The following is a 203,563-nucleotide window of genomic DNA, read 5'->3' on the forward strand; positions in this document are numbered from 1 at the left end:
GTCCGGGGCGTCACCAAGACCTTCGGCGGCGGCCGCCGCCGGCTGACCGCCCTGGACGGAGTGGACGTACGGCTCGGCAAGGGCGAGACCCTGGGACTGGTGGGCGAGTCGGGCTGCGGCAAGTCCACCCTCGCCCGGGTGCTGCTCGGCCTGGAACGCCCGGACGCGGGCACGGTACGGTTCGACGGCACCGACCCCTTCGCCCTGCGCGGCAAGGACCTGCTGGCCTGGCGCCGCCGCGTCCAGATGGTCTTCCAGGACCCCTTCGCCTCGCTCAACGCGCGCATGTCGGCCGCCGACCTGATCAGCGAGCCCTGGCGCACCCACCGGGACGTCGTACCCGGCGCGAAGGCGCGGGAGAAGCGCGTCCGCGAACTGCTGGCCCTGGTCGGTCTGCGCGACGGCGACGCCCACCGGTATCCCAACGAGTTCTCCGGCGGACAGCGCCAGCGCATCGGCATCGCCCGGGCACTGGCCCTGGACCCCGACCTCATCGTCTGCGACGAGCCGGTCTCGGCCCTGGACCTGTCGGTACAGGCCCAGGTGCTGAACGTCCTGTCGGACCTGCGCGAGCGCCTCGGCGTGGCCTACGTGTTCATCTCCCACGACCTGTCCGTGGTGCGGTACATCGCGGACCGGGTGACCGTGATGTACCTCGGCAAGGTCATCGAACACGGCGAGACCGAGGACGTGTTCGACCGGCCCCAGCACCCCTACACCGCGGCCCTGATGTCGGCCGCCCCGGTGCTGGACGCCTCCCACGCCACCGGTGACCGGGAGATCCAGCTGAAGGGAGAGATTCCCTCGCCCTTCGACATCCCCTCGGGCTGCCGCTTCCGCACCCGGTGCTGGCGCGCCGAGGACCTGTGCGCGACCGAGGCGCCGCCGCTCGTCGTGCGCAGGACACAGGAAACCGCCGACACCCACACGGCGTTGTGCCACTTCCCGCTGGAGGTGGAGTCCGCGGGAGCGTGAGCGGATGAGGATCAGGTAGGTCTCCCACCGGCTCCTTCGCCGTCCCTTCGGGCGAGTTCCCGTACGGTGGCGAGGAAGTCCCGTACCAGCGGGCCCGGTTCCCCGGCCGGCCAGGCCACCGCGATCCGCAGCGGCTCGATGTCCCTGACCCGGCGCCACACGAGGTCCGGGTGCGAGTAGTAACTCGCCATGGACTCGGTGCCGAAGCAGATCGCCGAGCCGGTGGCGACGTGTTCGAGCATCTCCTCGACGTTGTCGTTCTCGGGTCCCCACCGGGGCGCCGACCCGTCCGGCCGGGGGTTGACGGCCCACCAGTCGACCCACTCCGCGGGCGCCCTACGGGTCCACATCAGCGGCTCGTCGGCCACGTCCAGTACGCCGACGTCCGCCCGCTCCGCCAGCGGGTGCGTGCGAGCCATGGCCACCCACCGCGGCTCCTCCGCGACGACCTGCGTGCGCAGCCCGGACAGGTCGGTCGGCAGCCAGACGAAGGCCACATCGGCCAGCCCCTGCCGCAGCGCCTCGGCCTCCCCGCCCCAGTCGAACCGCTTCGGCTCCAGCGTGACGTCCGGGTGGCGGGCGGCATGGACGTCACGGACCCGCCTGCCGAACGCGCCCGCGCCGGTCGCCACGAACGCGATCCGCAGCAGGCGGTCGCCGGCCGCGGCCGTGGTGCGCACCTGCCGGGTCGCACGCGTCCAGTCCGTCACGATCTGCCGGGCCGAGGGCAGCAGTGCCTCCCCGGCCGGGGTGAGCCGCACCTCCCGACTGCTCCGTTCGAACAGCCGGGTGCCCAGGTCCTCCTCCAGCCGCTGGATCTGACGGCTCAGCGACGGCTGGGACACGTACAGCCGCTCGGCGGCCCGGGTGAAACTCAGGTACTCGGCCACGGCCAGGTAGTAGCGCAGCACCCTGGTGTCGACGTCCATCACCGGCTTCCCGTCCGGGGTGTCGCATCCATGCCCGAAGCGTATGGGAACGGGTATTGGACCGCACCGGATCCCGGCTGCTTCCGTTGAACCGCGCGCCACCGGGGCCGAGTTGGAGACCACGCGTCCGGCCTGCGCGCGCACTCGGACCAACAGACGGGAGCGATTCCATGGGCGAATCCCTGGACAGGGCCGCCGTGCTGCGCGGCGCGGGACTCGGCGCGGCCGGGCTGGTCGCCGCGTCGCTGGCAGGCGGGCAGAGCGCGCACGCGGCACCGGGCGCGGCCGAGCACCCCAACGTACGGCTGATCCGGCGGTACTACGAAGCGTACGGTTCGGGCGACCTGGAGGCACTCCGGCCGTTCTTCGCGCCGGACATCCGGTGGACCATCCCTGGCCACCACCCGCTGGCGGGCACCAAGGAGGGCGTCGAGGAGGTGCTGGCCTTCTTCCGCGAACTGGGCCGCGCCGGATTCCGCGCGGAGACCCTGTTCCTCGCCGCCGACGGTGACCGGGTCGTGGACCTGCACCGCGGCTGGAGCACGACACCGGCCGGCCTGGACATCACCTGGGCGCTGGCCTTCCGGATCCGCGGTCGCCGCATCGCCCAGGTGGTCAACTACGCGGGGGACCAGCACGCGGCGGACGCGTTCTTCTGGCGCACCTACCCGCTCGCCCCGCTGCCCGGCCGTCTCGCCGAACGGAGCTGACCACGATGCGCCCACCTGACGGACCGACGCCTGACAGCCCTCTCGCTGACAGACCCACCCCGCACGGACCCGCTTCCCTACCCGGCGGATCCGCGCGGGCGTCGCGTCGCCGGCTCCTCGCGGCGACAGCGGCGGGGGTGGCGGCCGGGGCGGTACCGCGCCCCGCCGCCGCCCACGGCACGCAGCAGGACAGTGCGGCGACCCGGCCGGCGGGACGCCTCGCGGACAAGGTGGTGCTCATCACCGGCGCCACCTCCGGCATCGGCGAGGCGGCGGCCCGGCTCATGGCGGCCGAGGGCGCCCGCGTCTTCTTCTGCGGCCGCCGGGCCCACCTCGGCCACCGCGTCGAGGCCCGCATCCGCGCGTCCGGCGGGGAGGCCACGTACCGGCGCGCCGACGTCCGCGAGGAGGCCGACGTCGAGAACCTGGTGGCCGCCTGCGTCGAACGGTACGGACGCGTGGACGTCGCGTACAACAACGCGGGCGTGGAGAGCCCTCGCGCGGTGCGCCTGCACGAGCAGTCGCTGCACGACCTGACGGACGTGTGGCGGACCAACACCGCGGGCGTCTTCCTCGGGATGAAGTACGAGATTCCGCGGATGCTCGCGCAGGGCGGCGGCATCATCGTCAACACCGCGTCGATCTCCGCGGAGGTCGGGTTCGCCACGATCGCCCCGTACAACGCCAGCAAGCACGCGGTGGCCTCACTGACGAAGGTGACCGCGCTGGAGTACGCCGCCGACGGCATTCGCGTGACCGCGTTCGCCCCGGGGGCCGTGGACACCCCCATGCTGCGGCGGGCCGCGGAGGCGTTCGGCCTGACGTACGAGCAGATCGCCCAGGACTACCCGATCAAACGCATCATCCCCGCCGAGGAGATGGCACGGGTGATGGTGTGGCTGGGCTCCGCCGACGCGGCCCCCCTGGTCGGAACGGACGTCGACGTCTCCGGCGGCTACCTGACCGGATGACACCGCGTGCCGTCGCGTCCGCACCCCCGGCCGGCCGCCACACGGAGACCCACCGTCACGTCGGTCAGCGGCTTCCCGGTGGGCCGGCTGCCTGTCAGCGGCTCAGCCGGAAGGGCGGCGGTGGTTCTGGTCGCGCCAGGCTCGCGGTGACATGCCGTATGCCTGCTTGAAGACCTTACTGAAGTGCGTTGCGTCCATGAAGCCCCAACTGCGGCCCGTGGCTGCGATCGTGCGCAGCCGGGCGCCCGGGCCGGCCAGCTCGCGCCTGCATTCCGCCAGGCGGTGCGAGCGAATCCAGTCACCGAGACTGATACCGGACCGGGCCAGCACCGTGTAGAGGTGGCGGACCGAGATGCCGTGCGCCGCGGCGATCTGTGCGGCCGACAGGTCAGGATCCGCCAGGCGGGCCCGCATGTACTGGGTGATGCGCATGCCGAGGGTCGCTTCCAACGGGCCCCTGGCCTGGTCCGGCCTGCCCAGCTGGTACGCCACGACGGCACGGACGAGTTCGATGCTGGGGTCCAGGACCGGGCCGGCGTGCGCGTCTTGGCGCAGTTCCTTGCTGGTGGCCAGCTGGGAGAAGTAGGCGGAGGCGAGGCGCGCGATGGGGTTGTCCGAGCGGAGAGGGACTGCGGCGATCTCCCGAAGCGATCTCTCGGGGAGTGTCAGCGCGGCGCGCGGGAACCGGATGAAGTGGTGGGCGACGCCCTCCGCGAAGCGCAGCGTGTACGGGGCCGTCGTCTCGTAGAGGGCGAAGTCGCCCGGCCCGAGCAGGGACTGGCGGTCGTTCTGCGCCACCAGGCTGGTGCCTGTCAGCTGCAGCCCGAGGAAGACGGCCGGCTCCTCGTCCTGCCGGGCCAGCCGCTCCGTGCGTTCCACCGTCAGCGCGGTCGCCTGTGCCGAGCAGATCCTGAGGGGACCGACGGTGCCGAGCCCGATGTGGACCGAGAGGTCCTGGGCCGGTAGATGGTGATCGATCTCGACCGGCACGACGGACTGCCACACCGCGTGCCGGACCGTCTCCTCCCGGTCCCTCGGCAGTACGGACGCGGTGTCCAGGACCGGACTCACGAGAGGAGTGCTCGTCTGCGTCGACTGTGCGGCCGGTGCGATGCCGCGTCGGTCCGTTGCCTCACAAGTCGCCTCTCCACATGGCCAGTTCGGACCTCAGCATCGCAGGGTCCCGCGGCGCCGCGCAACGCATTGGAACGGCGTGGCGGGGGATCGCTGCACGGCCACCACCTGGCACGACGTCAGTACGAGCGGGCCGCGTGCCCTACGCCGCGTGCCGTCTGTCCGCGCCCGTCAGCGCCCGCAGCGCCGACGCCGACCACGTCGCACAACTGACAAACATTCCCGCACGGACGACAAAGTCCGGTCACCGCGCCCGATCTATGGTCTGCGAGCGGACGCCGTCGCTGTGCGGCAGAAGTGACCTCGTCAGTCGTCCGGCTCCGGTACCTGCCGCCTCGCAGGCACGTCGTGGGCCGGTGCGGCGGCGCAAGGGGCCACCGCCGCCGTACGCGGGCATCGGTGGCCGCCCGCACTCCGGACCGGGAAAGGTGACACTCGCGTGAGGAAGAAGACCTTCGCCGCCGCAGCCGTGACCGCGGTGGTGTGCACCGTGGCCGGCTGCGGCAGCCAGGCGCAGCAGGGGAGCGTTCCGGACGCCGGGGTACGGGATCTCACCGTCCAGGAGGAGATCGCGATCGAACGCGCCGAACAGCGGCTCGTCAAGGAGTGCATGGCGGAACGGGGCCACCCCTACTGGGAGTTCCCGGTCCCCGGCGTGGACGAGCGCCGGGCCGGCCGCTACGTCACCGACGACGTGGAGTGGGCGCGGAAGTACGGCTACGGCCGTGTCTTCGAGGAGCGGGGCGAGGACATCCGCAGGGACCACCCCACCACCGTCCACCAGAACAAGCTCCGGCCGCAGCAGCGGGCCGCCTACACCAGAGCCCTGGACGGCGACTCCCGCGACCGGATGAGCACCGAACTGCCCGGCGCGATGGGCACCGTCGACACTCCCCGCGGCGGATGCGCCAACGCGGCCCGCACCGAGCTCTATGAGGACGCCGAGGACTGGTTCGTCACCCGCAAGACCATCGAAGGCATCCTGCCGCTGTACGGCCAGGACCTCATGGAGGACGTCCGCCTCACGAAGTCCGTCGCGAAGTGGGCGCAGTGCATGAAGGAAGCCGGCCGGCCCTTCGCGGATCCCGGCGAGCTCCGCCAGAACCGCACGGTGGTCACCGAGGGGATGTCTTCCGCTCAGGCGCACAGGTTCGACAAGGGACTGGCAGTGCTCGACGCGACCTGTGCCAGGAACACCTCTCTGGGCACCACCATGCGCACCCTCGAGACCTCGTACCGGGAGAAGGTCCTGAAGCGGTACGAGAAGGAGCGGGACGACTACCGACGGATGCGCCTGCACGCACTGCGCCAGGCGGAAGACGTCCTCTCCTGACACCTGCTCCGCATCTCACCGCACCTCACTCGCGGCGAACCCGAGCAGACGGCATGTCCGCACGTCACCGAAACACACCCACCGAAGGAGCGCATCATGCGCAAACTGTCCGCCGTCGCCCTCGGAGCCGCGCTTGTCGGCATCGGCCTCGTCGGCCCCGCACCCAGTGCCTCCGCCGCAGCCGCCGCCACCTGCGCGGACAACTACGAGAGAGCCGCCGCCGGCTACATGTACGCCTACAACGGCACCTACTGCGAAAGGCAACTCGGCCTCGCCTTCGGCGACGACCAGAACTGGGGCGACTCCGCGAGCAGCTTCCAGGGCGCCGACAACGACGCGGCCTCCTCGGTCCTCAACAAGGGAAACTACGCGCACGTCAAGTTCTACGCGAACCCGATCGGCAGCTCCGGCTTCAATCCCCACATCTGTCTGCTCCGCGCGGAGGGCTACGCCTCGAACCTGAGCGACGACTACTTCGAGGGGGACCCGGTCTTCGGCACCGTCAACAACAACATCAGCGCTCACCGGTGGGTCGACCGCACCGCGTGCGGTGCCCTCGCGGTGTGACCGTGCTCTGACCGGCGGCTCCACCCGCCGTCCCGGCATCACCTCGGCCCGCCGGAACCCGTTCCGGCGGGCCGACGCCCGTTCCGGTCGCGGGGTGGGCGCGGCTCGTCGCTCCCGACGCGGTCATGGGGGAGAGGGCGTGCGTCGCCGACGTGAGGGTAGCCGCACGCCATGGCGCTGGCAGCTACGTTCGTCACCTTCACCGATGTCCTGTGGCAGGACATCCTGCTGAATCTGGCCTTCATCGCAGCCGTCCCCGGCCTCGGGACCTGGATCGTCTGGGGCGTCCGGGAGCGCAGGCGCGGTGTCCGCGGCGCGCTCGAACACGAGTGGAAACGGGGTCAGCCGAGCACGCTACGAGGCTGGAAGCCGAGGAACCGGTGGATCGGAGCCTGGATATCGCTGGGGGCGACGGCCATCCTGCTTGTCTTCGGCGCCGTCCTGCGCGTGATCGATCCCGGTGACGACGAGGCTCTGGGAGTGCTCGCCATCGGCGGAATCTATGCCGTGGTGTGGGCGGTGGCGCTGCCACTGTGCCGGCCCCTGCCCGGTCCGCGTCCCGAGCACGCCACGCAGGGCCCACCGGACGAGAGCCGCTGACACCGGCCCACGGCTCGTTCGTGGCTGGCTCAACCACCGTACTGGCTCTGTGAGTTGCGGAACTTTCGCCGCAGTGAGGACAGAGTATGGACGACTTCGATGAAAGTCCCTACTGTGTCCGTCGCGACGCACAGGACTTCGTGCGTCCCGTTCGCCACTCTCCGTATCCGGTGCGACGGCGCGTACCGGCAGCGGTGGATCTCTCCACTCGTCCATCTGCGTTCCCCCGCGCGCGGGGAGCGAACAGGAGGCTACGTGTATCCACGGCTGTTGTCCCGGCGGCTCGGCAGACGCCTGGCCGCGACACTCATCACCTCGCTTCTGGCACTCGGACTGTCCGCCCCCACGGGCACCGCTGCCCCGGTTGACCGGTCCGCCGCCGCTCTTCCCCCGCAGGAGCCGGGCGTCACCCTGCGTGTCTTCGACATGCAGGTGCCGCTGGAGAAACTGTGCGATCTCAAGCCAGGGCAGACACCGAACGTCGACAAGCTGATGCCGGTGATCGACTGGTCCTCCGACGCGGACTTCGGCTTCAGCGCCAACTTCGTCTCCCAGACCATCGCCAACCTCAACGTCTCCACCGCCGGGACCTACACCTTCCGGCTCACCAGTGACGACGGTTCCCGGCTGTACATCGACGACACACTCGTCATCAGTCACGACGGCCTGCACGGAGCCGACCCGAAGGACGGCAACGTTGTCCTGACCGCCGGATACCACTCGATCCGCATCGACCACTTCGAGAAGGACGGCGGACAACAGGTCACCCTCGCGTGGAAGCCCCCGTCCGCGTCCGCCTTCGCCGTGGTACCCAACTCGGTGCTCAGCACGGACGCCGATGTCGTCCGCGTCACGGCTCCCGGGCGCAAAGAGTGTGAACTGGCCGGCGATTCACCGGGCGACGGACTGCCGCTGACCGGCGTGCACCCGAACTACGCCCTGACCAACCTGCGGCCCGCCGGGTTCGAACCACAGGTCTCCGCCATGGACTGGCTCCCCGACGGCAGGCTCGCCGTGACCACCTGGGGCGGCTCGGAGAAGACGACCGGCGAGGTCTACCTTCTGAGCAACGTCACCGGAAGCACCGGACCGGACAGGGTGACGTTCAAGAAGGTGGCTTCCGGTCTCAAGGAGCCCATGGGCATCAAGTACGTGGACGGCAAGCTGTACGTGTCGCAGAAGCACGAACTGACCGAGCTGAACGACACCAACGGTGACGAGGTCACCGACACCTACCGACGGGTCGCCACCTGGCCCTACGGCGGCAACTTCCACGAGTTCGCCTTCGGTCTGCTGTACAAGGACGGGTACTTCTACCTGAACCTGTCCGTGTCCATCAACTACGGCGGCGCGACGACGAACCCGCAGCCCGCACCGAACCGCGGCACCACGATCAAGGTCAACAAGGCGACCGGGGCGGTCAGTTACGTCGCCGGAGGTCTGCGCACCCCCAACGGCATCGGGTGGGGTCCGGAGGGCGACATCTTCGTCACGGACAACCAGGGCGGCTGGCTGCCCTCGTCGAAGCTGGTTCAGGTCAAGCAGGACCGCTTCTTCAACCACTACACCAACCCCGCCGGCCCCTTCGACTCCCAGCGGGTGACCAGGCCGGTCCTGTGGCTCCCGCAGAACGAGATCGCCAACTCACCCAGCACACCGCTGCAGTTGCAGGACGGGCCCTTCGCCGGCCAGATGCTGTTCGGTGACGTGACCTACGGTGGCATCCAGCGCGGGTACCTGGAGAAGGTCAACGGCGAGTACCAGGGTGCCGTCTTCCGCCTCACCCAGGGCCTGGAGGTCGGTGTCAACAGGAGCAGCGTCGGCCCCGACGGCGCCCTCTACGTGGGCGGACTCGGCGCGGACGGCAACTGGGGCCAGGAGGGCAAGCTCAAGTTCGGCCTGCAGAAGCTGACACCGAACGGCACCAGCGCCTTCGACATCCGTGAGATGCGGGCCACCGCCGGCGGGTTCGCCCTCGAGTACACCCAGCCCGTGTCGAACGAGACCGCCGCCGGCCTGGCCGCGCGCTACAAGGTCAAGCAGTGGCGCTACGTACCCCGCGCCGACTACGGCGGTCCCAAGGTCGACGAAGAGACCCTCACCGTCCAGTCGGCCACTCTCTCCAGCGACCGCAAGACGGTCACCCTGGCCATCCCCGGCCTCAAGCCCAACCGGGTGGTCCACGTCCGCTCGGCGCGTCCCTTCAGCTCGACCGACGGAAAGTCGCTCTGGAGCACCGAGGCTTGGTACACCATGAACCAGATACCGGGCACGCCGTCCCGCGCGGGGGAGGTGAAGGGCATCAACGGCAAGTGCCTGGACGTGGACAACGCCAACACGGCCGACGGAACGAAGGTCCAGGTGTGGACCTGCAACAGCACCCCCGCCCAGGAGTGGACTCTGCTGGGTACCGGTGCCGTGCGTGCCCTGGGCAAGTGCCTGGACATCGACAACTCGGGCTCGGCCGACGGCACGAAGGTACAGCTCTACACGTGCAACGGAACCGCTGCCCAGGTCTGGCAGCCGCAATCGGACGGCACGCTGCGTAACCCGCAGTCCGCCAAGTGCCTCGACGTCTCCGGCGGCGCGGGGAACGACGGCACCCCCGTCCACCTGTGGACCTGCCTCAACCAGCAGAGCCAGAAGTGGGTTCTTCCGTAGCACTCCCACCAGAAGATGACCGAACCACGGCGCCGAAGGCCGGAAGAAACCCCGGCCTTCGGCGTATCAGGACACCGGGACACCCACGGCGACACCGGGACGTCACGGCGTCGCCCTCCTCGTCGTGTGCGGTCGGGGTCGTGTGCGGTCAGGACGGGGGGCGGTTGCGGCACAGGCAGAACGGATGCCCGGCCGGGTCGGTGTAGACCTGCCAGCCGTAGCCGGACTCGCCGACGAAGCTCTTCTGGAAGGTGGCGCCCAGCTCGATCACCCGGCGCTGCTCGGGCTCGAACTCGTCCACCTCGAAGTCGAGGTGGAACTGCTGCGGATGCTCCTGTCCCGGCCAGCTGGGCCGCTGGTAGTTCTCCACCCGCTGGAACGACAGCTCGACGCCGTCGTTGCGCAGATTGACCCAGTCCTTCTGGCTGATGTCGGTGTTGATCTCCCAGCCCAGCAACTCGCCGTAGAACTCTGCCAGCTTCCAGGGGTCGGGGCAGTCGAGAATGACATCGGTGAACGTCAGCATCCGATCATCGTAGATCGCGGCGCCGGACGTCCGCGACGCATTACTGCGAACGTCCCGTGACCGGGATCGCCGCGGAACGCGTCCCTCTCCGCCGACGGCGACCGTCGGTCACCTGGCCTGGGCGAGGTGGAGCGCGTCGGGACCGGCGGGGAATCGCAGTTGGCCGGTCGTGTCGTGTACGGTTCGCCAGACGGTCTCGGCGACGTCGCTCTCCTTGGTGAACAAGTCCTGGGCCGTGAAGTCGTTCATGGCCCTCTTCGCCCACGGTGCGTAGGGTGCCGGGACCAGTTCGTCCAGCGGCCCTCCGTCCGCCGCGTTGGCTGCGAAGTTCGTCGTCAGGCAGGCACCCGGCTCGACCGTCTTGGCCCGCACACCGAAGGGCGCGAGCTCCAGTGCGAGGGACGCGGTGAACCCCTCGATGGCCATCTTGCTCGCCTTGTATACGGCCGTGAGCGGCATGTGGCCCAGCACGACGCTGGAAGTGACGTTGACGATCACCCCGGATCCGCGCTCACGGAACTGGGGCAGCACCGCTTGCGTCACCGCCATCACGCCGAACGTGTTGGTCTCGAAGACCTCGCGCACCCGGGCCATGGGGGTGCCCTCGAACACGCCGATCGAGGGGATGCCCGCGTTGTTGACGATGACGTCGACGGCCCCTGCGGCTTCGAACGCGGCAGTGATGGTGTCGGGCTCGGTCACGTCGAGCTCGACGACATGGAGCCGGTCGGACTCAGGCAGGACGCCCGCACGCGGCGTACGCATCGATGCGACGACGTTCCACCCCTGCGAGTGGAAGTGGAGGGCGGTCTCGCGGCCGTATCCGGAGGAGGCGCCGGTGATCAGAACTGTCTTCATGCTGTGGCCCTTGCGATAGGGGTGGGATCCGCGGACGGACAGACACTTCCTGCTCCGCGGGAGAGCTCGTGATCCCATTCAATCGCTCTGACCTGCACGTATAGTAGAACTATCCTCGCTCGCTCTTGCACGATCCTCCCCGATGCTCCTGGCCCCGCCCTGCTCGGGCCAGGTCAGACCGGTACGTCTGCGGGGGCGCTCCCGGTGTCCCGCAGGCGGGCTGCGTCCCGGCTCGGGGGCACGCCGAACTGGCGCCGGTACTCGCGGCTGAACTGTGACGGGTTGTCATAGCCGACGCGTTGGCCGACCCCGGTGACATCGCCCGGGTGGGTGGCGAGCAGGAGCCGGGCCTCCTGGAGCCGGATCTGCTTCTGGAACTGGATCGGGCTCATCGCGGTGACCGCCTGGAAGTTGCGGTAGAAGGCGGAGACGCTCATGCCGGACAACCGGGCCACGTCCTCGACCCGGAAGGGCTCGGCATAGTGTTCGCGGATCCAGCGCACGGCCCGTGAGACATGGCTGAGGCCGCTGTCGGCGAGGCCGAACTGGCGCACGGTCGCGCCCTGCTCACTGGTGATCAGGCGCCACAGGATCTCGCGTTTGACGAGCGGAGCCAGCACGGTCCGGTCACGGGGTTCGTCGAGCAGCCGCAGCAGCCGGACCACGGCGTCGAGCAGTGCGGGCGGGGCGTCGCTGACGGCGATGCCCGACGGTGCGCCGCCCTCGGTGCGGGGGATGTCGCCGGGACCGGCCTGCAGCAGCAGTTCGGCGACAGCGGATGGTTCCAGCGTGAGGCCGAACCCCAGTGCGGGCTGCTCGGGGCCGGCCTGGGTGAACTGCCCGGTGACGGGCAGGTCGACGGACGCGACCAGGTACTGTCCGGCGCCGTACTCGTAGACGCGGTCGCCCAGGGCGAGGCGTTTGGCCCCCTGGGCGATGACTGCGAGCACCGTGCCGGACATGGAGGGCGCCGGTGGATCGGGCCGGTCGACCTTCGAGATCAGGACGCCGTCGACCGCCGTGGTCCAGTCGGGGCGCGCATGCCGGGCCAGCAGGGCGCGGAGCTCTTGGAGAGGCATGCGTCCATTGCAGCACTCTGCGACCCCGTGCTCCCGTGTCCGCGAGGATCGTGCAAGTACGAGAGAGCATCACTCTAAAGTTTCCGCAGGTCAGACAGATTTAATGGATCTCGGCAACTCCACCACAGGGGAAGAAGGCATCCAATGACTGTCAACTACGGTTTCACCGCCACGCTGACCGCCGAGCCCGGCTCGGGCGATCGGGTGGTCCACCTGCTGCTGACCGGTCTGAACGAGGGCGGCCCCGGCGCGAGCGAGTACTGCGTCGTCTACCTCGTTTCCCGGTCCGCGTCCGACCCCGACGTCGTCCATGTCACCGAGGGCTGGACCAGCGAGGAGGATCACCACCGGATCTTCGCCGGCGAAGCCGCACAGGCCGTCGTCGCGCAGCTGAACGGGCTGCTGGCCAAGGAGCCCGCGTACACCGACTACGTCCCGGTCCGCGGCAAGGCCGCTTTCTGATTCCCGGGTCCACGCCGCCCGGGTGTCGGCCCCGACACTTGCCGATGCCGATGCCGATGCCGATGCCGATGCCGATGCCGATGCCGCGGCCCGCCTGGGCGCCGACCCTTCCAGCACCGACCGCTCCAGCGCCGGCCGTCCCGGCACCCACTGTCCGGCACCACCCTCGAAAGGCCCGATCATGACCATGGCACGACCTGACCTGGACCCTGAACTGTGCGAGCTGCTGGCCGCCATGCCGCTGATGTCGCAGCTCAGCCCGGAGATACTCGCGCAACTGCGTCAACTGCCTTCGACCCCCGTGGAGTCACTCCCCACACGCCGGCGCGTCGACCGTCGCGAGGTCACCGTGCCGGCCAAGGACGGTACCCCGATCCCCTTGTCCGTCTTCAGCCCTGCGTACACCGACCGCGTGACCGCCGACGCGCCGTGCGTCTACTGGATGCACGGCGGCGGAATGGTCATGGGCGACCGCTTCTCACAGATCGACATCCCGCTGGAGTGGCTCGACATCTTCGGCGCGGTCGTGGTTTCCGTGGACTACCGGCTGGCACCCGAGGCCACCGGTACCGCACTGGTCGACGACTGCTACCAGGGACTGCTGTGGATCGCCGGACACTCGGCCGAACTGGGCATCGACCCCTCCCGGATCGTCGTCGCCGGGGCCAGCGCGGGCGGCGGCCTCGCCGCCGGCGTCACCCTGCTGGCCCGTGACCTCGGAACCCCGGCGATTGCCGGGCAGATGCTGATCTGCCCCATGCTCGACCATCGCAACACCAGCACCTCCAGCCGCCAGTACTCGGGCGGGCCCGGCGTCTGGACCCGCGAGATGAACGAGTTCGGATGGCGCGCTGTCATCGGCGACCTCGCGGACGACGAAGTGTCCCCGTACATCTCTCCCGCGCTGGCCGACGACCTCACCGGTCTGCCGACCACCTACATCGACACCGGTTCCGCCGAAGTCTTCCGTGATGAGGACACCGACTACGCCACCCGCATCTGGGCGGCCGGCGGCCAGAGCGAACTCCACGTCTGGGCGGGCGCCTTCCATGGCTTCGACGCCCTGTTCCCGCAGGCGCGCATCTCCGGGACAGCCCGCCGGACCCGCACCGAATGGCTCGCCCGGCTCCTGTCCTCGAACGGCGTCGCCTAACGGCGCCGCACGACGCCGTCTGCAGAGGCCCGCGCCCGCGCGAGCCGGCGCTCGCTCAGACACACCGGTGCAACCCCGCTTCGGGCGGCGGCGAAGTGGGCCGCGTCGAGCTCGCCGCATCGCGGTCCCTGTTCGCGGAAGCGTCCGAGGCTGTGCGGCGGCCGCTACGGCGGCCCGCCGCGATGTCCGCGGTACCGCCCCGCCACCTCACCGCGGGCAGCCGGACCGGGCCTCCGCAGACCCGGCCGCGCATCCGTCCACGGAAATACTTGGCTGGCCACTTAAATGGTGCTACTTTTTATGTGGCCAGCCACATTAAAGAGGTCGGCGGATCAGCTCATCGAAGGAGCCAGCAATGATGAAGGCCATCGTTTTCGACGCGTTCGGCGGCACCGAGGTCCTGCACGAGGCGGAGACCGAGATTCCTGAGCCCGGTCCCGGCCAGGTCCGCGTCCGCGTCCGTGCGGTAGGCGTCAACCCGGTGGACGGAAAAATCCGCTCCGGGATCATGGAGGCCATCTTCCCCACCACACTGCCCGCCATCCCGGGCGGGGAGATCGCAGGAGTCGTCGACGCCCTCGGCGAGGGCGTCGACGCGTTCACGGTGGGCGACGAGGTGCTGGGTTGGTCCGACACCGGCTCCTACGCCCAGTACGCGCTGGCCACCGCCGCCGTCCTCGCCCCCAAGCCGGCCGGCCTGGACTGGACGCACGCGGCCGCCCTGCCGGTGGCGAGTGACGGCGCCGACCGGGTCCTGGACCTGCTCGACGTCAAGGCCGGCGAGACCCTGCTGATCCACGGTGCGTCCGGCGCACTCGGCACCGTCGCCGTCCAGCTCGCCGTGGCCCGCGGTGCCCAGGTCATCGGCACGGCCGGCCCGGCCAACCAGGAATACGTGACCTCGCTCGGCGCCACCGCGCTGGTCTACGGACAGGACCTGGTCGAGCGGGTCCGCGCTCTCGCCCCGAACGGTGTGGACGCCGTGTTCGACGCCGCGGGCAAGGGTGCGCTGGAGGACTCCATCACCCTGCGCGGCGGTACCGACCGGATCGTCACCACCGCCGACTTCCGGGCCCGCGAACTCGGCATCGTCTTCGCCGAGGGCCCGCAGCGGCGCTCGGCCGCCCGGCTGGCCGAACTCGCCCAGCAGGTTGCCGACGGCGCGCTCGTGATCACGGTGGGCGCGACCTACCCGCTCGCCGACGCGGCCAAGGCGCAGCAGACGAGCGACGCCGGTCACGGCCGCGGAAAGCTCGTTCTCACCGTCGACTGACCGACCCCTCGCAGAGGCCGGCTCCCGCTCCCGCCCCACATCCCTCCCTCATGAAGGAAGCCCTCATGTCCACGACCGACCTGAACCCCCTGTGGCAGCCCACCCGCGCCGGGGACATCCGGCTGCCGCACCGGCTGGCCATGGCCCCGATGACGCGCGGCCGCAGCACCGCGGAAGGCGTGCCGACCGAGCTGAACGCCGAGTACTACGCCCAACGCGCCTCGAACGCGCTCCTCATCACCGAGGGCACCCAGCCGTCGGCCGACGGGCAGGGCTACCTGCTGACGCCGGGCGTCCACACCGAGGAGCAGGTGGCCGGGTGGCGCAAGGTCACCGCCGCGGTGCACGCCGCCGGCGGGCGTGTCGTCGTACAGCTGATGCACGTCGGGCGGATCGCGCACCCCGACAACACCCCACACGGACGGCAGCCGGTGGCGCCCTCGCCGGTGCGCCCGGCGGGCGTGATGTACACCGCTTCAGGACCGCAGGAGATGCCCCGGCCCCGGGCGCTGTCCACCGGGGAGATCGCCGCGACGGTCGAGGACTTCCGTCGTGCCGCCGCGAGCGCGGTCGAAGCCGGCGCGGACGGAGTGGAGATCCACGGCGCCAACGGCTACCTCGTCCACCAGTTCCTCTCCTCCAACGCCAACGAGCGCACCGACCGCTACGGCGGCCCGCTCGACAACCGCATCCGCTTCGCCGTCGAGGTCGCCACCGCCGTCGCCGACGAGATCGGCGCCGGCCGCACCGGCATCCGTCTGTCCCCGGGCAACCCGTACAACGACATCCGCGAGGACGACACACAGGAGCTGTACCCGGCGCTGGTGCGCGCGCTCGCACCACTGGACCTGGCCTACCTGCACCTGATCCACACCGGTGACGAACAGCTGCTCGACACCCTGCGGCCGCTGTGGCCGGGCGCGCTGGTCCTGAACCGTGCGGGCGCCGACCTCCCCACCCGCGCCAAGGACATCGCCGACGGCCGCGCCGACGTCATCACCGTCGGCGCGCTGGCACTGGCCAACCCCGACCTGGTCGAGCGGGTACGCTCTGGTGCGCCGCTGAACACGCCCGACCCGGCCACCTTCTACAGCGGCGGCGAAACCGGGTACACCGATTACCCCGCCCGCCACGACGCCTGAGGAGAAGCGATGACCGACCCCACCTCCAGGCCCCCCGGCACGGCGCACGACGGCCGTCTCAGCTATGCCATCTTCCAACTCGCCCGCGCCCACCGGGGCCACGCCGCCACCATGCTCCGCAGCATGAACCTGCATCCGGGACAGGAACTGCTGCTCATGCAGCTCTTCGACCGGGACGGTCAGACCCAGTCCGAACTCCTGGAGACCGTCGGCCTCGACCACTCCACCGTCTCCAAGTCACTGCGCCGCATGCAGGACGCCGGACTGGTCACCCGGGAACCTGCCGCACACGACCGGCGCGTCATGGTCGTCCATCTCACCGACGCCGGACGCGCCCTGCGCGAGCCCATCGCGGACATGTGGCGGACCCTGGAGAAGATCTCCGTACAGGGCCTGACGGCGGAGCAGATCGAGACGTTCACCAGGACCGCGTACGCGATCGAGCAGTCGGTCAAGGACCGCGGCGCCCCAGCCCCGCCGGGCGAGTAGGAGGCCACCGGACCGGCGGCGCTCCGACACTTCGGCCGGCACGCCCTGCCGCCCGATCGCGGGCGAACCAGCTGCGCGGGTCAGCGTAGGCGACGGTCGGGCGTGTGTCAGCTCACCGCAACTCCAGGGCCGCACCGACACGTTCGGCCCGCCCGGTGCTGTGGGGTCACCCGTCGGACGAGTGCAGGTCGAGGAGGACCGCTGCCGTTCCGAGCGCCGGCACGAGGACCGGGACGGTGCCGTCCGGCTCCACGTCGACCTCGCGCGGATCCGAGCCGAGGTAGGTGGTACGGAACGCCCGGCCGGCCGCGAGCGGGGTGCCGACACGGCAGGTGACCGGGACGTCCGCCAAAGACTGCAGACGGACCAGGAGTCGTCCCTCGCTCGGGACGGTCAGGCCCACCAGCCGTACTCGGGGATCGTCCAGGGTCAGAAACCGTGTCTGCGCCGGGAGGTCGGCCTGGGCCGCGGCGCGGGCGCGGACCGGTACCAGCGGGTGGCCGGTGACGGCAGCGGTGCGCGCGGCCAGTCGGTCGCCGAGCCCGGCCGCGTCGTCGTCGCCGGCCTCGCCGAAGGCGACGCTGTAGCGGAACGTGTGGTGGAACGCCTGCTGGGCGGGGAAGTTCGTGTCCCAGATGTTGTTGTGCACCCAGGAGAAGACGGTGGCTGGCTCCTCCCGCGGGAGCGACTGCGGGTAGGGGGCGTAGGGGATCGCGATCCCGCCGAGCTGGACGAGCGGGGCGTCGGCCGTCGTCAGCACGGCGTGACGGGTGGCGTCACTCAGGCTGACCCAGCGCCGGATCGCGCGCATGTGGGTGGCGGACCCCGGCACAATCTCCCGGTCGGTGCCCAGGACGCCGCCGGTGGCCTCCGTCCGCACGGTGGGGTTGTCGAGGGCGAAGGGGAAGGCGAAGAACGCGCTCTCCTTGGTGAGGGTCGCGGTCTTGTCGATACGGTTCTCCACGTCGATGCGGGCCGCGTCGTGCGGGAGGCGCACGGTGACCCGGAGCCGGCGGGTTCCGGCCGGGGCGCATTCGTAGACGAGGGTGTGCCCGGTGGCGTCCGTGGTGCGGTCGACGAGTGCCGCGGGTGGTGCGGTGCTGCGCGAGGCGAGCAGGTGCATCGAGTCGTCGGCGACGGTCTTGCTGGACTGGTGGTTGAACGCGCCGGCGGTGGCGTACTCGTCGTACACATAGCCGTTGAAGCCGACGGCGGCGTCCTGCCGGACGAGTTCGCGTCCGGTGCGCTTGTCGACGACGGAAGCGATGCACGCCTCGCGCAGGTCGACGGTGACCCGCAGGTGGTCGTTCTCCAGGACGGCCGGGTCCGCGGACGTGAGCGCCCGGTCGCCGTCCCGCGGGGGAGCGGCGGTCGGATCCGGGGTGGTGCCGGGGCCGGCGACGATGTCCAGGCGCAGCGAGCCGCAGGCCGGTACGTCGGTGACGGGCACGTGCAGGAACCGCCCGGCCGACCGGTGGCGGTCGTTGCTCTGGGCCTCCTCCCTGAAGAGCAGGGGTGTGCCGGTGCGGGCATCGAGGACCTGGACCGCGTCGCGCAGTGCGACGGTGCTCTCCGGCAGGAAGAGCCGTGCCGTCTCCGTGCGCGGCCAGCTGCAGGTGTTGACGACGTGGAAGGACGCCAGCACGCCCGCGGGTGCGGCGAACGCCTCGCCGAGCAGCGATGAGGCGGCGTCCAGGAGCGTCTCCGCGTCGTCGTGGGCGCGTATGGCCTGGGAGTACTTCCAGTGCCACTGCTGCTCGCCGGATCCGTGGCCGTGATCGCCGTGGGTCCAGGGGTCGCCCGCACCCCAGGTGTGTTCGTTGAACAGCGAGGCCGCCCGGTAGACGGCCGGAGCGTTCGCCGTGACCACCGCGCTGCCGGGTACGCCCATCAGGTGCGCGTACCCGGCCACGGTCTGGGCCTCCGCGACGGCGGCCTGGCCGCGACGCGTGGCGGCCAGGGGGACGGCCCCGGCGCCCACCCCGTCGACCCACCAGTCGCTCCAGTCGCCCCGGTAGGTCTCCAGGTGGTCCCCGGCGCGCCGCTCGGCGTCCTCGAAGAAGTCCTGGTTGCGGGAGGCGCGCAGCCGCGGGTAGGCCCACTGCTCGTTCCAGCGGCGCACCGTGTCGGAGATGATCCGTCGTGGCGGGCCGTTGTCCGCGAACTTGCCCAGCACACGCAGGTGCAGGACGTCCCAGGGGTAGGGGTCGACGCTGGCGGTGGCGGCCGTGGTGGCGTGGTCGAGGATGGGGAAGCCGGGGATTCCGCGCCCCTCGTGGGGGTAGGGGAACGTCGCCAGCGCGGACAGGTAGGCGGGCAGCAGGTCGTCGACGCTGTCGTAGGACTCGTCGAAACCGAGGATCGAGCCCTCCATGTACGCCAGCCCGTGCGGTGTGTCCGTACGCCACACCAGGACGCTGTTGCCGCTCGGCGACTGCCAGCGGAACAGCCGCGGCAGGTGTGCCCCGCCGACGAGGTGCGGCACGGCCCGCCCGGCCCAGTTGTGCGCCACGGACAGGTAGCGGATGCCGTTGTCCGCGAGGACGTCGGGCAGGCCCACCACCTGACCGGGCACGTCGGTCTGCATGGCCGTGGTGATGTCGATGCCATGGCGGTCACGCAACTCCGTTGCGGGGCGGACCAGTTCGTGCAGCTCGTCGGTGGAGCACGTCTCCGTGTGCAGGTTGAACGGCATCGCCGTCAGCTCGATACGTCCCTCACGCACCCGGTCGAGGAAGTTCTCCACCTGGCGTGCCGGCCGGTTGGCCCGCCAGTCCTGGAAGGAGTGGAACCCTTCGACGGCCCAGCGGAACCGGGCGGGTTCCGGCCAGTCGTCGGTGTCCCGGCACAGTTCCAGCAGTGAGTCGAGGTAGGAGCGGGACTCCGCCATGACCCGCCCCTGCGGATCGGTGTAGCCGATGTCGAGATGGGAATGCTGCACCAGGTGCAGTGTCCAGTGACGCTGCGGGCGGGCCTCGAAGTCGAGCCAGGTGCCCTCCGCCAGGTCGGGGAGCTCGATCCGCAGGGGCGTCGGCGCGTCCACCTCCGGCACCAGGACGCGCAGGTCCGTCCCGGGGCCGGAGAGGACTTCGCTGTGGACGGGTGTGCCGCCGCCGGTGGTGACCCGGACCCGCGTGACGCGCGGCGCCCCGCTGCCGTCGGCCGCGCCGTCACGGCCCAGTCGCAGCCGGATGGACTGGAGCAGTCCCCCGGAGCCGTCGTGACGCAGCAGCGGTTCGCCGGACAGATGCACCCGCAGGTCACCCAGGCCGACGGTGGTGGTGACCACGCGGTCGCGCAGGATGTCGCGCGCGATGTCGGAGTCCCACCAGGACGGCCGGGTCAGCGGTGGCTTGGGCATGGTGCGTGATCGTCCTTCGTGTCGGGATCCAAAGTGGGTGGTACGAGGTCCTGACGAGCCGTCAGCAGCGCGGTCAGCTCTGCTGCTTCGGCCCGCCGCCGTGCCCGCGCCGGTCGCCGTGGGCCAGGGTGGCGAAGATCTGCACCATGGCCGACTGGTTGAGGGTCGCGGCCGGTGCCTGCGGGTCGTAGTCGCCGCCGTTCGACGGCTGGAAGCGGAACAGCCCGGTGGTGGCGTCCCTGTTGGTCTGGTACGTGCTGTCCGCGTAGCCGCTCATGGTCTGCCGGTACGCCGGGTTGGCGCGGACGGCGTCCAGGTCGAGCAGGTCCTTGAAGTAGAAGGAGTTGAAGATGGCCGGCTGGTCGTGCAGACGGGTGCCCTGCGCCCAGTACGCCAGGGAGGCGTCGGCGTCGGCCACGGCCTTGGCCAGATAGCCGGCACGGCCGGTTCCGCGGTACAGGGCGGTGGCTGTGCCGATCATGGCGCCCGAGTTGTACGTCCACAGGGTCTCGTTGGTGCTGCCGTCGTCGCCGCGGTCGTTCACGTACAGGCCCGGAGCCTTGCGCATGCACGAGTACACCCAGCCGTACCACTGTTCGGCCTTCTCGAGATAGCCGCGCTTGTGGGTGTGCTCGTAGAGACGGGCGGCGAGCTGGGCCGAGAGGGAGGTGACGTTGGTGGCGCGGACGGTGTTGTTGGGGGAGTCGACCCAGTCCATGCCGCCCGGACAGGGCTTGGTGGTGTCGGCGTCCCAGGCGCGGGTGACGACGGGTATGACGTTCTCGGCCCGTGCCAGGAGCCTGCGGTCGCCGGTGGCCTCGTACTGGTCGAGCTGGCTGAGGGCGACCACGGCGTTGTCGTCGTAGTAGACGTCGCCGCCCGAACCCAGTGGGGCGGGCAGGTACGACTGGTAGCCCGGCCGGTCGCCGGAGCCGCGGTACAGCTCGACGGTGTCGAAGCGCTGGGCCGCGTCCCGCCGGAAGCCCGGCCCGATCCGCGGAAGTTCCTGCATGTCGACGGCTGCCGCGGCGGCCTCGCGGAACGGCCAGAGGTAGGAGTGCGCCGGATCGGCCGCCTGCCGTGGCGTGTGCTCCAGGTACAGGCCGTGGTCGTCGGTGCCTTCGTACAGGTGGGTCTGCAGGGCTTCGTAGGCGTCGGTGGCGCGCTCGGCCCACCGGTCGGCCGGGACGGGACGGGGCCGTACGGGGCCGGTGGACCCCGCGTGCGCGGGGACGGCGGTCCAGAGGAGGCCCGCGCAGACGGCGGTCACGGTGGCACGGCGGAGCAGGGATCGCGGCATGGTGCACCCTTCGTGAGGAGGAGGAAGAGAAGGACGTGCGAGGTCAGCGGTGGATCTTGAGGCTGCTGATGAAGAAACGCTGTGCGGAGAAGAACAGCACCAGGGTCGGCAGGGAGACGAGGAGCGCCCCGGCCAGCACGACCGGGGGGCCGACGTTGGAGTAGTTGCCCTGCAGGTCGGCGAGCGCGGCCATCACCGGCCGGATGTTGCGGCTCGTGGTCAGCGTGATGCCGAACATCAGGTCGTTCCACACGGCCACGAACTGGAACACGAACACCGCGACCATGGCCGACCTGGTCAGGGGCACGTGGATCTGCCAGAACAGCCGCCACCACGACGCGCCGTCCATGCGCGCGGCTTCCACGACCTCCTTCGGCAGGGTGAGCGCGTAGTTGCGCATGACGAAGAAGGCGAAGGGGATGGCGATCGCCGTGTAGATCAGGACGAGGCCGATCTGGGTGTCGTACAGCGACGACTCCGCGTACGACAGGAACAGCGGGCGGATGAAGACCTGCAGGGGCAGCAGTGTGCCGGAGTAGATCACCCAGAACCACAGTGCCCGGTGCCTCACGGGCATGATGACCGTGGCGAAGGCGGCGCCCGCGGCCAGCACGGCGGCGGCCAGCGCGCTGACGACGGAGTACAGCAGGCTGTTGCCGAACGCCGGTCCCAGGTTCGCCTTGTCCCAGGCTTGGGACATGTTGTCGAACAGTCCGAAGCCGGTCGGCAGCCAGTGCGGGCTGCCCGAGTAGCTTTCGGCCGGCACCAGGGCGTTGACCACCAGGAGCCAGGTCGGAACCAACCACAGCAGGGCGAGCACCGCGACGGTGCCGGTGCGCAGAACTCGGCCGAGGGACATGGTCATTCGCCTTTCACGTCGAGCTGACGGCGCAGATAGAGCCAGGAGGCCGCCAGGACGATGACGGTGAGGACGACGGCGATCGCCGCTCCCGCACCGGGCCGCAGCTCCAGGAAGGTCTCGTTGTACATGGACACCGCGAGGGTCTCCGTGGCCCGTCCCGGTCCTCCCTGGGTGAGCACCCAGATGAGGTCGAACGACTTGAGGCCGTTCACGAGGCTCATGCCGATCACGATGATCGACACCGGCCGGAGCTGGGGCAGGACGATGTGGCGGAACTGCTGCCAGCTCCCCGCCCCGTCCAGGGAGCCGGCCTCCAGGGTCTCCGGTGGGATGGACTGCAGCCCCACCAGGAAGAGGATGACGGCGACGCCGGTCGCCTGCCACGCGTTGGCGATGATCATCACGACGGTGTTGCCCGGCCAGGTCAGCAGCCATCCCTGGGCGAACGAGTCCAGGTTCACGCTGGTCAGTACCTGATTGACGGCACCGTCGGTGGTGAGCATGAAGTTCCAGACCACGGCCACCGCGGAACCCGACAGCGCGTAGGGGAGCACCACGCACAGCCGCGCGAGGCGCGAGAAGCGGGTGGCGTCGGTCATACAGGCGATGGCGAGCCCGAGCACGAAGGGGAGCACGACCGTGCCCGCCACCCACATCAGCGTGTTCTGGATCGAGCGGGTCAGCGCCGGGTCCGAGGCGAACCGGGTGTAGTTGTCGAACCAGCTGAAGGGGGAGGTCCGGGTGTCGGCGAAGAAACCGCGGTGGACGGTCCATACGAACGGGGCGAGCAGGAACAGCGAGACCAGGAGCACGGCGGGCGCCATGAACCCCCCGGCCGTCAGGCGCTCGCGCCCGCCGGGCCACCTGTGCCGCGCCGGGGAACGCCGTTCCTCGCCGGCGGTCGGTGTCCGTCCGCCGCCGGTGGCGGGTCGGTCGGTCGTGGATGTACTCATGCCTCGTCGCGCCTCCAGGCTGCCCATTCGTCTTCCGCACGGTCCTGCATCCGGCGCAGTGTGGTCGTCGGAGAGGTTTGTCCGGCCATGAACCCGCCGAGGTCGTTGGTGTTGCCCTGGATGAGGCTCGGCGGGCTGGCCTCCCAGTAGCGGATCAGCGGTGTCCGGCGTTCCCTTGCGACGTCGCGCTGCAGCTCGGCCACGACGGGGTTGTCCGAGCGCACGGTCGGGTTGGCGGAGCTGTCCTGCAGGAAGTCGCTCCACACGCGCTGGACGGGCGGGGCGAGCCACGCGCCGACGTTCGCCATGGCGGCGTCGTGCGAGGAGGCCCGGGCGGGCACCGTGAAGACGCCGGACTCGGCGATGACGCTCTTCGGCGTGGCGGATCGCACCGTGGGCAGGATGAACGCCCCGTAGTCGACGCCCGGCTTCATGCCCGCCGCGGTCATCCCCTGTGCCTGCCAGGTGCCGTGCAGGAACATGCCGACCGTCCCGGCCTTCAGCGCGCCGGGCCCGCGTGCCTGGTCGAAGTCGGGCGAGGTCATCCAGCCCTTGCGCATGAAGTCGTGCCAGATGTCCATCGCCCGGCGGGCCGGGTCGTCGGTGTAGGAAGCCTCGCCCGCCACCAGTTTCTGGTAGAAGCCCGGGTCGACCTTGGTGACCAGCTCCTGGAACCACTCGATCGCCGGCCAGCCACCGGTCTGGCTGGCCAGGAACGGCGTGATCTTGTTGCGCTTGAGGACCTCCGCGCAGTGCAGCAGCTCGTCCCAGCTCCGGGGCGCGGACAGCCCGAGCTTCTTGAAGACCGGCTTGCTGTAGAAGAGCACGTAGTACGACTCGTACAGCGGGATGCCGTAGACCTTCCCGCGGTACGACACCGCGTCCCGTGAGGCGCCCCGCACCCACCCCTTGGCCTGGTACGTCCGCCAGACGCCGGACAGGTCCGTGAGGCCACCGGCGCGCGCCAGGCGCTTGAGCTGGTAACCCGAGGCCCACTTGACGAGGTCGGTGGCCTTCGACGTCTGCAGGGTCATCTGCACGACCTGCTGGTACGAGGTCACCGAGGGGTTCGACAACGGCCGCAGCGAGTAGCCGGTGATGTCCTTGAGCGCCCGTCCGGCGGCGCGGTAGCCGTCGTCCCAGGTGGCGTTGTCGTTGGAGATGCTCGTGGTCCCCGGCTGCGCCGACGTGCTGTCTCCGCGAGCGCAGCCTCCAGCCGCCAGGGCGGCCGCGCCCGCGGCCGTCCCGGCGAGGAAGCGGCGCCGGGCGAGCGGCGCGGCCGCACTCCGGGTCCTGCCCGATGCTGACATTGATCACCTTCACAGAAGCGAGCCATGTGCATGGCCGGATGTGAACCACAGGGCACACGCGAGTCCCGGAGACGCCCGGAGTCACCAAGCGGGTGTTGCGTGGAAGTTAACGACAACATGCCTGCAGTGGCAAGGGTCTGTCACGCAGAAGACGGTGCTGCGGGCTCACGGAGTATAGAAAGAGCAGGTAGAGGCCAGATGGAGAAGTTGTATCCCTGCGCGATTGATCCGGGATCGAGGATGGACGCGATCGGACAAGCGTTGTTATCGTTAACTATCCGCCGACGGAGCCTACTGAGGAGCAGATGTGCAGTCCGCGTCTCGTTCGTACGACCCCCACCCCAGTTACGAACCGGTCGGCGGGCAGGTGACCGCCGGCTGGCCGGCCGCCGTCGCCGCGCTGCCGTCGGGTGCGCTCGTCCTGGCCGTGGACGGTCCCGCCGCGCTGGACTGGGGCGCACTGTCCGACGGCCTCACGGCGGCCGTGCGCGCGGCAGGGCGCGAGGCGAAGCGGCTGGACGTACGCGGTCACTACGCGCCCGCCGCGGCCGAACGGATCACCGCCCGGCCCCACCCCGTCGAGGACCGGTTCTTCACCCCGCTGTCGCAGGCGCGGGTCGCGGACCTCTTCGACGCCGTACCCCGGCCGCAGAAGCCCGCGGACGACGGCGTGCTGCTGGTGTTCGGGCCGGGCGCGGCGCTGTGCGAACCCGACGTGCTCTGGTACGCGGACCTCCCGAAGCGGTACGCGGAAGCGGCCGTCGCCAAGGGCGAGTCGCCGGTCGGCGCCAACCTGGGGCGCCCCGGGGAGCGGAGCGACCTGGTGCGCCTGTTCTACACCGACTGGCCCGTGCTGGACCGCCACCGTGACGCGGTCGCCGGCCGGGTCGACCGGTGGATCGACTGTCAGGACACGGCGTCCCCCGCCTCCCTGGACGGAGCGGCGCTGCGCGGCACCCTGCGGCACCTGGCCCGCGGCCCCGTACGCACCCGCCCGTACTTCAACTCCACCCCCTGGGGCGGCCAGTGGGCCGCTAGCGAACTGGGCTTCACCCCCCAGGCGGGCAACACCGCCCTCGGCTACGAACTGATCGCTCCCGAGGCGGGAGTCCTCGTCGGCGAGAAGGCCGGTGCCCGGGTCGAGATCCCGTTCCAACTGCTGTGCGTCGAGCACCCCGAGGACATGCTCGGCGAGGAGGTGCACCGCCGGTTCGGCACCTCCTTCCCGATCCGCTTCGACTACCTCGACACGATGGGCGGCGGCAACCTCTCCCTGCACCTCCACCCGCGCGAGCAGTACATGCGGGAGGTGTTCGGCTGGCCGTACACCCAGCACGAGACGTACTACGTCACGGCGAGCGAGGAGGGCGCCCAGGTGCTCCTCGGACTCACCGAGGACGCGGATCCCGACGTCATGCGCCGCCAGGTGGAGGAAGCCATCGCCGACGGCACCCCGATGCCCGTCCAGGACCACATCCAGACGCACCCGTCGGCGCCGGGCCAACTGTTCATGATCCCCGCGGGCACACCGCACGCCTCCGGCGCGGGCAACCTGGTCCTGGAGGTCAGCGCCACCCCGTACCTGTACTCCCTGCGCCTCTACGACTGGCTGCGCAGGGACGCCGCCGGCGCCTCCCGGCCCTTGCCCTACGAGCACGGCTTCGCCAACCTGGACACGGCTCGGCGGGGGGAGGACGTGGTGAAGGACCTGATCCAGCAGCCGCGTACGCTGCGCGCCGGCGAGGGCTGGCGCGAGGAGGTCATCGGCGCGCTGCCCGAGATGTTCTACGCGGTGCACCGACTGGTCGTCGACCCGCGGGCCGGCATCCCCGACGACACCGCGGGGCGCTTCCACATCCTCAACGTCGCCGCGGGCCAGGGCGCCGTCATCGAGACCCACGACGGACGCACCCACTTCCTGGCCTTCGCGGAGACCATCACGATCCCCGCCGCGGTAGGGCCCTACCGGGTCCACTCCGTGGGCGGCGACGAGGTGCGGATCGTCAAGGCGCTGGTGGTCGAACCGTGACCGTGGTCTCCACGGGACAGTGCGCCGCCTCCGGTCCCGTCCCCGTCCTCGACGTCGGCGGTACGCACGTCACCGCCGCGCTCGTCGACCCCACGACCAGCGATCCCGTCCCGTCCTCGGTGATCCGCAACCCACTCGGCGCACAGGCGGACGCCGACGGCATCCTGGACGCCATCGCCCTGGCAGCCCGGCAACTGCCGGCCGGTCACCGCGCGTCCTGGGGTGTCGCGATGCCGGGCCCCTTCGACTACGACACCGGTGTGGGCCGTTTCGCGGGCATCGGGAAGTTCGAGTCCCTGTCCGGCGTCGACGTGGGCGCCGGGCTGCGCCGGCGGCTGGCCGGCCGGGCCGAGCGGCTGTGCTTCCTCAACGACGCCGACGCGTTCGCCCTCGGCGAGTACCGCGCCGGGGCCGCCCGAGGACACGACCGGGTGGTGTGCCTGACGCTCGGCACGGGTATCGGCTCCTCCTTCCTGCGGGCCGGGCTGCCCGTGCACGACGGCCCCGAGGTGCCGCCCGACGGTCACGTGCACCGGTTGAGCATCGACGGCCGGCCGCTGGAGGAAACGGTCTCGCGCCGTGCCATCCGCGTCCACCACGCCCGGCTCACGGCGCGGCCGGACCAGCCCGCCCCCGCGGACGAGTCCGCCCTCCCGGACGTCCACGAGCTCGCCGTGCTGGCCGAGCAGGGCGACCCCGCCGCCTCGGCGGTGTTCCGCTACGCTTTCGACGCCCTTGGCCGGGCCCTGGCTCCCTGGATCGACCGCTTCGAGGCCACCGCGGTGGTCGTCGGCGGTTCCATGGCCCAGTCGTGGGCCTTGATCCATCCCGCGCTCGCCGAGGGCCTGGCCCGAGCCGACAGGGCGTCCGTACGGGTGTTGCCGGCCCGGCAGCCCGCGGAGGCACCGCTGATCGGGGCCGCCCACTGGGTACAGGGCGCGGCGGGCGCTTCATGAGAACCGGTCCGGGGCAGGCGCGAGGTCGCCGCCAGGGGCCGCCGGAGAAGGGGGAACGGGCATGACCGCTCGTCGCGGTGGCGGGCCGACCATGCACGATGTCGGGAAACTCGCGCAGGTCAGTGCGATGACCGTCTCCCGCGTGCTGAAGAACGACCCCGGGGTGTCCGAGGCGACCCGCGAGCGGGTGTTCGCCGCCGTGGACCGGCTCGGTTACCGACGCAACGAGACCGCGCGCAGCCTGCGCCTGGGCGGCAGCGGAATGATCGGTCTCGTCGTCACCAACCTCGCCAACCCGTTCTACTCGCGACTCGCGCTCGGCGTCCAGGAGGTCGCCACCGAGTACGGCTTCCGCATGCTGCTCAGCAACTCCGCCGAGCAGGTCGAACGGGAGCCCGGCCTCATCGACGGCCTCATCGACCACCAGGTCGAGGGGCTGATCGTCGTCCCGGCCGGCAGCCGCCAGCAGCACCTGGCCGCCGCCATGCGGCACGTACCGGTCGTGCTCGCCGCACGGCCGCCCGCCGGACTCGACACCGACTGTGTGCTGGTCGAGGACTTCCACGGGGCCCGCGAGGCCACCGCCTGCCTCCTGGCCGAGGGACACGAACGCATCGCCTTCCTGGGCAATCCGCCCTCGCTCTACACCGGTGCCGAACGGCTGCGCGGGTTCTGGGCGGCGCACGACGAGGCCGGCGTCGAGCCGGACAACGCGCTCATCCGCCAGGGCCTCGTCGACGCCGCGACCGCCGAGGCGGCGACCCTCGAACTGCTCGCCCGGCCCGACGCCCCCACAGCGCTGTTCTGCACCAACAACCGCATCAGCCAGGGCACCATCCGAGCCCTCCACAAGTCGGGGGTCACCCTGCCCGTGGCGGGGTTCGACGACTTCGACCTGTCCGACGTCCTCGGCCTGCCGCTGACTCTCGTCTCCTACGACGCCGACGAGATCGGCCGGGAAGCCGCCCGCCTGCTCATCGACCGGCTAGGCCACCAGGACGCGGACCCGCCCGCGTCCCGCCGTGTCACGATCCCGACGCGCGTCATCCGCCACGGCGTCCACACCGATGTACGTCCTTGCGGCACCCCACGGGCCGACACGTGACGAAGAAGGGCTGACGATGCAGTTCCCCACCAGTGTCAAGGGCCATCCGCTGGTCGAGCGCGCGGTGCGCCACCTCGACACCCTCGGCGACCCGCGCTACGGGCAGATGCTGGTGCGCTGCCTGGACGACACCCTGGCGCGGACCATCCGTGCGATGCCCGACGGCACCGCCTTCGTGGTGACCGGCGACATCCCCGCCATGTGGCTGCGTGACTCGACGACCCAGATGATGCCGTATCTGGCGCTCCTGCAGGACACTCCCGCCCTGCAGGATCTGCTGATGGCCGTACTGGAGCGCCAGTTCGACCAGATCCGGCGCGACCCCTATGCGAATGCCTTCAACCCCGAGGCTTCGGGACGCGCCCACGACGCCGACGACCTGTGCGAGGACCCCTGGGTGTGGGAGGAGAAGTACGAAGTCGACTCCCTCGCCTTTCCGCTCCTGCTCGCCCACCGCTTCTGGCGGGCGAGCGGCCGCACCGACCACCTGGACCAGGCGGCCCGCACCGCCCGCACCGTCCTCGCCCTGTGGCGTACCGAGCAGGACCACGAGAGCCGCTCCTCCTACCGCTTCTCCCGGTCGTCAGGACCGGCGAGCGACACGCTGCCCGGAGCGGGCCGAGGAGCGCCTGTCGCCCGGACCGGCATGACGTGGAGTGGGTTCAGGCCGAGCGACGACGCCTGCACGTACGGGTACAACGTGCCCGCGAACCTGTGCGCGGCCGCCGCCCTCGACGGGGCGGCCGAGATGGCACACCACATCGGCGACTCGGCGCTCGCGGAGGACGCGACCGAACTGGCCGCCGAACTACGCGAGGGAGTCGCCCGTCACGGAACCGTCCGCCATCCCGACTTCGGCGCGATCTACGCCTACGAGGTGGACGGACTCGGCAACGCCCTCCTGATGGACGACGCCAACATGCCGAGCCTCCTCTCGCTCCCGCTGATCGCGGACGTGTCCGCCGCCGACCCGATGTACCGCGCCACGCGGGAGTTCGTCCTCTCCCCGGCCAACCCGACCTGGTACCGCGGAACCGCGGCCGAGGGGGTGGGCAGCCCGCACACTCCCCAGGGGCACATCTGGCCGATCGCCATCGCGGTGGAGGGTCTCACGAGTGACGACCCGGCGGGCCGGCTCGCCGCGCTGCGCACGCTGACGGACACCGACGCGGGCACCGGAGCCATGCACGAGTCCTTCCACAAGGACGACCCCCACCGCTTCACCCGCCACTGGTTCTCCTGGGCCAACGCGATGTATGCGGAACTGGCCCTGGACGTGGCCGGCCTCGGAACGCGTCCTCTGTGGTCCTCCCGGCCGGCAGAGGGACTCGGGACGGCCCAGAAACGTGTTCCGGGACGGTGAGCTCCCGTTCGGTGCCGCCGCCCGAAGAGGGCACCCGGTCACTCTGGCGTCCGTCCGGTCGTCGAAGACGTCGTACGGCGCCATGCTCAACGTGTGGAAAGCGTCCTTCTGGCGTTCCGAGAGTCCGGCGTACGACTGCAAGAGGGACTCTTCCAGGTCGCGGATACCGGCCTGGAAGAAGCGGATTCCGTCGCCCGGCTCCGCGAGACGGCGGTACATCTCACTGAGTCCCCACGAAGGGCGATGCACCAGTCTGTCGGCCGCGATCCTGATCGCCAGCGGAAGCCGGCCACACGCTTCCACCACCTGGGAGACCACGTCCGCCTCCCCTCCGAGGCGGCGGTCACCGAGCGGATGTCATCCGCCTCCGCCACGACCTCCATGGCAGGTCCCGGCGGACGCGATCAGCCGCCCGCGCGCGGACTTTCACCACGCTGGTGAGGCGCCGAGCACGAGGAACCGGCCGAAGAACCAGGGCTGGAGGGTCGCGCCTGCGCAGCTGCGCCGACCGCGGTGGTCATGATGTGGCGGATCCGTTCACGCAGCAGTTGATGCGTGCGGTCGTGGTGGTTGCGTGGGTGCCAGGCCATGCTGATGGTCAGGGGCGGCAGCACCAGGGGGATCGGGAACGGGCACAGCCCGAGCGTGTCCAGCATCGGCCGTCCGAGTCGGGCGGGCGCGACGCTGACGACGTCGGTCTCGCGGGCCAGTACCAGCGCGGTCGCGACGCCGGGCACCACGGCCACCACGCGCCGGCTCAGGCCGAGTTCGGCGAGCCGCTCGTCGATCGGGCCATGGACTCGGCCCCGTCGCGACAGGACGACGTGGTCGGTGGCGGCGAACCGCCGCGGTGTGACGGTCTTCGTCCTCGCGAGGGGGTGACCCGGCCGTACCACGCCTACCAGCGTCTCCGTGAGCAGTGTCTCCGAGCGGATCTCCGGGTCACCAGGGCGCAACACCCCGATCTCCAGATCCACCAGCCCCTCGCGCAGGGCCGGGACCTCCTCAAGACTCTCCGGCCGCAACCGCAGGGAGATGCCGGGCGCCTGGGTCCGCAGGTCGTCGATGAGGGACGGGATGAAGGTCGTGGACAGCATGTCGTCGACCTGCAGATCGAACATGCGCACGGCGGTCCGGGGATCGGCGGTGGTCGACGGTGCGAACAGGGCGCGGGCCCGGGTGGCGACCGCGTGCACCTCGGCGCGCAGTTCCAGGGCCCGCGGGGTGGGCACCAGGTCGCGTCCGGCCCGTACCAGGAGCGGGTCGTCGAAGGCGCGGCGCAGTCGGGCCAGGGCGCGGCTCATCGCGGGTGCCGAGGTGTGCAGGCGTGCCGCGGCCTTCGTCACGCTGTTCTCGGCGAGCAGCGCGTCCAACGCCTCGATGAGGTTCAGATCGACGTGGTCCATCTCCCGATTATCACGTGCGCAATGACTGTGTACCAAGCCTGCACTGGTGTTAATCGGCGGCACTTCCTAACGTCGTACGCACACGACGGCACGCAGGAGGAAGCAGTGGCGATCCACATCTGCCCGCCCCGCCATCGCGGGCACGTCGGCACCGGTGGCCGCGACGCGGGCGCGACCGGGAGCGGGTCGTGACGCGCGCGGTGGTGGTCGGTGCCGGAATCGTGGGCCTGACGACCGGACTCGCGCTGCGCCGTGCCGGGATCGAGGTGGTGATCTGTGAACGCGCGCCGGAGATCCGTGCCGCCGGGGCCTCGCTGGGACTCTGGGCGAACGCGCTGGCGGTCCTCGACGGCCTCGGCGTCGGCGAGCGGGTGCGCCGCATCGGCGCACGGACCGACATGCGCTTCCATGATCCGGCGGGGCGGCTGCTCGACACCCCGGAGTTCGGCCCCGAGGACCGTCGGTATCTGCTGGTCCAGCGGGCCGGACTGAACGACCTGCTCGCCGACGCGGTGGGTCGGGACACCATCCGCCTGGCCACCGGGTTCACCGCGTACGCGGAGCACATGGACCATGTCACGGTCCGTCTGTCCGACGGCAGCAGCGAGGACGCCGACGTGCTGGTCGGGGCGGACGGCGCGTACTCGGCGGTGCGCGCGCAATTGGTACCGGGCACCGAGGCGCGGGAACACCCCGGCCATCACGCCTGGCGCGCGGTCGTCCGGGCCCCGGGCGTCACGGTGCCCGAGGACCGCGTGATCCTGGGCACCCACGGCTGCCGGGGCGGCTACGTACGCACCCACGACGGGGGTGTCTACTGGCTGGTGAACCAGTTCAACTCGCCCCCGCTGCACGGCAGTCCGAAGCAACAGGCCATGGAGCGGGCCGTCCACCTGGACGAGGGGGGACGCGAGGGGACCCTGGCCGGGCTGATCGCGGTGACGCCCGACGAGCTGATCCTGCACAACCAGGTCATGCTCGTGCCGCCGCTGCCCCGCTGGGTCTCGGCACGGGTCGTGCTGGCCGGGGACGCGGCCCACGCGATGTCCCCGCACATCACCGCCGGCGCGACGCTGGGCATCGAGGACGCCGCCCTGCTCGGCCGCCTGCTGGCCCCCGCCGGCGACGCGTCCGCCACCGACCAACTCGCCACCGACGTGCCCGCCACCGACGTGCCCGCAGCGCTGGCCGCCTACCAGGCCGACCGGATCCCGCGGTACGCCCACGTCGCGCGCCTGTCGGCGGCCGTGGAACACGCGCCCACGCCGGCGGAGTTCGCGCGGAACTACGTCGCGTTCAGCCACTGGATGATCACGACCGGCCACAGGGCCCAGGAAAGGAGCGGGTGAACGCATGACGTTCGTCGTCGAAGTGGACGTACGGGTGCCGATGCGGGACGGCATCGCGCTCGCCACCAACGTGTGGCGGCCCGAGGGGGCGGGCCCGTTCCCCGCGCTGCTGATCCGCACCCCCTACGGCAAGGACGAAGCGGGGACGTACGGCAACCCGAAACTTCCTGACGTGTTCGCCTTCGTGGCCGCCGGTTACGCCGTGGTGGCCCAGGACGTCCGGGGGACCTCCCGTTCACCCGGAACGTTCGTGCCGCACGCCGACGAGGGCCGTGACGGTGCCGACACCCTCGACTGGCTGGCCGGACAGCCGTGGTGCGACGGCGCGGTCGGCATGTGGGGCGGCTCCTACATGGGGTTCGCGCAGTGGCAGGCCGCCGTGCTCGGCGTACCGGCACTGCGCGCCATCGCGCCCGTGATGACCTCGGCCGACCCGTACGCGGCACCGTGGTACTCCCCGGGCGGAGCGCTGTCGCAGGACGCCGTCCTGACCTGGGGCACACTCTCGGCCCTGCGCAACCTGCGCCGCATCCCCGACGGCGAACACGCCGACGAGCACACCAACGTAGGCGTGGACGTTCGCGGTGACGAACGCGGTGACATGCGCGCCGACCCGGACGACGCCCACGCCCTCCTGTCCGGCCTGGCCGAACCGAGGGCGCTGCACCACCCGCTGCCGGTCGCCGACAGGGGGGCCATCACCCGCCACCTGCCCTGGGTCGGCCAGGTGCTCGCCCACCCGGAGCGGGACACGTTCTGGCAGGAGGCGGCCTCGATCGACCACTGCGGCGACATCACCGTCCCCGCCCTCCACGTGGGAGGCTGGTACGACGTCTTCATCGGCGAGACCGTGCGGTCCTACACGACGATGCGCCGGCACGGCGGCAGCGCGACGGCCCGCGACGGTCAGCGGCTGCTCATAGGCCCCTGGAGCCACGCCGACGGCACCGACCTCGGCACCTTCCCCGACCGGTCGTTCGGAATCCACAGCAGCATCAAGGCCGCCGACGTCACGGGCGAGCACCTGCGGTTCTTCGACCGCTGGGTCCGCGGACGCACGGACCTCGCCGACGACAACCACCGGGTCCGGATCTTCGTCATGGGCGTCGACCGATGGCGCGACGAACTGGACTGGCCGCTGCCCGACACCCGTTACGCCGACTTCTTCCTCTCCGGGGTCGGCCGCGCCCACACCGCCGCCGGCGACGGCGTCCTGACGCGCGACGCCTTGCCCGTCGAAGCGGTGGAGGCGGCGGACACGTATCTCTACGACCCGCGCCGCCCCGTTCCGAGCCTGGGCGGAACCGTGCTCGCCGCGGCCTCTGGCGCCTACCCCGGACCGGCCGACCAGGCGTCCGTCGAAACGCGCGAGGACGTGCTGTGCTTCACCACTCCCGTCCTCACCCGCCCCGTCGAGGTCACCGGCCACGTCACCCTGGTCGTGCACGTCTCCTCCTCGGCACCGGACACCGACTTCACCGGCAAACTCGTCGACGTGCACCCCGACGGCAGGGCGATCCTGCTGTGCGAGGGCATCCAGCGCGCCCGCTACCGCACCTCACTCACCGACCCGGAGCCTCTGGAGCCGGGAAAGGTGTACGAAGTGACGGTCGATCTGGGCGTCACCGCGAACGTGTTCCTGCCCGGACACCGCATCCGGCTGGAGGTCTCCAGCAGCAACTTCCCCCGCTACGACCGGAACACCAACACGGGCGGGACCATCGCGGCCGACGCCGAGGAGGACGTGGCGGTCGCGGTCAACCGGGTGCACCACGGGCCGGCCCACCCCAGCCGCCTGGTGCTGCCGCTGGTCGAACGGCCGGAGCCCGGCCGTCCCGCCGCGGCGTCGACGGAGGCACGGACATGACGGCACCGCAGGACCTGGTGGACCGGGCCGCCGTGGCCGATGTCGTCGCCGGTCTCGCCCACGCCCAGGACGACCGGGACTGGACCGCTCTGCGGCGGCTGTTCGCCGACGAGGTGCGGCTGGACCTCTCCACCCACTACCACGGCAGGCCGCCTACGACGGTGCCGGCCGCCGAACTGGTCGAGCTGGCCCGCCGGACCCTGGAAGGCTTCGACTGCACCCACCACGCGGCCACCGACCTCCTCGTACAGCTGTCGGGCGACGAGGCCGAGTGCCGCGCGCACATGGTCGCCTACCACCACGTCCCCGGCGCCCCCGGTGTCACCGACCACTGCACGATGCGCGGCCTGTGGCGGCTCGGGCTCAGCAGATCCGGCGGACGCTGGCTGATACGCAGCTGGGCCGTGGTGCGCACCGCCCCGTGGGAGGGCTCACCCGGCGTCTACGAACTGGCCGCCGCCCGCATCGGACGCCCGTCCTGACAGCGACCACGCGCGGACGCCCACCCGCCCAGGAACAGGTACCCGTGCAGGGACCAGCAGGACACAGATGAGAGGAACCCGTGTTCTACGAGATACGCACGGAACGCGCCCGCCCCGGCCACGGCACGGAACTCGCCCGCTACATGGACGAGACCGTCATCCCGCTGCACCAGGAAATGGGGATGCGCGTGGTGGGAGCGTTCACGGCCGCCGACGACGAGGACGCCTTCGTCTGGATCCGCCGCTTCGAGGACGCCGCCGACCGGGAACGGGTCCTGGCCGCCGTCCACGGGCATCCGGGCTGCCCGTCCCTCGTCGACGACCTCTCCGCGCTGTCGGACGGGCCTGCGTCCACGGTCCGCCTGGAGCCCACCCCGCGGTCCGGTCTCCGCTGAACCCGCCCCCGCCCCTGCCCACACCATCACCTGTCCACGCCACTTCTGCCCGAGTGAGGGAGACTTCGCATGACCCGATACGACCTGCCGGCGACCCGGGACACCGTGGTGGACGTCCTGGACCGGGACACCCCGCCCGTGCTGACCCTGGACGCCGGTGACTCGGTGACGGTCGGCTCGCTGGAGGCCGCGGGATACCTGGAACCGATGCGTACCCCCGGCGAGCCGGTGCCGCGCATGTTCGAGGGCGGGACGGGGCACTGCCTCACCGGACCGATCGCGGTGCGGGGCGCGGAACCGGGCATGGTCCTGGAGGTGCGTCTCGAGTCCGTCAGGGCCGGCCCCTGGGGGTGGACGCTCGCCGGGGTGAAGGACAACCCGCTGACGCGCCGGCTGGGCGTCGCCGACGGACCCCCGGCATGGCTGCTGTGGGACATCGGCGAAGGGACGGCCACCGACGACCGCGGCCGGACCGTGGACATCGCGCCCTTCCTTGGTGTGGTCGGTGTCCCTCCGGTGGAGCCGGGCCCGCACTCCACCGTCCCTCCGCGGGCGGGCAGCGGCGGGAACCTCGACTGTCGTGACCTGGTGGCGGGTTCGACGCTGTACCTGCCGGTGACCGTGCCCGGCGCGCTGCTCCACCTCGGTGACGGTCACGCGGCGCAGGGGAACGGCGAGGTCGCCGGCACGGCGATCGAGTGCCCCATGACGACCGAGGTGACGCTGAACCTCCGGGAGCGGGCCCCGGTCCCCGGCATCCACGCCGAGACGCCCGAGGGGCGCGTCACCTTCGGCTTCGACGCGGACCTGAACGCGGCGACGGGAGACGCCCTCGACGCCATGCTCGGCTGGCTCTGCACCCTGTTCGACCTGGACAGGACGACCGCGTTGGCCCTCGCCGGCGCGGTGGTGGACCTGCGGATCACGCAGGTGGCCAACGACACCTGGGGCGTGCACGCCGTGCTGCCGTACGACGCCGTCCGCAGCGTCCGCGGCGTCCGGAGCGAGTGCGAGAAACCGGACGTAGACCCCCGAAAGCCCGAACGGAAGCTCAGAGAGACCGAATGGAAGCCCGGAACCCACTGATGACGATGACTGACGCCATCCCCCGAACCCGTCCGCGCCGTATCTCCTTCGCGGAGGTGCGCGCCCGGATCGGCGAACCCGAGGACATGATCAAACGCAAGGTCCGCGACCGGCTGGACCGGCATGCGCGCCGTTTCGTCGCGCATGCCCCCTTCCTGGCGATGGCCACCTCGGACGCCACGGGACTCCCCGACAGTTCGCCGCGCGGCGACTATCCGGGATTCGTGAAGGTGCTCGACGACCGCACGCTCGCCATCCCCGACCGGCCGGGCAACCAACTGGCCGACTCCTTCCGCAATCTCGCCGAGAACGACGGGATCGGGCTGATGTTCGTCATCCCAGGAATGCGAGAAGTGCTGCGGGTCAACGGCCGTGCCTATCCCACCGACGAACCGGACGTCCTCGCGCGGATGCGCATCGAAGGAAAGGACGCCGAACTCGCGATCGCCGTGGAGGTGACAGAGGTCTTCTTCCACTGCGGCCGCGCGCTCATCCGCTCCAGGCTGTGGGACCCGGCGAGCCAGGCCCTGGCCGGGGAGATGCCGTCCATAGGGGAGATCGCCGCCGACCAGTTCGGGCTCGACGCCGACCCGAAGGCGCTGACGGACATGCTCGAAGACGACTACCGGCACCTGTACTGAGGCGGTCATGACCATGCAACGAACCATCCTGGAGAAGGTGCGGCCGGTCGCCCAGGACACCGTCTCGCTCCTTCTGCGCGGCGCCGACGGCCCGCTGGCCCCCTGGGAACCGGGCGCCCACATCGATCTGGCCCTGCCCAACTGGCTGACCCGGCAGTACTCGCTGTGCGGGAACCCGGCCGACCGGGACACCTACCGTGTCGCCGTCCGTCACGACCGGCTCAGCCGGGGCGGCTCGGAGTACGTCCACCTGTTCCTCGACGAGGGCCGCATGCTCGACGTCTCGGTACCGCGCAACAACTTTCCCCTGCTGCCCGCACCGGAGTACCTGTTCGTCGCCGGCGGGATCGGCATCACCCCCGTCCTGCCGATGCTGACGGCGGCGGTCGAGGCGGGCGCCTCGGCAACACTGGTGTATGTGGGCAGATCCACGGCCACCATGCCCTTCGCCGACGAACTGCGTGCCGCGTACGGCAGCCGGGTGCGTCTCCACACCACCGAGCGGCACGGCCGACCCGACTTCACGGCGGAGGCGGCAGCACTGGGCCCGCAGGCACTCGTGTACTGCTGCGGTCCCGCGTCGATGCTCGACGCGGCCGAGGCGGCGTTCCCCGCGCAGCGGCTGCACACCGAGCACTTCCGGCCGGTGGCCAAGGAGTTCGCGCCCGACAAGCCCTTCGACGTGCACTGCGTCCGATCGGGACGGACCGTCCAGGTCGGCGCGGAGGACTCCATGCTGGACGCGCTGAACCACGCCGGATTCCGCATACCGTCCGGCTGTCGCGAAGGGGTCTGCGGCAGTTGCGAGATCGCGCTCGTCGACGGAGAGCCGGAGCACCGCGACGACATCGGCGCCCCGCCCGGCCGGATGTACTGCTGCGTCTCGCGGGCGCTGTCGTCCGACCTCACCGTCGACCTGTGACCGGGGCCGTGCGTCCGCACCACCCCCCGTGTGCCGTACGCGGCGGTCACCGACCCGACCATCCCGGGAGGGATGCCCCCATGACCCACCGTCCGCACCTGACGACGAAGGCCGACACCTTATGATCGACTGGCTCGACCTGGCCGAATCGGTCATCACCTCGCCGTGGCTGTACGCGGTGCTCGTCGCGGTGTCCTTCCTCGACTCCTTCCTCCCGCTGATCCCCAGCGAACCCGTCGTGATCGTCGCGGGCGTCTACGCCGCCACCGGAGAGACCGACATCGTGCTCGTCGTCGCCGCCACGACACTCGGCGCCCTTCTCGGCGATCTCGTTCCCTACGTGGTCGGACGACTGCTGGGTGAACGCATCCTCAAGCGCCTGCCACCCGGCTCCAGACGCCGCACGGCACATGACTGGTTCGCCCGTGAACTCGACGCCCGCGGCGGCTTCATTCTGGTGACCACGCGGTTCATCCCGGTGGGACGCTACCTGGCCACTCTCTCCACCGGCCTCGTCGGCTACCCGGTGCGCAAGTATCTGATGTTCGTCGCGTTCGCCACCGCCACCTGGAGCGCCTACACCGCGCTCACCGGCTATCTCGGCGGCGTCGTGTTCCAGGAGAACACGCTGCTGGCCATCGCCGTCGGCGTGGGGCTGGCACTCGTGGTGACCGGCGTCATCGAAGGCGTACGCCACCTCCGCCGGCGCAGGACCGCGGTCACGGTGGAGACAGCCGTCGACACACCCGGTCTCGACCGGACGTCAGGCTGACGTGACGGCGGGGCACCGCCCGTCCCCCCGGTCGAGCGCTGCCCCGTCCGCCGCCGCGACACCGGAGTGCGCGGCGGTCATACGGGGGCGGCCCCAGCGGTGAGGCGCAGCATGACCTTGCTGCTCCCGCTGTTGGGGTCGGCGGCGACGGTGAGTGCTTCCTCCGCCTGCTCCAACGGGAAGCGGTGGGTGATCAGTGGGGTCACGTCCAGTCCGTCGCGCAGTGCGCGCAGTGCGTCGTCGATCTCCTCGACGAAGCGGTACGAGCCGATCCATGTGATCTCCCGCGTCACCAGGTCGCCGAGGGCCGCGGGCACGGCCGTACCGGGCAGGTTGCCGACCTGGACGAGGGTGCCGCCCCGGGCCGTGGCCCGCAGCACCGGTCCGAGCGCGGCCGGGGCGCCGGACGCCTCGAAGACCAGGTCCATGTCCGGCGGCAGTTCCTCGCCGGCGGAGAGGTCACGTGTCTCGTCGGCGCCCATGGCGCGGGCGACGGCGAGCGAGGACGACGCCAGGTCGGCGGCGACGACCCGTTCCGCACCGCGGTACCGGGCGGCGGCGACGACCAGGGAGCCGATCGGTCCACAGCCGTTGACCAGGACCGTGCGGCCACGCAGGTCCGGGACCCGGCCGACGGCGTGCAGTGCGACGGCCAACGGCTCGGCGAGGGCGCCCTGTTCGGTGGTGACGCCGTCCGGCAGAGGCCGGATCTGGGCGGCGTGCACCGTCCGGTACTCGCTGAACCCGCCGTCGGTGTGCGGATCGAAGGCCGCCGAACCGAAGTAGCGGACGCGCGGGTAGAGGTTCGTCCGTCCGGCGAGCCGCTCGGGAAGGACACCGTCGCCCACCGGCCGGGCCGGATGCACGGTGACCGCCTGCCCGACGTCGAGACCGGTGACCCGGTCGCCGAGTTCGGCGATCCGGCCCGCGAACTCGTGCCCGAGCACCAGCGGGTGCGCGAGTGAGGCGGTGCCGGACGCCCCCTTCCTCCAGTACGCGATGTCGGACCCGCAGATCCCGCCCCACTCCACGGCCAGCAGCACCTCACCCGCGCCGGGTACGGGCCGGGCCCGTACGTCGATGCGTACGTCGTCGGCGCCGTGCACCACGACGGCCCTCATCCGGCCGGCCCCGGCGGCCACGGGCTCGGGACCTCCCGCGGTGTACGTCCGTGCGGCGCCCGCATCGGCAACTGTCCGCGCGGCGCCTGCTGCGTCGATCGTCCTCATACGGCGTCCTCCAGCCGGACCAGGTCGCGTCCGCGTGTCTCGGGCGCGAGGTACGCGCTGACGAAGGTGATGAGCGAGTAGACGATGAGCATGGCGGCGATGGGCCACCAGCTGTCGGTGACGGCCGTGAGCGTGGCCGCGAGGACCGGGCCGATCGCGGTGGCGAGGATGCCGCCGATCTCCTTGGAGAGCGCGAGCTGGGTGAACCGGGTCCGCGAGCCGAAGAGTTCGGCCATCGTGACGCTTTCGAGCGAGAACAACCCGAGGACGCCGACGTTCAGGCCGAGGACCATGCCGAGCAGCACGCCCGGGGTCGACCCGGAGGTGATGAGGAGCATCACCGGGAAGGCGAGGACGACGGTCAGGGCCGAGAGCACGAGATAGACCACACGGCGTCCGAAACGGTCGCCCAGCAGACCGACCAGCGGCACGGTGGCGAAGCCCACCAGTGAGCCGTACACGATCGCGTCCGTCGGTACGGACCGGTCGACCGCCAGGTTGGTGGCGAGGTAGCCGACGAGGAACGTCTGCATCAGTCCGGAGTTGCCGGCCTGGCCGAAGCGCAGTCCGAGCGCGAGGAAGAACGCCTTGCCCTTGCGCTGGCGGATCCCCGCCGCCAGGACGCTGCCCTCGTGCTGGTCGGCCGTGGCGATGACGGACTCCACCTCGTCGCGGGCCAGCGCCACGCCGTCCACGACGTCGGGGCGCTCCTCGAAGACCGGGCTCTCCTTGAGGCTGCGCCGCATCCAGACCGCGAAGATCATCAACAGGAAGCTCAGCAGGAAGGGCAACCGCCAGCCCCACGAGAGCAGTTGTTCCTCGCTGAGCACGGCGAGCAGAACGGCCCACAGGCCCGATGCGGCGAGCGTCCCGGAGTTCGTACCGAGCGACACCAGCGAGGAGATCAGCCCGCGCCGCCCGGCGGGCGCGTACTCGGCCAGCATGACGGTGGCCCCGGCGATCTCGGCGCCGGCGCCGAAGCCCTGTACCAGCCGCAGTGCGACGAGCAGGATCGGCGCGAGGATGCCGATGGTGGCGTACGTGGGCAGTGCGCCGATCAGGGTGGTGGAGGCACCCATCAGTAGGATGGTGATGTACAGGACCTTCTTGCGGCCGAGCCGGTCGCCCATCCGCCCGAAGTAGACGGCTCCGGCGAGCCGGGCGACGTACCCGACGCCGTACGTGGCCATCGCGGCGATCAGCCCGATCGCCGGGCTGACGTCCGGGAAGAAGATCTTGTTGAAGACGATAGCGGCGGCCAGCGAGTAGAGCTGGAAGTCCATGAACTCCATGGCCGTACCGAGCCAGCCCGAGACGGCGGCGCGGGTCAGATCGCGCGTGCTGCGCTGTGCGGAAGGCGTCTGCTGGGCGGCTATGACGCTGTCCTTCATCGTGAACTCCGTTGTTCGGAACCGAGGAAGCTGTTGGGGACGGGGGACGGGGGACAGGGGAGATGGGATACGGGGACGAGGGCGGATACCGAGGTCGGACACGCCGTCGGGTGTCAGATGTCGACGCGTCCGGCGTCCAGGGCGGGGAACCGGTCCGCGACGGCGGTGGTGAGTGCGTCGTCGTCCGCCAGATCCCCCGCGCCCAGGACGCGCAGCAGCGCGCGTACCGTCTCGACGGGCCGGTCCGCCGATCGCCAGCAGGCGGCGAGCGCCTCGGCGGCGGGATCGGAGGGGGGTGCGGCGGCCCGGCGGGTGCCGTGCGCCCAGGCGGCCAGGGCGAGTTCGAGCACCGGGGTGCTCGCGCCGCGGGCGCGCAGTTCGCGCAGGGCGGGCAGCCAGCGCTCAGTGATCTTCAGCGATGCGTCGGAGCCGATCTGCCGCAGCAGGTGGTGCATGGCGGGATTGCGGAAGCGTACGACGAGGTCGTCGGCGTAGGCGACCGGGTCCGGGCCGTCCGCGGGGAGGGTGGGTGAGACCTCCGCGCACAGCGCCCGTACGAGACGCTCGCCCCAGTCCGCCGCCATGGTCCCGGCGATCGTGGTGAGTCCCGCGACCTCGCCGAGGTGGGCCAGTGCGGAGTGGGAGCCGTTCAACAGCCGCAGTTTGGTGAGCTGGTAGGGCGCGACGTCCGGGACGAACAGGGCGCCGTCGAGCTCCCAGGGCGGCCGGGGCGCGGCGAAGGAGTCCTCCAGTACCCACTGGCGGTACGGCTCACCCGTCACGGCGAGAGCATCCTGTACTCCCAGCGCGGCGACGGCGGCCGCCCGGTCGGCCTCGCCGGTCGCGGGCACGATCCGGTCCACGACGGCCGCGGGGAAGGTGACGGCCCCGGCCATCCGGTCCAGGATCTCCGCGCGGTCCGGCCAGGCCGACGCACGGACGAAGTCGTGGACGACCCGGGCCAGCGCCGCGCCGTTGTCCGCCATGTTGTCGCAGGACACGACGTCGACCGGGGGTGCGCCGGCCCGCATCCGGGCGGCCAGTCCGGTGGCGAGGCGTCCGACGACCGTGGTGAGCGGCCCGTCGGGGGCGGCCGCGAGGTCGGCGGCGACGGGTCCGGCCGTGGTGTCGAGACCGCCGGTCGCGGGAGAACGGTGATAGCCCTTCTCCGTCACGGTCAGCGTCACCACCGTCACCTCGGGGTCGGCGAGCAGGGCGTCGACGGCCCCGGCGTCGGGGCCCATGGCCAGCGCACCGACGACCGAGCCCACGACGCGTGTGCGGTGTCCGTCCGGACGGCGTTCGGTGAGCGAGTACAGGCAGTCCTGGCTGCGCAGGGCGCGCACGGTCCCGGCCGACCGGGGCGCGACCGCGGTGATGCCCCAGGGCTCACCGGAGCGGGCGGCGGCGTGCTCGGTGTACACGGCCTGGTGTGCCCGGTGGAAGGCGCCGAGGCCGAAGTGGACGATCCGGGTGCGCAGTTCGGCCGGGTCGACGGCGGGCCGCAGTTCGGGCGCGAGCCGCGGGAGGGTGGCGCGGCTCAGCTGGTCGTCGGCGCTCACCAGTCGTGCACCGAACCGTCGAGACGGCGGGCGACCGGAAGGTAGCGCCGACGGTAGGGGAAGCGCTCGGCCGCCTTCTCGTCGTACTCGACGCCGAGGCCCGGTTCCTCGGAGGGATGCAGCATGCCGTCGGCGAAGGTCACCCCGGTGCGGAACACCTCGGCGGTCTCCTCGGCGTGGCCCATGTACTCCTGGATGCCGAAGTTCGGCACGGCGATGTCGAGGTGCACGGCGGCGGCCATGCTCACGGGGGAGAGGTCGGTCGCCCCATGGGATCCGGTCCGCACCTGGTACAGCGCGGCGAGATCGAAGATCCGGCGCAGATGCGTGATGCCGCCCGCGTGGACGACGGTGGTGCGCACGTAGTCGATGAGCTGTTCGGTGATGAGGTGCTGGACGTCCCAGATCGAGTTCATCACCTCGCCGACCGCGATCGGTGTCGTGGTGTGCTGCCGGATGAGCCGGAAGGACTCCTGGTTCTCGGCCGGGGTCGGGTCCTCCATCCAGAACAGCCGGCTGGCCTCGACACTCTTGCCGAACCGGGCCGCCTCGTTCGGGGAGAGCCGGTGGTGCACGTCGTGCAGGAGATGGAAGCCGAAGCCGAAGCGTTCCCGTACCGCCTCCAGGTACCTGGGCGCGAAGTCGAGATACGCCTCGGTGTCCCAGGGCTGTTCGTCGGGCAGCTCGGTGGCGGCCGGCTCGTAGACCTTGCCCTTGCGCACCCCGTACGTGCCCCCGACCTCGGGCACGGCGGCCTGTGCCCGTACGGCCTTGTAGCCCAGCTCCAGGTACCGCTCGACGTCGTCGAGGAGCGAGGGTACGTCGGTGCCGCTGGCGTGGGAGTAGACCAGTACGCCGTCGCGCGACCGGCCGCCGAGGAGCTGGTACACGGGCAGGCCGGCGGTCTTGCCCAGGATGTCCCACAGGGCGGTGTCGACGGCGGCGATCGCGGTCATCGTGACGGGTCCGCGCCGCCAGTAGGCGCCCTTGTAGAGGTACTGCCAGGTGTCCTCGATTCGGGCGGGGTCCCGGCCGATCAGCAGCGGAACCACGTGGTCGCGCAGATAGCCGGCGACGGCCAGTTCCCGTCCGTTGAGCGTGGCGTCGCCGAGGCCGCTCACTCCGTCCGTGGTGGTGATCCGCAGCGTGACAAAGGTCCGGCCGGGTGAGGCGACGAAGACCTCGACGCTTTCGATCCTGCTCACAAGCACTCCTTGGTCGCGAAGTACTTGTATACAAGCACTTGTATCGCAGTACGGCAATACTTGCCGTGCCGCTCTACGTACGATGGGCCCATGGCTCAAACGACCGGGCGGACGAACCGGCGCGACATCTACCTGAAACTGCGCCAGATGGTCCTGACCCTCGAACTCGCCCCGGGCGCCGCGCTCTCGGAGAACGAACTCGCCGCGTCGATGGGCGTCAGCCGCACGCCGGTACGGGAGAGCCTGATCCTGCTGGCCCAGGAGGGCCTGGTGCAGGTCTTCCCCAAGGTCGGGTCGTTCGTGTCCCGGGTCGACCCGGCTCAGGTCGCCGACGCGCAGTTCCTGAGGGAGGCGGTGGAACTCGGCTCACTGGACGATCTGCCCGCGGAACTGGACCCCGCGGTCCTGGGGGACCTGCGGGGCAACCTGGAGCGACAGCGCCGCGCGGACCTCGGCCTGGAGGAGTTCTTCGACCTGGACGAGGCGTTCCACCAGGGTCTGATGCGGTTGAGCGGGCACGGGAACGTCTGGACCACGGTCGCCGCCGCCAAGGGGCACCTGGACCGGGCTCGCCGCCTCGGTCTCCACGAGAACGTGTCCCCGGCCGTGTTCGTCGCCCAGCACCGTGAGATCTTCGACGCGATCACCGACGGGAACGTCCCGCTCGCCCGCACGGCCATGCGTACCCATCTGCGCGCCGTCTTCGACGACATCGAACGCATCCGCGCGCACTCACCCGAGCTGTTCGCCGCCGACGCCTCGTCCGTGCCCGTGCGCCGCAACATCGTCGTCTGGAAGTGAACCCGCCGCTCTGCTTCGCCACCACGCGTGCCGCGTCCGAGGAATGCGCCTGCGAGCGCCGCACCATGATCAGTGCGGGTGACGCCGACGGACACGCCGGCACGGGCAGCCACGTATCCGGTCAGGCAGACTGCGCATCCGTCAGCGCAGGCCCCGGATGAGGAGGTCGATCAGCCGCTCGTAGATGTCGTGCGAGCCGGACACCTGCCCGATGCCCCCCAGCTCCAGGTGGACCGCGCCGTGGATGGCGGTCCACACCATCTGCGCGGCCTCGCCCGAGTTGGCGTACCGCTCGAGTGACGTGCGGTCGAGCAGCCCCTCGACGAGCTCGATCAGGACCTCGAACGCGGCGTGGCCGTGCACCGACGCCTCGGAACCCGTCTGGGCGACCGGTCCACCGCCTCCGAAGATCAGCGCGTAACGCTGGGGGTGTGCCAGCGCGAACTCCCGGTAGGCGACACATCCCTGACGGAAACGCTCCTCCGCGTCCAGCGTGACGTCGACGGCGACCGCCTGCCACAGGTCTTCGAGGGCCCGGACGGCCAGCGCGAGCAGGAGACCCTCCTTGCTGCCGAACCGGTTGTAGACGCCCATGGGTGCGACCCCCGCTTCGCGGGCAACCGCGCGAACGGTGACGTTGGGGAGGCCCTCGCGGTCGAGCACGCTCTGGGCCGCGTCCAGCAGGACCGCATGAACCTGGTCACTCGCCGTGCGGCGCCTGGGCTCCGCCCCTGCTCCGGCCCCCATGTGTCCCGCGCCTCCCGTCGACCGACCGCTACGCACGCCACGCTACATCCCCGCGGGACACGCCTTTGCGAGGGGTGATCGACTGCTCGGGCGTGGCGCATCGCCCACTCTGTGACACATTGTTCTATAGAACAACGTGCCATAGGATTCGTGGCATGGCAACCGCCGATGTGGCCGGTTCGGGGGACGCCGCGGATCGTTGTGCCGCGCGCATCCACGAACCGTGCCGCCGAGTGGCCGACCGACCTGTCGACGCCTGCCGCGTCGTAAGGGCATGGACATGGAGTGAGCACTGGTGAGAGCGGACCGATGGGTGTTCGGAGGCGTGCTGGCGACAGTGGCCGCGTTGGCCGTGGGGGGAGTGGCCGCCGCCGTCGGTGATCAGGCCGGTACCGCGATGCTGTGGGCCATCCTCGGTACCGGCGCGGCGGGCGTCGTCCTGGCCGCGCGCGCATCGAGCCTCGCCGTCGTCATCGCCTGCCTCCTGGCCGCCCTGGAAGTGCGCGATACGGCGCCGTACGGCACCTGGGCCGTCGCCGGAGGACTGCTGTTCCTGTTCGCGCTGCGCCGCCCCCTGTTCGACGCGGTCGCCGCCGGCGTGCTCATCGCGGCGAGCGCACTGTCCTCCACCTACGTTCCGTGGTGGGCCAGCGGCGGTGAGGGGGCCTTCGGGTTCGTCGCCCTGGTGGTCGCGGCGGTCGGCGTCGGGCAGTGGGTGCAGGCGCAGCGGCGCTACGTGGTCGCGGAGGTGGGACGGCGCCGCCAGGAGGCCGAGAGCAGACGGCAGGAAGTGGCCCGGCACGTCGCGGAGGAGCGGCTGCGGATCGCCCGCGAACTCCACGACAGCGTCGCCCATCACCTCGCGGTGGTCAGTGTCCACACCAATGTCGCCAGGGCGAACCTCACGCGTTCGCCGCAGGTCGCCGAGCGCGCGCTGGGCGATGTCCAAGCGGCGACGCAGTCGGTGATGGAGGAGTTGGGAGTCGTCCTCGGTGTCCTGCGCGCCTCGGAATCGGACCCCGTCCCCCCGACTCCTGTCGACGCCGCCATGATCGACGACCTGCTGCGGAGCTTCGAGGGCATCGGCCTGCGGGTGAGGGCCGACGGACTGGACCACCTGCTCGCGCTCGCGCCGCTCGCCCTCACCGCCGCCCAGCGCCTCCTCCAGGAGGCGCTGACCAACGCGCAACGGTACGGCGACGGCGCCGCCGCGGTCGTCGTCGACGCTCCCGTGAACGGGTACGTCACCCTGTCGGTCCGTAACGCGTGGGTGCCGGGCGAGACCACGTCCGCCGGCAGCGGGCTCGGGCTGGTGGGCATGGAGGAACGGGTCCATCTCCTGGGGGGCACCTTCCACGCCGGTCCGGACACGGACGGCTTCCTGGTGTCCGCCCAGCTCCCGGCGACCGCACCCCGCACCCTGAAGGAGACGCGCGCATGAGCGTCGTACGTGTACTCGTCGTCGACGACCAGATCATGATCCGCTCAGGCATACGCGCCCTGCTGGAGAGCGCCGACGACGTCGACGTCGTCGGCGAGGCCGGCGACGGGCGTACGGCCGTCGACATGGCGCGGGCCCTCCTGCCCGACGTCATCCTGATGGACCTTCGCATGCCGGTGCTCGACGGAGTGGGAGCCATCGGCCGCCTGCGGGACGACGCCACCACCGCGGGCATCGGCATCCTGGTGCTGACCACCTTCGACACCGACGAGAACGTGCTCGCCGCCCTTCAGGCCGGGGCCAACGGTTTCCTCGGGAAGTCCTCGGACCACGAGGAACTGATGCAGGCGGTCAGACGGGTCGCCGCCGGGGGAGCGTCCCTGTCCGCCGTCGCGACCGCCACCGTCGTCGGACACCTCGCCACCACGGCGAGCAGGCCACGGACCCACGAACCGGCTTCCCCCGCAGACCTGCGCAAGGCCGCGTCCCTGACCTCCCGCGAACGCGAGGTGACGGTCCTGGTCGCCCAGGGGCTGAGCAACGACGCCATCGCGGAACGCCTGTTCATCTCCCCGATGACGGTGAAGACCCATGTCAACCGCGCCATGAGCAAGATGCACGTCCGGGCCAGGGCACAACTGGTGGTCGCCGCACTCCGTGCGGGCCTCCTCGACGACTGACCGCACCGCGACCCGGCGGCACACCGGTCGAGAAAATACACCGGACGCGGTACGCCCCCTACCGCGTCTGAGGGACGACCAAGAGGCACCCCGCGCCGGAAGGTAAGGCATCAGGTCCGCAGCAGCGGCCGTTTTACTGCCTTCACGCAGGAGTTCCCGATGTCTCGATTCTTGTCCAGGGTCGGTGCGTTCAGCGCCGGCCACCGACTCGTCGTCGCCGGCGCCTGGCTCGTACTGACCGGGCTCTTCGCGGTCATGACGATCACCGGAGCCAAGTTCTCCGACGCGGAGTTCAGCATCGCGGGTGCCGAGTCGACCACGGCGCTCGCCACGATGGACAAGGCGTTCCCCGCGGCGCCGGGACCCGAGTCCGGCGAGCTGATGCTGGTCGTGGAGGCACCCGACGGCACCTCCCTCACCGATCCGGCCGGCCAGAAGCTGGTCCAGGACGTGGTGGCACGCGCCGCCGACATCCCCGACGTACTGTCCGCCGAAGATCCGTACGACGAGAACCGCCCCTACGTGTCCGAGGACGGGTCGGTGGCCGTCTCGACGCTGACGGTCGACATCGAGGCCGATCAGGCCGTCGTCGAGGACAACGTCCGCAAGGCTTCGGCGGAACTGACCGACGAGGGATACACGATCGAGCTCGGCGGCGCCCTCGACGACGGTCCGCCCGAGATCGCCAGCATCACCGAAGCCATCGGTGTCGTCGTCGCCTTCGTCGTACTGCTGCTGACCTTCGGCTCGCTGGCCGCCGCCGGCGCGAACATGCTGACCGCCCTGGGCGGTGTCATCGTGGGCATCGTGGGCGTCCTCGCCTGGTCGTCGACCGGTGAGGGCATTCAGTCCACCACGCTGATCCTCGCGCTGATGCTGGGTCTGGCCGTCGGCATCGACTACGCCCTTCTGATCCTCTCGCGGTTCCGGGACGAGCTCCGACGCGGTGCCGACATAGACTCCGCCGTGGCCCGGGCCTCCGGCACGGCCGGCACCTCCGTGGTGGTGGCCGGCACCACCGTGGTCATCGCCCTCGTGGGGCTGGCGATCCTGCGGATCGCGTTCATCACCGAGATGGGACAGGGCGCGGCCTTCGCCGTGATCGTGGCCGTGGCCGCCTCGCTCACCGTCGTGCCGGCGGTCCTGAAGACCCTCGGCTACAAGGCCCTGCCGCGCAAGGAACGCCCGACCGCCGCCTCCGCCTCCGCCACGGCAGACGTAGACGCCTTCGGCGAGACGGCGCCCAACGTCTTCGGGGAGACTGCGGCAGTCGCGGACCCCGCACACCGTCGTGACCGTGAGGAACGTGAGCAGGAGTCCCGACCGGGCCTGCTGGGCCGTTGGGCCCTGCTGGTGGTCAACCGGCCCGTCCTGACCATTCTGGGCGCTGTGGTGGCCGTGGCTCTGCTCGCCCTGCCGGCCCTCTCGCTCAAGACCGAACTCGACCCGCCGGGCGGTGCGGACCCGGCCAGCTCCCAGCGCGCGGCCTACGACACCATCAGCGAAGCTTTCGGCGCGGGCGAACAGAACCCTCTGATCGTGCTCTTCGAGGGTACGAATGCGGCGGACACGGCAGCGGGTGCGACGAAGGACATCGCCGCGCTGACCGGCGTGGCCGACGTCAGCCCCGTCCAGCCCGCCGAGAAGGCGGATGTCGCCTTCCTCGCGGTGACTCCCGAACACGGTCCCTCCGACTCACGTACCAGCGACCTGGTGAACCTGCTGCGTTCCTCGACGGACGACGTGAAGGACGCGAAGGTCTCGGTGACCGGCCAGACCGCGGTCGACGTGGACGTCAACTCGCAGCTCTCGTCCGGCCTCATCACCTATCTGATCTGCGTGGTCGGGCTCTCCCTGCTCCTGCTCATGCTGGTGTTCCGCTCCATCGCGCTGCCGTTGCTCGCCACCGTCGGGTTCCTGATGTCCCTGGCCGCGGGCCTCGGCGTGACGGTCGCGGTCTTCCAGTGGGGATGGGCGGGCGGCCTGGTCGGTCTCGACGAAGCCCGCCCCCTCGGCAGCCTCATGCCGCTCCTCGTGGTGGGTGTGCTGTTCGGCCTGGCCATGGACTACCAGGTGTTCCTCGTCTCCCGCATGCACGAGGCGCACAAGAACGGACTGGACACACGGGCTGCCGTGCTGAGGGGCTTCGGGCAGGCATCGCCCGTTGTCATCGCCGCGGCCACCATCATGGCCTCCGTGTTCGCGGGCTTCGCCTTCAGCGGCGGCGACCCCATGGTCGCGTCGATCGGCCTGGCCCTGACTGTCGGAGTCCTCGTCGACGCACTGGTGGTCCGCATGGTCCTGGTGCCGGCGGCGCTGCAACTGCTCGGCGAGGCCAGCTGGGCGATACCGCGTTGGCTGGACCGGGTGCTCCCGAACGTCGACACCGAAGGCGCGGCTCTGGAACGCGAGGAGTTCGACCAACCGCACGACAAGCAGGAGCAGTTCGCCGGCTCTCCCCGGGCGTAGTCGCTTCTGATCCACGGTGCTTCTCACCCGCGGTGCTTCTGTTCCACGGTGCTTCTGATCCGCCTGCTCATGCTCGCGGTTGATGAGATCGGATGGTCTCGCCCAAGCCCTCAGAACGCGCGGCCGAGTGCGGCTGAGTGAGGCTGCGAAACGTTGCGCTATAGAACGACGTACCATAGTGTGAGTGGTGTTGGCATCCGATGATGTAGCGGGCCGGGGAACCGGCAGAGGGTGATCGTCCTGCGGAACTCACGTCCGCCGGGGCCCGCGCTTCGCACGCCGCACGAGAAGCAGGATCGACTCGCCGTATCCCCCGCGGCGCAGTTGTTCCTGGTCGGGCTGCTCCCGGGCTCCGGGAGCAGCCCGATCCCGGCAAGATTCGCGTGCGCCGGGGCGGAGGGGGTCGTCAGTTCGCCCAGCCGCTTCGTGTGGCGGCCGGGGATCGTCAGTTCACCCAGCCGCGTCGAACATCCTTCACTCCGCCGCCCGACGCCCGCACAACTCCAGCCCGGCAGTCGGGCGGCCTTTTATCCGGCACCAGTCCCACTCATGAAAGGTGCATCATGTCCATTGCTCTTGACGCTCATACCCAAGACGTACTGTTCCGCGAGGCCCACACGGCCAGGACGTTCACAGCCGAACCAGTGACCGACGAACAGATCCAGGCCATCTATGACCTGGTCAAGTACGGGCCGACGGCCTTCAACCAGTCGCCGCTGCGCATCACTCTCGTTCGTTCCCCCGAGGCCCGCGAACGCCTGCTGGGACACATGGGTGAGAACAACCGCGCCCAGACCGCCGCTGCCCCTCTCGTCGCGATCCTCTCCACCGACAACGAGTTCCATGAGGAGTTGCCGAGACTCATGCCGCACTTTCCGCAGCTCAAGGACATGTACGATGCCGACCGCCCGGCCCGCGAGCGGTCCGCCCTGGTCAACAGCACCCTGCAGGCCGCCTACTTCATCGTGGGCATCCGGGCCGCCGGCCTGGCCGCGGGCCCGATGTCCGGGTTCGACGCCGCCGGTCTGCAAAAGGAGTTCCTCGACGACGACCACACGCCACTCATGGTCGTGAACATCGGAAAGCCGGGCGAGAACGCCTGGTACCCGCGGTCCCCCCGCCTGGACTTCGACGAGGTGGTCACCATCGTCTGATCCTGTGCCGAAGCAGAAGCCCGCACATTGACGAAAGACCTGTCCTGTCTGTTGCTCTCTTCACGCTACGGCGATACGCCCGGAGGACACCATGCGCAAGACCCGCCCCAGCGAGACCGACGGCAAGACGGCTCACCAAGACCTCCACAGCGAGAAGGGCGCTCTGCGCGGGGAGAACCCCGGACGCTCTCGTAATCCGCTGATCAAGGTGACGGACCTGGCCTGGCTGGAATTCGAGAAGCCCGACCTGAACCGGGCGGAAGTCTTCGCTCGTGACTTCGGATTCCAGGTCACCGCCCGCACCGGACAGGACTTGTGGTTGCGAGGCACCTTCGCCGGATCACCCTGCATGGTGATCCGGCGAGGTCCTTCGTCCCGCTTCGTCGGCCCCGCCTTCCACGCGGCCGACCGGTCCGACCTGGACCGCCTGGCGCGCGCTGCCGGTACCGACGTACGCAGGGCGGACGTGCCTGGCGGCGGAACCGTGGTCGACCTGGTCGATCCCTCCGGCTTCCCGGTACGAGTGGTGTACTGCGCCGAACAACTTCCCGAACTGCCGGGGCAGCAGCCGCTGCTCCTCAACTCCGGCACCGAGGAGCGTCGGGTCAACACGCCCCAGCGTCCACGGCGGCAGCCGTCCCGGATCCAGCGCCTCGGCCACGTGATGGTGTCGACGAGGGTGTTCGCCCGGGCTCTGGACTGGTACCTCGACACTCTGGGCATGATCGTGTCGGACTTCCTGTTCCTGGACGGCCAGCGTGAGCGCGGGCCGACGATGGCGTTCCTCCGCTGCGACCAGGGCAGCCTGGCGGTCGACCACCACACCCTGGCCATGCACCTCGGCCCCGCCACCGGTTACGTCCACTCCGCCTACCAGGTCACCGACCTGGACGCGATCGCCGCAGGCGGGGAGTACCTGGGCGAGCGCGGCTACCGGCGCAGCTGGGGCATCGGCCGGCACATCCAGGGCAGCCAGCTGTTCGACTACTGGCGCGACCCCGACCACTTCATGATGGAACACTTCGCCGACGGCGACCTGTTCTCCTGCGACCTGGAGCCGGGCTGGGCCCCGATGTCGACCAGCGGCCTGGCCCAGTGGGGACCGCCCGCCACCCGCGACTTCCTCGGCGTGAGCCCCACCCCGCGACGCATCCGCGACGTCATCCAGGCCCTGCGGAGCGACAACGAGATGGACACCGCACGTCTGCTGGGCCTGATGAAGGCCCTCCACTCCTGACACACCGGCCGACAAACCACGGGGCCCCACCCATGACCGGGTGAGACCGGTGGTCGCCATCGCGCCATCTGTTCTCGTCCGCCCGCCGCTTCGGTTTTACGACGCCTGCGGAAGTTCACGTTGGTGTGCGCAGTGGCGAAACCGCTACGGGGCGGAGCGGTATTCGCTAAGGTCGGCGATTCGGCGCTTCGTGTTGATATGCCGATTGTGACGTGCGGGAACTGGCGGGGGAGAAGTCGCATTGAGCGGTGTGCGGAGAAGTCTTGCGGAGCACCCAGTCGTCGTGGTCATCACTGTTCTCGCTGCCGTGATCGGGCTGGTGGTCGGCATAAGGGATCTGTTTCCTTCTGATCCTGCCCCTCCGTCGGCTTCGGGCCCCGGCCCGGAGGCCACGGCGCGTACCGACTGGCCCAGCAGCGACGTGACACCGACATCCGCCCCGCGCGACAGGGTCACGCAGTCTCCCTTCGAGGAGGCACCGCCACCGGAATCGACGCCTGATCCCGTCGAGCCGACGACGGAGGATCCCGCTGTGGAGGAGGGTGGGGCCGAAAGCCCGCAGCACGGGGGTGCTTTGACGGTCCGGATCAAGATGGGGGCCGGCGGGAAAGTCGGTGCGGACACGTTTCGGGCGGGATCCACACCCGGCGCCAACACAGAGGTCTACGACGACACCGGCCAACTGGATCGGGGATGCTATGTGAAGTGGACACTGAAGCGGGGCTCCGAGGTGGTGCGTCGCCACACCAGTGAGCGGTGCCGACCGCCCAGCATCACGCTGTTCAACTTCGGTGACAGCCTGGACGAGCCCGGCTCCTACACCCTGACGGCAGCCGTCACCACCGACTGGCGTCAAGCGGGCAATGAGACGGTCGCTTTCGAGGTCGTCCCCGACTGAGCCGCTCCCTACTCTCCCCAGAGAAGGCGCATCGATCAGTCCCTCGCCGCGTCACGACCACACGCCCGCCGGGAGCCCGCCGGTCACAGCCGGTGGACGGGAACGTCGGCACTGCCTTCGGGAATGACGGTTCTACGCTTTGGGCGCGTCGGCCCGGGCTTCGGGCGCGTCGGCCCCGTCGTCAGGGCGCCGGCGCGGTGTCGGTGCCGGCATCGGACCCGTGCTGCCCCGTGGGACGAGTTCCACCGGCAGGACCACGTGGCGCTCCCGGTACGTCTCGGGGTCGTGGATCACGCCGTGTGCCAGCTCCGCTGCCACCTCGCCGAGGCGGCGGGCCGGCTGGGCCATCGTGGACAGGTCCCAGGGCGCGGCCATCGCGTGGCCGTCGAAACCGAGGATCGACATCCGCTGCGGTACCGGGACGTTGACGCCGCGCAAGATCGTCAGCAGCCTGAAGGCGATGTCGTCCGTCTCGGCGAAGATCGCGGTGGGCGGCTCCGCGAGGCTCAGCAGCCGGCCCACCGCCGCTTCCAGACTCGGCCCCTCCCAATGGGCGACCTGACGGACGAGGTCGTCGTCCCGGTCGACGCCCGCCTCCGCCAGAGCCGTGCGGTACCCCTCCAGGCGGTCCCTGCTGCTCCAGGTGAAGCCCGAGGCGTCCGCGGGTTCCAGGTAGGCGATGCGCCGGTGGCCGAGGTTGAGGAGGTAGCGGGTGCCGCGCTGGGCCGCCTCCACGTCGTCCACGTAGACGCCGGCCCTGCCCCGCTCGTGCTGGCTGACGAAGACCAGCGGCATGCCCAGGCCGTCCAGGCGTGCGCGTTCCTCGGGAGAGAGCGCGAAGCTGACGACGAGCAGGGCATCGGCGTTACGGCGGGCCGGCAGCCGGTCGAAGAACTGTGCGCGCTGCTCTGCGGTGGTGACGCTGTAGACCAGCATCTCCAGTCCGACGGCGGTCAGCGCGGGTGCCATACCGGCGAGCGCCGCACCCAGGAACCAGGAGTCGAGGTTGGGTACCAGGACCGCGACCCGGCCCGTGCGCCCCGTGACCAGACTGGACGCACTGCGCGAGATCGCGAACGACAGCTCACGCGCCGCCTGCTCCACCCGCGCACGGGTCGCGGGGGACACCGTCGACAGACCGCGCAGGGTGCGGGAGACGGTCGAGGGTGAGACCCCGGCCCGCTGGGCGACGTCCGCCAACGTGGCGCCTCTGTCGGCGACTTCATCAGCCATGCGCGGGACGTTAACACAACGATGACCACGCCGCGACGACTGCGATGACAGCGCTGTCATGTGAATCCTTCCCTACGGTGAAACGGTTGTGACCATTGACACTCCAGCGCGCGAATCCCTACGGTGCTAGCGCTGTCACAGCCCAGCCCGAGAAGGGAGGAGCACGCCATGTCCCTGCATCGCAGAACACTGCTGGCGGGCGCCATGAGCGCCGCCGCGGCGGGTTTGCTGTCCGGATGCGGAGGAGCGGACCTCGACGACCTGCTCGAGCAGGCCGCCGCCGCTCCCACGAAACCGGCCCGGCTGACGTGGTGGGTCTCCGAGATCCCCTCACGCCGGGGCGCCGTCGTCGCGGACGAGATCATCCGCGCCTTCGAGCGGAGCCATCCCCGTATCCAGGTGTCGAAGATCAACGCGCTGTCCACCTCGGACGGCAACCGCAGCGCCATCGCCACCCAGCTCGCCGGCGGTTCCCCCCAGCCCGACGTGTACCTGGGCGACACGACATGGCCCGCACAGTTCGGCCACTCCTCGCTCGCGCTGCCGGTGGAGACGCTGCTCCCGGACGGCTTCTGGGACGCCTACCCGGCAGCCCTGCGCAACGGCTCCACGTACCGGGGCAGGACCTACGCGGTGCCGTTCTTCACCGACAGCACCTACCTGTTCTACCGCAAGGACCTCCTCGCCAAGCACGGCCTGCGCGTTCCCCGCAGCTGGGAGGAGCTGCTGCGCACCTCCCGCACGGTGCAGCGGGCCGGTGACACGGAGGCCGGGTTCCTGTGGCAGGCGGCGGTGACCGAGTCGCTGACCGCCAACGTCACGGAGTTCCTCGCGGACGCGGGCGCCGCCGTCCTGGACGGACGGGGCAAGGCCGTACTGGGCGGCGCGGCGGCGGAGCGGGCGTTCTCGCTGATGGCCGAGTTCACCTCCAGCGGGGTCACGCCCCGTACCGTCGCCACGTACCAGGAGTCGGACGCGCAGGACGCCTTCGTCAGCGGGCGCGGACTGTTCCTGCGCAACTGGTCGTACGCCTGGGTCAACGCGAGCACTCCGGAGGTCTCGCGGGTCGCCGGGAAGGTCGGGGCGACGCTGCGTCCGGGGTTCGAGGGCACCGGCCGCTCGGGTGTCTCCTGCGCGGGCGGCTGGAGCAATTTCGTCAACCCCAGTTCCCGGGCACTGAGCGCCGCCATGGAGTTCGCCCGCTTCTGCGCCGGGGACGAGGTGCAGCGCCTGCTCGCCCGGGAGGCCGGTGTCGTGCCCGCGATGACGTCCGTGCTGGACGGCCGGGAGGCACGCGCAGCCGGTGACCCGACGGTCCTGCGCGCCGCCGACCTGCGCCTCGTCGCCCGGCCCGTGCAGACCCCGTACTACCCGCAGGTCAGCAAGGCGCTGTACACCCCGGCGAACGCGGTCGTGCGCGGCACCCTCTCTCCCGCGGCCGGTGTCCGCGCCGCACGCGACGGGCTGCGTACGGCCCTGGAAGGGAAGGCGCTGTGAGTTCCGTACTGCACACGAAGACGGCGGGAACGCCGCCAGAGGGTGACGGCGAGGGCGGCGGCGCTCGCGCCCGGGCCTCGCGGAGGTCCCCGGGGAGCACGCCCCCGCACTCCATCGCCCGCCGAAGTGCCCGCACCGGGTGGCTGTTCGCCTCTCCCGCCCTCCTGGTCGTCGCCGCGGTGACGGTGTTTCCCGTCGCCTTCTCCCTGGTGCTGTCGTTCTGGGAGGTCCGGCTGGAGTACGGCGGCCTGCGGCTCGGCTCACCCACCCTCGCCCACTACGAGGCGCTCCTGTCACACGCCGAGTGGTACCGGGCCCTCGCGTTCACGCTGGGCTTCACGATCGTCTCGGTCTCCATCGAGCTAATTCTCGGCACGCTCACGGCGCTCGTCCTGGAACGGCTGGGCGCCGCCCGCGGCTGGATCCTCGCCCTGCTGCTGCTCCCCTGGGCGCTGATCAACGTGATCGCCGCACAGCTGTGGGCGTACCTGTTCAACGGGACCTACGGAGCGGTGAGCTGGCTGTGCGAGCAGCTGTTCGGCACCCAGCCCGACATCCTCGGGCAGCCGGTGCCCGCGATGGCGGCGATGGTCGCCGTCGACGTGTGGAAGACGACGCCGTTCGTCGCCATCGTCGTCCTCGCCGGTCTGATGCTCATCCCGGGTGATGTCTACGAGGCCGCCGAGATCGACGGCGCGAGCGCGTGGACCACGTTCTGGAGGGTCACCCTGCCGCAGCTGCGGCCCATCGTCGCCATCGCGGTCCTCTTCCGTATCCTCCAGGCGTTCGGGATCTTCGACCTGCCGTTCGTGCTGACCCAGGGCGGCCCGGGCACGTCCACCCAGTCCGTGGCGATCCTCGGCTACCGGATCCTCTTCCAGAACCTCGACTTCGGAGGCGGCGCCGCCGTCGCGGTCACCACCGCCGCCATGGTCCTGGGCTGCTGCCTGCTGTTCCTGCGCGTCTTCCGCGCCCACGTCGACGAGGAGGGCCGGGCATGAGCCGCAACGTTCCCCGCACGGGCGTGCGCCGTTACGTCAACGTCGTCAACCTCGGCGGACTGCTGATCGCCGCCTGCGCGACACTGCCGCTGATCTGGATGGCGTCCTCCTCCCTCAAGGGACCCGGCGAGATCAGCGCGACGCCACCCTCGCTGCTGCCGAAGAACCCCACCCTCGACAACTACGACACCGCGTTCTTCCGCAACGGCATCGGCCACTACTTCCTCAACAGCGTCGTCGTGGCCTGTGTGTCCACCGTGCTGATCCTGTCCCTGGCGTTCTTCGCGGGATACGCCCTCGCGCGGCTGCCGTTGCGCGGGCGCGGAGCCGTCATGACAGCGCTGCTGATGCTGTCGGTCTTCCCGCCGATCGCCCTGCTCGTACCGCTGTTCCTGATGGAGCGTCAGGCAGGGCTGCTCAACAGCTATCCGGGCCTGGTCATCCCTTACGTGGCGCTGAATCTGCCGTTCGCGATCTGGATCATGCGCAACTACCTCATCGGCATCCCGGGCGAGCTGGAGGAGGCCGCCGTCGTCGACGGTGCCGGCCCGCTGCGCATCGCCCTGACGGTGATCCTGCCACTGGCCCGGCCGGGACTGTTCACGGCCGGCGTGTTCTCCTTCACCGCGACCTGGTCGGAGTTCCTGCTCGCGCTCACGTTCAACGGCTCCGACGACCGCCGCACCGTCTCCGTCGGCCTCGCGCTGTTCACCAGCCAGTACCAGGTCCCGTACGGGGTCATCTTCGCCGGCGCCATGGTGGCCACCGTGCCGATCGCGCTCCTGGTCCTGATCTTCCGCAGGTCGGTCGTCTCCGGCATGACCACCGGCGCGGTGAAGGGCTGACCGGCCCCGCACGGAGCCCCGGCCCCGCGGGGTGCCTCAGCCTCGCACGGAGCTCCGGCCCCGTTCGGAGGCCCGGCCTCCGGCCTCGCACGCAGCCCCGGCCTCACCTGACGGTGACCGCCGGGCGATACCCGCCGCCGACCCCGCACCCCGGTCGCCGACTCACACCCGCACCCGAACCCGCCGCCGTACTCACACCCGCACCCCACCCTGGGCACACGCCCGAGAGGTCCACCATGCCCCACCCCGACTCGCCCGCCCTCTCCTCGCACGACGCCCACTGGTGGCGGCAGGCCGTCATCTACCAGATCTATCCGCGCAGTTTCGCCGACTCCGACGGCGACGGCATCGGTGACATCCCCGGTGTCACCTCCCGCCTGCCCTACCTGGCCGACCTCGGCGTGGACGCCGTCTGGCTGAGCCCGTTCTACCCCTCGCAGCTCGCCGACGGCGGCTACGACGTCGCCGACTACCGCGACGTCGACCCCCGGCTCGGCACCCTCGACGACTTCGACGCGATGGTCGCCGTGGCCGGGCGGCTCGGTCTGAAGACCATGGTCGACATCGTCCCCAACCACTCCTCCGACCAGCACGTCTGGTTCCAGGAGGCACTCGCGGCCGCGCCCGGGTCGGCCGCCCGCGAGCGCTACGTCTTCCGCGACGGCCGGGGGCGGGACGGTGAACTGCCGCCCACCGACTGGCCGTCCAGCTTCGGCGGCCCCGCCTGGACACGGGTGGCGGACGGCCAGTGGTACCTGCACCTCTACGCCCCCGAGCAGCCGGACTTCAACTGGGACAACCCCGAGGTGCGCGAGGACTTCCACCACACCCTGCGGTTCTGGTCCGACCGCGGCGTCGCCGGGTTCCGCGTCGACGTCGCCCACGGTCTCGCCAAGGACCTGGGCGCGCCGCTGCGCGACCTCGGCGAGCAGCAGAGCTACCATCCCGATGCCCTCCCCGCCGACGGCAGTCATCCGCTGTGGGACCGCGACGCGGTGCACGACATCTACCGGGGCTGGCGGCAGATCTTCGACTCCTACGATCCACCGCGGTTCGCCGTCGCCGAGGCATGGGTGCGTGCCTCGCGACGTACCGCCTATGCCTCCGCGGGCGGACTGGGCCAGGCGTTCGAGTTCGACTTCCTCGGGGCCCCGCTCGGCGCCGTCGAGATGCACACCGTCATCGACTCGGCGCTCGCCGACGCCCGCCGCGCCGGAGCGACCAGCACCTGGGTGCTCTCCAACCACGACGTGGTACGTCACGTCTCGCGCTACGCCCTGCCCGGCGACCCCACCAAGCGCGACCTGGAGGAATGGCTGCTCACCGACGGCCGGGACCCGGCCCCGGACCTGCCGACGGGTGTGCGCAGGGCGCGCGCCGCCGCGCTGCTGATGCTGGCGCTGCCCGGTTCCGCGTACGTCTACCAGGGCGAGGAGCTGGGGCTGCCCGAGGTCGCCGACCTGGACCGCGCCGATCTGCGGGACCCGATGTGGGTACGCAGCGGCGGGCGCGTCAAGGGCCGCGACGGCTGCCGGGTGCCGCTGCCGTGGACCCGCGAGGGCACGAGCTTCGGCTTCGGCCCCGCGGGCTCGTGGCTGCCGCAGCCCGCCGACTGGGGCACCTACGCGGCGGACGTGCAGAGCGGTGACAAGGCGTCGTTCCTGGAGCTCTACCGCCGGGCCCTGCGGCTGCGCCGCACCCTGGTCGCGGACGAGACGCTGGAGTGGGCCTGCTCGCCGGAGCAGACGCGTCAGGGACTGCTGCACTTCACCCGCGCAGGCGGCTGGCACACCGTCAGCAACCTCTCCGACGGTCACGTCCCACTGCCGCCGGGTGAGGTACTCCTCGCCTCCGGCCCGCTGACCGGCGACGAACTCCCGCCGTGGACGAGCGTCTGGCTGCGCACCGGTGCCGCGTCCGAACACTGAGGAACGGGCCATCCGTGCCTTCGTTGAGGCTCCGGACGGGGATGGTGTCCGGCCGGGCGACACGGGACGTGCGGCGCGCTCAGGCCGGCGGGCGGCTCACGGACCGGCCCCGCGGCGCCAGCGCTCGGGGTCGATCCGGCCCGCGTACAGGGGGAGTTCGAGCGGCGGCTGACCCTCCACGAACGGGTCCCACACCCGGGTCAGGCCCGCGGTTCCCCGCGTGCGCACCCGGCGGGCCTCTCCGAGGTCGAGCACATCGGTCAGGACCTCTTCGGGACCGGGCCCCGCCTCGGCACGTACATGCCCCTCGGGGTCCACGACGACGCTGCGCCCGACGCCGTCCGGCGCCGCCGCGTTGACGCTGGCCATGAACACCTGGTTCACGATCGCGTTGGCCTGTGCCAGCACGACCTCCTGGGCGCGGTCGACGGTGGGCGTGCGCACCAGGTTCAGTACGAGGTCGGCGCCCTGCCAGGCCAGGTGGCGGGTGGTCTCGGGGAACCAGGCGTCGTAGCAGATCGTCAGGCCCACACGTCCGTGACCGGCCATGTCGAAGACCACGAAGCTGTCGCCGGACGCGGTGGTCTCGTAGGGCCGCCACGGGAAGATCTTGCGGTACTCCGCGACCCGTTCGCCCGTGGGCGAGTAGACGGGAGCCGTGTTGTAGATCCGGCCGTCCGCGCCCTGCTCGTAGACACTGCCGGGCACGAGCCAGATGCCCCGTTCACGTGCGAGGGCGGCCAGCCGGGCGCCACGCGGCCCGTCCAGCGGCTCGGCCGCCGCGGTCATGACCGTCGCCGGATCCTCGCCGGGCCCGTGGCCGCACAGCTGCAGTTCCGGGTAGGCCAGCAGCCGCACACCGGGGTGCGCCTCGGTGACGCGGCGTACGTCCGCGGCGAACGCGTCCAGGTCGTCGGCGGCGTGATGCCGCGCGGCCGCCTGGACGAGGCCGATCGACAGGGGGGTGGTCATCGCGGGTGCAGCCTTCCGCGCTCGGGGCGTCCGGGGGTGCGGCCGAGCCAACCATCGTGCCGCCCACGGGACAAGTCCCGTTTCCCCAGCGGCACCCACAGGAAGACCCAGTGGATCCGCGGCCTAGCCGGCCGGACATCCACGCGGATCACCGATACGACACGACAGGACAGGGACAACGGATGACCCTCAACCAGCTGAGGGCCTTCGTCGAGGCGGAGCGACTGGGGTCGTTCACCGCGGCGGCGCGGGCCATGGACATCGCCCAGGCGTCCGCCTCCGAGCTGGTGCGCCGGCTCGAGACGGAGCTGGACACCGAGCTGTTCGCGCGTGGCAGCCGCACCCTGACCCTGACCTCGGCCGGTCAGGAGCTTCTCCCGTACGCCCGGCGGGCCCTCGCGGCAGCGGAGAGCGGGACCCGGGCGGTACGCTCCCTCGGTTCGCTCGGCGGCGGAACCGCGACGTTCGGAGTACTGCGCAACGCGGACTACTACCTGCTGTCCGACCTCGTGCGGCTGTTCCACGCCCGGTATCCGTCCGTCCGGGTCCGGCTCGTGGGGCAGAACTCGGCCGAGACCGCGGCGGCGGTGGCCGCGGGACGGATCGAGGCGGGTCTGGTGGTGCTGCCGATCGACGACGACGGACTGGTGGTGACCCCGCTGCTGCGCGACGAGGTCTTCTTCGTCAGCGCGAGCGAGGAACGGACCCGTACGCCCGTGACCATGGAAGCCTTCGCCCAGGCCCCCTTGGTTCTCTACGACGCCCACTACGGGTGGCGGGACCCCACACGGAGACAGCTGGCGGAGCGGGCCCAGCTCGCCGGGGTCCGCATCGATCCGCTGATCGAGCTCGAACACGTCGAGGCCGCGCTGGGCCTGGTGGCCGCCGGGGTGGGCGACACGATCGCGAGCCGGGCCGTGGTGACCGGCCCGGCGTTTCCCGCGGGGCTGCGCACCGTCCCGTTCGCCGACCCCCTCTACGACACGATCGCCCTGGTCAAACGACGGGGCCATCCGCTGTCGCGGGCCACGAGGGAGCTTGCCCGGATCGCCGAGGACACCCTGCGCGAACTCCGTGGCGACCTTGGTCTCTGACCGGACGCGCACATGGACGCGCGCATGGACGGGTGCACGGACGGGGCAGGGCTGCGGAAAGGGCTCGGCCGGGGGACAGGCAAACCCTGTGGTTCGGACAGGAAGTGCCCCTCTGGTCCTGTGGCGGCCCCGCGTCTAGCGTCCCTGCCATGCAGATCACGCACGCCGAAGCACAGACCCTCCCCCCGTTCCAGTGGCTCAAGAAGCCGGCTGTCGACGGCCCTCCCGCCCAGCGCGACCCCCAGGTGGTCGAGCGGGTCTCCCGGATGCTGGCGGAGATCGAGCGCGAGGGCATGGACGCGGTGCGCGCCTACGCCCAGGAGCTGGACGGCTGGTCCGGTGACCTGGAGATCGGGGCCGCCGACCTGGAGAAGTCGGGGGACGCCCTGCCCCCGGACGTCCGCACCGCGCTGGAGATGGGTCATGAGCGCACCCGCCGGTTCGCCGTCGCGCAGCGCGAGCACCTGACGGACTTCGAGACGGAGGTCGCCCCCGGTGTCGTCGGCGGGCAGCGCCACGTCCCCGTCCGGCGCGTCGGCGCGTACCTGCCGGCCGGCCGTTTCCCGCTGCTCGCGAGCGCCTTCATGACGGTGAACGTGGCGAAGGCCGCCGGGGTCCCCACCGTGCTGGCGTGTACACCTCCCTCGGGTGAGCACGGCGCGCACCCTGCCGTGCTGTACGGCGCCCATCTCTCCGGCGCCGACCGGGTGTTCGCGCTCGGCGGTGTCCAGGCGCTCGGTGCGATGGCCTTCGGTCTGCTGGGCGAGGCCCCGGTCGACATGCTGGTCGGCGCGGGCAACGCGTACGTCACCGAGGCGAAGCGGCAGTTGTTCGGCCGGGTCGGCATCGACCTGCTGGCCGGGCCCTCCGAGGTCGCCGTCATCGCCGACGACAGCGCCGACCCGGTGTGGGTCGCCGCGGACCTGCTGGGCCAGGCCGAGCACGGCCCCAACTCACCCGCCGCCCTGATCACCACGTCCGAGGCCCAAGGCCGCGCCGTACTGGCGGAGATGGACCGGCAGTTGGCGTCCCTGGCCACCCGGGACATCGCGGGCCCGGCGTGGCGCGACTTCGGTTCCGTCATCGTGGTGGGTGACCGGGCCGCCGCCGTCGCCGTCGCCGACGTGATCGCTCCCGAGCACCTGGAGATCCAGACCGAGGACGACGACTACTACCTGGAGAACCTCTCCAACTACGGCTCGCTGTTCATCGGGTCGTGGTCCACGGTCGCCTACTCGGACAAGGGCATCGGCGGCACCAACCACGTGCTGCCCACGGGCAAGACCGCCCGCTACAACGCGGGGCTCTCCGTCTCCCGCTTCCTGAAGCCGCTGACGTACCAGCGCGCGTCGAAGGAGGGGACGGCTTCCCTGGCTCCGGCGGTCGAACGCATCTCGGCCTTCGAGGGGCTGGCGGCGCACGGCGCCACCGCGACGCTCCGCATCGACCGGATCGGGCGGACGTCCGGCGCGTTCGCCGACATCCCGGCCGCTCTGCGCGACCGGCTGTGACGCCCTCGCGTGCCGCCGCGTGCTGCGACACGCGGAGCGGGCGCACGTTGCCGATGGGCCGCGACATGCCGTGCGCCGGCACGCTGCCGACGGCCTGCGACACGCGATGCCGACGCACGTTGCCGATGGGCCGCGACATGCCGCGTGGCGGCACGCTACCGGCGGCCTGCGACGTGGCGGCGGCCGGCGCACCGCGCGCGGCGGTCGGGCCGCCACGCGCAGTGCGGACGCACGCTGTCGATGGCCGCGACACACCGTGTGTGGCAAGCTCCCGCGACACGCGGTGCCGCAGCACGCTGCCGACGGCGCTCGGACAGCACACCCCCGCCGCCATGTACGGGCAGGCGGGTGTGCGGCCGGGCCTGCGGTTCAGGCCCCCCACCGCTTGGGGCGACGCGACGCGGCGACGGCGAACTGGTCACGACCGGACCTGATCATGGCCGGACCCGGTCACCGCCGGACGCCGTCGCCGCCCAACCCGGTCGCCGCCGGACCCGGTGCCGACGGCATCCGGAAGGTGCGGACGGCATCCAGAACGCGCCCCGACGGCATCCGGAACATGCCGACGAAATCCGTGACCCGCCGGCTCAGCCGACGCGGGCGTGGGTGGCGCGAGGCACGAACTCGGTCGGCAGCACCAGTCGTTCACCGGCGGGGTCGACGTCCCCGGCGATCCGCCGGACCAGCAGGCGCGCCGCCTGACGCGACAGCTCCCGCAGATCGTGCCGGACGGTGGTGAGCCGGAACACCTCCCAGGCCGCCATCGGAAGGTCGTCGAAGCCGATGACGGTGAGGTCGTCGGGGACCCTGACACCGGCAGCGAGGGCCGCGTTCAGGACCCCGATGGCCACGACGTCGTTGCCGCAGAACACCGCCGTGGGCGCCTCTTCGGCGCCGAGCAGCGCGGGCAGCGCGCGGTAACCGGTGTCGTACTCGAAGGCCCCGCGCACCACCCGGTCCTCCGGCAGCCCGACGCCCGCCTCGGCGAGGGCCAGCCGGAAGCCCATCTCCCGCTCGCGCCCCGTCGTGGTGTTGGGCGCGCCGAAGAGGCCGGCGACACGCCGGTGCCCCAGGGCGACGAGTTCCTGGGCGACGAGCCGTCCGCCGCCCTCGTTGTCGACGACGGAGGCGAAGTCGCCGGCCCGGCCCGTGTCGCGGTTGAGGAAGACGTAGGGCATACCGCGCCGCTCCAGCTGGTCGGGCAGGCGGGAGTCGGTGGTGGCGGTGGCGAGGACGACGCCGTCCATCGACTGGTCGAGCAGCTTCTCCCCGGCGACCGCCTCGTCGGACCGCTCGGTGATCAGCATCATCCGGTAGCCGAGACTGCTCAGTTCGTCGTGGAGCGGGGCGACGACGTGTGGGTAGAACGGGTTCGTCAGATCGGTGACGATGACGCCGACCCGCCGTGTGGCACGCGTCGAAAGGGTGCGTCCGGCTTCGCTCGGCACGTAGTTCAACGCCTGGGCGGCCCGCATGACCTTCTCCCGCGTGGCCTGGGAGACCCGGGGGTCGTCGCGCAGCGCACGGGAGACCGTGGGCTGCGAGACACCGGCCAGCCTGGCCACGTCGTGACTGGTGATCCCCATCGGCCCTCTCCTCGTCGCCCACGCCGTCCAAGGCGTTCTCCGGTCACGTCACTATACGTATGCCAGCGAGGAGTGGCCCCGGATGACGTTGACTCCGTGCAGCCTGTTCCAGTTCTCGCACTCGCCAACGGGCCATGCGTCGGCCAACGGAAGGAACACCCCTTGACATCCCCGCCCCGAGACCCGTTCATGGGATACATACGTATTCATCGACCATCGAGGAGCGGTCATGCCCGATGTCACCGTCACCCGCGACGAGCTGGCCCGCCGTACGGTGCGCCGCAGCGACTTCGTCTCCTGCAACCAGGCGTTCATCGACTGCCGTACGCCCGGTTCGGACCGCAAGGAGAACTACGCGATGATCGGGCCGGGCGTCTCGCAGGCCGCCGGCCAGCACGTCAACCTCCGGCTGCCGCACGGCTACAACATCGGCGCCGCCGCGATGCCGCACGGCATCACCAACAACCTGCACCTGCACTACACGGCCGAGGTGTTCATCTGCACCGAGGGCGAGTACCTGCTGCGCTGGGGCGCCGACGGCACCGAGGGCGAACTCACGCTGAGGGCGGGGGACATCGCCTCCGTCCCGACCTGGATCTTCCGCGGCTTCACCAACACGGGACCGGACGGCGGCTGGCTCTTCACCGTGCTGGGCATGGACGACACCGGCGGCATCATCTGGGGCCCGTCGGTCCTGCGGGAGGCACAGCAGCACGGCCTGTACCTCACCGCCGACAACGAACTCGTCGACACCGTCGCCGGCGACACCCTCCCGCCGGAGTCCGAACTCATCAGCCCGCTGGCCCGGGAACACCTCGACCGGCTGCGCCACTACACCCCCGACGAGATGCGTCGCCGGATCGCCTCCGCGGACGAGCTGGTCTTCTCCGAGCACCCCTTCCTCGACAGCGGCCTGCCCGGCGGCGGCGCCCGGCTGAGCTGCGTCATCGGCTACGGCATGACCGAGGACCCGCACCAGGAGCCCCGCGTCTTCAATCCACACGGACACAACGTCGCCTGGCTCCGCGCCGACCCCGGACAGGGCGTTTCGACACACCGCCAGCACGAGACCCAGACCCTGATCGTGAAGGACGGCCTGTGGGAGGTCACCCTCAACCGCACCGACCCCGTCCCGGTGCGTCTCGGCCCCCGCGACCTCCTCTCCGTCCCGCAGGACGCCTGGCGCACCGTACGCAACGTCGGCGACGAGCGGGGAGACCTCCTCGTGGTCAACTCCGGTGACGGACGGGTCCGTCTGGAGTGGGACGAGGAGGTTCTCAAGAGCGCGGCGGACGCGGGCCTGGGCATCGACCACAACGGGTACGTCGCCCCGTACGCGCTGCTGCCCCGCTCCGCGCGCTCCTGGTGACCGGTGTGACCTACGAGGACACGGCCGGTCCGCTGCCGCTCGTCGTCGTCCCCGGGATGCTCTGCGACGCGCGCCTGTGGAACGGCATCCGCTTCCCCGAGGGCCACGACGTCCGTCACGTCGCCCTGCGACGGCCCGACATCGGGGCGCTGGCCGACGACGTACTCGCTTCCGCCCCCGGCCCGTTCGTGCTGGTCGGCCTCAGCCTCGGAGCCATCGTCGGCTTCGAAGTCCTGCGCCGCGCACCCCGGCGCGTCGCCGGCCTGTGCGTGATGGCGACGAACGCGGGCGCACCGCGCCGCGAGCAGTACGCGGCCTGGCGTGCGATGGACGGCCTGATCGCGGCCGGCCGGTTCGAGGACGTCGTCGAAGGGACGCTGCCGGACATGTTCCCCGACCGGAGCCCGACGCCGGAGGGCGCGTGGCGCTACCGCGCCATGGCACGCGCCGTGGGTGCCACCGCCGCCCGCGCCCAGCTCGCCGCGCAGGCGACCCGCAGGGACGCGGCCGATGTCCTGAGCACCGTCCGCTGCCCCACCGTGGTCCTGGCCGGGGCACGGGACACGCTGTGCCCGCCCGCCTTCCACCACGCGATCGCGGACACCGTCCCGGGAGCCGACCTGAGACTGCTGCCCGACGCGGGACACCTGCTGCCGTTGCAGCGACCCGAGGCGGTGACAGCCGCGCTGCGCGAACTGGTCGAGACCGTCACCCGGACGGGGCCCACGGGCGTCGGCCGTACGGGATCCGCGGCCGTCGACCATACGGGATTCGCGGCCGTCGCTCGTACGGCACCGGCGACCGTCGCGCGTACGGGACCCACGGCCGCGCCCCGAGCGTTTCCCTGATCCGACCCTCGACCCTCGACCCTCGCCCCGCCCCCTCACCCCCCTTCGTCTCCAGCGGAAGAGAGCCGTCATGCCCCGACACCTCAAAACTCCCGTCCCCGCCGCGCAGGTGACCGCGGCCCGGGCCGATGTCGCCGAGCGCGTCCGCGTCATCCTCGACGACATCCGCGAGCGCGGCGACGACGCGGTCCGCGGGTATTCCCAGAAATTCGACAACTGGAGCCCCGAGTCATTCCGCCTGGCCCCTGACGAGATCCGGCGGATCGTCTCCCGGGTCCCCGGCACGGTCCTGGACGACATCCGCTTCGTACAGAGGCAGGTCCGTACGTTCGCCCGGGCCCAGCGTGACGCACTCGCCGACATCGAGATCGAGACACTGCCCGGCGTCCGCCTGGGCCACCGTCACATCCCCGTCTCCGGGGCCGGCGCGTACGTGCCCGGTGGCCGCTACCCCCTGACGGCGTCGGCCCACATGACGATCGTGACCGCCAAGGTGGCGGGCGTCCCCCGCGTCGCCGCCTGCACCCCGCCCATCCACGGCGAGATCCCCGCCGCGACGGTCGCCGCGATGCACCTCGCCGGGGCCGACGAGATATACCTGCTGGGCGGCGTCCAGGCCGTCGCGGCACTCGCCGTGGGCACCGAGACCGTCCCACGTGTCCCGATGATCGCGGGCCCGGGCAACGCGTACGTGGCGGAGGCCAAGCGGCAGTTGTTCGGTGAGGTGGGCATCGACCTGTTCGCCGGGCCGACCGAGATCCTGGTGATCGCCGACGAGCACGCGGACCCGTTCGTGGTGGCCGTCGACCTGCTCTCGCAGGCCGAGCACGGACCTGACTCCCCGGCCGTGCTGGTGACCACCTCCGAGGAACTGGGCCGCGAGGTCGAACGGCACGTCGAACGCCTGCTGCCCGGTATGCCCACCCGGGACTTCGCCGAGCCGGCCTGGCGCGACCACGGGGAGATCGTGGTGGCCGACACCCTCGACGAGGCGTTCGGGATCGCCGACGCCTACGCCAGCGAACACGTGGAGGTGCTGACCGAGAACCCGCGCCAGGCACTGGAGAAGATGCGGGACTACGGCGCGCTCTTCCTCGGCGAGGGCACCTGCGTCTCCTACGGCGACAAGGTCATCGGCACCAACCACGTCCTGCCCACCCGGGGCGCCGCCCGCTACACCGGTGGCCTGTGGGTCGGAAAGTACCTCAAGACGGTGACGTACCAGGAGGTGACCGACCCCGCGTCCGCCGCGCTGCTCGGCGAGGTGTGCGGCCGGGCCGCCAGGGTCGAGCTCTTCGAGGGCCATGCCCGCTCCGGTGACGTCCGCGCCGCGAAGTACGGCAACGGCACCCTGCCGTGGAACGAGGAGGGCGCCGCATGAGTGATCCACTGGACGGTCGCACCGCGCTCGTCACCGGGGGAGGCAGCGGACTCGGCCGGGCGGTCGCACGCTCCCTGCTCGCCGACGGCGCCCGAGTGGTGATCACGGGTCGTGACGAGGCAGCGCTCAAGGGGACCGCGGCGCGCCTCGGCCCGCGGGTCTCTTACCGCGTCTGCGACGTCTCCCGCCCCGCCGACGTCGAGGAGCTGGCCCGGAGCCTGGCCCTGGCCGGTGAGGAGGTATCGATCCTCGTCAACAACGCCGGCATCGCCGGCCCGGTGGCCCCGCTGACCGAGATCAGCCCGCGGGACTGGGACGAGGTCTTCGACGTGAACGTGCGCGGGGTCTACCTGATGTGCCGCGCCCTGCTGCCTGCCATGATCGCGCGCGGCGCGGGCGACATCGTCAACATCGCCTCGGTGTCGGGCAAACGCCCCCTGCTGCGGCGCACCCCGTACTGCGCGTCGAAGATGGCGGTCATCGGTCTCACGGCCACCCTGGCCGGCGAGGTCGGGCCGTTGGGCGTGACGGTCAACTCCCTTTCGCCCGGGCCCGTCTCAGGGCCGCGCATGGAGCGTAATTTCCGGCTGGAGGCGGAGCGCACGGGCAGCACCTACGAGCAGGCCGAGCAGGCGTTCGTGGCGCGCTCGGCCCTGGGGCGGATGGTGACAGAGGACGAGGTGGGCGGGGCCGTCAGCGCCATGCTGCGCATGCGCGGACTGTGCGGGGCCGACATCGACCTCTCCGCGGGGATGGTGGCCCGGTGACAGGTCCCGGCACACCGCGCCGCAGCCTCAAGCAGCGCCTGGCGGACGGCGAGCGGCTGCGGGGCGCCCTGTTCAGGCTCCCCTCGGAGACGCTGGTGGAGATGGCGGGGGTCGCGGGGCTCGACTACGTCGTCATCGACTGCGAGCACGGGTCGGCCGACACGGCACTGCTCCAGCACCACCTCACGGCCGCCGCGGCGCACGGGATTGACGCTCTCGTCCGGGTGGGCTCGGCAGAGCCCGCGCTCGCGCTGCGCTGCCTCGACCTGGGCGCCGCCGGGCTCATCCATCCGCACGTGGACAGCCGCGAGGACGCCCTGCGGGCGGTCGCCGCCAGCCACTATCCACCGTGGGGGCGCCGGGGGTTCGCCACCTACAGCAGAGCGGGCCGTTTCGGCACGGTCAAGGCCGCCGACCACGTGGTCGCGTCCCGCGAGACTCTGGTCGTGGCGATGGTCGAGACGCGGCGTGCCTGCGACGACGCCGACGCGATCGCCGGCACCGAGGGGGTGGACGCGGTCCTGGTGGGCCCCGCCGATCTGGCCGCGGACTGCGGCTTCCCGGAGCCCGGCGTCGTCGACGGCCTCATCACCCGGGCGCACGACGCGGCGCGGGCCAACAAGCGCGCGGTGATGACGATCGTGCCGGGCATCGACGCCGCCCGGGCCGCCGAACGCCGAGGCGACCAGCTGATCCTCTACAACATGGCTCACGTCCTCATGGACACCTTCCGCTCCCTGACCGCGCCCGGTACGACGGAGGAAGCCGAAGGCCAGCCCTCTGAGTCCATACGTATGTATCCCGCTTCCCCGGCGTGACCGCCATCCCTTTACATACGCATCCAGATACATACATCCACCCATTCACCCACAGGAGCGGAAGCATCATGTCCCTGGACCCCGTCGCATACCTTCCCTACAAGGATCCGGACGATTTCATCCGCGAGGTGACCGACCGCATCTGGGTCGACCGCGACATCGACCACATCGTCGAGAACTACGAGCCCGACTCGATCGTGCACACCAGCCTCGGCACCGTGGCCGGGCGGGACGGTGTCATCGAGGGCAGCACGATCCGTATGAGCGAAGCGCCGGGCCACATCGGCCAGGCCGAGGACGTGGTGTGGGAGGCGCGCGGCAACGACGCCTTCCTCAGCTCGCACCTGGTCTTCTCCGCCGACGAGCACCTCGTGGAGGGCCGTCACCTCCGCATCCGCAAGCGCACGGTGGCCAACTGCCTGTACCGCCGCGGCCGGATGGTCGAGGAATGGGTGGTACGCGATGACCTGGCCGACTGCCTGCAGAGCGGCCAGGACCCGGACGAGGCGGCCCGCGGGCTGACGTTCCAGGGATATACCGGTTCCATGCTGGAGGAGCCGCCGAACGACGTGCTGCTGCGGGGGGTCAGCGGTGCCCGTCCGGACGTCTTCCGTCCCGAGTGCGAGATGGTGCTCGAGTTCATCGACGAGGTGTGGACGCGGCGCCGGCTGCACCGCGTCAACGACTTCATGGTGCGCGACCTGTTCCTCCACACGACCGGCGACCGGACCGTCATCCGCCCCGAGCGCTACCAGAGCGATCTCCTCGCCATGGTCGGGCCCTTCCCCGACGCGCGGTTCGCGGTCCGCGACATCCAGACCAACCACTCACCGCGGTACGCGGGCCTGCGCGTGGCCGTCCTGTGGACCATGCACGGCACCTACCGCGGCGTCCCGGCCTTCGGCGCCCTCACCGGCCAACCGGTCACGGTGCTGGGTGTCTCGCAGTTCCTGATCCAGGAGGGCCGCATCGTGAAGGAGGTCCGCGTCTACGACGAGGTCTCGCTGCGTGCGCAGATCAACGCGGCACGCGGGGACGGGCCCCAGGTCGAGGCCAACATCTACTGAGCCTCCCGACACGGGTGGGCATCCGCGGATGCGAAGGACGCGAAGGATCAGGCTTCCGCGTCCCGCCGGCGGAACGTCGAGCGGGGCGCGGGGGCAGTCCGGGAGCGGTCCGGGGGCAGTCCGGGAGCGGTCCGGGGGCAGGCCGGGTGGCCGACCGGGGGAGTGGTCGAGACCGACATGTCGAGTTCCGGCGGGCTCTCAAAGAGGTTGCCAGATGCGGGCCAGCGCCGAGGTGGTGAGGACCTGGTCGGGATGTCCCTGCCCGGCGAGGTGGCCGTCCTGGAGCAGGAGGCAGGCGTCGGCCGTGCGTGCGACCTCCAGGTCGTGGGTGGCCTGGACGACGGTGACGCCGTCGGCGACCAGGGCCGTCAGCAGCGCCCCGATCCGTTCCCTGGCCTCCGGGTCCAGTCCGGTGGTCGGTTCGTCGAGCAGCAGCAGGTCCGACTCCTGGGCCACTCCCTGGGCGATCAGGGCGCGTTGACGTTGTCCGCCCGACAGTTCTCCCAGTTGGCGTGAGGCGAGGTCGCCGATGTCGAGCCGTTCGAGCGCGGCCTCCACGGTCGCGTGGTCCCGGCGGGTCAGTCGGCGCCACGGTCCGCGCTCGCCCCAGCGTCCCATCTCCACGGTCTGCCGGACCGTGAGCGGCAGAGTGTCGCCGACGGCTCCGCGCTGCGGGACGAACGCGGGCGGTACATCTCCGTCGCGGTGCAGTTCGCCGGATGTCGGATGGATCACACCGGCGAGCACGCCGAGCAGCGTCGACTTGCCGCTGCCGTTCGGTCCGACCAGTGCTGTCGTGGCCAACGCCGGTATCTCGGCGCTGAGTTGACGGAGGACGGGGCGCCCCGGATAGCCGGCGCACAGGTCGGTGAAGTGGACGCGAGAGACGCGCTCCGGGGGTGAGGCGGGCGAACGGCCCGGTGTGATGAACATGGTTTTCATTGTAGTGTCCCCGGCATGGAATGGTTGACGGCTCCGTTCGAGGTGTCCTTCGTGCAGCGAGCCCTGTGGGGCGGCATCCTCGTGTCCGCGATCTGCGCGCTGGCGGGCACCTGGGTGGTTCTGAGGGGAATGGCCTTTCTCGGCGACGCCATGTCCCACGGCCTGCTGCCGGGGGTCGCGCTGGCCGCGCTGTTCGGCGGCAACCTGATGGTGGGCGCGGTGGCCAGTGCCGCTGTCATGACGGCGGGCGTCACCGTCCTCGGACGTACACCGCGGCTGTCCCAGGACACCGGCATCGGACTGCTCTTCGTCGGCATGCTCTCGCTCGGCGTGATCATCGTGTCGCGCTCGCAGTCCTTCGCGGTGGACCTGACCGGCTTCCTGTTCGGTGACGTCCTCGCCGTCCGGCAGCAGGACCTCCTCCTGCTCGCGGGGGCGCTGTGCGCGGCGCTGGTGGTGTCGGTCCTTGGCCACCGTGCCTTCCTGGCCCTGGCGTTCGACTCACGTAAGGCACAGACCCTGGGGCTGCGCCCACGCCTGGCCCACGCCGTGCTGCTGGGCCTGCTCGGTCTGGCGATCGTCGCCTCGTTCCACATCGTGGGAACGCTGCTGGTCCTCGGCCTGCTCATCGCCCCGCCCGCGGCGGCCCTGCCGTGGGCCCGCAGCGTCCACGGGGTCATGGCCCTCGCCGCACTCCTCGGAGCGGCCGCCACGTTCGGCGGCCTGCTGCTGTCCTGGCACCTGAGCACCGCCGCCGGCGCGACCGTCTCGGCCCTCGCGGTGAGCCTGTTCTTCCTCTCCCACGTGCTGTCCGGCCTGCGGCACCGCCGTGCGCGCTTCGCCTCCGCCGCCGTAGTCAGCCCCTAGTCAGTCCGAAGTCAGCCACCTCCGAAGCCACTTGAAAGAAATATGAGCTGATCGTCATGACCGTCCGCAGAAACGCCACTCCGTGGGCTTCGGCCACACTGGTCCTCACCGCGCTGCTCGCCACGGGCTGTGCGGGACAGCAGGACAAGAACAACGACGCCCGGGCTGAGGCCAGTTCCGCGTCCGCCACTCCGCACGGCTATGTGGAGGGAGCGCGGGAGGCCGCCGAACAGCAGTCCCGCCTGCTCCTCAACGAGCCCGCCAGCGGAGAGACCCGGGTCCTCGACCTCATCACCGGCAAGACACACACGACGACCCGGGTGAAGGACGCCGTCGGACTGGGTACGGACGGAAGGTTCGGCTACCTCCACGCCCCCGGCGGCACGCACGTGGTCGACAGCGGCGCCTGGATGGTGGACCACGGGGATCACGTCCACTACTACAGCGCGGCGGTACGGGACGTCGGCGAACTCCCCGTGGGCGCGCCGGCACAAGTACGCAGCGATCGCGTCGTCACCGCGGCGACCGACCAGGACGGGCGGACCGTCCTGTACGCCCGCAGCAAGCTGGAGAAGGGCGAGATCGCGTCCTCCCGGACGCTCGCCGGCACCTACACCGGCGCCGTCATACCGTACGAGGAACACCTGCTGGCTTTCGTGGCCGAAAGCGGAACGACGAAGCTCGTCGTGCTCGACCGCGAGGGCAAGCGCGTCGCCGTCCTGGACACCGAGTGCGACGAGCCGCGCGGTGACGCCGTCACCCGGCGCGGGGTGGTGCTGGGCTGCGCCGACGGCGCCCTGCTCGTCAGCCACAAGGACGGCGCCTTCACCGCCGAGACCCTTCCCTACGACCAGGACGTCCCGGCGAAGGAACGAGCCACCGACTTCAGGCAGCGACCGGGCAGCGACACCCTCACCGCACCTGCCGGGGACGACGCCGTATGGGTCCTGGACGTCACCGACCGGACCTGGACCCGAGTGGACACCGGCCCCGTCATCGCGGCGAACACCGCCGGGGAGGGCGCCGCGCTGCTCGTCCTGGAGCACGACGGCTCACTGCACGGCTACGACATCGCCACCGGCAGGCACCTCACGCGGACCAAGCCGCTCCTCACCGGGAAGGAGCCGGCCGGCACCGACGGCAGCACCCCCGTGATCGAGGTCGATCGCAGCCGCGCCTACCTCAACGACCCGGAGGGCAAGAGGGTGTTCGAGATCGACTACAACGACGACCTGCGCATCGCGCGCACCTTTAGCGTGGACATCGAGCCGGTCCTCATGGCGGAGACCGGCCGATGAGCCGGACCGCGGCGAGACGGCGGGTGCGGGTGGGCGCGGCACGGCTGCGCGCTCTGATCGTGGGCCTGCTCGCCCTCGTCACGGCTGCGGCGACCGCCGCCTGCACCACCGGTGAGGATCGGCCCAGCATCGTCGTCACGACCAACATCCTCGGCGACATCACCCGGGAGATCGTCGGCGACGAAGCCGACGTCACCGTCCTGATGAAGCCCAACGCCGACCCGCACTCCTTCGGCCTTTCGGCGGTGCAGGCCGCCGAGCTGGAGAGCGCGGACCTGGTCGTCTTCAACGGCCTGGGACTGGAGGAGAACGTCCTGCGGCACGTGGACGCCGCCCGCGAGTCCGGCGTCGCCACCTTCGCGGCCGGCGAGGCAGCGGATCCGCTCACCTTCCGTACGGCGGGCGACGGCGGCCCCGAGGAGGGGGAGGGGCAGCCCGACCCGCACTTCTGGACCGATCCCGACCGGGTGCGCAAGATCACCGGCCTGATAGCGGACCAGGTGATCGAGCACGTCGACAGTGTGGACGACAACGCGATACGCGCCAACACCGACCGCTACGACGAGCAACTCGGCGAACTGACCTCCTGGATGCAGAAGTCCTTCGACCGGATTCCCGAGGACAAGCGCGCACTGGTGACCAACCACCACGTCTTCGGCTACCTCGCCGACCGCTTCGGTTTCAGGGTGGTGGGCGCGGTGATCCCCAGCGGCACCACGCTTGCCTCGCCCAGCTCCTCCGACCTGCTCTCCCTCACCAAGGCGATGGACAGGGCCGGTGTACGCACCGTGTTCGCCGACTCCTCCCAGCCCACGAAACTCGCCGAGGTCCTGCGCACGGAACTGGACGACCGGGTCCGGGTCGTCGAGCTCCACTCGGAGTCGCTGACCGCGAAGGGCCGAGGCGCCGACACCTACCTGCGGATGATGCGCGCCAACACCAGCGCCATGACCGAGGGCCTGACCGGCGGAACGACCGGCCGCTGATCGCCGTACCCCCGCCTCCCCGCACCACCGCATGCCTCCCCGCACCACGACGGGCACGGCCGACCGGGCCGAAGCAGTCACACAGCCGCCACCGCGCGGCGAGGAAAGGAACACACCGATGAACGAGTCCATACGCAACAGAGCTCTCACGGGTACGGCCCTCGCGCTGGCGGTGTCCACGGTTCTGACCGCCTGCGGAGGAGACGACTCCTCCTCCTCTTCCTCCTCCGACACCAAGGCTGAGGGCACCACCAGCGCGACGCCCACCGCCGCGGTCAAGGACCCGCTGGTCGCCACCTTCGACGGCGGTCTGTACATCCTGGACGGCACAGACCTCAAGCTGACCAAGACCCTCCAGCTCCCCGGCTTCAACCGGGTCAACCCCGCCGGCGACGAGGACCACGTCGTCGTCTCCACCGACACCGGCTTCCGCGTACTCGATGCCACCGGGCAGGCCCTCACCGGCATCGAGTACAAGGGCGCCAAGCCCGGACACGTCGTACGTCACGCGGGCAAGACCGTGCTCTTCACCGACGGCACCGGGGAGGTCAACGTCTTCGACCCCGCCGACCTGAGCAGCGGCAAGAAGCCGGAAGGCCGCACCTACGCCTCCGCCGAAGCGCACCACGGCGTCGCCATCGAACTGTCCAACGGTGAACTCCTCAGCACGCTCGGCACCGAGGAGAAGCGGACCGGCGCGCTGGTGCTGGACAAGAACAACAAGGAGATCGCACGCTACGAGAAGTGCCCCGGTGTGCACGGCGAGGCGGCCGCCAAGAACGAGGCCGTCGCCGTCGGCTGCGAGGACGGCATCCTGATCTACAAGGACGGTGAATTCACCAAGATCGACGCCCCCGACGACTACGGCCGCATCGGCAACCAGGCCGGCAGCGACCTGTCCCCGGTCCTGCTGGGCGACTACAAGACCGACGCCGAGGCCGAGTTGGAGCGGCCCACCCGTGTCTCCCTCGTCGACACGGAGAAGAAGAAGCTGCGTCTGGTCGATCTGGGCACCAGCTACTCCTTCCGGTCGCTGGGCCGCGGCCCGGCGGGTGAAGCACTCGTCCTCGGTACCGACGGAACGATCCGCGTGATCGACCCGGCGAGCGGCAGGATCGAGAAGAAGATCCCGGCCGTGGGCGAGTGGCAGGAACCGCTGGACTGGCAGCAGCCCCGGCCCACCCTGTTCGTCCGCGGCAACACCGCGTACGTCTCCGACCCCAGCGAGAAGGCCCTGCACGCCATCGACCTGCGGACCGGCAAGAAGAGCGCCTCCGTCACCCTGCCGGAAGGCACCAACGAGCTGTCCGGCGTCGTCGCCGGTCACTGACAGCCCTCGGTGACCTACCGCACCACTGTCCTTGCGGCTTGCGGGTCTGCGGCCTGCGGGTCGCGAGGACAGTGGGGCAGCCGGGCCGGTCAGACGACGTCCGGGTAACTGCCGTCTCCCAGATCAGGGTCCGGAAGGACGCCCGAGGGGTCGCGCACGGCGACCCTGCGCCCGTCCAGTCGCAGCCGGCGCAGCCCTTCGAGCGACATGCGACGGCCGAGGTCGGAGAAGGAATGCACCCGGGTGACGTCCAGAACCACGTCGGCCGAGTCGTTCGAGTCGGCCATCAGGTCCAGGAGCTCCGAAGCCGCGGTGAGCTGGATGTTGCCCTGCAGGGTGAACGTGACCGTGCCCCGTGACTCGCTCACGTCGACGGCGTCGAGCCGGCCCCGGTCGGCGGAGAACAGATGCATTCCCATGTCCTGGGAGAGCCGCTCGAAGACGAGACGCCCTCTCTGGCTGTTGCCGTGGGAGTCCAGGCGCGGGGAGAAGGTCCCGATGCCCACCCGGTCGGGCAGGACACCGACGATGCCCCCGGCGACGCCGCTCTTGGCGGGAATGCCGACACGGGTGAGCCAGTCGCCTGCCGCGTCGTACATTCCGGCCGCGGCCATGACGGCCATGACGTGCTGGGCGATGGCGGGGTCCATCACCCGTTCGCCGGTGACGGGCTGGACACCTCCGGTGGCGAGCGTCGCGGCCATCACGGAGAGGTCCCGGACGCTGACCAGGATCGAGCACTGGCGCGTGTATCCCTCGACGACGGAGGGCACGTCCCCGTCGAGAATGCCGTAGGTGCGCAGCATGTAGGCGAGGGCAAGGTTGCGGTGCGCGGAGGCGAGCTCTGAGGTGCACACCCGCTCGTCGACCTGCAGATCCCGGCCTGCGAGACGGGAGAAGAACGTCACCGCGCGGTCGACGCGATCGTCCTGGCCGGCCTCAGCGCCGACCAGGAGCGCATGCGTGGTGATGGCGCCGGCGTTGATCATGGGGTTCTTGGGCCGGTGGGTGTCCCCTTCGAGGGAGAGCTCGTTGAAGGCTTCGCCGGACGGCTCGACCCCGACGGCATCCAGGACGCGGTCGAGGCCGCGATCGATGATGGCGGCCGCATAGGCGAACGGCTTGGAGATCGACTGGATGGAGAACTCCGTGTCGGCGTCACCGGCGGCGTACGTGCGACCGAGCGTCGTGGTCAGCGCCATGCCGAAACGATCCGGGTCGGCTTCGGCGAGCTCGGGGATGTAGTCGGCGTTGGCGCCCCTGGTGTCGTCGCGCAGGCTGTCGAGCACTTCGTCGAGGTAGTCGGGCACGGGAGTCTTCATGAGGCAGGTCCCTCTGTCGCAAGCGGGGGAGGCGGCACGGGCGGTGGCTCGGGTGCGTGCCTGTGCGGTTCAGCGCAGAGCTTGGACATGCTCCGGGCTCACAGGGTCGACAGCGTCGTCGAAGTCGCGGTGCGTGGAGAGCCAAGCCTTGATGTAGGGGCAGACGGCGACGATGCGATGTCTCGCCCGGACGCTGGCGTCCAGAGCGATACGAGCAAGGATGCTGTCGAGACCGCGACCCTCGAACTCGTCGAAGACCACGGTGTAGTAGAAGATACGCTGTCGCGCCGAGTCCGCTCCGAGGTCCTCGTACATGGAGAACCCGGCGTGGACGTCGTCGAGGAGCACGTCGAAGCGGCTCTTGTCCGGGTGGTGGCGAACGGTGACCCCTTGCTCGTTCCGATCGTTCATCGCTGTGGTCCTCATGGTCGTCGATGGGGCCGGATCCCGCCGTCGGGGAGAGCGGAGCGACGTCGGCCGGGCCCCACCCAAGCGCGGACCCCCACGGACCGAACGTCCGGACGTGCACGGTCCCCGACGTGCACGGTTCCCAACGCGCACGGTCAGCGAGTACGGCCGCGGGCCTTGAGCGGGGTCGTGGGGAGGGCGGGTGCGGGCAACGGCGAGCCGTCGTAGCCGTCGACCGTGCCGAAACGGTCACCCGACATCCAGGCCGCACGCCCCTCGGCGATCTCCTCCTGAGTCCGTCCGATGAGGTTCCACCACATGATGATCTTCTCTTCGAACGGTTCTCCCCCGAGCAGCAGCAGCCCGGCGTCGCTCAGGGCGCGCAGCGGCAGCTCGGCACGTCCGGAGCCCAGATAGAGCATGGAGCCGGGGTCGAGACGTACCCCGTCGACCTCGGTGGCCCCGGACATCGTCAGCACGGCGTACTCGAAGTGCGGCTCCACCGGCAGCCGTACGTCCGCGCCTTCGGTGAGCGCGAGGTCCGCGCCGACCAGGGGTGTATACGTGCTGCCCGGCGAGACGGCGCCGTCCAGTGCGCCCAGGATGACGGTGGCCGTCAGTCCCGGGGCCGTGGCGACCGGCAGGTCGGCGTGGTGCTCGAAGGCGGGCGCGGTGTGGCGGTGCGCGTCGGGCAGCGCGACCCACAGCTGAGCGCCATGCAGCAGCCGGGGATGTGGCACGGCGCTCTGCTCGGCGTGCGCGATACCCCGTCCCGACGTCATCAGACCGAGCTGGCGAGGGCGCAGGAGCTGCGTGCTGCCGACACTGTCGCGGTGCAGAACCTCGCCCTCGTGCAGCCAGCTCACCGTCTGCAGGCCCATGTGCGGGTGGGGCGGCACCTGCATGCCGGGCTCGTCGGCGATGTCGTCGGGGCCGTAGTGGTCGACGAAGCACCAGGCGCCGACCATCCGTCGCCCCAGATTCGGCAGCAGCCTGCGTACGACCGTACTGCCCAGGTTCGCCTCGCGCGGGCGCAGCAGCTCCCTGACGGGCTCCGCGGACACATCCGCCCGGCCTCCGTACTCACGGAGCCCGGGCTGAACGGCATCAGTCGGCTCGGTCTGCCCCGTCTGTGGCACGGCCCGCCTCACAGGCCGAACCGCGCCCGTTGCCCCTGCGGCACCAGGTCGGCGTACTCGGGGTGCTTGACGATCCAGCCACGGATGAAGGGGCAGAAGGGAAGCACGGCGAGTCCTTGCTCCCTGGCCGCGCCGAGGGCCGCGCGGGCGAGTGCACCGCCGAGGCCCCTGCCCTCGAACCGCGGATCGATCTCCGTATGGAGGAAGGCGATCTCGTCCTGGTACCGGTGGTACTCGACAAAGCCGGCGAGCTCGTCGCCGTCGAAGACCTCGAAACGCGACTGGCCGGGATTGTCCGCAACGCGGGATTCCATCGCTCCTCCTCGGGATGGTCACTGCGCCGTCTTTCCTCCGCAGGGGGAGGAGACTTTCGCGGCAAGACAACCACCGGGATGGTTGACGTGTCAACCGTTGTCCCTGGGGGTGTGTGGGGAAGTGCCGCATCGCCCACCGAGCGGCGGAGATGCGGTTGGATGATGTATCAACTACCATGATGAGGCTGACGTCGGGCGCAGATCCGGATCCCTCAGTCGGGCTGCTTCTTCATGTGTTCCAAAACGCGGTCCGAGATCCGGGCGAGCGTGTCGAGTTCCTCCTGGGTGAGGGCCTCGATGAACAGCCGGCGCACGTGATCGACGTGTACGGGTGCGGCGTCTTCGATCGCCTTGTAGCCGGCGGGAGTTGCGACGATGAACGCTCCGCGTCCGTCGTCGGGGCATTCTTCCCTGGCGACCAGTCCGCGCTTTGTCATCCGCCTGACCTGGTGGGACATGCGGCTCTTCTCCCACTCCACCATCTTGGCCAGGTCCAGGAAGCGCATGCGTCCGCCGCCCCTTTCGGTGAGGCTCACCAGCACGATGTAGTCGGCGGGGGACATGCCGGAGTCGGACTGGACCAGGCGGGAGAGTCGCCCGATGAGCGTCTCCTGCATGCGGATGAAGCTGTCCCAGGCGGCCTTCTGCTCCGAGGTCAGCCAGCGAGGCGTTGCGTTCATTGAGGGAGTGTAACGACACCGTTGACAGCCCATCCATCCCGTTGACGTGGCTGATTCCACCCGATGTCCGGATTGCCCGACGCTATCTAGTTGACACGTCAACCGAGCGGAAATAATGTCGGTGATGCATCAACTAGCCAGCCACGTCAGGCCGTTGCTGGTTCTGCGGACCCTTGCTGACGCGGAGACCGCGTCAGGTAGTGGGGCTCGTCCACCGGCTTGTGGTGATGTTCGGCCGGCTCGGCCTCCGGGCCGCCGGCGAGGAGACGTACGACCGTATCGCCGCCGTCCAGATCGACGGTGTCCTGTTCGACCCCGCAGACACGAAGCAACCGGAGAGGGATCCCATGGGCAATGAAGTGAAGTCCGGCCTGCAGGCGCTGCTGACGCCCGAGGAGAGTGTCGTCGTCCTGATCGACCACCAGCCGTTCCAGTTCGCCAACCTGCACAGTCACGAACCCACGATGGTCGTGAACAATGTCGTCGGCCTCGCCAAGGCCGCCAAGCTGTTCGACGTACCGACCATCCTGACGACCGTGCTGGAGGAGCGCGGCGGCCACCTCATCAAGGGAATCCAGGATGTGTTCCCGGAGCAGAAGCCGATCAACAGGACCTTCATCAACACCTGGGAGGACGAACGCGTCGTCGATGCCGTCAAGGCGACCGGCCGCAAGAAGCTGATCATCGCCGGCCTCTGGACGGAGATATGTGTCGCGATGCCGGCGATACACGCGGTGGGCGAGGGCTTCGAGGTCTTCGCCGTCACCGACGCCTCGGGCGGTGTCTCCAAGGAGGCCCACGACATGGCCGTGCGGCGCATGGTCCAGGCGGGCGTGGTTCCGATCACCTGGATGGCCGTGCTGGGCGAGTGGCAGCGTGACTGGGCCCGCGAGAAGACCGTGCCGGGCGCCGCCGAGATCCAGGCGCAGCACGGCGGCGCCAGCGGGGTGGCCTTCGCCTGGGAGATGCAGCTCCTGGCCACGCCCACCGGAGGCGATGTCTGACGTGGCCACCGCCCCGGCACCTCCGGGCAGTCGAATGCTGAGGCAAGTTGATGCATCAACCATCGAGGGCTAGTGTGAGGCGAGGCCCACGCAGAGGACGTATGGAGGACACATGGCGGTAGAAGTGCGTGACGTTCCCGAAGCCAAGCGGTACGAGGCCCGGGTCGACGGTGAGTCCAAGGCGGCGGGCGTCGCGGAGTACATCCGTACGACGGAACTCGTCGCGTTCGTGCACACCGAGGTCTCGCCGGAGTACGAGGGCAGGGGAGTGGGGTCGGCGCTGGCCCGCACCGCCCTCGACGAGGCACGCGCCGCGAACCTGCGGGTGCTCGCCACCTGCCCGTTCATCGCGGAGTGGATCGCCCGGCACCCCGAGTACCAGGACCTGCTGTACCAGTCCCGCAGCAAGGTCAGCGACTGAACAGCCGGGCACGGCGCGACGCGGAGCGACGGAGGTCGGCATGAGCGGCGGGACCGAGAAGAAGGCGTACAGGGGTGAATCGATCACGGTGACCTTCGAGGCCGGGCGCTGCTTGCACGCCGCCGAGTGCGTCAGCGGTCTGCCGGAGGTCTTCGACCCGGCCGAGCGCCCGTGGATCCGGCCCGACGCCGCCGACGCCGAACGCGTGGCCGAGGTGGTGCGGCGCTGTCCCTCGGGGGCGCTGCGGTACGAACTCGCGGACGGCTGAGTGGGCGCCAGCGGCGACGCGGTGGTCTGCAACAGGGCGGTCGGGGAGGATCGGTACTAGCCTCGATCTTTCGTGATGGTCCGCCAACGGCCTGCGGGCCTCGATGTCCACAGCGACTCTGAAGGGACAAAACAATGGGGTACATCACCGTAGGGAATGAAAACAGTACACCGGTCGAGCTCTACTACGAGGACCAGGGTGAGGGCCAGCCCGTCGTCCTCATCCACGGGTATCCGCTGAACGGCCACAGCTGGGAGCGCCAGACGCGAGATCTCCTGGCCGCCGGACATCGCGTCATCACCTACGACCGCCGGGGTTTCGGCAAGTCGTCGAAGGTGAACTCCGGGTATGACTACGACACCTTCGCCGCCGACCTGAACACCGTGCTGGAGACGCTCGACCTTCGCGACGTCGTCCTGGTGGGCTTCTCGATGGGTACGGGCGAGGTTGCCCGTTACGTCTCACGGTTCGGACATGAAAGGGTCGCCAAGCTCGCGTTCCTGGCCTCGCTCGAGCCCTTCCTCGTCGCCCGGGACGACAACCCCGAGGGCGTGCCGCCGGAGGTCTTCGACGGCATCGAGGCAGCGGCGAAAGAGGACCGGTACGCCTGGTACACGGACTTCTTCTCGAACTTCTACAACCTTGAGGAGAACCTCGGCAAGCGGATCAGCCAGGAGGCCGTCACCGCGAGCTGGAACGTGGCGACGTCAAGTGCCCCCGTGGCGGCCTACGCGGTCGTTCCCGCTTGGATCGAAGACTTCCGCAGCGACGTCGAAGCGGTCCGCGACAGCGGCAAGCCGGCCCTGATCCTGCACGGCACGGCCGACAACATCCTCCCCATCGACGCCACGGCCCGCCGCTTTCGACGGGACCTGCCCGAGGCCCAGTACGTGGAGATCGAGGGCGCCCCGCACGGGCTGCTCTGGACGCACGCGGAAGAGGTCAATTCGGCCCTGCGCTCCTTCCTCGGCTAGATCTCATGTCCCGATCTGCCCGGCGGACCAACCATGGGCGGCCTTGACCTGCTTGAGGCCGCGCCGGAGGGTCGGCTCGTAGCCGGTCCCGCCGGGGAAGCGCACCTCGTGGCCGCGCCCCGGCGGAGCCGGTGGTCGTGACTGACCCATGAAGACGAAAGGGTCACGCGAAGGGGAAGCACGACAGCGTGAGGAGAGCCGATGACGGACCTTGCGGCATCCATCGAGTCGATGGAACAGCTCGCCGTGGCATGGCGTGCGACGGTCCTCGACCGGGACGCGGATGCGGACGTGCGTGACCTTCCCGGCATCGCTGTCCGCTGGGCAGACAGCCGGTTCGCGTTCTGGAACGCCGTCACCTTGACCGATGTCGGCACCGACGCGACGCTCCTTCGCCGGCGGCTGACCCAGACGGCGGCCATCATGCGGGCGAAGAAGCACCCGGGCTTCCTGTGGGTCTTCGAGGATCTCCTCGAGGACGGAGCCCGCTCCGGGCTGGAGGAGACGGCCGAGCAGGCAGGACTGCAGTACGCCTTCCCCGGCACGGGCATGGCCGGCGACCTCCTTCCCGTCCCCGATCCTGTTCACCCGGACTTGACGTTTGTCCGTGTGACCACCGATGACCAGCTTCAGGCGTACGCGGACATCAACTCGCGTGGCTACGGTTTCCCCCTCGATGAGGGCCGCGACGGACTCGTCGGCTCCGCACTGTGGAAGAACGAGGTGCATGCGTACCTGGCCCTGTGCGGTGACCTCCCCGTGGCGTGCGCCGGCACCATCGCAGCGGACGGCCGCCTCTTCGTCGTACTGGTCGCCACGGAACCGGAATGGCAGCGCAGGGGCTATGGCGAAGCGGTCACCCGCAAGGCGCTGTATGAGGGCCACCGGGCCACCGGGCTGACTCGCGCCACCCTGCACTCGACCGTCGCCGGGGCGCCCGTCTACCCGCGTATCGGCTTCAGACCGAACTCCCCGATCCGCTTCTTCGGTCTGAAGAGCTGACGCGACAGTGGTGAGGTGGTCGGCGGCGGTGTTGAGCCGGCGTTGCCGGGCTGCGGCAGCGCGGCCACCGTCGATGCCCGCGATCACCTGGACGTGGGCGGGCGGACTGTTCGCGTCGGCCAACTCCCAGGTCCGCCGGCGCCCTTCGGCTGCCCCTGCTGCCGCACACGTCGCCGCATCACGAGTGCGGGAATACCGACAGCCAGCAACACCGGAATGGCGGCGGCGATCCCGAACCAGAGGAAGAGCGCGAGATAGCCGTAGGCGGCGTCGTCCACCTCCGCGTCCGCCTTCACCAGGAAGACGATGCCGGCCACGAAGGCGACCACCATGAGACCCGCGACGGCGATCGCGAGCCATTGCAGGACGCCCGCCCAGCGCCGGTAGCCGGCACTGACCTCCTGGAACCGCGGCGGCCCGTACCCGCCGGGCGGACCGGACCAAGGCATGGGCGCCGGATGCTGGACCGGCCGTTGATCAGACATGAGGCCCAGTTCTACGGCGCGCGGCCCCGGAACACCAGCTTCCGCCGCTCCATCACACAGCGTGAGGGAGCGGCGCCCCCGGGGTCACTTCCTCACCGAGTCCCACGCGCCGGCGGTGAAGCTGCGCAGGGTCCCATGCCGACATCCGGAAAAGTGGCCGCGCCGGGAACAGTCGGTCCGGTCAGTACGGTTGTACGGGCGGAGGGGCCGGCGCCGCACGTGCGGGAACACGGAGACCACGAGGTCGTCCGCTCGCCAGGATCCGGCCCCAGGATGGCGGTATGCCCGCCGCGCCCCAATATCTACAGAAGGACTCTTTCATGACTGACCGGCCGTTGACGCTCATGGCAGTACACGCCCACCCCGACGACGAGGCCACCGGCACCGGAGGAGTCCTCGCGCGGTATGCGGCGGAAGGCATCCGCACGGTGCTCGTGACCTGTACCGACGGCGCTTGCGGTGACGGACCGGGGGGTGTCAAGCCGGGTGATCCCGGGCACGACCCGGCGGCGGTCGCCCTGATGCGCCGTCAGGAACTCCAGGCGAGCTGCGACGTCCTGAAGATCAGCGATCTGGAGATGCTGGACTATGCCGACTCCGGGATGATGGGCTGGCCCAGCAACGATGCCCCCGGATCCTTCTGGCAGACCCCCGTGCAGGAAGGGGCGGCCCGACTCGCGGACCTCATGCGGCACTACCGGCCCGACGTGGTCGTCACCTATGACGAGAACGGCTTCTACGGTCACCCCGACCACATCCAGGCACACCGCATCACGATGGCGGCGCTGGAGATGACCGAGCTGACGCCGAAGGTGTACTGGACCACGATGCCCCGCTCGACGATGCAGCGGTTCGGCGAGATCATGCGCGAGTTCGATGAGGACATGCCGGAGCCGGATCCTGCCGAGGCCGCCGCGATGGCCGAGATCGGCCTCCCCGACGACGAGATCACCACGTGGGTGGACACCACTGGGTTCAGCGGTCAGAAGTTCGACGCGCTGGCCGCACATGCCAGTCAGGGCGAGAACATCTTCTTCCTCAGGATGGGCAAGGAACGTTTCGGTGAGTTGATGGGCATGGAGACCTTCTCGCGTGTCCAGGACCCCACCGGCGCGGCCACACCCGAGAACGACCTCTTCGCCGGACTGCGCTGAGCAGCCGACTTCCGAACGCGTCTCCGCTGTCACCGCCATCAGAGAATTCGGTGGTCTGCGGATGTCGAGAACGTACGGCCGGCTCCGTCCCGGGGATGGCAGCGGCCACCACCGGCCGTACGAGGAAGAAGGAGAAACCAGCATGGCGATTCAGCGTATGGACAACGTCGGCATCGTCGTCGAGGACATGGACGCCGCCATCGCGTTCTTCGTGGAGCTCGGTATGGAGCTGGAGGGCAGGACGGAGGTCAAGGGCCTGGTCGCCGACCAGTGCACAGGACTCGACGGCGTCCACTGTGACATCGCGATGGTCCGGACCCCGGACGGTCACAGTCGGCTCGAACTGTCGAAGTACCGCAGCCCCGCGGCGATCAGCGCCGGCCCGCGCAACCAGCCGCACAACATTCTGGGCACACATCGCGTCATGTTCGCCGTCGACGACATCGAGGGCACCGTTGCCCGACTGCGCCCTCATGGCGCCGAACTCGTCGGCGAGATGGCCCGGTTCGAGGACAGCTACCTGCTCTGCTACGTCCGCGGCCCGGAGGGCATCATCGTCGGCCTGGCCGAACAACTGCGCTGAGAGCGTTCCGTCCTGCGGGTGGTTTGCGGGCCGTGCGGCCCCGTCTTCGGTCGGCCGTCGCCGAAGCTGAGTGAGGGCGGCGTGGGCCGGCCCTCGGGCGGAGGCGGTTCCATGGCGGACAGCAGGATCCTGGTAGCGGTACGGAAACGTTCCCAGGGTGAGGACGCTGGTGCCGAGCAGTTGGCGCGCATCAGTGAAGCGATCGAGAGGCGGGGATTCGACGTCCGGTGGGCGGCGGGCGTCGCGGACGCCGAGGCAGTGCTGCGGACGGAGGCGGGACTGAGCGCGGCCCTGGTGGCGTGGGACCTGCCGGGCCGAGACGACGTGAAGGGTGAGCCAGGGGGCGCCGCGGTGCTGCGTTCCCTCGGCCGGCGCTTCCAGGACCTGCCGGTCTTCCTGGTCATGGGGGACGACGGTGTACGGGACCTGCCCCTGTGGGTGGCGGAGTCGATCGTGGGTTATGTGTGGCCGCTGGAGGACACCGCGGGGTTCATCGCGGGCCGGATCACCACCGCCGCGCGAACCTACCAGGACGCCGTCCTGCCACCCTTCTTCCGGGCGCTGCGCCGCTTCGACGACGCGCACGAGTACTCCTGGCACACCCCGGCCCACTCCGGCGGCGTCGCCCTGCTCAAGTCACCCGCAGGCCGGGCCTTCCACGACTATTTCGGGGAACGGCTGCTGCGCAGCGACCTGTCGATCTCGGTGGGGGAACTCGGCTCGCTGTTCGAGCACACGGGTCCGATCGGCGAGGCGGAGCGCAACGCCGCCCGGGTCTTCGGCGCCGACCGCACGTATTTCGTCCTGCACGGGGATTCCACCTGTAACCGCTTGGTCGGTCACTTCAGCGTCACCCGCGACGAGATCGCGCTCGTGGACCGCAACTGCCACAAATCAGTGCTGCACGGGCTGGTCGTCTCCGGCGCCCGCCCGGTCTACCTGATCCCCACCCGCAACGGCTACGGCCTGGCCGGACCCTTGCCCCCGGCGGAACTCGCCGCGGACTCCGTCGCTGCCCGGATCGCCGCGAACCCGCTGGCCCAGGATGCCGTCTCGCCGGACCCCCAGTACGCCGTCTTCACGAACTCCACCTACGACGGCCTGTGTTACGACGCCCCGGCGACGGCACGGGCGCTCGCCGCCAGCACGCCCCGGCTGCACTTCGACGAAGCATGGTTCGCCTACGCCCGCTTCCATCCGCTCTACGCGGGCCGGTACGGCATGTCGGTCGACGGGAGCACCTTCCCCGGACCGGACAGGCCAACGGTCTTCGCGACCCAGTCCACCCACAAGCTGCTGGCCGCGCTGTCGCAGAGCGCCATGGTCCACGTCAAGCCCGCCCCCAGGGCGCCCGTGGAACACGACCGGTTCAACGAAGCGCTGATGATGCACGGCACCACCTCGCCGCTCTACCCGATGATCGCCTCACTGGATGTGGCCACCGCGATGATGGACGGGCCGCAGGGCCGCTGGCTCATCGACGAGGCCATCACCGAAGCGGTCCGCTTCCGCCAGGAGATGGTGCGCATCCGTCGCCGAATCGAAGAGGCGGGCGACCGGCCGCCATGGTTCTTCGGCGTGTGGCAACCGGACACGGTCACCGACCCGAGCACCGGAACAGCCCTACCGTTCGAGGAGGCCCCGGCCGAACTGCTGCGCACCGAGCCGGCCTGCTGGAACCTGGAACCCGGCGCCGCATGGCACGGCTTCCCGGGGCTGACGGACGGCCACTGCATGCTCGACCCCATCAAGGTCACCCTGACCTGCCCGGGCATCGACGCGAGCGGCACCATGGGGGAGTGGGGCATCCCGGCACGCGTACTCACCGCCTACCTGGCCACCCGCCACATCGTGGTGGAGAAGACCGACAGCTACACGACGCTCGTCCTGTTCTCCATGGGCATCACCAAAGGCAAGTGGGGGACCCTCCTCGACGCCCTGATGGACTTCAAAGCCCTCTACGACGCGGACGCCCCTCTCGACCGGGTCCTGCCCGCACTGGTCGCCGAGCACCCCAGGCGCTACGCCGGACACACCCTGCGCGAGCTGTGCCAGGACATGCACGACCAGCTGCGCTCAGTGCGCCTCGTCGACCTCCTGGACACAGCATTCCAGCAGCTGCCGGAGCCGGTCGCCCCACCACAGCCGTGCTATCAGCGCCTCATCCGCGGCGGCACCCACCGCGTACGCCTCACCGAGGCGCCGGGCCAGGTGGCAGCCGCCATGATCACCGTCACCCCGCCAGGCATCCCCGTCCTCATGCCCGGTGAAAGCGTCGGCGCGCCCGACGGCCCGCTGCTGCGCTACCTCACCGCCCTGGAGTCCTTCGACCGCCGCTTCCCGGGATTCCGCAGTGAAACCCACGGCGTGACGCTCGATCCCGACACCGGCGACTACCTCATCGAATGCCTGCGACCGACAGCCCTCCAGGAACCAGACCCCGACGCACAGGACCGCCGCACACCGGCCCAACGCAGGCCGGAGGACGGTCAACGGCCGGCGGACAGTGGCACCCTGTCGCACGGCTGAGGTCGTAGCGTGGGCTCATGCTCGAAAGCACGCACATACTCCACCTCACCGAGCGCTCCCTGTGGGACGCGGCTCGCGAAGACGGCGCGTACCGCATGTCGACCCGCGGGCGCACCCTGGAGCAGGAGGGCTTCATCCACTGCTCGACGCGCGCCCAACTCCCGTCCGTGGCTGCCTTCCTGTACGGCTCCTACGAGGGCCCCGACGAGCTGGTGGTGCTCGTCGTGGACCCCCTGCGGCTGGACGTGCCGGTGAAGTACGAAGCACCGGAGCCCGGGGCCGAGAAGTTCCCGCACGTGTACGGCCCGATTCCGGTGGACTCGGTGGTCGAAGTGAAGCCGTGGCGGTGACGGGCCGCAGCGGGGCTTGGCGGTGGGCCGCGGCGGTATGGCTGGTCCTGGTGGCCGCCGCGGGCGGGCTGACTCTGCCAGGCGGGCGTGCTGTCAGGCGGTGGTGCCGAAAAGTTGGTGTGCGGGGTCGACGGGACCGGGTAACGTTCTTGGCATGTTCTTCCAGACGCCGATTTACGAGTGAGAGCGTGACGGGCCCCTGCTGACGTCCTGCGACGTCGCCGCCCGTCCCCCACCGATGAATCCGTAGATCATTTCATCTCATTACCGGGAGAACCCGTGACCGTGAGCAAGAACATCAACAACCCCGTGGGCATGGGCGGCGGCCAGCGCAAGAAGCAGTCCCGTGCCGAGCGGCAGAACAACGGTCCGTACCGCAACCTCGATCGTCAGGGCGCGGCCGACCAGAAGGCGGAGCTGGTGCGCAAGATGCGCGAGAAGACAGGGGCATCCGACGCCACCGAGCAGGCAGGCGACGACACCGGACAGAGCTGACGCACCGCCGCCGCAGGGCGGCACCGCAGGGCCCGGACCGCAACGCGCGCGGTCCGGGCCCTGCGGCCGTGTCGGGCGGCCGGCGATGTCCTCGGCCCTCTCGACCACCGAGACCCCCGGGATCTTCGCCGCGGCACGGTAGAGCGCGGCGTTCACCTCGGGAAGGAGCGTCGCGTCGTCGAGCATGTCACCGATCATGTCCAGCGCCGCGCCCCGATTGATCGAACCGTTGTCCTTCGTGTCGTCGTAGACCTTCTCGAGCAGCGCGTCGGGGTCCGTGGGCAGTGCCTCCAGCTCGCGGTACGAGGTGATGTTCGGGTCGGCGGACAGCCTCATGTCCTCCGGGACGCCCTTGGGAGCACCACGTCCTGTCCGCTCGGCACCCTTCGTCTCTGTGGCGGCTCTCACAGCCCACCCGGCCATGTTCGCGATGAAGAGCGGATCACGTTCGGTGACGGCCGCCCCGCTCGCGCTGTCGCTGTCCAGGGCGTGTCACCCGAACAGGGGTCGTGCGCCGGGGCGGCCCGGTCCATAGCGTTGTCCCTGGCGGACGGCCCGGGCAAACGGAACAAAGCGGGCCGCCCGACCATCGTCCGACGTCCGGGATGTCCGGGCGCCACTCACACCCTGGAGGTGGCTTTCGTGTCCAGCGAGATCGCGTACGAAGTTCCCACTCTGATCGAGGTCGGCGAATTCGCCGAACTCACCCAGCTCACGTCGCGGGGCTACTGGATCGACAGCCCGTGGGGCGCCTGGTGGCTCTGAGCCCCCTGTAGGTCCGCAGGGCTGAGTGAGACGAGCGGCACCGCCGGGGCAGTGGCCTGACGCGCCGACGTACCGCACCCGATCACTCCAGCACGGGGGTGGGGGGGGGCGCGCCCCCCCCCCCGCCGGGCGCCCCCCCCCCCCCCCCCGCGCGGGGCGGGGGGCGGGGCCGGGGGGGGGGGCCCCCCCCAACCCCCGCGCCCCGCCGCCCGCGCCGCCCCAAACCCCCCCCCCCCCCCCCACGGGGGGGGGGCCCCCCCCCCCCCCCCCCCGGGCGGCCCCCCCCCCCCACTCTGGCACTCCGGTGGAGGATACGCATGGAGTTCGTGGTACTTCCCGACCATCCGGCGGGCGCCGAGGCCCTCGCGCTGGCGCCGGCACCGCCGCGCCCCAGGGTGATCGCGCACCACTCCGGCCGGCCCTGGCTCGTCGGCGACTGGCCCGACGACGAGATCGTGTTCGTCTCCGCCGGCCCGCGGCGCCTTGCCCTGCTGGGATGCGTATCCGCCCAACGGGACGTACTCGCAACCCGGTTGGGGCAGGTCCGTTCCCTGGCCGACCTGGACGGCCTCGCCCGCCTGGCCGCGGGCAGCTTCCACCTCGTCGCGTCCCTCGACGGCCACGTACGAGTCCAGGGCACACTGTCCGCCGCATGCCAGGTCTTCCACGCCACGGTCGCCGGCGTGACGATGGCGGCCGACCGCCCCGAGGCGCTGGCCGACCGCACCGGCGCGAGCGTCGACGAGGAGCGGGTGGCGCTCGAACTGCTGTCCCCGTTCGGGCCTCCCGAGCCACTCAGCGAGCGTTCGGTGTGGCGTGGCGTGCGCAGCCCACGGATCGGGCACTGCCTGGAGATCGACCGGAACGGCGCCGGGCGGACACGGCGCTGGTGGACACCGCCCGCACCCGAACGCCCGTTGGGCGACGGCGGCTTCGTCCGCGAGGCGCTGTTCGACGCCGTGGCGGCGCGTACCGCGGGCCAGCCCGTGGTGAGCGCCGACCTGTCCGGCGGTCTCGACTCGACGAGTCTTTGTTTCGTCGCCGACAGGTCCGGCGGCACACCCCTGGCGACCCTGCACTACGAGGCGCACGGCGGGCGGGGCGAGGACCTGTCCTGGGCGCGCCGGGCGGCGGCCGAACTGCCGCGGGCCCGCCACCTGGTGGTGCCGCCGACGGAGACGCCGGACTGGTACGCGCCGTTCGCGCACACCCCGCACGACAGGGAGGGCCCGCTGATGTTCGTCCGGGCCCGTGCCACCGTCGAGCATCAGGCCGCCCTCGTCTCCTCCCTGGGCGCGCGCCGGCACCTCCAGGGTGTCGGGGGCGACGAGCTGTTCCTCCCGAGTGTGATGTGTCTGCACGGACTGCTCCGGCGCGCTCCGTGGGCGGCACTGCCGCACGTGCGCGCGCTGCGGTCCAGACGTCGTTGGTCGCTGGCCACGACGGTGCGCACGATGGCGTCCGCGCCGTCCTATCCGCGCTGGCTGGGAGCCCAGGTGGACGGGCTCGCCGCGGACCGGGCCTGGGGTTCGGGCGCGTACTGGGAGGTTGCGCCGAAGCTGCCGCCCTGGATCACCGCGGACGCGGCGGCGACCGTACGCCGCCTGCTGTGCGAGGCCGTCGCGGCGAACCCCGAACCGCTGGCCCCGCTCCCGGTCCAGCACGAGATGATCTGGATCAACCGGGTCAACGGCACAGCCATGCGCCGCAATTCACGGATCGGCGCACAGGCGGGCGTCGCCTTCCACGCCCCGTACACCGACGACCGGGTGCTGGAGACCGTCCTGTCCGTGCGCCTGGCCGATCGTGTGGCCCCGGGCCGCCTCAAACCCGTACTCGAACGTGCGCTGGCCGGGGTGACGCCGGCCGGGATCCTGCACCGGACCGGCAAGGACGACGCCAGCCCCACCCTCTACGCGGGACTGCGCCGACGCCGCGGTGAACTGCTCGACTTCGCCGAGGACACACGCCTGGCCGGCATGGGCCTGATCGACGGGGCGGCGCTGCGCCGCCTGCTCGTCGGCACCCATGCCGACACCCGGCCGCTGATGCCCTTCGACCCCACCCTCGCCTGTGAGCTGTGGCTGCGGGCGGTGTCCCCCACGGGCACGACCGCCCCGGCCCCCTCGTCCCGAACCACGTAAGGAGGCACGATGACCTTCGCCCTGGTGCCCGGGGTGTCCGTCGCCGACACCGGGAACGGCACGGTGCTGCTCGACGAACGCAACGGCCGGTACTGGATGCTGAATCGCACCGGCGCCCTGGTGCTGCGCTGCCTGCTGGACGGTGAGTCCCCCGAGGAGGCCGCCCGGACGCTGCTGCGGCGCTTCCCCGACGCGCCCGGCCATGCCGCCGCTCACGTGGACGGTCTGCTCGACGCCCTGCGCACGGCCAAGGTGATCGCTCCGTGAGCGGCGCGACCCTGCGCCTCGAGTCGGCCAGTGCACCGCCGTGGCTCCTGCGCCCGCCGGCCCTGCTCGCCGCGGGCACGGCGCGACTGCTGGCCAGGACGGCACCGGCCAGGCTGCGCCGGATCCTGGCGTTCGCGAGCCGGGGGGCGCGCCCCGCGAGCGCGGCACAGGCGCTGCGGGCGCGCAACGCGGTGGTGTACGTGAGCCTGGCCTGCGCCGGTCCGCGCTGCCTGCAACGGTCCATCGCCACCGCGCTGTTGTGCCGCCTGGGCGGCACCTGGCCCCAGTGGTGCACCGGAGTGGTCACCGAGCCCTTCGCGGCACACGCCTGGGTGGCCGTGGACGGCGAGCCTGTCGGCGAGGACACCGGTCACGTCCGCTCCTTCCACGTCATCATGTCCGTGCCCCCACGCCGATGAACGCCGACGAGCCCGCGGCGATCCACACACGCGGCCTACGACGCGTCTACGGCGACACCGTGGCGGTGCACGGCCTGGACCTGACGGTCGCCGAGGGGGAGAACTTCGGTTTCCTCGGCCCCAACGGCGCCGGTAAGTCCACCACCATCAGCATGCTGTCCACCCTGATGCGGCCGAGCGCGGGACGGGCGGCCGTGGCCGGAATGGACGTCGAGCGGCGGCCGGACGAGGTCAGACGGCGGATCGGCGTCGTCTTCCAGGAGCCGACCGCCGACCGGCAGCTGACGGGGTGGCAGAACCTCCGCTTTCACGCCCGCCTTCACGGGATGTCCCGGCGCGACGTACACGCCCAGGCGGGGGCCCTGCTGGAGATGACGGGGCTGGCCGACCGGCGCGACGCACCGGTCGGCACCTACTCCGGTGGCATGCAGCGTCGGCTCGAAGTGGCCCGCGCCCTGATGCACCGGCCGCGAGTGCTGTTCCTCGACGAGCCGACGACCGGACTCGACCCGCAGAGCCGGGCCCAGATCTGGCAGAGGCTGCACGAACTCGGCCGGCAGGAGGGGGTCACCGTCTTCCTGACCACGCACTACCTGGAGGAGGCCGAGAACTGCGACCGGATCGCCGTGATGGACCACGGCCGCCTCGTGGCGCAGGGAACGCCGCACGAGCTCAAGTCGGCGATCGGCGCCGATGTCGTGCACCTGCGGACGGACGACGACACGAGAGCGGCCCAGGCCATCCGCGATCGGTTCGCCCTGGACGCCGAGGCCGGTCCGGACGGTGTGCGGGTCAGGACGGCGGACGGGGCGCGCTGGGTGCCGCGGCTGTGCGCCCAGCTCACCTCGGGGATCACCTCGGTGACGGTCACGAGGCCGAGCCTGGACGACGTGTTCCTGCACCACACCGGCCGTTCCCTGCGGAATCCGTAAGAAGCGGAGTCCGGAAGAAGAAGAGAAAGGATGGCGACGTGCTGGAGTCCACCGCGGAGCGCCCCGGCAGGCTCACGACGCGGCCGGGCGGCCGCCGCCCGGCCGAGCTGGCGGCGCTGCGGGCGCTGGTCCGACGGGAGATGACCCGGCTGGTCGCGAGTCCGGCCCAGGCGGGCCTGACGCTGCTCAATCCGCTGCTCTACTTCGTGGTGCTCGGGACCGGGCTGAGCGGCATGGTCGGGTCCGTGTCCGGCACCGGGGACTACATGACGTACGTCTACCCCGGGATCCTGATGATGGCCGTACAGATGCCCGCGCTGAACGCCGGGATGTCCATCGTCCGGGACCGCGAGACGGGGCTCCTGCGTGCCGTGCTGGTCGCGCCGGTTCGGCGGGACACCTTTCTCGTCGGCAAGTGCCTGGGCAGCGCGGCGACGGCGACCGCGCAGGGCGGGCTGCTGCTCGCCTTCGCCGGCTTCGCCGGACTGCCCTACGACCCGCTGCTGCTGCTCGCGTTACTGGGGGAGCTGGCGCTGGTGGCGTTCACCCTGACGGCGTTCGTGACCCTGGCGGCCGTCTGCATCACCCGGGTCGAGACCTTCCAGTCCGCGCTGGGAGTGACCATGCTGCCGCTGTTCTTCCTGTCGGGCGCGATGTTCTCCGTGGCCGGCCTGCCGTTGTGGCTGGCCGTGCTGACACTCGTCAACCCGCTGACCTACGCCGTGGACGCGCTGCGGCAGACCGTGGCCTGGGCCGCGCCGAGCGGGACACTGCCGCCCGGACCCGACTGGGGCGGCTGGGCCCCGCCCCTCGCGGTCGAGCTGATGGTGATGTGCGGGCTCGGCCTCGCGGCCCTGGCGCTCGCGGCGCGGCGCTTCTCCCGCGCGGAGTAGCGGGAGGCGCCGCGATCAGGCCGGCGGCGGCGGCCGCCGGGTGGAGCGCGCGACCTCACCGGGGGTGACCAGGCCGTCCTCGATCGCGCGGGCCAGCATGTCTGCCTTCGTCGGTGCGGGCCTGCCGACCTGGGCGTACTTGACCCTGGCCCGCTTGATGTACATGTCCACGGTGTGCACGGACACGCCCATGCGGCGGGCCACCGACGCCTTGGACATGGACTGGAACCACCAGAGAAGTGACGTGCGCTCCTGCTGGGACAGCCGGGGGCTCACCGGGCTGCGGTCGCACACCAGGACACCGGCTGTCGTCGGGGGCACATAGGGTCGGTCGGCCGCGGCGGCGCGCACCGCGTGGAGCAGGTGGGCCTGGCCCTCGCTCTTGGCGACGAATCCGCTGGCACCCATGTCCAGCACGTCCATCACCAGTGATGCGTCGGTGAACTGCGAGAAGACGACGACCCGTTGACCGGCCGCGGCGAGCGCGCCGACGTCCGGTAACACCAACCGCCCGTTGAGGTTGAGGTCCACTATCAGGACGTCCGCCGTGCCGGAGCACAGGTCCGCCGTGGTGTCGCCGGTGTGTCCGACGCGCACACCCGGCTCCTCGGCCAGCCATGCCCGGACGCCGTCGATCACCACGGGGTGGTCGTCGACGATACCGACGTCGAACGCGACCTGGGGACGCGCCATCGAGACTCCAGCCACAGCAGGTTCTCCTTCTCGTCGAAGATCACGGATGTGTCGCTCGGACCGGACGTGCGCAGCGCGACGGGGGCCGCGGCGTCGGCCACCACGCTCACCGTGACCTCAGTGGTGGTTGCGACAACGGTCACTCGGGCCCTGACCTCCGCCGACGCCAGCGCCAGGAGCGGCCCTTCGGTCAGCCGCCGGCGAACGGCCACGGGAACGTCGGGCAGTTCCCCGTAGCAGACGAACGTGACGTCCACGTTCCGACGGTCGGCGACATCGGCGCAGGCCCGGAGTTCGTGCAGCAGAGGATGGGCCGCGTCCTCCGTCTCGGCGAACAGGCGGCGCAGCCGTGCCGCCTCGATCGCACTCGACCGCCGCACGGCGTCGTCCCCCGGGTGTGCACGTCCCTCGGCCAGGTCACGGAGCAGCGGTGCGATCCGGTCACGCAGGTAGCGGTAACGCCGCCGCCGTTCGATGTGCCTGGTCTCCTCGGCGGTCTGGCGCGCCAGCCGGTCCGCCTGCGCCCGCGCCGCGCGGGTCGTGAGGTGGGCGGCGTGATGCAACTGCCGGGCGAGCAGGGCGAAGGTGAGCTGGATGCCAGCCGTGGTGTAGGACTGGGTGATCAGCCGGCTCCAGGCCACCCGGGTGTCCAGGTCGCCGCTCGATCCGAGCGCGACCACCGTCAGCGCGACGGTGCAGCCCAACAGGGCGACCAGTTCGTGGATCGGCCGTTGCATCAGCAGCAGCACGCCGAACCAGCCCACTGTGTTCGCAGCCCAGCTGATGTCGCTGATCGCCTCACCCTTCGGATACGTCGTGACGGCGACGGCGCCGGCCAGCAGAGCGACGATCGTCAGCGCCGGGGCCACGCGGCCGTGCAGCGCGGACCGGATCAGCAGCGCGGAGCCGATCGACTGGACGGCGCAGAGCATCAGCCAGGCCGCGAGGACCGCCCATGCCGGTTCGTAGCGCGACCAACCGCGGAGCAGGATCAGGGAGTCGAAGCCGAGATGCCAGATGGCGACGATGACCACCACCACGACGCTCACCACGTGGGTGTAGCGGGCCGCGATCAGCTCTCCCGGCGGCGCGCTCACGTCATTCCTCACGGGGCCACCGCAGCGTGACGCGGACCCCGGCGCCGGGCCGCGTCTCGATCCGCGCGCTGCCGCCCACCGCCGCCATCCGGCCCACGGTCGACTCCCTCAGCCCTCTGCGGTGCAAGGGCACGGCCGCGGGGTCGAAGCCGCGTCCCCGGTCGAGCACGTCGACGACGACACCGGCGCCGACCGCCTCCGCGCGTACCTGGGCCGTCGTCGTGCCGGCGTGCCGTACGACGTTCGTCAGGGCCTCCGCGACGGCGTCGGCGAGTGCGGTCACGACCGGCTGGGGCAGCAACACCCGTACGAGTTCGAACCGCACGGTCAGCGCGGGCAGTCCCGGCCGCGGTCTCGAAGCCGCGGCGCGCAGGGCCACGTCCAGCGGAACCGGGGGAGCGGGGACGGTGTTCGGGCCGTCCGCGTCGGCCAGATCGTGGATCACGCGGAGGTCGGCCACGGCGCGGCGACGCAGGGACTCGGTACGTTCGGTGATCGCGCCGGTGCTCACCATGGTGAGGGTGGCGAGCACGGTGTCGTGCAGTCGCCGCTGGTGGTCGCGCTCATCCGCGCGGGCCGCCGCCCTGGCCAGCTCGTTCGCCTGCGCCACGGCCTTGGCCGCCAGCGCGGCGTCCGCAGAGGAGGCGGCGCGGCGCAGCAGCACGAACAGCCCGGCGCTGAGAATGCCTTGGAGCACGAGCACGACGGGCGCCTCCCGCAGGCCCGGGGCGCCGAGCATGTAGGCGGCGGTGATGACGACGGTCGCCAGGAGCCCGTGGGCCCGGCGCAGGAAGAACGGCGCGCTGAGCACGGTGACGCCGGCCACGAGGTCGATCCAGCCGGTGCCGGCGCTCGCCGTCAGCACCGGGGCGGGCACCAGCTCGCCGTGGAGCAGGCAGAGCGCAGCGCAGACGGCGACATCTGTCACGCCGAGCCAGAAGGTGGGGCCCCCGCGGAGCAGGAGGACGCCGAACGAGCCCGCCCAGACCAGCAGGCCGGCCACGCAGAGCAGCACCCGGGCGGGGTTCGCGGACGACGCCAGCCCGAGCAGTGCGACCACGGTGGCCACCGCCGCACCGGACAGCCGCAACACCACGACGACCAGCAGGGCTTGGCGCTCCAGGCTGAGCGTGGCGGGACCGGCGGCAGGGACCACGCCGTGCCCGCGTACCGACGCAGGGGCGTGTTCGATGCGCTCGCGTTGCTCGGACATCAACCCACTGCCCCCGGGACGTACTAGGCGCTGACCGTTCCCTGGCCACGCCCATGGACCTTAGGGTCATCGTGGGCTTTCAGGCTTTGTCAGTCGCGCAGGAAACTGTGTCAGTAGCGCACGGCTTCAGGCGACATGCCGGTGGGGCGCGCACCCTTTCGGAGATGCGCGCCCCACCGATCGGTACCCGCTGCGGGAGGCCGGATCAGGTGCCTGTCACCAGGCCACCGCGGGCCACCTTGGACTCCGACGGCAGCAGCAGCCACAGCGCGATGTACAGCAGGAACTGAGGGCCGGGCAGCAGGCAGGAAGCCAGGAAGATCCCCCGCATCGTCGTCGTGGAGGTGTGGAAACGCTGTGCCAGCGCGGCACACACTCCGCCGATCATGCGACCACTGCTGGGACGGGCAAGGCGGCTCATCGTGACTCCTTCATGAAGGTCTTCGAGGTGCCCTTAGGGCTGCCCCGTCGTGTGCCAGCAACGCTATGGCGGCGAACGGAGCCAGGCATCGTCCCCATGGGGCGGTTCCCACGTCGGAAGTCGTCCGGGAAGGCTACTCCCGCGGCGGTACGGGAGTTCGGCACCGTCGCCGCGTGCCGGGTCACGCGGCGGTCGTCGGTCAGGCGAGCGGGTGGCTGTCGCGCAGGGCGGCCAGCACCGGGGCGTACATACGGCCCTTGATGGTGCCGAGAGTGTCGCCGGCCTTGCCCGCCTGTGCCTGGGCGATCTCGACGGCGGTGGAACGCAGGGTGTCCTCGGGGACGGCTCGGTCGACGACGCCCACGGCGGCGGCGTCGATGCCGCCGTACCGGCGGGCGGTGAGCATGGCCTCGTGTGCGGTCTGTGGCGCCAACCTGGACTGTATGAGAGCGGCCATGCCGGAGGAGAAGGGGATGTCGATGTCCGCCTCGGGCAGGCACCAGTAGCCGCGGTCGGCACGCATGACACGGAAGTCGTGGGCCAGGGCGAACATCGCTCCAGCGGCAAAGGTGTGCCCTTGCAACACGGCCACCGTGATGACCGGCAGCGACACCATCCGCGCAAGCAGTTCATGGACGGAGGCGATGTAGTCCTGCTGCTGGTCCACGTGGTCGAACAGCCAGTCCAGGTCGAGGCCGTTCGAGTAGAACTTGCCGGTGGCGGTGGTGATCAGGGCGCGGGGGCCCTGAGTCTTCTCCACCTCGTTGAGCGCGACGCCGACAGCGGTGATCCAGTCGGGGTGGAAGCGGTTCTCTTCGTCACCGAGGTCAAGGACAAAGACGTCGTCCTGGCGGTCGAGTGAGGGCATGGCAGTTCCTTCGAGCTGAGTGGGGAGACGATCGAATGGCGGCGCAGACCGTGCGGTCTTCTCACAACTCGCGTTTGAGGATCTTCCCGGCCCCGGTCATCGGGAACCCGTCGACGAAGGTGACCGTCCGGGGGTACTTGTACGCGGCGAACTGTTCCCTGGACCAGGAGACCAGTTCCGCCTCCGTGGTCGGATCACCGGGCGTCTTGAGGACGAAAGCCTTGATCTCCTCGCCTAGCCTCTCGTCGGGGACCCCGACGACCGCGACCATCGACACGGCCGGGTGCGTCATCAGCACCTCTTCGAGTTCGCGCGGATAGACGTTGTAACCGCCCCTGATGATCATTTCCTTGGCCCGGCCGACGATGTAGTAGTAGCCGTCGGCGTCCTTGCGGGCGAGATCACCGGTCCGGAACCAGCCGTCCTTGAGCACTGCGGCGCTCTCCTCGGGCCGGTTCAGGTACCCCTTCATCACCGGGTGGCCCTTGACCGCGATCTCGCCGATCGCGTCCCGGTTGTCCGCGGTGTCGGCGATCTCATGTCCGTCGGAGTCGATGAGTTTCAGCTCGACACCCCAGATCGGTGAGCCGATCGAGCCCGGCCGGTGTTCCCCGTGGAACGGCGTGAAGCAGATCGCCGGTGAGGTTTCGGAGAGGCCATAGCCCTCCATGACGCGGACACCGGTCTTCTCCCGCACCTGGTCGAGGAGTTCGACAGGCATCGCCGCGCCACCGGAGATCGCGATGCGCAGATTCGCCGCGAGTTGTTCGGTCTCGGCCTCGCCGGGCAGAGCGGCAAGGAGCCCGTGGTACATGGTGGGCACTCCGGCGAAGTAGGTGACCTTCTCCTTAAGCATCGTGCGAAGAGCGGCGGCGGGCTCGAAGCGAGGCATGAGGACGAGTCTGTTGCCGCCGAAGAACGCGGTGTGCATCTGAAGTGTCTGTCCGAAGGAGTGGAACAGCGGCAGCACGATCAGGTGAATGTCGGTGCCTTCACCGCAGGCGAGAAGACGATGCGTGGTCAACGCGTTCAACGTCAGGTTGGCGTGGGTGAGTTCGGCCCCCTTGGGCTGCCCGGTCGTGCCGGAGGTGTAGAGGACCACCGCTGTGTCGGTGGACTCGGTCGGCAGGCTGTCGAAGACGGTGGGACGGCCGGTCAGTGCCTCGCCGAGGGTTTCGACGTCCTCCAGAGGGGACGACGACGTGGGTTCCGCGATGACGAAGAGGTGTTCGCACTCCGGTGCCTGCTCGAAGCCTGCAACTCCTTCGAGCCCCATGGGCAACTCGGAAGTGCCCTCGAAACAGACATACGCCTTGGCATCGCAGTCACGGAGGGCGTAGGCGATCTCGCGACGCTTCAGGAGCACGTTGAGAGGGACGACGACGGCACCCATTTTGAGGATTCCGTAGTACACGATGGGGAACCACGGGATGTTCGGACTGCTCAGAGCAACCTTGTCGCCGGGGTTGATGCCTCGGCTCACCAGGAGGTTGGCGACCTGATTCGCGGTCGCGTCGACCTGGGCGTAGGAGAGACGGGTGTCGCCGCAGACGACGGCCTCCCGTGTGGGGTGTCGACGGGCGGAGTCTTCCAGGAGCACAGCCAGGTTGAGCATGTCTCGTATCTCCAGACGGCGTCGGTGGGTTGACCCCCCCCGCACATCAGCGAGGGTGGGGGCGAGTTCGGGCTTCGGACCTCCGGAGCCGGACGGCCTTGTCGTCCTGGACCACGGGATGACTCCTGGTTCCGGGTGCAGGCCGTCCGGGCAGGGCGGGCGCCTACTGGCGCAGACCGCGGATGACGAGGTCGAGAAGCCGCTCATAGATGTCGTGCGAGCCGGAGACCTGCCCGATGCCTCCGAGTTCCAGGTGGACCGCGCCGTGCACGGCGGTCCACACCAGCTGTGCGGCCTCCGCAGAGCTTGTGAACTTCTTGAGTGCGTCGCGATCGACGAGATCCTCGACGAGCTCGATCAGGACCTCGAATGCCGCGTGGCCGTACACCGATGCTGCGGAACCTGTCTGGGCGACCGGTCCGCCGCCTCCGAAGATGAGCGCGTAGCGCTGTGGGTGTGCCAGTGCGAACCGCCGGTAGGCGAGGCACACCTGGCGGAAGCGCTCCTCCGCCTCCAGTGACCGGTCCACCGCGACCGCCGCCCAGAGGTCGTCGAGGGCCCGGACCGCCAGGGCGAGCAGCAGATCCTCTTTGCTGCCGAACCGGCTGTAGACGCCCATGGGGGCGACGCCGGCTTCGCGGGCGACCGCGCGAACGGTGACCTTGGCGAGACCTTCGCGGTCGAGCACGGTCTGGGCGGCTTCCAGCAGAGCCGCCTGGACCTGGTCGCTGGCCGTGCGGTGTCTGGATTCCGATGCCGCTCCGGCACTCACCTGCCCACGTCTCCGCATAACGGCCCGCTACGCATGCCTGGTCACATCCCCGTGAGGCAGGCCGGCTGCCGCGTGGTCGGCGAGCGACTCCTCGTGCGTGTACCGGCGCAGAGTGAACCAGAGCAGGATGACGGCGAGAGCGGCCAGTGCGCCGACTGCCCCGACGATGGTGAACAGCGCGATGTCCGGCTGCGCCACGATCTCGTCCTCGTTGTCGCTCGACACGAAGCCGGAGAGTCCGAGCAGTGCGGCATAGACACCGGCCGCGAGGCTGGAGGCCATGGTCTCCGCGGCGTTCGCGGCGCCGGTCACCAGGCCGGCCTGACGGCGCCCGGAGCGGCTGGACTCATTGGCCACCGCGTCCGCCAGCATGGCCTGGGGAAGCATGGACGTGCCCGCGAAGCCGACACCCATGACCACCATCGCCACGACGGCGGTGAGCAGCCGGGCCTCCTCGGCAACGAAGTACAGGGGCACGAGCCCGAGACTGCCGACGGCGAAGAGCGCCCCCGCGGCACGGAGTGCCGTGACCTTGCCCCGGCGGGTCGCGAAGCGTGTCCACCAGGGCATGGTGGCCATCAAGGGGGTCACGAGCGAGACGAAGAGGACGGCCACCGCCGCCTCCGAGCCGACGACGTGGTCGGCGATGTAGGGCGCGGCGGTCAGACCGATGGCGGCGGCGGTCTCGCACAGCATGATGAGCAGGAGGGTCGTGCGCAACGGACGGCTGGCCTTCAGCACGCCGAACAGTTCCTTCAGGCCGACGGACCTGACGGTCTCGGTGTCGGCCGTCGAGCGCCTCGCCCCGTAACGCACCGAGACGACGACGGCGACGGTCATGAGCGCGGCCATGCACAGGGCCATGGCGCGGTAGCCGCCGACTCCCTCACCGAAGGCGTCCACCAGTACCGGGGCGAGGCCGCCGGAGATGAGGATCCCGACCGCGACGAACGCCGTGCGCCACGAGATCATCCCCGTACGCGCGCGGCTCGTGCCGCCCACCTCCGCCGGAAGAGAGGACCACGGAACGATGTACGCGGCGAAACACATGCCGCCCAGGGCGAAGGTGATGCCGACCCAGAGCGCGGCGGCGTCGCCCTTCACCGGTGCGAGGAACAACAGCACGAACGCCGTCGGAAAGAGAAGTCCCCCCAAGGCCATCCATGGGCGCCGAGGTCCCCAGCGGGTCCGGGTCCGGTCGGACAGCCGGCCGACGAACGGATTCGTCACGATGTCGAGCAGGCGCGGCACGACCACCACGATCCCCGCCACGCCTGCGGCCACCCCCAGCGTGTCGGTGAGGTAGTAGAGCAGCATCAGACCGGGAACCGTGATGAAGATCCCGGTGGCGATCGAGCCCGCGCCGAAAGAAGCCTGCTCAAAGGTGGAGGGCGGACCCTTGGCGGAGGGAGGTGGCGAAGAGACGGTGGAGGTGGTTCGGCTGGGCATCACGAGCTCCTTCGATCGTAGTGACCCGCACAGGCATCGAGAACCGCAGGTGCTGAGTCGTTCCGCTGCAGCGGTCCTCAGGTCCTCAGGTCTTGAGGTCTTCAGTTGCTCGTGCGCTCAGATGATGTCGTGCTCGATGACGCCGACACCCTCGATCTCGAGGCGCAGGGAGTCTCCGGGCGCGATCCACTTGTTGATCTCCATACCGCATCCGTTCACATACGTGCCCGTCGCGAACAGCTCGCCCGGGTACAGCCGTTCACCGGCTGACGAGTGCGCGAGCATCTCACCCAGGGTCCAACGCGCGGAACTCGCGTCCGGCCGCGCGATGACCTCACCGTTCAGCGTCACGCGCGAAGGCAGCGTGGACCACCGGTCGACCACGTCAGCGGCCTCGACGGCGGTACTGGAGAGCGACGTCAGGAAGTGCTTGCTCTTCTGCGGACCGAAGTTGCTGCTCATCTCGGGGATCTGCACATCCCTCGCGCTGAAGTCGCAGAGCACCGCGAACGCGCCGATGGCCTTGACCGCCTCCTCCGGCGTCGCGTTGTAGAGGGGGGCGTTCAGCACGAAGGCCAGCTCCAGCTCGTAATCGAGGGCGGTGCTGTAGGGCGGTGCGGTCACCGGGGTGCCGCTCGGGACGAACGTCGAGGCGTTACTCATGTAGTAGGTCGGGACGCGATACCACAGAGGCTTCGGCCGGAAGGCCGGGAACGGCTTTCGGGTGACCAGCTCGACACCCTTCGCGAACCGTGCAAGCCCTGGGCGGAATCGGCGTACCCACCCTCGCGCGGCGTTGATGTTGTGCTGCTCGAAGATCATGAAGTCGCGGAACGAGAGGGGTTGGAACGGCAGCACGACCGAGCCGGCCTCCGCACCCCGCTCGGCGGCTTGCCCCGCCTCCCACGCGTCCGTGAACGGCGACGAGTAACCCAGCGTGGTCGCCGCCGATTCGGTCCACTCCTGGTCGGGCCCGCCTCGCGCCTCGACCACGATGCTGCCCGTATCAGCCATCCGCCTGCGGAACTCCATGACTCCTCCTGAGGTGCGGCTCTATCTATAGAACGTCGTTCTATAGAACAGCGTGCCATAAGGTTTGCGGCACTCGCAACCGCTGGCTCCGTCAGTCGGCGGAGACGGCCTCGGTGGTGTCTGTCCGGGCGACCGCGGAAGGTGTGTTCTCGGGGCCGCGGAGGGTGACGTAGAGGAGCAGGGCAGCCATGATGGCGGCGCCTGTCCACATGGCCTGCTGCCAGCCGTCGACGAAGGACTGCTGCGCCGCGTGGAGCACGTCCGGTGCATGGGGCCCGGTGCTGCCCGCCACCTCGACAGCGTTGGCGACGCCTTCCCTGGCGGTGTCCGCGGCGCCGTGGGGGACGCCGTCCAGCTGGTCGTCGATGGCGCTGCGGTAGCCGGCGGACACGAGTGCGCCGAGCAGGGCGACGCCGAGCGCGGTGCCGAATTCGCGGGTGACGTCGTTGAGGGCGGAGGCGACACCCTGCTTCTCGCGCGGCAGGGATGCGGTGATGGCCTCCGTGGACGGAGTCATCGACAGGCCCATGCCGACGCCCATGGCGAGCAGACCGGGCAGGACGGACAGGTAGCCACCGCTGACGGAGACGAACAGCGCCATGAGCGCCATGCCGACGCCTGCCAGTGCGATGCCCACCGCCATGGTCGAGCGGGCGCCGATCCCTACGGCCAGCTTGGGAGCCAGACCGGAGGCCGCCATCATCGCGAGGGCCATGGGCATCATCGCGACCGTGGACAGCAGGCCCGACCAGCCGAGTACCGCCTGGAAGAAAGGGAAGAGCACCACGCCGATGCCCGCCTGGACACCGAAGACCACCAGCAGTGTGATCGAGCCGCCCGACAGTCCGCGCTCCCGGAACAGGCGCACGTCCAGCAGGGAGGCGTCGCGGCGGTGGAGCTCCCAGGCCACGAAGCCGGTGGCGGCGATGACGCCGACGGTCAGGCCGACCAGCGTCCCGGGCGCGGTCCAGCCGCGTTCGGGGCCTTCCTGCAGGACGAAGATGAGGCCGGTCACGGCGAGCGCGGAGACAAGGGCGCCGACGGTGTCGAACCGGTGGGCCGAGGTCTCACGGGAGTCGGGTACCGACTTGAGCGTCATGGCGAGCGCCACGAGGACCAGGACCGCGGGCAGGACGAACAGCCAGCGCCAGTCGGCGACGTCGACGAGGAGCGCGGAGAGGAACATGCCCAGGATGCCGCCGCCTCCGGCGACACCGGTCCACACGCCGATCGCCCTGCCGCGCTGCTCCTGGGGGAAGGTGGAGGTGATGACGGCGAGCGTGATCGGCATGATCATGGCGGCGCCGACGCCGCCGGCCACGCGGGCGACGAGCATCACCTCCGTCGTCGGGGCCAGGCCCGCGACCACGGTGGCGACACCGAAGACACTCAGTCCGGCGACGAGCATGGGCTTGCGGCCCAGGCGGTCGCCCAGGGCGCCGAGCGGCAGCAGTAGTGCTGCCAGGGTGAGGGTGTAGATGTTGATGATCCACAGGACCGTGCTCTGAGAGGCGTCGAACTCCACGGCCATATGCGTCTGCGCAACGTTCAGCCCGGTCACGGAGGCGATGACCGCCATCAGGGCGATGGAGACGGTGGTCAGGATCGTGCGCAGCTGACGCGCGTCGGGGATGCTCCGGACGCTGGCCTGCGTGGTCGGTACAGGCTGGTTCGTACTCATGGATTCCTCTCGCAAGGGGTGTGCCGGGTGGGCGGAAGCCGGGCCGCGGCACGCACCAGGTCTTCGGGAGCGTGCGGCGGCCGGGGTCTCGACGAGCGACGTTAAGCCGTCCATGCTGCGGAGACATATGCTGTTGCTCATGACGCAAGAAGATGAAGATCTGGACAGCCTCGTACGCAAACGCATCCGCGCCTTGCGGGTGGCGCAGGGCTGGTCCCTGGAGGAGCTGGCCTCCCGCGCCCACCTCAGTCAGTCCTCACTGAGCCGCATCGAGAACGGCCAGCGCCGCCTCGCACTGGATCAGCTCGTCACGCTGGCCCGCGCCCTGGACACCACGCTCGATCAGCTCGTGGAGACCGCCGCCGACGACGTCGTCACCAGCCCCACGATCGACAGCACCCACGGCCGGCTGCGCTGGACCATCAAGGCCGACCCAGGGATGAGCGTGGTGCGCCAGCGCATGACCGAACCGCCCCCCGAGAACCCGGCGCGCATGCGCGCCCACCCGGGACGCGAATGGCTCGTCGTCCTGTCCGGCACGGCGATTCTCATGCTCGGCCACCGCCGCTTCCGCCTCGAGACCCATCAGGCGGCTGAGTTCCCCACGATGATGCCGCACGCGATCGGCGCCGACGGTGGGCCCTGCGAGATCCTGGGCATCTTCGACCGCGACGCCCGCCGCGGCCACCAGGGCGACAGCGGTGACGACAGCCAGGGTGCTCTCGAGGGGAAGTGAGGCCGCGCGACGGCATGCCTTGGCGGTGACCTCTTGCGCGACGATGCCGTCCAGCACGGCAGTGGCGTCCTGCGTGACCGCGTGTCTTGCGTGTCGAGCAGTGCCCCCGGCCATCATCTTGCGTAAACGGGGATGCTTCGTGCCCTAGGCGCATACCTGTCCTACGGTGAGGTCCATGAACCACGCACACACCCAAGCCTCCCACCACGGCGCTCCGCACAGTCACGATCACGCCATGGACGGCCAGGCGGAGATCCTCGACCTGGACGCCGAACTCCTCGCAGAGCACACCGCTTCCATCACCGCATGGCTGCCGCTGCGGACCGCCCCGCACCACATCGTGGACCTGGGCTGCGGTACGGGCACGGGTACCTTCGCTCTCCTCGACCGCTTCCCCGACGCGCACGTCACGGCCGTCGACTCCTCCGCCGAACATCTGCGGCGCCTGCGCGCCAAGGCGTGCGCCCGCGGCATCGAGGAACGCGTACGCACCCTGCAGGCCGACCTCGACGACGACGCCTGGCCCGACCTCGGCTCACCGGACCTGGTCTGGGCATCGGCCTCCATGCACCACATGGCCCACCCCGACCGCGCGCTGCGCACCGTTCACGACACGCTCGCGCCCGGCGGCCTGTTCGCCGTCGTCGAACTGGCCGGCCACCCCCGCTTCCTGCCCGAGAACGCCCCCGATGGCCGGCCCGGCCTGGAGGAGCGTGTCCACGCCGCAGCCGACCGCCGCCAAGCCGAACACATGCCCCACCGCGGCGCCGACTGGGGCCCGTTGCTGACCGCCGCCGGATTCACCGTCGAGGGTGAACGCACCATCGCCGTGCACCTCGAAGGCTCGCGCAGCGAAGCGATCGGCCGCTACGCCACCGGCGTCCTGCGTCGCATCCGCAGTGTCGTCGCGGACCGGCTCTCCGCCGAGGACCTCACCGCGCTCGACCAGCTCCTCGACACCAGCAGCCCGCACGGCATCTCACGCCGGGACGACCTGACGGTACGCACCGCACGCGTCGTCTGGGCCGCGCGCCGCAGCTGACCGTGGACGGTTCCCGGAGCCAGAGAACAGAAGCCGGCCTCGCCGGGCTTGGGCAAACCCATAGGCTGCCCGGTCGTGACGGGGTTGAATGGCGGTCATGATGCGTAGAACGCCATCCACTGCTGCCGTCGCCGTCGTGGCCGCCTTCGTGTTCGCCGCTCTCACGTCATGTTCCTCGGATTCCTCGGACGGGCCGCCCTCCGAGGTGCGGTCCGGACAGTCAGGCGCCGCGCCATCGGCGTCGGAGGCCGGTCCACCTTCCAAGGAACCTTCTACGGCGTCACCCTCGCCGACCGGGCCGTGCGCCGACGGGACGTGTGAGATCAAGGTCGCCGTCGGGGACATCGTGACAGTGCCGGAAAAGTACGGCCTCGGGCCGATCGAAGTGGTGGCGATCACCAAGGGCGAGGTCAAGTTGGTCGCGCCGCTGACGGGGTCGGGCTACAGCGTCTCGGGCTGCTCCGGTGGCGGTGGCGTGTCCTCGGACGGAAACGGGGGCGTCGGGTTCAGCTGCGGTGAGGGACCCGCCGCGACCATCAACAACGCCATGAGCCTGAAGGTCGTCGAGATCCTCGGCACGGCCGCCGTCCTCCACATCGAACCCGCCCGCTGACAAAGACGGCTCCACCCCCTCCGGCACCGCTCCCCGAGACCCAGGCGGGGTCACAACTGTCGCCCTATGGACCCCCGGTCGGTAAAATGCGGCCATGGGGAAAAGTCTTGGCGAGGGTGATGGGTGCGAACTGCCTGCCACCGCTGTCTACTGGCTCACCGACGATCCGCAACCGGGCCTGGTCCTGGTGGAGTTTGTCGACGCCTATGAGCGCCCTCATCAACTGGTCGGTAAAACCGCCTACTTCAGTGGAGACCTCCATTCGGCCTCGGCCTACCCATGCCCGACCAGCACCCAGTGCACGATCGAAGAGATCAATGACGACATCGCCACAGTAAGCACGTGGTGGTTGGAGGGCGGCCCCAACAACACACGTTTCGTCTTCGACGTTTGGCTGGACACCCTCGAGTCAACTGTCGACATCTGACGTGCCGGGTTGATCGGGGACGTCCGGCCGAACTCGCTGCGGTGCGGGATGAGCGCGATCAACGGGATCAGCGGGACCGCCCGGCCCGCCACAAGGACGGGAGCCGGGAGCCGCGAGGTGCGATCCGTGTCGCGGGCCGCGGGCCGCTCCAGCTCCCGCCCATCGACGCCCTCTCACGGTCTCCCGGCCCATCGGCCGGCGTACGGGCTACCCGGCCCTACTTCGTTTCCAGGGACTCCTCAAATTGCCGTTCCCCGTCCCAGGGCACCTCGACGCAAGGCTTTACCTCCCCCTTGACCGCGTACACGCTTGCGGCGGGACTGATCCGACCTGCCTTTTCTGGCTCCTCGAAGACAAGGGAGTCACCGGAGCGCAGCGTGTACTCGTACTTGGGCCGCACAGAGGGGTCGCCCGACGACGTCAGGATCCAGCGCAGCTGGTAGATCTCACCGCGAGGTTCCGCGCAGACATAGCCGCTCCTGGGCTTGTCCACGCTCACGTGGATGCCCTCGGCCCGCAGCCGCTCGGTCAGTTCCTCCTTCTCCTCCCCGCTCAGCAGGATCTCCTCCATGCTGACCGTGACGCTGCCGTCCTCGTGCCGCTCGACGGCGTACGCCCGCGCCCCTCCCGTCGACGCGGGCAGCGCCACCACGCCCCCCGCCACGGCGACACACGCCGCGAGGGCGACCAGCGTCCGGCGAGTGGTGATCGTGCGGCGGCTCACCGGCTTTGGAGCCGGCGGGTCCTCGGCCCTGAGAGCGAACTCCCGCTGGAGCTCGTTCAGCAGCCGGTCCTCGAAGGTCTTCGTCGTCCTGGCGTTCATGCCTCTCCCCTCGCGTACGTGAGTGCTGTCTGCTGCTCGCCGACTTCGGCCGCCGCTGAGCGCAGCGCCCTGCGTGCCCGGTGCAGCCGCACCCGGGCGGTGACCTTGCGTATGCCCAGCGCCACGGCGGCCTCGGTGACGCTCAGCTGGTCGACGGCGACGAGTTCGATCACCGCGCGCTCGCCGTCGGGGAGCCTGTCCAGGGCGGCCAGCGCGCGCCGCCCGGCCTCCTCGGCGTCGAGCTTCTCCTCCAGCCGGTCGATGTCGTCGCCTTCCAGCAGCCGGCGGCCGGCGATACGGCCTCCGAGCACGTTCTGACGCGTGCTCCTACGGGCTTCCGTGGCCACCACGTTGCGTGCGATGCCGTACAGCCAGGCTGTCTCGCTTCCGAGGTCGGGGCGGTAGGCGCGGGCGGAGTCGATCACCGCGAGGAAGGTCTCGGCGGTGAGGTCGGCGACGGTGTGCGGGTCGGTGACCCGTCTGGCCATGAAGCGGGTGACGGTGTCGACATGGCGGCGATAGAAGACCTCGAAGGCGGCCGGGTCGTACATCTCTCCCGGTGGACCGCCCCGGCCTCTGCTGTCGGATGCCAAGGTGTGAACCTCCCGTTGTCCGTCCTGCTGTCACTTCTACTTGGAACAGGAGGCCGAATGCGTTACAGGACGGCCCCGGCGGGCCTGACGGGGAAGCGAAGAGACCCGTACGGCGACCCGCGCACCACGGCCCGCCGGCCGATCGACGCCGTCGCGGTCCCGAGCCGGCCGGGCGCGATCGCTCGCAGAGCGTCGTCGATGTCGACGAGGACGTCGACGAAACAGAGGTCTTCCAGAGCCGCATGCGTCGCTGCCGTCCGCCCGCGCGCTACTGGCGCTTTGGCCGCGCTTATATGACTTAGTAACTCACATGTGGGGTCAACGGAGTTGAAACGTCCGGCCTGGCAATCCGGAAATACACAGGCGCCGAAGTGTGAGGCGTCGTCCGCAGCCCTCACCGTTCCCAGACGAGCACCACCAAGGAGACTGGATGACCACCACTGCGTCCGCGACCGACGACCGGAAGCGGTCGGCACAACAGTCAGCACCCTTGGACGCGCCGATCACGCAGATCAGGGTGCGGGTCCTGACGGCGGGCGAGGCAGCGGCGAACACGGCCGGACGCATCCACCTGGGGCTAGGAGGGCGAGAGTTCAGGCTGGCGAAAAGCGGCGCCGAGCCCGCACGCGGTACGCAGCTCACCTTCACCCTGGGAGAAGGAGCCGACGTAGACCACAGCTGGATGAACGACCCACGCGCACCCCGGCTGACACTGGCCGACCTGGCACGCCGACCGCTCTACCTGAGGCTGGAGAAGGCCGGCTCCGAACCGCACTGGCTGCTGGAACGCGCGTTGCTCACGGTGAACCCCGGCACGGACACCGACATCCAGTTCGGCACTCCGCGCCTTGCCGAACTGGAACCGGGAGACAAACTCTGGCTCGGTGCCGACCATGGTCTGGCCATCCACCTGGGGCATGTCCGCGGGGCACTGAACCACTAGAGCGCTTCTGTCGGTTCAACCGGGTACGCGGGTCAGGAGCGCTCGCCGGAGGGGCGGCGGCGCAGGCTCGGCTCCTGGAGAGCCGGTGGCACATAGACCTGGTCGAGGGTGCCGACATCAGTGCCGGGCGGGACGATCGCGTCGATTCGGTCGAGGATGTCGTCGGTCAGCACGACATCGAGGCCGGCGAGGAGGTCGTCGAGGTGGCTCATCGTGCGTGGCCCGACGAGCGCGCTGGTCACGCCAGGATGGGAGATCGTGAACGCCATGGCCAGATGGGTGAGCGGCAGACCCGCCTCTTGCGCCAGTGAGACGAACTGCTCGACGACGTCGAGCCGGCGCTCGTCGTTGAGGTGCTGGAACATGCCCGCGCGACGGAGTTCGTTCTGCTGCCCCCTGCGGACGCGCCCGGTGAGGAGGCCCTGTCCGAGCGGGCCCCACACCAGTGTGCCCATCCCGTAGCGCTGCGCGACCGGCAGCACCTCCTGTTCGATACCGCGGTTGAGCAGCGAGTACGCCGGCTGCTCGGTGTGGAACCGCTCCAGACCGCGCCGTTCGGCGGCCCACTGGGCCGCGACGATGTCGGACACCGGCGTGTTGGCCGATCCGATGGCGCGGACCTTTCCGCTGCGGATGAGGTCCGAGAGCGCGGAGAGGGTCTCCTCCACGTCCGTCGAGGGGTCGACGCGGTGGATCTGGTACAGGTCGATGTAGTCGGTCTGCAGGCGACGCAGCGAGTTCTCGACCGCGGTCACGAGCCGCCGCCGTGAGGCGCCCTGCTGATTGGGCCGGTCGCCCGTCGGGCGGCCCACCTTGGTGGCGAGGACGACCTCGTCCCGCCGCCCCTTGAGTGCCTTGCCGACGACGTCCTCGGAGTCCCCGTAGACGTCGACGGTGTCGAGGAGGTTGACTCCGGCGTCCAGCGCCTTGTGGATGATGCGGGCCGAGTCGTCGGGATCGGGGTTGCCGACGGACGTGGCGAACATCAATGTGCCGAGCCCGTAGGGGCTGACCTTGATACCGGTCCGGCCGAGGGTGCGGTAGCGCATGCGAATCATGCCCTTCGTCGTCAGAGAACGCGGGTCGTTCGCGCCGGCGGTGAACCCGCGCGATACGGACGGGGTTGCCCCGCAGGTGCGAGTGCGCAGTGCGGGTTTCCGCAGAACGTCCTCGCCGCCCAGCGCGGTCACCGCCGGTCCGGCTGTCAGCCTGCGACGGTCCGGGACCGGCCGGAAGAGACGCCCCTGTCCGGGGACCGGCTCTCCCTGGCTACGCACGGTGTCCTGGCGCATGGTGGAGGTGTGGACAGAAACGAGCTGGCCGACTTCCTGCGCCGCTGCCGTGCCCGTCTCGCCCCCGCCGACGTGGGGCTGTCGCAGGGCGCGCGGCGGCGCACCCCGGGCCTGCGCCGCGAGGAGGTGGCGCAGTTGGCGGGCATGTCCACCGACCACTACACACGGCTGGAACAGGCCAGAGGCTCGCGCCCGTCACGCCAGATGCTCGCCGCCGTCGCCCGCGCGCTGAGGTTGACCGGAGACGAACGGGACCACCTCTTCCACCTGGCCGGCGAGGAGCCGCCGCGCGATCGGCCGGACACCGAGCACGTGCGCCCCGGTCTCCTCCTCGTCCTGGACCGACTCACCGACGTCCCCGCCCAGGTCGTGAGTGACCGCGGCGACGTCCTGGCGCAGAACGCGATGGACAAGGCGCTGCACGGCGACGCGTTCGCCCGTCCCGAGGCCGAACGCAACATCGCCTGGCGCTACTTCACGGACCCGTCCGCGCGGGAGCTCTTCCCGGCCGAGGACCACGACCGCGCCGCCCGGGCGGCGGTGGCGGACCTGCGGGCCACGCTCGCACGCCGTCCGGACGACGCGCGGCTGACGGCGCTCGTCCGCAGGTTGCGCGCCCGCAGCGACGAATTCTCGGCGCTGTGGCAGACCCACGAGGTGGCTGTACGCCGCGCCGACGTCAAACGCTTCGCGCATCCGGTCGTCGGGCTCCTGGAGCTGGACTGCGAAGTACTGCTCAGCCCGGAGCACGACCAGCGACTGATCGTCTACACTGCCCGTCCGGGCAGTGAGTCGGCAGAGCGGCTGGAACTGCTGCGCGTGGTCGGATTCCAGCAGTTCGCCCGCTGAACCGAGCGGAACATCCGCGACGGCGATGACCGGATCGCCGCTTGGTGTCCAGCACGCCGCATCATCCGCATCATTCGGCCGGCGTGCTCCGAGTGTGAACTCGGACGAGACGAGGAGCCGTCGTCGGGTGATGGCTTCGGGCGAAGCGCCGGTCCTCAGCTGCCGGCGCGCGGCGTCGGCCGTCACTCATCCCGGTTCAGCGGCTCACCGCTCCGTTGCGCCGGGCAGGCCCAGAGCGACCAAGAGGGCCGCGAAGAGTTCTTCCGCGAACAGAGCCGAGCCGGTGAGTGCCTGCCGCACGGCTTCCTCGTCGGGCGTCAGTCCGGCAGCGGCCGACCGGGCAAGTGCCCCGGCGACAGCGGGCTCGACGGGGAAGTGCTCCAGAGGTATCTCGTAACTCTCGGCCATCTCGCGGTTGGAGCAGGCCCTCCCAGCTGCTGCCGTCCGGCGTGACAGCCTCGAGAAAGCCCACGTCGCTGTCGTGGAAGGACACCATGATGGCCGGTGTGCCGGTGTCCCGGACAAGCTGCGCCAAGCTGTGCTGTCCGGCGTCGGCGAAGTCCGTCACCTGCCAGCCCTCCGCCGACGCCCCCGTCTCGTCGATGCCCGTGAACCCGGCTGCTCGCATGAGCTGGTGCAGTTCCCCCGTGGACCGGGTCGCCAGCGATCCGCCTGTATTTCCCATGATCCGTAAGCTAGCGGATGCCTCTGACACACCACTTCCACCAGGGTCTCCCGCAGGGGGACAGCCTCGTACGGCGGCTCCAGGGCGGGGGCGGTGACTGCCGGAGCCATGAGCCGGAGTTGGACACGTGAGCTCCTGCCTGGGTTTCGGGCCCTGACCTGGCCCGACTGCGTGGCGGAGGCGGAATACCAGCCAGGCCGGGGTGGTTGTCCGCGGTTGTCGATCAACAAGGAGGCCCTATGTCTACGATCCGTCGTCCCCGCGCGCTGCGTTCCGGTGATCTCGTGGTCGTGACCGCGCCCTCGGGCCGGCTCGAGCCCGGTGAGGAGCCGCTGCTGGCTCGCGGTGTGGCGATCCTGGAGCGGATGGGTTTTCGCGTGCGGGTCAGCCCGATGGTCGACCCCGCGCGGAAACGTTGGTGGGCGGCGGGCACTCCGGCGGAGCAGGCCGCCGAACTCAATGCGCTGCTCCGGGATCCGGAGGTGCGGGCCGTCGTCGCGCACACCGGTGGCCAGACGACCATCGGCTATCTCGATCTGATCGATCTGGACGCGGTCCGGGCCGACCCGAAGCCGATCCTGGGCTACAGCGACATCTCGCTGCTGCACATGGCGTTGTACGGCAGGACCGGCCTCGTCGGCTTCCACGCCGATATCCTCACCCACGGTTTCGGCAGCGACTGGTACACGTTGGGCGACGAGGCCCGTCGGTCCGAACTCGTCGACCTCTACACCCGTGTGTTGACCAAGGCCGAGGCGCCGGGCGTGCTGCCGCCGGGCGGGACCTGGGAGACCTGGCGGCCGGGCCGCGCGCAGGGACCACTGGTCGGCGGTTTGCTGAACCGCCTGGTCCTGTTGCAGGCGACACCCTTTGCCCTGCCCGCCGAACGGTTCGACGGCGCCGTCCTGTTCTGGGAAGAGCTCCAGCGGCCCGTCACGCGGATCTGGTACGACCTGCATGCCCTGCGGCTGTCCGGTGTGCTGGACCGGATCGCCGGCATGGTGGTCGGCATCCCGACCGAGGTCACGCCCTACGAGGACGGCGCAGACCAGGTCGCTCTGCGTGACGTCGTACTAGACGTCCTGGCACAGCGTGACATCCCCGTCCTCGCGCAGGTCGACTTCGGCCACACCTCGCCGAACCTGCCACTGCCCCTCGGTGTCCGCGCGGACGTGGACGCCGACAACCGGACCCTGTCCCTGCTCGAGCCGGCGGTCGCCGAACGCTGAGTTCTCTCAGAAGACCTCGGCACGGGGTACGGCTACGGCGGGCTGCGGCCCGTCGTGCTCCGCACCTCCCGAACGGCCCACCTGCCCCCGCCCGGCCGGGGAACCCTCGGAGCACGCACGGGACGCCGTTCTTCAACGGGCAGACATCGCCTGCTGTGACGCCATGGCCTGGCCCGGTCAGGCAGCGGTCGGCAGGGCCAGCAGTTTGCCCATCGCCGCCAGCACGGATCGCTCGACCCGGTAGTAGACCCAGGTGCCGCGCCGCTCGGAGGTGAGGAGACCGGCCTCTTTGAGCTTCTTCAGGTGATGGGAGACGGTGGGCTGAGAGACGCCGACGTCGGAGATGTCGCACACGCACGCCTCTCCGCCCTCGTGCGAGGCCACGGCGGAGAACAGGCGGAGCCGGACCGGGTCGCCGAGAGCCTTGAACATCAGCGCGGCGGTCTCGGCCTCCAGGGCGGTCATCGCGCGTTCGGTCAGCGGCGGACAGCAGGGAGCCACGCCCTGATCGTCGGTGGGCTCGAGCAGCGGCAGCACCTTAGCGTTCGACATATGTCTATGTTGACACACGTCGAACCAATACGGGCATGCCTGTCATCCGGACAGCAGCCAGGCGTGGGCGGCAGGGAGTCCGGACTGGCCGGCGCCGATCACGGGGACGCCGATGCGCTCCGCCAAGGGCGTCAGCAGGTTCCGTCGAATTCGACGGATGTCTATGTTGACGCTCATCGATACAGGTGCCATGCTGGGTCGCGCAAGCCATCGACAGACGTCGAAACACGCAAGGAGTCGCCGTGACCGCGTCCGCCACCACCGAGCTGCCCGTCGCCGTGATCGGGGCCGGACCCGCCGGACTGGCCGCCGCCGCCCACCTCCTCGGCCGGGGCATAGAGCCCCTGGTCCTGGAGGCCGGCCGCCAGATCGGTGCGGCGGTGCGCGAGTGGTCCCACGTGCGCCTGTTCTCCACCTGGGGAGAGGTCGTCGACCCGGCCGCCGAGAAGCTCCTCGCCCCCACCGGCTGGACACGCCCCGACCCGGTCACCTACCCCTCCGGCGGCGACTGGGCCGACCTCTACCTGCAACCGCTCGCCGACGTCCTCGGCGACCGCGTACGCCTCGGCGCCACCGTCACCGGAGTCTCCCGGGCCAGCCGGGACCGCACCGTCGACGCCGACCGCGAGCAGCAGCCGTTCGTCGTGCACATCACCCACGACGACGGTCGCGAGGAGCGCGTCTTCGCCCGCGCGGTCATCGACGCCTCCGGCACCTGGGCCACCCCCGGCCCCGCCGGTGGCAGTGGACTCGCCGCCCTCGGCGAAAGGGCCGCCGCCGACCGGATCACCTACCGCGTCCCGGACCTGCAGGACCCGGCCGTGCGCGCCCGGTACGCGGGCAGGCGCACCGCCGTCATCGGCTCCGGGGCCTCCGCCTTCACCGCCCTCGCCTACCTCGCCGACCTCGCCCGGTCCGACGGCGGCGCGGGAACGAAGGGGGTGTGGATCCTGCGCCGAGGTATCTCGGGCTCCACGTTCGGCGGCGGTGAGGCCGATCAGCTCCCGGCGCGCGGCGCGCTCGGTCTGGCGGCGAAGGCCGCCGTCGACGAGGGCCACGCGGACGCGGTGACCGGCTTCCGTACGGAGGCGATCGAACGCGACGCCGACGGCTGCCTGATCCTGGTCGGCGAGGACGGGCGCCGCCTGGACGCGGTCGACGAGGTGATCGTGCTGACCGGGTTCCGCCCGGACCTGTCCTTCCTCGGCGAACTGCGTCTGGGGCTCGACGAGCGCCTCCAGGCGCCGGTCGAGCTGGCTCCGCTGATCGACCCCAACCAGCACTCCTGCGGCACCGTCTATCCCCATGGCCACCGCGAACTCTCCCACCCCGAACCCGGGGTGTACCTGGTCGGGATGAAGTCCTACGGCCGCGCCCCGACGTTTCTGGCGATGACCGGCTACGAGCAGGTCCGCTCCGTCGCCGCCGCGATCGCCGGCGACCTGGAGGCGGCCGACAAGGTCGAACTCACCCTGCCCGAGACCGGAGTCTGCGGCGGCGCCGGCCTGTTCGACGCCGCCGACGCCCAGGAAACCGACGGCGGCTGCTGCGCCCCCGCACCGCAACTGGTCCAGCTCGGCGCCCCCGCCGCGGTCGGGGCTGCCGAGCAGGCCCCGGCGGGCGGCTGCTGCGGTCAGTGACCGACCCGGGCGCCTCCCCGCACGCGGGGCCGCGAACCGGAACACCCGGGCACCCACGCACACGGGGCCGCGACCGGAACAGGGGACCGGTCGCGGCCCCGCGCCGCCCTGTCCATCCTCTGAGTCACGCAGATCGTGGGCTGTGGCATCGTCCACTGCGCCTTCGCCGTTCTGGATCCGCGGAGCACGCTCAGGACCGTCCGGCGGCCGAGGCGACCACCGCGCCGGTTGGATGCCGACCGGAGTGGAGATGGCGGGGGGCGATGGCCGGAGGTTGCGATGGCCGCCCTCTGCTTTGCGAAAGGGTGGGCCGGGAAGCATGTGAACGTGGCCGACCGACCGCTCGCAGCCGATGACCGTGGCAACACCCTGCTCTCGTTCACGCGGGGGGACGAGGCGACTCCGCCGGGAGACGCGCCACTGCCTGCAGCGCTCGTCGCCCTGTGGTGTGCGGGCAGGGTCCTCATGGTCTTCGACCGATACCGTCAGTCCTGGGAACTGCCTGGTGGGTGCATCGAGCAAGGTGAGACACCTCGTCAGGCGGCTGTGCGTGAACTGTTGGAGGAGAGCGGGCAGGAGCCGACCGGACCACTGGGGTTCGTCGGTTACGCAGGCTTCGTCCTGGCACCCGATCAACGGGCCGAATACTTGGCCGTGTTCGCGGGTCACTGTGCGGGAGTCCGCGACTTCCAGGCCAACGAGGAGACCACTGCCATTCGCTGGTGGGATCTTCGCGAAGAGCTGCCAGGGCATGTCGGGCCCCTGGACGCCTACCTCGCCGAGCTCACGCGCCCGCCCGAGCAGATCGCTCCACCGGGCTGAGTAGCCGACGCTGTCGGAGGGCTCGCAACGCCCGCCCGAGCGGGTGGTCTCGGTGTCGGCCGGTCGGCGACACGTCGGTGAGGTCGTAGACCCGCCTGGGTCTGCTGGGTCACCGGCAGCCGCCGACTCGGACGACGAGGGCTCAGACGCCGCAGGTGGGGGCGGACCAGTAGGGGGAGGGGTCGAGCGCGACGTGGGTGTGGTCGTCGTGGCCGGGGTAGCCCGGGCCGAGGATCTCCGAGAAACCGTGCGTGCGGGCCTGCTGGGCGAGGCGGCACAGGGTGGGGGAGCCGGTGAGGTCGGCGGCGTCGCCGTACAGGTGGCGGCTGGTGGACGAGCCGCCGACGGCGCTGTTGCAGGCGCGGGAGCGGAAGCCGCTGGAGACGGTCAGGGGGACGTCACCGAGCGCGTGCCGCATGGCTTCAAGTTTCCACATGGTCTTCAGCGCGTTCGCTTTGGCGGTGGCCGCGGAGACCGCCCCGCCGGACCAGTCGGAGTTGCAGCGGTTGAGCTCGGCGTAGCTGAAGTGGATCGGAGTGCAGTCCGCGTCCTGAAGTGCGTACAGCTTGCTGAAGGTCGCCTCTCCGGCGACTCCGTCGGCGGCGAGGCCGTACGCGGACTGGAACTTCTTGACGGCGGCGGTCGTGCGGGCACCGAACTGGCCGTCGTAGGAAAGACGCTCGCCGGAGGTGACCCATCCCGCGACGCGGATCTGGAGCTGCGTGACGTCGTTGCCGGAGGCGCCCTGGGAGAGGGGGCGGCTCCAGGTATAGCACTCGTCGGCGTGCGCGGTGCCCGCGGTGGCGCTCACGCCGATCACCATTCCCGACGCGACCATGACAAACGCGATGAGGGAACGTGCCATCCGTCTGAACATCCCGACCTCCGGGTCATCGTTGTTCGGCTGGTGTGACGACCGCCCTCGCGGCGGTGATCGGTGCCCAGCTTGGAGCCGCTCGCTACGCGCGTCAACAGCGCGACCGTGGCGGGGTGGTGAACGGTCGCGATGACCGGCCCCCGACCCCCCGGCCCTCGACCCGCGCAGCCGCCGTGACCTTGGGGGGAGCATGCCGGAGCCGGTAGTCAGGCGGAACCACCGAGATGTAGGACCGACGCCCGAGGCGCGCATGGGAACGGCTGGCTAGGGTCGGCGTCCATGGATACCACGGGAACCACTCGGCGTGATGTGCCGGAGCGCAGGCGCGACACTCTTGAACGACTTGCCCGAGAACGGGACGTATGGGTGTCGACGGCCCATCCGGAGCATGGCCCGCATCAAGTGCCGTTGTGGTTCTGGTGGGACGGACAGACTGTGTGGATGTGCACCGGCGAGACCTCCGCCACCGCGCGTAACGCGCGCAAGGAGCCCCGTGTGCGCCTGGCATTGCCGGACACCTTCGACGTGGTGCTCCTGAAGGGGGAGGCGGAGTGCTTCTCGGAGCGAGGCGTGCCCAAGGACGCGGCGGACGCGTTCGCCGACAAGTTCGGGTGGGACCCACGTACGGAAGAATGCTCTTTCCTGTACATACGCGTGGCGCCGAAGACCGTGCTTGCCTGGCGCGGCGAGCCTGAACTGCGTGGCAGAGTCCTCATGCGCGAGGGAGCGTGGCTGGAGTAGGAGCCGGGAGCAGTCTCTCGGCCGGGATACCACGACGCCGACCACTGGCTATGCGTCCGCGCGGCCGGAGCTGTACTTTCGGCGCCGCCGAGCGTCTGTGCCGGACGAGTCGTTGTCCGTATGCTGGGACGGCACCTCGTGGAAGAGGGGACGGAATCCGGTGAACAGCGGTGAGCCATGCTGGAGTTGTGGTGATCCGGCGCGGCACTCGTCCGCGCTGAACGTCAGGCTGCGCCGTGAGGAAGGGGGTGGCGCCTTCCCGGGCGTCATCATTGTCGCTTACCGCAAGACCAAGATCCGCGTCCCGCTCTGCGCCCGGTGCAAGAAGGTCTGGCGACCCGCGCTGCGTTCCCGGATGCTGGCCATGTGGAGCTTGACCCTCGGACTCATCCTGATTCCGTCTGCGCTCATCATGGGCGGACTGATGGCGTTCTACTACCAGTCCGGCAAGGTGTTCGCGATCGCCGCAGGTGTGGCGGTTGCCATCGGGGGAATTGCCGTCGCGGTGGGCCTTCCGGCGTACCGCGCCCAGGACAGGCACCCCGAGGGACTGCGCCACCCACACAGCCATCCCCGCGTGGTGGCCCTCACCGACAGCGGCTTCGGCATTCTCAACTAGTACTGACTAGTACTGCCTGGTCCCGCGACGGCGGTCGGGCTGCTGCTCGGCAGCAGGGGGCGGAAGCGCCACCGGCGAGCGCACGCATGGTCACAACAGCAGGTGGTCGAGGCAGAGGTTCAGGCCGGCTTCCAGGTGTTCCGTGGAGCCGGTGGAGAGCAGGACGGTGACACCGCCCTGGATGGTGCCGATCACGGCTGCGGCCGTGCGGTCGGCGTCGAGCTCCGGGTCGGCCTCGCCGGCCGCTTGTGTGGCCTCGATGCCGGCTCGGACGCATTCCTGCCAGCGCCGCACCAGTTGCGCCGCGACGGCTTGCGAGGCCGGACTGTGGCGGCCCACGTCGGAGATCAGCACCCCGAGCGGACAGTACAGCCCTTGGTCGCGGTACTGCTTGATGATGAGATCGCGCCACGCTTCCCAGGCCGCCCGCGAGATGAGTTCGTTCAGGTACGGCTGCTGACTCTCGAACACGCGGTCGGCTTCATGTGTGGCGACCGCCAGCAGGAGCTCTTCCCGGCCCTGCGGGAAGTAGTGGAACATCTGCCCCTTTCCCGTTCCGCTGCGCCGACCTACGTCGTCAAGCGTGGTGGCGTTCGCGCCACGTTCCCGGATCTCGGCTGCGGCGGCTTCGACTATGCGCAGGCGAGTTGCCTCGCCCTTCCTCGTGCTCATCTCAAAAAGTGTACTTGCAGGTACATTTTTTGGAACCTAGCTTCGGCCGCATGAGAGCGATAGTCATCAGCGAAGCAGGCGGACCGGAAGTGCTGCAGCTGCACGAGCGGCCGACACCTCGTCCGGGCCCAGGAGAGGTGTCGGTGGACGTCCGGGCAGCCGGAGTGAACTTCTTCGACGTCGGTGTCCGCAGAGGGCGGACGGCCGAGATGCCCGGCATAGAGGGTGCCGGTGTGGTGAGGGAAACGGGTGAGGGCGTGCATGAGTTCGCCCCGGGGGATCGTGTCGCGTGGCTGACGCTCGAGACCCAGGCAAGCTATGCGGAGCAGATCGTCCTTCCCGTGGCCAACGTCGTCGCGGTGCCCGACGCCATCGACGACGAGACGGCCGCGGCCGTGCTGTTGCAGGGCCTGACCGCACACCACCACTCCACCGTCTGCCACCCGGTACAGCCCGGGGACATCACGCTCGTGCACGCCGCGGCCGGCGGGGTCGGACTGCTGCTCACCCAGATGATCAAAGCTCGCGGCGGCATCGTGATCGGCCTGGTGTCGCGGCCGGAGAAGGCCGAGATCGCCATCGCCGCCGGCGCTGACCACGTCGTGGTCTCCACGGGCGACGCGTTTGTCGGGGCAGTGCAGGAGCTGACCGGCGGCGAGGGGGTGCACGCGGTGTTCGACGGCGCGGGCGGCCCGACGTTCTCCGCCTCACTGCAAGTACTGCGTACGCACGGCACGATGGTGTTCTACGGACCCCTGATCGGCGACGTGCCGACCATCGCGATGAACGAGATCCCGCGCAGCACCCGCCTCACCTACGGCACACTTCCCGACCACGTCCGTACCCACGAGGAGCTCGCCGCGCACGCGGCCGAACTGTTCGCGCTGGTCGAGAGGGGCGAGCTGGTCGTCCGGATCGGCGGCCGCTACCCGCTGGCAGAAGCGGCAAGGGCCCACGCGGACATCGAGTCGCGTACGACCACGGGGAAACTGCTGCTGATCCCATAACCGGTACTACAGATTCCGTAACCGGTACTACAGCCGGGGAGAGGGTGGCCGGAGGTCAGCGCCAGGCATGGCGTTCGTGGCTGCGGGGGTCCTCGACCTGGGTCCACTCGGTGTCGATGCGCATCGTGGCCCGACGCTCGTCGTCGTACGGGTCCCAGCCGGGGTCGCCGGTCCTGGCGAATTGGATCCACGTCCCGTGCATACGGGCGGCGAGATCCACGGGGGGTTCGTCGGGGCCGAGCAGGGTGGCGGATCCGTGCAGCTGCGGAAGATGGGCGACATCGAAGACGAAGGGCAGCTCGACCCCGTGGGTGGCGCCGAGCTCTCCGTCCAGGGCGTGGGACCGCCAGGCGAACTCGTAGGCATAGGTGGCGAGTTCGGAGTGGGCGGCATGTGCGCCGGCCAGGGCCCAGCTGCCTACGCCGAACAGCGCGTCGCCCATGATGGCGGAGCGCAGCTCTCCGAAGGACGCCTCCGGGCGGGATTTCCGGTACGTCTCCACGAGTCGCGCCGGCTCCGGGTGCGAGCGCGCCGCCGTCTGGTCGACGTCACCGGCGGTCGAGGTGGCGTATTGCCCCATCGGGACCAGATACAGGCGTCCCTCTTCGGTGTTGGTCCCGATGAGCAGGTCGACGTCGCCGCTGAAGCCGGCCGCGACGGATTCGGCGGGCTGCGTGTCGAGGACCAGACTGAAGGGGCTGAGTCCGATCAGTGGGTCGTGATGCGTCTCGGTCCGTAGGTCGATGCCCGCGAGCCGGGAGGCGGCGTCGACCAGGCGGTCGTCGGTGACGGTGGCGAAGGCGTCGGCCTGGGGCTCGATGCCCAGCACCTCGGCCGCTGCCCGGGTGACACGGGCGGCTTGCTCGGTGGTGAACGCCCCCAGGCCGCTGCCGCTCTGGACGATCGCCCGGCGGAACAGGCCGGCGGCCTCGGGGGCGGCGAGGACGCCGCCGACGATGGTCGCCCCGGCCGACTGGCCGAAGAGGGTGACGTTGTGCGGGTCGCCGCCGAAGACGGCGATGTTCTCCTGGACCCAGCGCAGGGCGGCGACGACATCGAGCAGGCCGCGGTTGGCGGGCGCGCCGGGGATGTCGAGGAACCCGGCGATGCCGAGCCGGTAATTGAGGGTGACGAGGACGACGCCGTCGCGGGCGAAGGCGGAACCGTCGTACAGCGCCGACCGCGTCGATCCGGCGACGAATCCGCCGCCGTGGACGAACACCATGACAGGCAGATCGCCGCCCCCGGCGGCGGGTGTCCAGATGGTGGCGGTGAGGTAGTCCTCGCCACGGCTCCAGCCGGAGCCGAAGTAGGGGGACATGTCCACGCTGCCGAGCCGGCGTTCGGACTGCGGCGCGTTGGGGCCCGGCACGGTGGCGTCCCGTACGCCGTCCCACGGCTCGTGCGGCTGCGGCGGCCCGAACCGGCCGGCGCCGCGGGGCGGGGCGGCGTAGGGGATGTTCAGGAAAGTGGCGGTGTCGCCCCGGCGCAGGCCACGGACGGCTCCCTGCGCCGTGGTCACGACGGGCTCGGGGTGGTGGCTCATGTCTCGTGCCTCTCCGCAGGACTCAGGCATTTACGGTGTACGGGGCGAAGGGGGCCCAGCCCTTGATGGCGAACGTGTCTCCCTCGCGTACCACCTCGGCGGCGCCGTGGCCGCCCAGGTGCGCGGGGATCACGAGTGCGTTGTTGTCGGCCGCCCAGCCCAGCACCTTGCGGCGGGTGGCGCGGGCGCCCGCGGGGTCCTCGCAGAAGCAGCTGTTGGAGTCGGGCTCGATGATCTGCACGGGACTGTGCAGCATGTCGCCGACGAACACCGCGCGGTCCGTCCCCGAGGTGAGAGTCAGGACGGAGGAGCCCGGGGTGTGTCCGGGAGCCGCGTCCAGGCGGAGACCGGCGTCGATCTGGTGGCTGTCTTCCCACAGCAGCGTCTGGCCGCCCTGGTGCACCGGGGCCACACTGTCCTCGAAGACGTTCTGGTTACCTCGCCCGAGCAGCGGTTTGTGGCCGTTCTCGGGATTCCAGAAGTCGAAGTCGTCCTTAGGCATCAGATAGGTGGCGTTCGGGAAAGTGGGCACCCACTGGCGACCGTCCAGGTACGTGTTCCAGCCGACGTGATCGATGTGGAGATGGGTGTTGATCACGATGTCCACGTCCTCGGGCGCGACGCCGGCGCGTGCGAGATTGCCCAGGAAGCCTGTTTCGAGGCGGCTCCAGACCGGCGCGTACGGGCGGTCCTTGTGGTTGCCCACACCGGTGTCGACGAGGATCGTCCTGCCTTCGCTGCGCAGCAGCCAGGTCTGAATCGCGGAATTCACGATATTGGTCTCGGAATCAAGAAAATGCGGGGTCAGCCAGGGCGCGCTGTCGTCCCACACCTCCTTCGAACTGTCCGGGAAGAAGGCGTGCGGCGTCATTTCGACGGAGCCGAAATACTCCCATACCCGTGTGACGGATACGTTGCCCAACTCGATCTGGTCCATGAGAAATCCTCGGAATGGGGAATCTTTCCCGGAACCGTAGGAGCGGCCTGGGCGTTCGCGGTATCCGTAACGTGACTGCACCTGGGCGCACGGCCCGGCATCCGGTCCGGCCGCTTGTAGCCTGGAGGGGTCGGTGCAGGGCGGCGCCGGTCGAAAGACGCAATTCCGGGAGACTCCGTGGGCGACGACACAGGCGACCGCGGTGCGGTCATGGGACCGAAGCCGGATCCAGGGGAGCCGATCGTCGGCCGGGACGCAGAATTGGCACGCCTCTTTCGTGCGGTGGACTCGGTGTCGGACGACCCGGTGCTGATGCTGGTCGGTGATGCAGGCACGGGCAAGAGCGCGCTCCTTGAGCGTGCGGTACGCCGGGCCGAAGCCGGCGGTGCTCGCGCACTGCGTGCCGAGGGCAGTGAGTCGGAGTCGAACCTGGCGTTCTCCGCGCTGCACCAGTTGCTGCGGCCGGTGCCGGCCGCGGTGGACGGACTGCCGGCGAAGCAGCGCGCCGCGTTGCGGGACGCCTTCGGCGAGGGGGCGGCTGCCTCGGGACCCGATCTCATGCTGGTCGGGGTCGCCGTCCTGAGCCTGTTGTCAGGCATGGGCGACCAGCAGCCGGTGCTCGTAGTGCTGGACGACGCGCAGTGGTTCGATCGTGCCTCCCTGGATGTGCTGGCCTTCGCCGCGCGGCGGTTGGACGGTGAACCGGTCACGATGCTGATCGGGGCCCGTGGTGGTGATCACCTTCCGGGATTCGACCGTCAGGTGCCGGTGCTCACCCTGGGACCGCTCGACGACGACGCCGCCAACCAACTGCTGGATGTACAGGCGACGCGCCCCACGGGTCGCACCAGGTCGCGGATACTCGACCAGGCGGGCCGCAACCCGCTGGCGCTGATGGAACTGACGAGAGCGGCCTCGGCACCCGACACGGCCGCGGGGTTGTCGTCCGCAGGCCCGCTCCCGCTCACCGACCGCCTGGAGCGGATCTTCGCCGCCCGTCTGGACGACCTCCCCGCCTCCACCACACGGGCTCTGCTGCTCCTGGCCGCCATGGACAGCGCCGACTCCATGATCGCCGTCTCCGCGGGGCTGCCACGAGCCGAGGACGCGGCCTGGCTGCCGGCCGAGCGGGCCGGACTGGTCCGACGGACCGGCCGGGACGTGCGGTTCCGCCACCCACTGGTCCGCTCCGCCGTGTATCACGCCGCATCCCTTGACGCCCAGCGCGAGGCTCATCTCGCGCTCGCCGACATGCTGCGGGACGAACCGGACCGGCGTGCCTGGCATCTTGCCGCCGCCTGCCCGCAACCGGACGCGGCCGTGTCGGCGGAACTGGAGTGGACCGCCGCCCGGGCCCGCCGCCGCGGCGGCCATGCGGCGGCGGCCCAGGCCCTGCAACGGGCCGCGGAACTCGCACCGCGACGCGAGGACAGTGCCCGGCTGCTGGTCGAGGCCGCATCCGCGGCCGTGTTCACCGGAGACATCGCCTGGGTCGAGGAGCTGGTCGCCACGGCACGCACCCGCACGGATGACGCGACCCTGCTGGCCTCCGCCGCCGTGCAGGCCGGACGGCTGGCGGTCCTGACCGTGCGCCACACGGTGGTCTTCTCCCGACTGGCCGACGCGGCTGAGCAGTTGGCGGCCTCCCAGCCCGCCGCCGCGCTGGACCTCGTGGCCGGCGCCGCCGTGGTCCGCTTCTACTCCGGAGTGGACACCCAGCGCCACCGCATCCAGGAAATCCTGCGGCGCCTTCCCGCGAACGACTCACACGCAGGCTTGCGCACCTGGGTGAGGGCCGTCTCGGACCCCTTCGACGACCGGAATCAACTTGTCCGCCTGCTACCGCAGTTGATTGCCGAGGCCGAAGCACGGCCGGAGCGGCTCAGCTCTGCCGGGATCATGGCGTGGCTGCTGGACGAGACCCCACAGGCCGTCCGCGCCTTCGACACAGCCCTGGACCGCTGGGAGCTGCAAGGAGCGCTGCCCGAAGGGCTGGGCGGTGCGGTCGGCTGGGCCTATGTGGAACGAGGACTGTGGGAACAGGCCCGTGAGGCATGCGCCCGCACCACCGCGGTCGGCCGGGCGGCCGGCCTCGACCACGCCGTGGCCTGTGCGGCCACCGTGGACGCCACCGTGCTGGCCCTCCAGGGCGACACGTCCTCGGCCCGGACCCGGGCCGAGGACGCGCTCATGCTCATCGATCCGCTGGAGAGCCGCTCGGTCGCCGTCTACGCCCGCCGTGCCCTCGGCGCCGCGGCAGCAGCGGAAGGTGCCTATGAGGCCGCGTACGGCCAACTCCGGCTGATCTTCACGGCGGACGGTGCGCCCGTGCACTACCACTCCTCCTACCCGGCCCTCGCGGATCTGGCCGCCGCCGCTGTGCGCTGCGGCCACCACGAGGAGGCCGGCGCGATCGTCGAACGCTCGGCATCCGCACTGGCGGACAACGCTTCCCCTCGTCTGCGTGCACTGATCAGCCGAGCCCGTGGCCTGCTGGCGGATCCCGAGGACGCCGAACCGCACTTCCGGGCGGCTCTGGCGGACCCGGTACTGGAGTACTGGCCCTTCGAACGCGCACAGACCTTGCTGGACCTCGCCGAGTGGCTGCGTCGCCGTCGGCGCATCGCAGAGGCGCGTGGGCCGCTCACCGAGGCCCTGGAGATCTTCCGTCGCCTGAGCGCGCGCCCCTGGATCGAGCGTGCCAGGGCCGAATCGCGCGCCGCCGGCCTCGACATCACTGACGCGGCCCCCGACGCGCTCGCCGAACTCACCCCGCAACAGCAGCAGATCGTCCGACTCGCCGCGCGCGGGCTGACCAACCGTGCGATCGGCGAGAAGCTCTTCCTCTCCCCGCGCACGGTCAGCTCGCACCTCTACCGCAGCTTCCCCAAGCTGGGCATCACCGCCCGTTCCCAACTGCGCGACCTCATGGAACCGCCCCTCGCGACCGCGACCCACCAGGAATAGGGACGCGACCACCAGAGCGAGGCAGGAGTGACCCGGCGGTCTTTCACTGACCGTCCGGAACAGCGTCACGGACGGCTGCCTGCCGGCCGTAGTCAGCGCAGGCCGGTCGACCACGCCGTGAGTGCGGCGAAGTCGTTGCTGGTGAGACCGCAGCGGGGATCGACCCGGTGCAGGAGAGCGGGGCCACTGTGATGCCTGTTCACCCAGGCACGATCCGCCTCGGTGATCTCGTCGTCGATCCAGGCGAACGCCCGGCCCTTCGCCCACGCGACGATCTCCGGCGTCTTCCAGAACACACCGTCCCCGGGCGCGTCCCGCGGCGAGGGCCAGGCGATGAACGGCAGCTCGGGCAGCCCCAGAACCGGCGCGACGAAAGCGTTGGCTTCCTCCTCCCACGTGGTGGCCCACACCAGCTCGAAGGGGAGCGCGGCCAGTGCCGGGCCGTGAGCTGGGTTGAGCCACACCCGCAGCGGTTTCACGGGCTTGTTCGGCAACCCCCACTCGGTCAGCCGACGCCGTTCGGCGGCTTCCCAGCGGGGCGTCAGAAGCCGGTGCGTCTGATAGCCCTCGGGCCGTCGATACGGCTTCGCGGCATACGGATTGAGCGGCCCGTCCACGTCCACCAGCAGCACTGGGCGCACCGGCCCACCCCCGTTCCGCATCGCACGCTACCAACCGAGGGCGAGAGCGCCCAGCGAGATCTCAGCAGATGACGGAGGTCGATCGTGTGCGATGGCTTCGGGCAGGCAGCAGTGGGCCGGATGTCCGCGAAACGTTCCGCATGCCTGGCCAACTGATGGGAGGCGCAAACGGTTCACTCCAGGGGCGGTGATGCCGGTGCAGCACCAGACCCGTCGCCAGGCATGTGCCGCAAGCCGTGCGCCTGAAGGGACTCGAAGCGTTCCGCGGTTCCCGAGCCCGGCTGTGGGCGCAGGACGACCAGGCGGTGACCGCCCGTCGCGCTGAGAACGATGTCGCAGTGCACGTCGAGAGCACCTGCCTCGGGGTGGTGGAGGGTCTTGGCCGTCGATCTGTTGGGTTCGACCTCCATCTTGTCCCAGTACGTCGCGAACTCCGCACTGCGAGCCGACAGGTCGGCGATCAGCTCCCTGACGACGTCGTCGTGGCCGCGGGCGGCAGCGGCCGCCCGCAGACCGGCGACGTACGCACGTCCGGTCGCGTCCTCGGTCTCCAGAAAGTCCCGCCTGCGCGAATCCGGTTCGGTGAACCATCGCCAGATCGCGTTGGCCTGACGGCCGGGACGCTGTGTCCAGGGGCCGAACAGCGTGGTACTGAGCGCGTTCTGCGCAACCAGGGTGGTGAGGTCGTCCACGATGTGGGCGGGCACGGTGGTGAGCGAGTCGAGCAGGAACATCATGCCGGGCTCGGCATACCGTCCCGTCGACACTTCCGCCGGCGGCGTGTGTCCAGCCAGCCGGAAGAGATAGTCCCGTTCGTCCAGGGTGAGTCGCAGTGCCCGCGCGAGGTCGGCGAGAAGTGCTTCCGAAGCGTTGGCACCCCGGCTCTGTTCCAGCCGTTCGTAGTAGTCGACGGAGACATCGGCGAGCAGTGCCACCTCGGCGCGCCGCAGTCCTGGAGTACGACGGCGACTGCCGGGAATCAGTCCGACGTCCGAGGGCCGCAGGGCCTCACGCCGGGTTCGCAGGAAGCGTCCCAGCTCAGTACGGTCCGCCACAGAGTCCTCACAAGCTTGTGTCCGGCGTCGTCGGCCAGAAGGTCCGGCGCTGGCGTCATTCTCGCTTCGCCGCCGGCCCACAAGCTCGATCGGGCAGGGCCCTACCGGTGGCCGTCCCACAGGGACCGTTGCCGCGCGCGGGGATCCGTGCGGACCTCCGGGACGGTGTCGAAGTGCATGGTGATGCGCTCCTCGGGATCGTACTCGGCCCAGCCCGGCCTGCCGTCGGTCGCGAAGGAGACCCAGGCGCCGTGCATGACGTCGGCGAGCCCCTGCGGAGGGTCGACACCGAGCAGGGGAAGCATGGCCGGATCGCCCAGGTTGTCGAAGACGAAGGGGATCTCGGCCGTGTGGCAGGCGCCGATCCGGCCGTCGAAGGTGGGCGGCCGCCAGCCGAACTCGTACAGATACGTGCTGCCTCGCTGTCCGGCGCGGGCCTCGGCGAGGCGGATCGCGGGGAGGCGGTAGAACCAGTCGGTGGTCAGCGCGGACAGTAGCTCGCCGGGGGTGGCGTCCGGGTAGTCCACGAGGTAGACGGCTACGGCCTCGTCGGGGTCGAGGCCGTAGCCCGCCGCCGCGGCCCTCAGATGAGGGTGGCCCAGGACGTCGAGGAGACCGGTCGGCACGAGGAAGAGCCGGAACTCGTCACTGTTGGTGCCGATCAGGATGTCGACGTCACTGCCCGCGCCGGCAGCGATCGCCTCGATCGGGGGAAGAGGCAGCAGGTCGCCGTCGACGACGGGTTCGAAGGGCATCAGGTTCATCGCGGCCTCGCCCCACAGGACCGGGTCGGGGGTGGCCGCGACGGCCGAGCGCAGTTCCTCCGCGGCCTGGACAAGTCGGTCGAGCGGAACGGCCGCGAGGGCTTCACGGGTCGGGGCTGTGCCGAGCAGGCCGGCCAGGTGGTGGCCGAGTCCGCGGGCGGTGTCCGGGCGGAGGATGTGGTGCGCGGCGCCGCTCTGCAGAATGGCACGGCGGAAGAGTCCGGCGGCACGGGGTGCGGCCAGTAGGGCGCCGATGCTCATGGCTCCGGCGGATTCACCGAACACGGTGACCTTGCCGGGGTCACCGCCGAACGCGGTGACGTTCTCCTGCACCCAGCGCAGTGCGGCGAGCTGGTCGAGGAGGCCGAGATTGGCCGTGTCTCCAGGGCCGAGGTGGAGAAAACCGTCCACTCCCAGACGGTAGTTGACGGTCACACAGACGACACCGTCACGGGCGAACCGGCTGCCGTCGTAAAGAGGCACCGCGCCCGAACCGTTGGTGAAGGAACCGCCGTGCAGCCAGACCATCACCGGCAGCCGACCTGTTCGGTCCGGCGTCCAGACGTTGAGGTTCAGGCAGTCCTCGCCGGGGATGTCCACCTCAGGGATGATCTCGTCGAACGGGGAGGGGTACGGGCCCTTCTGCGCCGTGGGACCGTAGGAGAGCGCGTCCCGCACACCCTCCCAGGGCGTGACGGGCCGGGGTGGCAGGAAACGGTTCGGTCCGACGGGCGGGGCAGCGTACGGGATGCCCTTGAAGACGGCGATGCCGCCGATGTCCGCGCCGAGCAGGCTGCCGTCTCGCGTGACGACGGTGACCATGGGGTCCTACTTTCGGTGGTTCGGGGTGCTGAACAGATGGGCGCACGGAGAGCACCGGCCCGGGCGCACGGACCAGCGCCGCGTGGCTGCCGTACGCCTCGGCAGACGATGACCCGCCCCGGGACGCGAAGAGGCGGCTCCCGGGGTTGGGATTGTCCGCGGCGACCATCGTGGTGCAGTAACGCGACATCTCCCGCGTCTCCCGCAGACCCGGTCTGGCAGGACGACCTTCCGGCCTGCTTCTGACTCATACAGAGAGTCGTCCGACACCGTCGTGACGACGGGACGAAGGTTCCGGCAGCGGGGCATGACGGCGAAGGGCCGGTCTGCGGGAGCCGTCAGCTCTTCGATCAGGGAGAAGACATGCACAGTATCCGCCGGATCCTCAGCGTGGGAACGGCCGCGTTCGTACTCGGGGCAGGACTCCTGGCCGGCTCTTCCGGCGCGGCTCAGGCGGCGGCATCCGACTGCACGGGAGGCGCCAACGGTTTCACCGACATCCCCGACAGTCTCAGCGGCCAGGGTGTGGCGGGGGCGGGAGCACTGGTGATCAGCAATCCCCACGCCGTCGCCTCATGGGCGATGCAGGCCGGCAACGTCGGCGGCAGACAGATGGGGTGGGGCGTCTTGAGCACCGGAGGAGCCGGCGATTGGGGACCCGGTGCCAGGGCCGCCGTCTGGATGTATGTCACCGACGACAACAAGGAGTCGGTGATCACGTGCGGCCCGTTCGAGGTGAGGTCGGCCGGCACGAGGATCACGACGCCCGCCTACCCGACCAGTAGCTCGGCGAGCCGGGCCTTCCAGGTCTGCGCGGTCCTGTACGGCCCGGGAGAGACCAACGGCGCAACCTGCTCCCCTTGGTGGTAGGCCGCCGCCGGGAAACCCGCGTGCCGGCGCACGTCACCGATGCCTGGGGACCAGGAGCGGTCCGCGGGTTTCCAGCCTGAACACGCGGATAACATCCGCGTATGGCGACAGGGCCTCGCGGAGGTGCGAACCGAACTGGGCCGCACCGGGAGGCCCTGTCGACGGCGCCGGGCGCGGTGGGGACCGAGGACACGCGCCTCGTCGTGATCCGCGGCAACAGCGCCTCGGGAAAGTCGTCCGTCGCGGCCGGGCTGCGTACGGAGTTCGGCCGCAATCTCGCGATCGTCGGCCAGGACAACCTGCGCCGGACCGTGCTGCGCGAACGCGACCGCCCCATGGCCGCGAACATCGGCCTGATCGACCTGACCGCCCGCTACGCCCTGGACCACGGCTTCCACGTCGTCGTGGAAGGCATCCTGTACGCAGACCACTACGGCCCGATGCTGCGGGACCTGGTGCGCGCCCACCGCGGCGTCACGCGGTGCTACTACCTCCACGTGCCCTACGCGGAGACGCTCCTCCGGCACGCGACGAAGCCCGATGCCGAGTACCTCCAGCAGGTGACCGAGGACCATCTGCGCGACTGGTACCGGGAGAAGGACCTGCTGCCCGACGCTCTGGAGACGGTCATCGACCCGGCCAGCACCCTGGAGGCCACCGTCCAGCAGATCCTGCGCGAGAGCGGCCTGGACCATGTGCTCCCTGTCGACCGCTGACGCCGTCTGCCTTGCGCACCGAGACAGGCCCCGGGGCGAGGCGGGCGGCTCGGCCGTGTTCGCGGACGCGGTGCCTGGCCCCGGGCGGGGCGCGTCGTCGAGCGCGGCCGGTCTCGCGTGCGGCGAACACCGCCGGGGCCGCCCCGTACTCGCCCCGCCCCGAAACGCGGGCGGTCGGCGCCGGCGGTCGGCACCCTGTCAGCTCCGCTCGTCATAGACCACCGACCACGGGCGGGGCGGACCGTCGGGCGGACGAGGGCTGTCGTCACGGCGCAGGGTCGCCGTACGGTCGCGGCCGAGCACACCGGCCGCGAGCTCCGCGAAGTGCGGTGCGGCCGGGTGGAAGGACCGGCCGGAGGGCCAGGCACCGGTGGTCCGCTGGGTGAGCGGGCGGCCGGCCAGCGGGCGCCAGACGACGCGGGGCTCCTTGCGGGCCACCGGCCCCCGGTCGAAGGCGAGGCCGTGGCCCGCGTGGACAAGGGCCAGCAGGAACTCGGGGTTGGCAGCGTGCCGGAGCCGGCCGGGCACGAAGCCGTCGGCACGACAGGTGTCCAGGATCCAGTCGTACCAGCCGGGGGCCTGGGCACGGGGGAAGAGCACCAGATCGTGGCCGGACAGTTCGGCGAGCGCGACCTCGGGGATCCGGGCCAGCGGTGAGGTGCGGGGCAGGACGACGCCGAGTTCCGCGCGCACCTCGGGGCCGAGGTGGAGTTCGGTGGCGTCCACGGGCTGGTGGACGAGACCGACATCGAGCCCGCCGGAGGCGAGTAGCCGCAGCTGTTCCTCCGTGGTGATCTCCTGAAGATCGACGGACAGGCCGGGGGAGTGTTCCGCGCAGGCCGCGAGCAGGGTGGAGAGCGTGGTGACCGTGGTGTCGGGAGGAATGCCCGCGCGCAGGGTGCCCAGCCCACCGTCCCCGGCGCGGCGGGCCAGTGTCCGTAACCGCTGCTCGCGGGCGAGGATCTCGCGTGCTTCGTCCAGCAGCACCATGCCTGCGGCGGTGAGCCGCACCTGGCGGTGTGATCGGTCGAACAGGTCGGCTCCGAGGTCCTTCTCCAGCCTGCGGACCGCCTGACTGAGCGGTGGTTGGGCCATGCCAAGCTGGTCGGCGGCCCGGCTGAAGTGCAACTCGTCGGCGACGGCGACGAAGATGCGCAGGTGGCGCAGGAGATCCACAGTCAGGAACCTTACGTGAGGGGCGTACCGATGGTCGAGGAACGGATCCGTGAGATCTTCGCGGGGGCGGGGGCCGACGGGCTGTTGCACGCGGTCCCCGTGGGCGAGGCCCCGGCCGTCGGAGCGGTCTCGGGGACGGAGACCCGCGGCCGGGAGGTCGCCGTCGGCGCGGACGAGCCCGTGGTGATCGCCTCGATCTTCAAGGTGCTGCTCGTTCTGGAGTTCGCGCGGCAGGTCGTCGCCGGGCAGCTCGACCCCCGCGAGCGGGTGCGGGTGACGGCGGCCGACAGGCTCGGTGGCTGGGGCACGGCCGGCTGCGCGGACGACGTCGAGCTGTCGTTGCGGGATCTGGCGTTCTTCGCGATGTCCGTGAGCGACAACTCCGCGGCGGATCTGCTGCTGGCGCGGGTCGGCCTGGACACGGTGCGGCTGCTGGCCGCGGAGCTGGGGCTCGGCAGCACGCGGATCGTGGGTGGTCCTCGTGACGTTCTGGAGTCGATGCTCGCCGAGGTGGGCGCGCGTGACGAGGCGGAGTTCGCGCTCCGTTACCCGGCTCTGCCGGACGAGCGAAAGAGGCGGCTGAGCGTGCTGGATCCGCTGGGGACCAACGCCAGTACGCCCGGTGACATCACCCGGCTCCTGCGTCTCGTCTGGTGTGACGAGGCGGGGCCGCCGGAGGCTTGCTCGCAGGTGCGGGAGCTGATGGCCCGCCAGGTGTTCCGGCACCGGATGGTGTCGGGGTTTCCCGACGAGGTGACGGTCGCGGCCAAGACAGGAACCTTGCCCGGGCTGCACATGGAGGCGGGAGTCGTCCGGTATCCCGACGGAGGCCGCTACGCGGTTGCCGTCTTCGCCCGTACGCGCGAGCTGGCCGCCTCGCGCACGGCGGTGGACGCCGCGATCGGCGCCACGGCGCGAATCGCCGTCGATTTCCTCCGCAGTAAAGGACTCTGACGTGTACTCATATGCGGACGCATATGAGTACACCCGAATTTTGATCTTGGACGCAGGGGGTCGCGTCCTGATCTCCTGCATGCCATGAACGACGACACAGAGGGACAGCGCCCGAAGCGGCGCATGCAGGTGTTCGGCCGGCGCACGGTGCTGCGCGGCGCCGCGCTCGGCGCGGCCACCCCGCTGTTTTCCGCCACGACCACCCACGCCGAGACGACAGCTCACAGGGCCCCGACAGCAGGCTCGGCGTCCTTCCGCTGGCTGGGCACCTCCGGCTGGCGCATCGACGTCGACGGGCGGACAGTCCTCTTCGACCCCTACATCACCCGTTTCAAGACCGGCCTCTTCGACGGAGGGTTCACACCCGGTACGAAGCTGAGGTGCGACCCCGATCTGATACAGGAGCACATCGGCCACCCCGAGGTCGTCCTGGTCAGTCACTCGCACTGGGACCACATCGCCGACGTGCCCCACATCGCCAAGTCCACCGGAGCGCGGGTCGTCGGCACGGAGACCACATTCCATCTGCTGGTCGCGTTCGGGGTGGACCCCGGACAGATCTCGGTGGTGAAGGGCGGTGAGGTGCTGGACTTCGCCGGGATCACCGTCGAGGTCGTGTCGAGCCTGCACAGCCGCAACAAGCAGCACTCCTATTTCGCGCCGGGCACGCTGACCGCGCCGCCGACAGCGACCCCCAGAACCATCTCCGACCTGCCGGAGGGCGACACGCTCGCTTTCCAGGTGACGGCAGGGAGCGGTGGCCCGTCGGCGTTCCTGATGGGTGCCAGCGACTTCTCCGAGCGAGCCGTGCGGGGGCTGAGCCCCGATCTCGCGATGGTCGCGGTGCCGTCCAGCACCGCTACCTTCCGCTACGTGCCACGGCTGCTGCGGGCGCTGGGGGAACCCGGCGTCGTCGTGCCCGTGCACTGGGACAACTTCGAGAAGCCGCTGAGCGAGCCACCACGCCGTGACCCGGCGATGGACCTGGACGGGTTCGTCGCCCAGGTCCACCAGATGTCTCCGGCGAGCAGAGTCGTCGTGCCGGACTACCGGACGACCTACGGCGCGGACATGCGCGCCGCCGCACCGACGGCGTCCGAGCCGAGCTGAGCCGGTCCGGGACGGCCTCGGTCCGCTGTTCCAGGACAGACACGCATGTCCGCCGTCCATACCGGCGGGTGGCCGTCAGCCGAAGTCGTCGGGGACGATGCGGAGTTTCTCCGCGATGCGGACGAGGGCCTTCTGGTCGGTGGTGTTGAGCGAGTCGAGGACGATGCGGCGTACGGCGCGCAGGTGGGTCGGCGCTGCCAGGCGCACGATGTCGAAGCCGGCGTCGGTGAGTTCGGCGAGGGTGTAACGGCCGTCGGCCGGGTCGGGGCTGCGTACGATCCAGCCGCGCTGTTCACAGCGTTTGCTGACGTTGGACAGTCGGGAGAGCGATCCGCTGGCGAGGAAGGCCAGCTCTCCCATCCGCAGTCTGCGCTGCGGGGCCTCCGAGAGGTGGCTGAGCACGAGGTACTCGAACAGGGTGAGGCCGTGTTCCTGCCGCAGCGGCGACTCCAGTTTGCCGGGCAGCAGCAGGACAAGGGAGATCAGCCCCGTCCACGCCGCCTTCTCCTGCTCGTCGAGCCATCGCAGCTCCTCATCGTCCTCGTGCTCGCCCGTACCACTCATGGGCTCTCCCGTGCCGCTCATGGATGTTCCCGTCCTCCCGACGAACTCCGCCATCGCTTTACGCTTGAAGTCATCTCCTGCTACTGTCACTTTACGCGTGAACTCATGGACGAGGAAGCGCACCCCTATGGGCAGGAAGAGGAAGCATCATGAGCACCGTCACCTTCGGCATCACTGCGGGCTACGGCGAGAAGCTGCACGCGGCTCTCGGCTACAGCGGAGCCGTCCGCGTCGGCGACCGGGTCGAAATCTCCGGCCAGGCCGGAGTGGATGACGACCTGGTCATCCCTGACGCGCTGGAAGACGAGATCATCCAGGCTTTCGACAACGTGGAGCGCACGCTCGCCACGGTCGGCGCGACCTGGAAGGACGTCATCCATGTCAACTCGTACCACAAGGTCGCACCGGGAGATGACGTCATCGGCGAGGACCACAACGCGGTCATGGCGGAGCAGTTCCGCCGTCGCCTCGACGGCCGCGCGCCGATCTGGACCCAGACCGGCGTCACGGTCCTCGGCCTCGCCGCCATGCGCGTGGAGATCCGCGTCACCGCCATCGTCGACGACGGCAGCTGAACCGCCACCTCGTGTGGCCGAACCGTGGTCACCGAGGGGACCTCGTCGCGGCGCCGGTAGCGCCGGTAGCCCCGGTGGCGGCCGTACCGCCAGTACCACCGGCTGCCGAAGCCGATGGGTCCGGCGTCGGCGCTGCCCCGGCGTCGGCGGCCGCCGAGCCGCTCCCTGGACTCGGAAGCGGTGTGCGGGGTTCGTCCGTCACGGCGGCGGTGAGACGCGCCGCGAGCGCCTGCACTGCCGCGCGCAGTTCCTGCCCGCCCTCGACGCGGAAGGCGAGCGGCAGCCGCGCCAACCACTCCTGCGCGTACATCGTCGGGTTCCTCGTGCTGCCGACGAGCACGCACCCGTCTCCCGACGGTTCAAGCCGTCCCATGGGCGGCCGGATCCACGGCGTCACCTCCGCCATCGGGGCGTCGAACACCACCCGCGTGGGAAACTCCCACCCCTTGCCCAGGTTCTCCTCCAGCGCGGCCACCGGGTCGAGGCCAGCGGGCATGTCGAAGCCGTGGGCGGTCTGCCGGACCGCGCGGACCCGGTCGATCCGGTAGGTGCGGATCGCGTCCGCGCGGTGGGAATGGCACAGGAGGTACCAGCGGCCGTAGCGGACGACGACCGCCCAGGGATCCACCTCCGCCTCCCACTCACTGCCGGACGCACTCCGATACGTGAGCAGCACGCGGCGTCGATTCGCACTGGCCGTGACGAGCGTGCTCGTGAGGGCGGGATCCGGGCGGGACGCGTTCCGGTCCGGCGCCGCCGACGCGTGCTCGCGCAGGGCGGCCGCCTGTCGGCCGACGCTCTCGGGCAGCGCCCGGATGACCTTGCCCAGGGCGGCACCGACGAGGTCGTCGGCATCGGGGTCGGCGGCCGCCGGCTGAGCGTCGAGGACCGCCATGACCAGGCCCAGCGCTTCGGGCTGCGTGAAGACGACCGGCGGCAGCCGGGCCCCGCGCCCCAGTCGGTACCCGCCGTGGCGGCCCCGGGTCGAGTGCACGGGGATGCCCGCCTCGCGGAGGATCGCGACGTAGCGGCGCGCGGCCCGCTCCGTGATGTGCAGGGAGGCGGCGAGTTCGTCGGCCGTCACCCCTGTGGTGCGGGACTGGAGGATCTCGAGGGTGCGCAGGGCGCGCGCGGTGGGGCTGAGATCGGTCGGCACCCGGGCAGATTAGGTGGTCGCGAGATATTCCGGAAGCAGATTGTCCGGAAGCGGTCGTAGCGTGATGGCAGTGACCGACCGCACGGGCTCTACGGGAAAGAGAACTGATCCATGGACATCCTGCTCATCGCCGGCCTGTGGCTCGACGGATCCGCCTGGGACGACGTCGTGCCGGCGCTCGAGAAACTCGGCCACCGCCCCCTGGCGCTCACGCTCCCCGGTCAGGGGGACGGAGCCGAGTCCGCCACGCTGGAGGACCAGGTGGCGGCGGTGCTCGCCGCCGTGGACGCGGCACCGGAGAAGCCGATGGTGGTCGGGCACTCCGCTGCCTGCACCCTGGCCTGGCTGGCCGCCGACGCGCGGCCGGATCGGATCGCCAAGGTCGTCCTCGTCGGAGGCTTCCCGTCCGCCGACGGCGCGTCGTACGCCGACCTCTTCGAGACCGAGGACGGTGTGATGCCCTTCCCCGGCTGGGGCCCGTTCGAGGGACCCGACTCCGACGACCTGGACGAGGAGACGCGTCACCGCATGGCCTCGGCGGCGATCCCCGTGCCCGAGGGGGTGGCCAAGGGCAAGGTACGGCTGAGGGACGAACGGCGGTTCGACGTCCCGATGCTGCTGGTGTGCCCCGAGTACACCCCCGCCCAGGCCCGGCAGTGGATCGACGCCGGTGACGTGCCCGAGGCCGCCCGCACCAAGCACCTGGACTACGCCGACATCGACTCGGGCCACTGGCCGATGACCACCAAGCCGGCCGAACTCGCCCGGCTGCTGGCCACGGCGACGGCCGACGCCTGAACCGACTCGGCTTCGGCATGGGTATCCACTCATGGGCAGCGCCTCCCGTGCGGCTGCTCCCGGCAGCATGACCGTGCGCACTGATGGCCGACGACAACAGCTATTCCTCGCGCACGGCGTCGGAGACGGACTTGACGCCGCCGTGCGCCGTCAGACCGCCATCCACCGCGATCTCCGTGCCGGTGACGAAGGACGACTCGTCCGACAGCAGGAAGACCACCAACGGCGCCACCTCGTCGACGGTGCCGGTGCGGCCCAGTGGGGTCTCGCGGACATTGGCCTCGCGGAACGCGGGCGCGGCCGAGGCGGTCATCTCGGTCTCGATGTAGCCCGGGTGGATCGTGTTGACCCGGATGCCCCGCGGACCCAGCTCCAGGGCCGCGGTCTTCGACAGGCCGCGCAGCGCCCATTTGCTGGTGGTGTAGGCGACCGGGTAGTGGGCGGTGAGGGCGGCCGAGGAGCCGACGTTCACGATGGAGGAGCCGGGCGGCATGAGCGGCGCGAGGTGCTGGATGCCGAGGAGCGGACCGGTGACGTTGACCGCGTGGACGCGGGCCATGTCCTCGGGGCGTACGTCGCCGAGGCGGGCGCGCCAGGTGATGCCGGCGTTGTTGACCAGGCCGTGCACCTGGCCGTACGTCTGGCGCAGTTCGGCGGCAAGTTCGGCCCAGTCCGTCTCGCTGGTGACGTCCAGGCGGCGGCAGCCGGGCGCCTCGGACACGTCGGTGGCGACGACGCGGGCACCCTCGCGTGCCAGGGCCCGGGCCTCGGCGGCGCCCTGGCCGCGGGCGGCACCGGTGACGACGACCACCCTGTCCGGGAGCCGTCCGGGGCGCGGGCCGGTCACGGCCGTTCCCGGGTGCGGCGCCGGCCCGGCGGCAGGGGTACGGGTTCGGCGCCGGGGACGACGGTGTTGGTGAGGGTGCCGATGCCCTCGACGGTGAGGGTGACGGTGTCGCCGGGCTTCAGCGGTGGCGGGTCCTGCTTGCCGCGCAGGCCCCACAGTTCGGCCAGGCAGCCGCCGTTGCCGCAGGTCCCGGAGCCGAGGACGTCACCCGGTACGACGCGGGTGCCGCGGGAGGCGTACGCGGTCATCTCCTCGAAGGTCCAGCTCATGTTGGACAGCAGGTCCTCACCGACCATGTGGCCGTTGACCTGGGCGGTGAGTGCCAGGCGGAGGAAACCGTGGGCGTCGCGGTATCGCTCGAGTTCGTCGGCGGTGACGAGGTACGGGCCGAGGGTGGTCGCGGTGTCCTTGCCCTTGCACGGCCCGAGCCCGACCTTCATCTCGGCGGACTGCAGGTCGCGGGCCGACCAGTCGTTGAAGACGGTGTAGCCGACGATGTGGTCGCGGGCCTGCTCCGGGGTGAGGTCGCGGCCCTCACGGCCGATGACGGCGCCCACTTCGAGTTCGAAGTCGAGCGTGGACGAGCCGGGTGGCACCGGTACGCCGTCGCGGTGGGCGTAGATCGCGTGCGGGTTGGTGAAGTAGAAGGTCGGCGCCGCGTACCACTGTTCGGGGACGCCCACGCTGCCCTCCACGGCCCGGCGGACACCCTCGACGTGCTCCTCGAACGTCACGAAGTCCCGTACGGACGCGGGTTGGAGGGGCGGCAGCGGCCGTACCCGGGAGACATGAGGGCCCGGCGCCCCGTCGAGGGCGGCCGTACCGGCGGCCAGCAGCCCGGGCAGGCCGCCGGTCTCCGTGAGCAGCGCGGTGAGCGAGCTGACGCCGGGCAGGGGGAAGAGGGTGCCGTCCTCCTCCACGACGGCCACATGACGGCGGTGTCGGTCTTCATAGGTGGCGAAACGCACGGTGAGGGCTCCTGGCAAGGGGGGGCGGTCGGGTCGACGGGGCGGCTCAGACCGGCGGGGCGACGAACACACCGCGGTCGGGGTCGTTGAAGGACTCCTTGGCGACGAGTTCGTTCATGGGGTTGGCGGTGCCCCACTGGTCGGTGACCTCGGGCTGTGAGAAGTCGTAGACGTGCGGGTGCCAGGTGTCCTCGTCCAGCAGCTCCAACTCCGTCGTGTACTCGACGGTATTGCCGTGCGGGTCGAGGAAGTAGGTGAAGGTGTTGTCGCCCGCCATGTGCCGGCCCGGTCCCCAGATCTTCCGGAAGCCCGCGCGCATGACACGGCCCGAGCCGCGCATGTACTCGTCGAGGCCGCGCATCTCGAAGGACACGTGATGCAGCGCGGTGTGCGGGCCCTGGGCGATGGCCATCGAGTGGTGCTGGTTGCTGATCCGCATGAAGTGCATGACCTCGCCCATGTGCGGCGAGCTGAGCGTGTCGGAGAGGGCGAAGCCGAGGTGCCGCTCGTACCACGCACGGGTGCGGTTCAGATCGGGGGAGTTGAGGACCACGTGCGACAGCTTGACGGGGATGGCCTCCTTCTCCTCGATCCTGCGGTGCCGGCGCACCTCGACGTCCGCGGACACCTCGATGGTGCGGCCGTCGACGTCGAAGAAGCGGAAGCCGTAACCGCCGCCGGGGGTGTCGACCTTGCCCGGCCGCGATATCAACTGCACCCCGCCGGACAGGAGGTGTTCGGCCAGCCTGTCGACGGCGGCCGGGTTCGCGGCGCCGTAGGAGACGAGGTCGAGGCGCTTCTCGTCGGCCTTGCGCAGCCGCACGACGTACTGCTCGGGGGAGCCCTCGGCGGCCAGGAAGGAGATGCCGGAGTCCTCGGCGACCTTGGTGAGGCCCCAGACACCGGAGTAGAAGTCGAGCTGCTTGTCGTAGTCGGGCACGGCGAGGTCGACGTGCCGCAGGTGGGTGAGCAGACGCATGGTGTCAGTCCTTCCGGAGGAGGGCGGAAGCGTTGCCGCCCCGTACGGCGTCGAAGTCGGCCTCGGACAGGTGGGCGGCGCGCAGGGCGCCGACCGGGTCCTCGGTGCCCATGTCGAAGGGGAAGTCGGAACCGAGCAGGACCCGGTCCGCGCCGGCGACGCGGATCAACTCCCGCAGGACGTGCGGGTCGTGGACGAGGGAATCGAAGTACAGCCGCCGCAGATAGCTGCTGGGCGGGTGGGCGCAGCTTGCGCCCGCGTCGGAGCGGATCGTCCAGGCGTGGTCGGAGCGGCCGATGTGGGTGGGCAGGTAGCCGCCGCCGTGGGCCGCGAGCACCTTCAGGCCGGGATGGCGGTCCAGGACGCCGGAGAAGACAAGGTGGGAGAGGGCGACGGCGTTCTCGGCGGGCTGGCCGACGGTGTTGGACAGGTACCACCGGTCGAGCCGCTCGTCGAGCGTGCATCCGAAGGGGTGCAGGAAGACGATCGCGCCACTCTCTCCGGCCCGGGCCCAGAAGGACTCGTAGGCGGGATCGGACAGCTCGCGTCCGGGGGCGTGACTGGAGATCTCCACCCCGGCCAGGCCCAGTTCCAGCGCGTGGTCCAGGGCGCGTACCGTCTGCTCGGGATGCTGGAGCGGGACGATTCCCAGTCCGCGCAGCCGCTCAGGAGCCGCCGCGCAGTGTACGGCGGTCGCCTCGTCGGCGAGCCGGTACAGCTTCTCGGCCGTCTCCTCGTCCGCCCAGTAGTGGTAGTGCGAGGGCGACGGGCTGACCAGTTGTACGTCCACACCCTGCGCGTCCATCGCGGCCAGGCGCACGGTGACGTCCGTCAGTCTCGGGATGCGCTCACGGACCATGGGGCCGCTGACCGCGAGGGCGGCGGGACCGTTGCGGCGGGCGTCGAGCGCCTTCGCCTCGGCGTGGCCCGGGAGGCCGGCCACGAGTGCCTCCACCTCGGGCAGCAGCAGGTGGGCGTGCACGTCGACGGTGGGCGGGGTCACGGCAGCTCCCGGAGCATGGTCATGGTGCGGGTCATCAGGCCGGGCAGGTCGGCGTCACGCACACCGTCGAGCTGCCACTGCCCGATCTGGACGGACGCCTCCACGACGGGCCGGACGCGGGCGATGCGCCGCTCGTAGTACGCCTGGAACAGTGCGTCGTCCCAGGTGTCGGTCCCGGTGAGCAGATGGGCGAGCACCCAGGCGTCCTCCAGGGACAGCGCGGCGCCCTGCGCGAGGGTCGGCGGGCAGCAGTGCGCCGCGTCACCGACCAGCACGACCCGGCCGCGGTGCCAGGAGCCTTCGACGAGCAGGCGGTCGAACCAGGTGTAGTTGACGTCCGCCGGGTCGGTGATGTGCTGGGTGATCTCCGGCCAGAAGCCGCCGTAGTGCCGGGTCAGGTGGCGCATCTCGTCGGCGTAGGACTCGGGCGGTACGGAAGCGCGGTCGCGGTTGGCCTCGACGACGTACGCGTAGATCGTGTCGGCGCTGGTGGGGCAGTAGCCCGCGATGTAGGCCGGCCCGCCGTAGGCGAGATCGGTGCGGGTCAGACCGGCGGGCCGGGGTGCGGCGATGCGCCAGATGGCCATGCCGGTCGGCTCGGGGCCGACCTCGATGCCGATCGCGGCACGGGTCGCGGAACCGAGGCCGTCGGCGGCGACCACCAGGTCGTAGCGGCCCTCGGCGCCGTCGGTGAAGCGCACGGTGACCCCGTCCACGTCCTGGGCGAAGGAATCGGCCCGGATTCCCAGGCGCACCCGGGCGCCGCTGTCCCGCACGGCATCGATCAGGATCCGCTGGAGCCGGGGGCGCTGCATACCGACGGTGGCGGGCAGGTCGTCGCCGCCGGTCCGCAGGTCGTCCTGGACGTGCAGGACGGTCCCGTCGGGGGTGGTGATGCCGACCGATCCGAAGCTGAAACCGGCCGCCTCCACCTGCTCCCAGACGCCCAGCTCGCGCAGGACGCGCAGCGCGTTGCCCTGGAGGGTGATGCCGGAGCCGGCGGTGGCGTTCCAGTCGTCCCTGGCCTCGACCAGGTCCACGGCGAGGCCGGCGCGGCGCAGGAGGATCGTGACGGCGTTGCCGGCCGCGCCCCCACCGATCACCAGGACGGTACGGGCCGCTGTCGTCGAGCTCTCGGGGCTCATGGGAACTCCCTTGTTCCTTGGTCTGCTGGTCTGCTCGGCCGGACTACTTGACGGCGATCGGGTTGACGGGGGAGCCGACCGCGCCGGTGATGGGCAGGGGCGCGGCGGTGAGCCAGAACTCGTACACCCCGTCGGCCGCGCAGTCCTCCGCGAGCGCGTCCAGGTCCCACATCTCGCCGATCAGCAGGCCGATGTGCGGGATGGCCACCTGGTGCAGCGGCTGGAAGGCGTGCTCGAACTCGTTGGGCCGCACCTCGAAGCCCCAGGTGTCCGTGGCGACCGCGGCGAGCTCGGTGCCGTGCAGCCAGCCCGCCGCGGTGAACGACAGTCCGGGCGCGGGGCCTCCCGCGTAGTCCCCCCAGCCGTCGCGACGGGCCCGGGCCAGTTGCCCGGTGCGCACCATCACGATGTCACCGCGGCCCACCCGTACACCGTGCCTCTCGGCGGTCGCGGTCAAGTGCTCCTCGGTGATGGCGAACCCGTCGGGCAGTTCGCCGTCGTCGCCGACTGTCCGGCCGACGTCCAGGAGCACGCCGCGGCCGGCCACGTACGGCGCCATGTGCTCGATACCGGTCACCAGGTCGCCGTCGGAGGTGACGACCTTCTCCGCCCGACGCCCGTTCCAGGCCCTGCCGTGGTCGAAGATGTGCCCGAGCCCGTCCCACTGGGTGGAGCACTGCAACGGCATGGCGATCACGTCGTCGGCGCCGCCGATGCCGTGCGGGAAGCCCTGGGTGCCGAGCGCGGCGTCGGTGCCGGTGTCCAGCATGGTGTGCACCGGGTTGGTGCGCCGCCGCCAGCCCTTCTGAGGGCCGTCCATGTCGAAGCGCTGGGAGAGGGAGAAGCTGACGCCCCGCCGTACGAGCGCGGCACCCTCACGGCGCTTGGCCTCGTCCAGGAAGTTCAGCGTGCCGAGCACGTCGTCCTCGCCCCAACGGCCCCAGTTGGAGCACGCCTTGGCGGCCCGGCCGATGGCGCCCTCGGGGTCGGTGCGGTCCGGGCTCATCGGGCTGTCTCCGCCACACAGCGGGTGCGCTGGGCGCCCAGACCCGTGATGGAGCCGTCCATCACGTCGCCGTCGCGCAGCAGCCGTCCCCAGTGCATGCCGTTGCCGGCCGGGGAGCCGGTCAACACCAGGTCGCCGGGCAGCAGTTCGGCGCTCTGCGAGGCGTAGGACACCATGCGCGCGACATCGAAGATCATGTCCTTGGTGGACTCGTCCTGCATGGTCTCGCCGTTCAGCTTGAGTACGAGGCGCAGGTCGCCCGGGTCCGCGACCGCCGCGGCCGGCACGATCCACGGGCCGAGCGGGGTGAAGCCGGGGGCGTTCTTGCTGCGCAGCCAGTCCGTGCCGATCTGCGGCATGTCCCGGCGGAAGACGCTCGCCCGGTCGGTGAGGTCGTTGGCGATCGTGTAACCGGCGACGTGCTCCAGCGCCTCCTCGACGGACACCCGGTGCGCCGGTCGGCCGATCACGGCCGCCAACTCCAGTTCCCAGTCCGGCTTCTCGGCCCACGCGGGCAGTACGACGTCGTCGTACGGTCCCGTGATCGCACTCGGCAGCCCGATGAAGACGTACGGCAGGTCGTCGGCCGCCCGGCGGTCCATGATCTCGGCCGCCTCGGCACGCCGCTCCTCCTCGGGCCTGTCGTCTGCCGGGTCGCGGTGCGCGACATGCAGATCGATGACGTGCTGCCGGTAGTTGGCCCCCGACTGGAACACCTGGCGCGGCTCGACCGGCGCATGCACCCGGAAGTCCGCCAACGGCCGGTATTCGGGGCCTGCTTCGGCGCCAGCTCCGGCACCGACACCCGCACCGGCACCGACACCTGCACCAGCACTGGCACCGGCCCCGTCCGCGTCCGTACCTGCGTCGGCCAGCGCCGACAGCCGCGGCAGGACCGTGCCCCAGTCCTCCAGGAGGCCGCGGACGGTCAGGTGCTCGTCGCCGAGGGCGGCGCGGAGGTCGAGCACCCGGGCGCCGGCCGTGACGAGGGCGGGGAAGGCCGGCCCGCCGGGGGCGGAGAGCGTGGCGAGGGCGAAGGGTCCGGCGAAGAGTGCGGACGCGGCTTCAGGTTTCACGGACATGTCCTCCTGATTGCGGTGCGACTAATCTGGACCCGCCACCCGTGATCAGGGAAATAGATTCTGTGGATGACCGGCATCCATGGTGTGGATTCTTCCTGGTGGGCGCCGTACAGCTAAGGAAGCAGCCCGTGAATCTGAGCCGCCTGGACCTCAATCTCGTCGTCGCCCTGCGCGCCCTGCTGGAGGAGCGCAACGTCACGCGGGCCGGGCAGCGCGTCGGGCTCAGCCAGCCCGCCATGAGCGCCGCCCTGTCCAGACTCCGCCGCCACTTCGACGACGACCTGCTCGCCAGGGTGGGCGGCCACTACGAACTCACCGCGCTGGGACAGGTCCTGCTCGACCGCGTCTCCACGGCCCATGACGTCCTGGAACGGCTCTTCGCCAGCCAGGCCGACTTCGATCCGGCCCGGGAGAGCCGCGAGTTCAAGCTGATCGCCTCCGACTACGCCGTCTCCGTCTTCGGCACCGAGCTGGCGCGCGTCGTGCACGAGGAGGCCCCCGGCATCCGGCTACGGTTCGCGCAGACCCCGAACACGGTGGTGGACGCCACCGAAACGCTGCTGAGCGCGACCGACGGTCTGCTCATGCCGCACGGCGTCATCAGCGACTTCCCCGCCACCGACCTGTACGAGGACCGCTGGGTCTTCCTCGTCGCCGACGACCATCCCGGCGTCGACGACCGCCTCACCCGCCAGGACCTGGCACGGCTGCCGTGGGTCACCTACCAGCGCACGTACGATTCCCCCGCCGTACGCCAGCTCGGCATGCTGGGCATCGAACCCCGGGTCGAGGTGTCCGTGGACAGCTTCCAGCTCATGCCGCTGCTGGTGGCGGGCACCCGCCGTATCGCGCTCATCCAGGCCCGTCTCGCCCGGCTCCTCGCACCGCTCGCCGCCGTCCGCGCGGTGGCGCCGCCCTACGAGGCGGTGCCACTGCGGGAAGCCCTGTGGTGGCATCCCGTGCACACCCACGAAGCGGCTCACATCTGGCTGCGCGAGACGGCGGCCCGCGTCGGCGGACGGATGACCGGCATCACGGAACCGTGAGCCGTTCCGGGGGCGGCCGACGTCGTCGATCCGGACGGAGCAGGTACCCGGCCGGACGCCTGACCATCGGTTGACCACGGGGGAGTGACCGGCTGAGAGCGCACCCCGATCCTCATCGCGAACCCGAGTTGACCGGAGCCCGCCTCCGTGCCCACACGAGGGAGGGTCGGCCGGGGACCAGCCGCCGACGAAGGCGGTCGCTATGTGTCGGTTCCCCGTCATGAGTGGGGGCACTTGAACCGACTGGGCATATCTCACACCGGTAACTGAGTATCCGACTCGGGACGCGAAGCCTGTCCTGTGCCTAATATCTCCACCCACCGGGAAGATCGGCATGGTTTGCGCGAGCCCCGTGGCACAAGACGACCGGGGGTAGACCATGACAACTGCCTATAGAGCACGTCGATTCGTCACGATCGGGGTGGCCGCCGTGCTGGCTGTCGCCGCCCTGACGGCCTGCAGTGAAGACGGTTCCGCTTCGGAGGAGACGGGCAAGGGCGGCAAGGGCTCGGCGAGTACCGGCACCGAGGAGTCGGTCAACGGCGGCGACCCGTCGGGCAGTTCGAGCCCGGAGACGGGTGCGAGCGGCGAGGCGAGCACCGGCTCTTCGGCGGACCCGGAGCAAGGCAACGACGCGTACGACTTCACGCCCGATCCGAAGAAGATCCCCAAAAACGCGGCGCAGGCGCGGAAGCTGACGCGGAAAGCCTCGCTGGAACCGGCCGACTGGACGCCCGGGATGGTGAAGCACGACCCGTACGAGACGGCAGACACCTGGCCGGTCCTCGCTGATTCCTGCGTCTGGTCGCGCGGCGGGCTGCCGCGGCACGTCCTGGACAGCTACACGCGCCGGATCGACGTACCGGCGAAGGACGGCAAGGGCCGCGTGCAGGGTTCCGTGACGGTGACGGTTCACCGGACGGTCAAGGACGCCGACGGGGAGATGAAGGACACGGTCCAGGAGAGCTTCCGCTGTCCGGGGCAGGACCTGGGCGGCGGACAGAGGCTGGACGGCCTGATGTCGATGCACCTGGACCAGAAGGACATCACCAACGCGGACGCCACCCTGTTCGAGGCGGGCAAGTACACCGGTGCCGGTTCGGACGGGAAACAGGAGTACGTGTGGACGAAGTCCCGTATCGGCCCCGTGACGATCGCCGTCTCGGTCAAGGGGGCCAAGGGGTACGAGACCTCGGACCTCATCCGGCTGGCGGCCGAGGCAGGGGCCAAGGTCCTCTACCGTGTCGAGACGGAGCTGAAGTGACCGTCCCCGGGAGGTGGCCGCTGCCCGGCGAGCACCGGCCGCCACCCACGGATCGGCCTCCCCTCGACCGACTCCAGCCGGTCGACTCCCCTCGACCAAGTCCCGTCGACCGGCTCCGGCCGGCTGACCGCCGCCAGATGACCGCATTCAGACCTCCGGGACGTCACCGCTGATGGAACCGCTCCACTCCTCCGATCCGGCCCGCATAGCCGGCTACCGCGTCCTCGGCCGGCTCGGCGCCGGCGGGATGGGCGTGGTCCTGCTGGGCCGCTCCCAGGGCGGCGCGCTCGTCGCGATCAAGCTGATCCGGGCCGAGTACGCCGACGACGCCGCCTTCCGCAGCCGTTTCCGCCGCGAGGTGTCGATCGCCCGCCAGGTCCGCAACCGCTGGGCGGTACCGGTGGTGGACGCGGACACGGAGGCGGCGGCGCCGTGGCTGGCGACCGAGTTCGTGCCCGGGCCCGCGCTGAGCGACGCGGTCGGGACGGGAGCGCCGCTCCCGGAGCGCAGTGTGCGGGCCCTCGGCGCGATGCTCGCCGAGGCACTGGAGGCGGTGCACGCGGCAGGGATGGTGCACCGGGACGTCAAGCCGGGCAACGTCCTGCTCGCTCTCGACGGGCCCCGTCTGATCGACTTCGGTATCGCCCGCGCCCTGGACGACACCGTCCTCACCGCGACGGGCACGGTCGTCGGCTCGCCGGGTTTCCTCTCCCCGGAGCAGGCCCAGGGCCGCCACATCGGCCCGCCGAGCGACATCTTCTCGCTGGGCTGTGTCCTGGCGTACGCGGCGACCGGCCGCCGCCCGTTCGGCAGCGGCCCGGTCGACGCGATGCTGTTCCGTACGGTGTACGACCCGCCGGACCTGGAGGGCGTGCCCCCGGCGCTGCTGCCCGTCGTACAGGCATGTGTGGCCAAGGACGCCGACTCCCGGCCGACTGCCGCGCAGATCCGGACGGAGTGGGCGGAGGACGCGGCGGGGCAGAGCTGGCTGCCCGCTCCGGTGACCCATCTGATCGCGTCGCGTTCCACGCAGATGCTGAGTCTGCCGGACATCGAGTCGACGCAGTACGTCGCGCCACAGGGTGACGTGGACACCCGTCCCGCGGGGCCCGAGGCCCCCGCACCCGGCCGGCGCCGTTTCCTGACCTATCTGGCGGCGGGCGGTGCGGTCCTCGCGGCGGGCGGGGCGACGACCGCGTGGCTCGCCGGAGTGGGGGACGACGGCGGAACCGGTTCGGACGGTGACGGCGGCAACGGTTCGGACGGCGACGGCGACGGTGACGGCGACCGGGCGAAGACCCGTCCGGTGCTGGGCATCGGTCTCCAAGCGGATCTGAGCGGTGCGCTGGGCGTCCAGGGCAGGGCCCAGCGGCAAGGGGCTCAGCTGGCGGTCGAGGCGCACAACGCCCGCGCGGACGCCCCGTTCACCCTGAAGCTCACCACGGTGGACGACCGGGGTGACGAAGCGGGGGCCCTGGTTGCCGCCCGCCGGTTCACGGACGACGCCTCAGTGGTCGCCGTCCTGGGCGCGACGAGCACGGCGGCGGCGGGCGCGGTGCTGACCGCGTACGACGAGGCCGCTCTGTCGGTGATCAGTGTGACGGACGGGGACACCCGGCACATCAACCGGGTGTTCCTGTGCGCCCGGCCGAACAACGCGATGCAGATGGTCCCCGTGTCCAGCTATGTCGGGGTCCACGGCCTGGACGACATCGCCCTCGTCGACAACGAGACCGAATACAGCCGGCAGGTCACGCGCTTCCTCAGCGAGGGCCTGCGCACCGGCGGCGACCGGAACGTCCTCGCAGAGACCCTGCCGCTGGACAGCGACAACCACTCTGCGTACGCCCGCCAGTTGGTGGCCAAGCGGCCCGGAGCCGTGGTCCACGGCGGCGACTGGCAGGACGTCGCCCGCTTCGCCCGCGCACTCGCGGAGACCGACTACCGGGGCCCGAAGTTCGCGACCCAGGCCGCGCACGATGCGCGGTTCCTGCGCGAGGCGGGCGCCGCGGGCGACGACTGGCTGATCGTGTCCACGGCGGTCGACCCGCCGGCCGTACGCTCGGCGGACGCTTTCGTGAAGGCGTTCCGCGCCCGTTTCTCGTCCGCTCCGCCGCTGTTCGCCGCCGAGGCGTACGACGCGGTCCGGCTGATCGCCGCCTGCGTGGAGGGCCTGGGCCGGAAGAACGTGTCCCGCCAGGACCTCGTACCGGTGCTGCGGACGACGACGTTCAAGGGGGTGTCGAAGCCCTACGCCTTCAACAAGGAGAACGGCTGGTACACGGGCGACCAGGGCGTCTTCTTCTACCGGGCGAAGGAGGGCCGGTTCCGCTTCCTGGGCACGGACCCCGCGAAGGTCTGAGCATCTGCGCGCATTTCGGGTGCGAGGACTCGGGGGGCGACACCCTTTGATGCTGCTTCGCCCTCCGCCCCGCTCAGGGCTTGTCGCCGCGCGTGTACGGGCCGAGGAGTTGTCGGAACGCGGCGTCGCCGGGGGGTTCGAGCCCTTTGGTGTCCGCGCCGCCTTCGACGAACGGTGTGCAGGTGGCGGAGGTTCGGCCGACCATACGGTGGGTGCCGAGCAGGCGGCCGGTGCGGGCCTCCAGGACCCGTACCTCGTACCGGCCCTCGTAGTGGGAGATCTTCCGGCCCGCTTCGACGGGCGACTCGTACCGGCACACCTTGAGGAGTCTGCCCAGTCCCTTGTACGAGGCGCAGGCGACGAGTTGCACCCGCTCGGGCAGCGGTGTGAACGGGTCGGCGCGGTCGTAACCCCCGTGGCTCTCGAACTGGTGCAGCAGCCCGTTCACATGCACGACCACAGGGTGGGGTCCCGACGCCGACACGCGTGCCGCCCGGGGGAGTGGGCGGCTTCCCTTCTCCTGGCAGAGGCCGCCGAACGAGAAGAGGTCGAGACGCGTCTCCACCGGGCTTTCCGGCACCGGGGTGACCGGGGTGACCGGCTGCCCCGAGGACCCTGGGGTCGCGGCGGGTCCGCTGGTATCGCTGTCGCCGTCCGAGGGTCGTCCCAGCAGCCCGATCAGGACCGCGACCCCCGCCAAGGCCACCACCCCGGCCCCGTAACGCGCCCGTCCAGCCACCCCGCCCGCCCCCTTGCGTACTTACGCAGCGCGCCAATGTGTCCGCCCCCGGTGCGCTCCTGGCGGCGAGAGGCGTTGCGGACACCGTAGCCGCTCGGCGCGGACCGTACACCGGAGCAGGCAGACGGCAGGGGTTCAGCCCTGGCGCACCTCAGTCCGTGCCGATCACGACGACTTCGTCGCCGTCGGACCAGCGGCGGCGCTCGGTCTTGGGTGGGTTGATGTGCATGCCGTACTGCGGGCCCTGCCGCGCTGTGGTGTGGTCCCGGTATCCGATGGCGCACTCGCCCCGGAGGCGTGCCGCGGCCACCACCGTCGCGAAGGGGGTTTCGTGGTCCAGGCGGACGTAGTCGGCGGCCGGTTGCAGGAGGATCCCCTTTCCCCCGGCACGGAACAGTTCCTCGAACACCCCTGCCAAATGCCGGTTCTGGGAGATCTGCGCCATCAGCAGGCCGATGATCTTGCCGCTGATGATGACGTCGGCGTTGGGACTGATGGGCGCCAGTACCCGGTTGCGGTCATCGACCAGTTCCGTGACCACCGACAGTTCACGTCCGGTGCTTTCCTCCAGTTGCTGGAGCAGCAGCAGGGTGACGAGTGTGTGATTGTCCGGCTCGTCTGCGGGCCCGTCGGGGGCAGGATCCCGGCCGAGCACGATGACACTGTCGTAGGAGTCGATGTCCAGGCGGCGCAGGGTCGCGGGGTGGGTGACGTCTCCCCGGTGCAGTGTGAAGGCCAGCCCGGCACCGGTCGGTGTGTCGGCGTCGTCGCCCTGGTGAAGGGTGGTCGCGCCGTCTGCCGTCACCACGTCGACGGTCGATCCGGGCAGCACACAGCGGCGTAACTGGTCGATCATCAGCGGTGCCCGGCGGTTCCAGCCCAGCATCAGCACCCGTTCCGGTCGTGCGGAGGCCGGCGGCTCGCACCTCACGGCTGCCTTCTCGACCGAATCGGCACAGTCCTCCAGGTGGGCGGTGTCGTCGTCGCGGGAGATGACGAGGATCCTGTCGTCCGCACGGATCGGCGTGTCCGGCGGGGGAGCGAGCAGCGGTATGTCCCCTCGGACCAGTCCGACGACGCTCGACGTCGCATAGGACAGCAGCGCCTCACCGAACGGGCGGCCCACCAGCGCGGGTTCCGCGACGAGGTAGAACTCGTCACCGGCGAAGTCCAGCAGTTCCCGGTGCACGAGGGAGAGCCCAGGGCGACGAGCGGCCTGGACGATCATGCGGGCGGTGATCGTGTCGCTCTCCAGGACGACTCCGTCCGGCCCCGCGGCCAGCGAGGCGGCCAGGTGGAACCGGTCGTCCCGGACCGCGGCGACCACGGAAGGACGGGTCGCCTGGCCGTCCCCCCGGTGGGACAGGGCGATGCGCAGGGACAGCAGGGTCTTGACGACCTCTGCGTCGGCGTTCGGTTCGTCGTGGGGCAGCACAAGGATGGCGCTGGCCGTGGCCGGGTTGGTGAGGGAAAGCACGGCCGGGTCGGTGGTGGGGCCGCTGCGGCAGATCAGCCGCGTACGGCCGACAGGACCGATCCGGGTGCCGAATGCCTCCTCCATGGCGGTCTTGTCCCGGTCGGCCAGCACGACCACCACCGCCCGCCGCTGGTTGGCGTTGGCGGCCACCAGTTCGCGCACCACGGTGAAGACCTGCTCCGACCACCCCAGCACCACCGCGTGCCCGTACTCCAGCACCGTGGACCGGCCCCTCCGCAGCGCGGTGAGCCGCTCCGTGAGGGCGGCCGTGATCAGGCCGACGAGGAGGGACACGTACAGCAGGGCGATCAGCGCGAGCAGCACCGACATCGTCACCCGCAACGGTGTGCCCGTCACGCCCCCCAGGCGCAGCGTCTCACCGGTGAGGCGCCAGACCTCCGCCAGCCTGCCCGGCGCGGACGCCGGAGCGTTCGGGTCCGTCCACACCAGTACGGCGCTCACCGGCACGACGACGACCAGGCACAACAGGGCCAGCCAGCCGACGAGAGCGGAGGCACCGCGGGCCAGCGTGCTGTCGAACCAGTAACGGATCCGGTCACCGAGCTCCTTGAGCCCACCGGCTCCACCGCGTGGATCGATCTGCTGTCCCATCCTGTCCGTCTCCTCCGCTCCTCCGTCACCCCGTGCTCCGGCACGACCGGGTGCCGTTCATGCGTTTGCAGTGTGCTTCGCGGAAGTTTGCGGTGGGCGCACTTGATCACAGTTCACCCTTTTGAGGAGAGGCGCGCGCAGAAGCAGCAGGAGCACTCCGGCCCGGCGTGCCCGCCGGGCGCGGTGCGTCGCAGCGTGAGCGGCCCCGGTCGCCACACGGTGGATGCGCGGCTATAGTCACCTGGTCGCGAAAAACGATGTCCGCGGGTCCATCCGCCGGGCGTCGCTCGTACATCGATGCAGATGGTTCTGATCGTTGAGCGTCTCCTTGCCGAGACCGGACTTCCCGTCCGCTCCCGGCGCTGACCATCGCCGACGCGTGTCGGCGCTACAGAGGAGCGCAGCATGCAGAAGACCATCGCCATCGTCGGAGCGGGAGTGGGCGGGCTCACGCTCGCCCGGGTGCTCCAGGCTCACGGCGTCGCCGCGACGATCTACGAGGGTGAGGCTTCGGCGACGACCCGGGCGCAGGGCGGCCTGCTCGACATCCACGAAGAGACCGGACAGGTCGCGCTGCACGCGGCTGGTCTGTACGACGAGTTCCTCGCTCTGGTCCGCCCGGGCGAGGACGCCAAGCGCGTGGTCGACCGCCACGGCACGATCCTGTTCGACATGCCCGCGGACCCCGGTTCGGCCCGTCCAGAGGTGGACCGCGGCGAACTGCGGCGCCTGCTCATCGACTCGCTGGCGCCCGGGACCATCAGGTGGGGGCACAAGCTCGCCTCGCTACGGCCCTGCGTGGAGGGCGGCTACGAGCTCACCTTCGCGACAGGTTCCGCCACGCGCGCCGACCTCGTCATCGGCGCGGACGGCGCCTGGTCGAAGGTGCGCCCGCTGCTCACGGCCGCCACGCCTGCCTACAGCGGAACGTGCTTCATCGAGATCGCCCTCACCCCGGGCGGCCGGACCCATCGGGCGAGTGTGGCCGCGATCGGCAGTGGCACGTTGATGGCGGTCGCGCCGGGCAAAGGCATCATCGCCCATCGCCACGCCGAGGGGCATGTGCGCGGATACGCGGCGCTGACCAGGCCCGAGGCATGGATGAGGTCGATCGACTTCGGCGACCCGTCCGCCGGCCTCCGTCAAGTCGCCGAGGAGTTCGACGGCTGGTCGCCGCTGCTCACCGACTTCGTGACACAGAGCGACGCGAATCCGTGGCTGCGCCCCATCTACGCCCTTCCCGCCGGGCTCACCTGGGACCGGGTACCCGGTGTCACGCTCGTCGGCGACGCCGCGCATCTGATGTCACCCTTCGCCGGCGAGGGCGCGAACCTCGCCATGTACGACGGCGCCGACCTGGCGAGCAGACTCGTTGAGCAACCCGACACCGAGACCGCGCTCACTGCCTACGAAGAGCGGCTGTTCCCGCGTAGTGGCGACGCCGCCCATCGCTCGGCGCGGAACCTGGAGATCTTCTTCGGCCAGGAAGCACCGCAGAGCGTCGTCACTCTCTTCGCTCCCTCCTGAAACTCAGTCCGGTTCGCGTCCGAACCAGTCCCTGTCCGGCCGGGGAGATGATCGCCGCAGCACTGAACGACGGCATCACCGCGCCCTGGACATGACCGGCGCGGGGCCGTCCTTCCGACCCCCGTGGCGGGAGGACGGCCCCGGTCCTTTCGGTGACTGCCCGGTCAGTACAGCTTGTTGACGGCCGTGCTCGTGGTCTTCTTGAAGGCGGCAACGGGCGCATTCCCGAAGTCGCCCATCTGTCCCCACGAGACGACGGTGACGGTCCTGTCGTCCCGTCCGACGGACAGCAGGGCGATGTCGGTGGCGCCCCAGGACGTCTCGGTGTGCAGGCCGCGGACGCGGGCGCCCTCCTCGACCGGCAGGGTGCCGTAGTCCCGGCCCTCGGCCTCGACGTCCGGGGAGTTCTGCTCGATGCGCTCGGCGCAGGTGCGGATCAGGTCGTCGTAGTGCTTCGCCAGGGCCTTGGCCTGGGCGGCTGTGCCGGTCACGACGGTCAACTGCACGGCGCTGGTGTCCAGGTCGGTCCGGAACTCACGGTGCCGGTAGTCGTAGTCGAGCACGCCCTCCGTGCTCACGCAGAAGCCGAGCGCCTCCGGGAACCCTTCGGTGACCGGGCCGGCCGTCCAGGCCGAGGTCGGGTGCGGCGGCAGCTGGGACGCCGACAGGAACGTGGGCGCGGCAGCCTTCGTCGCGGCGCCGGCGGCCGGTGCCGTGAGGACCGTGCCGGCTGTGAGGGCGGCGACGGTGAGTGCGGTGAGCGCGCTTGCTCGCATACGCATGGACATGGGTGTTTCCCCCGTGGGTGAATGCGTGGATGTGGATGCCGCGGTCAGTCCGGCTGGTCGGCCCGGGCCTGGCCGGTGCGGCACCAAGAGCATCACCGGTCACAGCGGGCGGGCGCAACGGCCGACGGCCGATCAAGCACGTTGGAATGATCCCAGCCTGTCTGACGTGCAGGTATATGGATGGCTGGGATACCGACCCGTGCCGGGTGAGGCCGTACGAGGACGGGTAACCCGTGTCGGCCATCCACGAGGCAGCCGAGCCCGCGGCTCCTTTGCCCTCGTGGTACGGCGGTTGCCGTCCGAGCGCCACCTCCCGGAGTGGCTCTGGGAGAGCGTGCGAGAGTGGGGCCATGGCGGCAGCGGATGAAGTCACGGTCGTGGCGGTCGACGAGGTCGAAGGGCTTGCGGTGGACGGGCTGCGCTGGCTGACGGCGGCGGCACGGGAATTTGCCGGTGGAGGTCTCGCCTGGCCGTCCAAGCTTTCGGACGACGAGCTGGACCCGATGTTCTACAGCGGCACGGCCGGGATCGTCCCGGTGCTCCTGGAGGCGTGGCGGCACTTCGGCGACGACGCTTACGCCGACACCGCCCTGCGCGCGGCTCGCAGCCTCGCGGACTCCGTCGACGGTATCGACGACGACTCCCTCTACTTCGGTCGCACCGGAATGGCCGTCGTCCTGCGGGCCCTCCACACCGAGCTCGGCGACACGGCCGCCGGAGCCGCCGCCGACCGCGCGCTGGAACTCGTGCGATCACGCTTCGACGGGACGCGGTGGGGGGAGTTGTTCGAGCTGATGGGCGGCAACGCGGGCATCGGCCTCGGCGCGCTCATGGCCGGTGACGCCGAACTGGCGGTTCTCGCCGTGGAGCCGTATCTGCGGACCGCGGAGCGCACCCCGACCGGCGTCCAATGGGCCCACCGTCCGGGCACCGACTCCCGTCTGCATCATCTCTCGCACGGCACGCTCGGCATCGTCCTGGCGCTCGCCCGGGTCGGCCGGGCCACCGGCCGTGCCGACCTGGTCGATCTGGCACTGGCCGGTGCCGCGAACATCGTGGCGCGCGACGAAGGGGGCCCGGAGGGCTTCCTGGTGGTGCACTCCACTCCGCAGTACCTTCCCGATGCGATCGATCCTTATGGTTACGGCTGGTGCCATGGTCCGGCCGGCGACGCCCAGGTCTTCCGGCTGCTGCGGGACGTCACGGCCGACCCTCTCTGGTCCGCCCTCGCCGACCGCTGCTGGCACACGGTCACTCACTGCGGGCTGCCCCAGCGGCTGCGTCCCGGCTTCTGGGACAACAACGGCCGCTGCTGTGGCACCGCGGGTGTCCTCGCCCTGGCCTGCGACCGGATCGCCGAACACCAGGACCCGTACGACTTCGCCCACGTCCTCGTCGCGGACCTCGCCGCCCGCGCGACCCGGGACACCGACGGTGCGCGCTGGTCCAACGTCGAGCACCGGGCCACCCCGAGCGACCTCGAACCCTGCACCGGCTGGGCGATGGGCAACGCGGGCATCGTCCGCGAACTGCTGCGCTTCGCGCGGCTCAGCCGCGGAGGCGATCCCCGGTACGCGTTCACTTGGCCGGACCAGCCCTCGGTACCCCCTCAGGCTCCGATCGCCGCTCCGGAACGGACACCGTGACGTGCTGGATCGAGGATCAGGAGCAGGTCCGGAAGACCGCCGAGGAATGGCATGCCTGGCCGCGGGCTGTCCGGTGGTGGCACCATCTGTGGGATGCCCTCTTCCCAGAGGAGAAGCGGCCGTTCTTCCAGAACGCCGCGTACCTGTTGCAGCGGGCCGAACTCGACGCGATCGACGAGGTCAACCCGCAGGCGCGGTCCACGGTCATCGACCCGCTCCGCACCACCGGTCAGCTACGGCTGCTCGACGGCGACACCCCCCTGCACAGCGACATGCGCGTGTTCGCCACGCCCGGTCACACACCCGGGCACCAGAGCGTGCTCCTCACGTCGGGGCACGAACGGGTCACCGTCACCGGTGACCTGCTCGTGCACGCGATCCAGCTGCTCCATCCCGAACTCGCCTACGCGCACGAGATGGACGCCGGGCAGGCGAGGGCGTCGAGGGAACAGGTGCTCCGCAGTCGGGCCGCCGGCACCCTCCACCTCGCGACCCCGCACCTGACCGAACCGTTCGTCACCCGCTGACTCGCCGGCTCACCCTTCAGCGAAGGGTCATGATGCATCGTCTGCTGCGGAACTCGGCCTCGCTGCCTTGGGGCTGGGGGTCCTGAGGGACGGACGGCTCATGGTCCTCGTCCTCGCCCGTGTCCTCCTGAGGGAGCCACGGCAGCCAGGTAAAAGGGTCGTCGGTGGCGAGTGGGGCGATCGGGTTGCACGTGAATTCGGTGCCACGTGGGGGAGTGACGTTTGTCTGCGCCACCATGAAGGTGTCGGTCCGTAATTCACTGGATAACCCGAGCGGATTTCGCGTGACAGGCAAGACGTTACCCATTTCTGTTTTCCATCGAGTGCCTGAGTGGGGGACGCTTCGCGCATTGCAGTGGTCTACTTTCGGCCATCTCGTCGTGACGTGTTCGGTGCGAGAGGTCACGTATTCGGTGCGAGAGGTCACGTAGAAACATTAAGCAACAGGCTAAGACAGTCCCAAGGGCGATACAAGCGATAGTGGTCGACAGGAATGATTGACCGGAATCCGGCAAGCTCCGGTGTCCGCGATCGGGCATCTTTCCGTTCGTCGTCCGCGCATGTCTCCACGTGAAAGGTGCAGGGCAAGATGCCTGTCGGTGGGACTGCCTACCCTGACGGTCGCCCTGTTCGGATGTCGCAGTGCCCGTATGGGGGGTCGCGGCGAACCGGTTCATGCCCGTTTCGGTCCTTGGGCCCGCCGGCGGGGACGAAATCCGCTCGGCCGGAGCTGCCGGAGCACACCTGCGTCAGTGCGGCCGGCGTCCCGCCCGGTCAGTGGGACTGGCGGGACCGGGAGAGCATGTCCGCGGGGACGGGGCCGACCGGGGTCAGACTGCACTCCACGGCCCGCGCCGCCCGAATGGTGACGCCCACCTCCAGGGGGACGTCCGCCACCGTCTCGGTGAAGCGATACCGCTGGAGCAGCCTCGCCACCGCGAGCTTCATCTGCAGCATGGCGAAGTGGTTGCCTATGCAGGAGCGCGGGCCGCCGCCGAGCGGGAACCACGCGTAGCGCGGCCTGCGGCTCTCCTCCTCGGGGCGGAAGCGGTCGGGCGAGAAGCGCTGCGGGTCCGGCCAGTAGGAGGGGTGGTGGTGCGTCACCCAGGGCGACACGTACACGTAGGCCCCCGCCGGTATCGCGTACCCGTCGATGACCGTCGACTGCACCGCCCGGCGGATGAGCACCGGTGCCGCCGGATAGAGGCGCATGGTCTCCTTGAGAACCCGCTCCACGGACGGCAGCTCATCCAGGTCCGCCGGGGTGGGTCGACGTCCGCCGAGGACGGAGCGCACCTCGTCGCGTACGGACTCCTGGACGTCCTGGTGCTGCGCCAGCATGTACATGGTGAACGTGAGTGATGTCGCCGTGGTGTCCGAGCCCGCCAGCAGGAAGACCAGCACCTGGTCGCGGAGTTCTTCGTCGGTGAGCGGGGTGTCCTCGTCGCTGCGCGCGTTGATGAGCAGGGTCAGCAGATCGGTCCCCGCCTCCTCGCCCGAGGCGCCGCTCTGCCGACGCTGTTCGATCAGGCGGTCGCACAGCGCGTGCAGCTCGTCCTGGGCGGCGCGTGCCCGGCGATTGGCGGGGGTGGGGAAGGCGCGGGGCAGGTTCAACGGCATGAGGCCGCGCCGGAGGGTGTACGTGCTGAGGGCGGGCATGCAGCGCCGCACCACCTCCGCCGCCTGTTCGGCGTCCGAGCCGAAGAGGATGCGGGTGATCATCCTTACGGTGAGCCGACTCATGTCCTCGTTGAGATCGGGCCGCCCGCCCCTGGCGGCCTCCCATTCGGCGCACAGGACGTCGGCCTCGTCGCACACGGCCGTGCCGTAGTCCGCCACCCGCTTCTTGGTGAACAGCGGGGAGAGGAGCCGGCGCTGCCTGATGTGGTCGTCGTCGAGACTGCTGAGCAGGCCGTTGCCGAATGTCTGCCGCATCTCCTGGGAGAAACGGTCGTCCTTGCGGAAGTTCGCCGACTGGCCGGCCAGCACCTGCTGGGCGCCGGTGGCGGAGAAGACGAAGTGGATCGTCGTACGCAGGCCGGGCGGCCCGGACACGATCCGGACCACGTCACCGTGCTCGCTGCGGGCCCGTTCGTACACGCCCAGAGGATCTCGCCGCAGGTCCAGCATCGAGCCGAGAAGCGGCAGTCCGTCGACAGTGGGTACCTCGGTCGGGTTCGTCTCCATCTCCGGCATCCCTTTCCATGGCTCGGCGTGGCAGGCGGCGACCGGCCCGGCCCCTGCCGGGGCGTCGGCCCGTCGACCTCTGCGATCCATTGCACGCCGGTCCGTTCGCCGTCCGACAGGGCTTCCCGGCTCGCATGTGTCCTCTGCGGCCCACGCTTGTGCCCTTGTGCGCCGTGCCGCGGGCGGGTGCCGACGAACGGCCGCGACGGCGCCGGGTGTGCCCGACGGTCGCCAGGCGGCGGCGCACGGCTGTTCACACCGCGGGGGGTGCCGTTCATGCCGCGAGGCCCTCCGGGGAGCGCTTCACACCGCGAGACGCTCCGGGGAGCGCTGGTAGGTGGTGTAGCCGTCCAGACGGCCGAGGGCGGACCGCACGGACGGCCGCCGTGCATGGGGCAGCAGCCTGGTGCGCAGGTCAGCGAGCCGGTCGGCGGTGCGCGGGCAGCGGATCCGGCCGTAGTGGTCGAGCAACTGGTCGATGACGGCGCAGGCCCGGTCCAGCCGTCCCTCCAGCAAGTGGATCTCGCTGAGTTTGGCGAGCGTCAGCGCACGGGCACGGTGCGCGCGCGGCGATCGGTGCCGCAGGGAGGCGGCCAGTGCCTGACCGGCCCTGCCGTAGTCGCCGAGGCTCTGGTGCACATGACCCCTCTGGTAGTGCAGCGCGGCCATGGGGTAACCGCTGAACGGCGAGGAGGGCTCGCTCTGTCCGCCGTGCAGGGCCATCGCGTCGGAGAGCGCCGAGAGCGAGCGCCGTTCCTCCCCGCCCATCGCGTGCATCACGGCCAGATGACTCATCAGGTACGCCCGGATGGGCGGCGGGGCGTCCTCCGGCGCGGCCGACCACGCCGCACGGGCGAGTGCCGGGTCCCGGTGCCCCAGCTGGTTGGACTGCGCACTCATCGCCCGCAGGGTGACGGCGTACTGGGTGCGGTCCCCGGCCTCGATGGCCAGTTGCGCGGACACGTGGAAATACTGCTGCGCCACCCCGCTCTGACGGCAGTCCCCGCTCATACGGGCCAGCAGATGCGTCAGCCGGGACAGCTTCCCCAGGAGCAGCGAGTGGGTGCGCCGGTCGGTTCGGGCGGCGAGGAAGGCGGCGCCGTCCGTGGCGAGATAGGTGGCCAGCGCGGTGCGTCCGTGGGCACCGCCGTAGGTGTCGATGGTCTCCGCGTAGTACGTGATGGTGTGCGTCAGGGCCGCCAGGTCGCCCGGCCCGAGCCGCCAGTCGCCCCCCGTGGGCTGCGGCTCGGTGTCGGTCCAGGCCGGAGGGGTGCTGTTGGGCCGAAAGGGAAGGGCGCGAAACGCCGTCCGGGTTCCCGGACCGGTGTCCGCCGTGGTCAGCATCGCCAGCGCCTCCCGGCCGCTCCCGCCGGTCGCGTGCAACGCGTCCGTCGGCTCGTCCGGCACGCGCGCCAGTCCGGTCTCCTGGACGCTGATGTGCCGGCCGAGCCGCCGGGTCAGGATCTCGGCCACCAGCACGGGCACCGGAGCCGGCGGCCGGGAGCCCGCCAGCCAGCCGGCGACCGACTTGCGGTTGTACCGGAGCACCCGCTTGTTCTCCGCCGCGGCGAGATTGACGGACCGCGCCAGTGCCTCGCCCGACAAACCCGCTTCCCTCATAAGTCGTTTCAGTTGCTGATTCGGATGGCTGCGTGCCACGACAACTCCTCAGAGCGCATTTCGGTGGCAGAAACGGAAATCCGCCGGTGACAACTTTGTGTCGGCGGATGCCGCGACGCTGCGACCGCCCGTGGTTCCGTCTCATAGATCAAGAATCATTTGTCGTCTAACCACCCTGGACAAATATGTAACCGGTTTTTTCTGGCCACATTCCGTACGTGATATATGTCCGCACTTGACGGATTTGCCGGAGAAGCGGTGTGTCGGCTCCGCGGTCACAAGTTCACAAGAAAGCGACCCGTGAGACACCCGGACGTGTGGAAGTCGCTGGCACCGCGAAGCAGCTCCTGCTTGGCTTCTGGTGTCGGGTGAAACAGTGAATTCGACTTTCCGTATACGAAGCTGTTTCTCGGTCGGGATCGCACGGTGCGCCTCCCGGCCACCGGCACAGAGAAGAACGCGGCGCCCGCGAGGACCGGGTGCGCCGCCGGCACCGGAACCGGGCCGAGCCCTGTGCGACCGAGCACACCGGTCCTGAGCACCTGGGTGCCTGCGGTCACCGTACGAAGACTCCTCGCAGAACGGCCCGGTGAACACGCGGGCCATACGCCGCACCCGTCATGACCTGACCAGTGGGAGTGGAGACGACGTCCATGAACCAGACAGAGGTCCTCGGCGCCCCGGCCGCGGACACCGTCAGGGAGACGCTGGCCGAGTGCAGAGCGGCCACACTTCCCGCCCTGCGCACCGCGGTGGAGAGCCTGCACCCCCGGCTGGCTCGCATCAGCGCCTACCACCTGGGCTGGTGCCGCCCCGACGGCACGCCCACCGACGGCCACCCCGGAAAGCTGATGCGCGCCGCCCTGGCCGTGCTCGCGGCGCGGGCGTTCGGCGCGAGCACCGCGTCCGCGGTACCCGGCGCGGTCGCCGTCGAACTGGTGCACAACTTCTCCCTGTTGCACGACGACCTGATGGACGCCGACGAACTGCGGCGCGGCCGCCCCACCGCCTGGGTGGTCTTCGGGCGAGGGCCCGCCGTACTGGCAGGCGACGCGCTGCTGAGCCAGGCGCTCCGGGTCGTCGCCGAAGTCCGGGGGACCCCGGGGCGACCGGCGACCGGGGCGATGACGTCGGCGGTGGACGCCATCATCCAAGGGCAGGCCGCCGACCTGGAGTTGGACGGCTGCCCGGTGGACGAGGTGGACACCGACGACTACCTGGCCGCGTGCGCCAAGACCAGTGGCCTCCTGGGCGGCTGCCTCGAAGTGGGCGCGGTGCTCGCCCACGCACCCGCGCCGGCGGCCCGCATGCTCCGCTCCGCCGCCTGGGACCTGGGCGTGGCGTGGCAGATCGCCGACGACGCAGAGAGTCTGTGGGGTGATCCCGCCGCCAGCGGCAAGGACTCCTACGGCGACCTGCGCAGCGGCAAGAGGACCTACCCCGTCATCGCCGCACTGCGCTCCGGCACCGCGGCCGGGACCCGGCTGGCCGCCCGGCTCAGCGCCACCGAGACCCCCGCCGAGGCCGAACTGGCCTCGCTGGCCGACCTCGTCGAGGAGGCGGGCGGGCGCGAGGCGGCCGAGCGAACCGCCCGCCGCTACCTCGACCAGGCCCTGCACACGCTCAGCCGGGCGGGGGGAGAGGCCGGCGCCGTCGACACCCTGACCGCCCTCTTCCGCCATGTACTCGCCCGCCATGAACAGTGGACCACCAGGGTCCCGACCGCCCCTGACACGAAGGGAGCAATCCGTTGAACGCGGCCGAGGCCACAGACACGAAGACCGGCACGAACACACGCACCGCCCCCGCCGACGACGCCGAACCCGAGGCATGGCTCCACCACGCCAGGGAGGTGACCGACCCGGTGCTGCGGAAAGCGGGGGACTCCCTGCATCCGCAGGCACGCATGGTCGTCGGCTACCACCTGGGCTGGTGGGACGCGCAGGGCCGACCCGTCACCACCGGCTGGGGCAAGGCGGTACGCCCGGCCCTCGCCCTGCTCTCGGCACGGGCCCTGGGCGCCCCTCCCGGAGTCGGCGCACACTGCGCCGCCGCCGTGCAACTCGCGCACGACTCCTCGCTGTTGCACGACGACATCATCGACCGCGACGACACCCGCAGGCACCGGCCCGCCGCCTGGCGCGTCTTCGGGATCGGCGGCGCGCTGCTGGCCGGTGACGCCATGCTCGCCCAGGCGGTCTGCCTGGTCCAGCACGAGGGCCCGAGCGCCCCGGCCACCGCGGCGCTGAACGAGGCCGTACAGCAGTTCATCGGCGGGCAGTTCGAGGACATCGGGTTCGAGGAACGAGCCGACGTCTCGCTCACCGAGTGCACCACCATGGCGGCGCGAAAGACCGGTGCGCTCATGGGAGCCGCCTGTCGTCTGGGAGCCCTGGCAGGCGGTGCCGACCGGGCGCAGGCGGCGAGCCTGGACGCCTTCGGCCGGTCCCTCGGCCTGGCCTTCCAGCACGTGGACGACCTGCTCGGCATCTGGGGCGACCCCGGGGCGACGGGCAAACCGGTCGGCGCCGACCTCCATGCCCGCAAGAAGAGCCTGCCCGTGGTGGCCGCCCTGGGATCGGACACCCCGGAGGCCGTCGAACTGGCCGAGCTCTATGCGCGCGACCCCTCCCTGGACGACGCCGGCGTCCTGCGGCGCGCCGCCCTCCTCGTCGAGCGTGCGGGAGGACGGCAACGGACCAGCGGGCTCGCCCGCCGGCACCTGGCCGAGGCGCTGGACCACCTCGACGCCACCCTCCTGCCCGCCTCCGACACCCGGCCGCTGCGCAGGCTCGCCGAGTGGCTGGCCCTGCGCGACCACTGACACCGGCGCCGCGGCGGGCACGCCGGACCGCACACGACCGCACCGCCGGCCACCGCACCGCCGACCGGCGGGCCCACCCAGCGAGACTCCGCAGCCCGCAGCCCGCAAGCCCGCAAGCCCGCAAGCCGACCAGACCGTCCGCCCACCGGGCCGGCCCTCTGGCGTCGCTCCACCTCCGTCGGGCCGACGGCCCGACCGATCTCCGATCTCCCAGTTCTTCGCCGAGCCCGTTCGTGGGCCGGCGCCCACCCGGCCGACGGCCGGGGAAAGGAGAGACATCGTGCACAGCCCGGTCTCCGATCCGGTTCTCGACACCGTCCTGCCCCGATGGCCCTTCCCGGCCGCACCCGCCCGCGACCCCGGTGACATCGCCGCCGTCGAGACCGGCGGCGCGGAATGGGCCAGGCGCCTGGGTCTGATCGACTCCGGCGACCCCCGGCACCCGCTTCGCCGCCTGTGCGCGGGCGAACTGGTCAGCCACGGCTATCCGCGCGCGGACACCGGCATCCGCGTGCTGATCACCCAGTGGACGATGTGGTACTTCAACCTCGACGACCACTTCGAGGACGGTGCCGCCGGCGCGAGTGCCGCCGCCGCAGACCGGGCGGCGGCCCCGCTCAGGGGTCTGGTGGAGGCCGCCAGGCGCCGCGAGCCACTGCCCGTCCCCGAGGACGCCCTCCAGCGCGCGCTGGCCGACCTGTTGGAGCGGACCGCGCAGCACATGGCACCCGTGCAGTTCGGTGAACTCCTCGCACACCTGGACGACTACTTCACCTCTCTCGTCGTGGAGTCCGACTACCGGGCACGTGGTGTTCTTCCCGGCGTCGACTCCTACATCGCCCTGCGCCGGGACACCGGACCGGTGCTGCCGCTGCTGGACTTCGTGGAGCAGGCCGAGTCGGTACGGCTGCCGGCGCGCTTCTACGGCACTCCCGAGTACACCGAGATGATCGGCTGTGCGGCCGACATCGCGTCCTGGATCAACGACCTGTGCTCGGTGTCGAAGGAACTGGACCGCCCGGACGCCTACAACCTCGTGGTCCTCCTGCACCGACTGGAGAACATGTCGCTGCAGGACGCCGCCGCCGAGACCCTGGACCGGATCGAGCAGCGGGTGAGGGCGCTGAAACAGGCGCTGGAGCACGCCGGCGGACCCTCCGGCACGGGCGGCCCGTACACCGCCGCCGAGAAGGCGGCCCTGACCACCTGGGCCGACGGACTGCTCAGCTTCCAGAACCACGTCGAGTGGTATCTGCGGCACGGTCGCTACGACCGGGACGAGCCCCACTCGGAGGTCCCCGCGTGACCGGCCGCCGACCCGCGCCCAACGGCACGGCCCGCGCGGCCGCCCACCAGGCCGGACCGCGAGCGCACGGACGCCCCCACGTCGTCGTGGTCGGCGCGGGCATCGCCGGCCTCACCAGCGCCTTCCTCCTGCAGCGGCGCGGCTGCCGGGTCACCGTGCTGGAAAGCGGCGGGCCGGAGTACGTCGGTGGCCGGATGGCGTCCGTGCGGCGCGGCGGGTTCTTCGTCGACACCGGAGCCTCACTGCTGTCGCGGCGCTACCACACGATGCTGAAGCTCGCCGAGCTGGCCGGGGCCGGCGACCGGCTGCTGCCCTCCTCCGACCGCATCGGACTCATGCGCGACCGGCAGGTGCACCACGTACACGTCGGTTCCCTGCCACGCATGGCGGCCGGACTGCTGCGGTTCGCGCCGTTCCCGTCCGACCTGCCCAAACTGATGCTCGACCACCTGCGCATACGGCGCTCGCTGGACTGGTACGACATGTCCGCGGCGGCCCGCCACGACGGGGAGTCCGTCGCCGGCTACGCGGTCCGCCGCGGGCTGCGGCCGGGCACCGTGGACCATCTGCTGGACCCGCTGTGCATGCTCGCCTCGCTCCAGGACGTCGAACGCACCTCGTCCGTGGCACCCTTCATGCTGCTCAACTCCCTGCTGGGCGGCGGCGGCCTGTTCACCTTCCGCGACGGGGTCGGGGCGCTGCCACGGCTCCTCGCCGCCCAACTGCCCGTGACCTATGACGCCACGGTCCGCCAGGTCGAGGAGAGCGCCACCGGGGTCGCGGTCACCTGGCAGGCGCAGGACGGCACGGGCGAGCACACCGAGCGGGCCGACGCCTGCGTGCTGGCCGTGCCCGTCTCCCGGACACCGAATCTCTACGGCCAGATGCAGCGGCCGTTCAGCGAGTTCTTCCGGCGCGTCGAGTACACCGGCAGCGTCCACGTGGCTTTCGGCCTCGACCGGCCCACCGCCGAACGGGCCGTGATGGTGAACGTCCCGCGGTCCGAACACCCCGCGCTCGTGGGCGTGATCCTCCCGCACAACACCGCTCCCGGCCGCGTGCCGCAGGGGCGGGGACTGGTCATGGCGCACTTCCGGGGCTCCTGGTCGGACCGTCATCGCGACCTGCCCGAGGAACAGCTCGTCGACCACGCGCGGTCGGCTCTGCGGACGGTCGGACTGACGCCCGAGACCGAGAACCACACCGTCATGACCCACGTCATGCGCCCCGGACAGTGCGTGGTCTTCCGCAGGCCCGGCGACTACCGCGAGATCGCCCGGCTCAGCTCGGCATGGCCGGCCACCTCACGGGTCCGGCTCGCGGGCGGTGACTTCTTCACCCAGTCCAGCACGCATCACAGCATCTGCTCGGCGGCGCGGGTGTCCCGCCAGCTCTGGGAGCGGCTGGAGGCGGCGCCCGCGCCGGTCCGACCGCACCCAGCCGTATCCGTATCCGTCTCCGCTCGGACGAAAGGAACGCAGTGAACGCCACGGGCACCAAGGAACCGATCATCGTCGTGGGAGCCGGCATCGCCGGCATGACCGCGGCCTTCCGCCTCCAGCTGGCCGGGCACCCGGTCCGCGTCCTGGAGGCCGAGGACCGGGCCGGCGGCCGCATGCGCACGGTGGAACGCCGCGGCTACCACATGGACCTGGCCGCGATCCTGCTGATCGAGAACTACACGCAGATGCGCGACCTCGTCCGGGAACTCGGCATCGAGGACACCACCCTGCGCACCAACAACCTCGTCGGGATCCGCCGCGAGGGCCGGGTCCACCGGCTGCGGGCGGACCGGCCCACCGACCTCAAGCGCTCGGGGTTGCTCCCCTGGAGTTCGCTGCCCGCCATGGTGCGGCTGCAGTCGGACCTCAAGAAGTACGCGAACCGGCTGCGCTGGGACAGCGACATGGGCGAGGCCGCCGCCCTCGACACCGAGACGGCCGCCGCCTACGCGGAACGCCGGCTCGACGCCCGGTTCCGCGACTGGGTGGTGGACCCGATGAGCGCCATGTTCTTCAACTCACCCCCCGACCTGTCGGTGGTCAACTTCCTGTTCTCGATGCCGGCCGTGAACTCCAAGTGGTTCAACTTCCACGACCGGGTCGACACCCTCACCACGACACTCGCCGCCCGGCTGGACGTGGAGACCCGCGCCGAGGTCACCCAGGTGGAGGAGACCCCGGACGGCGTGCGGGTGCACTGGCGCCGGGAGGGCGAACCCGAGCACACCGAGGAGGCCGCCGCGGCGGTGGTCGCCCTGCCTGGCCCGGTCGCCGCCCGGCTGTGCCCAGGGCTGGCCCCGACCACACGGGACTACCTGGCGAACGTGCCGTACGTACCGGACATCCACGTGTACTTCGGCGTCGACCGCGTCCCGGACGAGACGGCCACCTGCGTGCTCTTCCCGCAGCGCGAGCACCCCGACCTGGGGGTCATCACCTTCAACCACAACTTCGCCCCCGGCCGCGCCCCGCAGGGCCACGCCCTGCTGACCAGCTACTACCGCTATCCGTGGGCGATGCGGCACTGGGAGGCCGACGACGAGGAGATCGAGGCGCTGACCCACGAGGTGCACCGGCAGGCATGGCCGGAGATGGCCCGGCACATCGAGGCCCACCAGGACATGGCGTACGTGCAGCGTTGGAAGAACGCGGTCATCCTGCGCAAGCCCGGCGACTACGCGCGGCTGCGCGACTTCAACCGCGGCCTCGATCCCCGCTCGCGCGTCCAGCTCGCCGGGGACTACCTCGCCTTCAGCGCGACCAACTCCAGCCTCGTCACGGGCCAGCGGGCCGCCGAGCGGGTGAGCGAGGTCGTCAGCACCGGCGCGGTCGCCGCCGGCCGCCGATAGAGAACGCCCTGCGGACCGCGAGGCGAGCGGCACAGACGCGCCGGCGGTCCCGTCCGTGGGCGGCCGGGGCGACAACACCGGTCGGCCGCCCCGCGGGAGGGACCGCCGCCCCGACCGCCACCCGGAAGAAAGGAATGCAGATCATGTCCACGCACTGCACGTCCAGGACCGAGGAGCAGCAGGTCGCGACGGGCGGGGCGCACGGCAAGGCCATCCTGCTCGGCGAGCACGCGGTGGTCTACGGTGCCCCGGCAGTGGCGCTCCCGCTGCCGGCGCTGACCTGCCGGGCCACCGTGCGCCGTACGACAGGACCCGGTGTCTCCCGCCTGTGCCTGGCCGCCCAGGGCGAGCACGGCGCCCCGAAGGAGGCGGAAGGGGACGTACCGGAGGAACTCCTCCTGCTGCTGCGTGCCTTCGCCGAACGGGCGGGCCTCGACGCGCCCCCCGCACTGGAGATACGCCTCCACAGCAGCGTTCCGCCGTCCCGTGGCCTCGGATCCAGCGCGGCGAACGCCCGCGCGCTGGTCCGCGCGCTCGACGCCCTCTTCGGGACGGGCCTGGACGACCAGGAGATCTTCGACCTCGTACAGGTGTCCGAGCAGTCGGCCCACGGCCTGGCCAGCGGCATCGACGCACTGGCCACGGGCCGCGAGCGGCCGGTAGTCCTCACGGACGGCCGGCCCCGCACCCCGTCGGTGGGCGCCGGATTCCACGTCGTCGTGGCCGACAGCGGCAGCGGCGGCGGCACCAGGAAGGCCGTCGGGATGCTGCGGGACGCCTTCGCGCGGAACCCGGACCATCGCACGCGGTTCGTCCAGCGGTCCACCGGGTTCACCCGGGCCGCGCTCGACGACATGGCGGCGGGTGACCTCCCCGCGCTGGGCCGGCACCTCACCGACTGCCACCGGATGCTCGCGGACCTCGGCCTGACCACGGACCGCACCGACGCGCTCGCCCGTACCGCTCTCGACGCGGGCGCGCTCGGAGCCAAGATGAGCGGCGGCGGACTCGGCGGGTGTGTCGTGGCCCTGACCGCGACCGCCGCTGACGCCACGTCGGTGTCCACCGCACTCGCCGACCGTACGGGCGCCCGCACCTGGACGGCCGCCGTCGCGAAGGGAGCCGGACATGACGGCCCGTGAGGCGGCGGTGGCCGTCGCGCACCCCAACATCGCCCTGATCAAGTACTGGGGCAAACGCGACGAACACCTGGTCCTGCCCTTCACCGACAGCCTGTCGCTGACCCTCGACGTGTTCCCCACGACGACCACGGTCCGGCTTGACCCGGACGCGGCGGCGGACCACGTGGTCATGGACGGCGCCCCCGCCCGGGGCGAGGTGCTGAGCCGCGCCACCACCTTCCTGGACCTGGTGCGCGAGCGCGCCGGGCGCCGGGAACGCGCACTGGTCGACACCCGCAACACCGTGCCCGTGGGAGCCGGACTGGCCTCCTCCGCCAGCGGGTTCGCCGCACTGACCCTGGCCGCGGCCCACGCCTACGGGCTGCCCGGAGATGCCGGGGAACTGTCCCGGCTGGCCCGCCGCGGCTCCGGATCGGCCGCGCGGTCCCTCTTCGGCGGCTTCGTCGTCTGGCACGCCGGCGACCCCGGCGCCCCCGACCCCGACCGTGCCTCCTACGCGGAACCGGTGACCGACGCCCGACTGGACGCGGCGCTGGTCGCCGTCGTCCTGGAACCGGGCCCCAAACCCGTGTCGAGCAGGGAGGCCATGCGGCGCACGGTCGCCACCTCGCCGCTCTACCCGGACTGGGTGACGGACAGCCGCGCCGACCTCGTCCGCCTGCGGAGGGCGCTCCGCGAGGGTGACATGGCCACCGTCGGTGAGACAGCCGAGCGCAACGCCCTCGCCATGCACGCCACCATGGAGGCCGCGCGGCCCGCCGTCCGCTACCGCACCGGCGCCTCCGACGCCGTGCTCGGGCATGTCCGCCGTCTGCGCGAGGAGGGTGTGGGCGCCTGGGCGACCATGGACGCCGGCCCCAACGTCAAAGTGCTCTGCGCCTCAGCCGACGCGGAACGGGTCGCCGACCGCATGCGGGAGGCCACCGAGGCCCGGGTGGTCGTGGCGCGCAGCGGTCCGGCCGCCGGGCTGCGGCAGGTGACGGCGTGATGGCGGCCCGGACCACCCGCCGCGCACCCGGAAAGCTCATGGTGGCGGGGGAGTACGCGGTCCTCGAACCGGGGCGGCCCGCTGTCGTCGTGGCCGTCGACCGGTACGTCACCGTCACCGTCACGGCCGCCGAGGGCGCGGACGTGGTGATCGGCTCGGACCTGTTGGACCACGAGCTGCGGCTCCGCCGCGGCGGACAGGGTCTCGAGGCGCTGCCGGGACAGGACCCGGCCCTCGTGCGCGGTGTGCTGGCGCACGTCGTGTCGGCCGTGGAGACGATCGAGGAGCTGCGGACCGAACGGCGCCTCGGCCTCGCGCCGGTGCGGCTGTCGATACGCAGCGACCTGCACCGCGGCGGTGTCAAGACCGGCCTGGGTTCCAGCGCGGCGGTCACCGTCGCCACCCTCCGGGCGCTGGCGGACCACTACGGGATGCGGTTGTCCGCCGAGGACCGTTTCCGGCTCGCCCTGCTGGCCACCGTCCGGGTCGATCCGGGCCCCTCGGGCGCCGACCTCGCGGCCGCGACCTGGCGGGGATGGGTGTCCTACCGGTCACCCGACCGGCGGGGCCTGCTGGACGACCTGCACCGGCACGGGGTCGCGCACACCCTGGGGCAATCCTGGACGGAGTGTGCCGTCCGGCCGTTGCCGCCTCCCACCGGTCTGGCTCTGCACGTGGGCTGGAGCGGCAGCGCGGCGTCCACCACCGCTCTCGTCGCCGACCTCGCCACCCGGCCGGGGTGGCAGGGCGTACCCAGGGCCCGCTTCCTCGACGACAGCGAACAGTGTGTGTCGGTCGTCGAGCGGGCCCTGCGGGGGGACGAACCGTCAGCTCTTCTCGACGCCGTCCGCACCGCCCGCGGTCTGCTGGCCCGACTCGACGAGGAGACCTCTCTCGGCATCGTCACCGAGCCCCTGCGCCGTCTCTGCGAGGTGGCCGAGTCCTGTGGCGCCGCCGCCAAGCCCTCCGGCGCGGGTGGCGGCGACTGCGGTATCGCCCTGCTCCCGGCGCACCGTTCCCCCGCCCTGCTGCGCCTGCGCTGGACGGCGGCCGGCATCACCCCCCTGCCGCTCGAAGCGACCTCCGGCGCCACCGCCGGTCCCGGCTCCGGCCCTGGTTCCGGTCGTGAGGACCCGCCCCTCTCCGACGTCTCCCCTTCTCTGCGAGGACACACCCGATGACCGGACACCGGAAGGACGACCACGTACGGCTCGCCCACGAGCAACACACCACCAAGGGGGAGCCGTCGGCCCCCAACGGGCCGCCGCGGACCAGCCAGTTCGACGAGGTGCGCTTCGTGCACCACGCCCTCGCCGGCACCGACCGCGAGAAGGTCTCACTCGCGACCCGCTTCGCTGGAGTCGACTGGCCGGTCCCGCTGTACATCAACGCCATGACTGGCGGCAGTCCGCGAACGGGGGAGATCAACCGCGATCTGGCCGTCGCCGCCCGTGAGACCGGACTGCCCATCGCCACCGGCTCCATGAGCCCCTACCTCAAGGACCCCGACACGGCGTCCACCTTCACGCCCGTGCGACGCGAGCACCCCGACGGTTTCGTCCTTGCCAACCTCAACGCCGAGGCCACCCCCGAGCAGGCCCGCCGGGCGGTCGGCCTGCTGGACGCCGACGCCCTGCAGATACACATCAACTCCGTGCAGGAGACCGTCATGCCCGAGGGCGACCGGTCCTTCGCCCACTGGGCCGGCAGCATCGAACGCATCGCTGCCGCCGTCGACGTACCCGTGATCGTCAAGGAGGTCGGCTTCGGACTGAGCGGACGGACCGTGCGCGAACTGGCCTCGCTCGGAGTGCGCGCCGCCGACGTGGCGGGCAGCGGCGGAACCGACTTCGCCCGCATCGAGAACAGCCGCCGCGACAGGCCCGACTACGCCTACCTGGAGGGCTGGGGTCTGAGCACCCCGGCCGCGCTCCTCGACGCCCGTGGCTGCGGTCTGCCGCTGCTCGCCTCCGGCGGCGTACGAAGCCCCCTGGACGTCGCCCGGGCCCTCGCCCTGGGCGCACGCGCCGTCGGCGCCTCCGGGCCTTTCCTCACCACGCTCCTCGACGGCGGGGTGGACGCCCTCGTACGGCACATCACCACCTGGCTGGACCAGCTGACCGCCCTCATGACCCTGCTCGGCGCGCACAGCCCGGAAGCACTGGCCGACTGCGACGTCTGGCTCACCGGATCGCTGCGCGCCTTCAGTCTCGACCGCGGTCTGATCACGACCGCGGAGAAAGGAGTCACCGCATGACCCTCATGGCAGAACAGCCGACCGACCTCGCGGCGGCAGGCGTCCCCCTGCGCTGGGTGGGCCCCGTACGCGTGTCCGGCAATGTCACCAGCACCGAGACCGAGGTGCCCCTGGCCACCTACGAATCCCCGCTGTGGCCCTCCGTCGGCCGCGGCGCGAAGATCTCCCGACTGGTCGAGGAAGGCATCCGCACCACCCTGGTCGACGAGCGGATGACCCGCTCGGTCCTGGTGGAGGCCGACGACGCGGCCGCCGCCCACACCGCGGCCCGCGCCGTCCAGGGTGATCTCCCGCGGTTGCGGGAGATCACCCGCGAAAGCAGCCGCTACGCCCGGCTCCTCGACGTCCGCCACGAGATCACCGGACCGCTGCTGTTCCTCCGCTTCGAGTTCGCCACCGGCGACGCCTCCGGCCACAACATGGCCACCCTCGCCTCCGACGCCCTGCTGGCGCACGTCCTCGCCACCGTCCCCGGCATCCGCTACGGCTCCATCTCCGCGAACTACTGCACCGACAAGAAGGCCACCGCCATCAACGGCATCCTCGGCCGCGGAAAGAACGTCGTCGCCGAGATCCTCGTGCCCCGGCAGGTCGTAGAGGCGCGCCTGCACACCACCGCGGACCGGATCACCGCCCTCAACATCAACAAGAACCTGGTCGGCACCCTGCTGGCCGGCGGCATCCGCTCGGCCAACGCCCACTACGCCAACATGCTCCTCGCCTTCTACCTGGCCACCGGGCAGGACGCGGCGAACATCGTGGAGGGTTCCCAGGGAGTCACCTACACCCAGGACCGCGACGGTGACCTGTACTTCTCCTGCACCCTGCCCAACCTGGTGCTCGGCACGGTCGGCAACGGCAAGGGCCTCGGTTTCGTCGACGCCCACCTCACCCGGCTCGGCTGCCGAGAGGACCGGCCCGCCGGCGAGAACGCCCGACGGCTCGCCGTCCTGGCCGCCGCGACCGTCCTGTGCGGCGAACTGTCCCTCCTCGCCGCCCAGACCAACCCCGGCGAACTGATGAAAGCCCACAACCGATTCGAACGCGCCACGGGAGACGCCCATGTCCGCTGAGACCGCCATCGGTATCCACGACCTGTCCTTCCGCACCACCAGCCTCGTCCTGAACCACTCCGAACTGGCCCGCTCCAACGGCACCGACGTCGCCAAGTACCACAAGGGGCTCGGCCAGCACGCGATGAGCGTTCCGACCCCCGACGAGGACATCGTCACCATGGCCGCGGCCGCCGCGCTGCCCCTGGTGCAACGGCACGGCCCCGATCGCATACGCACCGTCGTCCTCGCCACCGAGAGCTCCATCGACCAGTCCAAGGCGGCGGGAGTGTACGTCCACTCCCTGCTGGGACTGCCGCCGCACGTCCGCGTCGTCGAGGTCAAGCAGGCTTGTTACGGCGCCACCGCCGCTCTGCAGTTCGCGGCCGGACTCGTCCACCGTGACCCCGATCAGCAGGTTCTCGTCATCGCAAGCGACATCTCGCGCTACGACCTCGACAGCCCCGGCGAGGCCACCCAGGGCGCGGCGGCCGCCGCCATGCTCGTCTCCGCCGACCCGGCCCTGCTCGAACTCACCGGCCCCTCCGGCCTGTTCACCGCGGACGTGATGGACTTCTGGCGCCCCAACTACCGGGCCACGGCCCTGGTCGACGGCAAGGCGTCGGTCACGGCCTACCTCGACGCGGTCGAGGGCGCCTGGCGGGACTACCACGACCGCGGCGGCCTGCCGCTGGAGGACTTCCGCGCCTTCTGCTACCACCAGCCCTACACGAGGCTGGCCTTCAAGGCGCACCGGGCCCTGCTGGAGACCTGCGGGGCACACACGGACGAGGAGACGCTGAACGACGCCGTGGCCCCCACCACCGGCTACAACGAGACCGTCGGCAACAGCTACACGGCCTCCGTCTACCTGGCGCTCACCGCCGCCCTGGAGAACTGCTCCGACCTGGACGGCCGCACACTGGGCCTGTTCAGCTACGGATCCGGCAGCGTCGCCGAGTTCCTCGCCGCCCGGGTGCGCCCCGGCTACCGGTCGCATCTGCGGTCCGACGCGCACCGGGAAGCCGTCGGAACCCGGGAGGCCATCGACTACGAGACGTATCGCGGGCTGCGCCTGCAGAACCTGCCGACCGACGGCAGCTGGTACGAATTGCCCCATCAGACCCGGGGTCCCTTCCGGCTGGCGGCCCTCCGCGACCACCAGCGCATCTACGAGGCCGCTTGACCTGCGGCAGCCCTTCGGCGCCGGCGGCGCGGAGTCCGGGACCGGCACCGGACGTCCCGCGCGGCGCAGTGCAGCCTGCCCCCCATCCGGACCGATCGGAGACGAGTTGACATGACCAGCCCATCAGACGCTGTCCCCATCGCGGGAGCCGCCGTCGGCGTGCTCGGCACCGGTTCGTGCCTCCCCGGCAACGTCGTCACCAACGAGGAGGTGGGAACACCGGCCGGGGTGACGCCCGAGTGGATCGCGCAGCGGACCGGCATCCGTGCACGCCGCTGGGCCAAACCCGACGACGTCACCTCAAGTCTCGCCGCGACCGCTGCCCGCACCGCACTCGCGGACGCCGGCATCGGGGTCGGCGACCTGTCCCTGATCGTCGTGGCGACCTCCACCCCGGATTCGCCGCAACCCCCGACCGCCGCCGTGGTCGCCGCCGAACTCGGTGTTCCGCCCGGCACGCCCGCCTTCGACATGAACGCCGTCTGCAGCGGCTTCGTCTTCGCCCTGGCCACGGCCGAGCGGATGCTGCACGGCACCCCGGGACACGCCCTGGTCGTCGGCGCCGACATCTACTCCCGCATCCTCGACCCCGCCGACCGCCGCACCGCGATCCTGTTCGGTGACGGCGCGGGCGCCGTCGTCCTGGGCCCGGTCCGCAGAAGGGGCGTGATCGCCACCCGGCTGGCGTCGTTCCCCGACCACCGTGACCTGATCAGCGTCCCGGCCGGCGGCAGCCGGATCCCGGCCTCGCCCGAATCCCTCGCGGACGGTCTGCACTACTTCACGATGGACGGCCGGGCCGTACGCGCCTTCGTCGAGGACCACGTCGGACCGATGGTCGACGACTTCCTGCACGAGCACGGTGCTTCGGCGTCCGGCGAGGAGTCAGGCGCGCCCCGTGTGCACTTCGTGCCGCACCAGGCCAACGGCCGCATGATCGAGAAGCTGGCGGCCGACCTCGGCTTCCCGCCGGAACGCGCCCATGCGACCGTACGGGAGTACGGCAACACCGGTGCCGCGTCGGTGCCCGTGACCCTCGACCACACAGCGAGCCGGCTGGCACCGGGCGACCTCGTTCTCCTGGCCGGCTTCGGCGGGGGCATGGCCGCCGGACTGGCCCTCCTCGAATGGGAGCCCCGGCCCACACACCACACCTGACCGCGACCGCCCGGGGACATGGGGCACGGAAGCACGCAGACTTCGCGATCCGCGACATGGCGCACCTGCCGCGACGCAAGGCAGGTGCGCCATCGTGTCGTTGCCGGCGACACACGGGAACTGTCGGTTGTTCATCAGCGCTTCACAAGGAAGGCTCCGGCGCACCATATTGGGTCTGTAGGCGCCCCGACCTGCCGCGGTCGTGCGTGCGCTCATGTGCCCGCCCGGCCGCTCGTGTGCTCACGGCTTTCCTGTCACGGGGTGAGTGCTCCCCGCGCTGCTGTGAAGATTCGCTGGAGACTGGTGGGACCCCTCGGATCACGGCCACGCAATCAGCCGCCGGATGGCCGAAACAGCTGGTAACACCCCCTCGCACGACGGGCGTTGACGACATATCAGGTGTTATTGATCTTCCTGGTCGGACCCTCTCCGGTGATAGCATCGCGGCGTCTGCGGCCTTGATCCACTCAGCTTGGTGGTGATCCGAGGTCAGCCTGCTCTTCGTAGTAGCGCTCATGCAGTTCCCAGGTGCGCGCTGCGGATCTTTCCAAGGCGCGTTCCGGCGATGTCTGCATGTCGCGTCCCGGGAAAGGTATCGATGAATCGAGACGTGCTCATATGGTGCCTCGCTGTGACAGCGGTGATATCCACTGCCGCAGTCGTCGCGCTCATCGTCCGCACCAGAGCCCTAGGGGTCAGAAAGAGGCAGTTCGAAACCGAGTCGCAGCGCAGGCTCGCTGACGCCGATATGCGGCTGTCGGCCGCTGTCAACGACCTGCGGAAGTTCCGTGCCGAACAGGACGACGCTCTGCGAGAGGCGGAACGGACGGCTGAGGAGAGTACCAAGGCGGTCCTCAAGGGCGCCGTGCGCTTCCTGCAGAGTCTCGCGGCCGAGCAGACGACCCTCCTGGACGGCATCCAGCGCAGGTACGGCGGACACGCCGTCCTCTCGGACCTGCTGGACGTCAACCACGCCACCGCGCAGATGGCGCGCAAGGCGCAGGGCATCGCGGTCATGTGCGGTGCGCCCCTCGGCCGCCGCAGCCAGCCGGCGAGCGTCTACGACGTGGTGCGCAGCGCCCAGGGCCAGATCCGCAACTTCAACCGTGTCGAGATCATGCAGCAGAGCGGGATGGCGCTGAAGGCGTCCGCTGTCGCACCCGTTGCCCTGGCCGTCGCCGAGTTGCTTGACAACGCTGCCAGCTTCTCGCAGCACGACGCACCCATCGAGGTGACGTTCCAGCGTGTGCAGGACAACCTGTGCATCGTGATCGACGACGCCGGCGTCGGTATGAGTGACGAGGACCGGCAGAAGGCGACCGCGCTGTTGTCCGGTGACGCCGTCCCGCGCCTGTCGCAGCTCGGCGCCCAGCCGAAGTTCGGTCTGCCCGTGGTCGGTCTGATCGCGCGCCAGTACGGGTTCAAGGTGGACGTCACCGGGGTCTCCCGGTACGGCGGTGTCCGAGCGGTCGTCCTGCTGCCCAAGGAGCTGTGGACCATGGAAGAGACCCCACCGCCCACCCAGGACGCCCCGGTGAGAAGAATCCGCCGTATCCCCAGCGTGGAGGAGAACGCGGACGACACCCGCACGGTGCACGGCCTGCCGAAGCGGGGAGAGCGCCAGACCCCGACGGCCAGTGTCACCGACGCCGGGGGCGCGCCCGGCAGCGGGGCGCGACCGTTCAAGAAGGCCGGCCGGGGCAGTGGCGGTCTGGCCGCCATCCAGCGCGGCACCATGTCCGGCCGTGCCGTCGAGGCTCCGTCGTCCGAAGGGACCGAGGACGCATGACAGACATGTCGTGGATGGTCAGGGACATCGTGGACAACGTTCCCCGGGCCCGGCACGCCGTCGTGCTGTCCGCGGACGGTCTGCCGCGTGGGGCCACGGAGGGCCTGACGCAGAAAGACGTGAAGACGATCGCCGCCGCCATGTCGGGAATGCAGTCGTTGAGCCGGGCCACCGCGCACTTCGCCGGGTCCGCTGCGGAACGGCAGTGGAACCAGACGGTCATCGAGTTCTCCCACGGCTGGGTCTTTCTGATCGGAGCGGGCCAGGGCGCGTATCTGGCGGCTGCGGCGGAGCCGGATGTCGACCTCCAGCAACTCTCGTTCCGTATGAACCGGCTCGTCGCCCGGCTGGGCGACAATCTCACCTCACCGCCGCGCGTCGGCCTCGACGACCCTTCCCGGACCGCCGCGACACCGCCCTCGCGTACGGGACCTGAGAGCTCGGGCTTCGTCCTCAAGGAACTCGACGATGTCGTCGCCGAGGTGCGCGGCGCCCGGCACGCGCTGCTGCTCGGTTCCGACGGCCTGCCGCGCGGCGCGACTTCGGGCATCGGCAAGGACCTCGCGGACACCATGTCCGCGGCCATGACCGGCATCCACGCCTACAGCCGCGCAGCAGCGCAGTTCGCAGGCGGCGCCGAGGACGTCGAGTGGCAGCAGACGCTCATCGAGTACCAGCACGGCTGGCTCTTCCTCATCGCGGCCGGCGACGACGGCTTCCTCGCCGCCGCGGCCGAGCACGACTGCGACATCGAAGAGTTCACGACCCGCCTGTGCGACGCCGTACCCACCCTCTGGGCAGGCGAGGCGCACCGGCAGGAGAGGGCCGACCATGCCTGACAGCCCGGACGAAGAACTGGAACTGACCTCCCCCTTAGTACCGCTCTTCGTGATCACGAACGGACGTGACCTCCCCGCGGACCACGAGTACGAGCACACCGCACTGGTGACCGCACGCGACGCCACCTCAGCCGCTGCGGCACGCGCCCTGTCCCCGGAAGCCCGCAAGGTCATGGACCTGATCACCGACGGCTTCCTGTCGGTGGCGGAAGTCTCGGGCCACACGCACCTGCCGCTGGGCATCGTGCGGATCCTGCTGGCGCAGTTGGAGGAGGACGACCTCATCCTCGTGCGAAAGCCCATTCCGCGCGTGGAGCGAGCCGAACGCGAACTGCTCAGCGCCGTGCTGGACGGCCTCAGAACCAAATTCGGAGCGTAAGCCGTGTACCTGGATCCAGACATATCCAACTCGGTCAAAATCCTCATCGTGGGTCACTTCGGGGTCGGGAAGACCACGTTGATCGGCAGCATCTCCGAAATCGATCCCCTGCAGACCGAGGAGGAGATCACCGAGGCCAGCGAAGGTTTCGACGATCTCTCCGGAACCCCGAACAAGACAACCACCACCGTGGCCATGGACTTCGGCCGCCTCACCCTCAGCGACACCCTGGTCCTGTACCTCTTCGGGACGCCCGGACAGGAACGCTTCAAGGAGATGTGGGAGTCCCTGTCGCGTGGTGCGCTGGGCGCCCTCGTCCTGGTCGATCCCACACGGCTGCACGAGAGCTTCGCCGTCCTGGACCTGGTCGAGCGTTTCGGCCTGACGTACGCCATCGGCGTCAACCACTTCGAGGGCACCACCGAGTACCCGCTCGACGAAGTTCGCGAGGCCCTGAACCTCGCCGCGGACACGCCCATCGTGCACTGCGACGTACGCGACCAGAAGTCCTCGGCGCAGTCCCTCATCACCCTCGTGCAGCACCTCATGTCCATACTCGGCTAGGAGCCACGGCATGCAACAACAGATCAACTCCCATGGGACACCGCCGCCGGGGTGCCCCGCGCACGGCAACGTGCAGCTGTTCGGCCCCGAGTTCGGCTCCGACCCCGAGCAGCACTACGCCCACCTGCGCTCGCTGGGCCCCAGCGCTCCCGTCGACATCGCCCCCGACGTCCAGGTCGAGCTGATCACCAGTTACGACGCGGCCCTGCACATCCTGCAGAACCCCGCCTCCTTCGTCCGCGACTCACGGCGCTGGAACGCCCTCAACGAGAACCGGGTTCCGGCCGACAGCCCGGCCCTGCCCATGATGGGCTACCGCCCCAACGCGCTCTTCAGCGACGGAGCCGCCCACGCACGACTGCGCCAAGCGGTCACGGACAGCCTGGCCAGCATCGACGAGCTGCAACTCGTCCGCCAGACCCAGCAGTCCGCCGACTACCTGATCAACCAGTTCGCGACGGACATCCGCGGCCAGGCGGACCTGATGGCCGACTACGCCCAGCCGCTGCCGCTGCTCGTCTTCAGCAACCTGTTCGGCTGCCCGCCCGAGATCGGCGACCGCGTCATCGCCGGCATCAGCGGCATCTTCGAGGGAACGCCGGGCGCCGACCACGTGCTGGGCGGCGCGCTCGGCGAACTGATCGCCCTCAAGCACCGCCACCCCGGCGACGACGTGACGACCCGGCTCATGCAGCACTCCGCCGGACTCACCGACGAAGAGGTGCTGCACCAGCTCGTGACCCTGCTCTCCGGCGGCACCGCACCCCTGGCCGCCGCTATCGGCACCAGCAGCGCCCTGTACCTCAGCGAGGACTGGCAGGCCGGTCTGCCGGTCGAGGACGCGGTCGTCCAGACGCTGTGGAACTACGCGCCGATCGCCAACTACGCGGCCCACTACCCGACGCACGACGTCGAACTGGGCGGGCGCATCCTGCGGGCCAACGACCCGGTGGTCATCTCCTTCGCGGCGGCCAACACCGACCCGAAGCTGACCGAGCACCGCGAACAGCTCAGCGGCAAGGCGCACCTGGCCTTCGGCGCAGGACCGCACGCGTGCCCCGCCAAGGACCCGGCCTTCATGATCGCGGTCACCGCCGTCGAGGCACTGCTCAACCGGCTGCCCGACGTCGAGATGCGCGTGCGCTTCCAGGATCTCGCCTGGGTGCCGGCGCCCTGGAGCCGCTCTCTGATGAGCGTCCCGATCCGGTTCACCGCCCGCAACGCATTCCAGGCGGCCAGCGGCCCGTCCGCGGACCCGCAGGATCTTCGCCCCGGGGCCGCCTCTTCCGCGCAGCACAGCGGCACCCCCGCGTACCAGTCGGGAACCTCGCACACCGCGCCGAAGTCGAAATCGGGACTATTCAGTCGCTTCCTGGCGTGGACGAGAGGCGAGTGACGTAAGTAACCCTACGAGATCACAGTGTTACAGGATGCTTCAACCATCTCACGGGTACGTATGGCGGCTGTTGCTCAGAAAGGAGCCGCCATCGTGGGGAGCCTCACGACTCCGTCCTCCGACCGCAGGGCCACCGTCTCCCTCTTCTCCCGTCTGAGGACGGCGCAGGGACAGGCTGATCCCTTTCCTCTCTACACGGAACTACGGTCGAGGGGCGGGGTCAGCCCCGCCCCCTGGGGCGGCCTCCTCGTCACCAGTTTCGACACCTGCGACCGCATACTGCGCAGCGGCGACTGGCTGGAACCGGACAAGAGCTGGCGGGACCGACAAGGCCACAGCACCCGTTGGAACGCTCCGTCCGCACGCGAGATAAGCAACACGATGCCCGCCCTCAACCCACCGGAGCACACCAGCGTGCGCCGGGCGGCAGGCGGCTTCGACCGCACCACCATCCAGCGCATGGGTGAGACGGTGCGCGAGCTGACCGACGGTCTCCTCGACACCGTGGCCGACCGCCTGCGCGACGGCGAGGACGAGGCGGACTTCGCGGCCCTGGTGAGTGAGGAACTTCCCGTCGCCACCATCGGGGCCTGGCTCTCCCTGCCGTCCGCCGACTGGCCGCAGCTGCGTGAACTCACCCATGAACAGGTCTACACCCAGGAACTGCTGCCTTCGTCGAGCCAACTGGCGCGCTCCGACGTCGCCATGGCCGAACTGCGGTCCTACTTCATGGATCTGATCCGCGACCGACGCAGCCATCTGGGCGACGATCCGGTGTCACGCTGGATACAGACCTGGGACGCCAGGGAACCCGACCGGGACAAAGCCGATGAAGCGGTCTACTTCCTGGTCCTCTTCGTCCTCCTGGCAGCCCTCGAGACCACGTCCACGCTCCTGTCGACCACGGCGCTCATGCTCCTCGAAGAGCCGACGCGCTGGGACCTCCTCAGCACCCGTCCCGACCTGATACCCGCCTTCGTGGAAGAGACGCTGCGCTACGACCCGCCCATTCACGTGATCAGCCGAGTCGCCGCGAAAGACGGCTCCCTGAACGGAATGGAGGTCCGTGCGGACGACATGGTCCACCTCATGGTCGGAGCCGCCCACCGCGACCCGGTCGCGCACTCCGACCCCGAACAGTTCGACCCCCACCGCCCGACCAGCCACCACCTCGCTTTCAGCGGAGGCATCCACTACTGCCTCGGCGCCCCCCTGGCGCGGCTAGAAGCCCAGACGCTCCTGCGCCAGCTCGTCGGACGCCTACCCCGCCTCGCCCTGACCCGCCGCCCGCCGAGAGCACCCCGCGTGGCCTTCCGGCGGTTGCTGAGACTGGATGTCGCCCTCGCATGAACCACATACCCGCACCCCCCACCCCCCTCCGCACCGCTGTCGACGTCGAACAGGACGGCCCCGTCCTCCGGGTCCGTCTCAACCCGGCCCAGAAGGACGACGTCCTCGACACCGCCACTCTCGACGAGCTCATCACCCTGCTGGACGGCCTGCACGAACGACCCGACGTGCGCATCATGGTCCTGTCCTCCATGGGGCAGGATTTCTGCACGGGAGCAGACCGCAGCGAATACCTCGACGCCCTCGCCGCGGACTCGACGGGAAGCGCCCTGCGCCGTGCCGCGGACAAAGCCCACCGTCTGTGCCAGGCGCTCGAGAACACCCATGCCGTCACGATCGCCCAGCTCCACGGCAGAGTCATCGGAGCCGGACTCGCACTCGCCGCGTTCTGTGATCTGCGGGCAGGCGCGGACACCTGCCAGTTCCGCATGCCGGAGGTCGGACTCGGCCTCCCACCCGCCTGGGGCGGGGCCATAGGCCGACTGATATCCGAAGCCGGCGTCGCACGGATCCGTGAACTGGCGCTCACCTGCGAGATCTTCGACGCCCCCACCGCCCACCACATCGGCCTGCTCCACAAAGTGGTTCCCCCTGGCCAACTGGCCCGCGCCGTCGACGCATGGACCAGGCCACTCGCCCGGCGATCGCCCGAGAACCTCGTCCTGACCAAACGCATACTGGCCAGTTACACCCCAGCCCACGGAGCCGGCGGCGTCTCCCTGCTCGACTCCCACCTCTTGAGCAACGCCCTGAGATAGCCCCGGCGAGGTGGGGACGGGTCTGTCACACGAAGACGTCTGACAGACCCGCCGGCGGTTGCCGCAACGGTTCCGCCTCGTGGGTCAGTACCAAAGGTACAAGATCCAATGTCCTGCTACGTCCGGGCGGCAGTCGTAGGGATAGCCGAACCACTTGTAGAACCAATTACCGTTGTCAATACACTCGTTGATGTTCGGGTAGCCGTCGTAGAAATTCCATTCCGCAGGCACGGTCGAAGGAACCTGAACGGAGCTCCTTTCTACCGCCTGCGTCGCAGGCGCGGGTACAGCCGCTGCTATTCCTGCACCTGCCAGTGGCAGCATGCCGACGGCGACTACGGTCGCCATCCGACGGGCCCATGTAGCCCTCTTCATTTCTTCTCCCTTCCTCTGTTGCCGACCGCAAACTGGCACCGTGGCACGTGGCAGCTAAATCGGCGAGGGTATGCGATGCGTCAGATTGCTGTAGGCCATGCAATGCGGCTGTCTACCACCAGTCGGTGCATACGATCTGCCCGCTGGCCTCGCCACAGGCGCGCATCACGCGGCTGTTGTCGTCGAAGGCTGCGGTGTACAGACCTGTGTCAGTTCCCAGCATGCTGAAGCCGAGTTGGGGCTCCCACCTACCGGCACCCGCCTCATGTATGTTCAGGGCGCGGTCCAGCCAGATCGAATCGTATGTGCGGCCATTCGAAATCCGGCCCCAGGCACAGCCGGTGCCGTCGTGGTAGCGCAGCTCGTACAGCACACCACTGGCTGACTGTACCGATCGTGCGGTCCTTGGATTGGATTCCGCCCCAGCCGACCTCTGCGAACTCTGAGGTGTGCGGTTCCCACCGAACACCCACCCGATGAATCATCAGCTTGTTTCGCGTCACCGGTCCGGGCGACTTATTCGCTCTGCAGAGAGACCATGACCACGCGGCGATGGTCAGGCAAGGGAGAGCGCCTCTCTCCGGACGATCAGGCACCCCGGACAATTACGTGACCAGGCGTTCTACGTCGGTGATGACCCTGGGGATCAGGAGCGGCGGGCGACCCACGTGGTGCGGGTGGTCCGCACACTCAGGTCGCCACGGCGCGCGATGCTGTACGGCCGCGCTTCGTCGAGCAGGGCATCCAAGGCGGCCAGGTCGTCCGCGGCCAGGGCGCCGGCGGCGTGCGAACGCAGCTTGGCCAGACATGTCCGGGCGTACGCGTTCAGGGACGCTCCTGCCTGTGCGCGGTCGAGACGGATCTCGAAGGGGCGCCGCTCCTCGAGAGTGAATCCGGCATCCGTCAGCTCACCGGTCCACTCGTGGGGCGGCTGGGTGTTCGTGGCGGCGTGCAGGCGGGCCTCGAGGCCGGGCCGGCCGATACCGATGTCCTCGGGCAGGAACAAGGGAAAGAAGGGCATCTCCGTGACAGCGATGAGCCCGCCCGGGCGCAGGTGCTCGAAAGCCCGGGTGAACGTGCGGGCGGGGTCGGCCACATGGTGCAGGAACGCGGCGGCCCAGATCAGGTCGTACGGCCCGCCTTCACCGATCTGGGTCCAGGGCTCGTCGAGGTTCGCCTCCAGGGTGCTGATCCGGTCGGCGACGCCGTGCGCGGCGGCCTGTTTGTGCAGGCGGTGCAGCATCTGGGGGGAGATGTCCACCGCTGTCACATGCGCGGCGGGGAACTGGCGGGCGAGGGCGAGGCTGCCGGTGCCGGGACCGCTGCCCAGATCCAGGATCCGGTCCGGGGCGGGACCGGTGAGTTGTGCGAGCAGGTCGGTCAGCTCCGCGAGATAGGAAGCGAGGACCTCGGCGTCCAGTTCCAGCAGTTGTGCCATCGCGAGGTCGGAGCCCGTCGCCCGATCGTGCCCGATATGGTCGTGAGTGTCGCGGTGCATGTTCATAGGCCGACGGTAGAACGATCATTGTGACCCTGTCATAGGCTCTTGCCGGTGGAGCAAGAATCGACGTTGGACACCGCCGTCAGGATGCGGATCAGGTCGCTGCGCAAGACGCGCGGCTGGTCACTGGACAACCTGGCCGAGCGTGCGGGAATCAGTCCGTCCCAGCTCAGCCGCATCGAGACCGGGCACCGGCGTATCAGCCTCGATCAACTCATCGCCATCTCCGAGGCGCTGGGCAAGTCTCTCGACGAACTCGTCGAGTCCCCGGATGACTCCGACGTCGTCATCCGGCCCGAACGCAATGAGGCCCGCGGGCTGACCACTTGGCTCCTCACCCGAGGCGACAGCCCGCAAGGGCTGACCGTCGCCAAGATGCGCATCACCGACCAAGCGGGCAGCGTCACACCTGACGACTTGGGGGTTCATCCCGGCAGGGACTGGTTCACCGTGCTGTCCGGCATCGTCGTCCTGTATCTCGGCGAACGCGTCATCCGCGTCGAGGCCGGACAGGCTGCCTCGTTCTCCACCATGACCCCGCACGCCCTCCGCAGCGACCGCGGTCCCGCCGAGGTCCTGGTCATCCTCGACCACAACGGCGAACGCAGCCACCTCAACACCTGAGCCGACCTCAATGGCCGCCCAGAGAGCCGGGGTTACGCTCGTGCTGCACCACTCCGGGCTCCTCTTGTCGGGCTCGCTCCGGGCGCCGACGCCAGTCAGCAGGTTCGTGGGTCCGTGTCGCCGTCCTGGTCGGCCGAGTGAAGCAGTTCGATGACACGTTCCTCATAGCGGACGCGGGCCGGGGAGAAGTCGTACGGCATCTTGCCGACGGCCTCCATCGCGCTCATCCCCGCCCCGTCTCCTTCTTCGCCGGCGTGCTCGTCCTCCTGGTCCAGTAGGACGTTGAGGGCCTCTTCCAGGCCGGATCTTTCGATGGCGGCCGCCAAGGCGGTCTCGTGATCACATCGCTGGGCGGCCAGGTCTTCGATGCGGGGGTCGTCGGGGGACATGGTGTCGTCCAGGGCCGCCTCGGCCTCGGCCAGGCGGTCCTCCTCGGCCCGCAGCTCGGGGTGGGTGGCCAGGACGATGAACCGGTTGGCCTGCATAGCGGCGCCCAGAGGGCCGAAGATGCGCTCTGTGACCAGGAGGGTATCGAGGTCGGCGGAGCGCAGGGCTCCGGGAGGTAGGTCGCGCAGGCGACCAGTGAGCAGCGGTGAGAGCAGTCCCAGAGGGCTGCCCACCTCGCGGAGACGGGCCACGGCAGCCCGCTGGGCCTCGATGGCGGCCGCCTGGGAAGCGAGGGACTCCTCCAGGCGGGCCAGGGACTGCTCGATGCCGGTGGGGCCCTTGAAGGCTGCGTGGATGTCCTCCAGGGAGATACCCACATCGGCCATCCTGCGGATCCACAGCAGGCGGATCATGTCGTCGTATCCGTAGCGGCGGCGGTCATCGCTGCCCCGTTCCGGCTCGGCGAGGAGCCCGATGGCGTGGTAGTGGCGGATGGCACGGGGTGTGATCCCGGCGAACGCGGCAGCGTCGCCGATCTTGACCCGGCGGGGAATCGCAGGAAGGGGCATGCGAGGCAACCTCTCGATGTCGTGCTCGCCGCCCACTGGACCACATGCCGCTACGGCACATGCAACCCCTCTGCCGTGGGCGCGCCCGTACTCCCGCACCATCAAGGTCGTACGGACCGCTGCGCAGGTGGAGACGATGTCCTGGATGAGCAGACCTGAGGAACATCTGCGGGGTGGGGAACTGAATCAACGAGGGCCATCAGGGTGCGTCATTACATGGCACTGGCCACCAATGCGCGGCCGACACGTGGACCCGCGAGATGACGAGTATCGCTGCCCGGCACCGACGTGGCGTCTCACCCATGACGTCGATAAGGTCGGGGGTCCTGCGGACCGTTCAGGCGGCCCGGACCCGTGTCTTCACCTTTGCAAGGAGGTCGTCGATGCGTCTACATCCAGGCGAAACGGAGGCCGTTGGCTGGCGGGTGGTGACCGTGCCTGATGCCGTCCGGCAGCTGCGTGATGCATCACTCGGCGTCACCGGACGTCCGCGGGTGATCGCCATCGACGGCCGGGGCGGCGCCGGCAAGACGACTCTGGCCCAGCGGCTACGCAAGGCGGTGCCCAACTCCGCCGTCGTGCACACGGACGACATCGCCTGGAATCATGCCTATTTCGACTGGGGTGCCGTGCTCGTCGAGAACATCCTGCAGCCCCTGCACCGCGGTGAGGCGGTGGACTTCCGTCCTGATGCTTGGATCACCCACGACCGGCCCGGTTCGATCGTCGTCCCCGCTGGTGCCGACTTCATCTGGGTGGAGGGCACGGGCACCATCCGCACAGAGCTTGCCCCCTGGTTGGACGCTTCGGTGTGGATGCAGGGTGACCTCGATGAGCAAGAGCGCTTGTCAGACGTCCGCGACGGTGACTCCCCCGAGCAGCGGGAGCACGTGGCGAACTGGCTGCTGGAGGAACTGCCGTTCATGTTGCGAGAACAGCCGTGGGTCCGAGCCACCCTGATCGTCGCAGGTCCTCCGCACATCGACCACGACCCGGACACCGAGCTGGTCGTCGCTCCACCGACCAACCCATAGGTTTGAGGTGCTGTGGGCCCGCTGCAAGTGGCTGTCGAGGCGCGCGGCCGCATCAGTGAGGTACTCCTGATCCGTTACGACCACGGGTCCCAGCCACTCGACGCTGGCAAGCTGGTTGCTGCCATGGGCGCTACCAAGCAGGTTGGTGATAGCCCTCGTCCCCTCCAGAGTCGCGCAACCACGGCGGATGCGATGCCGCAGAACAGATCGTCCCGACCTATTCCTTCACCAGGTATCTGGCGAACACAAAGATGGCAAGAGCCCCCACCAGAGCACCAATGCAGGTCAGTACAAGGAGATCCCAGCTGAATCCCGAGGGTCAGCTTCATGTGGAGCATGCCGCCCTTGATGCCGGCCAGGCGCGTTTTGGCGTCGTCGTCGACGGAGGTCGGGGATGTGATGTTCAGGAGGGGGTCGCCGGTGTGGAGGCGGGAGACTTCAGCCACGGGGCGGAAGCCGAGGTCTCCGTCGGGTCGCATGGACAGTTCGATGGGGAGGCCGACGTTGTGGGCCCAGCCAGCGTCGTAGTGGGCGCGTTCGGTGCGCCGGTCCTGGGCGATGCTGAATACGAGGGAGCGCCCCTTGTAGTCGACGGTTCCGCTGGGACCGGTGAAGTGGTCGCCGTAGTCCAGCCCGCGTGCACTGCACCGCACCGGGTACGCCACACGGTCCGACCCGGCCGACCTCGGTGAGGTCAGCCCTACTTTCGACCTCACCGCTGCTCTGATCCCCGACACCACGGGGACGAGCGGACTGCGCCTGGTCACCTCCGCGGACGGCTCCGAGTACCTCGACATCACCCTCGACCCCGAGGCAGGGCGCCTCATCGTCGACCGCGGCCACGCATCACTGGAGCCTCGAGCACGCGGAGGCTCGTACGCCGTCCCGTGTCCGGCCGCGGCGCGCCCCGGCACCCCCGTCGAACTGCGCGTGATCGTGGACCGCTCGATAACCGAGGTCTATCTGGCCGACGGCCAGGTCCTGACCTCGAGGTTCTATCCGCTCGCCGACGGACCATGGCGGCTGCAGGCCCGCACGTCAGGCACCGGGCGCAGCGCTTTCGCCGCCGAAGCATGCGACTCGTCCCTGGGCGGCGCCCCTCGGGAATCGCTGCTGGCAGGCTGGATACTGGATAGGGGACGCGTGACTCTGCTTGAGAGTGTCTGCGAAGTTCCGTTCAGCGCACGCGAGTTGGTAGTCCCAGTGCTGGTGGGGCCGGGATGACCATGACACGACTTACGTATCGTGAACGGGACTTCTCAGACACCCGCTACTGCTCCGGATCAGAACGCGTATGGCCCGAAGCGGCCCCACGCCACGATCGCGGCCAGGATCAGCAGTACTCCGCTGGGTGCCAGCGCCGGGATCTCTCCCCGTCGCAGGTGCATCGCCACGGCGCCGATCATCACCAGGGCCAGGCCGGTTGCGGCGATCGGGACCAGAATCGGCGCGATGTCGACCATGGCGGGCAGGACCACGCCGATCGCGCCCAGCACCTCCAGCGCGCCGATCGCGCGGGGAGCCCAGCGCGGTGCGTCCTCGGCCCAGTCCTGGGCGGCGACGTACTTCTCGTGGGACAGAGCCAGCTTGAACAGTCCGGAAAAGAGGAATGCCGCGGCGAGAAGTGCCGCAATGACCCACATGACGATATTCATGATCTTCCAACCAAAGAAGGAGCTTGATAGGGGAGTCGACCGGACAACCGGGGAGGCGGCTGGCGTCATTGGAGGAACGCGGTCGCCGCCTTGGTGAACCAGCCGGGGTCTTCCTCGGCGACGAAATGCCCGGTCGGGGCGACCGCGCTCTGAACGTTGTCGGCGATGAGGGCCAACGCCTGGTCGGTGGCAGTGCCGGAGCGGGCGGAGGCGACGGCAAGGACGGGCATGGGCAGTTTCCGCTGGGCGAGCAGCGCGCGGTTCTCGCGTCCGTCGTCCAGGAGGGTGCGGTAGTGCTCGAAGCCGCCGCGCAGCCGCTCGCGCCCGGTGTAGGCCCGGGCGTAGGCGGCGAGTTCGTGGTCACTGAAGGTGCCCGGGTTGGACATGGCGGTGAACGTCGCGGTGAAGAACTCCAGCTCGTGGCCGTCGAAGAGCATTTCCGGAATGTGCGGGGTCATGAGGAAGCCGAAGTGCCACATGCCGCCCTCGGCGACGTTCATCGCCTCCTCCAGGCCGAAGCCGGGAAGGAGGGAGTCGACCAGAATCAGGTGCGAGACGTCCTCGGGGTGGGCAGTGGCCCAGGCGAAAGCGACCATGGCGCCGATGTCGTGACCGGCCACGGCCACGGGGCCGGTGAGGCTCAGGGCGGTGAGGATGCCGCGTATGTCGTCGGCCTGATTGGTTTTGGCGTAGCCGCCCTCGGGCCGGTCACTGTCGCCCGTGCCGCGCAGGTCGGGCACGATGACGGTGTGGTTCCGGGCGAAGTCCGGCATGACGCGGGCCCAGGCGCGTGAGGTCTGGGGCCAGCCGTGGAGCAGGACCAGGGTTGGACCGCTGCCGCCGACCGCGACCGACAGGCGGGTGTTGTTGGTGTCGACCTGCTGCACGGAGAAGTCATCGGGAAGCCAGTCAGCAGTGCTCATGGCAGGGGCCTTTCATGGAAGACAAGTGGTCAACAGGTGTACTGAGGGGGTGGCCGTATCGAGGCGCTGAAGGATGGAAGGCTTCGCCACGCCCGCCATGCCACGGCACGTGACGCGTGCTGGTGGCGAAGACGAGGTCACCCGGCAGGGGTGGCCAACCGGCGCAGGCGTTCCTCGCCGATCATGGTCAGCATGTCGGTGTGCCGGGGCTGCCAGCCCAGGTCCCGCTGCGCGCGGACGGCGCGGATACGGCCGGAGACGGCCATGATGAGGGCGCCGAATTCGCCCCACACGCCGGTGGCCTCGTCGGGGGTGAGGCCGCATGTCTTGACCCCGAGGTCGGCGGCGACGCGTTCGGCGATCCAGCGGTTGGGGGTCTCTCCGGCCACGGCGTGGTACAGCCCACCGGGCCGGCCCCTTTCCAGGGCGAGAGAGAACAGCCGGGTCACATCGTCGATGTGGACGTGACTGTAGGTGTTCAATCCTTCCCCGACGTAGCAGGCTGCTCCTGTCGCGGCCACCGACCGGTAGACCATCGACACGTGACCGTGATCGCCGGGCCCCCAGATCAGCCCGGGCCGGATGACCATCGCGCGCAGCCCGTCCTGGGCAGCGGCCAGGACGGCGTCCTCGGCGGCCTTGCGGTAGTCGGCCAGGGGCTCGGGCGTGAACGGGTCGTCCTCGGCGAACACATCCGGACTCCAGGCGCCCGCGGTGCGCTGTACGAGCACTCCGCTGCCGGACAGAAAGATCAGAGTCTTGTCCGTGCCGGCCAGGGCGCGGGTGAGGTCCTGAACGGTTGCGGTCTCCTGCTCCGATCCGGCCTGGGCGGCATAGATGACCGCGTCGGCGGTCCGGGCCGCCTCGATGACGGCGGCACGGTGTTCGGCCAGGTCGCCCGCCACAGGGGTGATGCTCCGGGACTCGAGGGTCGCGGCAGCGCTCTCGGTGCGGGCCAGACCCGTGACAGCGTGGCCTTCGGCGGACAGATACCGGGCCAGGGCGCCGCCGACGAAGCCGGTGGCGCCGATGATGAAGATGTTCACGGCGAGGCCCGTCAGGAGGGCAGGGTGCTGAGCTCGCCGCCGTCGGCGAACAGAACGGCGCCGTTGACGTAGGAGCTGGCCTCACTGACCAGGAACGAGACGATGTCGGCGATCTCGCTGGGTTCTCCGGCGCGGCCCCGAGCGTTGGTCTTGTCCAGCATCGCGGTGTGCTCGCCGAACATGGCCTTGGTGCCCTCGGTGTGCACGAGACCGGGCGAGACGGTGTTGACGCGCACGCCGGACGGGCCGAACTCGGTCGCCCAGTAGCGGGTGAGGATTTCCGCGCCGGCCTTGGAAGCGCCATAGGCGGCACCGATGGGGGCGGGCGTGCGGGCCGCGCTGGAACCGACGATCACGATCGAGCCCTGGCCGCGCTCGACCATGCCCGGTACCAGCGCACCGACCAGCAGGAACGGAGCGCGCGTATTGACCGCGATGTGTCGGTCGAAGCTCGCGGCGTCGCTCGCAGCCGTCGGGGCGAACTCGTACAGGCCCGCGCTGTTGACCAGGATGTCCACCGCCCCGGCCTCGGCGGCCAGGCGCAGTGTGTCGTCGGCGTCAGTGAGGTCGGCGGCGATGAAACGGGCACTGCCGCCCTCGCTCTCGATCTCCTTGACCAGGGCCTCGCCACGGGCCTGATCGCGGCCGTGCAGGACGACGTGCGCGCCCTGGGCGGCAAGGTTCCGCGCGATGGCCTTGCCGATGCCTGACGTTGCTCCGGTGACGAGTGCGGTACGGCCCCGCACAGTGCTGCTGGCGCTCATGGTGATCTTCCCTTTTGCGGTGCTCTCGGCGCACGGCAGGTATCGAGCCCGGCGCCCTTCCGTCATTCACTATGCATCACAGATGTTCTGCTCACAAGAACATCTGTCGTTGAGCGCATGTAGTACGATGTGCAGGTGAGCGCATCCACGTCCGAGAACAAGAAGCCGCGTGCCGAGGTGGAATCCCTGGCGCTGGACACCGATCTCGGCTGGGCGATCCGCATGGTCTCCACCGCGTTCCGCCGCGTCGCCACCGACTCCGTCGCGGACCTGCCCGGCGGAGCCCGCGGCTACCTGGTCCTGGTGGCACTGGCCGGCGGGAGCGAGCCGCCGTCACAGCTCGCCCTGGCCAAAGAGGTGAGTCTCGACCGCACCGTGATGACCTACCTTCTCGACGACCTCGAAGCCCACCAGCTGGTGACCCGCAAGCCCGACCCGCGCGACCGGCGCGCTCGCCAGGTCCTCATCACCGACACCGGGCGCGCTCGTCTCGCGGAAGTACGGCAAAGCCTCGGCTCCGCCGAAGCGCGCCTCCTCGCCGACCTCGACCGCAAGGACACCGAGCAACTGCGGACACTGCTGGCGCGCGTCGCGCAGACCGCGCAGCGAGAAGTCATCGCGCCCGACGAAGCGGAGTGCTAGCGCCGCGGCCCCATGAGTTCGGGCTCTGCAAGCCGCCCGATGCCCCGCGGGCGTCGACGTGGTCCCGCGACGCCCGCGGGTCGCTCGCCGGGGGCGGCGTTCGAATTGTTCAGGAGTTGCGGCAGCGCCGGTTGCCGGGGCTCAGTGGCGGTACGCGGCTATCGCGAGCTCGACGAAGGATCGGATCAACGGGTTGCTGTCACCTTCGTTCCACGCCGCCACCACTCGGCTCGGCTCCAGGTCGATCAGCGGTACCACGGCCAACTCCGCGGGCAGATCGTGTCCGAGTGGGGCCAAGCCGACCGTGCCGCTCCACAGCACGGCCTGCAGGCATTCCTGGACGGCGCGCACCGTCGGGCCCGTGCGCAGCCGGCCGCCGTTCCAGTACGACTGCCAGACGGGGTCGGTTCCCGCAGGGAACTGAAACCATCGACGGTCGCTCAGATCGGCCAGGCGCAACCGGTCTCGGCGGGCCAGCGGATCATCGGCGCGCAGGACCGCGCCGACCGGATCGGCCCGTAGCGCACGCACCGTCAGGGCGGTCTCGTCGAACGGAGCCCGAGTCAAGGCGGCGTCGACCAGTCCGGCGCGCAGCCCGCACGTCGGGTCGGTCAGATCGGTGTCGCGGATGCGGATGTCGATGCCGGGATGGCGTCGACGGTAGGCGGCCGCCAGCCTGGTCATTCCCGGGTCGGCCCCGTCACCCAGGATGCCGACGGTGATGGTCGCGACGCCGGCCGCCGCGCTCACGCGTACACGGACGCTGTCAGCATGATCGAGCAGGGCCCGCGCCTCGTCGAGCAGCACCGAACCCACCGGAGTGAGCGTGACGCCGACGGACGAGCGGGTGAACAGCAGGGCCCCGACACCGGCCTCCAACTGCCTGATCGCCCGGCTCAGCGGCGGCTGACTCATGTGCAGCCGTGCGGCGGCCCGGCCGAAGTGGAGTTCCTCGGCGACCGCCACGAAGTAACGCAAGGTCCGTAGCTCCACGCTGCAACGATACCGGCGAGGTATCGGCACCGCAGGATGGGTCTTGGACACCGGCAGGGCCCCGGCTGTGCACTGGTGAGCATGACCGAAGAAGTCGAGACCAGCGAACCGCAGGACGACCCCGCCGTATCCGTGGTGGGTCCCGCCGAAGGCGAGATGATCGTGCTGGGCACCACGCGCATGCGCGTCCTGGAAGATGGCAGCCACACCGGGCACCGCCTCGCGATCGCCGAGTCCGTCCTCGCCCCGCACACCCAAGGGCCACCGCAACATCGCCACGGCCGGCACGACGAGGGCTTCTACATCATCTCCGGCACCGTACGGTTCACCGTCGGGGCCGAGGACTACGACGCCACCGCGGGCACGCTCGTGATGGTTCCGCCAGGAACCCCGCACACCTTCGCCAACATGAGCGACCAGCCCGCGGTCATGCTCAGCACATTTACCCCGGACCTGTACGTGCAGTACTTCCGCGACCTTCAGGACGTACTCGCCGGCGGCCGGCCGCTGACACCACAGGCCAACATCGAGGCGATGAGCCGCTACGCGACCGAGCCCGCCACCGACCTCCGCTGAAGCCGACTGAACGGCACGGCCACCCTCCGTTCGGTCGGCAGGGCCGTGGCGCTCCCACCTTCAGCCGACCAGGCCCCTCAGACGAAGGACCTGGTCTTCTCCAGACCTCTCCTGGCAATCGACGCAATCGACGGGCCCGCGCACCGGTGGCCCATGAACGGGAACCATGAACATCGCCTATTGGATCGTCGCGGGACTTCTCGCCCTCTTCTACTTCTACGCGGGCGCGGTGAAAATGATCCGCAGCGGCGATCAACTCCGACCGATGATGGCCTGGGTCGACCGCGTACCCATGTCCGTCGTAAGGGCGCTGGGGGCGGTCGAGATACTCGGCGCGATCGGACTGATCCTGCCGCCGCTGACGGGCATCGCTCCCTCGCTGGCGCCGGCCGCGGCCATCGGCTTCCTGCTCCTGCAGATCGGTGCGGTCGCCGTCCACCTGACCGGCGAAGACCGCCGGATCACACTGAACGTCGGACTCATCGCCGCCGCGGCCGTGACCATCTGGCTGGCCATCGGACGGTGATCGACCACAGTTCTCGTCGCTTCGCCACACCGATGGCCACACCGATCGGGCGGCGGAGCCGTCGGGTCGGCACTCTTGCTCGCCGTCACTGTGGATGCGGGTTCTGCCGTTCGGGTGTGGCAGCGGGGCGGCTGGTCGGGTAGTCGAGGTCGGGGACCGGGCAGTTCAGCACGGACAGGCGTGCGACCACCTGGGCGGGGCTCATGCCTGTCCTGTTCACCATGTCCAGGATGTGCTCGACCGGCACGGCGCCGCCGAAGGGGGGAAGCGTCTCCAGCAGGTCGTTGTCGTCCACGGAGACTGCCGGGGACACGTGCACGGGGTGGCCCAGCCGGGTGAGCCGTTCCGCGACCGCCTGGGGACTGCGGCCGGCCGCCCGGGCGGCGCGCAGTACGTGTTTCACCGGTACGACCGTGTCGGGGTCGAGCCAGGGCCCACGAAGGCCGACGTCCTGGCTCAGCAGGATGATGTCCTCGTCGTCGAAGCGGTCCACTTCGGGCAGGGCGGGGGAGCGGTGGCCGAGTTCTCCGCGGCGGTCGTTGATCTCGGCGGGGGTGCGGCCGAGGTCGCCGACCTCCGCCTGTTCCGGAAGGCTCGCGGGGTCGGGCACGCGGTAACCCAGTGCGGCGTACCGGGCAGCGATGTCGGCGGGAGTCCGCTGCAGAACATGTGCCGCCCAGAGGATACTGCTCCTCAGCCGGGGATCGTCCTCGTCCTGCCAGGGCCAGCCACCGGAGAAGCTCTGGCTGGCCAGCGACAGGTCCTCCTGCTCCACGCTCTCCGGGAGGTGTTCCGGGCGGGGCACCTGGAGGCCGAGTTCGGCGTAGCGGGCCGCGATGTCGGCGGGGGAGCGCTTGAGCCGTCTGGCAGCCTTGAAAACGTGGCCTCTGAGCAGGAGACGTGCTGCGGTCCGATGAAGGGAGCGCAGCCGTCGAAGTGCTGGCTGAGCAGCTTGAGGTCGTCTTCCGTGACGGCGGCCAGCTGTTCAGCCGTCGGCACCCGGTGGCCGAGTTCGGCGAGTCTGGTACTGATCGAGGCGGGGTCGCCGCCGTGTTCGGCCGCAGCGCGCAGGATGTGGCTCAGCGAAACGGCGTCGGCGGGGTCCAGCCAGGGAGCATCGGCGTTCAGGTCGCGGCTGACGAGGATGCGGTCGTCACGGTCGACAGGGACCGGGAAGTTCGGCACAACGGCCTTTCGAAGCAGGTCGGGACACGGGCGGGGCGGTCGCGTCGGCGACGGCGGTCACTCGGCGACGGGGACATAGCGGTTCTCGTCGTCCCCTTCGTCCTTCTGCTGGCCGGACAGGTCGACTCGAACACCGAGCGGTTCGAAGGCGTCCCACTCCCGCAGCATCATGGCGTCGCTGAGGTAGTGATGGTGCAGATCGAGGAACCGCAGGTGGGTGAGGGACTGTCCGTCCAGCAGGGCTTGGGCGCCCTCGTCGCCGAGCGTGCCCATCGACAGGCGCAGGGACTCCAGACGCGCCGGCACCGGGGCATGCGCCATGGCTGCGGCGATCTCGTCCTGGAAGAGACTGTTCTGCAGGCCCAAGTGCCGCAGTGAGGGCAGACGTTCCCCGCTGAACAGCGGTGCGAGGTCCTCCATGGTCGTGTCGCAGCCGTACTCGTCGTCCCCCAGCCACAGCTCCAGATACTCCAGGGCCGGCAGGTCGCAGGCGGCCACGCTGCGCGTCACCGTGCCGGGCAGTCCGCCGGACTCCATCCGCAGGAAGCGCAGATTCTCGTGGCGGGTCGAGGTGAACTCCAGTTCCTCGGCGCCCCGCACCCCGAGCTCACGCAGCCGGGGGTACGCCTCCAGGACGGGACCCACATCGCACTGAATCAGCCAGGACATCTCGCTCTCCTCGTGGTCGACGTCTCCCAGGAACAGCGCTTCGAGGTTGGTCAGCTGTGAGCTCATGTCAACGACAGCGCCGACCGCGCCCTCGGGCCATCCGTCGCTCCCGTACCATCGGCTGCCGATGACCAGTGCTCGGACTTCCTCCATCGGCACGGCCTCGCAGAAGCGCTCCAGGTACACGTCGGAGTCTTCGTCGCCCTCCATCAGGCCGGTTCGCAGACGCCACGCCACCGAGGCGGCGCCGGGCAGAGGGCCTTCGTCCAAGGCTTGCGGGAAGGTCAGGACGGGAAGACCGTGGAATTCGTCCAAGTGGTCTGCCCGCCGCGGGTGTTGAGGCACATCGGCACGAAGCTGCACATCGGTTCCTTGAGGGTGTCACCGTCGAAGTTGCGCCCTGTTGTATCAGCACCGAGTGACAACGGCTCCGAACAGGCGGCCACTCCTCCGGACACCCCCGGGAAGCCACCGACATCCAGGAAGAAGGCATCGCCATCTGCTTCCAGCAGTTTCCTGACGTCGAGGTCCTCCCCGACGACAGCCGCCTCGGGCCTCGCCGTGATCACCCTGGGCAGGCGGTGAACGGCGATGTACGGGGGACCCGCGTGTGCGCGGTGGAGGTGGGTGCGGGCACCCGTGCCGCACCCGCTCCACCGGCGTCTCAGCGGCCCTTGTGGGCACCGCGGCGCAGCACGAGTGTGCTGCGACGGCCGAGCCTGGGCCGCTGCCCGGCGCCGATCGTCCGCCCCGTGGCGAGGGCGCGGACCGGTCCGAAGTGCTGCCGGACGGGCAGGGTGGAGGTCTTGGCCGTCACCCGTACCCGCGGTCCGGTCGTCGCCCGCCAGGCAGTTCTCCCGCTCCAGGGCCGGGCGGGGCCGGAATCCGGGCGGAATCCAGCCGGAGGACCCCGCCGAGCCACAGCACCCAGCCACAGCACCCCGCGGGCTCACTCTCAGGCGCCGGCACCGCCGTCGACCGGCACGATCGCGCCGGTCACCATCGAGGCGCGGTCGCTGAGGAGCCATGCGGCCGCTTCGGCGACCTCGCGGGGTTCGGCCATCCGTCCGAGCGGGATCGATGCCGTGATCTGCTCGACGACCCCCGGAGTCGCCGTCTCCCACGCGTCGATCATCTCGGTGGCGGTGCCGCCGGGGGTGATGCCGTTCACCCGGATCCCCTGAGGACCCCAGGTCACGGCCGCGGTCTCGGTGATGCTGTTGAGCGCGCGCTTCATGGCACCGTACGCGGGCAGGGCGGGGTTCGCGCGGCGGCTGCCGATGCTGGAGGTGTTGACGATCGCCCCGCCACCACCGCGTCGCATGAGCGCGGCCTCGGCGGTCATGGCGGTCCAGTGCGAGCGGAAGTTCACCGCGAACTGCTGGTCGATGTCCTCCTCGCTCGTGGCGTCGAGCGGGCCGGGCTGCTGAATCGCCGCGCCGTTGTTGAAGGCGCCGTCGAGCCGTCCGTGCAGCTCTTCGACACGGTCGACCGCGGCGCGGATGCTCACCCGGTCGGCGAGATCCAGGGTGACGGCGTCCGCGACGCCGCCGTCGGCGCGGATCTCCTGCACGATGCTGTCGAGGGCGTCCGTGCTGCGGGCGGCCAGTACGACGGAGGCGCCCTCCTTGGCGAAGAGCCGGGCCGATGCCGCCCCGATGCCGCGGCTGGCGCCGGTGATGAGGACGACCTTGCCGATGAGCAGTCCGATGGGTGCGTTGTCGGTGGTGTCGGTGTTTTCGGTCATGGCATCAGTGTCAGGCGGACCCCGAGGCCGGTACAGGCACAGGCTGTACCGGGATCCGTGACCGTGCGGCGTGCAGACTTCAGGTATGGACAAGCAGGAACTAGGGGCATTTCTCCGTAGCCGTCGCGAGCGGCTCCGGCCGCAGGACGTCGGCCTTCCGGCGGGCTCGCGGCGCCGGACACCGGGTCTGCGCCGCGAGGAGGCCGCAGTCCTCGCCCACATCTCCACGGAGTACTACATCAGGCTGGAGCAGGGCAGGGCGCCGCGGCCGTCGAGCGAGGTTCTCGCCGGGATCGCGGGCGCGCTGCGGCTCACCGACGCCGAGTCCGACCACCTCCACGTCCTCGCGGGTACCGCGCCGACCCGTGACCGGCTGCACCGGCGCGACGTCCGCCCGAGCATCCTGGCGCTCCTCGAAAGGCTGCCGCAGACAGCCGCCATCGTGATCTCGGCCACGTTCGAGGTGCTCGCGTGGAACGATCTGGCGGCCGCGCTCATGGAGGACTTCACCGAGCTCGCCCCGGCCGAACGCAACCTCGCGCGCCGGGCGTTCCTCCGGCCAACGGGACCCGACACGATGCCGTACGGGATCTCCGACGCCGCCGAGTTCCGTCACCAGGTCGTCATGGAACTCCGTGCCGCCCTCGCCCGCTACCCGACGGATTCCGAGGTCACCGGCCTGGTCGACGAACTCCGGGAGGTCAGCCCCGACTTCGCCCGGCTCTGGGAGCGGCACGACGTGCAGGCCGCGCCGATGCTCACGAAGACCTTCCGCCACCCGGTCGTCGGGGAGATCACCGTCGACTGCGACACGCTCCTGCTCAAGGACCGTGACCAGCACCTCGTGCTCTACAGCGCACCGCCGGATTCCCCCGACGCCGAGGCCCTCGCTCTTCTGCATGTCCTTGGAGCCGACGCCGACACCTATACGCGGTAGCGCCGCAGCCGGCCACGCCGAGCGCTCTCCCCGACGCGGCCGTCGAGAACGCACAGAACCGGTGACGACCCACCGCCACCGCAGTCCCAGCCAAGGACCCCGAGCCGCCCGCCACCCCGGATCAGTTGCTCTCGTAGCCGTGCTGACGGGAGACGGGTCGCGCGATCAAGTCGAATCGCGTACCACGAGTTCGTTCGGCATGATCACCGGGTCTGTGGGGCCGCCGTCTATCAGGTTGAGGAGCAGGTGGACGGCCGCGGTCGCCTGGTCCGCCATCGGGCTGCGTACCGAGGTGAGCGCGGGGCTGGTGTAGGACGCGGCTTCGATGTCGTCGAAGCCGATCACCGCCACGTCCTCCGGAACGCGTCGGCCCGCCTTCTGCAGGGTGCGCAGCGCTCCGATCGCCATCAGGTCGTTGGACGCGAACACCGCGTCGAGGCCGGGATCGTCCTCCAGGAGCTGGCGCATGGCTTCGGCGCCGGAGACTCTGGTGAAGTCGCCCAGTGCCACGATCGAGCGACGGCCGGTGTCCCGCAGCGTCTGCCGGTAGCCGTCGAGGCGCTCACGCGCCTCGTAGAGTTCGAGCGGTCCGGTGATGGTGGCGATCCGGCGCCGGCCGCGCTCCAGGAGGTGGTGTACGGCCAGTGCCGCTCCGCCGACGTTGTCCAGCGCCACGTACGGGACGTCCTGCGCGGAGGTGCGGTTGAAGGACACGACGGGCAGACCCTGCCGGGCGAGCGCGGCCGGCAGTGAATCCGCACCGTGCAGGGCGACCAGGAGCACACCGTCCACGTGTCCGCCGGCGATGTACTGCACCACCCGGGTCCGGCTCTGGTCCGATTCCGCGAGCATGAGCACGAGCCGTTTGCCCGCCTTCTCCAGCTCTCTGCTGACGGCGCGGACCACGGCGGAGAAGAGGGGGTCGTCGGAGACGACTCCCTGCGGCGGGTCGGAGACCACCACGGCGAGGGTGTCGGTGCGCCGGGTGACGAGGTTGCGGGCCGCCCCGTTGGGCACGTAACCCAGTTCGTGCACCGCGCGCATGACGACGTCCCGGATCTCCGGGGCGACCGTAGTCTCGCCGTTGATGACGCGGGAGACGCTCGATTTGGACACGCCCGCCCGGGCGGCGACCACTTCCAGAGTGGGGCGTTTCATACCTGTCCGTCCCCCGTGCCGCCGCCCGGGTTCGTGCGCGGGGCGGGTTTTCTCATCAGGGCGACCTCCGGCTCAGCGTCATGACGTTGTGGGCAGCGTATCCGCAGGTTGAGGCGTCATGAGCATGTCTATGAGCCTTTCGTCCCCCGTGCCATCTTCGGGCCGGCAGCCCACCACGGGCATCGTCAGGGATCGCTCCCTGAGAGGGTCAAGTGCGTTACACCGCTGTTTATTCAAGGTGAAACAGCTCTTGACAGCTTTCACGCGTCCCTCCATTCTCCCCTTCAGGGAGCGCTCCCTCACCTCGCCCCCCACCTGAGGAGTCGCCCATGCAAGCGCTGCTGCGCCGCTTCGCCTTATTTCTGACACTTGCGGCCTCACTACTCACTTTCATCGCTCTCCCCGCACCTTCCGCACAGGCTGCGGAGGTCCTGCTCTCGCAGGGAAAGACCGCCACCGCCTCAAGCACCGAGGGGAACTTCACCGCGCGGAGCGCCGTTGACGGAGACCCCGGGACCCGGTGGTCCAGCGCCTTCGCCGATCCGCAGTGGATCCAGATCGACCTCGGGGCAAGTGCCGCGATCAGCCGGGTCGTCCTCAACTGGGAAGCCGCGTACGGCACGGCGTTCAGGATCGAGGTGTCGAGCGACGCGCAGCAGTGGACCACCGTCCACCAGACGGCCGCGGGCACGGGCGGCACCCAGACCCTGACCGTTTCCGGCACCGGCCGGTATGTGCGCATGTATGGAACACAACGTGCCACCGCCTACGGCTACTCGCTGTGGGAGTTCCAGGTGTACGGCACCGCCGGCGGTTCCGGCGGCGACCCCGGCAGGCTGCTCTCCTACGGCAGGCCGGGCGCGGCGTCCTCGTCCCAGAGCGACGGGAACTGCTGGGAGTGCACACCGGCCAGGGCGTTCGACCGGGATCCGGCCTCCCGCTGGGCCACCAGCTCCACCACCGGATGGACCGACCCCGGCTGGATCTCCATCGACCTCGGCGCGACGGCACAGATCGACAAGGTCGTCCTGCAATGGGATCCCGCCTACGCCAAGTCCTTCCAGATCCAGGTCTCACCGAACGGCACCGACTGGACGCCGATCTACTCGACGACGTCCGGCACGGGCTTCAAGCAGACACTCGCCGTCTCCGGCTCCGGCCGCCATGTGCGTATGTACGGCACGGAACGTGCCACCCCCTACGGCTATTCGCTGTGGGAGTTCCAGGTGTACGGCACCGGTGGGGCCCCCATCACGCCCCCGCCCCTGCCGAGCGATCCCGCGAACCCGCCACAGCTGGTGTGGAGGGACGAGTTCGACGGCGCCGCGGGCACCAAGCCCGACGCCTCGAAGTGGCGGGCCGACCCGGGCACCGGGCCGAACAACGAGCTGGAGTACTACACCGACCACCGCAACGCCTCGCTGGACGGGTCGGGACACCTGGTGATGGAGGCCCGCAAGGAGGCCACCGCCGGATCGTCGTGCCCGCGTGACCCGTTGAGCGGCAGCACCACCTGCCAGTACACCTCGGCACGGATGAACACCGGCGCGACGTTCCAGTTCACCTACGGGCGCGTCGAAGCACGCATCAAGGTGCCCAAGGGCAACGGTCTGTGGCCCGCGTTCTGGATGATGGGCGCCGACTTCCTGACGGGCAGGCCGTGGCCGTACAACGGTGAGATCGACATCGTGGAGGTCCTCGGCAAGGACGTGAAGACCGCATACTCGACCGTCCACGCGCCGGCCTACAACGGCGGAGGCGGAATCGGCTCGCCGTACACCCTGCCCGGGAACGCCGACTTCTCCGACGACTTCCACACCTGGGCCGCCGACTGGAACAGCAAGGGCATCACCTACAGCCTGGACGGCCGGACCGTCTTCTCCCTCGACAAGGACCAGGTGGAGCAGACACGCGGGCCGTGGATCTTCGACCACCCGCACTACATGATCCTCAACCTCGCGGTCGGAGGTGACTGGCCGGGTCCGACGGACGCGAGCACACCCTTCCCGTCCAAGATGCTCGTCGACTTCGTACGGGTCTATCAGTAGCCGTCGGTTACCGGGCCGCTCCGCCCCGTCCCCTCGGGCGGAGCGGCCCTCCGGCAGGAAGCACCCCCCCCCCCCCCCCCCCCCCCCCCCCCCCCCCCCAGGGGGGGGGGGGGGGCCGGGGCGGGGGGGCCCCCCCCGCGGCACCCACTGGGGGGAGAGCCCC

Annotated in this window: 193 protein-coding genes and 1 pseudogene (1 of these 194 only partly in view); 115 read left to right on the forward strand and 79 right to left on the reverse strand. The window is 70.4% G+C overall.

The genetic code is table 11. The features are described 5' to 3' along the window. Positions 1-975, forward strand: the 3' portion of a protein-coding gene (locus tag ACFYXC_RS19550; protein ID WP_389553172.1) for an ABC transporter ATP-binding protein. 78 nt of this gene lie to the left of the window's left edge; the window shows 975 of its 1,053 coding nt (coding positions 79-1,053); its start codon lies off the left edge, out of view; its stop codon occupies positions 973-975. Between the two features lie 11 nt (positions 976-986). On the opposite strand, the gene ACFYXC_RS19555 is transcribed toward ACFYXC_RS19550, so the two are convergent. Beyond that, positions 987-1,904 carry a LysR family transcriptional regulator gene (locus tag ACFYXC_RS19555; RefSeq protein ID WP_389553174.1) on the reverse strand — a complete coding sequence of 306 codons (918 nt, stop codon included), beginning with the start codon at positions 1,902-1,904 and terminating at the stop codon, positions 987-989. Between the two features lie 170 nt (positions 1,905-2,074). Between ACFYXC_RS19555 and ACFYXC_RS19560 the strand changes: the two genes are divergently transcribed. Continuing rightward, positions 2,075-2,614, forward strand: coding sequence for a nuclear transport factor 2 family protein (locus tag ACFYXC_RS19560; protein ID WP_389553176.1), 540 nt, complete (start codon positions 2,075-2,077; stop codon positions 2,612-2,614). Positions 2,615-2,751: 137 nt separating this feature from the next. Next, complete coding sequence (locus tag ACFYXC_RS19565) at positions 2,752-3,585, forward strand: SDR family NAD(P)-dependent oxidoreductase (protein ID WP_389553178.1); 834 nt, start codon at positions 2,752-2,754, stop codon at positions 3,583-3,585. Positions 3,586-3,687: 102 nt separating this feature from the next. On the opposite strand, the gene ACFYXC_RS19570 is transcribed toward ACFYXC_RS19565, so the two are convergent. Next, complete coding sequence (locus ACFYXC_RS19570; RefSeq protein WP_389553180.1) at positions 3,688-4,656, reverse strand: helix-turn-helix domain-containing protein; 969 nt, start codon at positions 4,654-4,656, stop codon at positions 3,688-3,690. Positions 4,657-5,158: 502 nt separating this feature from the next. On the opposite strand from ACFYXC_RS19570, the gene ACFYXC_RS19575 reads away from it, so the two are divergent. The 4 genes from ACFYXC_RS19575 to ACFYXC_RS19590 all read left to right on the forward strand — a co-directional run bounded on the left by ACFYXC_RS19575 (position 5,159) and on the right by ACFYXC_RS19590 (position 9,880). Next, positions 5,159-6,052, forward strand: coding sequence for a hypothetical protein (locus ACFYXC_RS19575; RefSeq protein ID WP_389553182.1), 894 nt, complete (start codon positions 5,159-5,161; stop codon positions 6,050-6,052). Between the two features lie 96 nt (positions 6,053-6,148). Continuing rightward, the gene (locus ACFYXC_RS19580; RefSeq protein WP_388909528.1) at positions 6,149-6,619 is read left to right on the forward strand and encodes a hypothetical protein; all 471 of its coding nucleotides are present in this window, start codon (positions 6,149-6,151) and stop codon (positions 6,617-6,619) included. 171 nt (positions 6,620-6,790) lie between these two features. After that, the gene (locus ACFYXC_RS19585) at positions 6,791-7,219 is read left to right on the forward strand and encodes a hypothetical protein (RefSeq protein WP_389553184.1); all 429 of its coding nucleotides are present in this window, start codon (positions 6,791-6,793) and stop codon (positions 7,217-7,219) included. A 255-nt stretch (positions 7,220-7,474) separates the two neighbouring features. Next, complete coding sequence (locus ACFYXC_RS19590) at positions 7,475-9,880, forward strand: ricin-type beta-trefoil lectin domain protein (protein WP_389553186.1); 2,406 nt, start codon at positions 7,475-7,477, stop codon at positions 9,878-9,880. A 148-nt stretch (positions 9,881-10,028) separates the two neighbouring features. On the opposite strand, the gene ACFYXC_RS19595 is transcribed toward ACFYXC_RS19590, so the two are convergent. The 3 genes from ACFYXC_RS19595 to ACFYXC_RS19605 all read right to left on the reverse strand — a co-directional run bounded on the left by ACFYXC_RS19595 (position 10,029) and on the right by ACFYXC_RS19605 (position 12,343). Then, positions 10,029-10,406, reverse strand: a complete 378-nt coding sequence (locus ACFYXC_RS19595) for a VOC family protein (RefSeq protein ID WP_388909537.1) — start codon at positions 10,404-10,406, stop codon at positions 10,029-10,031. Between the two features lie 108 nt (positions 10,407-10,514). Further along, entirely contained in the window at positions 10,515-11,264 is a 750-nt protein-coding gene (locus tag ACFYXC_RS19600) for an SDR family oxidoreductase (protein ID WP_389553189.1), read from the reverse strand. A 173-nt stretch (positions 11,265-11,437) separates the two neighbouring features. After that, the gene (locus ACFYXC_RS19605) at positions 11,438-12,343 is read right to left on the reverse strand and encodes an AraC family transcriptional regulator N-terminal domain-containing protein (protein WP_388909542.1); all 906 of its coding nucleotides are present in this window, start codon (positions 12,341-12,343) and stop codon (positions 11,438-11,440) included. A gap of 144 nt (positions 12,344-12,487) precedes the next feature. On the opposite strand from ACFYXC_RS19605, the gene ACFYXC_RS19610 reads away from it, so the two are divergent. The 5 genes from ACFYXC_RS19610 to ACFYXC_RS19630 all read left to right on the forward strand — a co-directional run bounded on the left by ACFYXC_RS19610 (position 12,488) and on the right by ACFYXC_RS19630 (position 16,862). After that, positions 12,488-12,805 (forward strand): putative quinol monooxygenase, encoded by a 318-nt coding sequence (locus ACFYXC_RS19610; RefSeq protein ID WP_389553191.1) that lies wholly within the window; start codon positions 12,488-12,490, stop codon positions 12,803-12,805. Between the two features lie 181 nt (positions 12,806-12,986). Then, positions 12,987-13,958, forward strand: coding sequence for an alpha/beta hydrolase (locus tag ACFYXC_RS19615; protein WP_389553193.1), 972 nt, complete (start codon positions 12,987-12,989; stop codon positions 13,956-13,958). 358 nt (positions 13,959-14,316) lie between these two features. Continuing rightward, complete coding sequence (locus ACFYXC_RS19620; protein WP_389553488.1) at positions 14,317-15,231, forward strand: NADP-dependent oxidoreductase; 915 nt, start codon at positions 14,317-14,319, stop codon at positions 15,229-15,231. Between the two features lie 65 nt (positions 15,232-15,296). Beyond that, entirely contained in the window at positions 15,297-16,373 is a 1,077-nt protein-coding gene (locus ACFYXC_RS19625) for an alkene reductase (protein ID WP_388909554.1), read from the forward strand. 9 nt (positions 16,374-16,382) lie between these two features. Beyond that, positions 16,383-16,862 carry a MarR family winged helix-turn-helix transcriptional regulator gene (locus ACFYXC_RS19630; RefSeq protein ID WP_389553195.1) on the forward strand — a complete coding sequence of 160 codons (480 nt, stop codon included), beginning with the start codon at positions 16,383-16,385 and terminating at the stop codon, positions 16,860-16,862. A gap of 166 nt (positions 16,863-17,028) precedes the next feature. Here ACFYXC_RS19630 and ACFYXC_RS19635 read toward each other — a convergent pair whose 3' ends face one another. The 5 genes from ACFYXC_RS19635 to ACFYXC_RS19655 all read right to left on the reverse strand — a co-directional run bounded on the left by ACFYXC_RS19635 (position 17,029) and on the right by ACFYXC_RS19655 (position 24,648). Continuing rightward, positions 17,029-20,223 (reverse strand): glycoside hydrolase family 38 C-terminal domain-containing protein, encoded by a 3,195-nt coding sequence (locus ACFYXC_RS19635; RefSeq protein ID WP_389553197.1) that lies wholly within the window; start codon positions 20,221-20,223, stop codon positions 17,029-17,031. Between the two features lie 73 nt (positions 20,224-20,296). After that, positions 20,297-21,523, reverse strand: a complete 1,227-nt coding sequence (locus tag ACFYXC_RS19640) for a glycoside hydrolase family 76 protein (RefSeq protein ID WP_389553199.1) — start codon at positions 21,521-21,523, stop codon at positions 20,297-20,299. A 43-nt stretch (positions 21,524-21,566) separates the two neighbouring features. Beyond that, a complete protein-coding gene (locus tag ACFYXC_RS19645; RefSeq protein ID WP_389553201.1) occupies positions 21,567-22,388 on the reverse strand; it encodes a carbohydrate ABC transporter permease in 822 nt (273 codons plus the stop codon). Next, positions 22,385-23,338 (reverse strand): carbohydrate ABC transporter permease, encoded by a 954-nt coding sequence (locus ACFYXC_RS19650; RefSeq protein ID WP_389553203.1) that lies wholly within the window; start codon positions 23,336-23,338, stop codon positions 22,385-22,387. Before ACFYXC_RS19650 ends, ACFYXC_RS19645 begins: the two co-directional genes overlap by 4 nt. Next, positions 23,335-24,648 carry an ABC transporter substrate-binding protein gene (locus ACFYXC_RS19655; protein ID WP_388909574.1) on the reverse strand — a complete coding sequence of 438 codons (1,314 nt, stop codon included), beginning with the start codon at positions 24,646-24,648 and terminating at the stop codon, positions 23,335-23,337. The genes ACFYXC_RS19650 and ACFYXC_RS19655 overlap by 4 nt, the downstream gene beginning before the upstream one ends. 307 nt (positions 24,649-24,955) lie before the next feature. Here ACFYXC_RS19655 and ACFYXC_RS19660 point away from each other — a divergent pair, with 307 nt between their 5' ends. The 4 genes from ACFYXC_RS19660 to ACFYXC_RS19675 all read left to right on the forward strand — a co-directional run bounded on the left by ACFYXC_RS19660 (position 24,956) and on the right by ACFYXC_RS19675 (position 30,101). Continuing rightward, positions 24,956-26,677, forward strand: a complete 1,722-nt coding sequence (locus ACFYXC_RS19660) for a class I mannose-6-phosphate isomerase (protein ID WP_389553205.1) — start codon at positions 24,956-24,958, stop codon at positions 26,675-26,677. After that, complete coding sequence (locus ACFYXC_RS19665; protein WP_389553207.1) at positions 26,674-27,633, forward strand: ROK family protein; 960 nt, start codon at positions 26,674-26,676, stop codon at positions 27,631-27,633. Before ACFYXC_RS19660 ends, ACFYXC_RS19665 begins: the two co-directional genes overlap by 4 nt. A 61-nt stretch (positions 27,634-27,694) precedes the next feature. Next, positions 27,695-28,738 carry a LacI family DNA-binding transcriptional regulator gene (locus ACFYXC_RS19670; protein WP_388909583.1) on the forward strand — a complete coding sequence of 348 codons (1,044 nt, stop codon included), beginning with the start codon at positions 27,695-27,697 and terminating at the stop codon, positions 28,736-28,738. 16 nt (positions 28,739-28,754) lie between these two features. After that, complete coding sequence (locus ACFYXC_RS19675) at positions 28,755-30,101, forward strand: glycoside hydrolase family 125 protein (RefSeq protein ID WP_389553208.1); 1,347 nt, start codon at positions 28,755-28,757, stop codon at positions 30,099-30,101. Between the two features lie 404 nt (positions 30,102-30,505). On the opposite strand, the gene ACFYXC_RS19680 is transcribed toward ACFYXC_RS19675, so the two are convergent. Further along, entirely contained in the window at positions 30,506-31,507 is a 1,002-nt protein-coding gene (locus tag ACFYXC_RS19680; RefSeq protein WP_389553210.1) for a LysR family transcriptional regulator, read from the reverse strand. Positions 31,508-31,695: 188 nt separating this feature from the next. On the opposite strand from ACFYXC_RS19680, the gene ACFYXC_RS19685 reads away from it, so the two are divergent. The 8 genes from ACFYXC_RS19685 to ACFYXC_RS19720 all read left to right on the forward strand — a co-directional run bounded on the left by ACFYXC_RS19685 (position 31,696) and on the right by ACFYXC_RS19720 (position 39,021). Next, complete coding sequence (locus ACFYXC_RS19685) at positions 31,696-32,856, forward strand: FAD-dependent oxidoreductase (protein ID WP_389553212.1); 1,161 nt, start codon at positions 31,696-31,698, stop codon at positions 32,854-32,856. A 4-nt stretch (positions 32,857-32,860) separates the two neighbouring features. Next, positions 32,861-34,723: a CocE/NonD family hydrolase gene (locus ACFYXC_RS19690; protein ID WP_389553214.1), complete on the forward strand. Its 1,863-nt coding sequence runs from the start codon at positions 32,861-32,863 to the stop codon at positions 34,721-34,723. Further along, positions 34,720-35,205, forward strand: a complete 486-nt coding sequence (locus ACFYXC_RS19695; protein WP_389553216.1) for a nuclear transport factor 2 family protein — start codon at positions 34,720-34,722, stop codon at positions 35,203-35,205. The genes ACFYXC_RS19690 and ACFYXC_RS19695 overlap by 4 nt, the downstream gene beginning before the upstream one ends. Before the next feature lie 80 nt (positions 35,206-35,285). Beyond that, on the forward strand, positions 35,286-35,600 hold the full coding sequence (locus ACFYXC_RS19700; RefSeq protein ID WP_389553218.1) for an NIPSNAP family protein: 315 nt from the start codon (positions 35,286-35,288) through the stop codon (positions 35,598-35,600). Positions 35,601-35,669: 69 nt separating this feature from the next. Then, a complete protein-coding gene (locus tag ACFYXC_RS19705) occupies positions 35,670-36,686 on the forward strand; it encodes an acetamidase/formamidase family protein (protein ID WP_389553219.1) in 1,017 nt (338 codons plus the stop codon). Beyond that, complete coding sequence (locus tag ACFYXC_RS19710) at positions 36,686-37,327, forward strand: MSMEG_1061 family FMN-dependent PPOX-type flavoprotein (RefSeq protein ID WP_389553221.1); 642 nt, start codon at positions 36,686-36,688, stop codon at positions 37,325-37,327. The genes ACFYXC_RS19705 and ACFYXC_RS19710 overlap by 1 nt, the downstream gene beginning before the upstream one ends. 13 nt (positions 37,328-37,340) lie before the next feature. Continuing rightward, positions 37,341-38,249, forward strand: a complete 909-nt coding sequence (locus ACFYXC_RS19715) for a PDR/VanB family oxidoreductase (protein WP_388909928.1) — start codon at positions 37,341-37,343, stop codon at positions 38,247-38,249. Positions 38,250-38,370: 121 nt separating this feature from the next. Then, complete coding sequence (locus ACFYXC_RS19720; protein WP_389553223.1) at positions 38,371-39,021, forward strand: DedA family protein; 651 nt, start codon at positions 38,371-38,373, stop codon at positions 39,019-39,021. A gap of 77 nt (positions 39,022-39,098) precedes the next feature. On the opposite strand, the gene ACFYXC_RS19725 is transcribed toward ACFYXC_RS19720, so the two are convergent. The 4 genes from ACFYXC_RS19725 to manD form a co-directional block, all read right to left on the reverse strand. Further along, positions 39,099-40,250: an L-idonate 5-dehydrogenase gene (locus ACFYXC_RS19725; RefSeq protein ID WP_389553225.1), complete on the reverse strand. Its 1,152-nt coding sequence runs from the start codon at positions 40,248-40,250 to the stop codon at positions 39,099-39,101. Continuing rightward, complete coding sequence (locus ACFYXC_RS19730) at positions 40,247-41,641, reverse strand: MFS transporter (protein WP_389553227.1); 1,395 nt, start codon at positions 41,639-41,641, stop codon at positions 40,247-40,249. The genes ACFYXC_RS19725 and ACFYXC_RS19730 overlap by 4 nt, the downstream gene beginning before the upstream one ends. Positions 41,642-41,754: 113 nt before the next feature. Then, a complete protein-coding gene (locus ACFYXC_RS19735) occupies positions 41,755-43,203 on the reverse strand; it encodes a mannitol dehydrogenase family protein (protein WP_389553228.1) in 1,449 nt (482 codons plus the stop codon). Then, positions 43,200-44,408, reverse strand: coding sequence for a D-mannonate dehydratase ManD (gene manD, locus ACFYXC_RS19740; RefSeq protein ID WP_389553230.1), 1,209 nt, complete (start codon positions 44,406-44,408; stop codon positions 43,200-43,202). The genes ACFYXC_RS19735 and manD overlap by 4 nt, the downstream gene beginning before the upstream one ends. Positions 44,409-44,498: 90 nt before the next feature. On the opposite strand from manD, the gene ACFYXC_RS19745 reads away from it, so the two are divergent. After that, on the forward strand, positions 44,499-45,209 hold the full coding sequence (locus tag ACFYXC_RS19745) for a GntR family transcriptional regulator (RefSeq protein ID WP_389553231.1): 711 nt from the start codon (positions 44,499-44,501) through the stop codon (positions 45,207-45,209). 141 nt (positions 45,210-45,350) lie between these two features. Here ACFYXC_RS19745 and ACFYXC_RS19750 read toward each other — a convergent pair whose 3' ends face one another. Beyond that, positions 45,351-45,956: a TetR/AcrR family transcriptional regulator gene (locus ACFYXC_RS19750; RefSeq protein ID WP_389553233.1), complete on the reverse strand. Its 606-nt coding sequence runs from the start codon at positions 45,954-45,956 to the stop codon at positions 45,351-45,353. A 295-nt stretch (positions 45,957-46,251) separates the two neighbouring features. Between ACFYXC_RS19750 and ACFYXC_RS19755 the strand changes: the two genes are divergently transcribed. The 6 genes from ACFYXC_RS19755 to ACFYXC_RS19780 all read left to right on the forward strand — a co-directional run bounded on the left by ACFYXC_RS19755 (position 46,252) and on the right by ACFYXC_RS19780 (position 53,835). Continuing rightward, positions 46,252-47,397, forward strand: coding sequence for a sensor histidine kinase (locus ACFYXC_RS19755; protein WP_389553235.1), 1,146 nt, complete (start codon positions 46,252-46,254; stop codon positions 47,395-47,397). Continuing rightward, positions 47,394-48,077, forward strand: a complete 684-nt coding sequence (locus ACFYXC_RS19760; protein WP_389553236.1) for a response regulator — start codon at positions 47,394-47,396, stop codon at positions 48,075-48,077. The genes ACFYXC_RS19755 and ACFYXC_RS19760 overlap by 4 nt, the downstream gene beginning before the upstream one ends. A gap of 159 nt (positions 48,078-48,236) precedes the next feature. Continuing rightward, positions 48,237-50,546, forward strand: a complete 2,310-nt coding sequence (locus tag ACFYXC_RS19765) for an MMPL family transporter (protein ID WP_389553238.1) — start codon at positions 48,237-48,239, stop codon at positions 50,544-50,546. 563 nt (positions 50,547-51,109) lie between these two features. After that, positions 51,110-51,700, forward strand: coding sequence for a malonic semialdehyde reductase (locus ACFYXC_RS19770; RefSeq protein ID WP_389553239.1), 591 nt, complete (start codon positions 51,110-51,112; stop codon positions 51,698-51,700). A gap of 91 nt (positions 51,701-51,791) precedes the next feature. Continuing rightward, on the forward strand, positions 51,792-52,937 hold the full coding sequence (locus ACFYXC_RS19775; protein WP_389553241.1) for a VOC family protein: 1,146 nt from the start codon (positions 51,792-51,794) through the stop codon (positions 52,935-52,937). A gap of 283 nt (positions 52,938-53,220) precedes the next feature. After that, the gene (locus tag ACFYXC_RS19780; protein ID WP_389553243.1) at positions 53,221-53,835 is read left to right on the forward strand and encodes a hypothetical protein; all 615 of its coding nucleotides are present in this window, start codon (positions 53,221-53,223) and stop codon (positions 53,833-53,835) included. A gap of 132 nt (positions 53,836-53,967) precedes the next feature. Here the strand turns inward: ACFYXC_RS19780 and ACFYXC_RS19785 are convergent, their stop codons facing one another. Then, complete coding sequence (locus ACFYXC_RS19785; protein ID WP_389553245.1) at positions 53,968-55,068, reverse strand: LacI family DNA-binding transcriptional regulator; 1,101 nt, start codon at positions 55,066-55,068, stop codon at positions 53,968-53,970. A gap of 168 nt (positions 55,069-55,236) precedes the next feature. On the opposite strand from ACFYXC_RS19785, the gene ACFYXC_RS19790 reads away from it, so the two are divergent. From ACFYXC_RS19790 to ACFYXC_RS19805, 4 genes are all read left to right on the forward strand, one after another. After that, a complete protein-coding gene (locus tag ACFYXC_RS19790; protein WP_389553247.1) occupies positions 55,237-56,565 on the forward strand; it encodes an extracellular solute-binding protein in 1,329 nt (442 codons plus the stop codon). After that, positions 56,562-57,566 carry a carbohydrate ABC transporter permease gene (locus ACFYXC_RS19795; protein WP_389553249.1) on the forward strand — a complete coding sequence of 335 codons (1,005 nt, stop codon included), beginning with the start codon at positions 56,562-56,564 and terminating at the stop codon, positions 57,564-57,566. The genes ACFYXC_RS19790 and ACFYXC_RS19795 overlap by 4 nt, the downstream gene beginning before the upstream one ends. After that, the gene (locus tag ACFYXC_RS19800; protein WP_389553251.1) at positions 57,563-58,411 is read left to right on the forward strand and encodes a carbohydrate ABC transporter permease; all 849 of its coding nucleotides are present in this window, start codon (positions 57,563-57,565) and stop codon (positions 58,409-58,411) included. Before ACFYXC_RS19795 ends, ACFYXC_RS19800 begins: the two co-directional genes overlap by 4 nt. Before the next feature lie 236 nt (positions 58,412-58,647). Further along, positions 58,648-60,339 carry a glycoside hydrolase family 13 protein gene (locus tag ACFYXC_RS19805; protein ID WP_389553253.1) on the forward strand — a complete coding sequence of 564 codons (1,692 nt, stop codon included), beginning with the start codon at positions 58,648-58,650 and terminating at the stop codon, positions 60,337-60,339. Between the two features lie 96 nt (positions 60,340-60,435). Here ACFYXC_RS19805 and ACFYXC_RS19810 read toward each other — a convergent pair whose 3' ends face one another. Then, positions 60,436-61,311: a carbon-nitrogen hydrolase family protein gene (locus ACFYXC_RS19810; RefSeq protein ID WP_389553254.1), complete on the reverse strand. Its 876-nt coding sequence runs from the start codon at positions 61,309-61,311 to the stop codon at positions 60,436-60,438. 182 nt (positions 61,312-61,493) lie between these two features. On the opposite strand from ACFYXC_RS19810, the gene ACFYXC_RS19815 reads away from it, so the two are divergent. Both ACFYXC_RS19815 and hisD (ACFYXC_RS19820) read left to right on the forward strand, forming a co-directional pair. Next, positions 61,494-62,405 (forward strand): LysR family transcriptional regulator, encoded by a 912-nt coding sequence (locus ACFYXC_RS19815; protein WP_388909653.1) that lies wholly within the window; start codon positions 61,494-61,496, stop codon positions 62,403-62,405. A 149-nt stretch (positions 62,406-62,554) separates the two neighbouring features. Further along, on the forward strand, positions 62,555-63,916 hold the full coding sequence (gene hisD / locus ACFYXC_RS19820; protein ID WP_389553256.1) for a histidinol dehydrogenase: 1,362 nt from the start codon (positions 62,555-62,557) through the stop codon (positions 63,914-63,916). Between the two features lie 587 nt (positions 63,917-64,503). Here the strand turns inward: hisD (ACFYXC_RS19820) and ACFYXC_RS19825 are convergent. Then, positions 64,504-65,502 (reverse strand): LacI family DNA-binding transcriptional regulator, encoded by a 999-nt coding sequence (locus tag ACFYXC_RS19825; RefSeq protein ID WP_389553258.1) that lies wholly within the window; start codon positions 65,500-65,502, stop codon positions 64,504-64,506. A 229-nt stretch (positions 65,503-65,731) separates the two neighbouring features. Between ACFYXC_RS19825 and ACFYXC_RS19830 the strand changes: the two genes are divergently transcribed. The 6 genes from ACFYXC_RS19830 (at position 65,732) to ACFYXC_RS19855 (ending at position 71,752) form a co-directional block, all read left to right on the forward strand. After that, on the forward strand, positions 65,732-66,871 hold the full coding sequence (locus ACFYXC_RS19830; RefSeq protein ID WP_389553260.1) for a cupin domain-containing protein: 1,140 nt from the start codon (positions 65,732-65,734) through the stop codon (positions 66,869-66,871). Between the two features lie 5 nt (positions 66,872-66,876). Further along, a complete protein-coding gene (locus tag ACFYXC_RS19835; RefSeq protein WP_389553262.1) occupies positions 66,877-67,719 on the forward strand; it encodes an alpha/beta fold hydrolase in 843 nt (280 codons plus the stop codon). A gap of 70 nt (positions 67,720-67,789) precedes the next feature. After that, a complete protein-coding gene (hisD, locus tag ACFYXC_RS19840; RefSeq protein ID WP_389553264.1) occupies positions 67,790-69,100 on the forward strand; it encodes a histidinol dehydrogenase in 1,311 nt (436 codons plus the stop codon). Further along, complete coding sequence (locus ACFYXC_RS19845) at positions 69,097-69,867, forward strand: SDR family NAD(P)-dependent oxidoreductase (protein WP_389553266.1); 771 nt, start codon at positions 69,097-69,099, stop codon at positions 69,865-69,867. Before hisD (ACFYXC_RS19840) ends, ACFYXC_RS19845 begins: the two co-directional genes overlap by 4 nt. Further along, positions 69,864-70,685 (forward strand): HpcH/HpaI aldolase/citrate lyase family protein, encoded by an 822-nt coding sequence (locus ACFYXC_RS19850; protein ID WP_389553268.1) that lies wholly within the window; start codon positions 69,864-69,866, stop codon positions 70,683-70,685. Before ACFYXC_RS19845 ends, ACFYXC_RS19850 begins: the two co-directional genes overlap by 4 nt. Before the next feature lie 68 nt (positions 70,686-70,753). Continuing rightward, positions 70,754-71,752: an ester cyclase gene (locus tag ACFYXC_RS19855; RefSeq protein WP_389553270.1), complete on the forward strand. Its 999-nt coding sequence runs from the start codon at positions 70,754-70,756 to the stop codon at positions 71,750-71,752. Between the two features lie 198 nt (positions 71,753-71,950). On the opposite strand, the gene aztA is transcribed toward ACFYXC_RS19855, so the two are convergent. Further along, on the reverse strand, positions 71,951-72,694 hold the full coding sequence (aztA, locus tag ACFYXC_RS19860; RefSeq protein ID WP_388909678.1) for a zinc ABC transporter ATP-binding protein AztA: 744 nt from the start codon (positions 72,692-72,694) through the stop codon (positions 71,951-71,953). 15 nt (positions 72,695-72,709) lie between these two features. On the opposite strand from aztA, the gene aztB reads away from it, so the two are divergent. From aztB to aztD, 4 genes are all read left to right on the forward strand, one after another. Beyond that, complete coding sequence (gene aztB, locus ACFYXC_RS19865; RefSeq protein ID WP_389553273.1) at positions 72,710-73,561, forward strand: zinc ABC transporter permease AztB; 852 nt, start codon at positions 72,710-72,712, stop codon at positions 73,559-73,561. Between the two features lie 56 nt (positions 73,562-73,617). Further along, positions 73,618-74,859 carry a hypothetical protein gene (locus tag ACFYXC_RS19870; protein WP_389553275.1) on the forward strand — a complete coding sequence of 414 codons (1,242 nt, stop codon included), beginning with the start codon at positions 73,618-73,620 and terminating at the stop codon, positions 74,857-74,859. Then, entirely contained in the window at positions 74,856-75,845 is a 990-nt protein-coding gene (aztC, locus tag ACFYXC_RS19875) for a zinc ABC transporter substrate-binding protein AztC (protein ID WP_388909685.1), read from the forward strand. Before ACFYXC_RS19870 ends, aztC begins: the two co-directional genes overlap by 4 nt. Before the next feature lie 118 nt (positions 75,846-75,963). After that, complete coding sequence (gene aztD / locus ACFYXC_RS19880; protein WP_389553277.1) at positions 75,964-77,175, forward strand: zinc metallochaperone AztD; 1,212 nt, start codon at positions 75,964-75,966, stop codon at positions 77,173-77,175. A gap of 89 nt (positions 77,176-77,264) precedes the next feature. On the opposite strand, the gene ACFYXC_RS19885 is transcribed toward aztD, so the two are convergent. From ACFYXC_RS19885 to ACFYXC_RS19905, 5 genes are all read right to left on the reverse strand, one after another. Continuing rightward, a complete protein-coding gene (locus ACFYXC_RS19885) occupies positions 77,265-78,497 on the reverse strand; it encodes a glutaminase (protein WP_389553279.1) in 1,233 nt (410 codons plus the stop codon). Positions 78,498-78,566: 69 nt separating this feature from the next. Continuing rightward, positions 78,567-78,908: a GNAT family N-acetyltransferase gene (locus ACFYXC_RS19890; RefSeq protein WP_389553281.1), complete on the reverse strand. Its 342-nt coding sequence runs from the start codon at positions 78,906-78,908 to the stop codon at positions 78,567-78,569. A gap of 152 nt (positions 78,909-79,060) precedes the next feature. Continuing rightward, the gene (locus ACFYXC_RS19895) at positions 79,061-80,044 is read right to left on the reverse strand and encodes a pirin family protein (protein WP_389553283.1); all 984 of its coding nucleotides are present in this window, start codon (positions 80,042-80,044) and stop codon (positions 79,061-79,063) included. Between the two features lie 8 nt (positions 80,045-80,052). Continuing rightward, a complete protein-coding gene (locus ACFYXC_RS19900) occupies positions 80,053-80,358 on the reverse strand; it encodes a GNAT family N-acetyltransferase (RefSeq protein WP_388909699.1) in 306 nt (101 codons plus the stop codon). Positions 80,359-80,570: 212 nt separating this feature from the next. After that, positions 80,571-81,038: a MarR family winged helix-turn-helix transcriptional regulator gene (locus ACFYXC_RS19905; protein ID WP_388909702.1), complete on the reverse strand. Its 468-nt coding sequence runs from the start codon at positions 81,036-81,038 to the stop codon at positions 80,571-80,573. A 347-nt stretch (positions 81,039-81,385) separates the two neighbouring features. Between ACFYXC_RS19905 and ACFYXC_RS19910 the strand changes: the two genes are divergently transcribed. The 4 genes and pseudogenes from ACFYXC_RS19910 (at position 81,386) to ACFYXC_RS19925 (ending at position 83,705) form a co-directional block, all read left to right on the forward strand. Further along, positions 81,386-82,042 carry a hydrolase gene (locus ACFYXC_RS19910; RefSeq protein WP_389553490.1) on the forward strand — a complete coding sequence of 219 codons (657 nt, stop codon included), beginning with the start codon at positions 81,386-81,388 and terminating at the stop codon, positions 82,040-82,042. A gap of 112 nt (positions 82,043-82,154) precedes the next feature. Then, entirely contained in the window at positions 82,155-82,463 is a 309-nt protein-coding gene (locus ACFYXC_RS19915; RefSeq protein WP_389553285.1) for a GNAT family N-acetyltransferase, read from the forward strand. 40 nt (positions 82,464-82,503) lie between these two features. Further along, positions 82,504-82,728: pseudogene (locus ACFYXC_RS19920) on the forward strand ((4Fe-4S)-binding protein); the annotation flags it as partial. Positions 82,729-82,865: 137 nt separating this feature from the next. Next, positions 82,866-83,705 (forward strand): alpha/beta fold hydrolase, encoded by an 840-nt coding sequence (locus ACFYXC_RS19925; RefSeq protein ID WP_389553286.1) that lies wholly within the window; start codon positions 82,866-82,868, stop codon positions 83,703-83,705. A gap of 3 nt (positions 83,706-83,708) precedes the next feature. Here the strand turns inward: ACFYXC_RS19925 and ACFYXC_RS19930 are convergent, their stop codons facing one another. Beyond that, positions 83,709-83,855 carry a hypothetical protein gene (locus ACFYXC_RS19930; protein WP_389553288.1) on the reverse strand — a complete coding sequence of 49 codons (147 nt, stop codon included), beginning with the start codon at positions 83,853-83,855 and terminating at the stop codon, positions 83,709-83,711. 51 nt (positions 83,856-83,906) lie between these two features. On the opposite strand from ACFYXC_RS19930, the gene ACFYXC_RS19935 reads away from it, so the two are divergent. Continuing rightward, positions 83,907-84,707 carry a GNAT family N-acetyltransferase gene (locus ACFYXC_RS19935; protein ID WP_389553290.1) on the forward strand — a complete coding sequence of 267 codons (801 nt, stop codon included), beginning with the start codon at positions 83,907-83,909 and terminating at the stop codon, positions 84,705-84,707. An 83-nt stretch (positions 84,708-84,790) separates the two neighbouring features. Here ACFYXC_RS19935 and ACFYXC_RS19940 read toward each other — a convergent pair whose 3' ends face one another. After that, entirely contained in the window at positions 84,791-85,156 is a 366-nt protein-coding gene (locus tag ACFYXC_RS19940; RefSeq protein WP_389553292.1) for a hypothetical protein, read from the reverse strand. 356 nt (positions 85,157-85,512) lie between these two features. On the opposite strand from ACFYXC_RS19940, the gene ACFYXC_RS19945 reads away from it, so the two are divergent. From ACFYXC_RS19945 to ACFYXC_RS19995, 11 genes are all read left to right on the forward strand, one after another. Continuing rightward, the gene (locus ACFYXC_RS19945) at positions 85,513-86,346 is read left to right on the forward strand and encodes a PIG-L family deacetylase (RefSeq protein WP_388909723.1); all 834 of its coding nucleotides are present in this window, start codon (positions 85,513-85,515) and stop codon (positions 86,344-86,346) included. Positions 86,347-86,488: 142 nt separating this feature from the next. Then, the gene (locus ACFYXC_RS19950) at positions 86,489-86,929 is read left to right on the forward strand and encodes a VOC family protein (RefSeq protein WP_389553294.1); all 441 of its coding nucleotides are present in this window, start codon (positions 86,489-86,491) and stop codon (positions 86,927-86,929) included. 111 nt (positions 86,930-87,040) lie between these two features. Continuing rightward, entirely contained in the window at positions 87,041-89,458 is a 2,418-nt protein-coding gene (locus ACFYXC_RS19955) for an Orn/Lys/Arg decarboxylase N-terminal domain-containing protein (protein ID WP_389553296.1), read from the forward strand. Positions 89,459-89,475: 17 nt separating this feature from the next. Further along, a complete protein-coding gene (locus tag ACFYXC_RS19960; protein WP_389553297.1) occupies positions 89,476-89,808 on the forward strand; it encodes a DUF952 domain-containing protein in 333 nt (110 codons plus the stop codon). Between the two features lie 279 nt (positions 89,809-90,087). Further along, positions 90,088-90,303, forward strand: a complete 216-nt coding sequence (locus ACFYXC_RS19965) for a DUF6243 family protein (RefSeq protein WP_388909735.1) — start codon at positions 90,088-90,090, stop codon at positions 90,301-90,303. Between the two features lie 642 nt (positions 90,304-90,945). Then, entirely contained in the window at positions 90,946-91,068 is a 123-nt protein-coding gene (locus ACFYXC_RS19970) for a lasso RiPP family leader peptide-containing protein (RefSeq protein WP_389553300.1), read from the forward strand. 317 nt (positions 91,069-91,385) lie between these two features. Beyond that, the gene (locus ACFYXC_RS19975; protein ID WP_389553302.1) at positions 91,386-93,212 is read left to right on the forward strand and encodes an asparagine synthase-related protein; all 1,827 of its coding nucleotides are present in this window, start codon (positions 91,386-91,388) and stop codon (positions 93,210-93,212) included. A 9-nt stretch (positions 93,213-93,221) separates the two neighbouring features. Further along, on the forward strand, positions 93,222-93,479 hold the full coding sequence (locus ACFYXC_RS19980) for a lasso peptide biosynthesis PqqD family chaperone (RefSeq protein ID WP_388909744.1): 258 nt from the start codon (positions 93,222-93,224) through the stop codon (positions 93,477-93,479). Continuing rightward, the gene (locus tag ACFYXC_RS19985) at positions 93,476-93,898 is read left to right on the forward strand and encodes a lasso peptide biosynthesis B2 protein (protein WP_388909747.1); all 423 of its coding nucleotides are present in this window, start codon (positions 93,476-93,478) and stop codon (positions 93,896-93,898) included. The genes ACFYXC_RS19980 and ACFYXC_RS19985 overlap by 4 nt, the downstream gene beginning before the upstream one ends. Beyond that, entirely contained in the window at positions 93,895-94,830 is a 936-nt protein-coding gene (locus tag ACFYXC_RS19990) for an ATP-binding cassette domain-containing protein (RefSeq protein WP_388909750.1), read from the forward strand. The genes ACFYXC_RS19985 and ACFYXC_RS19990 overlap by 4 nt, the downstream gene beginning before the upstream one ends. A 38-nt stretch (positions 94,831-94,868) precedes the next feature. Further along, entirely contained in the window at positions 94,869-95,723 is an 855-nt protein-coding gene (locus ACFYXC_RS19995; RefSeq protein ID WP_389553305.1) for an ABC transporter permease, read from the forward strand. Between the two features lie 15 nt (positions 95,724-95,738). On the opposite strand, the gene ACFYXC_RS20000 is transcribed toward ACFYXC_RS19995, so the two are convergent. The 10 genes from ACFYXC_RS20000 to ACFYXC_RS20045 all read right to left on the reverse strand — a co-directional run bounded on the left by ACFYXC_RS20000 (position 95,739) and on the right by ACFYXC_RS20045 (position 106,564). Continuing rightward, a complete protein-coding gene (locus ACFYXC_RS20000) occupies positions 95,739-96,416 on the reverse strand; it encodes a response regulator (RefSeq protein WP_389553307.1) in 678 nt (225 codons plus the stop codon). Further along, complete coding sequence (locus ACFYXC_RS20005) at positions 96,359-97,513, reverse strand: hypothetical protein (RefSeq protein ID WP_389553309.1); 1,155 nt, start codon at positions 97,511-97,513, stop codon at positions 96,359-96,361. The genes ACFYXC_RS20000 and ACFYXC_RS20005 overlap by 58 nt, the downstream gene beginning before the upstream one ends. Position 97,514: 1 nt before the next feature. Beyond that, positions 97,515-98,726 (reverse strand): sensor histidine kinase, encoded by a 1,212-nt coding sequence (locus ACFYXC_RS20010; protein WP_389553311.1) that lies wholly within the window; start codon positions 98,724-98,726, stop codon positions 97,515-97,517. A 205-nt stretch (positions 98,727-98,931) separates the two neighbouring features. Continuing rightward, positions 98,932-99,147, reverse strand: a complete 216-nt coding sequence (locus ACFYXC_RS20015) for a PspC domain-containing protein (RefSeq protein WP_389553313.1) — start codon at positions 99,145-99,147, stop codon at positions 98,932-98,934. Between the two features lie 199 nt (positions 99,148-99,346). Next, positions 99,347-100,015 (reverse strand): enoyl-CoA hydratase-related protein, encoded by a 669-nt coding sequence (locus ACFYXC_RS20020; RefSeq protein WP_389553315.1) that lies wholly within the window; start codon positions 100,013-100,015, stop codon positions 99,347-99,349. A 61-nt stretch (positions 100,016-100,076) separates the two neighbouring features. After that, the gene (locus tag ACFYXC_RS20025) at positions 100,077-101,630 is read right to left on the reverse strand and encodes a long-chain fatty acid--CoA ligase (RefSeq protein ID WP_389553317.1); all 1,554 of its coding nucleotides are present in this window, start codon (positions 101,628-101,630) and stop codon (positions 100,077-100,079) included. 163 nt (positions 101,631-101,793) lie between these two features. Next, positions 101,794-102,402 carry a TetR/AcrR family transcriptional regulator gene (locus ACFYXC_RS20030; RefSeq protein ID WP_389553319.1) on the reverse strand — a complete coding sequence of 203 codons (609 nt, stop codon included), beginning with the start codon at positions 102,400-102,402 and terminating at the stop codon, positions 101,794-101,796. A 27-nt stretch (positions 102,403-102,429) separates the two neighbouring features. Then, positions 102,430-103,851 (reverse strand): MFS transporter, encoded by a 1,422-nt coding sequence (locus tag ACFYXC_RS20035; protein ID WP_389553321.1) that lies wholly within the window; start codon positions 103,849-103,851, stop codon positions 102,430-102,432. Between the two features lie 117 nt (positions 103,852-103,968). Then, positions 103,969-104,883: a fumarylacetoacetate hydrolase family protein gene (locus ACFYXC_RS20040; protein ID WP_389553323.1), complete on the reverse strand. Its 915-nt coding sequence runs from the start codon at positions 104,881-104,883 to the stop codon at positions 103,969-103,971. Between the two features lie 91 nt (positions 104,884-104,974). Further along, entirely contained in the window at positions 104,975-106,564 is a 1,590-nt protein-coding gene (locus ACFYXC_RS20045; RefSeq protein WP_389553325.1) for an MFS transporter, read from the reverse strand. Between the two features lie 139 nt (positions 106,565-106,703). Here ACFYXC_RS20045 and ACFYXC_RS20050 point away from each other — a divergent pair, with 139 nt between their 5' ends. The 4 genes from ACFYXC_RS20050 to ACFYXC_RS20065 all read left to right on the forward strand — a co-directional run bounded on the left by ACFYXC_RS20050 (position 106,704) and on the right by ACFYXC_RS20065 (position 109,382). After that, complete coding sequence (locus ACFYXC_RS20050) at positions 106,704-107,300, forward strand: helix-turn-helix domain-containing protein (RefSeq protein ID WP_388909788.1); 597 nt, start codon at positions 106,704-106,706, stop codon at positions 107,298-107,300. A 175-nt stretch (positions 107,301-107,475) separates the two neighbouring features. Next, complete coding sequence (locus ACFYXC_RS20055) at positions 107,476-108,342, forward strand: class I SAM-dependent methyltransferase (protein ID WP_389553327.1); 867 nt, start codon at positions 107,476-107,478, stop codon at positions 108,340-108,342. A 346-nt stretch (positions 108,343-108,688) separates the two neighbouring features. Then, positions 108,689-108,955: a hypothetical protein gene (locus tag ACFYXC_RS20060; protein ID WP_389553329.1), complete on the forward strand. Its 267-nt coding sequence runs from the start codon at positions 108,689-108,691 to the stop codon at positions 108,953-108,955. 94 nt (positions 108,956-109,049) lie between these two features. Then, a complete protein-coding gene (locus ACFYXC_RS20065) occupies positions 109,050-109,382 on the forward strand; it encodes a hypothetical protein (RefSeq protein ID WP_389553331.1) in 333 nt (110 codons plus the stop codon). Between the two features lie 217 nt (positions 109,383-109,599). Here the strand turns inward: ACFYXC_RS20065 and ACFYXC_RS20070 are convergent, their stop codons facing one another. Both ACFYXC_RS20070 and ACFYXC_RS20075 read right to left on the reverse strand, forming a co-directional pair. Beyond that, positions 109,600-110,205 (reverse strand): hypothetical protein, encoded by a 606-nt coding sequence (locus ACFYXC_RS20070; protein WP_389553333.1) that lies wholly within the window; start codon positions 110,203-110,205, stop codon positions 109,600-109,602. After that, complete coding sequence (locus ACFYXC_RS20075; protein WP_389553492.1) at positions 110,202-110,756, reverse strand: RNA polymerase sigma factor; 555 nt, start codon at positions 110,754-110,756, stop codon at positions 110,202-110,204. The genes ACFYXC_RS20070 and ACFYXC_RS20075 overlap by 4 nt, the downstream gene beginning before the upstream one ends. Before the next feature lie 472 nt (positions 110,757-111,228). On the opposite strand from ACFYXC_RS20075, the gene ACFYXC_RS20080 reads away from it, so the two are divergent. Next, entirely contained in the window at positions 111,229-111,741 is a 513-nt protein-coding gene (locus ACFYXC_RS20080) for a hypothetical protein (protein WP_389553335.1), read from the forward strand. 32 nt (positions 111,742-111,773) lie between these two features. Here the strand turns inward: ACFYXC_RS20080 and ACFYXC_RS20085 are convergent, their stop codons facing one another. Continuing rightward, a complete protein-coding gene (locus ACFYXC_RS20085; protein WP_389553494.1) occupies positions 111,774-112,790 on the reverse strand; it encodes an aldo/keto reductase in 1,017 nt (338 codons plus the stop codon). A 252-nt stretch (positions 112,791-113,042) separates the two neighbouring features. On the opposite strand from ACFYXC_RS20085, the gene ACFYXC_RS20090 reads away from it, so the two are divergent. After that, positions 113,043-113,882, forward strand: a complete 840-nt coding sequence (locus tag ACFYXC_RS20090; RefSeq protein ID WP_389553337.1) for a helix-turn-helix transcriptional regulator — start codon at positions 113,043-113,045, stop codon at positions 113,880-113,882. Between the two features lie 204 nt (positions 113,883-114,086). On the opposite strand, the gene ACFYXC_RS20095 is transcribed toward ACFYXC_RS20090, so the two are convergent. Continuing rightward, positions 114,087-114,290: a hypothetical protein gene (locus ACFYXC_RS20095; protein WP_389553338.1), complete on the reverse strand. Its 204-nt coding sequence runs from the start codon at positions 114,288-114,290 to the stop codon at positions 114,087-114,089. 516 nt (positions 114,291-114,806) lie between these two features. Here ACFYXC_RS20095 and ACFYXC_RS20100 point away from each other — a divergent pair. Beyond that, the gene (locus tag ACFYXC_RS20100; RefSeq protein ID WP_388909815.1) at positions 114,807-115,796 is read left to right on the forward strand and encodes an LD-carboxypeptidase; all 990 of its coding nucleotides are present in this window, start codon (positions 114,807-114,809) and stop codon (positions 115,794-115,796) included. A 177-nt stretch (positions 115,797-115,973) separates the two neighbouring features. Here ACFYXC_RS20100 and ACFYXC_RS20105 read toward each other — a convergent pair whose 3' ends face one another. Then, positions 115,974-116,348, reverse strand: coding sequence for an ArsR/SmtB family transcription factor (locus tag ACFYXC_RS20105; protein WP_388909818.1), 375 nt, complete (start codon positions 116,346-116,348; stop codon positions 115,974-115,976). 42 nt (positions 116,349-116,390) lie between these two features. Further along, positions 116,391-116,525: a hypothetical protein gene (locus ACFYXC_RS20110; protein WP_389553341.1), complete on the reverse strand. Its 135-nt coding sequence runs from the start codon at positions 116,523-116,525 to the stop codon at positions 116,391-116,393. A 65-nt stretch (positions 116,526-116,590) separates the two neighbouring features. On the opposite strand from ACFYXC_RS20110, the gene ACFYXC_RS20115 reads away from it, so the two are divergent. Both ACFYXC_RS20115 and ACFYXC_RS20120 read left to right on the forward strand, forming a co-directional pair. Next, a complete protein-coding gene (locus ACFYXC_RS20115; RefSeq protein ID WP_389553343.1) occupies positions 116,591-117,988 on the forward strand; it encodes an NAD(P)-binding domain-containing protein in 1,398 nt (465 codons plus the stop codon). Between the two features lie 279 nt (positions 117,989-118,267). After that, entirely contained in the window at positions 118,268-118,810 is a 543-nt protein-coding gene (locus tag ACFYXC_RS20120) for an NUDIX hydrolase (protein WP_389553345.1), read from the forward strand. 142 nt (positions 118,811-118,952) lie between these two features. On the opposite strand, the gene ACFYXC_RS20125 is transcribed toward ACFYXC_RS20120, so the two are convergent. Beyond that, positions 118,953-119,687: a D-Ala-D-Ala carboxypeptidase family metallohydrolase gene (locus ACFYXC_RS20125; protein ID WP_389553347.1), complete on the reverse strand. Its 735-nt coding sequence runs from the start codon at positions 119,685-119,687 to the stop codon at positions 118,953-118,955. Between the two features lie 279 nt (positions 119,688-119,966). On the opposite strand from ACFYXC_RS20125, the gene ACFYXC_RS20130 reads away from it, so the two are divergent. Both ACFYXC_RS20130 and ACFYXC_RS20135 read left to right on the forward strand, forming a co-directional pair. Then, positions 119,967-120,428, forward strand: coding sequence for a pyridoxamine 5'-phosphate oxidase family protein (locus tag ACFYXC_RS20130; RefSeq protein ID WP_389553348.1), 462 nt, complete (start codon positions 119,967-119,969; stop codon positions 120,426-120,428). A 160-nt stretch (positions 120,429-120,588) separates the two neighbouring features. Then, positions 120,589-121,047, forward strand: a complete 459-nt coding sequence (locus ACFYXC_RS20135) for a hypothetical protein (protein ID WP_389553350.1) — start codon at positions 120,589-120,591, stop codon at positions 121,045-121,047. Positions 121,048-121,137: 90 nt separating this feature from the next. Here the strand turns inward: ACFYXC_RS20135 and ACFYXC_RS20140 are convergent, their stop codons facing one another. After that, positions 121,138-121,719 (reverse strand): TetR/AcrR family transcriptional regulator, encoded by a 582-nt coding sequence (locus tag ACFYXC_RS20140; RefSeq protein ID WP_389553352.1) that lies wholly within the window; start codon positions 121,717-121,719, stop codon positions 121,138-121,140. 50 nt (positions 121,720-121,769) lie between these two features. On the opposite strand from ACFYXC_RS20140, the gene ACFYXC_RS20145 reads away from it, so the two are divergent. Beyond that, positions 121,770-122,726, forward strand: a complete 957-nt coding sequence (locus tag ACFYXC_RS20145) for a quinone oxidoreductase family protein (protein WP_389553354.1) — start codon at positions 121,770-121,772, stop codon at positions 122,724-122,726. A gap of 55 nt (positions 122,727-122,781) precedes the next feature. Here the strand turns inward: ACFYXC_RS20145 and ACFYXC_RS20150 are convergent, their stop codons facing one another. Both ACFYXC_RS20150 and ACFYXC_RS20155 read right to left on the reverse strand, forming a co-directional pair. Next, positions 122,782-124,272: a carboxylesterase/lipase family protein gene (locus ACFYXC_RS20150; protein WP_389553356.1), complete on the reverse strand. Its 1,491-nt coding sequence runs from the start codon at positions 124,270-124,272 to the stop codon at positions 122,782-122,784. Between the two features lie 22 nt (positions 124,273-124,294). Further along, on the reverse strand, positions 124,295-125,209 hold the full coding sequence (locus ACFYXC_RS20155; RefSeq protein WP_389553358.1) for an MBL fold metallo-hydrolase: 915 nt from the start codon (positions 125,207-125,209) through the stop codon (positions 124,295-124,297). A gap of 210 nt (positions 125,210-125,419) precedes the next feature. Here ACFYXC_RS20155 and ACFYXC_RS20160 point away from each other — a divergent pair, with 210 nt between their 5' ends. After that, positions 125,420-128,176 carry an AAA family ATPase gene (locus ACFYXC_RS20160; RefSeq protein ID WP_389553495.1) on the forward strand — a complete coding sequence of 919 codons (2,757 nt, stop codon included), beginning with the start codon at positions 125,420-125,422 and terminating at the stop codon, positions 128,174-128,176. A 92-nt stretch (positions 128,177-128,268) separates the two neighbouring features. On the opposite strand, the gene ACFYXC_RS20165 is transcribed toward ACFYXC_RS20160, so the two are convergent. The 3 genes from ACFYXC_RS20165 to ACFYXC_RS20175 form a co-directional block, all read right to left on the reverse strand. Then, positions 128,269-128,838, reverse strand: coding sequence for a hypothetical protein (locus tag ACFYXC_RS20165; protein ID WP_389553360.1), 570 nt, complete (start codon positions 128,836-128,838; stop codon positions 128,269-128,271). A gap of 152 nt (positions 128,839-128,990) precedes the next feature. Further along, positions 128,991-129,872 carry a helix-turn-helix transcriptional regulator gene (locus tag ACFYXC_RS20170; protein ID WP_389553362.1) on the reverse strand — a complete coding sequence of 294 codons (882 nt, stop codon included), beginning with the start codon at positions 129,870-129,872 and terminating at the stop codon, positions 128,991-128,993. A 101-nt stretch (positions 129,873-129,973) separates the two neighbouring features. Then, positions 129,974-131,458 carry a carboxylesterase/lipase family protein gene (locus tag ACFYXC_RS20175; RefSeq protein WP_389553363.1) on the reverse strand — a complete coding sequence of 495 codons (1,485 nt, stop codon included), beginning with the start codon at positions 131,456-131,458 and terminating at the stop codon, positions 129,974-129,976. 363 nt (positions 131,459-131,821) lie between these two features. Here ACFYXC_RS20175 and ACFYXC_RS20180 point away from each other — a divergent pair, with 363 nt between their 5' ends. Both ACFYXC_RS20180 and ACFYXC_RS20185 read left to right on the forward strand, forming a co-directional pair. Then, on the forward strand, positions 131,822-132,328 hold the full coding sequence (locus tag ACFYXC_RS20180; RefSeq protein WP_389553365.1) for a hypothetical protein: 507 nt from the start codon (positions 131,822-131,824) through the stop codon (positions 132,326-132,328). A 101-nt stretch (positions 132,329-132,429) separates the two neighbouring features. Then, on the forward strand, positions 132,430-133,044 hold the full coding sequence (locus ACFYXC_RS20185; protein ID WP_389553366.1) for an AAA family ATPase: 615 nt from the start codon (positions 132,430-132,432) through the stop codon (positions 133,042-133,044). Positions 133,045-133,242: 198 nt separating this feature from the next. On the opposite strand, the gene ACFYXC_RS20190 is transcribed toward ACFYXC_RS20185, so the two are convergent. Beyond that, positions 133,243-134,211 carry a LysR family transcriptional regulator gene (locus ACFYXC_RS20190; RefSeq protein WP_389553497.1) on the reverse strand — a complete coding sequence of 323 codons (969 nt, stop codon included), beginning with the start codon at positions 134,209-134,211 and terminating at the stop codon, positions 133,243-133,245. Between the two features lie 39 nt (positions 134,212-134,250). Here ACFYXC_RS20190 and ACFYXC_RS20195 point away from each other — a divergent pair, with 39 nt between their 5' ends. Further along, the gene (locus tag ACFYXC_RS20195; protein ID WP_389553499.1) at positions 134,251-135,174 is read left to right on the forward strand and encodes a serine hydrolase; all 924 of its coding nucleotides are present in this window, start codon (positions 134,251-134,253) and stop codon (positions 135,172-135,174) included. A gap of 84 nt (positions 135,175-135,258) precedes the next feature. Then, positions 135,259-136,284 carry an MBL fold metallo-hydrolase gene (locus tag ACFYXC_RS20200; RefSeq protein ID WP_389553368.1) on the forward strand — a complete coding sequence of 342 codons (1,026 nt, stop codon included), beginning with the start codon at positions 135,259-135,261 and terminating at the stop codon, positions 136,282-136,284. Positions 136,285-136,359: 75 nt separating this feature from the next. Here the strand turns inward: ACFYXC_RS20200 and ACFYXC_RS20205 are convergent, their stop codons facing one another. Continuing rightward, positions 136,360-136,869 (reverse strand): MarR family winged helix-turn-helix transcriptional regulator, encoded by a 510-nt coding sequence (locus ACFYXC_RS20205; RefSeq protein ID WP_389553370.1) that lies wholly within the window; start codon positions 136,867-136,869, stop codon positions 136,360-136,362. A gap of 128 nt (positions 136,870-136,997) precedes the next feature. On the opposite strand from ACFYXC_RS20205, the gene ACFYXC_RS20210 reads away from it, so the two are divergent. Continuing rightward, positions 136,998-137,423, forward strand: a complete 426-nt coding sequence (locus ACFYXC_RS20210; RefSeq protein WP_388909864.1) for a Rid family hydrolase — start codon at positions 136,998-137,000, stop codon at positions 137,421-137,423. A gap of 28 nt (positions 137,424-137,451) precedes the next feature. On the opposite strand, the gene ACFYXC_RS20215 is transcribed toward ACFYXC_RS20210, so the two are convergent. Continuing rightward, entirely contained in the window at positions 137,452-138,579 is a 1,128-nt protein-coding gene (locus ACFYXC_RS20215; protein ID WP_389553372.1) for a helix-turn-helix transcriptional regulator, read from the reverse strand. A 111-nt stretch (positions 138,580-138,690) separates the two neighbouring features. Here ACFYXC_RS20215 and ACFYXC_RS20220 point away from each other — a divergent pair, with 111 nt between their 5' ends. Beyond that, positions 138,691-139,377 (forward strand): alpha/beta fold hydrolase, encoded by a 687-nt coding sequence (locus ACFYXC_RS20220; RefSeq protein ID WP_389553374.1) that lies wholly within the window; start codon positions 138,691-138,693, stop codon positions 139,375-139,377. Between the two features lie 100 nt (positions 139,378-139,477). Here the strand turns inward: ACFYXC_RS20220 and ACFYXC_RS20225 are convergent, their stop codons facing one another. Genes ACFYXC_RS20225 through ACFYXC_RS20255 form a run of 7 tightly spaced genes read right to left on the reverse strand, consistent with a single transcriptional unit; the run spans position 139,478 to position 146,407 of the window. After that, entirely contained in the window at positions 139,478-140,224 is a 747-nt protein-coding gene (locus ACFYXC_RS20225) for an SDR family NAD(P)-dependent oxidoreductase (protein ID WP_389553376.1), read from the reverse strand. Then, a complete protein-coding gene (locus ACFYXC_RS20230; protein ID WP_389553378.1) occupies positions 140,221-141,192 on the reverse strand; it encodes a fumarylacetoacetate hydrolase family protein in 972 nt (323 codons plus the stop codon). Before ACFYXC_RS20230 ends, ACFYXC_RS20225 begins: the two co-directional genes overlap by 4 nt. 46 nt (positions 141,193-141,238) lie before the next feature. After that, on the reverse strand, positions 141,239-142,171 hold the full coding sequence (locus ACFYXC_RS20235) for a VOC family protein (RefSeq protein WP_389553380.1): 933 nt from the start codon (positions 142,169-142,171) through the stop codon (positions 141,239-141,241). 4 nt (positions 142,172-142,175) lie between these two features. Continuing rightward, positions 142,176-143,174 carry an amidohydrolase family protein gene (locus tag ACFYXC_RS20240; RefSeq protein ID WP_389553381.1) on the reverse strand — a complete coding sequence of 333 codons (999 nt, stop codon included), beginning with the start codon at positions 143,172-143,174 and terminating at the stop codon, positions 142,176-142,178. Further along, the gene (locus ACFYXC_RS20245; protein WP_389553383.1) at positions 143,171-144,319 is read right to left on the reverse strand and encodes an FAD-dependent oxidoreductase; all 1,149 of its coding nucleotides are present in this window, start codon (positions 144,317-144,319) and stop codon (positions 143,171-143,173) included. The genes ACFYXC_RS20240 and ACFYXC_RS20245 overlap by 4 nt, the downstream gene beginning before the upstream one ends. Positions 144,320-144,362: 43 nt before the next feature. Continuing rightward, positions 144,363-145,325, reverse strand: a complete 963-nt coding sequence (locus ACFYXC_RS20250; RefSeq protein ID WP_389553385.1) for a cyclase family protein — start codon at positions 145,323-145,325, stop codon at positions 144,363-144,365. Next, positions 145,322-146,407 (reverse strand): fumarylacetoacetate hydrolase family protein, encoded by a 1,086-nt coding sequence (locus tag ACFYXC_RS20255; RefSeq protein WP_389553387.1) that lies wholly within the window; start codon positions 146,405-146,407, stop codon positions 145,322-145,324. The genes ACFYXC_RS20250 and ACFYXC_RS20255 overlap by 4 nt, the downstream gene beginning before the upstream one ends. Positions 146,408-146,535: 128 nt before the next feature. On the opposite strand from ACFYXC_RS20255, the gene ACFYXC_RS20260 reads away from it, so the two are divergent. From ACFYXC_RS20260 to ACFYXC_RS20270, 3 genes are all read left to right on the forward strand, one after another. Continuing rightward, positions 146,536-147,453, forward strand: a complete 918-nt coding sequence (locus ACFYXC_RS20260; RefSeq protein ID WP_389553389.1) for a LysR family transcriptional regulator — start codon at positions 146,536-146,538, stop codon at positions 147,451-147,453. A gap of 379 nt (positions 147,454-147,832) precedes the next feature. After that, complete coding sequence (locus ACFYXC_RS20265; protein WP_389553390.1) at positions 147,833-148,717, forward strand: hypothetical protein; 885 nt, start codon at positions 147,833-147,835, stop codon at positions 148,715-148,717. A gap of 172 nt (positions 148,718-148,889) precedes the next feature. Next, positions 148,890-151,079, forward strand: a complete 2,190-nt coding sequence (locus ACFYXC_RS20270; RefSeq protein WP_389553392.1) for a bifunctional serine/threonine-protein kinase/ABC transporter substrate-binding protein — start codon at positions 148,890-148,892, stop codon at positions 151,077-151,079. 73 nt (positions 151,080-151,152) lie between these two features. Here ACFYXC_RS20270 and ACFYXC_RS20275 read toward each other — a convergent pair whose 3' ends face one another. Further along, positions 151,153-151,533, reverse strand: a complete 381-nt coding sequence (locus ACFYXC_RS20275; RefSeq protein WP_389553394.1) for a hypothetical protein — start codon at positions 151,531-151,533, stop codon at positions 151,153-151,155. A gap of 436 nt (positions 151,534-151,969) precedes the next feature. Further along, on the reverse strand, positions 151,970-153,907 hold the full coding sequence (locus tag ACFYXC_RS20280; protein WP_389553396.1) for an NAD-binding lipoprotein: 1,938 nt from the start codon (positions 153,905-153,907) through the stop codon (positions 151,970-151,972). Between the two features lie 405 nt (positions 153,908-154,312). Between ACFYXC_RS20280 and ACFYXC_RS20285 the strand changes: the two genes are divergently transcribed. After that, positions 154,313-155,434: an FAD-dependent oxidoreductase gene (locus ACFYXC_RS20285; RefSeq protein WP_389553398.1), complete on the forward strand. Its 1,122-nt coding sequence runs from the start codon at positions 154,313-154,315 to the stop codon at positions 155,432-155,434. Between the two features lie 164 nt (positions 155,435-155,598). On the opposite strand, the gene ACFYXC_RS20290 is transcribed toward ACFYXC_RS20285, so the two are convergent. Further along, positions 155,599-156,222, reverse strand: a complete 624-nt coding sequence (locus ACFYXC_RS20290) for a hypothetical protein (protein ID WP_389553400.1) — start codon at positions 156,220-156,222, stop codon at positions 155,599-155,601. Between the two features lie 350 nt (positions 156,223-156,572). On the opposite strand from ACFYXC_RS20290, the gene ACFYXC_RS20295 reads away from it, so the two are divergent. Both ACFYXC_RS20295 and ACFYXC_RS20300 read left to right on the forward strand, forming a co-directional pair. Continuing rightward, the gene (locus tag ACFYXC_RS20295; protein WP_389553402.1) at positions 156,573-157,868 is read left to right on the forward strand and encodes a lanthionine synthetase LanC family protein; all 1,296 of its coding nucleotides are present in this window, start codon (positions 156,573-156,575) and stop codon (positions 157,866-157,868) included. Then, a complete protein-coding gene (locus tag ACFYXC_RS20300) occupies positions 157,865-158,395 on the forward strand; it encodes an MBL fold metallo-hydrolase (protein WP_389553404.1) in 531 nt (176 codons plus the stop codon). The genes ACFYXC_RS20295 and ACFYXC_RS20300 overlap by 4 nt, the downstream gene beginning before the upstream one ends. Before the next feature lie 774 nt (positions 158,396-159,169). Here ACFYXC_RS20300 and ACFYXC_RS20305 read toward each other — a convergent pair. Then, on the reverse strand, positions 159,170-160,582 hold the full coding sequence (locus tag ACFYXC_RS20305) for a cytochrome P450 (RefSeq protein WP_389553406.1): 1,413 nt from the start codon (positions 160,580-160,582) through the stop codon (positions 159,170-159,172). Positions 160,583-160,885: 303 nt separating this feature from the next. Beyond that, positions 160,886-162,187: a hypothetical protein gene (locus ACFYXC_RS20310; RefSeq protein ID WP_389553407.1), complete on the reverse strand. Its 1,302-nt coding sequence runs from the start codon at positions 162,185-162,187 to the stop codon at positions 160,886-160,888. 668 nt (positions 162,188-162,855) lie between these two features. Here ACFYXC_RS20310 and ACFYXC_RS20315 point away from each other — a divergent pair. From ACFYXC_RS20315 to ACFYXC_RS20405, 19 genes are all read left to right on the forward strand, one after another. Further along, entirely contained in the window at positions 162,856-163,956 is a 1,101-nt protein-coding gene (locus ACFYXC_RS20315) for a polyprenyl synthetase family protein (RefSeq protein WP_389553409.1), read from the forward strand. Further along, a complete protein-coding gene (locus ACFYXC_RS20320) occupies positions 163,953-165,026 on the forward strand; it encodes a polyprenyl synthetase family protein (protein WP_389553411.1) in 1,074 nt (357 codons plus the stop codon). Before ACFYXC_RS20315 ends, ACFYXC_RS20320 begins: the two co-directional genes overlap by 4 nt. A 280-nt stretch (positions 165,027-165,306) precedes the next feature. Continuing rightward, positions 165,307-166,332 carry a terpene synthase family protein gene (locus tag ACFYXC_RS20325; protein WP_389553413.1) on the forward strand — a complete coding sequence of 342 codons (1,026 nt, stop codon included), beginning with the start codon at positions 165,307-165,309 and terminating at the stop codon, positions 166,330-166,332. Next, the gene (locus ACFYXC_RS20330) at positions 166,329-167,816 is read left to right on the forward strand and encodes a protoporphyrinogen/coproporphyrinogen oxidase (protein WP_389553415.1); all 1,488 of its coding nucleotides are present in this window, start codon (positions 166,329-166,331) and stop codon (positions 167,814-167,816) included. The genes ACFYXC_RS20325 and ACFYXC_RS20330 overlap by 4 nt, the downstream gene beginning before the upstream one ends. Next, positions 167,813-169,183, forward strand: a complete 1,371-nt coding sequence (locus tag ACFYXC_RS20335; RefSeq protein ID WP_389553417.1) for a protoporphyrinogen/coproporphyrinogen oxidase — start codon at positions 167,813-167,815, stop codon at positions 169,181-169,183. The genes ACFYXC_RS20330 and ACFYXC_RS20335 overlap by 4 nt, the downstream gene beginning before the upstream one ends. 143 nt (positions 169,184-169,326) lie before the next feature. Beyond that, positions 169,327-170,325 (forward strand): mevalonate kinase, encoded by a 999-nt coding sequence (gene mvk, locus ACFYXC_RS20340; protein ID WP_389553419.1) that lies wholly within the window; start codon positions 169,327-169,329, stop codon positions 170,323-170,325. Further along, positions 170,312-171,313 carry a diphosphomevalonate decarboxylase gene (mvaD, locus tag ACFYXC_RS20345; RefSeq protein WP_389553420.1) on the forward strand — a complete coding sequence of 334 codons (1,002 nt, stop codon included), beginning with the start codon at positions 170,312-170,314 and terminating at the stop codon, positions 171,311-171,313. The genes mvk and mvaD overlap by 14 nt, the downstream gene beginning before the upstream one ends. After that, on the forward strand, positions 171,313-172,494 hold the full coding sequence (locus ACFYXC_RS20350) for a phosphomevalonate kinase (RefSeq protein ID WP_389553422.1): 1,182 nt from the start codon (positions 171,313-171,315) through the stop codon (positions 172,492-172,494). The genes mvaD and ACFYXC_RS20350 overlap by 1 nt, the downstream gene beginning before the upstream one ends. Next, positions 172,491-173,570, forward strand: a complete 1,080-nt coding sequence (gene fni / locus ACFYXC_RS20355) for a type 2 isopentenyl-diphosphate Delta-isomerase (RefSeq protein ID WP_389553423.1) — start codon at positions 172,491-172,493, stop codon at positions 173,568-173,570. Before ACFYXC_RS20350 ends, fni begins: the two co-directional genes overlap by 4 nt. Next, positions 173,567-174,643, forward strand: a complete 1,077-nt coding sequence (locus ACFYXC_RS20360) for a hydroxymethylglutaryl-CoA reductase (RefSeq protein WP_389553425.1) — start codon at positions 173,567-173,569, stop codon at positions 174,641-174,643. The genes fni and ACFYXC_RS20360 overlap by 4 nt, the downstream gene beginning before the upstream one ends. Then, complete coding sequence (locus ACFYXC_RS20365) at positions 174,633-175,808, forward strand: hydroxymethylglutaryl-CoA synthase (protein WP_388926199.1); 1,176 nt, start codon at positions 174,633-174,635, stop codon at positions 175,806-175,808. The genes ACFYXC_RS20360 and ACFYXC_RS20365 overlap by 11 nt, the downstream gene beginning before the upstream one ends. Before the next feature lie 111 nt (positions 175,809-175,919). Next, positions 175,920-176,966: a 3-oxoacyl-ACP synthase III family protein gene (locus tag ACFYXC_RS20370; RefSeq protein ID WP_389553427.1), complete on the forward strand. Its 1,047-nt coding sequence runs from the start codon at positions 175,920-175,922 to the stop codon at positions 176,964-176,966. 748 nt (positions 176,967-177,714) lie between these two features. Then, positions 177,715-178,755 (forward strand): ATP-binding protein, encoded by a 1,041-nt coding sequence (locus ACFYXC_RS20375; protein WP_389553501.1) that lies wholly within the window; start codon positions 177,715-177,717, stop codon positions 178,753-178,755. Between the two features lie 14 nt (positions 178,756-178,769). Then, positions 178,770-179,594: a roadblock/LC7 domain-containing protein gene (locus ACFYXC_RS20380; protein WP_388926228.1), complete on the forward strand. Its 825-nt coding sequence runs from the start codon at positions 178,770-178,772 to the stop codon at positions 179,592-179,594. Beyond that, entirely contained in the window at positions 179,587-179,973 is a 387-nt protein-coding gene (locus tag ACFYXC_RS20385) for a DUF742 domain-containing protein (protein ID WP_388926207.1), read from the forward strand. Before ACFYXC_RS20380 ends, ACFYXC_RS20385 begins: the two co-directional genes overlap by 8 nt. Before the next feature lie 3 nt (positions 179,974-179,976). Continuing rightward, the gene (locus ACFYXC_RS20390) at positions 179,977-180,537 is read left to right on the forward strand and encodes an ATP/GTP-binding protein (RefSeq protein WP_388926210.1); all 561 of its coding nucleotides are present in this window, start codon (positions 179,977-179,979) and stop codon (positions 180,535-180,537) included. Positions 180,538-180,547: 10 nt separating this feature from the next. Next, positions 180,548-181,933: a cytochrome P450 gene (locus ACFYXC_RS20395; protein WP_388926213.1), complete on the forward strand. Its 1,386-nt coding sequence runs from the start codon at positions 180,548-180,550 to the stop codon at positions 181,931-181,933. A 93-nt stretch (positions 181,934-182,026) separates the two neighbouring features. Next, entirely contained in the window at positions 182,027-183,283 is a 1,257-nt protein-coding gene (locus ACFYXC_RS20400) for a cytochrome P450 (protein ID WP_389553430.1), read from the forward strand. After that, a complete protein-coding gene (locus ACFYXC_RS20405; RefSeq protein WP_389553432.1) occupies positions 183,280-184,041 on the forward strand; it encodes an enoyl-CoA hydratase/isomerase family protein in 762 nt (253 codons plus the stop codon). Before ACFYXC_RS20400 ends, ACFYXC_RS20405 begins: the two co-directional genes overlap by 4 nt. 487 nt (positions 184,042-184,528) lie before the next feature. On the opposite strand, the gene ACFYXC_RS20410 is transcribed toward ACFYXC_RS20405, so the two are convergent. Together ACFYXC_RS20410 and ACFYXC_RS20415 are read right to left on the reverse strand one after the other, a co-directional pair. Then, entirely contained in the window at positions 184,529-184,789 is a 261-nt protein-coding gene (locus ACFYXC_RS20410) for a hypothetical protein (RefSeq protein WP_389553434.1), read from the reverse strand. A 273-nt stretch (positions 184,790-185,062) separates the two neighbouring features. Beyond that, the gene (locus tag ACFYXC_RS20415; protein ID WP_389553435.1) at positions 185,063-185,920 is read right to left on the reverse strand and encodes a class I SAM-dependent methyltransferase; all 858 of its coding nucleotides are present in this window, start codon (positions 185,918-185,920) and stop codon (positions 185,063-185,065) included. An 84-nt stretch (positions 185,921-186,004) separates the two neighbouring features. Here ACFYXC_RS20415 and ACFYXC_RS20420 point away from each other — a divergent pair, with 84 nt between their 5' ends. Continuing rightward, positions 186,005-186,541 (forward strand): helix-turn-helix domain-containing protein, encoded by a 537-nt coding sequence (locus tag ACFYXC_RS20420; protein ID WP_389553503.1) that lies wholly within the window; start codon positions 186,005-186,007, stop codon positions 186,539-186,541. Between the two features lie 95 nt (positions 186,542-186,636). Here the strand turns inward: ACFYXC_RS20420 and ACFYXC_RS20425 are convergent, their stop codons facing one another. Continuing rightward, the gene (locus ACFYXC_RS20425; RefSeq protein ID WP_389553437.1) at positions 186,637-187,497 is read right to left on the reverse strand and encodes a MerR family transcriptional regulator; all 861 of its coding nucleotides are present in this window, start codon (positions 187,495-187,497) and stop codon (positions 186,637-186,639) included. A 494-nt stretch (positions 187,498-187,991) separates the two neighbouring features. On the opposite strand from ACFYXC_RS20425, the gene ACFYXC_RS20430 reads away from it, so the two are divergent. Together ACFYXC_RS20430 and ACFYXC_RS20435 are read left to right on the forward strand one after the other, a co-directional pair. Then, on the forward strand, positions 187,992-188,531 hold the full coding sequence (locus ACFYXC_RS20430; RefSeq protein WP_389553439.1) for a hypothetical protein: 540 nt from the start codon (positions 187,992-187,994) through the stop codon (positions 188,529-188,531). A gap of 642 nt (positions 188,532-189,173) precedes the next feature. After that, the gene (locus ACFYXC_RS20435; protein ID WP_389553505.1) at positions 189,174-189,755 is read left to right on the forward strand and encodes a GH32 C-terminal domain-containing protein; all 582 of its coding nucleotides are present in this window, start codon (positions 189,174-189,176) and stop codon (positions 189,753-189,755) included. Between the two features lie 59 nt (positions 189,756-189,814). Here the strand turns inward: ACFYXC_RS20435 and ACFYXC_RS20440 are convergent, their stop codons facing one another. The 4 genes from ACFYXC_RS20440 to ACFYXC_RS20455 all read right to left on the reverse strand — a co-directional run bounded on the left by ACFYXC_RS20440 (position 189,815) and on the right by ACFYXC_RS20455 (position 192,919). Next, entirely contained in the window at positions 189,815-190,174 is a 360-nt protein-coding gene (locus ACFYXC_RS20440) for a DoxX family protein (RefSeq protein ID WP_389553441.1), read from the reverse strand. A gap of 77 nt (positions 190,175-190,251) precedes the next feature. Then, complete coding sequence (locus ACFYXC_RS20445) at positions 190,252-191,109, reverse strand: alpha/beta fold hydrolase (protein WP_389553443.1); 858 nt, start codon at positions 191,107-191,109, stop codon at positions 190,252-190,254. 137 nt (positions 191,110-191,246) lie between these two features. Continuing rightward, complete coding sequence (locus ACFYXC_RS20450; RefSeq protein WP_389553444.1) at positions 191,247-192,155, reverse strand: NAD-dependent epimerase/dehydratase family protein; 909 nt, start codon at positions 192,153-192,155, stop codon at positions 191,247-191,249. Positions 192,156-192,166: 11 nt separating this feature from the next. Further along, the gene (locus ACFYXC_RS20455; RefSeq protein ID WP_389553445.1) at positions 192,167-192,919 is read right to left on the reverse strand and encodes an SDR family NAD(P)-dependent oxidoreductase; all 753 of its coding nucleotides are present in this window, start codon (positions 192,917-192,919) and stop codon (positions 192,167-192,169) included. 135 nt (positions 192,920-193,054) lie between these two features. On the opposite strand from ACFYXC_RS20455, the gene ACFYXC_RS20460 reads away from it, so the two are divergent. After that, positions 193,055-193,561 (forward strand): MarR family winged helix-turn-helix transcriptional regulator, encoded by a 507-nt coding sequence (locus ACFYXC_RS20460; RefSeq protein WP_389553447.1) that lies wholly within the window; start codon positions 193,055-193,057, stop codon positions 193,559-193,561. A gap of 141 nt (positions 193,562-193,702) precedes the next feature. Here ACFYXC_RS20460 and ACFYXC_RS20465 read toward each other — a convergent pair whose 3' ends face one another. Continuing rightward, entirely contained in the window at positions 193,703-194,554 is an 852-nt protein-coding gene (locus ACFYXC_RS20465) for a LysR family transcriptional regulator (protein ID WP_389553449.1), read from the reverse strand. An 81-nt stretch (positions 194,555-194,635) separates the two neighbouring features. Between ACFYXC_RS20465 and ACFYXC_RS20470 the strand changes: the two genes are divergently transcribed. Together ACFYXC_RS20470 and ACFYXC_RS20475 are read left to right on the forward strand one after the other, a co-directional pair. Next, entirely contained in the window at positions 194,636-195,130 is a 495-nt protein-coding gene (locus ACFYXC_RS20470; protein ID WP_389553451.1) for a cupin domain-containing protein, read from the forward strand. 166 nt (positions 195,131-195,296) lie between these two features. Continuing rightward, complete coding sequence (locus tag ACFYXC_RS20475) at positions 195,297-195,656, forward strand: DoxX family protein (RefSeq protein ID WP_389553452.1); 360 nt, start codon at positions 195,297-195,299, stop codon at positions 195,654-195,656. Positions 195,657-195,741: 85 nt separating this feature from the next. Here the strand turns inward: ACFYXC_RS20475 and ACFYXC_RS20480 are convergent, their stop codons facing one another. From ACFYXC_RS20480 to ACFYXC_RS20500, 5 genes are all read right to left on the reverse strand, one after another. After that, entirely contained in the window at positions 195,742-196,431 is a 690-nt protein-coding gene (locus ACFYXC_RS20480) for a hypothetical protein (protein WP_389553454.1), read from the reverse strand. A 467-nt stretch (positions 196,432-196,898) separates the two neighbouring features. Then, positions 196,899-197,780 carry an STM4015 family protein gene (locus ACFYXC_RS20485; RefSeq protein WP_389553456.1) on the reverse strand — a complete coding sequence of 294 codons (882 nt, stop codon included), beginning with the start codon at positions 197,778-197,780 and terminating at the stop codon, positions 196,899-196,901. Between the two features lie 14 nt (positions 197,781-197,794). Next, a complete protein-coding gene (locus tag ACFYXC_RS20490; protein WP_389553458.1) occupies positions 197,795-198,079 on the reverse strand; it encodes a hypothetical protein in 285 nt (94 codons plus the stop codon). A 95-nt stretch (positions 198,080-198,174) separates the two neighbouring features. Continuing rightward, a complete protein-coding gene (locus tag ACFYXC_RS20495; RefSeq protein ID WP_389553460.1) occupies positions 198,175-198,327 on the reverse strand; it encodes a hypothetical protein in 153 nt (50 codons plus the stop codon). Between the two features lie 138 nt (positions 198,328-198,465). Next, complete coding sequence (locus ACFYXC_RS20500; RefSeq protein ID WP_389553462.1) at positions 198,466-199,257, reverse strand: SDR family NAD(P)-dependent oxidoreductase; 792 nt, start codon at positions 199,255-199,257, stop codon at positions 198,466-198,468. 85 nt (positions 199,258-199,342) lie between these two features. Between ACFYXC_RS20500 and ACFYXC_RS20505 the strand changes: the two genes are divergently transcribed. Next, positions 199,343-200,194: a helix-turn-helix transcriptional regulator gene (locus tag ACFYXC_RS20505; RefSeq protein WP_389553464.1), complete on the forward strand. Its 852-nt coding sequence runs from the start codon at positions 199,343-199,345 to the stop codon at positions 200,192-200,194. A 165-nt stretch (positions 200,195-200,359) separates the two neighbouring features. On the opposite strand, the gene ACFYXC_RS20510 is transcribed toward ACFYXC_RS20505, so the two are convergent. After that, positions 200,360-201,352: a LacI family DNA-binding transcriptional regulator gene (locus tag ACFYXC_RS20510; RefSeq protein ID WP_389553466.1), complete on the reverse strand. Its 993-nt coding sequence runs from the start codon at positions 201,350-201,352 to the stop codon at positions 200,360-200,362. 329 nt (positions 201,353-201,681) lie between these two features. Between ACFYXC_RS20510 and ACFYXC_RS20515 the strand changes: the two genes are divergently transcribed. After that, positions 201,682-203,400, forward strand: coding sequence for a discoidin domain-containing protein (locus ACFYXC_RS20515; protein WP_388923463.1), 1,719 nt, complete (start codon positions 201,682-201,684; stop codon positions 203,398-203,400). Positions 203,401-203,563 lie beyond the last annotated feature (163 nt).

The organism is Streptomyces sp. NPDC002701 (genome assembly GCF_042889045.1).
Classification (GTDB): domain Bacteria; phylum Actinomycetota; class Actinomycetes; order Streptomycetales; family Streptomycetaceae; genus Streptomyces.

Coding starts and splice junctions, on each gene's coding strand:
- ACFYXC_RS20305 (WP_389553406.1), bottom strand. CDS start 160,582: ATGGAGACGAACCCGACCGAGGTACCCACTGTCGACGGACTGCCGCTT.
- ACFYXC_RS20500 (WP_389553462.1), bottom strand. CDS start 199,257: ATGACCGAAAACACCGACACCACCGACAACGCACCCATCGGACTGCTC.
- ACFYXC_RS19765 (WP_389553238.1), top strand. CDS start 48,237: ATGTCTCGATTCTTGTCCAGGGTCGGTGCGTTCAGCGCCGGCCACCGA.
- ACFYXC_RS19975 (WP_389553302.1), top strand. CDS start 91,386: ATGGAGTTCGTGGTACTTCCCGACCATCCGGCGGGCGCCGAGGCCCTC.
- ACFYXC_RS19775 (WP_389553241.1), top strand. CDS start 51,792: ATGCGCAAGACCCGCCCCAGCGAGACCGACGGCAAGACGGCTCACCAA.
- ACFYXC_RS20510 (WP_389553466.1), bottom strand. CDS start 201,352: ATGAAACGCCCCACTCTGGAAGTGGTCGCCGCCCGGGCGGGCGTGTCC.
- aztB (WP_389553273.1), top strand. CDS start 72,710: ATGGAATGGTTGACGGCTCCGTTCGAGGTGTCCTTCGTGCAGCGAGCC.
- ACFYXC_RS20285 (WP_389553398.1), top strand. CDS start 154,313: ATGCAGAAGACCATCGCCATCGTCGGAGCGGGAGTGGGCGGGCTCACG.
- ACFYXC_RS19645 (WP_389553201.1), bottom strand. CDS start 22,388: ATGACCATGTCCCTCGGCCGAGTTCTGCGCACCGGCACCGTCGCGGTG.
- ACFYXC_RS19905 (WP_388909702.1), bottom strand. CDS start 81,038: ATGAACGCAACGCCTCGCTGGCTGACCTCGGAGCAGAAGGCCGCCTGG.
- ACFYXC_RS19980 (WP_388909744.1), top strand. CDS start 93,222: ATGACCTTCGCCCTGGTGCCCGGGGTGTCCGTCGCCGACACCGGGAAC.
- ACFYXC_RS20045 (WP_389553325.1), bottom strand. CDS start 106,564: ATGAGTACGAACCAGCCTGTACCGACCACGCAGGCCAGCGTCCGGAGC.
- ACFYXC_RS19915 (WP_389553285.1), top strand. CDS start 82,155: ATGGCGGTAGAAGTGCGTGACGTTCCCGAAGCCAAGCGGTACGAGGCC.
- ACFYXC_RS19745 (WP_389553231.1), top strand. CDS start 44,499: ATGGCTCAAACGACCGGGCGGACGAACCGGCGCGACATCTACCTGAAA.
- ACFYXC_RS19930 (WP_389553288.1), bottom strand. CDS start 83,855: ATGGGTCAGTCACGACCACCGGCTCCGCCGGGGCGCGGCCACGAGGTG.
- ACFYXC_RS19940 (WP_389553292.1), bottom strand. CDS start 85,156: ATGCCTTGGTCCGGTCCGCCCGGCGGGTACGGGCCGCCGCGGTTCCAG.
- ACFYXC_RS19885 (WP_389553279.1), bottom strand. CDS start 78,497: ATGAAGACTCCCGTGCCCGACTACCTCGACGAAGTGCTCGACAGCCTG.
- ACFYXC_RS20010 (WP_389553311.1), bottom strand. CDS start 98,726: ATGTCCGAGCAACGCGAGCGCATCGAACACGCCCCTGCGTCGGTACGC.
- fni (WP_389553423.1), top strand. CDS start 172,491: ATGACCGGACACCGGAAGGACGACCACGTACGGCTCGCCCACGAGCAA.
- ACFYXC_RS19760 (WP_389553236.1), top strand. CDS start 47,394: ATGAGCGTCGTACGTGTACTCGTCGTCGACGACCAGATCATGATCCGC.
- ACFYXC_RS19925 (WP_389553286.1), top strand. CDS start 82,866: ATGGGGTACATCACCGTAGGGAATGAAAACAGTACACCGGTCGAGCTC.
- ACFYXC_RS20085 (WP_389553494.1), bottom strand. CDS start 112,790: ATGCGCTACCGCACCCTCGGCCGGACCGGTATCAAGGTCAGCCCCTAC.
- ACFYXC_RS20365 (WP_388926199.1), top strand. CDS start 174,633: ATGTCCGCTGAGACCGCCATCGGTATCCACGACCTGTCCTTCCGCACC.
- ACFYXC_RS20385 (WP_388926207.1), top strand. CDS start 179,587: ATGCCTGACAGCCCGGACGAAGAACTGGAACTGACCTCCCCCTTAGTA.
- ACFYXC_RS20095 (WP_389553338.1), bottom strand. CDS start 114,290: ATGGCCGAGAGTTACGAGATACCTCTGGAGCACTTCCCCGTCGAGCCC.
- aztC (WP_388909685.1), top strand. CDS start 74,856: ATGAGCCGGACCGCGGCGAGACGGCGGGTGCGGGTGGGCGCGGCACGG.
- ACFYXC_RS20280 (WP_389553396.1), bottom strand. CDS start 153,907: ATGGGACAGCAGATCGATCCACGCGGTGGAGCCGGTGGGCTCAAGGAG.
- ACFYXC_RS20405 (WP_389553432.1), top strand. CDS start 183,280: ATGAACCACATACCCGCACCCCCCACCCCCCTCCGCACCGCTGTCGAC.
- ACFYXC_RS20415 (WP_389553435.1), bottom strand. CDS start 185,920: ATGAACATGCACCGCGACACTCACGACCATATCGGGCACGATCGGGCG.
- ACFYXC_RS19635 (WP_389553197.1), bottom strand. CDS start 20,223: ATGCCCAAGCCACCGCTGACCCGGCCGTCCTGGTGGGACTCCGACATC.
- ACFYXC_RS20420 (WP_389553503.1), top strand. CDS start 186,005: ATGCGGATCAGGTCGCTGCGCAAGACGCGCGGCTGGTCACTGGACAAC.
- ACFYXC_RS19845 (WP_389553266.1), top strand. CDS start 69,097: ATGAGTGATCCACTGGACGGTCGCACCGCGCTCGTCACCGGGGGAGGC.
- ACFYXC_RS19600 (WP_389553189.1), bottom strand. CDS start 11,264: ATGAAGACAGTTCTGATCACCGGCGCCTCCTCCGGATACGGCCGCGAG.
- ACFYXC_RS20065 (WP_389553331.1), top strand. CDS start 109,050: ATGGGGAAAAGTCTTGGCGAGGGTGATGGGTGCGAACTGCCTGCCACC.
- ACFYXC_RS20145 (WP_389553354.1), top strand. CDS start 121,770: ATGAGAGCGATAGTCATCAGCGAAGCAGGCGGACCGGAAGTGCTGCAG.
- ACFYXC_RS20020 (WP_389553315.1), bottom strand. CDS start 100,015: ATGCCCTCACTCGACCGCCAGGACGACGTCTTTGTCCTTGACCTCGGT.
- ACFYXC_RS19800 (WP_389553251.1), top strand. CDS start 57,563: ATGAGCCGCAACGTTCCCCGCACGGGCGTGCGCCGTTACGTCAACGTC.
- ACFYXC_RS19725 (WP_389553225.1), bottom strand. CDS start 40,250: ATGAGGACGATCGACGCAGCAGGCGCCGCGCGGACAGTTGCCGATGCG.
- ACFYXC_RS19935 (WP_389553290.1), top strand. CDS start 83,907: ATGACGGACCTTGCGGCATCCATCGAGTCGATGGAACAGCTCGCCGTG.
- ACFYXC_RS19855 (WP_389553270.1), top strand. CDS start 70,754: ATGTCCCTGGACCCCGTCGCATACCTTCCCTACAAGGATCCGGACGAT.
- ACFYXC_RS20455 (WP_389553445.1), bottom strand. CDS start 192,919: ATGAGCGCCAGCAGCACTGTGCGGGGCCGTACCGCACTCGTCACCGGA.
- ACFYXC_RS20040 (WP_389553323.1), bottom strand. CDS start 104,883: ATGGAGTTCCGCAGGCGGATGGCTGATACGGGCAGCATCGTGGTCGAG.
- ACFYXC_RS19870 (WP_389553275.1), top strand. CDS start 73,618: ATGACCGTCCGCAGAAACGCCACTCCGTGGGCTTCGGCCACACTGGTC.
- ACFYXC_RS20290 (WP_389553400.1), bottom strand. CDS start 156,222: ATGTCCATGCGTATGCGAGCAAGCGCGCTCACCGCACTCACCGTCGCC.
- ACFYXC_RS19615 (WP_389553193.1), top strand. CDS start 12,987: ATGACCATGGCACGACCTGACCTGGACCCTGAACTGTGCGAGCTGCTG.
- ACFYXC_RS20200 (WP_389553368.1), top strand. CDS start 135,259: ATGAACGACGACACAGAGGGACAGCGCCCGAAGCGGCGCATGCAGGTG.
- ACFYXC_RS20070 (WP_389553333.1), bottom strand. CDS start 110,205: ATGAACGCCAGGACGACGAAGACCTTCGAGGACCGGCTGCTGAACGAG.
- ACFYXC_RS19770 (WP_389553239.1), top strand. CDS start 51,110: ATGTCCATTGCTCTTGACGCTCATACCCAAGACGTACTGTTCCGCGAG.
- ACFYXC_RS19650 (WP_389553203.1), bottom strand. CDS start 23,338: ATGAGTACATCCACGACCGACCGACCCGCCACCGGCGGCGGACGGACA.
- ACFYXC_RS19790 (WP_389553247.1), top strand. CDS start 55,237: ATGTCCCTGCATCGCAGAACACTGCTGGCGGGCGCCATGAGCGCCGCC.
- ACFYXC_RS19630 (WP_389553195.1), top strand. CDS start 16,383: ATGACCGACCCCACCTCCAGGCCCCCCGGCACGGCGCACGACGGCCGT.
- ACFYXC_RS20425 (WP_389553437.1), bottom strand. CDS start 187,497: ATGCCCCTTCCTGCGATTCCCCGCCGGGTCAAGATCGGCGACGCTGCC.
- ACFYXC_RS20375 (WP_389553501.1), top strand. CDS start 177,715: ATGCGGCTGTCGGCCGCTGTCAACGACCTGCGGAAGTTCCGTGCCGAA.
- ACFYXC_RS19670 (WP_388909583.1), top strand. CDS start 27,695: ATGACCGCTCGTCGCGGTGGCGGGCCGACCATGCACGATGTCGGGAAA.
- ACFYXC_RS19730 (WP_389553227.1), bottom strand. CDS start 41,641: ATGAAGGACAGCGTCATAGCCGCCCAGCAGACGCCTTCCGCACAGCGC.
- ACFYXC_RS20210 (WP_388909864.1), top strand. CDS start 136,998: ATGAGCACCGTCACCTTCGGCATCACTGCGGGCTACGGCGAGAAGCTG.
- ACFYXC_RS19675 (WP_389553208.1), top strand. CDS start 28,755: ATGCAGTTCCCCACCAGTGTCAAGGGCCATCCGCTGGTCGAGCGCGCG.
- ACFYXC_RS20185 (WP_389553366.1), top strand. CDS start 132,430: ATGGCGACAGGGCCTCGCGGAGGTGCGAACCGAACTGGGCCGCACCGG.
- ACFYXC_RS19680 (WP_389553210.1), bottom strand. CDS start 31,507: ATGGACCACGTCGATCTGAACCTCATCGAGGCGTTGGACGCGCTGCTC.
- ACFYXC_RS19585 (WP_389553184.1), top strand. CDS start 6,791: ATGGCGCTGGCAGCTACGTTCGTCACCTTCACCGATGTCCTGTGGCAG.
- ACFYXC_RS19785 (WP_389553245.1), bottom strand. CDS start 55,068: ATGGCTGATGAAGTCGCCGACAGAGGCGCCACGTTGGCGGACGTCGCC.
- ACFYXC_RS20245 (WP_389553383.1), bottom strand. CDS start 144,319: ATGAGCCCCGAGAGCTCGACGACAGCGGCCCGTACCGTCCTGGTGATC.
- ACFYXC_RS19890 (WP_389553281.1), bottom strand. CDS start 78,908: ATGAACGATCGGAACGAGCAAGGGGTCACCGTTCGCCACCACCCGGAC.
- ACFYXC_RS19625 (WP_388909554.1), top strand. CDS start 15,297: ATGTCCACGACCGACCTGAACCCCCTGTGGCAGCCCACCCGCGCCGGG.
- ACFYXC_RS19825 (WP_389553258.1), bottom strand. CDS start 65,502: ATGGGGATCACCAGTCACGACGTGGCCAGGCTGGCCGGTGTCTCGCAG.
- ACFYXC_RS20120 (WP_389553345.1), top strand. CDS start 118,268: ATGGCCGCCCTCTGCTTTGCGAAAGGGTGGGCCGGGAAGCATGTGAAC.
- ACFYXC_RS19830 (WP_389553260.1), top strand. CDS start 65,732: ATGCCCGATGTCACCGTCACCCGCGACGAGCTGGCCCGCCGTACGGTG.
- ACFYXC_RS19960 (WP_389553297.1), top strand. CDS start 89,476: ATGCTCGAAAGCACGCACATACTCCACCTCACCGAGCGCTCCCTGTGG.
- ACFYXC_RS20505 (WP_389553464.1), top strand. CDS start 199,343: ATGGACAAGCAGGAACTAGGGGCATTTCTCCGTAGCCGTCGCGAGCGG.
- ACFYXC_RS20125 (WP_389553347.1), bottom strand. CDS start 119,687: ATGTTCAGACGGATGGCACGTTCCCTCATCGCGTTTGTCATGGTCGCG.
- ACFYXC_RS20395 (WP_388926213.1), top strand. CDS start 180,548: ATGCAACAACAGATCAACTCCCATGGGACACCGCCGCCGGGGTGCCCC.
- ACFYXC_RS19955 (WP_389553296.1), top strand. CDS start 87,041: ATGGCGGACAGCAGGATCCTGGTAGCGGTACGGAAACGTTCCCAGGGT.
- ACFYXC_RS19805 (WP_389553253.1), top strand. CDS start 58,648: ATGCCCCACCCCGACTCGCCCGCCCTCTCCTCGCACGACGCCCACTGG.
- aztA (WP_388909678.1), bottom strand. CDS start 72,694: ATGAAAACCATGTTCATCACACCGGGCCGTTCGCCCGCCTCACCCCCG.
- ACFYXC_RS20105 (WP_388909818.1), bottom strand. CDS start 116,348: ATGTCGAACGCTAAGGTGCTGCCGCTGCTCGAGCCCACCGACGATCAG.
- ACFYXC_RS20350 (WP_389553422.1), top strand. CDS start 171,313: ATGGCGGCCCGGACCACCCGCCGCGCACCCGGAAAGCTCATGGTGGCG.
- ACFYXC_RS19610 (WP_389553191.1), top strand. CDS start 12,488: ATGACTGTCAACTACGGTTTCACCGCCACGCTGACCGCCGAGCCCGGC.
- ACFYXC_RS20130 (WP_389553348.1), top strand. CDS start 119,967: ATGGATACCACGGGAACCACTCGGCGTGATGTGCCGGAGCGCAGGCGC.
- ACFYXC_RS19815 (WP_388909653.1), top strand. CDS start 61,494: ATGACCCTCAACCAGCTGAGGGCCTTCGTCGAGGCGGAGCGACTGGGG.
- ACFYXC_RS20055 (WP_389553327.1), top strand. CDS start 107,476: ATGAACCACGCACACACCCAAGCCTCCCACCACGGCGCTCCGCACAGT.
- ACFYXC_RS19695 (WP_389553216.1), top strand. CDS start 34,720: ATGACGGCACCGCAGGACCTGGTGGACCGGGCCGCCGTGGCCGATGTC.
- ACFYXC_RS19750 (WP_389553233.1), bottom strand. CDS start 45,956: ATGGGGGCCGGAGCAGGGGCGGAGCCCAGGCGCCGCACGGCGAGTGAC.
- ACFYXC_RS20315 (WP_389553409.1), top strand. CDS start 162,856: ATGAACCAGACAGAGGTCCTCGGCGCCCCGGCCGCGGACACCGTCAGG.
- ACFYXC_RS19655 (WP_388909574.1), bottom strand. CDS start 24,648: ATGTCAGCATCGGGCAGGACCCGGAGTGCGGCCGCGCCGCTCGCCCGG.
- ACFYXC_RS19705 (WP_389553219.1), top strand. CDS start 35,670: ATGACCCGATACGACCTGCCGGCGACCCGGGACACCGTGGTGGACGTC.
- ACFYXC_RS20475 (WP_389553452.1), top strand. CDS start 195,297: ATGAACATCGCCTATTGGATCGTCGCGGGACTTCTCGCCCTCTTCTAC.
- ACFYXC_RS19990 (WP_388909750.1), top strand. CDS start 93,895: ATGAACGCCGACGAGCCCGCGGCGATCCACACACGCGGCCTACGACGC.
- ACFYXC_RS19560 (WP_389553176.1), top strand. CDS start 2,075: ATGGGCGAATCCCTGGACAGGGCCGCCGTGCTGCGCGGCGCGGGACTC.
- ACFYXC_RS20175 (WP_389553363.1), bottom strand. CDS start 131,458: ATGGTCACCGTCGTCACGCGAGACGGCAGCCTGCTCGGCGCGGACATC.
- ACFYXC_RS20165 (WP_389553360.1), bottom strand. CDS start 128,838: ATGCGGAACGGGGGTGGGCCGGTGCGCCCAGTGCTGCTGGTGGACGTG.
- ACFYXC_RS19555 (WP_389553174.1), bottom strand. CDS start 1,904: ATGGACGTCGACACCAGGGTGCTGCGCTACTACCTGGCCGTGGCCGAG.
- ACFYXC_RS19715 (WP_388909928.1), top strand. CDS start 37,341: ATGCAACGAACCATCCTGGAGAAGGTGCGGCCGGTCGCCCAGGACACC.
- ACFYXC_RS20295 (WP_389553402.1), top strand. CDS start 156,573: ATGGCGGCAGCGGATGAAGTCACGGTCGTGGCGGTCGACGAGGTCGAA.
- ACFYXC_RS20155 (WP_389553358.1), bottom strand. CDS start 125,209: ATGGACCAGATCGAGTTGGGCAACGTATCCGTCACACGGGTATGGGAG.
- ACFYXC_RS19945 (WP_388909723.1), top strand. CDS start 85,513: ATGACTGACCGGCCGTTGACGCTCATGGCAGTACACGCCCACCCCGAC.
- ACFYXC_RS19620 (WP_389553488.1), top strand. CDS start 14,317: ATGAAGGCCATCGTTTTCGACGCGTTCGGCGGCACCGAGGTCCTGCAC.
- ACFYXC_RS20050 (WP_388909788.1), top strand. CDS start 106,704: ATGACGCAAGAAGATGAAGATCTGGACAGCCTCGTACGCAAACGCATC.
- ACFYXC_RS19900 (WP_388909699.1), bottom strand. CDS start 80,358: ATGGAATCCCGCGTTGCGGACAATCCCGGCCAGTCGCGTTTCGAGGTC.
- ACFYXC_RS20370 (WP_389553427.1), top strand. CDS start 175,920: ATGACCAGCCCATCAGACGCTGTCCCCATCGCGGGAGCCGCCGTCGGC.
- ACFYXC_RS19640 (WP_389553199.1), bottom strand. CDS start 21,523: ATGCCGCGATCCCTGCTCCGCCGTGCCACCGTGACCGCCGTCTGCGCG.
- ACFYXC_RS20440 (WP_389553441.1), bottom strand. CDS start 190,174: ATGTGGGTCATTGCGGCACTTCTCGCCGCGGCATTCCTCTTTTCCGGA.
- ACFYXC_RS20150 (WP_389553356.1), bottom strand. CDS start 124,272: ATGAGCCACCACCCCGAGCCCGTCGTGACCACGGCGCAGGGAGCCGTC.
- ACFYXC_RS20250 (WP_389553385.1), bottom strand. CDS start 145,325: ATGAGCCCGGACCGCACCGACCCCGAGGGCGCCATCGGCCGGGCCGCC.
- ACFYXC_RS19810 (WP_389553254.1), bottom strand. CDS start 61,311: ATGACCACCCCCCTGTCGATCGGCCTCGTCCAGGCGGCCGCGCGGCAT.
- ACFYXC_RS20265 (WP_389553390.1), top strand. CDS start 147,833: ATGACAACTGCCTATAGAGCACGTCGATTCGTCACGATCGGGGTGGCC.
- ACFYXC_RS20360 (WP_389553425.1), top strand. CDS start 173,567: ATGACCCTCATGGCAGAACAGCCGACCGACCTCGCGGCGGCAGGCGTC.
- ACFYXC_RS20205 (WP_389553370.1), bottom strand. CDS start 136,869: ATGAGCGGCACGGGAGAGCCCATGAGTGGTACGGGCGAGCACGAGGAC.
- ACFYXC_RS20000 (WP_389553307.1), bottom strand. CDS start 96,416: ATGGCGCGTCCCCAGGTCGCGTTCGACGTCGGTATCGTCGACGACCAC.
- ACFYXC_RS20195 (WP_389553499.1), top strand. CDS start 134,251: ATGGTCGAGGAACGGATCCGTGAGATCTTCGCGGGGGCGGGGGCCGAC.
- ACFYXC_RS20255 (WP_389553387.1), bottom strand. CDS start 146,407: ATGTCCGTGAAACCTGAAGCCGCGTCCGCACTCTTCGCCGGACCCTTC.
- ACFYXC_RS20515 (WP_388923463.1), top strand. CDS start 201,682: ATGCAAGCGCTGCTGCGCCGCTTCGCCTTATTTCTGACACTTGCGGCC.
- ACFYXC_RS20140 (WP_389553352.1), bottom strand. CDS start 121,719: ATGAGCACGAGGAAGGGCGAGGCAACTCGCCTGCGCATAGTCGAAGCC.
- ACFYXC_RS19910 (WP_389553490.1), top strand. CDS start 81,386: ATGGGCAATGAAGTGAAGTCCGGCCTGCAGGCGCTGCTGACGCCCGAG.
- ACFYXC_RS20025 (WP_389553317.1), bottom strand. CDS start 101,630: ATGCTCAACCTGGCTGTGCTCCTGGAAGACTCCGCCCGTCGACACCCC.
- ACFYXC_RS20160 (WP_389553495.1), top strand. CDS start 125,420: ATGGGACCGAAGCCGGATCCAGGGGAGCCGATCGTCGGCCGGGACGCA.
- aztD (WP_389553277.1), top strand. CDS start 75,964: ATGAACGAGTCCATACGCAACAGAGCTCTCACGGGTACGGCCCTCGCG.
- ACFYXC_RS20035 (WP_389553321.1), bottom strand. CDS start 103,851: ATGCCCAGCCGAACCACCTCCACCGTCTCTTCGCCACCTCCCTCCGCC.
- ACFYXC_RS19950 (WP_389553294.1), top strand. CDS start 86,489: ATGGCGATTCAGCGTATGGACAACGTCGGCATCGTCGTCGAGGACATG.
- ACFYXC_RS20220 (WP_389553374.1), top strand. CDS start 138,691: ATGGACATCCTGCTCATCGCCGGCCTGTGGCTCGACGGATCCGCCTGG.
- ACFYXC_RS20470 (WP_389553451.1), top strand. CDS start 194,636: ATGACCGAAGAAGTCGAGACCAGCGAACCGCAGGACGACCCCGCCGTA.
- ACFYXC_RS19710 (WP_389553221.1), top strand. CDS start 36,686: ATGACGATGACTGACGCCATCCCCCGAACCCGTCCGCGCCGTATCTCC.
- ACFYXC_RS20180 (WP_389553365.1), top strand. CDS start 131,822: ATGCACAGTATCCGCCGGATCCTCAGCGTGGGAACGGCCGCGTTCGTA.
- ACFYXC_RS20445 (WP_389553443.1), bottom strand. CDS start 191,109: ATGAGCACTGCTGACTGGCTTCCCGATGACTTCTCCGTGCAGCAGGTC.
- hisD (WP_389553264.1), top strand. CDS start 67,790: ATGCCCCGACACCTCAAAACTCCCGTCCCCGCCGCGCAGGTGACCGCG.
- ACFYXC_RS20235 (WP_389553380.1), bottom strand. CDS start 142,171: ATGCGTCTGCTCACCCACCTGCGGCACGTCGACCTCGCCGTGCCCGAC.
- ACFYXC_RS20080 (WP_389553335.1), top strand. CDS start 111,229: ATGACCACCACTGCGTCCGCGACCGACGACCGGAAGCGGTCGGCACAA.
- ACFYXC_RS19720 (WP_389553223.1), top strand. CDS start 38,371: ATGATCGACTGGCTCGACCTGGCCGAATCGGTCATCACCTCGCCGTGG.
- hisD (WP_389553256.1), top strand. CDS start 62,555: ATGCAGATCACGCACGCCGAAGCACAGACCCTCCCCCCGTTCCAGTGG.
- ACFYXC_RS19690 (WP_389553214.1), top strand. CDS start 32,861: ATGACGTTCGTCGTCGAAGTGGACGTACGGGTGCCGATGCGGGACGGC.
- ACFYXC_RS20110 (WP_389553341.1), bottom strand. CDS start 116,525: ATGAGCGTCAACATAGACATCCGTCGAATTCGACGGAACCTGCTGACG.
- ACFYXC_RS20270 (WP_389553392.1), top strand. CDS start 148,890: ATGGAACCGCTCCACTCCTCCGATCCGGCCCGCATAGCCGGCTACCGC.
- ACFYXC_RS20380 (WP_388926228.1), top strand. CDS start 178,770: ATGGTCAGGGACATCGTGGACAACGTTCCCCGGGCCCGGCACGCCGTC.
- ACFYXC_RS19595 (WP_388909537.1), bottom strand. CDS start 10,406: ATGCTGACGTTCACCGATGTCATTCTCGACTGCCCCGACCCCTGGAAG.
- ACFYXC_RS19605 (WP_388909542.1), bottom strand. CDS start 12,343: ATGCCTCTCCAAGAGCTCCGCGCCCTGCTGGCCCGGCATGCGCGCCCC.
- ACFYXC_RS20075 (WP_389553492.1), bottom strand. CDS start 110,756: ATGTACGACCCGGCCGCCTTCGAGGTCTTCTATCGCCGCCATGTCGAC.
- ACFYXC_RS20015 (WP_389553313.1), bottom strand. CDS start 99,147: ATGAGCCGCCTTGCCCGTCCCAGCAGTGGTCGCATGATCGGCGGAGTG.
- mvk (WP_389553419.1), top strand. CDS start 169,327: ATGTCCACGCACTGCACGTCCAGGACCGAGGAGCAGCAGGTCGCGACG.
- mvaD (WP_389553420.1), top strand. CDS start 170,312: ATGACGGCCCGTGAGGCGGCGGTGGCCGTCGCGCACCCCAACATCGCC.
- ACFYXC_RS19580 (WP_388909528.1), top strand. CDS start 6,149: ATGCGCAAACTGTCCGCCGTCGCCCTCGGAGCCGCGCTTGTCGGCATC.
- ACFYXC_RS20100 (WP_388909815.1), top strand. CDS start 114,807: ATGTCTACGATCCGTCGTCCCCGCGCGCTGCGTTCCGGTGATCTCGTG.